The organism is Thermanaerothrix solaris (assembly GCF_032334255.1).
Classification (GTDB): Bacteria; Chloroflexota; Anaerolineae; order Anaerolineales; family Anaerolineaceae; genus Thermanaerothrix; species Thermanaerothrix solaris.
Genome location: NZ_JAUHMF010000001.1, coordinates 1551470 through 1779555 on the forward strand (window position 1 = coordinate 1551470; position 228086 = coordinate 1779555).

Here is a 228086-nt window from a genome sequence, read left to right on the forward strand (position 1 = left end):
GCGCCTGCACCCCGACCACCGTGGTCATAACCAGCATCGCGGCCCAGGGACCGAGCACCAATGTTGCCAGTGCTGCGCCGAGCAAGTGTCCCGAGGTTCCACCGGCAATGGGAAAATTGAGCATCTGCGCCGCAAAGATGGCTGCTGCCATGACCCCAATCAGGGGTAAGCGATGGGCAGCGGCATCGCCATCCAGAGCCCGCAGTGCCCAGGCAATCACCAGGCCGGCCAGAAGCCAGCCGCCCACCAAGACCGGCGGAGCCAGAAAGCCATCCGGAATGTGCATAGCAAGGATAAGCGGAACCATGTATCACCTCCAGAAATGGGGAAATTCTGCTCACCAGTATAGATATTTCTGCAATTTTTTGCAAATGCAAATAATTACCTAATTGGTATGACATCTTGCCACCCCATAATGAGGCTATTAGCGGCAAAAATCGCGATAAAATAATCTCAATGCGACAATCCTCAGTGCAAATGGCCATTCTCGAGGTGCTGGCGGGCGAAGGGGACAGCCACCTGAGCGCGCTGGAGATCTACGAGCGCCTTAAGGCTCGCCTGCCGGCCATTGCCCCTTCCACGGTGTACCGCGCCTTGGAACGCCTGACCCAGCAGGGCCGGGTCTCGGTTTCAGACATGGGCAGGGGGGTGACCCTCTACGAGCGGGTGGGGCAACCCCTGCACCATCATCTGGTGTGCACCCGCTGTGGGCGGATTGTGACTATTGACCATACCCAGGTGGGGCCGTTTTTTGCGGCCATCGAAGCGGCCCACGATTTTCACATCCAGACCAATCATCTGATCCTGTTCGGTCTGTGCGCTGCCTGCCGGTCGCAGCCTGCGGACGCGACGACCTAACGAAAATGTAAAGTCGCCCTGACCGAATCCCCCTTCAGAATCCGATTAAGTGGCCTATACTAAAAAGTAGAGGGTGGAGCGGCTAACGGCGTTCGCCGCTAACCGCTGTACCTGGACAATTGGATACAGTCGTAACGACTCGTTCGACAAGGGCAAACCCGGCGAAAGCCGGCGACGCAAAGCCATGGGTCTAAAGGTCTGCCCAAAGCAGGCCCATGATTGCCAGGCTGCCGAAAACGAGCGGTTTTTTGTGCCCGCGCAGGGGAGCCAAAAACCGGCTCCTCCGCCGTGCCTTTCGCCGCGGGGCGCTCTTGCCGGCCAGGAGGGAAAGATGAAGCGCCTCGCGCTGTGTTTAATGATCATAAGTGCTCTGATCAGTATTTGGCTGATAGGTTGGCCACGCCAAAATGTTCAAGCCGCCGATGGGGGTGGGGGCTACCGGGTTTTCCTGCCCGCCGTCATCAACGGTGGAGGAGATATCCCCGCTACCGGCGGGCAGGCCGAGGCGGTGCTGACCCTTGAGACCTTCGCCGCCCAGGTAGCGGATGGGCAGGCTGGGGTGATACGCGGCATTTACGTCGAAGGGATGCTGGCCTTTCGGGTGGATCAACAGCCCAGCGGCGATTACCTTTACATCACCCGCCAACCGGATACCGTGACCCAGTTTGGGCTGGTGCAACCGCCGGTGATCGGGCTGCTGGCCCACAACACGCTGGCCGGGGCCAAGTTCTTTGATCTCCGCGCGGGGATGCGCCTGTGGATCATTGAGGGGGATGGGCAAACACACGCCTACCGTGTGAGTCAACGTTTTGAATATCAGGCCCTCCAGCCCGACAGCCCCACAAGCGATTTTAAAGACCTGGCCAGTGGTGAGATCCTTATTGCGGCGCAGGTGTTTGCCCGTCATTACCAGGGCAAGCCCCACGTTACCTTGCAGACCTGCATCGCGCGCGAGGGCGTGAGCACCTGGGGGCGGTTGTTCGTCATCGCCGAACCGGCGCCTTAATAAACGGCCCCGCCGTGGGGGACGGCGGGGCCAAGGCGGGAAGGGGGGACGCGGGATTAGCGCATGATCAAAGGCAGGAAAATCTGACTGCCACCGGTCGGGGGCAGGACGACCACCGTGGTGCCAGCACTGGCGTTATTATTGGCCGGGACGGGGTCGGTCGGGGAGGCCGCGCTGACGCTGGCGGTAGCCGTGAGGGTACCCGCCTGGGCTGGGGCGGTGACGTTGACCGTCACGGTAGTGTTGGCGCCGCTGGCCAGACTGGTGGCCGTGCAGGTAACGGTCCCGGCGCTGTAGTTGCAGGTCCAGCCGCTGCCGCTGGCGCTCTGGTAGGTCACGCCGGCCGGAAGGTTCAGGGTGAGGGTGAGCGCATTCGCCGCCTTCGGCCCGGCGTTACTCACGGTGAGGGTGTAATCAAAGGTGGCTCCGGCATTGACGCTGCCCGGCGCGCTCAGGCTGAGGCTGAGGTCGGCGCTGGGATCCACCACGGTGAAGTAATTGCTGTACGCTGCGGTCAGGGTGCCGGAAGTAGCGAGCAAGCGATAATTTGGGCCCGGTTTATTGAGGAAGAGGTTAGTAAAGGTCGCAACACCGTTGACAGGATCGGCCGAGAGGGTGCCACCCAGTACACCGCCAGCGGGGTTGTTCGCCAGGGCGATGAGAATGGCATTATCGTAGTTGATGGCCAGATTGCCCTGGGCGTCTTCCACCCGCACCTGCGGCTGAGGATCGAACGGCTCATTGGTGAAAGCGGTGGACGGCGGTTGTACGATGAAGCGCAAGCGGGTGGGGGTGTTGGTGCAGGTCTCTGCGTTGCTCACGGGCTGGAAGCCGATTTGGCTTGGTTGTGCATCGGTACCATCGCACAGCCACGGCACATAGTCAATGGTGCTCCCTTCAATGGGCTGACCATCCCCACCGGCGTTGGTCGCTACCTGCGGGCCGTGCGCCGAACCCCACCAGTTGCGTTCGGCGTTCAGGGATATGGTGAGATTGGTACCCATGCCGACCGCGTTCTCCGTGATGGCATTTTGATTGAGCGCAAACGTGCGCAGGCGGCCAGAGTAACAAGTCACCACTTCTGGGTCGCACCGCCCCACATACACGCCGTAAGACCAACCCGAAATGACGTTCTGGCTGGCGCTGACAGCGACATCGCGGTCGGCGTAGCCATCATAAACGCCCAGGCCGACGCTCTCGCCGCTGGCGTAAGTTGCACCGCTGATCTCGTTGGCAGTGATGGTTACCGTATCCAGCGGGTTGGTACTACCCAGCAGGGTGAAATTATTGCTGCGGTTGGGCTGGGCAGGGGTGGTTGAAGCCACGGCTTCTTCAAGCGGGCTGGGGCGTGCGCTCAGCGGGTCGCTGGCGATGATGCCGTAGCAGGCATCTCCCACACAGGCTGGCGCACTGATGCGGTTGGCGCTCACGGTGGCGCTGGATTCAACCACGTAGATGTTGGCCTGGGTGGAGGTGAGGGTGTTGCCCTCCACCGTGGTGGTGCCGGCATCTAAGACCAGGATACCTGCGGCCACCCAATTCTGGCCACGGTACGCGATTCCGGAGACGGTGTTGTGGCGCACGGTTGCCGCCGCGCCATACGATACCTGGATGCCGTTCTGGGCGATGATCGAGGTAGAACCGGCGCCGGTGATGGTGTTGCCCTCAATCGTTGCGGTCAGGCCACTGCCAACCACGGTGATGCCGTTCTTCTGGAAGTCGGTCACGGTGGTGTTGCGCACGGTCAAGGTGCGAGTGGTGCCATCCTGGTTGTAGGCATAGATGCCCAGGCCGTGCTGCATGCCCGAGATCTGACCGTTTTCATCGTCACGCACACCGGTGACGGTGACATTTTCAACCGTGCCACCGGCGTTGTAGAACGCAATACCCATAAAGCGGTAATTGGTATGGATGCCACCACGTTTAGCGCCGTCCACGGTGAGGTTTTTAATGGTGACATTAGCATTATTTTGCACCAGCACCACGGGTTTGTTATCCACCGAGGTGGTGAACTTGGCGCTCAGCGTAGTCGGCGATTTGATCACCACATCCGCGGGATCGTCTCCCTCGCCCTGGAGGGTGAGAGTCTTACCGGACACAACCACCTGTTCCTCGTAGGTGCCAGGAAGGACATGAATCACAGAGTTAGTTGGCGCTGCCGTGGCAAAGAGGCTCACGTTGGTCCCAATAGTGCCACCAGTTAGGTTTTCGATATAAACCCCTTTATCGAAAGTATTATCAGCAATCAGAGAGTCGTTTATCGGGTTATTCAAAAGATACAAATGCCCTGTGGCTGGGCTAAGCAGCCCCGTGCTCTTGAAAACGTTATTTTTGATGCTCACATTGGAACGGCGCACGCGGAGACTGGTGGCGTCTCGAGAGGTTACACCCTCAAAAACATTGCCTTCGATACGACTATTTTCAGCATCTAAAGTGACCAACGTGTTTCCTTGGGGTTGACCTTCATCGTTAAAACCGCCCGCTGTTCCGATAATGCGATTGTTGGTAAAAGTGATATTGGTTGTGCCGGTACCTGAAGCGCCTCCGCCCATGACTACAAGTTGACGGGGGACATTCGGTAATGTAAATTGCTGACCAAACCCGTTCCCAGCCGGTTTGTCACCCTGGAAAGTTTTGCCAGAGAAAACGTTCGAATCAATGAGAAATCCGGTAATGATTGCAGAATATTCGGTTAGCAGTCCATGCTCACCGTTGGCAACAATCTCGTTACCCTTGATGACCGCATTGCTGTGGTTGCCTTGAAAGTAAATTGCAGCGTTTTCTACTTCAGGATAGCCATTATCAATGCCGATGATCTTAAACCCATGCCCAATATCCCCAATTTGCACGCCGTCAGTATTATTGGAAATCAGAATTGTTCCTAAAGCACCTTCCCCAGAAATACCCTGTATTGTCGTTTGTTCTCGCCCTTCGGTGGAGAGCAAGGTGAGTTTTTTGGTAATGCGAATATTCTCGGTGTACGTTCCCGGGTACACATACACCGTCCCGCCCGAAGGCGCGAGATCAATGGCTGGTTGGATATTCAGCGTATTTAATACGTGGAAAGTGCCATCGCTTAAGCGTTGAATGGCGGCCGTGGCTTTGAACGTGGAGTTTACTGCATTCGCCGCATTAATGAAATTAAGCGCAGTATCTTTGTCTTTCTGATACCATGTGAATAACGGGACCCCCGTACTGCGCACGATGTAAGCAAACTCGCTTTGGTTGAAATTCGTTAAGGTGTGCGAAGCATCAGCCAACTCAACGTAGAGTGGATTGACTTCTCCAAATGAGTTTGTGCCTTCAAGGGTAATGTCGCTTAACCCCGGTGTGTAAGGCCCCGAGGCGGTGAACAATGCCACCCCACCCCAACGGTTATTACTGGTGGTGAGGTTCTTAAGGGTGATGTGGCTTGAATTGGTTACGGCGATTCCGGCGCCTCCATTGTCTTGCGCAACGACAGTGTCTACCAGGGAGTTTGTACAGCCATTGAGATCTACACCCGAACGGCCATATTCCTGCACGATTAAGTTTTGCAGGGTTAGGTTGGATGACCCCTCGGCCTTGATCCCATAGTAGGTGGAAGAGTTACCAACAACCTTGAGTCCCTTGACCGTAACGTTATCTGCCTTGATATAGATTCCATAGCCATTGGACACGGTGGCGTTTAGCGTTACCTTATCACTACCCTCGCCCTCAAGAGTGAGCGGTTTTGTGATGCTCAAATACTCATTGTAAGTTCCCTCTTTGACCTGGATGGTGTCCCCGCTTTGTGCGGCATCAATCGCTGCTTGAATGCTTGTGTAATTGCACCCTGAGGCGCAAACCGTTAACGTACTTCCAGTTTGGGCAAAAACACTGAAACGAGACCCTACTCCCAACGCCAGTAGGGCTGCCACAACAACCAGTGTGATGAGACGAGCAAGATAGGAACCTTTCATGTGAAACCTCCCCTTGGATCAAAATGAGATCAGAAGCGACGATACCCCGCCATCATGGGGAAAATGGCAAAATGACCCCTCCCACTTGCCCCTATGGATGGGCCTAGGCTGATCCGATTCAACAATGTGGGTTGCGGACTTTGGGGCCACGTTGCGTTTTCTTTCCCCCTGCATCCATAAAGAATGCGTAAAAATGGCGTAAAGTCAACGTTAATTTAACCTAAATTTTGAGGTTTGTCAATCCCAACAAACTTAATACAATTAATCTAACCTTTTGGCTTACAATTCTCTTTTTTCAGTTCAGGCTGGTTTTTTAATACACCCCCGTCGGCGTTGGGTGAGGCAAGACGTGAGTTCTGCAGGCGATCGGCACGGGGTGTGAAACGATGGGTAGGACGCTTAACCTGGTTCGGGCTTGGGATGCAGTATAATAGTAATCAATCAGAAAAAAAAACCTAATCTCATACCAGACGGGGGACCTCCAGTACGCTTAGCCCACTGTGATTCTTAACCATCGCCCGAGGGAAAAAACATGCCCAACGACACTCATCCTTTCGCCCAGGCCGAGAACCTGCGCAAAGAGGGCCGCTACCCGCAGGCCGCTCAGATCTTCGCCACCCTTTGGCAGCAACAACCCGATCCCCGCGTGGGATGGCGTCTGGCATTCTGCCAGCGCAAACAGGGACGCCTGGATCAAGCCGAGGCAGTCGCGCGTAAGGCCTTGGAACTGGCACCCGGTGATCCCTATATCCAATCTGAACTGGGGTGGGTGCTCTACGAACGCTACATCAAGCCGGCCAGGGAAACCGGTGACCTGGGGCGCGCGCTTTACGGGGCCCGCCAAATCCTGGACCTTAATCCCCAGGGCTTACTGCTCAAACTGGTGAGCCAGGCAATGATGAAGGTTGGCAAAGATAGAGGGCAGTGGGCGGTGGTCGAAGAATGGTCGGCGCGGCTCGACCCGGCGGATTTGGATAAAGAAGCACGCGAGATCAACGGCAAGAAAACCATGTCCGAGCGCGAGGTGTGGTACGTCCAGCGGGCGCGGGCCCTGCTGGAATTGGGGCGCTATCAGGAAGCGCTTGAAACCGCCCAAGCCGGATTGCAAGACTTTCCCGATGAATTCTTCCTCCAGCGCATAGCAGCCCAAGCGCGCGCCGAACTAGGCGGCCTGGGCGAGGGCATCACCCAGTTTCGGCGCCTGCTCAATCACCCCCGTGCGGACTGGTACGTATTTGCCGACCTGGCCATCCTGGAAGCCCGCGCTGGTCAACAGGATGAAGCCTATCGCCATTTCTGCACTGCGCTGCTTTCGACTAACCAGGGGGTGGAATACAAATTGGGTTATCTGATGGCGCTGGCCGACCTGGCGGTGAAACTTAACCAACCCGAGGTAGCAGCGCTGCATGTCGCCCTGGTTAAAGCCGTGCGAATAGAAAAAGGGTGGAAGGTGTCGCCCGAAGACCTGGAAGCTGAACAGCGCGTGCGCCAGGCTCTTGCCCAACAGGGCTCGACCTGGCCCGATTTACCCCAAGACAGCAAGGGGCTGGAAGCGCGTTGCCGTCAGATTTGGAAGGAAGGCCAGACCCGCGGGCTGACCTTTTATACCGGTACGCTGAAAGAAGCACCTGGGCAACGCAAATACACCTACATTCAACCGGACGGAGGCGGGGAGGAGGTCTTTGTGCTGGTGCGCGACCTGCCGCGCGAGTGTCAAACCAAGGGTTGTCGCGTGCGCTATGCCCTGGAAAAAACCTTTGACCGTAAGAAGAACCGCGAGGCTTGGCGCGCGGTGCACGTTAGCCGCCCTAAAGAGACCTGATGCGCACTTTCTGGCACAGCGGTTAGATTACCTCCCTCCAAGCCACAACAGCGCTACCCCTAGCACGACGGCCAGTGCCGACAGAACCTGGGTGCGGGTGGGCTTTTCGCCCCGCCACAGGCTGAGCCCCAGCACGAAGAGCGGCGAGGTGTCAGCCAGGGCTTTGACCACCGCCGGGGCTACCCCTTCCAGCGCGTAGAGCAGCACCAACCATTGTGCAATCACAACTGCCGCGCGCAGAGCCAGCCTGCGCACCAGACCGGCTGGCAAACCATGCCAGCGGGGGCGGCTTAGCGGCCAAGCCAGCAAGGCAATCACCGCGGCGCGAATGAGATAATACGTGGGTGGGTTGGTATAACCAGCGGCAAACAGATGTTGGGTGGGGTAGAGGCTCAGCCCGAAGAGCGCCGCTGCGACCAGGGGGTAGGCCAATGCGCTTGGGGCCGGGTGTGGGCGAGCATGCAAAAGGGAGGTAGCAGCGTTTTGGGCCTGGGTGAGAACCAGCACGGCCCCGCCACACAACACGACTCCCAGGATTTGGAACCAGCCCAGCGGTGGCGCTATTGGGCTGAGGAACGGTGCTGCCAGCAGGGTGAAAAACGGGGAAAGGGCGAGGAGGGTGCTGGCGGTAAGGGCATCCAGGTGGGCGAAGGACTGAAAATAGGCGTAATTGGCCGCGGCATCCAGTCCGATAGCCAATGCTAACCACCCCAGCGCGGGGGGTGAGACCGCGAGGGAAAAATAAAACGGTGCAAAGGGAAGCAGCCAGGCAAAGATCAGGGCAAAATTGAGCCCGAAAATGGCGCGCAGGCTTGTCTGGCGCAAGATGGAACGTGCCATCAGGTTAGCCAGCGCGCCTCCCAACGCCGAGAGCAGGGCCAAAAGCAGGGCGTTCATCCTGGTATAATCCCCTTCACATGAGCATCCGTCTTTCGCGCCGTGAGTTTTTGCGCCTGATGGGCTTGGGCCTGGGCGCACTGGCTTTTTACCCCAGCGTGGGTGTGCTCCAGGATGCCACGCAAGAGGACTTGCTGCGGGTGACCGTGCGCTCGGTCAGCGTTTATAGTCAGCCCTCGGACCAAAGCCGCATCCGCTTCCAGCGCTATCGCGATGAACTGGTCAATATTTATGCCGAGGTAGAGTCGGAGGCTGGTCCGGCCCATAATCCGGTTTGGTATCGGGTGTGGGGTGGCTATATTCATCGCGCCAATACCCAACGTGTGCGGATTCAATACAACCCGGTGCCGGCGGAGTTGCCCACAGCGCTCGTTCTGGCTGAGGTCACGGTGCCGTTTACCCAGGCGTTGCGCTATACTCGCGCCCAGGGCTGGCAGCCATTATACCGCCTCTACTACGAATCCACGCATTGGGTGGTAGGGATTGACGAAGGTCCAGATGGCAGCCCCTGGTACCGGCTCAAGGACGAACTGCTCGAACTGGAGTACCACGTCCCGGCGGTGCACCTGCGCCTGTTCAAGCCGGAAGAGTTCGCTCCCATTTCACCTGAGGTGCCGGCGCATCAGAAATGGATCGAGGTCTCGATTGCCCGCCAGACCCTGACTTGCTACGAGGGCGAGACACCGGTCTTCCAGACCAAAATTTCCTCGGGCCTATTCCGCTCGCCACCGGGGGAAATCCCGTGGGAGACACCCAAAGGGGAGTTTAATATCTTCTCCAAGATGCCTTCCAAACACATGGGCGAGGGACGTTTGACTGGCAATCCGGAGGACTACGAATTGCCAGGCGTGCCCTGGACGTGTTTCTTCGAAGCCACCGGGGTGGCGTTCCACGGCACGTACTGGCACACCGACTTCGGCACCCCGCGCAGCCACGGTTGCATCAACATGCGCACAGCCGAGGCACGCTGGCTCTATCGCTGGACGACGCCGGTGGCGGGCCCGGAGGATATTGAAAAGCGCGGCTATGGCACACGAGTGGTGGTGATCTGAACAGGCAAAAATTCCCCTGCCCTTGTCAGAAAAACGACTATGTTATAATACCCCCTGCCGCGATACCCTACGGCATATTTTAAGGATGAAGGTCTATGAGTCCAGAGGAAACGACCAAAACGAAAGTATGTCCCATTTGCGGGGCCCGCACGAGCGAAGGGGCAACGCGCTGCCTGGTCTGCGGCCATACTTTTACTCCTGAGGGCGGCAAAAAAGGCAGTCCGCTGCAAGGGCCGCGCCTGCCCGAGATTACCCTTTCCCTGCCGATCGCTTTGGGGCTGATGGTGCTCTTGCTCGCCATCGGGGCCGGCACGGTCTTTGCCGCCTTGCAGAGCACCGGGCGGGTCGTTGAACCGACCGCCACCCCCACGCTGACCGTAACTCCCACGATCACCTTTACACCCACGGCCAGCCCTACGCCGACCCTGGAGCCGACGTTCACCCCCCTGCCGCCGATTGAGTACACCGTGCGCAGCGGCGATAACTGTATCACCATTGCCTATACCTTCGGGGTTTCGGTCTCCAGCATCATTGCGTTGAACAACCTGCCGGTGGCCTGTGATAACCTGGTGGTAGGGCAGAAATTGCTCATTCCGCAGCCCACACCGACCCCCTCACCCCAGCCCACCAACACGCTCAGCCCGGCAGAAGCCACCGAGGCAGCCTGTCAGAAACTTGAGTATACCGTCACCGCTAACGATACCCTGAGCATCATTGCCGCACGCTATAACGTCTCGATGGAGTCCATTAAATCCTACAACGGCCTGACCAGCGATATCGTCTATGAGGGGCAAGTTCTGCAGATTCCGCTGTGTGAACGCCTGCCAACCCCCGGCCCGACCCCCACGCCAACGCCACCGCCGCCCTATCCGGCGCCCAACCTGCTCCTGCCGGCTAATGGCGCCGTCTTCACCGCGGCGAATGACACCGTGACGTTGCAATGGGCGGCCGTGGGCACGCTGCGCGATAACGAGGCCTACGCGGTGACCATCGAAGACCTGACCGAGGGCAAAGGGCGTCGCCTGGTGGAGTACGTGACCGATACCAAGTTCATTGTCCCGGCGGCTTTCCGCCCGGTGGATACCGTCCCGCATGTCTTGCAGTGGTTCGTGGTGCCGGTGCGCCAGACGGGGACCTCACTCGACGGCAAGCCCATTTACGAACAGGCCGGCGCGCCCAGTGCGTTCCGTGTGTTTGTCTGGTGGGCAGCGGGCGCGGTCACACCAGCGCCCTGAGTGAGACGGACAGCAGTCGAAACAAAAGGCTGCCCATTTGATGCGGGCAGCCTTTTTGATCTTTTTTGCGGGGTAAGCGCGGCTCGGGTTATCCCTCTTGCTCCTGCAAGAAACGCACCGCCATCATCGCGGCAGCAGCCCCCATTCCAGCGGAGGTCACGACCTGGCGAAAGTGCGGATCCATCACCTCACCAGCGGCGAACACCCCCGGCACGTTGGTACGCATTAACGGATCGGTTTTGATATAGCCCCTCTCATCCAGGTCGAGTTGGCCGCGGAAGAGGGCGGTATTGGGCCTGTGCCCAATGAAGATGAACACGCCATCGGTCGGACGCTCCCAGGTCTCGCCGGTTTGCACGTTCTCCAAGCGCACGGCTTCCACGGCGGCATTGCCGCGAATCTCACGCACAACGGTATTCCAAATGAACTGGATCTTGGGGTTTTCGCGGGCGCGGCGCTGCAGGATGGCGCCGGCGCGCAGTTGGTCGCGGCGATGGACAATGGTCACCTGGCGGGCGTAGCGGGTGAGGAACAGACCTTCCTCTAGCGCGCTATCACCCCCACCGACGACGATCACATCCTTATCTTTAAAGAACCAGCCATCGCAGGTAGCGCAGTAGGAGACGCCCCGCCCGGTGAATTCGGCCTCACCCGGAACCTCAAGATGATTGGGGCTGGCGCCAGTGGCAATGATCAAGGCACGTGCCCGGTATTCTTTGCCGTAGGTACGCACACGGAACGGATGTTGAGAGAGGTCAACGGCTTCGGCAGTATCAAATTCCAGACGGGCCCCAAAGCGTTCAGCCTGTTTTTGAAATAACTCGCCTAATTCCATCCCCCCCACCCCCTCGGGAAAGCCGGGGTAGTTTTCAATGGTGTGGGTCAGCGCAGCCTGCCCCCCTAACTCAGTACCGGTGAGCACCAGCGGCGAAAGTTCAGCCCGTGCAGCATACAGCGCCGCCGCCAAACCGGCTGGGCCGGCGCCGAGGATGATCACATCTTCAACCGGGTTGGACTGGGATGACGACGGTGAGGCGATTGCACCCAGATTGATCTCCATGGTTCACACTCCTTGAGGAAATTTTGGATGTATTGTATCCGAATAAATTGCCTTTATTTAGATGCGCCTGGTACCCACAAGGTGACACCTATTCCGTCACCCCACGGTCGGTAATTTGGAGCCCCTCATCCAGAATAGCGAAGCCCTCAGCCAGTTGTTCCGGGGTGATAATCAGAGGTGGGATGATCAGGATGACGTTCCAGTGGGTATAAAGGAACAGGCCGCGTTCGAGCAAGAAACGGCGCAAGGCGGTCATCTCCGGGCTGGTGCCGTTATAGGGGGCAAGTGGCTCGCGCGTCCGGCGGTTACGCACCAGTTCAATCGCCCCGAAGAGGCCAATCGAGCGTACCTCGCCTACCGAAGGGTGGCGATCCATCAGTTCGGCGAGCATCTCAGCCAGTACCTCACCGGTGGCGCGAGCGCGTTCCACCAGGTGGTCTTCTTTCATCACCTCAATGGTGGCAATCGCCGCCGCCAGGGAGATGGGGTGCCCGTTGTAGGTCAGCCCGCCTTGATACACCCGTTCATTGTAGAAAGCGGCGATCTCCGGCTTCATTGCTACGGCCCCCAGCGGCGCATAACCCGAAGTCAGCCCTTTGGCCATGGTCATCAGGTCGGGCACCACGCCGTAATGATCCACGGCGAACCAGGCGCCAGTGCGCCCGAACCCGCTCATCACCTCATCGCAAATCAGCAGGATGCCGTAGCGGTCGCATAAGGCACGCACCCCTTGCAGGTAACCCTGGGGTGGGATGATCACGCCGTTCGTGCCGGTGACCGTCTCGATCAGGATGGCGGCGATGGTGTTTGGGCCTTCATAGTGGATGATCTCTTCGAGGTGGTTGAGATAATCCTGGGTGAATTCGGCTTCAGGCAGGTCGGGCTGGGTGCGGTGGAAGGTGGAGCGGTAACGGTAAGGGTCCAGGAAATGCACCACCCCGGGCATCGTTAGCGGTTCCCAGGCCAGGCGGCGCGGATCGCCGGTGGCGGCGATAGCGCCGTAGGTAGCACCGTGGTAGGAACGATAGCGGGCGAGGATTTTCCAGCGCCCGGTGTAACCACGTGCCAGTTTGATCGCGTTTTCGTTGGCATCGGCCCCGCCCAGGGTATAGAGGAATTTGGTCAGGCCGGGCGGGGTGATCTCGGCCAGCAGCTGGCCCAAACGGGCGCGCGGGCGGGTGGCCATGTGCGGTCCGGCAAAGGGCAGTTCGCGCGCCTGGCGGACGATGGCCTCGATGACCCGTTCATCCCCGTGGCCGATGTTGACGCACATGACCATGGAATTGAAATCCAGGTAGCGCTTGCCGTGAATATCCCAGAAGTACACGCCTTTGGCATGGCTGATAGGGATCGGCTCAACCTGGGCCTGAGCTGCCCAGGTCCAGAAATTGTGTTCCAGGCACAACGGCACGAGTTCAGAATCGGTGAGTTCGGACATGGGGGACCTCGCGAGGATTAGATAGAAAGGGGCTTACTTATAGAACCGGATGGGTTGGCTGTGGCAACGTGGATCAAGTTTCTCCGGCTAACTGTATCAGGCTTTCTCGATCAATCAACACCAGTTCAGTGCGCGTGACATCAATGATTTTACGATCTGCCAGATAGTAGAGGGAGCGGCAGGCGACTTCGCGCGTGGTGCCAATACGAGCAGCAATGTCATCCAGCGTTAGCGTGCGCGGGATGGCGGGGCTCTCGGTGCTCTGGAAGTGCTCCAGAAGCAGGCGTGCCAAACGAGCCGTGACCGGTTGAAAGGCCAGGCGCTCCAGCAGAACATTGGCGCGCAGCATATAGCGCAACATCAACCGCGCTAACGCCCAACCGATCCCCCCTTTGGCCAGCAGAGGGTCCAGGGTCGAGCGCGACCATATGACCACCGTAGTGGGTTGATTGGCCTCCAGGGAGATGGGCAGGGGTAGATCGGCTTCAAAGAAGGCCGGCCCCCAAAAGATATCGCCTGAAACAAAGGTGGTGACGATCAGGGGACGCCCTTCGGTAGAGACCTTGACGGCTTCAATTTCCCCCTCCAGGATGAGAAAGAGGTACGGCCAGCAGTCCCCCTGGGTTGCCAAGTATTCTTCTCTAGCCAATTTGCGCACCAGGGCATGTCGGGCCAGATAGGCTTTTTCGTGTTCTGCCAGGGGTTCAAAAAAGGGGTGAGACGTAAATACAGAGATCAGGTTCATCAGAATGATTTTATCTTAGGTTTTGCGTTAAGTTAAAGCCTTGGGGGGTTTCATTGTGCTATGTTTCACATGACAAGGAGGGCTTATGCCACGCATCCATAAATTGAGTTTGTTGGTGATGGCACTATTCATCGGGCTTGGTATGGTGGCCTGTCAGTCTGAGGGGAATCCCTGCCGCCGCGAAGGAACTTCACCGCCCTATCTAACGGCGTTACCCACCGCGGTGCCTCAGAGGACGGCGACACCTGGGCCTACACCCACGCCCATCCTGGTCGAGATTAGAGGGAAGAAGATTGCGGTGGATAAGGTGGTGGAAGGCCCGTTGTGCGATGACACCTGGCGCGGTACCGTTTATGTAACTTGCAACGTGCAGGTGAAGGCGTGGGAAAAGCGGCCCGATTTTCTGAAAGGGTGCAACCTGACCATTGAGCCGGGCACCATGGTCTATGTGGCGGCACACAATGATGCGGCCTATTACAACGGCTGTTCCTGCCACTTCGGCGAATAGCCGTTTCTATACCTTACACCATGAGGAGGTTGTCATGAAGAATCGTCAAATAGTAGGGGGCATCCTGGCGCTCATTGCCGCGGCCATGGGGATCATCGGTCACATCGTCCTCTTCCTGCAATGGTATCGCATCGGGATGAGCGCCGAATCGGCAGAGCCCGGGTGTGAAATTCTGCTCAAGTACATTCATCCAGTCATGGCCGATTTCGGCCTGCTGGCAGGGGTGCTATTCGCTGTGAGCGCCTACGGCTTTTTCAGCGGGCGCAATTGGGCGTTCTTCCTCACCACGATTGGGCTGGTGCTAGCGTTGCTGGGGTCGTGGTTTGTCAATGTACCCTACATGGCCGCCGGCTTACCACCGGTATACTTTCCGCTCTTTTGGCCTTATCTGCTGTTGTACTTTCTGTTCCTGCGCCTGATTGGCAAGATTAGCTGGCAACAAACATTGTTCGCACTCTTTACCGGCATGGCATACATCTTTTGCTGGATGAACGGGGTATCGAGCACCAGCCGCATCATCACCCACGGCGATCCAATCTTCACCTTGGTTCAGCGCCTGCATTGGGTGGCTATGATCGGTTGGGCAGTCGTGACAATTGCGGTAATTCATAAACCGCGTGAGTGGGTACGGGTGACCAGCCTGGTAGCGGCAACAACCGAACTGGTGGTTGGCATCCCCCTGGCAGCGGTCACTGCTCAGCAATTAGGGCGCTTCTCGCTCTTTGCTTTGGCGCCACTGGCCAGCCTCGGTTTGCTGATCGTGTTGGTGCTTCCCAAAGCCTGGGACTACGTTGCCCCTGCCGGCCAATAACCGCGACGAAAGTACCCTGCCCCGAACGGCGATACGTTCGGGGCAGGGATGGCTTTAATAAGCCGTTGGCCTACACAATTTAACTTTGGTCAAAGCCTCGGGACGACTTTGTGATTATTCTAACAAATAGGGCTCATCGGCGCCCCAGGGCTAAAGCGAATGGGAGATTGACATATGCGCGAACTCGGCAGACGCTTGGAGTATCTCTTTTCGTCCACTAAGGGGTTGATCCTGGTCGCGATTGCCATGATTGCGCTGGAAACGGCGCTATTTGGCCTGCTTTCCGGGCCCATGGCGGATTTGGGGGTGCGGGATTGGGTCATTAAGACCCTGGGAATGCGCCTTTTACCCGCGGAGCGCGAGGGTCGGATCATTATCCTCTATCACACGATTGCCATGGCTGTCATTGCCATTGAAACCTATCTGATCACGGCTTTGGTGGGTATGGCGTCTTTCTATCGTACCGCCGTGCGCGTGCTGATTACGGTGGGATACCTGACCGCCATGATTTTCGGCCTGGGGTTCGCCTATTGGGGGCATAACTGGGCGTTTCATGGCTTATATCTGGTCGGTCTGACGTTGATCTTCTTTGCCGGGGTGTTGCTGTGCATTGGATTATGGCCGTGGAACAAGGCCTATCGGGTGCGTGATCCGGCTTATGCCCATACCCGCAGTGGTATAGATTTGGAACGGGTAGCCTTTTTTGCCACGGCGCTCACCACAGTCATCTCGGCGATCTTCGGGGCGGTGCCGGGAGCCTACTACGCCAACGGTTTTCAGACCTTTCTGGCCGAAGATATTATCCGCTTACCGGAGAAAACCGGCTTGCAGTACGCTGTTATCGGTCATCTCCACATCATGCTGGCATTGATCGCGATTATGCTGACCCTGATCATCGGAAGATGGTTGGATTTCAAGGGCATTTTGCACAAAATTGCCATGCCGCTGATGATCCTGGGTACGCTTGTCCTCAACCTGGGGGTCTGGGGAGTGGTCACGCCCTTAGAGCCCATTGCGCACATGATCATTTACGTAGGGGCAACCCCGGCCATGCTGGCAGCATTGATGCTGGTGATCTTTGGGTGGGATCAATTGATCCGTGAAGGCACCCGTGATGTACCCAAACCCAGCGCGGGGCAAAAATTACGCGCTTTATTACGCGACCCCTTACGGTTTGGGCCGCTGTGGCAAATGGTGTTTATGAATTTCACCGTTAGCGGGGTGGGCATTTTTGTCGCCGTACGCCTGGACGAAATCTTCCGCCAGTGGCCGTCGCGTGAAGAGCGTTTGATCCTCACCGGGCACTGGCATGTGCTCTCGGCCATTATTGCGACCATCATCCTGCTTTATTACGGTGACCTGATCGGCTTGAAAGGATGGGTGCGCCGCCTTTATGGTTGGGGAATTATTCTCTTCTCTGATCTGGCGTTTGCGGCAGTTACGGTCTATGAACTCAAACGCCTGGTGGTTAGCGAGGCTCGTCAGCAGCCGCTGGTGAATACTGTCTTGCTATTGGTGGATATTGGGCTGGGGATGGTGTTGGTAATCCTGGCGCTGCTGCTCATCTGGCGGTTGCTGGATTTGTTCCGACGGGAGGGGCGCTGGACGGTTGAGGCCAATCAAACAGATCCGGCAGAGATGGAGGTCAAGGCATGAAACGGCCAATGAGATGCGGGTTTCGGACACTTTGGACACGGTGGGGATTAATGCTTGCGCTGATGTTGGCGGTAACTGCCTGCCAACCAGTGGTGGCAGCCACGCCGCTGCCGGTTTACGATACCGGAGTTGACTCCGAGGCCTGGGCAGTAATACCGGCAGGGCCGTTTTTAGCGGGTCAGTTTAACACCCCAACTAACCTCACGCACACCTTTGCCATGATGGTCACGGACGTTACGGTGGAACAGTATGTGCGTTTTCTTAATCAGGCCATGACTGAGGGCAAGCTGCGCGTGCAAGGGAACCAGGTGGTGGGGTTTTATCCAGGCGATCCGTTTCACGGCGCCAAGCACGAAGAAGAAATCCCGCCTCAAGATTACGTTTATGTCCCACTCAATGAACCTGATGCCCCATTTGTTTATGTCGAAGGTGTCTTTGCGCCCAAAACCGGTTATGCCTACCATCCAATGACCTACGTCTCATGGTTTGGAGCGTGGGGGTATTGCCGTTATTACGGCTACCGCTTGCCCAGTAGTTTAGAGTGGGAAAAAGCCGCTCGTGGCGAGGATGGACGTCCATATCCCTGGGGGTGGGAGTTGACTCCGGCGAATGCCAATTACTACCACAGCGGTGATCCCTTCGAGGCCCCACAGATGGCAGGATCACGCACGACGCCGGTCGGCTTTTACAACGGAAAAACCTACGATGGTTTCACAACCCTGGATTCACCCAGCCCATACGGACTTTATGATATGGCAGGAAACGTATGGCAATGGGTAGGGGATATCACCGAGGGCATGCATTACCGGTTTATGCGCGGTGGGTCTAAAGACAACTATCCTCCTGATCTGCGGGTTTGGGTGACCAACAATGCGACGCCGTGGTATTTTGGGCCAGGAACGGGCTTCCGCTGTGTCCGTGAGCCTTAATCGCGCGTTGACCAGAGGCGAGAGGTGGCAATGGTAAGGGAACGAATTCGGCTGTATTTTTCATTGATCAAACCCCTGCAGACAGGCTTGCTGCTAACCACCGGCCTGGCCGGGTATATGAGTGCCCGCTGCCCGCTCTTTAACCTGGGGACATTACTGGAAGTGGCGGGCAGTCTGTTCCTGGCAATTAGCGGGAGCACACTCCTCAATATGTGGTGGGACCGCGACATTGATGCCAAAATGGGACGCACGTGCCGCCGCCCGCTGGCTGCTGGTGCTCTTTCTCCAACTGAAACCTTGTGGGTCGGGATAGCCCTTTCGTTGTTGGGAATAGGGTGGGCATGGTGGGTCTTTCCCACCTATGGGGGATTGGTCTTGGCAGGATGGTTCTTCGATGTAGTGGTGTATACCCTGTGGCTCAAACGCCGCACCTGCTGGAGTATTGTGTGGGGCGGCGTTGCCGGGGGCATGCCGGTATTGGCCGGGCGATCACTTGGCGTCGGCCATGTGGATGCAATTGGGATTCTGCTGGCGTTGGCGGTGTTGTTGTGGATTCCCACCCATATCATGACCTTTTCCTTGCGCCACCTTGAGGACTATCAGACCGCTGGCGTACCGACGTTTCCAGCTCGTTACGGCGCTGCCACAACGCGCACGATCATTTCGATTTCCAGCCTACTGGCTGCCGTGGCAATTACCCTGGCGGCAATTTTGTTGGGAATGGCTTGGGGTTACCTGCGCCTGCTTGCGGTTCTCTCCACCGGGTTGGTGATATTAGCCGTAGGGGCATGGTTCAGACCCACCGAACGCGTCAACTTCAGTTTATACAAGTACGCCTCCCTGTATATGCTGGCGGCGATGTTGCTTTTGGCGCTATAAGAGATGGTCTCGCTAACCTTGACCTCCCGTTCCAATCGGTTTGTGCTGTTGCTCGCGGCTGCGCTGGCAGGATGGCAAATTGCCCACGGACTTCCCGAGGGCACCCCCTTGCCCATGGTGGCATATACGATGGGATTTGGGGTTCTTCTGTTGGCGTGTCTATGGTTGTTCCTGATGGGGCTGGAGGTGCTGGAACATCCCTTGGTAGTGGTCGTGGCGGCGCTGGTACCCCTAAGTTTTTCATTAGGATTGGTGGGGGAGTATTGGCCTCAGGGCATGACGGTTTTCATCCCGTTTGCAGTAGTAGGGTTGATCGGTATCGCCTACAGTCGCATGGGCAAGCTATCGTCGCGGTTGGGTGTGCTTATGGTTGCGCTGGTTCACGGCGTGGCCGGGTTGGTGATTTTGGGGGTGCCCGTGTGGGCCGTGGGGCAAGGCCTGGCCCGGCCGGGCGTCCTGGGGATCAGTGCAGGCGGCGCATGGATTGGCCTGAGTGGATTAGCCCTGCTCGGTCAGCGTTTGAGATGGATTTCAGGCAAAATGGATGATGTCACACGTTTATTACCCTGGTCGTTGCTGCTTACTCTGGTGTTCCTTGTCATTGGATTCAACCTTCGTTAGGCGCCTTACCTCAAAAATCATGCGTTAGGGAGGAAACCATGAACACTTATCCCAAGCAGTGGCGTTTTATGCGCGGCATCGCCATTGTGATGTTGGCAGTCACAGCGTTATTCACCCTGGCCAGCGGCTTGGGCACATCCTGCGTTGCCATCAACCCCACCGGGTTTGGACCCTCAATGGCGCCACTGGCGCGTTATCAGTGGCTCTATGGGCTCTTTGTAGTCATTACCACGCTGCTGGGCGTGATCGGTGGGGTGGCCGTGGTGCAATTGATTCGCGGGCGCAGGGGGGCTTATCGCCTGGCGCTCATTGCGCTCGGGGGTGGTGTTGTGATCGGCGTTATTCATATGCTCGTCTCGCGGGCATTGCGCGGAAAATCCATGCCGGTGGATGTGGTGGTCTATATCACCTTGCTTACCCTGGCCGTTTTCCTGGTGCTGGGAGGGCGAAAATGGCGCGGTATGTTTGAGCCGCAGGGAACACCCCCCACGGATTCCGGTGGCCCTCTGCTCGCTGCACTGACCCTGATCATCGGTGGTGTGCTTACGTTAAACCTGCCGCATCTCATGGCTGCCACCCATACCTGGAATGGGATCAACTGGGCGGCAAGTTTTCCGCCCCTGACCCTGGGTATGGGTTTGGGTCAAATAGCGATGGGACTCAGCATGCTGGGCTGGCGCGTTCTTCGCCAACTACGCGATAAGCGCTTGCTTACAGAGGGCAGGGTTTCCACGGTCTCATCTTCCTAACCAAAAGCCTTTGGTCGTCTTTGTCGTCGCGCCCAACATTTACGGGCGCGACGATGTTTTCCAAGGGGTGAGGCTGAAAATCGCCCCTTTTTCCTCCATGATTATACAAAAGGGGCTATACAAAGGCTGTAAATTATGCTAAACTCTGTACAACAGATCGGCAGATGTTTCGGCGCTACCCAAAGGAGGAACCAATGCCCACCATCCTTGAATTATCCGATGAACCCAAATACACGATCAAAGCCGTCAGCGCCCAAACCGGCGTGCGCCCGGTGACCCTGCGCGCCTGGGAGCGCCGTCATGAGGTGCTCACTCCCCACCGCTCGGAAAACCGCTATCGGCTGTATTCCGAGCGCGATGTGGCCATCCTGCGCTGGCTCAAAGACCGCACCGATAGTGGTCTCAGCATCAGCGAGGCTGTGGCAGAACTACGGCAAATGGTGCGCAACGGCCTGTGGCCGGAAGCCGTGCCTACCGCGCCGCAAGCCAAGACGCAGGCCACAACGGTTGGCCCCGAGGTCTATGCCAACCAGTTATATAAGGCATTGATCCGCCATGATGAGATGCGCGCGGGGGAACTCTTCCGTGAAGCCCTGGCTGGCTACGATCTGCCTGTCCTCTTCGAGCAGGTGCTCGTCCCCTGTCTGACCCAAATTGGCGAGGCGTGGTATCGTGGCGAGATTCGCGTCACCACTGAGCACTTTGCCAGTTCATTTTTGCGCGGGAAGTTGCTGACCTTGTTCCAAACCTATCCTATTCGCCGCGGTAGCGCCTATATCATGGTGGGCGGCGCCCCGTATGAACAGCATGAATTGGGCAGCCTGATGTTTGCCATCCTGCTGCGCAGCGAGGGTTATCGCGTGGAGTACCTCGGCCCGGATATTCCCCTCGATGATCTGGTGGACTATGCGCGCGAGGAACGCCCGGCGCTGATCGTCCTGGCGGCCTCAGCGGAGGAATCGGCATTGGCCATGCGCCGCCTGCAGGAAAAACTGGCCCGTCTGCGCCCGGCGCCACTGTTCGGTTACGGCGGCGCCGCGTTCAACCAACGGCCGGATTTAGTCCAGCGCGTGCCGGGCATCTACCTGGGCGCAACCCTCTCGGCCGGGGTTGAGAAAGTCCGTACCCTGTTCACGGCTGTTTCTCGGACCGGGCGTTAGATAATCAGGTCTACCAACCTTATACGCAGGTCATACACGATCCGTTGCGCGTGGTAAGATAACGCTAACGATCTTAATGGTTAGGTTAGCGTTGTGATAAAGAGTTTAGATGAACGCCTCTGAGATAAACCACGATCCGTATACCCCGGTCTATAACATTAAGGCGGTCTCGCGTTTGGTGGGGTTGTTGCCAGTGACCCTACGCGCCTGGGAGCGGCGCTATGGTTTGCCGCGCCCTCACCGCGGGCAGCAGGGATACCGCCTTTATTCCGAATATGACCTGCGCCTACTGCGTTGGCTCAAGCAGCAGGTGGAAGCTGGATTGAGCATTGGTCGCGCGGTGGAATATTGGCACGAACTGCGGGCGCTGGGGCGCGATCCGGCTGCGGAACAACTCGCTCCTGCGGCGGTGATCGAATCCGTCTCTCCCTCTTACCTTGCCCAGGAACTTTATGCCGCCCTGACCCGTTTTGATGAGGAAGCCGCGGCAGAGGTGGTGCGCCGCGCGTTTGCGCTCTACACGGTTGATCAGGTGCTCACCGAGGTCATCCAGCCAATGTTGGTGACGATTGGTGAGGCGTGGCATCGCGGTGAATTACCGATTGCGGTGGAACATTATGCGACGCAGTTTTGTTTACAACATCTCATGAGCATGCTGGCAGCCTCGGCACCCCCCAGTCGTCCGGGTGTCATTGTGGCGGGGTGTGCCCCTGGTGAGCTGCACCAGATTGGCTTGTTGATGCTGGTGGTCATGTTGCGTTGGCGGGGGTGGGATGTGAAATATCTGGGTCAGGATCTTAAACTCGAGGGCATGGCTGAAGCCCTGGCTCCACTTAAACCGCGCTTGTTACTCTTTACCGCCACCCGCCCCGAGTCGGCGCAGAACCTGCTCGGCCTGCCCGATGCCCTGGCGCGCTTCCCGGAACCTAAGCCCTGGGTAGTGTTGGGCGGGCAGGCGTTTGAATCTCTGCGCCTACCGGAGAGCATTCCAGCGATTTACCTCAATGCACCCCCTTCAGAGACGGTGCGCCTTATCGAACGTCTGATGCAAGAACATACCCCACGTAGAAGGATCCACTAACCATGTTGCGTCAAAATCGCCGTTTATTCGCCATTTTTCTAATCGTCTTTATTGATTTGCTCGGCTTCGGGTTGATCCTGCCCCTGCTGCCCTATTATGCCGAAACCTTTGGGGCAACCGATTTTCAGGTTGGTCTGTTGGTGGCCGTGTATGCGGCGGCACAATTCATCGCCACGCCAATCTTAGGGCGTCTCTCCGACCGCGTCGGGCGGCGCCCGGTCTTGCTCATCAGCATTGCCGGCAACCTGGTGGGATTCATTATCCTGGCATTGGCCCGATCGTTGGGGATGCTGTTTATAGCGCGGATTATTGCTGGCTTTACCGGTGGGAATATCAGTGTGGCACAAGCCTATATCAGCGACGTTACGGATGCGCGCAGCCGTGCTCGCGGCCTGGGCTTGATCGGGGCAGCGTTTGGCTTGGGCTTTATTATCGGCCCGGCGCTGGGCGGCGTGCTTTCGCAGTGGGGCTTCGCCGTGCCGGCATTGGGTGCTGCAGCCCTTTCTCTGCTCAACCTCATCCTTGTGGCAGCCTGGTTACCCGAATCGTTGACCCTTCAGGCGCGGCAGGAAGCGCAAGCCCGTCCCCCGCTCACCTTGCGGGCAATGGTAGAGGCTTTGCGTAAACCCCTGGTTGGGCCGTTGCTTCATACGCGCTTCTTTTTTGCGATGGCTTTTTCGACTTTCCAGACCATTTTTGCACTCTATGCCCTGCGCCGTTTCAATCTCGGCCCGCGTGAAACGGGCTACATCCTGACCTATGTAGGTGTGCTCTCTGTATTGGTGCAGGGCGTGGCGGTGGGAAAACTCACCCAGCGTTTCAGTGAACGGGCGCTGATTCTGGCGGCCACTGCTCTGATGGCGCTCTCGCTGTTAGGGTGGGCATGGGCGCCAAGTGTGCCGATATTACTGGTGATCCTAGCCCCCACGGCTCTGAGCGGCGGCGTGCTCAATACGGTGATCAACAGTGCGATTAGCAAAGTAGTTGCCCCCACCGACGTCGGGGGGACACTGGGCATTGCTTCCGCCCTCGAAGCGCTCACCCGCATCCTTTCCCCGGCTTTGGGCAGTTTGCTATTGGAACAGTTCGGCCCGTGGGCGCCGGGATTGGCCAGCGGCGTTCTGTTGCTCTGGCTGACCACTTACGTGTGGCGATATGTCTATCGCATTGCCGTGGTGCCGGCGGAAGTAGCAATCAGGCCAGACCCGTCTCCCCAACTGGAGCGTCTGTCGGATTAACCATGCCCGAATTCCGCACCCGTTACAGGGTAAAAGCACCCCTTTCGGCGGTAGTCAAATTTCATGAGCGTGAGGATGTTTTAGCGCGCCTTACCCCGCCTCCATTACAGTTGGACGTGCTCGCGCGCGAGCCGCTGGCTGAGGGATCACGCCTGGTTTTCCGCCTCGGTTTGGGGCCACTTGGGATAATCTGGGAAGCCATCCACCAGGATGTGGATCTGCAACACGGTTTTACCGATGAGCAACGGCGTGGTCCGCTTCAATTCTGGCGGCATCGGCATACGTTTTTCCCTCAATCTGACGGATATACGGTGATCGAGGAGCACATCACTTACGCCTACCGCCCGGGTTGGCGTTCGCTCTGGACGTGGCTGGTCTTTTCGCCCTTGGGGTTACACCTCTTATTTGCCTACCGCCGTTGGGCGATAAGACGAGCGCTGGAACAGACATAATGGGCGGAGACGTATGACAGGGGGTATAACACACTATCCAAGGGAGACGCGCACCGCCCTTATCATAGGGACGGGGATGGGAGGCCTAACTGCAGCAGCGCTTTTGCTCAAAGCCGGCTGGCGGGTGATCGTTCTGGAAGCCCAGACCTACCCGGGCGGCTGTGCAGGGACGTTTTACCACCGTGGTTATCGTTTCGATGCCGGGGCGACGCTGGCAGGTGGCTTTGAACCCGCCGGTCCACACACTCGTCTGGCTGAGACTCTCGGTCTGACCTGGCCGGTGCAGCCACTTGACCCCGCCTGGGTGGTTCACCTCGACGGGCATCAGATTCATCAATGGGCGACGCGCGAAGCGTGGCGTGAGGAGCGGGCACGGCATTTCGCCGCGGGAGAGTCCTTTTGGCAAACCCAAGAACGCCTGGCCGATGTGGCTTGGAGGATCTCTCAGCGTCACTTTCCCTGGCCACCTCTAACTTTCAACGATATCGTTGCCGTTGCCCGCGCCGCTACTCCCGCGGTCATCGGGGCGGCGCCAATGGCTTTCAGGTCCGTAGCGCACCTCTTGCCCCGTTCAGCCTCTCCTCAACTACGCGTTTTTTTAGACGCTCAGTTGCTCATCTCCGCCCAAACCACGGCAGGTTCGGCCAATGCCCTATATGGATGTGCGGCGCTCGATTTACCTCGGCGTGGGGTGTGCTACGTGCAAGGTGGGATGGGAAACCTGGCGCAAACGCTGGTTACCTGGATTCGCGCGCACGGCGGTGAGGTGCACTATCGTCACCCGGTGGAGCGTGTGGTGGTGCAGAATGGGCGTGCTGTGGCAGTGGTGACCAAGGCCGGTGCCATCTTTGAAGCCGATGTCATTTTAGCCAATGTGACGCCGTGGTCATTGCATCAACTGCTTAACGGCGCCGTACCCCCTGGGTTACGCCGAGATGTGCAGCATCGTCCACCGACTTGGGGCGCCTTTACCCTTTATGTGGGGGTGCGCGCCGAAGCCCTGCCACCTCATACCCCTACTCACCATCAGGTCATCCTCGATCCTGGGGCACCGTTGGGTGAGGGCAATTCGGTATTCATCTCTATTTCCCCTGCTGACGATCCTACCCGCGCACCGGCCGGCATGCGCGCACTCACCCTCTCGACCCACACAGCAGTAGCGCCATGGTGGCAACTTGACCCCGAAGCCTATCTGCGGCGGCGCGAGGCCTATACCCAACGTTTGCTGGAGGCGCTCGAGGTGGTTTTTCCGGGAATAAAATCCGCGCTTCACCTCTGTTTGCCGGGCACGCCCCGCACGTTTGCTTTTTATACCCGCCGTTGGAGAGGGGTGGTGGGCGGTTTTCCTCAGACTTCATTGTGGCAGGCCCGTGGTCCTCAAACCGGCTTGTCCAACCTGTGGTTGGTGGGTGATTCGGTGTTTCCGGGCCAATCTACGGCGGGAGTAATTCTGGGAGCGGCGCGCGTGGTAGCCCATCTTTTAGGAAAACCCACTCTATTGCAGGCAAAAGTTTGACAAACCCTATACATCACTCAGGACGTAGCGCAGGCTTGTGCTATAACCGTAGTTAATCATGTTGCGGAGGTGAATGCAATGTTAAAAAGCGTCATCGTGATCGGGTCGGGCTTTGGGGGATTGGCCGTGGCCATCCGCCTGGCAGCGCGGGGGTTCCGGGTCACTATTTTAGAAAAGCGGGATAAGCCCGGCGGACGGGCGTATGTGTATGAACTGGACGGCTTCAAGTTTGACGGTGGCCCAACTGTGATCACGGCGCCGTTTCTTTTTGATGAATTATTCGAACTGGCCGGGCGCAAGCGCGAGGATTATGTCACCTTCGTCCCTGTTAATCCCTTCTATCGCATTTTCGACCCGGAAGGTCGCGCCTTTGACTACAACAATCAAAACGATTTCATTTATGCCAACATTGAACGCTGGAACCCGGCGGATAAAGAGGGGTATCGGCGCTTCCTGGAGAGCACCCAGCCAATCTTTCAAAAGGGGTTTTTGGAATTAGCGGATAAGCCTTTCACCCATCTGACCGATATGCTTAAGGTGGCGCCGGATCTGGTGCGACTGCGCTCTTATTTGAGTGTTTATCAATATGTGTCACGCTTTATCCAAAACGATTTTCTGCGCCAGGTCTTTTCGTTTCATCCCCTGCTCATCGGTGGGAATCCCTTTGATTCCAGCAGCATCTATGCCATGATCCACTACCTGGAACGCGAGTGGGGGGTTTACTTTGCCCTGGGTGGTACCGGTGCGCTGGTCACCGCTCTAGTGCGCTTGTTTGAGGAATTGGGTGGAACTCTGGTGCTCAATGCCGAAGTAGATCAAATCCTGGTGGATGAACGGCGACGACAGGTGCGCGGGGTGCGCTTGAAGGATGGCACCATCCTTCCGGCGGATATCGTCGTATCCAACGCGGATGTAGCATTTACCTACCGTTACCTGATCCCCGAGGCCCATCGGCGCAAGTACACCAACCGCCGCCTTGAGCGCATGCGTTACAGCATGTCGCTGTTTGTGATTTACTTTGGCACCCAGCGGCGCTATCTGGACAGTCGCCTGGCCCACCACAACATCATCCTCGGCCCGCGTTATAAAGGCTTATTGGATGACATCTTCAAACACAAGGTTTTGGCCGAGGATTTTTCGCTTTATCTGCACATGCCGACCATCACCGATCCCTCACTGGCACCAGAGGGGCACGAAGCTTTCTATGTCCTTTCGCCGGTACCGCATCTGGGCGGGAACGTCAATTGGGAAGAAACCGCCGAGCCATACAAGAATCGCATCCTGGAATTTCTGGAAGCTAACTACCTGCCCGGCTTGCGCGAAAACCTGGTGGTGGAGCATTACATTGACCCATTGCACTTCCGCGATGTGCTCAACAGTTACCTGGGTTCGGCTTTCTCGGTTGAGCCGATCCTGACCCAATCGGCCTGGTTCCGTCCGCACAATCAGTCTGAAGAATTCTCCAACCTTTACTTCGTGGGTGCCGGCACTCACCCCGGCGCTGGCTTGCCGGGCGTAGTGTCCTCGGCCAAAGTCGTGGAGAAACTGATCCTGCAATCGCGCTAATTGCCGGAGGAGGTCACCATGCTTCAGGACGCCCTGCAACGCTTGCCCGCGGTTACTCGCCCGCAAGAAGCCTTTCGCCTTACCGAGGCAGTGATCAAGGCGCATTCGCGCACCTTTTTCTTGGCCACGGCGTTGTTACCACGGCGCGAACGGCAGGCGATCCGCGCGCTGTATGCCTTTTGCCGCGCAACCGATGACCTGGTGGATTCGCAATGCGCTTCACGTGCCGACCTGGAACGCTGGCGGGCGCAGGTGGCTTTGCCCCCTGAAGCACAGGCGAATCCTCTGCTCTATGCCTGGGCACTCGTACGGCAGCGCTACCACGTAGACCCCCGTTATGAGCAGGACCTGCTGGATGGGGTGGCGATGGATCTGGAACACTGTCGCTATGCCACCTGGGAGGAACTGCGCCTTTACTGCTACCGCGTGGCTTCGACGGTAGGGTTGCTTTCCATCCCCATTATCGGGTTGGTGCACGGCGTAACTTTTGAGCAGGCCGCTCCGTTTGCCATTGAATTGGGCATTGCGCTTCAACTCACCAACATCCTGCGCGATGTGGGCGAAGACGCGCGCAAGGGGCGGGTGTATCTACCGCTCGATGATCTGGCCGCCTTTGATCTGACCGTGCAGGATATCTTGGATGGGGTAATAGATGCGCGCTTCGTTGCGCTGATGCGGTTTGAAATCGCCCGCGCGCGGGAACTCTACCGCCGCGCCCTGCCCGGCATTCGCCTCTTGCACCCCCGTGCCCGCCCAGCGGTGGGGGCGGCGGCATTGCTCTACGCCGCCATCCTGGATGAGATTGAACGTATCGGCTACCAGGTGCATACACGACGGGCCCATACCACCACCTGGCGTAAACTGCGCCTCTTACCCACCATCTGGGTGCAAATCGGGCGTTTGCCACCCCTCGAACGCGTTCTCACCACCTCGCTGCCCCTATAATTGAATTAATGCGGCGTGATCCCACGCCCCCAATGCCGGAGGTGATAACAGCACCGTGAATAGGGACGGTGCGTTACATCCCACCGATTTTGGGGTTATACTAATATGAAAATGTCAGACAATTAAGCGAGGTGGTCCATGGGCAGTGAAAAACCGATTGAATGGCTGATCAACCCGCGCGCCCGCACCGGCTTTGACCCTCAGGTGGTGGAGTCATTGCTCCCGCCGGATGTGCCCTGGCGGGCGCGGCGCTTTCACCGCCAGTTGCCGGGCTACCGCATGAGCCCGCTGGTGGGCTTGCCCAACCTGGCGGCGCGGCTGGGGCTGGGGGGCATCTGGGTGAAGGATGAATCCCAACGCCTGGATTTGCGTTCGTTCAAGGTGCTGGGGGGCTCATACGCCATTTACCAGTGGGTGCGCCAGCGCCTGGGCATCACCGACCGCGAACTTTCATTCGCCGAATTGACCAGCAACGAATTGCGCGAGCGTCTGGGCGATATTACCTTTGCCGCCGCGACCGATGGCAACCACGGACGTGGGGTGGCCTGGTCGGCGGCGCAGATGGGCTTCAAGGCAGTTATCTACGTGCACAAACTGACCTCGCAACAACGTATTCAAGCCATCGAGCAAACCGGGGCGAGGGTGGTGGTGATTGATGGCACCTATGATGATGCCGTGCACCAGGTCAACGAGGATGCCCAACGCTACGGTTGGGTGGTCATCTCGGATACAGCCTGGGAAGGCTACGAAGACATACCTAAGTGGGTAATGCAGGGCTATACCACCATGCTCAGCGAGGCACAGGAGCAACTGGCCGCACAGGGGTTGAGCAAGCCCACCCACGTGTTCGTCCAAGCCGGTGTAGGTTCGCTGGCGGCGGCCACGCTGGGCTATTACGCCAATTTGTTCGGGGCGGAGCGCCCCTTAGGGGTGGTGGTGGAGCCGACCAAGGCGGCCTGCCTCTACCTCTCGGCACAGATTGGAGACGGCCAGCCGCACAAGTTCGAGGGCGAACTGGACACGATCATGGCCGGGTTGGCCTGCGGTGAACCCAACCCCATTGCCTGGCAGGTGCTGGAGCGCATCGCCGATGTGTTTGCGATTTGCCCGGATTACGTCGCAGCCAAGGGCATGCGGGTCTATGGGGTGCCCCTGCGCGGTGACCCGATGATCATCTCCGGCGAATCGGGGGCAGTGACGCTGGGGGCGCTGCTCTTCATCATGGAATACCCCGGTGCGCGTGAACTGCGCGATTACCTCGGCCTTGGCCCGGATTCACAGGTGCTGTTGATCAACTCCGAGGGCAATACCTCACCGGATGACTTCCGCTATGTGATGTGGGAGGGCGGTAACCCGGTGCCGGATGAGTATAAGATCTTTCGCAGCAGTCTGCGTGGTGGGTAGGGAAAATTGCGCCCATCCGGGTGACACTCCAGCGTCCTTGCCAGCCGAATCACCCCTCGCTGGCCAGTGGACGGGTGACGTTTTCGGCTACAATTAAGACTTGGCGGGTGTAGTTATGTGGGTAGTGGCGCCTGAGCATTGCAGGCGCGATGCTGGGATCTGACGTCGCCAGTCGTGGCCGGAGTGCCGATGAGTTTTGCGGTAGAACTGTATTTCGATCCCACCACGGATGCTATGGTGCGCCAGGCCTGGGATTACCTGGCCGAGGCTGGGGTGAGTGCGGTAATGCGGGAAAGCGGCTACCGCCCCCACCTGACTCTCGCGGTCAGTGAAAGCCTGGATCTGGATGGCGCCGGCATGGCCTTGGAAGGCCTGGCCAGGCGTTACCCCCCTTTTGCGCTGACGCTCTCGAGCCTGGGGGTTTTCCTCGCCTCCGAGGCAACCGTCTTTCTGGGGGTCACGGTGACCCAAACCCTGCTGGCATTGCATGCCGAATTTCAGGCCCGTATTCAGCCCTATGCCCAGGGGATTTGGGATTATTACCGCGTGGATGCCTGGGTGCCCCATTGCACCCTGGCGTTTAACTTACCCCCCGCACGGGTGCCTGAGGCGGTGGCTATCGGTCAGCAGATCCCTCTACCCATCCGGGCCCAAGTCGTTGCGCTGGGAATCACCGTGCTTTCTCCCGCTTCCAGCGAATTGCTGCGCCTTTTTCCCCTGGGCGATCCGCCGATTCTCGTCATGCCCTGAGCTGCTCACACCGATCCAGGTCTTGGAGGTGCCCGATGCGACAAGTTTCCCGCCGATTTACGGGATGGATGCTGGTCAGTACGGCTGTCCTGGGCCTCTTGATCAGCCTGATAGGGGTGGTAGGAATATGGTGGGTGCGCCCTCCGCTGACCCGTGCACTGACCTCAAGCACCAGGTTGGCCATTGGTGCTCTGGAAACCACCTCACAGGGATTGACGGTGGTGGCGCAAGCCCTCGACCTGGCCGATAGCAGCGTGGCCCGCCTGGAAGAGGCATTTACCACTCTGGTGACCTCGCTGGGCGATACGGTTGATGTGCTGGATACGCTGGTAACGCTAAGCGGGCGGGGCTTGCCGGCCACGGTACAAGCAGCTCAAGTTTCACTGCGTGCCGCCCAGACCAGTGCGCAGGTGCTGGAGGGGATGCTTTACGCGGTGACGTCAATTCCCTTCTTTCCGGGCCAGCCGTACAACCCTGAGAAGCCTTTGCATCAAGCCCTTGGGGAGGTGGCGACCAGTCTGGAGGGGCTGAATACATCCTTTACTACCCTGGAGACTAGCCTTGAGCAAACCGGGAGCAACCTGGGGCTGATTAAGACCGAGATCAAGCATATGCAAGAGGACATTCAGCACATCCGTGAGAGCCTGCAAGGGGCACGGGATGTGGTCAGACAATACCAAGATACTGCCGCGCGCCTGTTGGAACGTCTGCACTGGCTGGAGGTTAACCTGCCACGTCTGACCACGCTGGCGGCTATTGGTCTGACCATCTTCCTGATCTGGTTGGGGTTCAACCAGGTTGCCATGCTTTCACAGGGCCTGGAATGGCTGCGCCGCGATCCTTCGATACCGGATGCCTGAGTCGGTGACTTTTTCTAACGTCATCATCAAAGGGTGACATTCCGCACTGGACGGCAGGGGGTAAATCCTCTAAAATTCTATTCGTTCTTTTGAATGCAAATCTTAGCCTAAGGTGGCTTGCGTATGGATGAAACCCCGGTGGTAACCTCTTTCGACGATGCTGTGCTTCAGGCCCAGGTGCACGCCCTGGCCACGCTGATTCAGGAAACGGATGCATATCAGGCTTTTTTGCGCGCTTACAAAGCTGCCAGCGAGGACGCGCAGGTGCAACACCTGGCCGCTCAAATCCGCGAGCATAACCGGGCGTTGCAATGGGCTGAGGGCGATTATTTGGCCCATCAGCAGGCACTGGAAGCATTGCAGGCAGAGATGAACGCTCTTCCACTGATGCAGACGTATCGCCAGGCTGAAGCCGATTTGGTGCGATTATTCGCCGCGGTGGATCGGGAAATCAGCGCGGCGTTGGGTGTGCCGTTCGCGCGCAATGCCCGCCGCAGCGGGTGTGCCTGTGGTCGTTAATCGTTTTATGGATAGGAGGCAGGAATGACATTAAGCCCCGAGATAATTGCTGCAGCGCGGGCGTTAGGCGAAAGCCTGCGTCAACATCCCTTGGTTCAGGCTTATCATCATGCGGTGGCGTGTTTTGAAGCCGACCACGAAGCCGTGGACTTAGAACGCCGGTTGTATGCGTTATATACCGATTTGATCCGCCGCCAGGAAGAGGGCGAAACCCTCTCCCGCGCCGAGGTGCAGTTCTTCAATGATCTCAAACAGCGCGTTTATCAACATCCCAGCATCCAAGCGCGCGAGGCTGCCCTGTCCGCTCTCAAACCCCACCTGGCGAGCATTGCCAATGAATTGACGCTGCGCCTGGGGGTAGATTATAAGGCAGTTGTGCTCGCTGCCGGAGATGAGTAAGCGGTCTGAGTAGGCTGGACGGGAGGAAATGCTGATGCTCGATGTGAAAGTCTTAGGACCCGGTTGCGCCAAATGTTATGCCCTGGAGCGGGCTGCGCGGGGCGCCCTGGAACAATTTCTGCAGGAGCAACCCGGTCTGCCTGTGGCCTTTGAGCATATTGAGGATATTTTGGCCATTGAACAATACCCGGTGCTGTTCACCCCGGCCCTCGTGATCAACGATAAGGTTGTGTGTGCCGGGCGGGTGCCCAAGCGGGAGGAAATCCTGGCCTGGTATCGCCAAGCCGTGAATGCCCGGGGCGGGAATTGAGTACAATAAATCTGTGCGAAAGAAGGTTTTTCTGGCTCTGATCGGGATGCTGGTGGGGGCAGGTTGCGTGGTGGTGACCCCTTCCGCCCCGCTGGCAAGCCCGACCGCCCTTCCCACGACCTCAACGGTCACCTGGTTACCTTCTCCCGGTCTTACCATCCCGGTATCCACGCCAACGCAGATGCCTTCGCCTGCGCCAACCGCGATGGTGGATGCGCTGGTGCGGGGTGATTTAACGTCGGTGATGGCTCATACCCGCCGGGCGGTGGAGAACAACCAACCCGCCGCTCTGGCCGATTTGATCGGCGCCGAGGGGGTGACATTTGCGCCGTTTGCCGTGGGCGCGAACCCACCTGGCTATAACAATGCGGCAGAAATCATAGCCGCGCTAACGCCGGCCCTGGCAGTCGGGCATCCCGCCTGCCGCGGTTATAACCCAACCTATGGAGAAAATCCCGCCAAAGCCCTGGTCGTGTTTGAAAATCTGGATCTAGATTGGGAAGCCCTAAACTTAGACCCCAAAGACATCGTTGCGACCGGTTTCATCTTCTATCGCCGTGCGAGTGGCTGGGAATTAACCTTCATTGTGCCCCTGCCCGATTGGGCTTGGGAGACCCTGGAGACCACCCTGCAGCCCTGCCCGTAGATCGTTCAGGGAACGGGGACAACGCGGTAAATACGTAGGCCTTTGTCGTCGGAGATGTACATGGCTCCCTCCGGGCCAAAGATGACATCGGCGGGGCGGCCGTAGGTAGCAGCATCCCCACAAGGCTTGCCAGGGGCGCGGAAGCCGGTCACAAACGGCTCGGCGGCAATGGGCTGGCCGACCTCGTTCAAGAGGATGCGCTCCACTTTGCAATCACGGATGTTGCCCGCAGTGGTGTTCCAGGAGCCGTGATATGCCACATACAGGCTCTGGCGGTAGGCGGGCGGGAAGAGCGTGCCCTCGCCCAGAGTCATCCCCAGGGGGGCGCTATGGGCCGGGGCGGTAAAGCGCGCTGGGACCGCCTGATCACAGGTCTGCCCGGCGGGGAGGGCAATGCGGGTGTCTTGAACCTCTGGCCCGCTCACCACCCCCACCCCAGGGGTGTAGCAGTATGGCCAGCCATGCCAGGCACCGCCTTGTACCGGGATGACGATTTCCTCCGGGGGCAGGTCATCGCCCAGCCCGTCACTGCCGTTGTGATCGGCCCATAATTCACCGCCCGGTGTCCACAGAAAATCCACGCTATTACGCAGCCCCCAAGCCCACACTGGGCGGCGGCGCGGGTCGAGATCGGTAGCAAAGGGGTTATCCCCCGGAATGCTGCCATCAGGGTTGAAACGCAGGATGGCTGCGCGGCGGGGATCATCCTCAACACAATAATTGCAACTGGAGCCCGCGCTGACGTAGAGTTTGCCGTCCGGTCCGAAGTGCAGGGTACGACTGCTGTGACCAACTGGGGCGGGGATGTTGTCGGTGATCAGTTCGCGCGTTTCCAGGCTGCCGTTGCCATCGCCATCACGCAGGCGCTCGATGCGATCCCCTTCGGCGACGTAGAGCCAGCCATCACGCCATTCCAGCCCATGAGGTAGGTTCAAATCGCTGGCGACGATCTCGATGGTATCGGCGCGACCATCGCTGTTGCGATCAGGCAGGCGGGCAATCTGGCCGCTGTTCATCAGGCTGACGTAAAGCCAGCCGTCCGGCCCGAAGGCCATGAAGCGCGGGCGTTGGGGCAGGTTCTCAGCGAAAATGCGAATAGCAAAGCCGGGTGCCACCTGTAAACGCCGGCCCGCCTCATCCGCGGGGGGCAAGGGCGGGGCTTTACTGACCAGCGGCAGATAGAGCGTCATTCCCCCACCGCTTTGTGCTGCTGCCGTATGGCCAACGATCGTCCACCCGATACATACAATAATAACGATGATCCACCACCGCCACATGCCCTGCGTCCGCTCTCACACGCGATGCAATAAAAGTTCAAACACCGCTACGCGGTGTTATGCGATTTATTGCATCAATTTTATCTTAATAAGAGGGGCTCAGGGTTGCATATATAACGTAGCCAGGCGGTCGGCCAGGGCAACAAAGTCCTGCCAGCCCCAGTTGCGCCCGCTTTTGAGCGGATATTCGCCGCGTAGATTCAGCCGCCATTCCTCGGGGATGGCCTCTACCCCGTAGAGGGCACCGGCCAGCGCGCCAGTGACGGCACCGGCGGTGTCCGCATCCGCGCCTAAATTGACGGCTTGGATCAAGGCTTCAGCGAAGGAGTGGCTGTTGAACAGACTCCAAATGGCGGTTTCGAGGGTATGGCGCACCCAACCCGTGTTGCGCAATTCTTCGCGGCGGCGGCGCGGAGCCAGGCGGATGGCATAAGCCAGCCCTTCGGGCAACGGCGAGGCCAGGGCGAAGGCGGTTTCAAGGGCCTGTTCCAAATCAGCGCCGCGGATAAAACTGCCAAGCATGGCATTCAGAAAGACACACGCAGCCACGCACTCCGGGTGACGGTGGGTGATGCGGCATTGGGTGATGCTGGCCTCGCGCAAGGCATTCGCGTCGCGCCAATAAGCCAGTGCCACCGGCCAGGAACGCATCAGGGCGCCGTTGCCGGCGCTTTCGGGGCGCTCGCGCCAGACAGCTTCGGCGGCAGTGTCCCAGGGCTCACCCGTGATTAGACGGCTGAGCACGGCCTGGGTGTGGATGCCGACATCGGGCGGTTCGCTGGAATACCAGGCAGCAAAGCGCTGAGCCAGGTCATCGGGATCCAAGTAGCCGCGCTCCACCAGGGTGGTGGCGACGGCCAGGGCCAACTCGGTATCATCGGTAAAATGTCCGGCCGGCAACCGTCCGGGCAACATGGTGCGGATCAACGCGCGCGGGTGCGAGGCCAGGCCAAACTCCAGCGGCATACCCAACGCATCCCCCACGGCGGCACCCACGGCTACACCGCGCCAGCGGGATCGTTCAAGCCCTTCTTCGCCCATGAAAACCTCTTCTTAAGAATCCAAATGGAGATGAGAATGAGGACAAGGATAATTCTAATCGGAAACGCCGAATTGGGGGAAAAATTCCTGCACCTGACGGCGCACAAGGTTGATATCAGCACGGGTTCGGATCACCTCGCGATTGTAGGCAGCGGCACGCTGACGTAATACAGGATGTTCCAGCGCCAAAACGACTGCCTCGGCAATGGCTTGTGGCTGGCGTAGGTCCACCAGTAGGCCGTTGACCCCGGGGCAAATCCATTCGCGCAGACTTTCCAGATCCCCGACAACCGGAAAACAGCCCCATGCCATGGCTTCTAACAGGGTGTTGGGGGTACCGTCATGGGTGGCCAGGGAGATCATAACTGCAGCACGGGCAAAGAGATCCCATAATTGCCCTTGAGGCAAAGATGGGAGCAGTACAACTGCCTCATCCAGGCGCAGGCGGCGCACCCACGCCTCGGCCTGGGGTTGACCGGCCATACCTGGGCAAAGGAACCTTACATCGGGCAGGCGCTCCCGCACCAGGGGGATAATTTGAAAGAACAGGTCGCTCAACACATACTGGCGGATGCCGCGCGGGTTGAGCACCCAGTGGGCTTCATCACCTTGCAGGCGGGCTGCCCAGGGCTCGCCCAGCGGGGCACGTTGTGTCGGCAGGCGTTCTAGGTCAAGTCCACCGTTGCCCGGCACGACCAATGAGGGGCGGGCCGGGTCAAATCCCCAGAGGCGAGCCAGATGCAGGTCGCGACGGCAGTCGGTGATCAAGCCGTTAGCGCGGCGCAAAGCGCGGCGGGTGAGTTGCCTCATCCAGGGTGAGCCATAGGCATGCAGGGTGAGGTCATTCCCCCAAATCGAAAGCACCAGCGGCAGGGGTAAACCGGCCGCCGTGGCCAACATGCCCTCATAGGGAATGCGCAGGGCATGGACAAGGTCAGGCTGCCACTCATGTACCAGGCGGCGCAGGCGCGGGGCATAGAGAGAGAGGCTCAGCGGTCCCAGCCAGTAGCGCAGGGTTTGCAGGGGTTGACGCAGGTGCTTGCGAAAGGTTGCGCGTCCCTGCCCTCCAGAAGCCGCTCCCCCGGCGGCGCCAAAGGCCACCGGCAGTACCGCGAAATGCGCCACTTCGGGCGGAGCCGGGCAGGGGTAGGTGGAGACCAGACTCAAGCGCCATCCCAGCGGGCGCAACATTGCCAGCCAGGCGCGGGTGATCGGACTGCGGCCATCGGCGACCAGCATCAGGTGCATGACTGACCTCCATGGCGGTACTCCCAGGCCAGGTGGATTGCCCGCATAAAGGCAGCCACCATGTTATCCAGGTTGATTTCCTCGCTCACGATGCGAAACGATTCCATCCCCATCTGGCGCAGACGAGCAGGGTCAGAGAGCGCTTCGGCTAACGTCGCCGTGAGCGCAGGCAGGTCATCGGGTGGTACATGCCAGCCGTTACCCGAGCGCACCAAGTCCTGCTGGGTGCCATCCCCCGCCGCAACGATCACCGGTAAGGCGTGCGCCATGGCCTGCTGCACCGCCAACCCACCGGTACCGGGCAGAACGAAAAGGTCGGCCTGCTCAAAAATGGGCCGGAGGGCTTCACCGTGAACGGCGCCCAGGAATTCTGCCGCGGGAAAAACCGCTTGAGCCAGTTTTTCGAGCGCCGGGCGCGCCGGCCCATCGCCAACGACGTGCAAACGCGGTTGAAGCGCGGGGGGCAGAGCAGCACAGGCGCGAATGAGCAGGTCTACCCGCTTGCGTGCCTGCAAACGCCCGACGAAAAGCACGGTGGCGCGTCCTTGGGGATAGGCGGGCGGGCGCTGGGGCGGGACCCAGGTAGGACGCGGCGTGGCGGCATTAGGCGCGACCACAATCCGCTGGGGGTCGAAACCGAGCGCCGCGTATTCGGCGGCACCGCGCCGACTGTAGGCAATGAGGGCATCAAACTGGGCTAGAAAACGCCACCGCCAGGCGTGGCGCAGGCCGGCCAGCAGGGGCAAGCGACCCGTTTCGGGGGCACCCAACCCCCAACCGATCACCACACCACCATGACGACGCATCCACCGCACGCCCCAAGGCGTGCTGAGGTAACGCGGGTTGGCTTCGACGATCAGCACCTGGGGTTGAAAGGTTGTCAGCCAGGCCGACCAGCCTGCTTGCCAGCAGAGATAGAGTGGGCCGCCGAGAAGGTGGACGTTGCGCGCCGGAAAAAGGGTGGCCCCTTCCACAGCACGGGTGCTCTCGATCGCTTCTTGTGGGCGTGGTTGGCCGGTAAACAAGCCCAGCCCGCCCTCGCACACGCGCGCCAGCGCGGCGAAGAACGGCGCGCGGTAAGTAGGGAGCACCCGCTGCTGCACGCCAACCCGCCAGGGAATGCGGTTCACGCCGTCCATAATCGAATCTGGGAGCCTTGGGGGGTCTTTTCAATTTCCAAGCGGGCAGGGAACTGATCCTTCAATTCGTCCAAGTGAGTGATGACCAGGATCTTGGCGAAATCTTGGCGCACCAGACTTAACGCCTCAATCAGGCGCTGACGACCTTCCTGATCTTGACTACCAAAGCCCTCGTCAATAACCAGCGTTTGCAGGCGCGCGCCAGCCCGTAGGGCCAGCACCCGCGCCAGTGCTAGCCGGATGGCAAAGTTGATGCGGAAGGCCTCACCTCCGGAAAACATTTCATAAGGGCGAATACCGGCGCCATCGCGGATGATGATATCCAGGGTTTCTTTTTCCCCTTCTTTGCTTTTATATTCGCGCCGAGTTTCAAACGCCACTGACATCATGCCGTTGCTGAGGCGGTCGAGCAGTTGATTGGCCTGGGTTTCGATCTCAGGCAGGGCTTGTTCGATCAACAGCGCCGGCACGCCGTCTTTGCTGAAGGCTTTTTCCAGCGTCTTAAGGCGTGTGATCAGCCGCTGGGTCTCATCGCGCTTTGCAGTGAGTTCGGCACGGCGTTTTTTGAGTTGCGGCAGTACCTGCACCTTTTGCCGCGCCGCGCCAACCTCATCCCGCAATTGGTTCTCGCGCAATTTCAGGTCGCGCACTTCGCGTTCCAGCGCTTCAAGGTCGGGCAATTCGGCGGCGTCGCGCTGGTAACGCGCCGCGGCATCGTGATATTGGGCTTCTAACGCGGCGACCTCGCGTTCACGCTCTTCACGCTGTTCCTCCAGGTGGGCAATTTCACGTTCCAGGCTGGCGACCTCGGCCCGTGCCTTTTCCAGATTGCGCAGGGCTTCTTCGCTAGCGCGCAGGGTTTGCTCACGCAGCCGTGCCGCTTCGTGCCCCTGCGGGTCGTACCCCAATTCACGGCACTGGGCATCCAGGGCAGTCAGTGCTGCCCGCGCGGTGAGGGCGAAGCGTCCTTCCTGCAAAAGGGCGGCGATTTCAGCCAAGCGCGGCGCTGTGCTGGTCTGCCAGTCCTGAATCTGACGGCGCGCCAAATCCAGGCGCTCTTCTTCCTGGGCAACTTGCGTGGTGAGGTTTTTTACCCGCCGTTCGACATCTTCTAACTCGCGTATTTGGATTTCGAGGGCGCGCATTTCGTCACTGAGGGCCTGAATGCGCGATTTATTGGCGCGGAAGCGATCCCCCAAGGCCTTGCCCTCCTGCTGCAGTTCCTGGATCAGGCGCTGGCGTTCGGCCGGAGGTAGGGGCTGGCCGCAGAGAGGACAAATCGCCCCGCTCACCACTTGCAAATTCTCAATGCGCGCCTTAATCTCATTCATCTGCACGGTGAGCAATTTATTTTCAGTTTCGAGTTCGGTTTTCTCCTGGGCGCAGGCTTCCTTTTGGCGTTGAAGGGTCTCGCGGGTGGCTAAACGCGCTTCCAGTGCCTCCAATTGCTGACGCCGTTGGGCGCGGTTTGCCTCCCAAGTCGGTAGCGCAGCCTGGAGGAGGTGGATCTCGCGCTCTTGTTGTTGCAGAGTATGGTATTCACTCTCCAGGCGGGTCTGTTCTACGGCGATTTCCTGGCGCAGGGCCTGACGCTGGGCCTCTAAATCGTGGAAGCGCGCGGCCAGGGTCTCCCAGGTCTCCAGGTCGCGCCGTGCGGCTTGCCATTCGGCATAGGCTGCCTCGATCTCCGTGGCCTGGGCGAGCAGGTTTTGGGCGGCGGCATGTTGAGCGCGTCGCTCGGCTAAAGTAGCGAGATGGCTTTCCAGGGCCTGCTGGGCTTTCTGCCATTGAGCCTGTAGAGTTTCGACCAGACGACGCTGCTCGGCCAGCGCAGCGGCTACTTTTTGCGCTGAGGCCAGCACATCCTCGCGGGCGCGGCGCAGCGCTTCGGCCTGTGCCAGTTGGGCTTCTAAAGCCGCCAGGGTGGCATTGCGCTCGTTTTCCTCAGCCAGTTCGCGTTCAATCTCCTGGATCTGGCCGTCAATCAGCGCTTGCTCTTGCTCAGCCATCTTGCGCTGGTTTTTGGCCGTCTCTTTGTAGGTCTCCCACACCTCCAACCCCAGAATGCTCATCAGGATTTGCTTGCGTTCGCTGGGGTTTTTGATTGTGAATTGATCGGCCTTGCCTTGAAGAAAGAATGAAGCATTGATAAAGGCCTCGTAATCCATGCGCAGCAGATGTTGAATGCGCGCCTCCGTATCTTTGAGTTTGCTCTCGGTCAGGGGTTTCCAGGTACCGTCCGAACCGCGCACGAAGAATTCCAGCAAGGTGGTTTTACCGCGCACCCGTGCCCGCTGGACGCGGTAGAGATGTTCCTCATACTCAAAATCGAGCACCACCTCAGCGCGGTCGCTCTGATCATTGATAACAGCATCATATTCGGCACGCGCCTTGCCGAAGAGCGCCCAGGTCAGAGCATCTAGCAAGGAGGATTTGCCGGCACCGTTATGCCCGCTGATGCAGGCCAGATCAAAAGCGGTGAAATCCACCTCTTGAGGTTGCCGATAGGAAAGGAAACCCTCTAAGCGCAGTCGAACCGGGATCATGTGTCCTCCGGGGATGACGATGGAATGCGTGAGACCAGGACTTTGTCAATACGGCGTCCATCCATATCTACGACCTCAAAACGTAGCCCGTTCCACTCAAGGGTTTGGCCAGCGGTGGGGATGGCCCCTAACTGGCTAAGGATGAAGCCGGCCAGGGTTTGATACCCAACCCTTTCTTCATCCGGCAAGGATTCAAGGTTGAAGACTTCCTTGAAGCGGTCAATGGGTAGTAGGCCGTCCATAAGCCAGGAACCATCCTCGCGCTGCACCAATAGCGGTTCCTCGCTCTCGCCAGCCTCGCCCAATTCGCCCACGATGGCCTCAAGCACGTCATAATGGGTAACCATGCCCAGCACCCCACCGTATTCGTCAATCACCAGCGCCAGTGAGACACGGGCGCCTCGCAGAGCTTCGAGCACTTTGAGCACGGTCATGCTATCGGGGACGAAGAGCGGGGGCTTTAACCAGGGCTGCAGATCGAACTCGCCGCCGCGCAGGAACTGTGTTAGCACGTCCCGTGCCGAGATCACCCCCAACACGTTGTCCAAATCGCCCCGTGCAACCGGGAAACGGGTGTGGCGGCTGTTAAGCACCTGTTGCACAATCTCTTGCGGGCTTTCATCCAGGTCAAGCCATTCGATCTCGGTACGTGGGGTCATAATGGCATCCACGGTACGGTCGCCGAGGCGAAATACACCCTCGACCATGCGCTGTTCGCTGCTTTCAAAGATGCCTTCCTGGGTGCCTTGCTCGATTAGACCGCGGATATCTTCCTCGGTAAATTCGGGTTCTGGGGCCGGCCGGACACCCAGCAGGCGCAGGCCGACTTCAGTTGAGGCACTGAGCAGTTTAACCAGCGGCGCCGTCAACCGTGAAAGCGCGACCATGGGCCGGGCGACGGCAGTGGCAATTTTCTCCGGGTAATAGAGCGCCAGGCGCTTGGGCACCAACTCACCCAGCACCAATGAGAAGTACGTGGTTAGCAACACCACAATGGCTAAGGCGAGGGCCTGGCTGTAAGGTGCCAGGGCGGGCCACTGCGCCAGCCAGCGCGCCAGATCACCGGAGAGGGTGGCACCACCCAGGGCACCGGCCAGAATGCCGATGAGGGTAATGCCAATTTGGATCGTAGAGAGGAATTGGTTGGGCGATTCGGTCAGCGCGAGGGCGGTTTTCGCCCCTTTTTCACCCTCTTCGGCTTGTTGTTGCAGGCGCACCTTACGCGCTGAAACCAGCGCCATCTCGGACATCGCAAAGAAACCGTTGATCAAGATGAGCAGAAGGATGATGAGGATTTCTAAAATACGACTACCTTCTTCCATTCCGAAACAAGTATCCTTCCCCCGGTTAGTCCAATGAATTCTCAGCCTGTGCCAGCACGCGTTCGGCCAGGGCTTGCAGGGCCTGAATTTCTTGCGGCGGCAAAGAGAGCGACTTCCAGTAGAGTTCGAGCAGTTCTAACGGAGAGCGCTGGGCGACGGCGGTATCCCCAGCCAGGCGCAGGCGCGTTTCGGCGCGGGGTTGACGCACCAAATGCACTTCTAAGGCCGGCTCGAGCCATTTGCGCAAGGCGTTTTCGTCCAGCAAGGATTCCCAGGCGCGTGGGTATTCCAACACCAGGCGCACCACAGCCCCTTCTACCTCGGGCGGTGCGGGCAGACGCTGGCGGATATATTCCATGAGCACACCGGGGAGAGGTTTTTCGCCGCTCGTGTTTTCTAATGACTCCAGGTTGATGCGTTTATCAATAAACTTGCGCCCGTTGAGGCGTTGCCAGGTGTAACGGGTGGCGCGGCGCTCAACCTCGACCATCACAAAGCCCTTTTCGTCGGCAGCCTCGCCAAAATCTACCCGCTCGATCGAGCCGGCGTAAACCACCGGGGGATAGCCACCGGGGTTCAAATCCTGGTGCTTGTGGATATGGCCCAGCGCAACGTAATCCACGGCGGGGTGTACCAGCAGACCGCGCGGCAGGACAAAATCATTGCCCAGCATGATCAGGCGTTCACCACCATAAACGGCTCCTTCCACCGAGGCGTGGGCGGTGATGATGAGCGGAAGGTCTGGGTCAGCCTGAGCTAGAAATCGCTCCACAAGTTGGGACAAAATCTCCTGCAGGCGTTCATAGATGCGCTCGGGTTCGCGCCCGCTCAATTCTTCCAATCCCATCAGGTTGGAGCGTGAAATCCAGGGGATGGCCAGTACTTGCAGGGGCAATCCCCATAAATCGGTGGGCTTGAGCAAGGTCGGGCGGTTGAGGACGCGCACGTTGGGCACGTCCAGTGTTTCATATTCCTGTAGGGTGTGGGCGCGTCCCACCGCAGGCGAGACATCGTGATTACCCACAAGCATCAAGGTGGGAATGCCGGCGCGGGAGAGGCGGATGATGCGCTTGCCCCATTCGCGCTGGAAGGTTGGCACGGGGGTGCGGTCTTTGTAGGCGTCACCGGCGAAGAGCACCAGGTCTACTTTCTCGCGGATGGCGGTCTCGACGATGGTGTCCAGGGCGGTCAGAAAATCCAGCACCCGGACAGGCAGTCCGGTTTGAGGGTCTTGTCGTCCGCGGTTGGCGATATCAATGTGAGCATCGGCAAAGTGAAGCACACGCACCATAAATCTCTCCCCTCTAAGGCTGCAATTGGAGCGCTTGGGCCAGTTCCACCGCCGGAGGAAAGCCAGGATGATAATCCAATGCGGTGCGGACGTCATCGGCAGCACCGGCGGTATCACCCAGCGCCAGGCGGGCACGCGCCCGCCAGATGAACGATTCTTCAATATAAGGCTGGTCGGCGGCGTTGATGGTGGTCTCAGCCAGGCGGATGACATCCCAGTAGCGCCCGGTGTAGTAATAAGCAAAGTACGGCCCGGTCTGGTACCACATGATTCGCCAGGGGCGTTTATCCTCAGGTAGGTTGGCCATCAGGGTGAAAGCCTGGTCGTAGGCGCGCGCCGCGCCAGCGTAATCCTGTAAATTGACCAGGTTGGTGCCGTAATTAAAGAGAGCGAAGAATTGCTCCAGGCCACTCAGAACACTGGCTTCGTATGAGGCAATCTCCATGGCACGGCGGTAACTCGCGGTCACATCAGCGTATTGCCCCAACGCAGCCATCAGGTCTGCTTCACGGTCGGGCGGATAGACGACCAAAAAGGTGTAATTGAACGAACGCCACTGCCACAGTAAATCGTCATAGGTGACCGGGTAGTCGGGTGAGAAGTAGGCATCCTGGGTGATAAAGCGCCGGGCAGCCTCTTCATAGCCGCTGACCACGGTGTAGTGCCCCATCCAACCCAACCGGCCATTGTAATCGCGCAGGTAGACCCCTTTTTCAATCACCACCGGGAAGCCTGCCGCCAGCAGGTTTTTGAGCAGGTCAAGCGTCCCGCCGGCGCGCACCAGCGCGCGCAGGTTGGTATAGTTTTCGACATAATCTGCCAGTTCATAGGGCATGACGTTCTTGTCTTTCTCGAACGGCTTGACCACCCGCCCGATGTCGGTGCGGTCGCCCTGCCAGCCCCAGTAGGAAAGTGCAATGGCTAGCGTAGCGGGGGCACAATAATTCCACAGCCCATGCTGGTCATAATAACGCCCACCACTGATGTGCACCTCAGGCGGCAAAGGCGTTGGGGTGGGAGTAGGCATCATGGTGGCAGTAGGGTGGGGAAGGGTCGCCTCGCCGGAGGGGCGCGTTGGAGTTACTGTGGAGAGCGGGGTGGGGCTAAGAAGTACGGGTGGGGTGGGCAAGGTAGATGCGGGCACGAACACGGCTTCCTGCGGGGGGTTGAGGGCATAGCGCACCTGCACCCGCCAGGCTTCCAGATGCCAGAGCACCCGTTCGCGCACGTTAGGAATCATCCACAACCCCCCCAGGCTCAGCCCGCCAATGAGCAGAAACACACCGGTCAGCCGCCAGAATTTGGACACATATCAGATTATAACATGGGAGGGTGGTGCACTTTTTGGGGAGCCGGCCCTGCCAAACCACCGCGCCCGATTGACAGCCAGCCCAGAGGAAGGTATGATTAAGGCGCGTTCGGGTGGGACCGGCGCGGCAGAAACCGCCGAACCCTGTCAGGTCCGAGAGGAAGCAGCAGTAAGGCGGCCCTTCTGGGCGCCGCCGGCAAGCCTGCCCGACGCAATTTTTTGCTCTGATCATCCGCATGGAAACACCCCCCATCTGCAACTACGAAGGTTCTGATTACCAGCGTTCGTTCTGGGAACAGGGCGGGCGCGCTTATGAGGACGCGGTTGAAGCGCTGGCTCTGCGTCGTCTGCTACCCCGCGAGGGCGGGCAGTGGCTGCTCGAAATCGGCGCCGGCGCCGGGCGCAATACCCCGCGTTACCATGGCTACCAGCGGGTGGTGCTGCTGGATTACTCCCGTACTCAATTGGAGCAGGCGCAGGAACGCCTGGGCCGTGACGGACGCTACCTCTACGTGGCTGGGGATGCCTACCGTTTACCTTTCGTCAGCAGTTTCTTCGATGCGGCGACCATGATCCGCACCCTGCACCACATGGTAGAGCCACGGCGAGTGCTGGAAGAGGCGCGGCGGGTGCTCCAACCGCGTGGAATCTTCATCCTCGAATTTGCCAATAAGTGCAACCTCAAAGCCATCCTGCGGTATTGGCTGCGCCGCCAGGTATGGAGCCCCTTTACCCCCGAGCCGGTGGAATTCGCCCCGTTGAATTTTGACTTTCACCCCGCCACCGTGCGCACCTGGCTTAACCTGAGCGGCTTTGCCATCGAACGGCAGTTGACCGTCTCGCATTTCCGAATTGGAGTGCTCAAACGTGTGGTGCCGTTGCGGTTATTGGTCTGGCTGGATGGCCTGGCGCAGTGGACGGGGGATTGGTGGCAACTCTCGCCCAGCGTCTTTGTGCGCGCCCGGGCGCGCGGGGAAGGTGGGGTAACCCCTACTTTTGCCTTTCGCTGCCCGGCCTGTGGGCACGAACCGCTGCCCGATACGCCACCGGCTATCACCTGCCCGGCCTGCGGACGCACCTACGCGGTGGAAGACGGTATTTACGACTTTCGTCTGCGCTAGGCGGCGGTCTTCTCCAGCACCCAAACGTGAGAAAGGCCGAAAACGCGCAAGGGCGTCTTTTCCAATCCCTGCAAGAATGCCCGTAAGAACTTCCCCAGCCGCGGGAAGCGGGCGATGATGTTATCGTATGCGCCGAAGATCACCGTGCGCTGCACCACGCGGAGCGGCAGACCTTCCAGCAGGCGCGCCAGGTCGCGCGCAGTATAGACGCGCACATGCGGCGCCAGGCGGTCGCGCCAGCGCCGCGGCAGGTAATTCACCAGCGGGATGTTGCCGAAATAGTAACGCCCGCGCCAGTAAATACCGTGGGTCTCAAAGGGATAACCGCGGTTGGGGCAGAAGAGCACCAGCCGCCCTCCTGGCGCCAATACCCGCGCAATCTCGGCCAGGGTTTGACGGTCATCGGCCACGTGTTCCAGCACTTCGTGGCTGAGGACAAGATCAAAGGAGGCAGAGGCAAAAGGAACGTGCTCGCCCGCGCCGCACACCACCCGCGGATGACGGGCATACGCTTCACGGGTGCGCTCCCACTCGATATCCAGCCCCACCGCCAGCGCTGCCGTCTCGGCCAGGCGGACCAGGTATTGCCCTACCCCACAGCCATCCACGAACACCCGTCCCCGCTCGCGCCCTTGCGCCGCTGCCAGGATCATTTGCAGGCGACGTTCCTGGCCAGCGCGCCAGACATACGAGGGCGCACCGCGCAGGGCAGCCTTATCGGGGTCAAACCTTGGGGAGGACGAAGGGGAAGGATGATTCACGTGTGTGCCCAATGAATGGCAATGGTGCCCATCATTTTATAAGTAAACCGCACCTCCGTAAACCCCGCTGCTGCCAACGCTTGCGCCAGTTCCGGCGCGGCGAGGAAGGTGGCACTGGAATGGGCCAGATACTCGTAGGCATCGCGCTGGCCGGTGAGTACCCCGCCCAGCCAGGGGATCATCTTGAACATCAGCACATCACGCAGTGGGCGCAGAGGATGTGGCGTGGGGCGGGTGGTTTCCAGGATCGCCACCTGCCCACCAGGCTTGAGCACGCGTGCCATCTCGCGCAAGGACTGATCCAAATCGGCTACGTTGCGCAGTAAGAAGGCACACACCACGGCATCGAAGGTACCATTGGAAAAAGGGAGAGCCAGGGCATCCGCCGCGCACCAGGCCGGCGGACGCGGAAAGCGCCGCCGTTGCCCCAGTTGCAGCATTGGTAGGGTGAAATCGGCTGCCACCACGTGAGTTGTGGGCGATTGGCGCAACACCTCGCGCGTCAGGTCACCGGTGCCACATCCAAGGTCAAGCACGTGCGCCTCACGCGGCAGGTGTAAACCGTGCACAGCCTCGCGGCGCCAGCGCACATCGAAACTGCCGGTCATCAGGCGGTTGGTCAGATCATAACGAGGGGCAATCTGCCCGAACATGCGGCGAATGCGCGCAGCGCGCTCCGCCGGATCGGTGTTACTCATCATTCGTTAACGGCACCCAGGCCAGAATGGTAGTGCCGGCGCCGGGCTCGGAGATGATTTCTATCTCACCGCCAGCCTGACGGGCACGGGTATGCATGTTCGAAAGGCCATGTCCAATGGACTGGCTGACTTTGTCCGGGTCGAAGCCGCGCCCATCGTCACGCACTTCCAGCAAGACGCGGTCAGGGGTCTTCCATACCGAGACTGCCACATGGCGGGCCCGAGCATGCTTGGCAATATTGGCCAGCGCTTCCTGGCAGATGTGGAACAAAGCCACCGCTTGCAGTTCGGGCAGGCCGGCCAGGTCGTCCTCGGGGCCCTGTAAATCCACGTTCAGCAACGTGTTGGCATGAAATTCTTTGACCAAGCGGCGGATGCCCTGCATCAGGGTCTCGTTTTGGAGTTGGCGCGGGCGCAGGTCGAGGATGTAGGCCCGGATGTCGCGAATGGTGCTATCAATATCGCGGATGGCCTGCTCGATGCGCTGCAACGCTGCCTGGGGGTCTTGATGGATCAAGAGGCGGGCGTGTTCCAGTGTCAGCCCCACAGCGTAGATGGACTGAATCACGCCGTCATGCAGATCCATGCCGATGCGTTCGCGCTCTTCCAGGATGGCCAGGCGACGGCTTTGCAGGTTCAACCGCACATTCTCAATCGCCAGACCAATCCAGGAACTGATGGTCGCCAGGAACTGCATTTCGAGGTCGTCTAGCGGGCGGGCGTGGCGGCTAGCTACACACAGCACCCCCAGCACGCCTTGACGACCTCGGATGGGCAGGCAGGCTACCTGGCGGAAATTCTGCAATAGTACCTGCGGGTGCACGCCTTGCCCATCAGGCGGGGCGGGTGAGAAGACAACCGGCTGATCACGCTTGGCAACCTGCCCGACAATGCTCTCGCCGAGCGCGAATTCTTCGCGTTGCCAGAGTGCCTCCACCATTGAACCGCGGTGGAGCATACGCTGCAAGGTGCGCCCGCCTTCCTGGCGCAGATACACCTCACCTACTTCTAATTGCAGGTAATCCAAGACCTGGGTGAGGGCTTTATCCAGAATCTGATCAATATCTGACGATGTCGCTAGGGTTGAGGCCAGTTCATTGAGCAGCGCCAGGTTCTCGTTGCGGCGGGTGAGGATACGGTCGCGTTCGACCAGTTGGCGGTAGATGCGCGCGTTGGTGATCGCCACGGCGGCATAAGCCGCTAGCATCTCGATCAGTTGCTCATCTTCCGCGCTGAACTCCGGCGCATCGCGCTTGTTGGTGAGGTAAATCTGCCCCAACTGGCGGTTACCCTGGCGGATGGGCACGCCCAGGAACGACGTCATAAAGGGATGATGAGGAGGAAAGCCCACACTGCGCGGATCGCTGGTCACGTCGGGCAGGCGGATGGGCCGATCACTGCGCATCAGCGCCCCGATCAGCCCCAAACCACGCGGTGGGTGCGCCATGCGGCGGATCTCTTCTTCGCTCATCCCCACCGGGATAAAGGCTTCCAGTTCACCGTTGGCGCCAATCACCCCCACGGCAGCATACTGGGCGTTAACCTGCTCGCAAGCCAGGCGGGCAATCTTTTCCAACAGCGATTCGAGCGAAACGTCGCGTACTAATTCCAAACTGGCGCGGTGCAGCGCCAGCAACCGTTCTTCCAATTGTTCCCGAGTTAGGTGGGCTGTGCTCATAGGATTCCTTTGGCTTTCACTATTTTACTGGTCATTGTCCGTTTTCGTCAACTTTGTTACCCTATTCACAAAGCCCCAACTTCCGCAAACCGGCCATCTTCAAACCCTTTTCGTCATCTCTTCATAAATTCTTCACACCCTTTTGCTATCCTTACGGCTGCAAGACAAGACAATACCCTTTATAACGGAGGTCACTGGTATGAGTAAGAACATTCTGTTATTCGGATTAGGTGCTTTAGTGGTGGTGGGATTGCTCTTCGGAAGCGTCGCCTGGGTGTATGCCCAAGCACCGACCCCGACCACAACCCCTTCTGCCGATGGAACCACCCCGGTGGCCCCCGGCTGGGGCTGGGGACGACATGGCTGGGGCATGATGGGCGGACGAGGTATGTTTGGCACATGGGGTGGCTACTTGCAGGATGAAATGCTGACCGCCCTGGCCAATAAACTGGGAATGAGCGTGGATGACCTCAAAGCCAAGATCCAGTCCGGCACCACCCCGGCGCAACTGGCCCAGGAAAAGGGCCTGACGGCAGCAGAGTTCCGCACCCTGATGCAGGAAGCACGCAATGAAGCCCTCGACCTGGCAGTGCAAAACGGCAAACTGACCGCCGAACAGGCCGAGCAAATGAAGCAGGGCACCTGGGCTTTGGGTTCGTACCTCAAAGATACGTTCTTCGCCACACTGGCCGAAAAATTGGGCCTGACGACAGACCAACTGCAAGCCAAGATTGATGAGGCCCGCAGCGCTACCCTGGATCGTGCCGTCCAGGAAGGTAAACTGACCAGCCAGCAAGCCGAATGGTTGAAACAGAACGCCCCGCAGGGTGGCTTTGGTTGGGGCTGCCACGGTGGCCGAGGTTGGGGCTGGTAAAAGCAGACCAAGCCAACCCCCACGCGTCACCCCCGCTGACGCTGCAAGAGCGGTTGCCGTACTCCCGGCAGCCGCTCGCGGTTATTAAAAGTTACCCATAAGACAACGTTCTATCCTGGTGGGCTCAACGAGCCATCAAGTGGTGGGCTAAACGTTTTGCTAAGGCGACGATGGTCAGGATAGGGGGAAGGCCGGGGGATTGGGGTAACACACTGGCATCGCACACATAAAGATTGTCAATCTCGGTCATCAAATCTGAATTGACTATACGACCGATGGCTGCGGTACCGCCAACATGAGCACCTTGGGGCAAAGAATGGCGAATGGAATCGGGGCGCGCGCCGGCGCGAATTAAGATGTCCCTGGTCATTTGGGTGCCGGTCCTGAGTTTCTCCTGATCCGCCGGAGTGACCGCTTTTGAAACCGTGCCATTGGCAAATACCTGGCCTGAAGCCTCATCAGAGATCTTTGTCATTATTCCGATCAGACGGTTGGCTGGCAACGTGTAGCCCTCGAATCCAAGTTCAATCAGGCGTACCTCGCGGGGGTGGTTGATATAGGTCGAAAGCAAGAATCCCTGTTCCGCATGGTGTTCCAGATCCACTAGTGCCATTTGTGGCTCGTTGAGCATGCCAAAGTCTTCGGTTACTCCATAGGTATTGACCAGCAAATCCACAAACAGGTTACTACCTGCCGAGGAAATTCCTGTCTTTTGAAGGATAATAGGAGTCCCAATGCCACCCGCGGCTAAGATGATGGTTTCGGCATAAATCTCGGTTTCACCCTGGGGACTTTTCACAGCAACGCCGATTGCCTGTCCATTGTGGGTGAGCACATATTGGACAGTGGTATTAAACATCACCTCAGCCCCAAGTTGTTGGGCTTCGCGCAGATAGTCAAACGCCGTCCATTTTGCGTTTTTGGAACAGCCGAGTGAGCAATGCCCACAGGCCTTGCAGATTTCCGGATCTATGAATTTAGGCATGGCTTCCATGTGGTGCCCCAGAGCCTGAGCAGCGGCGCGGATGCGGTGCCCCCCTGGCGATAACAAATGCTCTGGGAGAGGAGCAATTCCCATTTCATGCTCGGCTTCCGTAAACTCCTTATCCAGATTTATGCCGTAATTTGCTAATTCACGCTCAAGACAGCGCACACCGTTACCAGCGGCGACCATGGTGGTACCCCCAGCCATTAAAGTACGCCAAAGAATAATACCTTGCTTAGATTTTTTTGGAATGCGGGTAATCTTATTAGCATCAAAGAACGAAAGCGCACTTAGGAACGTACCCATCGAGGTCTCAATTTTACCCCTCTCAATAATCATCACCGATTGCCCCCGTTTAGCCAACTCACAGGCTACCGTTGCGCCACCCGCGCCCGAGCCTACAACCAAGTATGGATATGTTAAATTTGACATAGTGGTTTACCTCTCAGATCATTTGGCAATAAATCCCCCCTCTACCTCCCACCATGGATGTTTTTTGGGGTCGAAAATGATGCATCTCAAGCATAGCACGAGATGGAGGTAATTTCAACTATTTGTCTAGACATTTTATCTGTTTCGCCGAGGTTTCCCTTACACTTCTGCAAAGCCAGTGGGGGCATGCTTGACACTAACCTGGGGCTGTGCTAAATTAGTAAGCGTCAAACTCGCTTCCCCGTTATCCGTGTGAATTTTGCATAAAAAGGAGATGCCGCCTTGACCAAGTCTCGCACTCAACTCATGGTGGAGCGGTTACGCGAATTGCAGGCATCCTCGCCCGATATCGAAGCCTCGGCGGTGGTCAGCCTGGATGGGCTGACGATTGCCTCGGCGCTCCCCCAGGGCGTGGAAGAGGACCGCGTCTCGGCTATGTCGGCGGCGATGCTCTCGCTGGGTGAACGCATCGCCAATGAATTAGGGCGGGGAGCCCTGGATCAGGTGTACATCAAGGGCCAGAAGGGCTATGTGGTGCTGATGTCGGTCGGTGAAGAAGCCGTTCTTACCGCCCTGGCGCGCGAACAGGCTAAACTGGGCTTGATCTTCCTGGATATGCGCCGCGCCGCCGAAGACCTCGCCAAGTTGATCTGAGTCCCGACCATGGAAGCAATCCCGAAAAGCGGTTATTACTATCCTAACAAGATCGCCCGCATTGCTCTGCTGGCACTTGAAGACGTCATGGGGAAGAACGGGGTTAATGCCATCCTCAACCTGGCTAATCTTCAGCACCTGATTGATAATTACCCCCCGGATAACCTGGAACGCCAGTTTGACTTTGCCGACTTTTCGGCCATCAACGGCGCATTGGAAGAGATGTACGGCCCACGCGGCGGCCGCGGGCTGGCCTTGCGCGCCGGACGGGCAACCTTCCAAGACGGTCTGCGCCATTTCGGCGCCCTGGCCGGCGTGGGCGACCTAGCCTTTAAAGTCCTGCCATTGCAGGCGAAACTGCGCATCGGCCTACCGGCAATGGCCAAGATTTTCAGCACCACCAGCGATCAATACTCCACGGTAGAGGAAAAAGACACCCATTTTGTGTACACCATCCACCGTTGTCCGGTGTGCTGGGGGCGCAAGAGCGACCGCCCCGATTGTTACATGGCGGTCGGCCTGCTCCAGGAGGGCCTAAAATGGGTCTCAGGTGGGCAGGAATTCCGGGTTAATGAGTCCAAGTGCATTGCCATGGGCGATGCGGTGTGTGAGTTCGTCATCTTCAAAGAGCCGCTCGGCTGAACATGCGCGAGATCCCTTCTACACTGTTGATTGTCGAAGATGACCTGGACGTGGCCGAGATGCTGGCCACGTTTTTCACCGCGCAGGGTTATCGCGTGTTAACGGCCAACTGGGGTGAGGACGGGGTGACCACGGCCACCGACCAGGTACCCCACCTGGTAATCCTGGATATTCGCTTGCCGGACATTGATGGCTTCGAAGTCGCGCGGCGCTTGCGGGCGCAGCGCCGCACCCGCCACATCCCGATCCTCTTCCTGACCGAGAAGCGCGAACGGCGCGATAAACTGCAAGGACTTCAATTGGAAGCCGATGACTATATCACCAAGCCTTTCGACATCCGCGAACTGGGGCTGCGGGTTCGTAATGCCCTGCAACGCGCCCAACGCGAATCGCTCACCCACGCGGTGACCGGGTTGCCCCAAGGCGTGCTGGTGGATGAAGCCCTGGCCCAATGGCTGGCCAGCCAGCCCGCCCCGCCGCTGTGGGTGGTGGGATTACGTCACCTGGATGCCTTCCGTGAGGCCTACGGCATTATCGCCGCCGATGATGCACTGCGTGCTGTGGCGCTACTGTTAGGACAGCAACTTCCCAGCGGGCCTGAGCATACCGCCTTCTTGGGGCATCTGGATAGCACGGTGTGGGTGTTGATCGGTGCCCCTGAAGCCAAAAGTGGCTTTGGCGAGCGCCTCACGCGGCAGTTGGAACAAGCCCTGCGGCTCTTTTACCGCAGTGATGATCTGGATGCCGGGCGTTTCGAAGGCGCGCGCCTGGATGTGGCGGTCAGACCTTTTGCTCCGCCAACCACCCCAACCACCGTTACCGCTTTACGCACGGCCTTGTTGGGGCTGATGGAGACTAATAACAAATGAGAATCACCCTGGTCATCCCCACCTACAACGAAGCTGAAAACCTGCCCCACCTGGCCGAAGCCCTGTTTGATCTGCCCCTTCCCGAACTGCGCCTGCTGGTGGTGGATGATGCCAGCCCCGATGGCACCGGGCAGATCGCTGAAGGGCTCAACGCGCGCTGGCCGGGGCGGGTGCGCGTGCTACACCGCGCGGGAAAACTCGGCCTGGGCACGGCGTATATCCAGGGCTTCCGCCTGGCTATGGAGGAGGCTGACGCCATCGGCCAGATGGACGCCGATTTTTCGCACCCACCAGCAAAGGTGGTGGAACTGGCGGCGGCGCTGGAGACCTGTGACCTGGCGATTGGGTCGCGCTATGTGCCCGGCGGCTCACTGGACGAGCGCTGGCCATTCTGGCGGCGCTGGCTCTCCGGTTTCGGCAACGCTTACGCGCGCACCATCCTGGGCCTACCGCTCCGGGATGCCACCGGTGGCTTTCGCTTATGGCGGCGCGAGGCGTTGCAGCGCCTGCCCTTGGAACGCGTGCGCTCGAACGGTTATGTCTTTCAGGTGGAGATGGCTTACCTGGCGCACTTGTACGGGCTACGCATCCGCGAAATCCCGATTCATTTTGCTGACCGGCGCTGGGGGCAATCCAAGATGAACCTGCGCATCCAGGTCGAAGCCGCCTACCGGGTGTGGCTACTGCTGAGCCAGTACGCCGATATACGACAGCAGCGGAAATCGGTTCAGAGCAAACCCTCCACGCGTTAGCCTTCTAAGCAATGATACGCCTGGAGCACCCGCTCCCATTCCTCTAAATTGAGCGTCTCGGCACGGCGGCGCGGGTCAATCTCCGCTTGCTGAAGCAGGATTTCGACCCGAGCGGGCGGCCATCCCAATCCTGCCGCCAGGGCGTTGCGCAGCGTCTTGCGGCGCTGGGCAAACGCTGCCTGCGCCAGGGAAAAGAAGGTCGGCAGTTCCTCCGCCGGCAAGCGCGGCTGGGGGTATAAATCCACGCGCAAAATGGTCGAGTCCACCTTGGGCGGCGGGTAAAATGCACCGGCCGGGATACGCCCAACCGGGCGAGGTTGACCGTAGACCTGCACGCTGAGCGCCAGCAGGCTCAAGTCTCCCGGCTTGGCGCAGATGCGTTCGGCAACCTCGCGCTGCACCGTCAGCACCAGGCGCTGGGGGCGTACCGTGCCCTCCAACAGGCGGCGGATGAGCGCCGACGTGATGTAGTAGGGGATATTGGCCACCACCAGCAGGGGATCGGCATTCGCCAGCCAGGGCGCCAGGTCGAGGGTCAGGATATCACCCTGGAGCAGGATGACGTTGCTTGCCCCAGCCAGCACCTCGTGCAAAAGCGGGATCAGCCGTCCATCCAGTTCTACCGCCACCACGCGCCGAGCGGCGTGAGCCAGGTAACGGGTCAAGGTGCCCAGCCCGGCCCCCACCTCTAACACGGTGGCGTGGGGGGGAATCTCCGCTGCGGCAACAATGCGCTGCAAGACGTTGGGGTCATAGAGGAAGTTTTGCCCCAACGACTTTTTGGGCTGCAAGCCGTGCTGGCGGAGCAACTGCGGCACGTTGAGCGGGGGCAAGGTTACGGCAGGATCCATGGGATGGCACTCGGTACCGGGGTGAGGAAGTAAATCGTCACATACTGATGCCAGGGCTGGTAGTCGTCATCGCTGTAGCCCAGGTCTATCCAGTAGCGCCCGGGGATACCCCCACCGACATCGGCCACCACGCCGATGCCATAACCGGGCACGTACAGGCGCTGGCCCAACATCCAGGAATACCAGGCCCGGGTCACGGCAATGATGCCATGTTGGAGGGGCAACCCGCTGGCGGTCGCCGTCGAACAGCGCGAAACGCCCAAGCGGCAGGGGGAGTAGGACGTGGCATACACGGTCACCGCGCGCCAGTATTCCAGCGTGCCTTGCGGAGTCTCCAGGGTGCGGATGACCACTTTGGTGCCGTAGCCCATACGCTGGGGCTTGGGTTCTTTGGCCACCCAGCGCGCCTCCAACGTTCGTCCCACTTCCTGACCATCCTCATAGCGCACGCGCAGGCGCGAGACCTCAACGCCGTATTCGCCGGGCACGATCACCCGGCGCTGGTCTAACTCGGTTTCAGGGTCGGGCTCATATTCATTTTTGAAGGGCAGTATCTCTTGTTCCAAAACCACTTCCTCGCGCACCCGCACCACGCGGATCCGACCATCTACCGGCACGGGCTGATCCTCTGCCGGCTGGCTGTAATCCAACCCTTGCAGGGCGATACCGGCGGCGGCCAGGGCATCGCCTACCGTGGCAGCGGCACTACGCAGAGTCAGGGTTTGTCCATCCACCTGGATCTGAAGGGGGCGCGCCCGTTGCACCGTCACGGTCAAATCGGGGGTGAGCGGCGTTTCGGCCGCCGGGCTGATCTGATCCCCCGGATTCAGGTCAAGCGCGCATTCGGCCAGCGCCTCGCTCAGGGTGAACGCCGCCGAGTAGCAAACCCCTGCGGTGCCATCGGCCTGCCAATGGATGGGCACGGCGCGGCGCACCATCAAATGATAAACCGGGGCGGGTGGTAAGGGCAGATAGGGGTCCACCATCTGTCCGTCCCGGTAAATGCGGTCGCCGGGGAAGAGACGCACGCCTGCCTGTTCAAGCAGATTGGCTGGGATACGTTCGACGCTGCGCAACGCCATGCCCTGCTGTTCCGGCCAGATTGCCAAGGTCACCGGGCGGGCATGTTCCAGGCTCAGCGTGCCCTGCCACCAGGGTGCCCACAGCGGACGCGCCGGCAGCCAGCGATCACCGGGCTGGGGCGACGCCACCGCCCCTAACACCTTGCCCAGGGTGAGCGCGCGTGTGCGCACCACCCACCAGGTGCCATCCACGCGCAGGGGGATGTCACGCTCCAGTCCAAACCAGAGCAACGCCCCGCCCGCTACCATGCACAGCAGGCTGAGGGCCAGTACGCGTTGCCAGGAATGCCTGAGGAAGGCTTTCATGCCCCCTATTGTACCTTGAAGGCGGTTAGCAGGGTTCATCTAGGGATTTAGGTAATCCCCGCGCTGCTGCACCAATGCCGGCAAATACGGCGCAAAGGTACGCAAGTTGGTGCGCAAGGTGGCCGCTGTATCGGCGCGGGGCGCCAGGAAGGTGACTGTATCATCGCCGCAGATCAGGTTCTCGGGGATGGTCCACTCCCCCACGATTTGCCACGCGGCAGGCAATTCTTCCGGAAACCAAGCGGTGTAAATCATCACTGCGTCAGCCCGGCGGGTGAGGTCGGATATGATCTGCGGCCCAAAGGTGCCGTTCAAACGGGCCTGGGCAACCTCTCGCGTCGCCAGCCCGGCCAGATCCACCACGTGGGCATCGGTGAAGTAAGACACGGCGCCGATGTCGTTCAGCACCACCGTGCTCTGGTTGTAAAACTGGCGCACAAAGCGCGCCATCTGCACTTGCTGGTGATAAATGTTCGTGGTTGCGCGCGGCGTGTTCAATGTCATGTAGCCGCCGGCCAGCACCGCCAGCGCCAGGATCAGCGCCGCTACCAGCGCCTGGGCAGTGTGCGCCAGGGCCGGCGTGGAGAACCAGCGCCGCAGGTCGAGGTTGAAGAGCGGTCCGGCTAAGACCAACAGACTGCTCGCCACCAGGTAAGCCTGATAGCGCATCATCGGGCCCACCGCGGCCAGGGCGAGGTGGAGCAGCGAGGTGCCCAACACTACCAGCATGAGCATCACCTCACCATTCAGACGCTGGGCGCGCTTCCATTGGGTTATTAGGCCGATCAGCAATCCCAAGAGCAGGAAGCCCATCTGCGGCGCCAGGGCCAGGTTGGTTAAAAATCGCCTTAGAATGAGCGAGAACAGGCTGACCGGCCCCAGTCCGCTGCCCAATGATCCCTTGACCAGCACCGAACTGGGCAGAAACCACCAGCCCTGCCGGACGTACCACAGGCCAAGCGCGGCTACCGGCAATGCCGCCAGCGCCACTAAGCCTATCCCCAGCCCCCAGCGGCGGCGAAAGATCAACAGCCCTGCCGTCACCGCCACCAGGAACAATCCCTCGTAGCGCACCAGCGGCAATAGCGCCGCCAATCCCAGGAGCAAGCCCCGCGTCTTTGACGCCTGAGGGGTCTCCCAGACGGTTTCCAGGGCCAGCAGGAACGCCAGCATGACCACGGTGTGTAGAATATGCTCCATGCCGCTAAAGACCATGGGCACAAGGGGCATGGCAACGATCAGCAAGCACAACGCCAGCACCCGTTGAGGGACGGTTAACCCGCGGCGACACAAGAAGCGTTCGCCCAGGATCAGCAGTGCCACCCCCAGCGCCAGGTTGTACCAAAAGGGGAGGCTGGCGTGATTGCCGACCAGGCGCATCCCCAGCGCCAGCATGGCCGTCCACAACGGCGAGGATGAGGAGGCCGAGAATGCGTAACGCGTCACCCCCCACACGCCGTGAAAGGCCAGGTTTTTGGCCATCGCCAGGTGAATGTAAGCATCGTCTTGGGCGTAGATGAGATGACCATCATTACGCCGGAGGGCGATCAGCATGGTCACCGCAGTAAGCAGGCCGAAAACGCCCAGCGGGATCAACCAACCCCAGATGTTTCGCAAATGCGAAGGCGTTTCCTTTTGACTCATCACCCGAATTTTACTATCATAAATACATGGAATTTAGCGCTTGTCTGCGAATGTAATGTAAAGGAGTTGCGCCCATGCCCCCTTTACCCTTTAATCTTCCTCCGGTACCACCCCTGCCGTTTTATATCCATCCTCTGGTGTTTTGGACCATTGTGTTGATTGTTGGCATCATTTTTGCCATTACTTTTATGCGTTTCTTATTTGCACCAGCCGAAGAGAAAAGCAGTGCTCTGGTGATTTTCATTCTAATGGTTGTGGGGGTGGCGCTGATCTACCTGGCGGCGCTGAATGCCCCGCAGATCGTCTATAAATTCAAGCGTCTAACGGCGCCCATTTTCCGCTGGTGAGGGGGTCTCTCCGCCACCGTTGCTGTTCAGGTCGCCGTAGGCCAGGAACAGCGCCATCTGGGTGACGGCGGCATAGGTGGCTTCGAGTTGTGCGCTCAGGCTCAAGCCGGCGGCGATCTCCGGGTCGCCCAACCGTTTCAGCAGGGGTTGGGGAATGGTCGGCGCTTGCATCTGGAACGGCAGATGATCAAGGTCATCACGCAGGTTCCAAAATGTCTCCCAATCGGCATCCAGAGGTTGGGGATGCTCCCGCTTAAGGGGTGTAGGCTGCGTCGCACGCCGCACCGTCTTCGCCAGCGTTACCCCGCGCCGTTGGCGCAACTCTTCCAGGATCTGGTCCTGGCTGCGCCCCCGCATGCGGAAAAGCAGGAAGGGATCTTCATCGAAGCGTTCGCCCAGGATGTAATGGGTGGCGGCGATATGCTTGCAAGGGTTCGCCGAGTCCGGGCAAGAACACGAGGTGAAGAGGTCACCGCGGGCGATCGGGAAGAGGTTCACCCCCGCCGCGGCGAAGGCTTCTTCGATGTTTGGCGGCATCTCGCCGGCCAACAGTTGCGCCGCAAAGACGGCTTGATCGGCTAACACATCCAGTACCTTCTCCCACTGGCGCGGCGTCAGTGGGGTCAGGCGAATGGTGACTTTATAGGGACGGGGACGGGAGCCCTGCACCAGGGCTTCTATGCCGCCCTCGCGCTCTTCGATCTTCAAAACCTGGCCGGCGCGGGCGTAGATTCGGCCGCGCTGCAGGCGGCGCAGGTCGGTGATCTGCTCCAGGGCTTGAATCCAGCGCCGTGACCACCAGTTTTTACCGAACTCACCGCGCGCACTGATGGCTTTGATGCCGCCCCTGGCTTTGCGCGGCTGCCGCGGCCCCCACGCGGTAAACTCACGATCCTTAGCGTCATGATATTGGCTCATACGTGGCTTTCCCCTGCGGGCGTAACATCACCAGATCACGCAACTGCTCGTTGCTCAATTCGGTCAACCAGGACTCATCCTCGCCGATGATGGATTGGGCCAGGCCCACCTTGGATTCGATCAGGTCATCAATCCGTTCTTCCAGCGTACCCTGGGTGATCAGTTTATGCACCTGGACGTTGCGCGTCTGTCCAATGCGGAAGGCACGGTCGGTGGCTTGGTTTTCCACCGCCGGGTTCCACCAGCGATCAAAGTGGAAGACATAGGTGGCACGGGTGAGGTTCAACCCCAACCCACCCGCTTTGAGTGAGAGGATGAATACCGGTGGGCTGTGGTCATCCTCTTGAAACCGGCGTACCATCTGCTCGCGCTGGCGCGGCGGTGTGCCACCGTGCAGGAAGTAGACCGGAACGTTCAGGTGGAGAGGGATTGCCTGGGCCAGCAGTTCACCCATCTCGGCAAATTGGGTGAAGACCAGCGCACGGTCGCCAGCGGCGATCACCTCATCCAGCATCTCAATCAGGCGGTTCAGTTTGCCACTGCGCCCGTTCAACATGGCACCATCTCGATGGGGATCCAGCGGCTGGTGCAGGAACTGGGCAGGGTGATTGCAGACCTGCTTCAATTGGGTGATCATGCTCAGGATCAGGCCGCGTCGTTGCATGCCCTCACTTTCCTCGATCCGTGCCAGGGTCTGGTCCACCACCGCTTGGTAGAGGGTAGCTTGCTCCTCGCTGAGGGTGCAGTACTGCTTAATCTCGATCTTCTCAGGCAGGTCCTGGATAACGCGGGGATCGGTCTTGACTCGGCGCAGGATGAACGGCGCCACCATGCGGCGTAGACGCTGGGTGGCCTCGGTACTACCAAAGCGCTGCACCGGCAGGACGAACTCACGGCGGAAGGTTTCCAACGACCCCAGGTAACCCGGGTTGAGGAAATGCATGATAGACCAGAGGTCATCCAAACGGTTCTCAACCGGTGTGCCGGTTAGCGCCACCCGGAATTGGGCTTTAAGGCGGCGCGCGGCCTGGCTTTGGCGCGCCGAGGGATTCTTGATATTTTGCGCCTCGTCCAGAATCACGCCAAACCATTCTAACGATTCGAACAGGGCCTGATCCTGGCGCAGCAGGGCGTAACTGGTGACCACCATGTCCACCGTTTGGGCTGCCTGATGAAAGGCCTCATCGCGCAGGCGGTTCGGCCCTTGATGGATCAGCAGGCGCAGGGAGGGGGCAAAGCGCTCCGCCTCGCGCTGCCAGTTGGTGACTACCGACGTGGGGCACACCAACAGCACCGGGGCCGGCAACTGCCCGCACTGCTCTTTCTCGTGCAGAAGCAGTGCCAGGGTCTGGATGGTCTTGCCCAACCCCATGTCATCAGCCAAACACGCCCCCAACCCGTAGCGGCGGAGGAAGGCCAACCAGGAGAAGCCCACACGCTGATAGGGGCGCAATTCGCCGCGCAAGGAGCGTGGTGGGGGTAGTTCGCTCAGGCGCTGGGGTTCTTTAAGCCGTTCCAGCCACTCGGCCAGCCAGCCCTCTGCCTGCACGTCATCCACCGGCAAATCGTGCACCTGAGCGGTGCCCAGCGCCAGGCGGGTGGCTTCGAGCAGGGTGACCGGCGCGCTCTGGCGTTGTTTTTCCCAAAAGCGGATCGCGGCCTCGACCTGTGCGCTATCCAACAGCACCCACTGGCCGCGTACCTGAACCAGCGGGGACTTGAGCGCCACCAGTGCCTCAAACGCCTCGCGGGTGAGGGTGGTATCCCCAAGCGCGATTTCCCACTCAAACTGCACCAGCGAGCGCAAGTCGAGCAATCCGGTTCCCGTTGAGGGCGGCTGGGCTGTGGCCGGCTTGAGGCGCACGCGCACCCCCAGGCGTGCCCCGCGCTGGTTCCACCACGGCGGGGTCAGGATGCCAAACCCGGCCTGTTCCAGAATCGGCACCACCTCGCGCAGGAAGCGATAGGCCGCTGGCGTATCCAGGCTGATGCCGGTGGGATGGCGGGCGGCCAGGCTGGTAAGAATGGGCGGGAAGAAGCGCGCGGCATAACCCAACCCCGCCAGTAGGCGCTCCTGGGGGGCGATCAGGCGGTCGCTCAGTTGGGCCAGTTCGCGCGGGGACTTGAACCAGATATCCTCGGCCGAGATGAGCAGACTGGGGTCACTGCGAGATTGGAGCAGGTAGTGCAATTCCCAGGTGCCTTCGGCGCTGGGCTGGTCGGATGCAGGCGGGGCTTCGAGCAAAAACGCCACGCGGAAGTGCTCATCGCCGGCGACGTGCAGGTTGCGCAGCCAGGCCTGCAGGGTGCTGTGGAGGGCGCGCACCTGAGCCAGCGACGCCCGCACCATTGGATCAGGACGGAAGAGCGCTTCCAGCCAGCGATCCTGCACCTGATCGGAGTCCGGGGGGATAAGGGGCATCTGGCTGCGCCCCCAGGTGCGCACCAGGGCATCGGTGGCATAACGGATGAAGTCATCCAACAGAGCCCGCGGCGAGGGGAAAAACGGCCGGCCGCGCGGATGAGGGCGGCGCTCAGCCCGGCACAGCGGTGGCATGGCTTGCTCCAGGCGATCCAAACGCTGGGCATCGTTGGGGCCGTCCAATACCGGCAGCCAGCGCGCCAGGTAGTGCCCACGCGGGCCGTCCGGTGGCTGTAAGGTGGGCAGGTATTTCTGCTGAGCCAGGATCTCCAGCACCAGGTTGCACACCACCTGCCAGTAGCGCGTATCGGCGCCGAGGCGGAAGACACCCGCCACGCCCTCGGCAGGGAGGGTCGTTAGAATGGTAAACGCCTTCGCCAGTGGCAGGGTAAGGCCTGTTACCTGCCATTGGCGCAGCCGGGGCGTACTGGCCTGATCCATCTCATAAAGCGGGTGGAGCGTGGGTGAAGGCCAGGGGCGCAGATCATCCGAAGGCAGGTGCAAGACAGCGGTTGCCGGCTGGGCTTCGGACAAAGGGGTGCCTTCGCCCAGGCGCTGGCGCAGAGCCTCGGGCGGCACGCAAAACGGATGCGAGGGCGTCTTCACCACGGCATGGTCATCCGGTGCGGGCAAAGCGGTCAGTGCGGCGAGGTCCTCAGCCCAAAAGAGCACCTCGCCCGAGTCGGCCTGGCGTTTAGGCGGGCGCCAATGCGTATGCAGAACCCACATAAGGGTATTTGGCCATCCTTAATTGAAATCTGAAGGGGAATAACCCACTTGAACCAATGGTGAACCTGAAACCTTAGAGGCTTATTTTTCTTCCCGGGCTTGGGGCGACCAAAACCCGGGCACTGTGCGCGAAACAAGGATGAGGATCAATAAGTTCAATCATGCACAAGCGCAAAATAAACTCTGCGCAGGAAATTTCATTCCAGTTAGGTGTAATTATAACTCACTCTCGGCTTGTCAAGGGGGAAGGTGGTGTACAAGACGCCCAAACGGGGCCCTAAGGACCTTATTCCCACCCCAGCGGCCAGGCCCAGAGCGCGCCGCTCACCGTCAGGGCCAGCAGGTGGGAGCCGTTCCCCGTCCATACTAACCCTACCACGTCATCGCCCACTGCCAGGTCGGCCAGGCGTTTGCCATTCAAAGCCAGGATTTCGATCCGCCGCCCGACCTGCGGACGTTCAAGGTTGGGGCGGGCCAAGACTCCCCGTAGAGGCAGGTAGGCCTCATCCCCGCGCGCCGTCACCGCAGCGGGGGCATGCCTGCCGCCGGGCACATCCCAGAGGTAAAGGCGCGTATCGTTCTGCGCGGCGTGAGTGAGCAAGGTGTGTGCATCCACCCAGCCGATCAGAGCCTGTTCGGGCAGGTCCAGAACCACGGCACCCTGGATGAGATCCACCACCCGCACCCTTATGGCACTGGCTTCATAGGTGGGCATGACCTCGAGTGCCACCCAGTGCCCCTGCGGGCTGAATGCTGCCAGCGCCGGCGCGGGGTTGGTGGTGCGCACGGATTGGCTCTCGCCCTTTAACCACCAGGTACCCTCCAGGCCCTTCTGCCACACGTACAGGGTACCGGCCTCCTCACGCCCGGGTACCCCGCTGGCGGCGGCCAGGGCGCGCCCGTCTGCGCTCCACAGCACGCGGGTGATCACCTGGTGGGAGGGGAAGCCTTCCAGCACGGCCTCTTCCACCCCTTCTGGCAGGCGTACCACGCGCAGGCGCGCTCCATCGCCGTAGGCGAGACGGCGGCCATCCGGGGAGAAAGCGGCACCCTGGGGAGCGCGCCGGGCGCCGGGCAGGGTCAGCGTCAGGTAGCCATCGCTCCGGCGGTAGAGCAGATTGGAATCGTGGGGTGGATAGGCCAGCAGCACCCATTCGGCATCCGGGCTGAGCACCGGGTGCTGGAGGGGGGCCTCGAAACGCAGGGTGGGCTGGTCACCCGCAGCCACCGCCCACAGCGCCGCCCCGCCGGTGGTCAGATCGGCGGCGACCCAGCGCCCATCCGCGGAGGTCGTCAGGGGTAACTGCGGCCAGTTTACCGCAACGCGGTAGAGCACCTGCTCGGCGGCCTCGCGTTGGGCATATGGCCAACGCGTCAGGCGGCCATCGGCGTAGAAGAGGAGCAGCGCACCCTCATCGGCGGGGTCAAAAGTAAGAGCCAGAGGTGGCGCCCCCTCGTGGGAGAGATCTGCCAGGTGGCGGCGCGTGCTCACCTCCCACACCTGGGTGGGGATATCTCCCATCCCGGTCGCGCCCAGAGCGGCCAGGCGCGTGCCGCGGGTCGAATAGACCAGGCGCTGGGTGGGCAAGAGGTAGGGCGGCGGCGCAAAAACCGCCGCAGCGCCCTCGAACTGCCCCAGGACGGCCGCGCTCCGCCCGTCGAGCAAGGTTACGCCCTCGGCGGTACCCACCGCCAGCGCCCGCCCGCCGGGTGTCCAGGCCAGGGCGTAGGGGGAGAGGCACTCCCCCGCCGCTTGTAAGGTCAGGCGCGGTTCACCGCTGACGCGATCCAGGAAGCGCGGGCATGGTTCGCCCAGCGCAGCCAGGAGCACCGCTTGCCCGTCGGGCGTCCACTGCGGCCAGGGGGTGGTCGAGGAGGAGATCGTTGAGTCCGGGACCGAGACAACCGAGCCGCTGGTGAGGTCGAGGAGGAAGATGGGGTCGCCTTGTCCCGGGCGGATGCACTGCACCGCCAGCGTATCACCCCGGGGTGACCAGGCCAGGCCGCAAGTGAAGGCGCCCGGGGCGGTGACGGGGTAGGTTTGCATGGCGCCATCCGCCAGGGTGAGGACAGCCACCCGGCCGTCTTCCAGCGCCGCGGCGGCCGCGATCCCACGGGGATGGAGGGCCAGTGCCCGTAAGGGGGCCGCGAGGTCGCGATAGCCCCGTTCGCGCAGTTCCAGACCGCGGTCGGTGGGGTGGAGGGTGTGCCAGGAAAGGCCGTGCGCCCAGCCCAGCACCACGCCCTGGCCTTCGGGGAGAAAGGCAGCGGCCAGCAAGCCACCGCGGCCCAGGGCGAAGGGCTGATCCACCCTAAGGGCCGCGGGCGGGGGTAAGGCGGGGGTGGGAGGCGCGGTAATCGGCGCCATGGAAAGGGTGGGGGTGGGCGGTTGGGGTGAAGGGGAAGAAAGGGGCATCGGTGCAGTGCAGGCGGCAAGTATAAATGCAATTAAACCCCCGCTCCAAAACCATCGGTGAACTCTTGGGAATTTTAGGATGAGTCGAATCATTGGCAATATGGTAAGCACGGTGAAAAGATGAACCCTGGAGGCTTGCAAGACTATCCTGATTTCATCATAATAAGAATAACATAAATGCTCCCCGAAAGGGCAAACCCATCGCGAGGTGGGGCGCAAAGTCATGGGCCTGCCCGCTGTGGCAGGCCGCCAGACTGCCGAAGGAACGTGTTTCCAGCGGCAGTTTTTGCCTTTTTAATCCCTGTAGTTTTACTCGATAAGGAGGTGTCGCGATGAAACGTACGTTGTGGTCGGTCCTGTTGGTCCTGGCGCTGGCGTTGAGCAGTTTAGCCACCCTCGGCGCCGCCCCGCCTGCCCCCAAGGGCGATCCTATGATCGGGATCAACGTCCTGCTCAAGACAGAGGTCACGCCAAGTGTGCTCAACGACCTGGGCCAGTACGGCAAGGTGCGCGATGTGATCACCGAGATTAAAGCGGTTACATTGCAGGCACGCGCCAGCCAGCTGCCGCTCATCCGCAGTTTGCCCTACGTTGCAGCGGCCAACCCGGATGCCGAGCGCCAGGGCGCCCCCGTGGATACGGTGGCGGTCGAGGATTTTGCCAACGGCCTGAGCACCTGGGACCTGGATGCAATCAACGTGACCGATGTCGGCTTCAACAACCGCCAGGTGGACTTTGACGGCTCGGGGGTCTATGTGGCGGTGCTGGATACCGGTCTGCTCGATTCGTGGCGGCAGTACTTCCCGGAGGAGCGCATCGCCACGGAGTACGCCATTTCCTTCGGCGGGGGCGGCGGGGAGATGGGCTTCGTCTCCACCCAGCCCAATAAATGGGAGCACGACCAGAACTCGCACGGCACCCATGTGACCTCAACCATCATCGGCTACAGCCTGCGCGGTACGCCGGTCAACGGGGTCGCGCCCAAAGCCAAGATCATCCCGGTCAAAGTACTCAACCAGAACGGCTCTGGCTGGTCCTCGGTGGTGGCGCGCGGCATCACCTACGTGGCTGATCTCAAAGCCGGCCCACTCGCGAATTACCCGGTGGTGATCAATATGTCGCTGGGTGGCCCGGAACTGGATACAGTGGAGAAAGCGGCGATTGATTACGCCATCTCCAAGGGCGTGATCCTGGTCGCTTCGGCCGGCAACAGCGGGGAAGCCGGCATGGGCTACCCCGGCGCGTATGCACCGGTGATCTCGGTCGCTGCCTCTGGCTGGGTGGGCGAATGGGTTGGCGGACGTACCTGGTGGTATGCTAGCGATGTAACCGATCCTATAAACACCGCTGACTTTTACATTACCGACTTCTCCAGCCGCCAAAAGGATGGCCAGGACCTGGACGTGGCGGCGCCCGGCTCGTGGGTGGTTGGCCCGTATCAACTCCAGAGCGGCAAGATCTCGTACTACTTCCTCGGCGGCACCAGCATGGCCAGCCCGCACGTGGCCGGTATCGTGGCGCTGATGGCGCAGAAGAACCCCGCGCTCACCGCCGCGCAAGCCGAGAGCATCCTCACTAGTTCGGCCATCCCACTCCCCGCAGACTGCCGCAACATTTACACTCCCTACGGGACGACTGAAAATGTATGCTGGGATGCGGATGCCACCGGCGCCGGCTTGGCGACCGCCGATGCCGCGCTGGCGGCGACGCCGTAACCCTGATCTATCCCTGGGATAGGCTGACCCGCCGGGCCGACCCCCGGCGGGTCAGCGCTGTTAATTGATAAAATGCCAACGTTTTGTTAATAAAATTCTTGCATTCTTGGGGTATGGTATAGGACGAAGCACTTATGCCCAAATTCATCTTGGAACGAAAGGAGAGATAACCGATGGGAAAGGTTATTGGTATTGACTTAGGCACCACCAACAGTGTGGTCGCTGTGATGGAGGGAGGCGAGCCGGTGGTGATCACCACGGCTGAAGGGTCGCGCTTGTGCCCTTCGGTGGTGGCGTTCACCAAGACGGGCGAGCGCTTAGTCGGCATTCCGGCCAAGCGCCAGGCCATCATCAACCCTGAAAACACGGTTTATTCGATCAAGCGCTTCATGGGCCGCCGCTTTGAAGAAGTGGAGCAGGAGCGCAAGATGGTGCCTTATCAGGTAGTGCGCGGTCCGGCCGGCGACGCCCGCGTGCGCATCCCGGTGACCGGGCGTGAATACACTCCGCAGGAGATCTCGGCGATGATCCTGGCCAAACTCAAGGCCGATGCCGAGGCGTACCTGGGCGAGCCGGTGACACAGGCAGTGATCACCGTGCCGGCTTACTTCAACGACAGCCAGCGCCAGGCCACCAAGGATGCCGGCAAGATCGCCGGGTTGGAAGTCCTGCGCATCATCAACGAGCCGACGGCGGCGGCACTGGCCTACGGTTTGGATAAGAAGAAGAACGAGAAAATCCTGGTCTGGGACCTGGGTGGTGGCACGTTCGATGTCTCCATTCTGGAAGTTGGCGAGGGCGTCTTTGAGGTCAAGTCCACCAGTGGCGACACCCACCTGGGCGGCGATGACTGGGATCAGCGCATCGTCAACTGGGCGGTCGAGGAATTCAAGAAGGAGCACGGGATTGACCTGCGTGAGGACCGCCAGGCACTGCAACGCCTGCGCGAAGCGGCGGAGAAGGCGAAGATCGAACTCTCCAGCATGATGGAGACCGAGATCAACCTGCCCTTCATCACCGCCGATGCCAGCGGGCCCAAGCACCTGCAACTGCGCCTGACCCGCGCCCGCTTTGAGCAGATGACCAAGGACCTGCTCGAGCGCTGCATCCCGCCGTTCGAAAACGCGCTGCGCGATGCCAACCTGCGCCCGGACCAGTTGGATGAGGTGATCCTGGTCGGTGGCGCCACCCGCATGCCCATGGTGCAAGACCTGGTGCGCCGTCTAACCGGCAAGGAGCCTAACAAGAGCGTCAACCCCGATGAGGTCGTGGCTATCGGTGCCGCCATTCAGGCCGGCGTGCTCTCCGGCCAGGTCAAGGACATCTTGCTGCTGGATGTGACCCCGCTCTCGCTGGGTGTGGAGACGCTGGGCGGTGTGATGACCGTGATCATCGAGCGCAACACTACCATCCCGGTGCGCCGCTCGCAGATATTCTCCACCGCCGAGGATAACCAAACCGCGGTGGACATCCACGTCCTGCAGGGTGAGCGACCGATGGCGGCGGATAACATCAGCCTGGGCCGCTTCCGCCTGGATGGCATCCCGCCCGCACCGCGCGGTGTGCCGCAAATTGAAGTAACCTTCGATATTGACGCCAACGGCATCCTCAACGTCTCGGCGCGGGATAAAGCCACCGGGCGCGAGCAGAAGGTGACCATCACGGCCACCACCAACCTCTCGAAGGATGAGATCAACCGCCTGATCGAAGAGGCACGCAAGCACGAAGCCGAGGATCGCCGCCGCCGCGAACTGGCCGAGGCGCGCAACATCGCCGATAACGCCATCTACCAGGTCGAGAAGACCCTGCGCGAGCGCGGTGATAGCTTGCCTGCCGACCTGCGCCGCGAGGCCGAGGACAAAGTCAACGACCTGCGCCAGGCCATGAACGGCGACGACATCCAGCGCATCCGCAACCTGACCGAGCAGGTCAACCAGATCTACGGGCGCCTGCTCCAGGTTACGCCGCAGGCCGCGCCCAGCGGTGATGGCCAGGCGCGCCAGTCCACCACAGAAGGGGACGTGGTCGAAGGCGAATTCCGCGAGGCCTAAGCCTCCCGCTTTTCCCCACAGCGACCCCCACCGCTCTCCCCCGAGGGCGGTGGGGCATTTTTTCGCCTACCGCACGGTGAAGTGGATTTCAGCGCTGGTCGCGCGGTTGCCGGCCAGGTCTTCGGCAATGACCTCCAGCGTATGCTCGCCGCGGACGGCTTCCCACAGCCGGATATAAGGCGGGGCAAAGGTCTCGCCGATCACGCGCCCGTCCAGGCGCCAGATCAGGCGATGCACCCCATAGGTATCGCTGGCTTCGGCATAGAGGCCGACTACGCCGTTGGTCGGGCGCAACAGGGTCTCACCCGCGCGGGGCAGGCTCACCTGCACCTGTGGAGGGGTGTTATCCACCGTCACCTGACGCAGAGCCGTCTCCACCCGCTGATCCCGGTGTACCAGGGTCAAGCGCAGGATGTAAACGCCGTCAGGCAGGGCGGTGGTATCCCAGGTGGCGAGCACCCCCTCATCCACCGGCGCCTCCCCCGTGGCCAGGGTGACCCAAGTCCGCGGGTTCAAGCCTTCCCCCACCTGGACGCGGTAAGCGGCAAAATCGGCAGCCGTCGCACTGCCCTGCACCGTCACGGTTCCCCGGAGGTAGACCAGAGGTGGCGGCTGGCTGAAGTGCACCTGTGGGTTGCTCGGCACACTGGGGATATTGTCATATTGGGTAGGGGGTAAGGGTAAGCCGGCCTGTGCCGCCCAGGTGGCGGCTTCAGGTGGTAGGACCATATAGACACGCTCTTCAATCAATTCCGGCGGGGTGAAGGCTGTCGCCAGGCGTCCGGTCTCACGGTTTACCGCGTAGCGGCGATAGAGGGTATCGTACTGGGTGGGAAGGTTCTCGCTGAGGAAGACCTCCCGCACCACTTGGGGACAATCGGCGGTCGGCAGCAGTCCGGAGGGGTCGCAGACGTTGAGCAGGGTGATCCCCGGTGGGGTCGGCCAATCCTGCGGCGGCAGGTCGCGGTGGAGATAGCGCATCAGCCCCTGCCACAGGCCAGCCGCGAGGGACGGGCTGAGCGCAGCCCCCGTTTCACCGGCGCGGTAGCCCACCCACACCGCCACCAGGTAGTGCGGGGTGTAACCGACCGCCCACACCGTCTGCCCATCCTCCACCTGCCCCACTTTAACCGCGGCAGGACGCCCGAGGGAGAGCATTTCGGCGTTTTCCAGGCGCTGGCGGCGCGCTTCGCTATCGCCGAGGATGTGATGCACCAGGTAAGCCAGTTGCGCGCTGATCAGGGGGCGCACGGCGGGCGTTTCGCCATCCAACCACAGCGTGCCATCGCTGCCTTCCAGGCGCAGCACGCTCAGCGGCTGTGAGGCCGGCCAGCCGTCCACATGGTAGCCCAATCCCAGGGTGGCGAAGGGCAGGTAGGCCTGGGCAATTTCGGTTAGGGTGAGCGGGGCACCCTGGGTTAAGAAAGTCGTAGCCTCCATCTCGCTCAAGGGCAACCCCAGAGCGCGGGCGGTTTGCACCACCGTAGGTGCACCAAGTTGAGCCATCACCTTGTCCAGGGCCGCCCGATCATCGCCCACCAATGCCAGGCGCAGGCGTTCTGGCCCGTGGTAGCGCGCGGCGGAGGCAACCTCTGCCTCGGTAGTCGCAGCGGGGATGTCCCAGACCAGGGTGGCCGGGCTCATCCCGCGGGCAAAGGCGGCCAGCGCCAGGAAGGGGGTGAGCAGGCTGCCGCTGGGACGGCGGCTGAGGGCAGTGGCATACCGGCCTTGGGCATCCATTTCAACCAGTGCCAGTGTCTCGCCCCGGTTCACATCCACGATGATGGCACCGCCGGCCAGCGCGCCGGGTTGAGGGGGGAGCAGAGCCGTCGGCAAGAGGGGTAGCTCACGTGCCGCCGCACAGGAAGCGGCTTCAGCCTCGCTACCCACCGCCAGGTTTTGAAAATAAACCCGCAGGGCACAGGCCAGTTGCGCCTGCAGATGGCGATCCAGCGTTGTGAGCAGGCGCAACCCGCCGCGCTCCAACACCTCGGCCGGGTAGGTGGCTGCCAGCGCCGCCTGCACCTGCGCCACAAAGGCATCCTCCGGCGTGGTGGGCGCCTCGCGGCGCGGGAGCAAGGTGGGAGGATGTTGACGCGCCTCGTTGTAGGTAGATGAATCAATCACCCCTGCCTTTAGCAAGCGCTCCAGCACCTGGCGTTGGCGTTCCAGCGCCGCCTCAGGGGTGTCCAGCGGATTGAGGGCAGGGCTTTCTAACGCCGCCAGTAAGAGCGCCACCTCGCCGGGGTTAAGGTCGGTCGCGGTCTTGCCGAGGTAGCGCAGGGCGGCTTGCTCCGCACCGTAGATTTGAGGACCAAAGCGGGCACTGTTGAGGTATGCCGCCAGCACCTGCGCGTGTCCGAAGCGGGCAACCGCTTGCCAGGCCAGCAGGCGCATGCGCAACGCCCGCCGCAGTGAGGGCGGCTCGCGCCAGAGTAAGAGATCGCTGACCAGGCGCTCGGCGAGGGTTTTGGGGGTTGGGTCAAGGCTAAAAGCAAACCCCGGGCTGGTCCAAAAATCGGGCTGGTGCAGGGTGAGGGTAGCCTGCACCAGCAGGGGACTGAACGCTTCGGGCGAGCCCGGCTCCACGGTACGAAAACGCCGCGCGCCCATGCCGCCATCCAGTGCCGCCAGCACCTGGGTACCGCTTCGGTCATACAGACGGGTGGGCTGGATGAGGCGCCCGGTATTCGGCGCCAACAAGGCGCTCAAAGTTTCAATGGAGGGCAAGTCGGCGGTGAGGACGGCGTAGCCCAGCGCCAGTCCCAGGCTCAGGAGCACCACACTCAAGGCGACCACCAGCGTGATGCCCATCCCGAGGCGTAAAACGCGCCGACTGAAGGCGCGCCGGCGGTGGGCTTGGCGGATACGGCGAGCTTGCAGGATATGATGGACCCACAATGCGCGCATGCTGGTTTTCTTAGCGGGTGGCGGTGACCGCCGGGGTCGGGGTGGGCGGGGTGCCGGTCAGGGTGGAGGAACGGAGTAAGGTGGGCGTGGGAGTAGCCAGGCGCGCCAGGGCTTGCTGGGCTTGGGTGCGCCAGGCGACGGGCACAGCCTCTTCTGGGAGGGTGAGCAGGCGCTGCCAATCGGCGTAAGCGGCGCGCGGGTCTAAGGGTTCCACAGCCTGGGCGCGCCAGTAGTACACAGCGGCTTTATCGGCGTCACTACGTGCCAGCCCCTCAGCCTTGCTCAATTGCATGTAGGCGTCGCCATAGGCTTCCAGGCCTAACAGTGCCCGCCCGCGGCCCAGGTTAGCCGCAAATGAGCGCGGGTTGAGGTTGAGCGCCTGCTTGAAATCATCCAATGCGGCTTCATACGCTTTGGCTTCCAGGTTGATCTCGCCGCGCTGCAACCACAGGGCCAGGTTCAGGCGGTCGGCGGCCAGGGCGCGGTCCAGCAGGGCCAGGGCTGGCTCAACGCGCCCTTGGCGGGCATAGGCTTGTGCCAGCCAGCTCAGCACTTCGTTATCGGAAGCGGCAGGCCCGTAGGTCAAGTACACTTCCAGGGGCGGGATAGCCAGCACGGGCTGGTCCTGTAAGAGATAAATTTGCCCCAGCAAACGGTATGCCGGCAGCAAGGACACATCGCGTCGTAACGCTTCCTGCGCCTGGGCTAACGCGGTTTCCAGGTCGTTTTGGCGCAAGGCAATCCAGGCGCGGTAGTAAGCTATCCAGGGTGACTCGGGGATCAGGTTGGCGGCCTGCTCGAGGTAGTTGGCAGCCCCTGCGTCATCCCCTTGCGCGTTGGCCAGGGCGGCCAGTTCGAGGTAGGCTTCGGCCAGGTTGGGGTCGAGGCGCAGGGCCTCTTGCAGGTTGCGCGCGGCTTCATCGGCCTGGCCGGGGTTAGCACCGAGCAAGGCGCGCGCCCGTCCCAGGTAAGCCGGGGCGTAGTTTTTATCCGCCTTGAGCGCCGCGTTGAAGGCATCCAATGCCTGGGCGTAAGCGCCTTGTTTCAAGTAAATTTGCCCGATCAGGGTATAGATATCAGGGGCAGGCTGGATTTGTGCGGCCTGATCCAGGTATTGGATGGCACGATTATCATCCCCCCGTTCGAAGGCGCGCACACCCAAGCTGTAGGCTTCAATAATCGGATGAGGGGTGCGCCCATAGGCGGGGGTAGGAGTATAGGTGGCTTCCAGCGCTGCCCAGGGCGGGGTAATGGTGGGGGTGAAGGCGGGGTTGGGGGTGACAGTGGTTTGTATCTGTGGCAAGGGAGTAGCGGTAGGGAGGGGCTGGAAGGAAATGGCGGCACGGGTGGGCTGGGCGCGCTGGCGGAGGCGGTTCACACTGAAAATTCCTGCGGTCACTAATGCCAGGACCAGCACCACCAGACCGCCGTAGAGGGCGATGCGCCGCCACAAGTGATGGGTGGCTTCATCGCGCGGTTTTTCCAGTTCCACCTGCCAGGTGCGGCGCTGTAGGGCTGCCGGGACAACCAGGCGCTCGTCACGCGGGAGTGCACCCATCAGGATCAAACCCCGCCGTGCATCCAGGTTGTCGGGGTCGAGGCGCAGGACTTCGCGCAGGCAGTACAGGCGCTCTTTGGGCGTCTCCACTGCGGCGCTCATCCACAGCCAGTACTCGGGCTGGTTGGGATCACGGCGCAATAACCGCGTCAGCAGGTCACGAGCGCGGGCACGCTGTCCCTGTGCCAGGGCGTTGCGTACTTCGGCCAGGATTTGCTCATCTACCATGCTGGTGAAAAGTGTAGCACAGCCTGCCCGAGCGGGCAAGGAAGGCGGGCGCGGGAAATGGTAACGGGAACAAACAAACGAAAGTATGGCTTTGGTTTTAGAATAATCGGAGCGGGTGTATATTAGGAGCAACAATGCCAGTATTGCGCGTTTCGCACCTTTCGAATACAAGACAAACAAAGACTTGAATCGAGAATTTGGGTCACCGATTTCGGCTATGGCAATGTTATTCCAGCCTGGTGGTTAATGCCCAAACCCAGATAACACGGTGCGCAGTGATACCGCAACTTTATTCTCCGTAAGGTGATTTTAATTATCGGATTATTGGTGGTCCTTCCCCTATATTCCTACACCGGCACGGAGGTAATGTCATATGCCTACCCCATTCCGCACGTTTGGTTTCGGTTTGTTGCTATGGGCGTTGCTCAGCCTGGCGTGCGGCCTGGTGCCGCGCCTGAGCCTTGAGACGACGACGCCAACCCCATCGTCTGCCTCCCCCTCCGATCTTCACAGCACACTGGCCGCCCTGCAGACCCAGGTTGCCCAACTGCAAGCAACCTACCCTTCTGAAGCAACGGCCTCGCTGGTTCCCGCGCGCCCGTTGGAGACCCCGCTCCCGCCTTCCTCATGGCAAGCCGTGACCCTGGGACCAGTGCGCCTCAATGTGCCGGCAGAGTTAGCCCTCCAGGTGGATGTAGAAACCGTGCCCGCTGTTGGCGAAACCGAGGCGTTTGGCCCTTGGGAGGTGGCTCCGGCCCACTGGCGAGCGCGCCTGTGGGATTATCCTCTCATCGAGCATGCTCATGAACCCTGGATTTGGGTTTACCCGGCGCGCGACTATATGCAAATGAACCCCGATGCCGACCGCGCGATCCAGACATTAGGAGTACTGCTAAACCGACCGTTTGGGCTCAACCAGCCCGAAGACCTGCCGCATCCTGTATTTGCAAGCATGGCGGCGCGGGTTTTTGCCGCCGCTGTGCAACGCCTGGATTTCAGCGGTGGGAGCGGCCTTCGGGTAATCACCTATTACGCGCAGGATGTCACCCCCATCGAGAACAGCGACCTGCTTTATGAGTTTCAGGGGCTCAGCGCAGATGGTGCCTGGTATATTGTGGCCACCATGCCCCTCAGCCACCCTGGTTTGCCGGCGGCAGATGTGGGCGTGCCTGACCTTAGCGATCCTAATGCAGATTGGATGGGGTATTATGCCGCGGTGACGGCTTACCTGGAACGCCAGCCGGCCACCTCGTTCACGCCGACCCTAGCCTCTCTCGATGCGATGTTCCGCTCCCTCCAGGTCATGCGCTAAAGCCGGTGGCTGGTCACGCTCAGGCCACTGCCGATGATGGGGGCTGGGTAGGGGCTTCATCCGGCAGCAGGTCAATCCGCCCGGTGGCGCCGTCCAGGCGTATGCGCTGCCCATTGTGCAGGCGCTGGGTGGCGCGATCCACGCCGACGACCGCTGGCAGGCCATATTCCCGCGCTACCACCGCGCCATGCGTCATCATTCCACCCACCTCCATGATCAATCCGGCAGCAGAGAGGAAAAGCGGCGTCCAGGAAGGATCGGTGCCAGGGCAGACCAGGATCTCGCCCGGTTGGAGCTCGGCTTGGCGCGGGTCAAAGACAATGCGTACCCGCCCCTCAGCGATGCCTGGTGAGACCGGGCTACCCCACAATGTGGTCTCGCTTTCTTCTTTTACGCTTATTCCAGCGTAAAACGCGCGCCCATCGCTGAGTAACAGGCGTGGCACCTGACGCCGTCGCATTTCGCGTTCATAGACCTGCCGCCGCTGGGCAATGCGCTCGTGCCAAACGGCACTGCCGGGGTCGCGGGCAAAAGCGTGCAGTTCGTCCAAGGTCAGGAAAACCAGGTCATCCGGTTGGCTTAACACCCCCTGGGCACACAACTCGCGGCCAGCGGCGAGCAAGACCTCGCGGATCGCACCCATCACGCGCACCAGGAAAAATTTGGGGTATTCGCGCAACCCCAAGAGTGCCCGCACGCGGCGGCCGAGGAAACGCACCAGGTGAACCTTAAGCCATCCCAGCGGCGTATGGCGGATGCCGGCTTCAAGAAGGGTCAGGGCGTGGTGAGCGCGGGCTTCGCCCTGAGCAGCGACCTGATCGGGGGTGGGTTGCTGCTCATTCCAGTTCAAATACGTTTGGAGGATCGCGAAAACCGAAGTAGGGTCTTCGTTCCAGCGGGGGCGTCCAAGGTCAAACTCGGCCAAGCCGCGGCGGCCGTAGCGGGCTAAAAATTGGCTTACCTGCTGTTGCGTCTCCGCGGCCAAGTGACCGGCCCGATATGCCGCTGCCAGGGCTGCCGGGGCGAGGGTGGTAAGTTCCTCCCGGGCGAGAGGGTGTTGCCTCAGCCCTTGGGCCATCGCCCATAACGCCAGATCCATGGCTGTGGTCGGGTTATAGGGCAGGGAACGGGTCAATTCCAGCACCAACGTATCCCATTCCTGCCGTGATCGTCCCTGCGTTCCCGCGGGGATTTGGCCCGCCAGCAAGCGCAGCAGGTTCAGGCTCCCGATCCCGGTGGCGACGATGGCGATGAGCAAGCGCACCTTGCCCGGCAAAGCGCGGAATAAGCGGGGAATGGCATCGCTTAGAGCCTCCAGCTTAGCCCGCGGGTCTGGCGGAAGACGCCGCAAGTCGGCTTCCAAAGCATTAAGGAAGTCTTCAAAGCGAGCGATGAGCGCTTCTCGGCGCTGATCTGGGGTTAGAAGGTTTAGGAGCACATTACCCAATAGCGGCAGGCCGAAACGCAGCAGGCGCAGGCGGGTGCTGAGACGCACAGGGGCATCCCACCCGATCTGTGGGTCATCCAGTAAGTCCTGCACCGCCTGCTGGGTCGAAGGTTCAACCAGGCCCAGCATCAGGGGTACAAAGCGCCGCCCGACCCGCGTATGCAGCAAGGGGGTCAGATTAACCCATAGGCGTTCACCCGCGACCCACACAGCGCGCTGGGTGGTTGGGGTAAGGTGGTAACCCAAGAGCCGTCCTCCGGCGACGAACAAGTGCAAGATGATTTCTCGCCCCAGGGGTGTGATGGGGTCTAACATCCCCTGCACGGCGCCCATGGAGAAGAGCACGTGCAGCGGTTGTTCGGGTAGTCCATCCGGCAAAGGGTATAACGCGGTGATCGGACGAGACTGAAGGATATAAAAAAGTCCATCTACCCACGCCCACTCGATATCCTGAGGAAAGTGGTAGAGGGCTTCAATGCGCTGGCCCAGTTGTGCCAGGGTCAGGATGGCTTCATCGCTCAATGCTTGGACTGGGGGTGTTGCCTCCGGTGGCGTGAGCTTCCCTTCTGCCGCGAAGGGGACTTTGCGCCCCAACGATTTCGTGAGGATGCGCTGAGCATGAGCATCCACCACATACTCATCAGGCTCCACCCGCCCCGAAACCAACGCTTCGCCCAGGCCAAAAGCCGCATTGATCACGACCTCATTGCGCTTTCCGGTCAGGGGATTGGCAGTGAACATCACCCCCGCTACCTGACTGGGCACCATCACCTGAAGAATAACCGCCAGTGCCAGGTCGTGCTGGGGGACGCGATGGTATAAGCGGTAGCCAATGGCGCGCGCCGTCCATAAACTGCTCCAACAGCGTACCACGGCTTGGAGCAGGGCATCGTCACCTTGCACATTGAGAAAGGTGTCCTGCTGGCCGGCAAACGAGAGGCCGGGTAAGTCTTCGGTGGTGGCCGATGAACGTACCGCCAGCAAAGGTTGCCCGGCCTGCCGATACCATTCCTGGATGGCGGCGGCAATTTCGGTTGGGATCGGCGCGGCGTGGAAGGCCTGACGAATGGTCACAGAGAGAGCTTCTAGGTCGGCAAGGGGAGCATTCGGGTTGGCCTGGCAGGCTGGGGCAAGCACGACTTCAAGGTGGTTAGCGCGTACAAATTCGCGATAAGCCGCGGTGCTCAACACCACGCCGTCTGGCACGGGCAATCCGGCTTGGGTGAGGCGCGCCAGGTTTGCCCCTTTACCGCCACTCAGGTTCAGGTCTAAGGCTGCGGAGGAGGTCAGGGGCAGCAGGTAAGACGTGGACATATGGATTTACAAGGGGTTCGCAAGATAGTAACATTATATAGCAAGATAAAAAGTGCGTCGGAGTGTCCCTGCGGTTTAGGGGAGGAGGTTTATTAGACCCCGATTCTGGCTTATGTAGCGCTGGCTGCTGCGATGTTTTTCGTCCCAATTTGGCAGCAATTAAGTGAGATTTAGGGTGCTCAATCCCAGCCTATTTTTTGAGATTCACCGAATTTAGCCATCCCCTCAGGCCGCGCGAAACTGGACGATTCTCAAAAATTTGTGTTATACTTGGACGGCTATCCACTCAGGGTAGCCTATCATCTCTCACGCGGTCAGACCAATCCTGGCGTGCCCCGGTTGGGGTGAGGGAATGGGAAGAAGCCGCGGAGGAATAACGCCAAACCGAAAGGAGTTTTTGTAATGGCTAATGTCATTTCCATGAAGGCTCTTCTCGAAAGCGGGGTGCATTTTGGCCACCGCACCAACAAATGGCATCCGGCGATGCGCCCCTACATTTTCACCGAGCGCAACGGAATCCACATTATTGATCTGCAACAAACCGTCAAAGCCCTCAATGAGGCCTACAAGGTGGTCGTGGATACGGTATCCAAGGGCGGAACGGTGCTCTTTGTGGGCACCAAACGCCAGGCTCAGGATACCATCCGCGAGGAAGCTCAGCGCTGTGGTATGCCCTACGTGGTCGAACGCTGGCTACCCGGCACCCTGACCAACTGGATTACCATCTATCAGCGTATCCTGGAATTGGATCGGTTGGAAAAAATGCGCGATAGCGGCGAACTCCAGGCCCGCACGAAGAAGGAACGCCTGCTGATCGAGCGCGAGATCGTCCGTCTGCAGACCCGCCTTAGCGGTCTGCGCACCATGAAGCGCTTACCCGACTTACTTTTCGTGGTGGATGTGTGCCGTGAAGCCACCGCTGTGCACGAGGCCAATCTCAAGAACATCCCGGTGATCGCCTTGGTGGATACGAACTGCGACCCCACCGGCGTGGACTACGTCATTCCCTCCAACGACGACGCTATCCGCGCTATCAAACTGCTGGTGGGCAAAATTGCCGATGCCGTGCTTGAAGGCAAGGCCCTGCGCAAAGAGGAAGTGGTGGAAGAGGAAGTCGAGCCTACCTTTGCGGTTGCACCTACCGCTGTTCGCTACACCATGCTGGATGAAGAAGAAATTGGCGATGAGGATTTACTGGGCGATGCGACGCTGGCGAAACTGAGCGGCCGCCCTGCGCGCAAGGCGATTGAGGACGAAGAAGAGGAAGAAGTCGAAGACATTGAAGAGATCGAGGCTGAAGACGAAGAAGAAGCCTGAGCCGATCATACATCATTATTTGCAAATCTTTGGGTGAGAGGATTAGATCGTATGGCAACCATTACTACGGACATGATCAAGCAACTGCGCGAGGCGACCAATGCCGGCATTTTAGACTGCCGCAAGGCCCTGGAGCAGGCTGAAGGCGATTTTAAGAAAGCGGTGGATATCCTGCGCGAGAAGGGATTGGCTTCCGCGGCCAAGCGTGCCGACCGCAAGGCGTCTGAGGGTGTCATTGAACTGTATTCCCATGGAAATGGGCGCGTGGGCGTGATGGTCGAGGTCAACTGCGAGACCGATTTCGTCGGCAAGAGCGAGAAATTCCGCCACTTTGCCCACGAATTGGCCCTTCAAATCGCCGCCAGCGCTCCGCTTTACATCCGCGAGGAGGATATTCCGCAAGAGGTGCTTGACCACGAGGCACAAATCGCCGCAGCCAAGGCGCGCGAAGAGGGCAAACCCGAGCACATTATCCCCCGCATCGTCGAGGGCGCGCTGAATAAATTCAAGGACGAGACGGTGCTCTTGCGCCAGCGCTACATTCGCGATGAAAGCCTGACCGTTCAAGATCTGCTCAACGATGTGCGCGTCGCCTTGGGTGAAAATATTGTCATTAGGCGCTTCGTCCGTTGGGCGCTGGGCGAAACAACCGAAGAAGCGTAATGCCATTTCGGAGGCCAACCGTAACGGTTGGCCTCTTTTTTGACTGGAGGTGTCTGCGCAATGGAAGGACTGAAATACCGCCGTATTCTGCTAAAACTGAGTGGGGAGGCGTTGGCCGGACCGCAGGAATATGGCATTGATCCCAAAGCGGCCGATGATATTGCTCAACGCATCCGCGAGGTGCGCGAGATGGGGGTGGACGTGGCTATTGTTATCGGCGCTGGCAATCTGTGGCGCGGGAAGGTCGGGCTGGAGGCCGGCATGGACCGTGCCACTGCCGATTATATGGGCATGCTCGCCACCGTCATGAACGCACTGGCGCTGATGGATGCTCTGGAACGCCTGGGCGTGGTGGTACGGGTGCAATCGGCAATCGAAATGCACGCCGTGGCCGAACCCTATATTCGCCGCCGCGCTATCCGCCACCTGGAGAAGGGGCGTGTGGTCATCTTTGGTGGCGGCACCGGCAACCCCTACTTCTCCACCGATACCGCCGCTGCTCTACGCGCGATGGAGATCAATGCCGATGTGTTGATCAAAGCCACTAAGGTGGATGGCGTTTACGATAGCGACCCCAAACGCAACCCCAATGCCATTAAATTCGACCGCCTGACCTACATCGAAACCCTCAACCGCCGCTTGGAGGTGATGGATAGCACCGCCATCAGCCTGTGCATGGAGAATAAGTTACCCATCCTGGTGCTCAATCTGTGGGATCCGGATGCCTTGCGCCTCTCGCTGTTGGGTGAGATTCGCGGCACTCTGGTGCACGCTGGCTAACCCCGGTCCCAACGGGTGGGCCTGAAATCTCTCGCCCCTTCCCGCGCGGGGCGGTGTCGAGTACAATCCAGAAAACCGTTGCACTGATTCAGGGAGATGCCATGGATGCCCTGCCAAAGATTCGCACCCTTGCCGTGATGACCGCTGGTGGTGATGCTCCGGGGATGAACCCCTGCATTCGCGCTGTGGTGCGCACAGCTCTACATTATGAGATGAAGGTCTTGGGGGTGATGGGAGGGTTTGATGGCCTGATTCGCGGGAACTTCATTCCCCTGGGTGCACGCGATGTGGGCGGCATTCTGCAACGCGGCGGTACCATTCTGCAAACGGCGCGCAGCAAGACCTTTCTGGAACCCGCAGCTCAACAAGAAGCCCTGCGCCAATTGAACGCTGCCGGTGTGGATGCCCTGGTGGTCATCGGAGGCGGGGGCAGCCAGCGGGGCGCTCTGGCTTTGCACCAACGCGGGGTGCCGGTAGTGGGTGTACCGGCCAGCATTGATAACGACATCTACGGTACCGACATCTGCATCGGAGTTGATACGGCGCTCAACACTATCGTGGATGCCATAGACAAGTTGCGCGATACGGCCTCATCGCATAACCGGGCCTTCCTGGTTGAAACCATGGGGCACGAATCGGGTTACTTGGCGTTGCAAGCCGGCATTATTAGCGGCGCAGAACTGGTGCTCATCCCTGAAATCGAGACCTCGGTGGAAGCGGTTGCCCAGGCGATTCAGGACGCCTACCGCCGTGGCAAGACCCATGCTATCATCGTTGCAGCGGAGGGCGCCCGTCCTTCGGTGACCGAACTGGCCAGCCAGATTGACGAGATGGAGGTGGGCTTCACCATGCGCGTGACCATTCTTGGGCACATTCAGCGCGGGGGCAAGCCCAGTGCCTTTGATCGTTTGCTAGCCTCGCGCTTAGGCACCAAGGCGGTGGAATTTCTGCACCAGGGACGTTCCGGTGTGATGGTGGGGTTGAGCGGTCGCGAGGTCGTGGCAGTGGATCTGGCTGAGGTAGCCGCTCGCAAGCGTGATTTGCCGCTGGAATATTACCAAATGGCAATCACGCTGGCGCGCTAGAACGAGCTCTTACCCCCGTAGAGGGGGTTATGCGTTTTAAAGGGTTTTCATCGTCCCTGCCCGCCACCTGCCGATGGAAAGAGGGTTTTTCTCATACGAATTAAGCGCACACAAAGACGGGAATATGTAGAAAGTGCAGGTGTGGAGTGAGTTTTCCCCTGGATACATTAACCGGCGTTTATTCCCGTGCTGCGCTGATGCCGTTGTTGCAAGCGGCGCTGGCTCAGGCACAATCTTATGAGCAACCACTGACGTTATTTTTTCTGGACCTAGATGATTTTAAATCCATCAATGATGCTTTCGGCCATGCGCGCGGCGATGTCATTCTGGCCGAATTGGGATCGTATCTGCGCGCCTTTGTGGGTGATCGGGGCCAAGTTGTGCGCTATGGCGGGGACGAGTTCTTAATCATCCTGCCGGCTGTGGATTCCGACGCGGCGGTGGCGCTGGGGAAAGCCCTGGTCACCGCCATTCAGGAACAAGACTTTGACGGCGACCCTCCCTTGCGTTTACGCCTGAGCCTGGGCGTGGCGTTGTTTCCGCAAGATGGGATGGATGTGGAGGCACTACTCGGGGTGGCCGACCGCCGCCACTATCAGGCTAAACGCAGTGGCAAGGGGCTCTTGGTGGGGCCGAATAACCCACCAACAGAATGGCACCGCCAGCCGTTGGTGCCACCACGACTGATCGAGCGCGAGGCGGCACTGGAAGCTCTGCGCTCATGGTTCAACGATTTAGAGGTTCATCATCATGGGGTCCTGCGCATTGAGGCGCCCCCTCGGGGTGGTGAAACGCGCTTTCTGGAAGAAGTGCAACGCCTGGCGCGTTTACGCGGATTGGCCGTGCTGGCGTTGAGCGGTAACCCAGCCCGTTCGCGCCGCTACTTGGGGGTGCTCAGTGAGGCGGCTCGCGCCTGGCCGTTAGAGGTGCTTCCCACCCAGGGATTAGCACCATTTTTTGCCGCTCTCTTTCGTGAAGTGGCTCGACAGAATGCACGTGGGTTGCTAGTCACCCTGGACAACCCGGCCTGGATGGATGCGGCTTCACTGCAGGCGGTCCGAACATTGCTGAGCGAGGCTACCCCCTGGCCGCTTGGGATTGCTTACACCACATCGGGCATGGCCGGCGATTTCCGCGCCCCATTGTTTCGGGTGATCCAGCTGCAACCACTTTCGGAATACGGCACCCGCTTGTGGGTACGCCAGGCGTTGCAGATGGAACCTCCGGCGGCGATTCTAGCCTGGCTACATACGGCGAGCGGTGGCCTGCCCGGGGCGCTGGAAGACCTGATTGAGGGGTTAATGGCACATCAGGTGCTGCTACCCACCGCGGAGGGGTGGCGATTCCAAACGTCATCCGCCTGGTCAGCATTCGATCCGGCGCAACTACGCCCGGCACGTTCCTCCCATAACCTGCCCGAACCGCTGCTTTGGCCGCCCCTGGTGGGACGTGAAGAGGAGATATGGGCGTTAGAACGGCAACTGTTCCAGCGTCGCCTGGTGGTCGTGGTCGGCCCAGGTGGGGTGGGCAAATCGCGCCTGGCAATGCAGGTGGCTTGGGAACACCTGGAAGATTTTCCGGATGGGGTCTTTCGATATTCGGTAGCAGGAGATCGTTCCCTGGATGAGGTAGCCATCGGTTTGGGCGAGGTGCTGGGGCTGACGTTTCAAGCATCCTCCATTTCTCCCTGGGAGCAGTTGCTTGAGCACCTGCGTACGCGTCACGCCTTGCTTTTGTTGGAAGATGTGGAACAGCATCCCGAACTACGCACCTTCTTGTGGCAATGCTTGGATAGGGCACCGCGGGTCTATCTGCTGGTAACCAGTCGTGATGCGTTGTATTTGCCGGCGGAATGGCTCTTTCCCCTGCGAGGATTAGCCTGCCCTCCTTCGTCGGACATTGAGGGATTGGAGGCCTATCCAGCCGTGCAGTTGTTCCTACAGCGAGCGCAGCAATTGCAGCCTGCGTTTGGCGTGGCTGTGGATGATCACCAGCACGTGGTTGACCTCTGTCAGATGAGTGGGGGATTACCCCTGGCGATTCAGATTGTGGCTTCCTGGGCTGCTTCGTTGGGTCTGGCCGAGGCTGCTCATCTCATCCGCCAACGTCCACCCTGGATGGAGCAGGCCGGGACGGATCGTGCGGGCGAGCAACGCTTACAGAATGTCTTGGATGCATTTTGGAATCTCTTTTCCGCTGAAGAACAGCGCGTTTTACTGCGCTTGAGCGTTTTTCGCGGAGGTTTTACCGCTGAGGCGGCAAGGGCGATTGCGGATGCTTCGATCTTCTTCTTGGATGGATTGGTGAGCAAGGCTTACCTCAACCTCGAAACTGAAGGGTGGTATCGTACCCATCCCTTGTTGCACCAGTACGCCGAGGAGCGCCTGCATGCCTTCCCCACACTGGCCGAAGATGCTCGCCGTCGCCATGCGGAGTGGATGCTGTCGCGGGTAGCCCAGATTGGCTATGCCCTGTATGGGGCCGACCAAGCCCGGGCGCTTCGGATGCTGGAACAGGATTACCCCAACCTGCGCCATGCCTGGGAATGGGCCTTGGGGCACCAGCGTTTTGACTTGCTTCTGCCAGCACTGGACACGCTTAGCAGTATGCTGGGCACGCGGGGGCGCTTTATGGAGGCGGCGCATTGGTTGAATGAGACACTCCAAGCCCTGACGAAAGCGGATACCGCTAACGAAAGTGAGGCGCGGCGTTTCTTGGGACGGGTGCTGGTTCGGCGAGGCGAATTTGCTTATCATTTGGGGGATTATCCGGAGAGTCTGAAGATGCTGGAGAGTGCCTTGGAACTGCTCCAAATGGACGCAGAAACCCAAGCCTACGCCACTGCGCTGGACAGCCTAGCCAGTACCCTGCGTGCGGTAGGACGGCTGGATGAAGCCCAAGAAAGGTTGCAACAGGCATTGCACTTTTTCCGCCGAATTGGCGACCTGCGCGCAGTATGCGAAGTTATCAACCACCTGGGAGTGGTGGCCTACCAGCGCGGGGATAACTCCCTGGCCGCCCATTACTTCCGCCAAGCGTTGGATGTGGGGCGCACCCTGCGTTATGAGGGACAGGTCGCGCGAGCATTGAACAACCTGGCTAATGTAGCCTTAGAGAATGGAGACTATGAGCAAGCCCGTGTGTTACTCAACGAGAGTTTGGAGATAGCACAGCGGGTGGGGGCGGCCGCCCTGCACGCGGCGGTGCTCGATTCGCTGGGTAAGGTAGCGCTGGGATTGGGAGAACTGAAAGCGGCCAGTGACGCTTTTGGGCGCGGGCTGGTCGTTGCCCTGGAGAGCCAGGCCTGGCCCCTGCTGCTGGAGATACTGACCAACCTGGCCAGAGTGTGGGAGCGCCAGGGGGAAGTGGCGCTGGCGCTGGTCCTACTCGAACGGGTGCAGAGCCATCCTCAAGCGGTTTACGAGATTCGCCGCCGCGCCGAGGTATTACGCCAGCACTTGGATCTCAGCGTGTTGAGCGCAGACGACCTGGCCGCAGTACGTGCGGATTGGGAAGGGCTCTCGGTGGAGGGAATGGCGCGCCGTGCGTTATACCTGATCGGAGGAGCCAGGACTTAAAATTTTTACGCTGGCTCGCCATAATAACTGTTTGCCATTAAACTAGAGCCGTCTCATGCCTTATTCTTGACCTGGGAGAAGTAGACGTGGCAACGGCAATGGTTGAATGGATCGGTGGCAAGCGCTTTGTGGGGGTGGACTCGACCCAGCATAGCGTGGTGCTCTCAACCCCGGATGAAGGGGTGGGAATGAAGCCCTCGGAGTTGCTCCTGGTCGCGTTGGCGGCATGCACGGCGGTAGATGTCGTGGAGATCTTGCGCAAGAAGCGCATGGATTTGAAGGCTTTGCGGATCACAGTTCGGGGGGAGCAGGATGACGATCCCCCGTGGACCTTTCGCCGCATTCATATCCACTATGTGCTGCAGGGGGATGGGCTGACTGCTGAGGCGGTTGAACAGGCGATTCGTCTCTCAGAAGAGAAGTACTGCTCGGTGGCGGCCACGGTGCGCGGCGTGGCTGAGATTACGTATGATTTTGAGATTAGGGCGGGGTGAGGAAAAAAACCTCTTGACATGGGTGGTGAAAAAGAGTATGCTATAAACAATAAATATATTCAGTGAATAAACTAACAATGTCCCCTGCTCCCCTTGGCAACCGTGACCTAATGCGCGCCCATAATCGTTCCATTATCTTGAACGCGATAAAATCCCATGGCGATATCTCGCGTGCCGAAATTGCGCGCCTCACCGGTCTCAGCCCAGCCACGGTTAGCGCCATCACAGCAGAACTCATCGCCGAAAACCTAGTGTTGGAGCATGCCGAGGGTGATTCGAGCGGTGGCCGTCCTCCGATTCTGCTCCGCCTTAATCCTGGCGGCGGTTTTGTCGTCGGAATAAAGGTCACCGAATGGCATCTCATTGGGGCGCTAACCGATCTGACGGCCACAGTAATCGCCAAACAATCGTCAGACTTGCCTGCTCTTAGCCTCGATGACGTACTTGAGGGGGTTGTCAATATGGTGTCTCATCTGACCCGCGTTGGAGGTGTGAGAAAGAAACAACTGTTGGGTGTTGGGCTTGGTCTGGCGGGGGTAGTGGATGGTAACCGCGGTGTCCTGAAGTATTCTCCCACTTTTGGCTGGCGCGACATTCCCCTGCGCGATCTCTTGCAGGCGCGGTTGCGCGTCCCCGTCTATGTGGACAACGATGTCAATACCCTGACACTGAGCGAAAAGTGGTTTGGTACGGCGCGCACCGTTGAGAATTTCCTGGTTGTCACACTTGGGCGCGGTGTTGGGATGGGTATCGTGGTTCAAGGTCAAATTTATCGCGGGCATGGAGGTGGTGCCGGTGAGTTTGGTCATATTGTAGTGGATCCACAGGGGCCGGTCTGCGCGTGTGGTGGACGGGGATGTTTGGAAACCCTTGTAGCCGATCCGGGGTTGTTACGTCAGGCTCAGGAGGCCTGGCAACGCGGTGAACTGTCTGCGCCGGTGACGAAAATTGAGGATCTTGTTGCATTAGCCGAGGCCGGTGATGAAAGTGCCCGTCACATCTTTGCCCGCGCCGGGGATGTGTTAGGGGTTCAAATCGCTAATCTTATTAATGTATTTGATCCCGCAATGGTCATCATCGGTGGTGAGGGTACCCGCAACGGTGAGTGGATGTTTGCCCCAATGCGTCAGGCTATTGCCCGTCATGTGATGCCGGGGCTACGCAACGGCACCGAAATCCGCATTGACCCCTGGGGAGATGATGCCTGGGCCAGGGGAGCTGCCAGTCTGGTGTTAGGCGAGTTGTTTAAATCGCCAATTCAACGCGAGGCGATTGCTGGCTCGGTAGGATGAGAGTTCTTTTTTTACTCATAGTTTGTTTATTCGATGAATATAGTAATTGAAAGGAGGTCGTTCAAAGCCCCAAAATTCCTCACAATCCGTCTACATCTCGCTTGGTTTTTCCCCAATAATTAAGAAAGGAGAAGAAAATGAACATCCGACGTATCCCAATCCTGCTCTATGTTTTGGTGCTGCTTGCTCTGGTGCTGAGTGCCTGTGCACCTGCTTCAACCACTCCTCCCCCCACTGGGGTTGTAGAAACCGTGGTTGTAGAGAAGGAGAAAGTGGTCACCCCCACCGCGGCACCGGAGGGGCCAGTGACTATTTCCTTCTGGCATGCCTATAACGCTGACGTGGAAGCCAAGTTTTTGGAGCAAACGATCATCCCGGCCTTTGAAGCCCAGCATCCCAATATCAAGGTGCAGGCTGTGCTGGTGCCATACGATCAGTTCCGGCGCAAACTTCTGATTGCGCTTTCCGGTGGAACGGCTCCGGATGTTGCTCGGGTGGACATCATTTGGGTGCCGGAATTGGCTGATCAGGGTGCGCTAGCAAAACTGGATGAAACCATGACCGATTTCGAGACCCTCAAAGATCAAATGCTCCCCGGCCCACTTTCAACCAACTTTTTCCAGGGACATTATTATGGTTTACCCCTGGATACCAACACCCGCGTGCTGGTTTACAATAAGGCCATGTTTGCTGCCGCTGGGATCGAAAAACCCCCCGCCACGGTGGACGAATTTTTGGCAGCCTGCGAGAAGATCAAACAACTTGGTGAGGGCAAATATTGTTTTGCCGATGGTGGTACCTACGCCTGGGCGGTCAACCCGTGGATCTGGTCATTTGGTGGGGATATCACCGATCCCCAGATTACCAAAGCCAGTGGTTACGTGAACAGTCCGGAGACGGCAGCGGCCTATCAATTCCTCAAAGATGGGGTAGATAATGGTTACATTCATCCCGGCATCAAAGGGGGTGGCGTGGATGCCTGGGGCGGTTTTGCTAAAGACGAAATTGCCATGTTGCTTGAGGGCCCGTGGTTCCCGCCTTTGTTTGGGAGTCAGTTCCCGGACAAAGACTATGGCCTAGCGCTCATGCCGGCCGGAAAAGGCGGTTCCATTTCAGTGGTTGGCGGTGAGGATATTGTGATCTTCCAGCAGAGCCAGCACAAAGAGGCAGCAGCGGAGTTTGTGCGTTTTATGCTGTCCGAAGAGACGCAACTCAAATGGGTTGAAACCGGCCAGATGCCGGTGCTGAAGAGCGCCGGGGACAGCGAGGTGATCAAGAATCACCCCTTCTTTGGCATCTTTCTCGAACAACTTAAGACAGCCAAAGCCCGCACCCCTCACCCGGCTTGGGCGCGCATGGAGGAGAAACTGACCAATACCGGGCAAGCGATCCTGGCTGGTGAAGGTACCGTCCAGGAAAATCTTGACCGCCTGGCTACGGATTTGGATGCATTATTGGCTTCGTCCCAGTAGTGATTGCTCAGAGGGGGTGTGAGCCGCTTGCACACCCCCTCACCCCACCTTCTCAGGTTTTTACCATGGCCTTGAATTTGAAAACCCGCAAGACCCTTGTGCCCTACCTATTTCTCCTTCCAGGGATCCTGTTCTTCCTTACCTTCCAGGTGTACCCCTTGGTTAAGGGGTTTCAAATGAGTTTCTATAAATGGTCCCTCATGCCGGGAAAAGCCAGCCAGTTCATTGGCCTGGCAAATTATGTGCGGGCTTTCAATGACCCGGTGGTAGGACGTGCCTTCATTAACACCTTGATTTACACCTTGGTAACGGTACCGGGTCAAATGATCCTGGCGATGGTAGCAGCGCTGCTCTTGCACAGCCTGCCACGGGGACGGGCTTTCTTTCGAACGCTGTATTACCTGCCGGTGATTACCTCATGGGTTATCGTCTCCCTTCTCATTCGTTATCTTTTTCAAAGCCCCAACGGACTGGTCAATTATTTTCTGGTCGAAGTGTTTCATGTGGTCAGCAAACCCATCATGTGGTATGAACAAGCCAGCACGGCCTTTATCCCCATCCTGGTCTTGGGGATTTGGAAGGGGATTGGGTGGTCTATGGTGATTTACCTGGCTGCGTTGCAGGGCATCCCTCGTGAATTGATGGAAGTCGCTTCCATTGATGGAGCCAATGGCTGGCAGCGGTTTTGGAAGATTATCCTTCCCCTGCTCGGACCGACAGTCGTCTTCACGCTGGTGATGCTCCTTATCGGCGGCTTCAACGTCTTTATCTCGGTTTATCTGATCACCGGAGGTGGACCGCGCCAGCAAACCGAAGTCCTATTGAGTTACACCTACCGCCAGGCTTTCGATTTCCTGGATTTTGGCTATGGTGCTGCCCTTTCGATGTTGATGGCCGTTTTTCTGATCACGGCGAGTTACCTGCAGATGCGCTTCTTGCGCAAACCAGTTGAGGTGTACTAATGAGAGTGGCTAGGAAACCTTTTAACCCCAAAAGATTCTTCCGCCTGGTGTTGCTTTATCTTCTTGCGGCGGGTGGCGCAGTGGTGATGATCTTTCCGTTTCTTTGGATGGTTTCCAATGCCTTTAAGGAACACGTCTTTGTTATCGAATATCCGCCCCAGTTGATCCCCACCCATCCTTCAATCGGTAATTTTATGCGTGCCTGGACTTCCAATAATTTTCAACTTTATTTCACCAACAGCGCGGTTGTAGCTTTGACCTCCACGTTCTTCACCGTCCTGTTTTCAGCCATGATGGCCTATGCCTTTGCTCGTTTTAAGTTTCCTGGGCGTGAGATCCTGTTCTTCGCCATTCTTCTGGTGCTGATGGTGCCCGACATGATCACCATTATCCCAAAATTTGTATTGATCAAAACCTTAGGTTTGCGCAATAGTTTGTGGGGATTAATTTTGGTTTACATTGCCGGTAGTACATCGCTCAACACGTTTTTACTGCGCGGGTTCTTCGAGCAATTGCCCCACGAACTTGAAGAAGCCATGCTGATGGATGGTGCCGGTTACTTCACCATCTTCCTGCGTATGATCCTGCCACTTTCGGCTCCGGCGCTGGCCACAGTGACCATTTTTTCCTTTCTCGGCCATTGGGATGAATTCACCTGGGCCTTGACCATCATAGATGATCCCCTCAAACGCACCCTGCCGATTGCTATTTACTCGTTTCAGGGGCAACACGGCACTGAGTGGGGGTTGGTTTTTGCGGCCATGATCATCGCATTGATCCCGGTGCTGATCATCTTTATTGCCCTTCAACGATATTTCGTCAGCGGCATTACGGCTGGTGCGGTTAAAGGATGAATGGCTTTTATCGGGGGCTTGCCCTGTTACTTATGGGTGGAGTGGGATTATCCGCATGTGGCACACTGGTCTCTCCACCTCCGGATCTACTTTCAGAGGATACTATGACGCAATCTGCTGTCACCATTGATGGAGTTGAATTTCCCCGCGCTTTTTTCCGCCCTGGTGAACCGGTTGTCTGGTCGGTGAGGGTAAGAAACGAAGCCATGGACGCCCTTCCTGTTTCCGTGAAGGCGCGGGTTGTTTTCATGGCTCAACCTCTTGTCGAGTTACAACGCACTCTCACCCTTTCTATGGGCATTAAAAGCTTGGAATTCGTCTGGCACCCGACGCCAGAAGCGCCACGTGGTTATGGGCTAGATGTGACAGTGAGTACATCGGATGGGCGAACACTCGCAGCCCATTCCACGGCGTTTGACGTATTGGAACACTGGACGCAGATGCCCCGTTATGGGTTCTTAAGTGACTTCCAACCTAACCGCCCGAACATTGAGGCGGTATTTCGATCGATCCAAACGTATCGCCTCAATGCGTTGCAATTCTACGATTGGATGTACCGCCACGAACAGTTCCTAACCGAACAGGAACCTTACCAGGATCCGCTGGGACGAACGCTTTCTAGGCGTACCGTAGATACCATGATCACAGCTGCCCATGCTCGAGGTATTGCAGCCATGCCCTACACGGCAATTTACGCCGCGTCCATGGCGTTTTATCACCAGCATGTTGACTGGGCCCTCTATCGGTCCAATGGTCAGCCCTATTTATTGGGAGAGAATTTCCTGGTGTACATGGATCCGCGCCCGAGTTCGCCCTGGTCTCAGCATCTATTGGCCCAATTTGATGAAATCCTCACCCAAACGGATTTTGACGGTATTCACCTGGATCAATATGGCGATCCCAAGGATGCCTACGACGTCCAAGGAAACCATTTCAACCTGGCCGAACCGCTCGCAGCATTGATCAACCTCACCCGCGAGCATGTGCGGCGACTACGTCCCGAGGGGGCAGTTGTTTTCAATGCCGTCGGCAACTGGCCGATAGAAACCGTGGCTGCGGCGGGGCAGGACATTGTGTATATCGAGGTCTGGCCGCCCTATACGTCTTTCCAAGATCTTCACCACCTGATTGTCCAGGCACAACATCTCAGCGGCGGGAAGGCGGTGGTTTTGGCGGCTTATATTGACCCCAGGTATGAGGTTAACGCCCGCCTTATGGATGCCATCATCTTGGCCAGTGGGGGCTCCCACATTGAATTTGGCGAGGAGGAGGGGTATCTGGCCGACCCTTATTTTCCCAACTACAAAACGCTTTCGCCATCATTGGGAGAAACACTACGACGTTATCAGGAATTTGCCATTCGCTATCAAAATTTCTTCGGTCCTACTACCCGCGAGGCTACAACCGACTATGCCCCTCGCATTATCCTACCTGGCTTGGAAACGTCCCCCAGCCTTCAATGGAATAAGGTTTATCCATTAGTTAGAGAAAGCGATTCATTTACAGCAATTAACCTGATCAACTTGGTGGGGTTGTCAACTGGGGAATGGAACCAACCCATTACCCAGATACCTACCACAATCATTGGTCAGCCTGTTGTTTTAGAAAAGGTTCCTCGCGCCGTCCGTCAGGTGTGGTGGGCTTCCCCTGATTTCCCGAACTTCGTGCTCTCTCCTCTTCCGTTTACGCTTGCAGAGGGAGAGTTAAGATTTCAAATCCCTGCGCTCCATTACTGGGGGCTGATTCTGATCGAATGGAGTCAATAACATGCAACTGGATCTATACCGCGCGAGTATTGCTATTATTCTGAAAAATCAAGCTCCAACTGGGAGTTACATTGCCAGTCCCAATTTTCCCACCTACCACTATTGTTGGTTTCGGGATGGTGCCTACATTGCCTATGCCATGAATCGGGCAGGTGAACATCACAGTGCCTTTCGCTTTCACACCTGGAGCGCTCGAACCATCTTACGCCATGCCGAAAAAGCCCAGCGGGCGGTTGAAAAAGCCCACCAGGGTTTACCCTTGGGAGAAGATTACCTTCACACCCGCTACACCCTAGAGGGGGAGGAGGCTGGCGGGGAGGGCTGGGCGAACTTTCAACTTGATGGGTTTGGGACCTGGTTATGGGCAGTTGAACAGCATATTCAAATGAGTGGTGACTCCCTGCCCGCCGAATGGCGCCAGGCTGGTGAGGTGGTGGCGACTTACTTAAGGGCGCTGTGGCAAACCCCTTGCTACGATTGTTGGGAAGAGCACCCGGAGGCGATTCACCCCTACACGTTGGCCGCGATTTGCGGTGGGTTAGAGGCCTATTCCCGCTGGGGCAGCGATGCCGTAAGCGCTCAAACGGCGCAGAACATTCGGGATTTCATCCTGAGCAATGCGGTGCAGGCAGGACATTTTGTCAAATTCATCGGTGACAAGGGTGTGGATGCCAGTTTGCTTGGTCTGGCAGTCCCGTACCGGGTGGTCTCGCTTCAGGCGCCGCTCATGCAAGCCACGGTGGCCGAAATTGAGCAAACGCTTCACGTGCCACAGGGAGGCGTTCGCCGTTATGCCACGGATACGTACTATGGGGGCGGCGAATGGGTGTTATTGGCGGGCTGGTTGGGCTGGTATTATGCAGAGAGTGGGGAAACCTCGCGCGCGCAGGCGTTGCTGGCTTGGATGGAAGCCCAGGCCGATGTAGAGGGCAATCTTCCCGAACAAGTCCCAGCCTCGCTTATTGACCCGGCGTTTTACATCCCCTGGGTTGAGCGGTGGGGGCCGATTGCGAAACCGTTATTGTGGTCGCATGCCAAGTACATTATTCTGTATCGGGCGTTGAATTCCACCCCTACTGGTAAGGAATAGGGACGAAACGCGTCAGGCTTTAAGGTCGTGGTATAATACATCCTGCCGGGCCCCAGTAGCTCAAAAGGATAGAGCAAGGCACTCCTAACGCCTTGGTTGGGGGTTCAAGTCCCTCCTGGGGCACACGGGGCGAAAAAAACAACCCCTTCCACCTGCGGAAGGGGTTTTACATTTGCGGTTACGACGCAAATCCGTCGGGTTTAATTGTTGAAATCGTCGCGGTCTTCAAAGTCGCTACCGATTTCCTCGGCTTCCTCATGCTTGTGGCGCACCCACAGTAAAAGCACTTGCCCTTCCGGGGTCTCGACGGAGCGAGCTGCCAGGATGGGCACGCGTTCTTCCAGACCCAGCGGGTTGCGGAAGTGAAGATAAATGGATTGTTGACGCCGCCACATGCGATAGCAACGTTCCACCAACGCCGCACCATTGAAAGTGCGCAGACGGGTCAACGCTAGATGATACAAATTCGGGCTTTCATTGAGCCCTAGCGCCCACCCGTCCTCGACGTCCTCGAATACCGGGGGTGGACCTTCGATAATCGTAATTCGGTCGTCCATAGGCTCCATCACCTCAAGCCCATATCATATCACAAAGATGGTTAAAGAGGAAATAATTCTCACACCCAACCTTAAAAAATGATTGTGTGTGGCTTAAAAAATGGGCTTACCTATTGATTTTCGACCTCGATTTTTTTATAGTAGAAATGTCATATCCCAACATCATGATGTTATAACAATATAACTCTACTTCCGACCCGGCGCATGCTCAACGCAAACAGCCCAATCCCCCTTTATTACCAATTGAAAAGTTACCTTCAGGATCAGATCCTGCAAGGGCTGCTCAAGCCGGGGGAACGCATCCCAACCGAGAAGGAGTTGGGCGAGCGCTTCAAGATCAGCCGTACCACAGTGCGCCAGGCTATCGGTGACCTGATCAATGAGGGCTTGCTGGTGAGGGTACATGGCAAGGGGACGTTCGTCGCCCAGCCGCGCATCCAGCAACACCTGGGGTTGCTGACCTCGTTCACCCAGGACATGGAAGCTCATCATCGCACCCCCTCATCCCAAGTCCTACAGTTTGAGGTGCTACCGGCGCCTCCGCCGGTAGCCCGCGCGTTGCAAATCAAAATCGGCACAGCGGTCATTATGCTCAAACGTGTGCGCCTGGCGGATGGGCAACCCCTGGCACTGGAAATCGCCTACCTGCCGGAAGAACCCTTTCGTCCTTTACTTGACCTGGATATGAGCCAGCGCTCCCTCTACGCTACCCTCAAAGCGCATTTTGGGGTTGAGCCGCAGCGTGCGCTGCAACAGATGGAAGCCGTGGCGTGCCCAGCTGAGGAAGCCCGCTTTCTGCAGGTCAACAAAGGAAGCCCGATCCTGCATATCTTTCGCACCACGTTTGATCAATCGGGTAGGCCCTTTGAATTTGTCGAATCCTACTACCGTAGCGACCGCTTTTTCTTCACCATAGAGATTTGGAGCCGGTAATGATCGGGCAGCCTCCATCGCCCTCATCACAACTTTTAGCCATTGGCATTGATCTCGGCGCAACTAAAATCGCCTCGGTGCTGGTGACAGAAACCGGCACGGTTTTGGAAGCCCATCACCGCCCAACCTTACCCCAGCGTGGGCCGGCGGCCGTGCTTGACGACCTTGCTGCCGAGGTCGCTTTCCTGATGGAACGCGCCCTTGCCCAAGGTGGGACACTGCTGGGGGTGGGTATTGGCAGCCCAGGCCAGGTCAACCCGCTTGAGGGCAGTGTGCGAAATGCCGTCAACCTGGGCTGGCAGGAAGTTTTCCTGGTGCGTGAGGTGCAAGCCCGCTTGGCAAGTCCGCTCCCGATATGGATTGAAAAGGATACCAACGCTGCTGCCCTGGGCGAGTACTACTGGGGAGCAGGGCAGGGATGTGAAGATTTCGTTTTCTTGGGCATCGGTTCTGGCTTGGGCGGGGGCATCATTGCCCATGGCGACCTGGTGCGTGGCGCTGATGGTAACGCTGCTGAGGTGGGGCATATCGCGCTCGATCCGCAGCAAGGTCGCCCATGCGCTTGTGGCTTACGTGGCTGTGTGGAGACCGTCGTCTCCGGGCCGGGGCTGGTGGCAATTACCCAGCGTCTGCTTGCCGCGGGGGCCCATCCCACCCGTCTTGCGATGGTTGATTTGGACGCCCATGCTGTGGTGCAAGCAGCAGCGGAGGGAGATGCTCTGGCGCAGGCGGCGCTGGATGAGATGGCAGCAGCCTTCACCACCCTGGTGGCGTACATCCTGGGGCTGCTCAACCCGGCTCGCATCGTCATTGGTGGCGGCTTGGGGTTAGCCGTCTTTGAACCTTTACGCGCTTATCTGGAACGCGAATTGCCCCATCGTGTGTTGGCAGCCAGTTATCGCAACCTGCGCATCGTCCGTTCGCAATTGGAGAACCCAGCGCTGGGTGCGGCGTGTCTGGTCTGGCAAGCGCGGCGGACCCACTTATCGAAAGGAGGTGATGCAAAGGGAACAAGAGACGACACCATTGTGTAAGTCATGCACCCTTAAAACCCCGACCCCAATGAAGAGGAGGAAGAAGATGCGTAAGCACGTAGTTCTGGCAATGTTACTTTTAGTGGCGTTGGTGCTTTCGGCCTGCGCCCAGGCAACCCCTACCCAAGCTCCACCCGCGGGTGAGGCCACCCAGCCCCCAGCCGCGGGGGAAGCCACCCAACCCCCAGCCGCGGGCGAAGCCACCCAGCCCCCTGCTGCCGGTGGTGAGAAGGTGACGCTGATCATCGAATCCTGGCGCAATGATGACCTACCCATCTGGCAGGATGTGATCATCCCCGCGTTTGAGGCCAAGCATCCCAACATTCACGTGGTGTTCAGCCCCACTGCGCCGGCCGAGTACAACGGTGTGCTGAACTCCAAGTTAGAGGCAGGTACCGCGGGCGACCTGATCACCTGTCGTCCCTTCGACGCCTCGCTCAAACTTTATGAGAAAGGGTACTTGGCGCCGCTCAACGACCTGCCGGGCATGGAGAACTTCACCGATTTTGCCAAGACGGCCTGGAGCACCGATGACCTCTCGGTAACCTTCTGTGTGCCAATGGCATCGGTCATTCACGGCTTCTTCTACAACAAAGAAGCCTTCGATAAACTGGGTCTCCAAGAGCCCACCACCTGGGATGAGTTCTATCAAGTGCTGGATAAGATCAAAGCCGATGGCACCTATATCCCGTTGGTAATGGGCACGGCGGACATGTGGGAAGCTGCGACCATGGGCTTCCAGAACATCGGCCCCAACTACTGGAAGGGTGAAGAGGGCCGTTTGGCGCTCATCCGCGGTGAAGCCAAGTTCACCGATGAGCCCTACATCAAGACCTGGCAGCAACTGGCACGCTGGCGCGATTATCTGCCGCCCGGCTTTGAGTCCGTAAAATACCCGGACGCCCAAGCGCTCTTCACCTTGGGCAAGGGCGCGATCTACCCCACCGGTTCATGGGAAATTGCGCTGTTTGAGAAACAGGCGTCCTTCCCCTTGGGGATTTTCAAACCCCCGGTGGAAAAAGCGGGCGACCAGTGCTACATCAGCGATCATGTGGATATCGCTTTGGGGATGAACGCGGCGACCAAACACCCCGAGGAAGCAAAGACATTCCTCTCCTGGGTCGCCTCGGCCGAGTTTGCCGCACTTTACGGCAATGCCCTGCCCGGCTTCTTCCCGCTCCACAGCACTCCCGTGGAGTTGAAAGACCCGCTGGCGCAGGAATTCGTCTCCTGGCGCAACGAGTGCAAATCCACGATCCGCAACTCGTATCACATTCTCTCGCGCGGCGAGCCCAACCTCGAGAACGAGTTGTGGCGGGTGAGCGCGGCGGTCATCAACGGTACCCTCACCCCCGAACAGGCTGCGCAGGAGATCCAGGCTGGATTAGACAAATGGTATAAGCCCAAGCAGTAGGGCAGATAGGGCAGAAGGGGGTGGTCAGGCCATTGCCGGCCACCCCCGCCCGGCTCAAGATTAACGTTGGAGAGGTGAACGTGAGCGCCAAATTGAAGTCGCGCACTTTTCCCACCCATATCGTGGTCTTTTTAGCCCCGGCGGTGATTGTTTATACCTTATTCATGATTTATCCCTTGATCGATTCGCTCCGCTTGTCATTTTTCGCCACCGGGCCAGATAATAAGGAATATTTTGTCGGACTCCAAAACTATATCAAGTTATTTACCGACTCCGACTACGCACCGCGCTTTTGGGGGGCGCTGAAAAACAATATTGTCTTCTTCTTGGTGCACATGTTGGTGCAAAACCCGATCGGGCTATTGCTGGCAGCCCTCTTGGCGACCGGGGGGTGGGGGCGCAAATTTTACCGCACCGTTCTCTTCATGCCCACGGTGCTCTCGTTTGTGATCATTGGCTTCATCTGGAACTTGATTCTCAGCCCGCTATGGGGCGTGGCCGAGAGCATTCTCAAAGCGGTAGGACTGGGCGCGCTTTTCCGCCCCTGGCTGGGGCTGGAAAGCACCGCGTTAGTGACCATTTCGCTGATCTCGGTATGGCAGTTTGTGGGGATTCCTATGGTGCTGTTCTATGCTGCCTTAATCGGCATCCCCGAGGAACTGATCGAGGCGGCACGTGTGGATGGCGCCACGGGTTGGCAAATCTTTTGGCGCATCAAGTTCCCGCTCATCCTGCCCACCGTGGGTATCGTGGGAATCCTAACGTTTGTGGGCAACTTCAATGCCTTCGACCTGATTTATACGATCAAAGGGGCGCTGGCCGGGCCGAACTTTGCCACCGACATCATGGGCACGCTCTTCTACCGCACTTTCTTCGGCCAGCAGTTGCAACTGGGTAACCCGACCATGGGCGCCACTGTGGCGGCGATGATGTTCCTCATCATCCTAACCGGCGTCCTCATTTATATGTTCCTGTGGCAGCGGCGGGTGCAAACCGTGGAGATGTAAGGAGGATGCCATGACTACCGTTTCGCGCTCGATCACCTATGGCAAGGACTTCGGTCTGCTCTATCGCGTCCGCCTGTGGGTTGGCCGCTTGATTCCCCACTTGATCCTGGCGGGTTACTCCCTGCTGGCTATTTTTCCGGTGATTTTGATCTTGATTAATTCGTTTAAGACCCGAAAGGCGATCTTCGGGGAACCGTTTGCGTTCCCCAATCCCTCCAATTTCGATTTGATCGGTTACCAAACGGTGCTGAGCCGTTCAAACTTTACCCAAAATTTTCTCAATAGCATTATTGTCACCGGGGTGTCCTTGCTCTTCATCCTCTTTTTCGGTTCGATGGCGGCTTTTGCCCTCTCGGAGTACAACTTCCGTGGCAATACCCTGATGGCGCTTTACCTCTCCATCGGGATCATGATTCCCATCCGCCTGGGCACGGTGAGTTTGCTGCGTCTGATGGTCAAACTGGGACTGGTCAACACACTGACCGGCCTGATCCTGGTATATATCGCTCAGGGCTTGCCGCTCACAATCTTTATTTTGAGTCAGTTTATGCGCCAGGTGCCCAAAGAATTAAAGGACGCAGCCCGCATTGACGGGGCGAGTGAATATCGCATCTACACCATGGTCTTGCCTCTGGTGCGCCCGGCGCTGGGAGCTATCGGTATCTTCACCATGATCCCAATTTGGAACGATTTGTGGTTCCCCTTGGTGATCGCTCCCAGTGCCAAAACGGCGACCATCACGCTGGGCGTGCAGCAGTTCCTGGGGCAGTTTGTGAGCGACTGGAATGCGGTGCTATCTTCGCTCAGCCTGGCAATGGTGCCAATCCTCATTCTCTATGTCATCTTCTCGCAACAGATGATCCGCAGTATCACTGCGGGGGCACTCAAATGATATTGTTCAGGGAGGTCTCTATGCGCGTTGGAATTGCCGGCGTTGGTTTTATGGGCTCGACCCATGCCGCGGCGTGGGCCGAGACCGATGCGCGTATCGTGGGCTTTGTTGCCGAAACGGTGGAAGAAGCCCAACCCATTGCCCAGCAGTATGGGGCTAAGGTTTTTGCGGATTATGCCGCATTGTTGGATGAGGTGGACGTGGTGGATATCTGCACCCCGACCCACCTGCATGTGCCGATGATCCTGGAAGCGGCGGCAAAGGGCAAGCATATCATCTGCGAAAAGCCGCTGGCGCTCAACGTGGACGATGCGCTCAAAGCGGTGCAGGCCTGCCGCCAGGCTGGGGTGCATTTGTTTGTCGCCCATGTGGTGCGTTTCTTCCCCGAATATGCCCTGGCCAAACAAATCATTGACCAGGGGCAGATTGGACGAATTGCCACCTTGCGCCTTCTGCGCGGCAGTTACCGTCCCAAGAAGCCGGTGGGCAACTGGTTTCTGGATGAGAGCAAGTCGGGTGGCATCCTGATGGACTTGATGATTCACGACCTGGATTATGCTCGTTGGGTGGCTGGAGATGTAGAGAGCGTGTTTGCCCGCAAGGTCAGTGCTGTTCATCAAGGCAGTCCAGTGGATTATGGCTTGGTTGTGCTCAAGCACCGGAATGGCGCAATCTCTCACGTGGCTGGGGCTTGGGCATATCCGCCGCCGACCTTCCGCACCCGCTTTGAACTTTCAGGTGATCAGGGAATGATCGAGTTCGACTCACAGGCCACCTCACCGATTGAAAGCCTGATCATCAGGCCCCATTCTGAAGCGCCAGACGTGGGCTTACCCTCCAGCCCGGTGCGCGAAAGCCCTTATACTACCGAAATCAAAGAATTCTATACCGCGCTCAAAGAGGGTAAGACACCTCGGGTCACGGCGGAGGATGGCCTGGCAGCGGTCCAAATCGCCGCCGCGGCGGTGCAGTCGGCCCACAGCGGTCAGGTGGTTTATCTTGAATCCTTAGGGGAGGGGCTACAATGAGCATTCGGATTGGAATCATGTCCTTTGCCCACTTGCATGCCGAAGCCTATATCCAGAACCTACGCGCCATTCCGGGGGTCGAGATGATCGGTCTCGCCGATGATGACCCTCAGCGGGGCGAGCACTTTGCCCGTTTGTTTGGAGCACATCGCTTCCGCACCTATGAGGAATTGTTGGAAGCCAAACCAGATGGCGTTATCATCTGTTCTGAGAACAGCCGTCATCTGCCCTTGGTTAAAATGGCGGCACAGGCCGGGGCGCACATTTTATGCGAAAAACCTCTAGCGACCACCGCCCAAGATGCTGAAGAGATCGTCCGTACCTGCCGCCAAGCCGGGGTATTGTTGATGACGGCGTTTCCGATGCGCTTCTCCACGCCTCTCCTGGAGGTCAAATCACGCCTGGATGGGGGCGAATTGGGGCAGGTTTACTGCTTCAATTCTTCCAACCAAGGCGAACTACCCAAGAAGCACCGCGCCTGGTTTGTGGATAAAATCCTGGCCGGCGGTGGGGCCATTATGGACCATACCGTGCACCTGGTGGATGTCATGCGCTGGTATCTCGGCAGCGAGGTTGCCGAGGTCTATGCCGTGGCCAACCGGATCTTCCACGCCGACGAGGTCGAGGTGGAGACCGGCGGGATGGTATGGGTGACTTTTGAGAACGGCGTGTTTGCCACCATAGATTGTTCATGGTCGCGCCCGCCTTATTGGCCATCCTGGGGTGGTCTCTCGTTCGAGATGGTCACCGAGCGCGGGGCGGTGTGGGTGGATGCCTTCCGCCAGAATCTGACCGTCTTCACCCATGCCTTGCAGCGCCCCTACTGGGCGTTCTGGGGGTCTGACCCCAACCAGGCCATGATTGAGGACTTTGTCCAGGCCATTCGCGCCCAACGCCCACCTCGTGTAAGCGGGGAGGACGGCCTGCGGGCGGTGGAGGTGGTGGAAGCCGCCTATCAGTCTGTCCAGAGCGGCCAGCCGGTGCGCTTGCAACGGCGAGTGTTGTAACCCGACCTTTATCATCACACCAGGGGGTGGGCTTGTTGTTGGCCCACCCCAGTTTCAAGGGAGTATCGCGATGTTGCTGATTGACAATGCCACCCTCTATACTCCGACCCAATGCTACAAACCCGGGCGCCTTCTGATCGCGGAGGGGCGCATCCTGGCGGTGGGTACGCCGGAACAGGTGAGCGCCCCGGCCGGAACGCCTGTCCTGGATGCTCAAGATTTGATCGTGACCCCCGGCTGGCTGGAACTGCAAATCAACGGCGGCTTTGGGTTTGATTTCACCGAAAATCCGACCACCATTTGGGAGGTGGCACGCCAGTTACCGCGCTATGGGGTGACTGCATTCCTGCCCACCATTGTCACCAGCCCGCTGAGCCAGGTGGAGGCGGCGCTGGAGACCTGGAAGGCTGGCCCACCGCCCGATTTCCGCGGCGCCACGCCGCTGGGATGGCACATCGAAGGGCCGTTCCTCAATCCCGGACGTAAAGGGGCCCATAACCCGGCTTACCTCCAGCTTCCCAACCCGAGCACTGTAGAGGGCTGGCGCCCCGATCAGGGGGTGCGGCTGGTCACGCTGGCGCCGGAATTACCCGGTGCGGAAGCGGTTATCCATTATTTGGTCAGCCAGGGCGTGCGGGTTTCCGCCGGGCACAGCCTGGCCACCTACGAGCAGGCGCTCCATGCCTTCAGTCTTGGTGTAACCTACGGCACGCACCTCTTCAACGCCATGCCTCCATTGGAACATCGCGCGCCGGGCCTGGCCGGGGCACTGCTCACCCATCCCGATTTGACGGTGGGCTTGATCGCCGACGGTATCCACGTTCACCCGGCGATGGTAGCGCTGGCCTGGCGTGCCAAAGGTCCTCACCGCCTTACCCTGGTCACCGATGCCATGGCCGCGTTGGGAATGCCACCGGGAGAGTATCGCCTGGGCGATTTAGAGGTACGGGTGGACGCCACCTCGGTACGCCTGCCCGATGGCACCCTGGCCGGCAGTTTGCTCAGCCTTGACACCGCCATGCGCAACCTGATGGCGTTCAGCGGCTGCACCCTGGCGGAAGCATTGTGCACCGTCACCAGCACCCCGGCGGCCGTGCTCGGTCTGGAAGATCGGGGGTATCTGCGGCCTGGCTATCGCGCCGACCTGGTTTTGCTCTCGGTCACCCATGAGGTGGTGATTACCCTGATCGGCGGCGAGCCGGTATTTGGGAACGAAAAGGTCGCCGAACGGCTGCAGCGGATGGGAAGGGGGTAACCATGCCATTGGAACGTGAGATTTTCGAACAGCCCCACACTCTGCAACGCTTATTGGATGAGGGCTGGCCGCGAATCCGTGCCATTGCCGAGCAGTTACAGCACCAGCCATTTGATTACGTTTTTCTGGCGGCACGCGGCACTTCGGATAACGCCGGGCGCTATGCCCAATATCTGTGGGGCGCATTCAACCGTCTGCCGATCGCCCTGGCAACGCCCTCCCTTTTTAGCCTCTACCAAACCCCGCCCCGTTTGAACGGTGCACTGGTGGTGGGTATCTCGCAATCGGGGCGTTCGCCGGATATCCTCAGCGTGATGCATGAGGCACAGCGGCAGGGATGTCCCACCTTAGCCATCACCAATACACCTGATTCCCCGCTGGCGCAAGCAGCCGATTTCGTGGTGGATATTTTGGCCGGGCCGGAAGAGGCCGTCGCCGCGACCAAAAGTTATACCGGCGAATTGCTGGCGATCGCGCTGCTTTCGGTCGCCCTGGCCGGTGATGACGACCGTCGCGCTGTGCTGGCGCAGGTGCCACGTTGGGTGGAGGCTATGCTCATCCAAAACGCAACGGTGCAACCATTGGCGCAGCGCTATCGCTTCATGGAGCAGTGTGTGGTGTTGGGGCGGGGCTTTAACTATGCCACAGCGTTCGAGTGGTCGCTCAAACTCAAGGAGTTGTGCTATATTGCCGCCGAGCCATATTCATCCGCTGATTTTCAACACGGGCCGATCGCGCTGGTGGAGCACGGCTATCCGGTGATGGCGGTAGTGCCGGCAGGCAAGGTCTATGCCGGCATGCTGGACTTGCTGCGTTACCTGCGCCATGAACGCCACGCCGAACTGCTGGTGCTTTCGGATCAAGAAGAGGCATTGCGCCTGGGACAGGCATCAATAGCCCTGCCAGCGGAGGTGCCGGAATGGGTAACGCCGCTGGTGAGCATTATCCCCGCCCAACTCTTCTGCTACCACCTGAGTGTGGCGCGGGGGTTCAGTCCCGAGCGTCCGCGTGGCCTGCGCAAGGTGACCGAAACCGAGTAGCCCGCAGGCTCAAATCAAGGCCGAAGCGCAGCGCGTGCCAGCAGGTACTCGCGCAGGGCAACAGCCTGGTTGTACTGGTCATCGCGCGCCGCGAACAGGAGTGTTACTGTCTGCGCTTGGGCCATGCTTAACAAACGCTCAACCGGTTGGGGATTGGCGTCCAATTCGGCAAAGTAGCGTGCTTTGAAGGCTTCCCAACGGGTGGGGTCGTGCCCAAACCACTGGCGTAAAGCAGTGCTGGGCGCGATTTCTTTCAGCCACAAGTCGGCGCGGACGTCTTCGTGCGTCAATCCGCGTGGCCAGACGCGATCCACCAGCACGCGCAGACCATCCTCGGGGGCTGCAGGGTCGTAAACGCGTTTCACTTGAATCTTCATGAGCGACCTCTACCCAATGAGGATAGCACCAAAGTGCCCGACGCGGCAGGGTGATTTTCTGCGTCACGCCCTGTACCCTCTGCTGGAAAAGGTGCTCTTAGGCGTTCGATCCAACCGTGAATCGGGTTTTGGTTGGCCCATTTTCTCCGTTTCCGGCGGGGATGGGAGTATAATCGCCAGAACGTGAGGCTCAGAGTGTGATGAGACCAAAAACCAATCCTGGCGTGATCTTTGCTGCTGCAGCCTATACCCTGTGGGGTTTCTTCCCCATTTACTTTAAGGCGTTGAAAGCGGTGCCGGCACCTCAAGTGCTCGCCCATCGCATTGTCTGGGCGTTTCTCTTCCTGCTGGGGGTGCTGGTGGTGCGGCGCGAGGTAGGTGCATTGCGGCGTTTATTAACACCACGCATCCTGGTGAGTTATCTGGGCGCAGGGGTGCTACTGGCGATCAATTGGTTGGCGTATGTCTGGGGTGTGGCTGCGGGTTACATCGTCGAAACCAGCCTGGGTTATTTCATCAACCCGCTAGTAAGTGTGGTGTTGGGCGTGCTCTTCCTGCGCGAACGATTGCGTCCCTGGCAGTGGCTGCCAGTCGGACTGGCCGCAGTAGGCGTAGCATATCTGACCGTGGAATATGGTCGTCTGCCCTGGTTGGCGCTGGTGCTGGCTTTTTCGTTTGGATTATACGGTTTGCTTAAGAAACTGGCACCGTTGAACGCCCTTCATGGCTTGACCCTGGAAACGGGAAGCGTCTTCCTCCCGGCGCTGGGTTACTTGGTGGCCGTTGAGGTTACCGGTCAGGCTGCCTTCGGACATGGGCCGGCGGTTCAAACCCTATTGCTGGCGCTCACTGGCGTGGTGACGGCCGTTCCGCTCTTGCTCTTTGCCGGTGGGGCGCGACGTGTTCCCCTGACTACCTTGGGCTTACTGCAATATATCGCCCCGTCGTTGCAGTTCCTGTTGGGCGTTTTTGTCTATGGTGAACCCTTTGGCTTAACCCAACTGGTCGGATTCAGCCTGATCTGGCTAGCGCTGGCAATTTTTTCTGCCGAGGGTGTTCTGGCCCAGCGGCGCCAGAATCCGGTAGAAGCCGAAGCTCTCGGCGACGCTTAAGTTTCAGGAGGAACCCGTGATGCCGGTTCGGGGTGGACGGTGACATCCGCGCCGGGTAAGAGGGTTTGAATGATACGCTCGACCTCTTCAGTCAGCGTGTGCACCTCGGGGAAGTCCATCTCCGGCGCGACCAAGATGTGCGCGTCCACAAAGGGCTGTGGGCCGCTGTAGCGGACGCGCACCTGATGGCAGTCTATCACACCTGGCAGACGTTCCACCGCCTCTTGAATAGCCCTGACCTGGCCCTGGGGCGCGGCATCCAGCAAGGCCTGGATCGCCCGCCCACCCAATTGCAGGCTGATATAAATGACAATGAGCGCCACCACCAGCGCGGCCACAGCATCGGCCTGGCGCAGGATGCCCCATTGAGGATGCAGTTCGGCCACCTTGACCCCGATCAGGCCGAGGATGACCACGCTGCTGCTCCAGATATCGGTGCTGAAGTGGAGCGCATCAGCTTCCAGCGCCTGGCTGTTGTGCTTGCGGGCAGCGCGGTATAACACACGCGAGCGGGTGAAATCCACCGCAATAGAGACGGCCATGACCAGAAAAGCCCAGAAGGTAACCTCGATTTCAACATGTCGGAAGAAGAGGCGCTGCACCGCTTCATAGATGATCCAAACACAAGTGACCAGAAGCAGTAAGGTCTCAAAGAGGGCCGAGAGATTTTCGATCTTGCCGTGGCCATAAAGGTGTTGATCATCGGCCGGTTTTCCGGAGAGGCGTACGGCGAAGAACGTCATCAGTGCGGCCAGCAAATCCAGGCCGGAGTGAGCCGCTTCGGCCAGGATGCCCAGGCTGCCGGTACTTATACCGACCACGATTTTGAACGTCGTTAGGCCAACGGCGGCCACCACCGAAGAGAGAGCCGCCGCGCGTTTTTCGGTTTCGGCGGTCAGTGTGTTCGCGGTCAAGGCTTAAACCTCCGCTGCAGAGGATAAAGGATGTAAAGGATCGGCCGCACCCTGACGCGCCCGGCGTGCGGCTTCGATATCGGCAAAGACTGCGGGTAGGCGCGCTTCAAGGGCCGAAAAGAGGTCGTGGGCTTCTAACAGGCGCTGTTGGCTTTCAGGTGTGGGTGCAGAGAGCAGGGTTAACCCCTGCTCCGATAGCGCGTGCAAGGTGCGCAGATGTTCTAACCATTGTTGCAAATAAGTGACCCATCCGCCGGGTTTGAAACGGTAGTAATCGCGGCGTGGGTGCGGGGTGGGTACGCGTTCGATCAGACCACGTTCGGCTAGCAGGCGCACCATCTGGCTGACGGCACCCTTGCTGGCGCCGAGGGTTGCTGCTATCTCTCCCAGGGATTGAGTGGGTGGTTCGCAGATCAGCAGCCAGGCCAGACAGCGCCCGGCCAGGCGCGGCAAGCCGGCGGCTTCCAGGGCCAACGCCATGCTCTCAACAAACTGGCGTCGGGGAGGATCGGGGAAGGCCTCTGGAATATCGGACATTACAGGTTTTCCTGTTTACAATACAATAGTTCGAATTGTTTCGAAATTATAAAACGTTTCGAATGATTGTCAAGGGACTGACTTCCCTCTATGATCATTGGTTAGGGATGCCCATGGGCTCACATGTCCTGCGGCTCGACGATGAAAACGTTCACTGCCCAGCACCGGGATAACCAAGATGATCGGTGCCCAGGGCGCTTTGGCCGTGACGTGGAGGATACGCTGACGCAATGCCAATCAGCCATAGGCTCCCACACCCAACCCACCCACCAAGAGAAGCAGGTGGAAGGTTGGAAAAATCAGCCATGGTTAGAAAGGCACAATGTACTCAAAGGGTGTGAAAAAAGGGTCAGGGTATGGGTTGGGAAAAATACAGTACCCACAGGTCTCCATAGCGTTCGCGGGACGTGGGAACAAAGCGATCCTCCAGCCAGGCAATTACTGCATGCTCAGCATAACCTATCTCGCGATATTCCTGGATGGCTTTATCAAAGACGACAAAAGCTACCCTATCACAACCCTGAGTAGCGGCGGCAATGGACGGTTGGGGAAAGAGGCCAATTGCGGCGCGCGTGGCTGGCGCGTAGGTGTCATTGTGTGAACCGGGCACGTCGTCCAGAAAGGTCTGCGGTAGGCCGCGGTCATAGATGTGGCTGGGGAAGAAACTCAGTTTGTTGTCATGCACGATGCAAAGGCGCTCACCGACTGCCTGGGCTCGATCATAAGCCGCATGCACACCTTGCATCGCGGCGCGAAACGGCGAACGCGGAAACTCGGCATAACTGGCTTGGTAAACCAACCCTATTAAATCTCCCCCGATCAGCAACCACGCCAACAAAATGGCTGGGGTACAGCGCCGGGAATGGGTAAGCACGCGGGCACAAAAAAGAAAATAAATCACCTGGCTGAGGATAAACGCTCGGGGGACGAAAATCGGGCGCATGAGATAGGAAGCTCCGAATATCAGCCCCGGGGGAAGAAGCCCCGCGGTAATTAGAAGTCCTTCCTTGTCTTCACGGGGGCAGAAACGCAAAGTTTCAAAGATGACCAGTGTAAGGCTGGCCAGGGTGATAAAAAGTGCCACACCGAGCCAGAGCGGTGGCAGGGGGAGATTGGTATGGAAGATCACCAGCGCCTGCAGGATTTCGGCCAGGCCCGGGCGTGGCGTCCAGAAGGCGGCTTGAATCTTGGCGATTTGCCCCGGCACCAGCACCAACCAGGGCAGGCTTAAAAGACCAATCAACATTAAACCAGCGAGCCACAGGCCCAGCAAGCGCCACGCGCGGCGCAATAGTAAGAACAGTCCGGGGAAAACGAGGCTGAAGATGGCCAGGTTATGGGTATACATGGCAATCACGCCAGCCAGGATCAACCCTGCCCAGGCAAGCCAGTCGGTTCGCCCTGCCGTATCGGCCTGCCAGAGGCGTACAAAGGCGAGGGTATAACCCACCAAGGCCAGGGCTAACAACGCATACATCCGCACTTCTTGGGCGTGATAGACCTGGAGCGGAGAAAAGGCTATCAGTAACGACGCCACCAGCCCCACGCGCTCGCCCCACAGGATGCTACCCAGGGCATAAACTGCCAGGATGATCCCACACGAAAGCACCACGTTCAGGGTGCGAATGAACGCGATGGATTGTCCGCCCTGCAACCAAGCATGGAGCAAAAAATAATACAGTGGTGGCATGGTATCGGCGGCGGTGCCCTGAACGATAAGATTCAACGGGCGTTCGGACAGCAGGATGGAAAAGGCATCATCGTACCAAATGCCGCGGTCGGCCAGGCGATACAGGCGCACGACCAGGCCCAGGAGCAAAACCAGCCCAAGCAGCCCGGCCTGCAGACGCTTACTCATGGCTGTGCCTCCGTCAGCCACCACCGCCGCGCCCACAGCAATCCGATCAGGCAGAAGAACGGCAGGGGCAGGTACATCCAGGTCGATTCCATATCCCCAACCAGAGTGACCAGGAAGAGCACCCAGTGCCCTACAAACAATAGCAAGGCCCATCCCCAGACGGCATAGGTTCCCCACTGCCCCCAACGTGCTTCCAGGGCACGGAAGATCAAGAACACCGCCGGCAAGAGCGCAGTGTAATGCGGAGTTGCAGTGCGGGGCGCAATCAGATTAGTAATAACCAGGGTCTGCAGGGCGGCGTAGAGGAAATCCGGCCACCCCTTACCCCACATCTGCCGCCAAATGAGACCCAGAAAGAGCATAAACCCTGCATGCAACAGGGTATTCAGAGGTGTTTCCAGGTTGGGAAAAAGGCCGGCCACAATAGAAAGGACAGAACCAATGCGGTCGGTGTAGGTCGGGTATTCCATCAACTGACGCAAGAACTGTTGCGGCCAGGTAGGGATTAGCGCTAATGAGCCAAGTATCAGCCCGACCAGGCCACCCAGCAGGCCACCGACGAGGTGCCAGCGCCGGGTCGAAAAGGCCCAGAGCAGAACCAAGGGCAAGAGCAGAAAGGTCATTTGCGGTTTACTGGCGGTCAGTGCCAGCACCAAGCCGGCGGCAAGATCAGACCGGTTGTATATGAGCACCAGGCCCGTCAAAATCAGCAGAACGTTCAGGCCAGCGAACTGCCCCAGCACAATAGTGCGAATGCCGATATAACCCAGGATGGTAAACAACACCCAAGCAAGTAAAGCCTTACCCCGCGCGGGATAGCCGGCCAGGTGCAGGCTGAGTGGCACAACCGCAACCAGTGCAATCTCCAACAATGTCATCCATAAAGCTCTAGCCAGGGGATAATCGAGGAGGCCAAAGGGCACGAAGAAGAGCATCGAGAAGAGAGGATAGACGAAGTGAGCGATGTCCTCACCGCGGCTGGCATCGGCAGGGCGACCGTAAATGACCATTTGCGAGGCCAGGCTAACCCGCTCATCGTAGGGATTGAGCCCTTCTTTTAGCCACATGTGGGCGCCCATCCAGCGCGCCAGGAAGTCGTTACCGCCGGGGTTGGCGAGGGCAAAGCGGTAATTGACCTCTGCCAGGGCAACCAGGGTAACCAGCACCATAAGTCCGGCCCCCAGGTAAACCCAGGGAGGTGTGTTGAGCGTGACGTGGGGTTTGGATGATGCCATGAATCGTTCGAGATGATTTTATCTCCGCCGGGCGCGTGGGTCAAACGGCCTATCTGTGCAACTTTTCGCGCACGGTTGCATCTAAACATTCGGATTGAGTCTCAGGTTTAGGAGTATGTAACGATGAGCACGGGAACCTCTTCGCAACCGCGAGTGATTGTGTTTTCCACGCCCAACTGCCCCTTCTGCAACATGGCCAAGCGTTACCTGCGCGAACGGGGCATCAAGTTCCGCGATGTGGACGTCAGCCGCGATGCCGCCGCTGCGCGCGATATGGTGCGCCGCTCCGGCCAGCAGGGCGTCCCGGTCATTGATATCAACGGCAAAATCGTGATCGGCTTCGACCGGCCCAAAATTGATCGCCTCTTAGGGCTGAAATAATCTATAATCTAATCAAGGAGGTACGACTCATGACGGAAACTTTCTCCACTCCCCCCATTCAACCCCTGGGTTCACGCGTCCTGGTGCGCCCCTTAGACCAGGAAGCCCGCACCGCATCGGGTATCCTGCTCCCCGAGACGGCGAAGGAAAAGCCGCAAACCGGTCTGGTGGTTGCGGTGGGTGACGACGAAGAGATCAAAGTGCAAGTGGGCGATAAAGTGATCTTTGCCAAGTACTCCGGTACCGAGTTCCGCCACGACGGTACGGAATATCTGATCATGGAAGCCAGCGACATTCTGGCCAAGATTACCGCTTAACCCAAGCATAAGGAGGTTGAGCATGGGCTTAGACTTCGGGTTAGACCTACCCACGAGCCAAGATGAGACTGTGTACGATGTGGCGATCATCGGGGGTGGGCCGGCGGGCACGACCGCGGCCATCTATACCGCCCGTGCCAACCTCAAAACGCTGGTCATTGACAAAGGACTGACCGCCGGCGCCCTCGGCATTACCAGCAAGATCGCCAACTACCCCGGCATCCCGGAGGAAATCAGCGGGGCCGAGTTACTCCAACGCATGCGCCGGCAAGCCCAGCAGTTCGGAGCCGAATTCATCCAGGATAAGATTCAGGGCTGCGAACTGGACCGCGATCCCAAGGTGCTCTACGGAAACAACGGCACTTACCTGGCGCGGGCGGTAATCATTGCGACCGGCTCCATGGGACGCGGCAACCGCGTGCCAGGCGAGGATCGCCTGCTAGGGCGTGGTGTCTCGTACTGCGCCACTTGTGATGCCGCCTTCTTCCGCGATCAGGACGTGGTGGTGGCAGGGAATAACGACGAGGCCATCGAAGAGGCGCTCTTCCTCACCCGCTTTGTGCGCCGCGTGCATTTCCTTTCGCCCACCCCTGACCTGAAAGCCCCCGCCGACCTGGCCGAGGAATTGCTTCACCATCCCAAGGTGACGTTTTACCCCGGCGCGGTGTTGAAAGAAATCCTGGGCGAGGAACGGGTTGAAGGGGTACGCTTCCGCCAGCGCGGCCAACCAGAACAAACCCTGCCCGTGAGCGGTGCATTCATTTACCTGCAGGGCGGCCAACCGATCACCGATTTTTTGCAGGGGCAACTGCCGCTGAGCGAGACCGGCTGTCTGATCGTGGACCGCGAATTTCAGACGGCCATCCCCGGCGTCTTTGCCGTGGGGGATGTGCTGTGCAATCACGTCAAGCAAGCCGTGGTAGCCGCCGCGGAGGGTGCCATTGCCGCCATGGCGGTGGAGAAACTGCTGCGCGGGCGCGAAAAATTGGCCGTAGACTGGTCAAAATAGTCCCTCGGCACGGAGGGGAACATGGCACAAATCGTCATCATCGGCGGTGGCCCGGCTGGGGTCACCGCCGCTTTAGAATCGGCTCGTTTGGGAGCAGAAGTCATACTAATCGAAGCCGCGCACCTGGGTGGGCGGGCTACCTGGCACAGCCTGGTGCCGAGTAAGGTGTTCTTGAGCGCTGCCGAGGCGCTCACCGCTGCCCACCCCTGGCTGGAAAATCCACCCTCTCGTCCGGATTTAGGCACACTGCGGGCGCGAGTTCGCGCGCAGGCCGAGACGCAGAGCCAGCGCCAGCGCCGGGCGCTGAGCCAGGCTGGGGTGCGGTTGATCGAGGCAGTGGCGCGTTTTGAAGACCCACGCACCCTGCGCCTGGAATTTTCCACCGGGCATAGCGAGCATCTCAATGTTGACCGCGTAATCCTGGCCACCGGTTCCGAGCCGATTTTCCTACCGGGGCTGAAGCCCGATGGGCAGCGCCTGCTGGCACCCCGAGCCATGGCCAATCTCAGTGACTGGCCGGAGCATTTGATTATGATCGGTGGCGGGGTGACCGGGAGCGAATATGTATCGTTTTTCAGTCAAATGGGAGTACCCACCACTTGGGTGACAGATTTACCCACCTTCCTACCTCGCGCTGAGCCGGAGATTGCGGCCGGGTTAGTCGCGGCGATGGAAGCGCGCGGGGTGAACCTTTACCCTAACGCGCCGGTGGCGCGGGCTGAAAACACCGGTAGCGGGGTTCGCGTGACCTTGCAGGATGGGCGCACCCTGGAAGGTAGTCACGCCTTCATTGCCATTGGGCGGCGTGCGGATACCGATCGGCTGAACCTGGATGCCGCCGGGGTGAACGTCACCCGCCAGGGGGTAGTGGTGGATAACTACGGACGTACCTCGCAACCGCACATTTACGCCATTGGTGATGTGGCCGGCCCGCCCTTTACCGTGAATCGTGCTCAGGCGCAGGCGCGCCTTGCCGTGCGTCATGCACTGGGTCTACCCACACCACCGCTAGAGACCATTGTGCCAGTCGAAGCCGTCTATAGCGATCCGCAGGTGGCGCAGGTGGGCCTGAGCGAGGCCGAAGCCCGTCATCTGGGTCGCACGATCCAGGTGCTGCGCGCGGATTGGGATCAGGCGCTCAAGGCTCACCTGATTGGACATACGCAGGGAGTGCTGAAGCTGGTTGTAGATGCCGAGAACGGGCGTTTGCTCGGTGCGGCGGCGTTGGGCAACCATGCCGTTGAGGTGATCAACGCCCTGAGCCTGGCACTGCAGGCCGGGGCAACGCTCGCGCATCTGGCACAATGGGCACCGGCCTACCCAACGTTGGGCGACCTGGTGCGCGCGGCTGTAGATGGCTACGGGGTATGAGAATCAGGTGGCTTGTTTGGCGCGGCGGTAGAGGCGAAAGACAATCCAGGATGTAACCACAATCAGCACGCAGGCGATAACCACCGGTACCACCACAGAAAGGATAGAAACCAACATTGCGGTGAGGTCTTCCAGCACGCTGACCGGCACGTTGCCTGCACCGCCGGTGGTCGCTGTAACCGCCGGACGTACGGCCAGTGCTTTGGTGGCATGCACCCCGCCAGCCACTAGCAGACCCAGCGCCAGGGCCAGCACCGGGTGAATCTCGGTGATCACGTTGGCGCTAGCGGCGAAGACAATCGCCCCGGCGGTGGGACGGATAAAGGTCTGAATGATATCATTAAGGTGATTGACCGCGGGGATTTTGTCGGCAAAGAATTCGATCAGCGCCAGTAGCACCAGCAATGCGATCACCCAACCATTGGTCAACGTATCCCAGGGTGGGCGCAACGTGATCAGATTGGTGAAACGCCCCAGTAGCGCAACGACCAGCAGCGGGATGTAGGCATTTAGCCCAGCGCTGACCGAAAGCCCAAAGGCAGAGAGAATACCCAAGACCTCCATGAGCAACCGTCCTTTCTCACGGGAACATAAAACCGGCCCAGGTGCCGGTGAGGAAAAAGCGCCCTGCATCCACTAAAACAATATGCAATAATGCGGTCGTCAGACCGGCTAGCAAGAAACCGCCCAGCCCGCGCCAGGTCGTAAAGGTGTTTTCGCGTTGAAGCAGGATAACCCACAACAGGGTGTAACATAGGCTCAGCAGAATGATCACCCCGACGGTGCTGAGAAAGGCCAGCGGGAGGGTCAACCAGGGAAGACGTGCGTAAATACCCAGGGCACCCGCAGCAACGGCGGCAAACAGCCCCAGCCCTTGCCACGGGGTGGCCAGTGCGGCTTCAGGGATGGGATGCGCCCAGAGAATTTGATTAATGAAAGGATAGAGCAGGATAGCCAGCGCGGCACCAAAGCCACTGCCGCTGGCCAGGCGGAGGGCATTGTTTGGGGGGTAGAGCGCAGTGGCACCCGGCAGCAGGCTGAGGAAGGAATTCACCCCATCCAGGGCGAAAGCTAACCCAAGGACGATCACCACCCATTGCAAGGGGAATGACGGCCAACCCGCGCGCTGCCCGCGGGGGAGTTGAACTATCAGCCCGATTAGCGCGGCCAAAAACGTCCCGCTGCAACGGGCGCACAGGGGCAGTTGTCTCTCTCCCACAAAAAACGAATGCGCCGGGCTGCGATGGCAAACAGCATAACCAATGGCATCAGCTTTGCCCAGCAGCCCGGGCGGGGTGTAGATCAGCCAGGCTGTCAACAGGCCGAGGGCAAAAGCAATTAACCCACCCCGTAGCCAGGGGTGACGCTCAAGCGCGTGCATGCAGGTATTTTAGCACACCCGCCCTTCACCCGCGTACAAAGTAGATGATCGCAACGATGATTCCAATCGTCACCACCAACCAGCGCAGGACGATAGGCTTAACCCGTCCGGCTAGAAAACCCCCCAACATGCCCCCCAGCAATGCGCCGCCGGCCATCACCAGCGCCGCCGGCCACAGGACCCGCCCGGAGAAAACGAAGTACAGCGCCGCGGTGAGGTTGGTCGCCAGCGAGAGCCCCTGTTTGAGGGCGTTGAGGCGGGTAAGCGTATCTTCGAGCACCAGCCCCAGGACAGCCAGCAGGATCACGCTGAGCCCGGCACCGAAGTAGCCGCCGTAGATGGCAGCCAGGAATACAGGGAAGATTGCCAGGGCTTCACGCGAACGAGCAGGTGGGTCGGCCTCGCGAGATGGAGAAAAGACTCGCTTCCGGATCTCATCCTGCACGGCCAGCAAGAGCGATGCGAAGAGGATCAAATAAGGCACCAGGGCACGAAAGAGACGTTCACCGCTGAGCAGAAGTAGCAGCCCGCCTACGAGCCCTCCGAGTAGTGCCGCCGGGAGCAGGGTGCGCAGGCGTTGCGATTGGCCCTGTAAATCTGCGCGTTGGGCCCAGGTGCCACCGAGGTAACCCGGCAACAACGCTACCGTGTTGGTTACGTTGGCGACCACAGCCGGCACACCCACAGCCATCAGGGCGGGGAAGGTAATCAGTGTACCGCCGCCAGCCAGGGCATTCACCGCCCCTGCTGCGACCGCCGCCAATGCGATGCTGAAATATGCCAACCAGTCCATGAAAACGCCTCGGTGAGGGGGTGACTAGAAAGTTACTGCGCTTATGATAACATGGGCGAGGCGATTCCCGGCTAAATCATGATTGTTCGGGCACATACGCCACGGTGCGGGTGTGATAATCCTGCACCACGGCACCGCGCGGTAGGCGCAGGGTCCAACCCACCATGATCAGGTCGCCGATGGCCCCAGCGGCATTGATGGTCATGAACGCCCACAGAGGCACGACCCAGGATTCGGGCACAAACGGCACCAGTGCTAATCCCAGCAAACTGATCCCCACCAAGGGTAATAAACCAATGATGAGATAGGCCGAGGGCGTGAAATACCAGCCCGGTGCCGAGGCTGAGGCATACCACCCCTTGAAGGTAAATTGCGGGCGGTCATGGGTGAAGAGCCAAAATGCCAGGCCGTGCAGGCCCTCATGTAGCACAATCATCACCACCAACAGCCCGGCCAGCGCCAGAATTTGCCCGATCATCCAGGCCGTGTTGCCGTTCCATAGGATCAAGACAAATTCGCCTGTGTGAGGACGCAGGGCGCCAATCAGTACCCCAAATAGCCATCCCGCCGCCACCAGCAGGCCCAGGCCGAGCAGGTTCATCGCCAAGAGCAAGCGTGAATTCTCCAGGTTAAACTCGCCGTAGAGATGGTAGCCAGGGGGAAGATCACGATAAGCACGCATGATGTTACTCCGTGGGAGGGATGTCCGGCGCCTCGACCCAAGCCCAGGCGGCGCCGTTCAGGCTGGGTGTGAGGATCCAGGCGCGGGCGTCCATGCCAGCGGAACGGAAAGCATCTTGCATTGCGGCGGCTATGGGCGCCATATCGGAGAGGGCAAAGGCAATCACGCTCGGCCCGGCGCCCGATAGAGCCGCCGCGGCACCGTGATCGTACGCACGGCCGATGGCCTCCATTGCGCCGGGGATGAGTGGCAGGCGATAAGGCTGATGCAGGCGATCTTGCATTGCCCGCCGCAGCAGAACGAGATCCCCTTCCTGGAGGGCCTGCACAACCAGCGCCGCCCGTCCCAGGTTGTAAACCGCCTGTTCCAGCGCAATCTGACGTGGTAATGCGGCCCGGGCTGCTGCGGTGGAGAGATCAATGCTCGGTAAGACGACGGCTATCTGCCACGTTGCCGGAGCAAAACAATAGGGATATAGATCATCTCCCTCGGCAACGATCACCACCAGGCCGCCCAACAGGGCTGCCGCGGCATTATCGGCATGCCCTTCTAGATCGGTTGCCAGTCGCAGCAAAATCGCCGTATTCAGGGTATGACCGCTGAGGGCGCTGGCGGCCAGCAGCCCGCTCAGTGCAGCGGCAGCACTGGAGCCCAGTCCTGAACTGAGGGGGATACGGTTATAGTGCACAATTTCCAAGGGCGGGGGTGTTTGCCCAAGCACGCGTTGATAAAAATAGTGAATGGCCTGCACTGTACGATTGGCTTCCAAGGGCAATCCAACCCCCTCACCGCAAACATGCACCTGGGCTGTTGTTGCTGGGCGTACCCAAACCTCGTTCCACAGATCAAGAGCCAGCCCCAGCGCATCAAAACCCGGGCCAAGGTTGGCTGTGGTAGCCGGAACGCGCACCTGGATCCAGCGCTCGTTCATGCTGCCTCCCTTAACAAGGCATCGGTCAGCGCCTGCAAGCTGGCCGGCAGGGTGCGTGGCGGCGTGCTCCAACGGGCAACGATATCAGGGTCTTTGAGGCCGTGCCCGGTGCAGATGGCGACAATCCGCTGGCCGCGGGGGTTAAAACGTCCGGCAGCAATCTCGTGAGCCAACCCGGCCAGCCCGGCCGCCGAGGCCGGCTCAACCCACACGCCGTGGGCAGCCAGGCGACGTTGCATCGTCAGAATCTCATCATCGCTCACGGCAATGATGCGCCCACCGGATTCTTCGGCGGCGGCTAGGGCTTGTTCACCCCGCGCCGGTCGTCCGATACGGATGGCGGTGGCGACCGTTTCGGGTTTTTCGACCGGGTGCCCTAAAACCAGCGGGGCAGCGCCAGCAGCCTGAACACCCAGTAAGCGCGGCAACCCGCTCCCGCGACGGACGTGATATTGGCGAAAACCCATCCAATAAGCGGTAATATTGCCAGCGTTCCCTACCGGGAGGCACAGCCAATCCGGCGCACTGCCGAGGGTATCACAGATCTCAAAGGCAGCCGTTTTCTGCCCCTCCAGGCGATAGGGATTGAGCGAATTGACCAGTGCAATCGGGTATTTTTGGCTGATCTCAACTACCAGGGCCAAGGCATCGTCGAACGAGCCCTCGATTTGGATGACCTCGGCGCCATAGGCCAGCGCGCCGGCCAGTTTACCCAGCGCCACCTTGCCTTGAGGGATGAGGACGATGGCGCGCAAGCCCGCTCGTGCCGCATAGGCTGCTGCCGAGGCCGCCGTGTTTCCGGTCGAAGCGCAGATAACGGCCCGCACTCCGCGCCCGAGCGCCTCGCTAATCGCGGCGGTCATCCCGCGGTCTTTGAACGAGCCGCTGGGATTGAGCCCTTCGTACTTGACATAGAGTTCAAAACCGCCCCCGAGTTCCTCAGCTAGGCGGGGCATGGGGATCAGGGGGGTGTTACCTTCTAAGAGGGTGACCGGACGGGTATAGGCCGGCAGATCCAGCCAATCGTGATAGCGTTCCAACAGGCCGGCATAGGGTGCGGGCATAACTACCTCGGTTATCGTGTGAAGAGGATAATGGCGATTGCGTTGATTATACCCAAAGCAAGGGTAGAGCAGATGGTCATTTTCTACATGTTTACGGCAATGCGTGCCGGTGTGATCGCCAGGATTGATTCAGGCACGCGGTAAACAAATCACGCGCGGTAAAACCAACCCAACCCCGTCACGATACTCCAAAGATTGATCCTGGCAAAACCATCGGTCGGGATTGAATCCCCGTCTTAGTCGTGCCATAATGTAATAAAAAAAACAGCATAACGGCTTTCATCGTTGCCGTGTAACCTGAACCAAGGGAGGGAGCCATGGCAACGTTAACCTTAAGTGTCATAAAAGCCGACGTGGGTGGCTATGTTGGGCACTCCGCCTGTCATGAGGCATTGTTGGATGAAGCGCGCACGCTGCTATCTCAGGCCCAGGCCAAAGGCGAAATCCTCGATTTTTACGTTACCGCCTGCGGGGATGACCTACAACTGATCCTCACCCATACCCACGGCACGGATCACGCCGGCATTCATCATCTAGCCTGGGATGTGTTCAAAGCCTGCACCGAGGTGGCGCGACGGCTCAAACTCTACGGCGCCGGGCAGGATTTGCTGGCAGATGCCTTCTCCGGAAATGTGCGTGGAATGGGGCCGGGCGTGGCCGAAATGACCATTGAGGAACGTCCCTCAGAGCCGGTGATCATCTTCATGGCTGATAAGACCTCGGCTGGGGCATGGAACCTGCCGCTTTACAAGATGTTCGCCGACCCTTTCAACACCGCCGGACTGGTGATCTCACCGAGCATGCATGCCGGTTTTCGCTTCGAAGTCCATGACGTTATAGAACATCGTCGCATCGTCTTTGACACCCCCGAAGAATCTTATGATCTGCTGGTTTTCATCGGGGCTGCCGGACGTTACATGGTCAAAGCCGTTTACACCAAGCGGGGGGCCATCGCCGCCGTCTCATCTACCCAGCGCCTGGCTCTGATTGCCGGCAAATATGTTGGCAAGGACGACCCGGTGTGCATTGTGCGCTGCCAAGGCGAGTTCCCGGCGGTAGGCGAGGTGCTGGAGCCTTTCACCCTGCCGCATATCGTCGAGGGTTGGATGCGTGGCTCGCATTACGGCCCGTTAATGCCAGTGCCGGTGCGACAAGCGACGCCCAGCCGCTTCGATGGGCCGCCGCGGGTCATTGCCTTGGGCTTTCAACTGGCTGAGGGTCGGTTGATTGGCCCACGTGACCTGTTTGATGATCCAGGCTTCGACGAGGCGCGACGGTTGTGCAATGTGCTGGCGGATGCGTTGCGCCAACATGGGCCGTTTGAGCCGCACCGCCTGCCGATGGAAGCCATGGAGTACACCACCCTGCCCGAGGTGATGGCGCGCCTGGCCGAGCGTTGGCAGCCATTGGAAGACTAGACCTGGGTTAGGGGTGCCACAGCCCGCAGGACAAAGAGATCACCCTCGCGATTGACGACCATGGCAAAGTCAAAGCGATCCACTGCGGTGCAGTAATCCAGGTCGGAGGGCGGGAAGTCAGGGCTGCCCAGGGCCAGGAACTTGCGGGCGGTTGAGGATTCGCGCACCCGTTGAATAAACGATCCAGGGGATGGATTCTCGCCACGCAAAAGGGCCTCAATGTAATCGGCGCAGACAGCATCTTCTTCACCCCCGCCCTCGGCGCGCTGGCCGGTGATCACAAAGGTAATGGTGTGGCCGGAAAACCGGTGCAGATACATGGCAGTGGCACGGGCAGTGCAGAAGGCGGTTGCTAAGATGTGCCGGGCCCGTTGAGCGCGCACCACCCCTTGGGTGCCGGCCGTGGTGCGCTGGATCAGGGTGCGCCCGCGCAAATCCTGGCCGACAATTTGGCTGGGCGAGTTACAGAAATCGAAGCCCGGCACGCTGAAGCCGTTCACCTCGCCCACAATCAGGGCATGAGGGAGGCGTTGTTTTAGCGCCAGGGCCTCATCAACGGTGCTCACCAACAAGATGCGCTCGGCGCCGGCAGCAAAGGCATACGCCGCGGTGCTGAAGGCACGCAGAACGTCAATGACCACTACGATATCGGCGGCCTGGGCACAAGTTTCTAAGTTGGCACGCTGAAACACAAAGGAAGGTGAGGTCATGGTAATTTCGCCGTGGGGGTAGGGGGTGAAAATTAGAAACGAATACGGGCTTCTTATTATTATGCCTTAAAACCGGTCAAGTCTGAAACTGCCAACGGGCTAACCCAAACGTTCCATTTATCCCCAGCAACCAGATGGACAGAACCTGAAGCCCTGTTAAATCAAAAGAAAATGTTACCGAAATGTCGCCTTCTTTTTTAGAGATTGAAGAACAGTGGCCGGTTTGCCGCTTTTGCAGATGGAGACTGCCCAGAGTTGCTCAATCAGCCGACAATCTGCTGGCGTAAATGAGGGGGGATCGGTCTGACGGCGCAGGGTCTGCTGATTGGGCAGAGGATGACGTTGGCCATTGAGGACGTTGCGCTATGCCAGTATTGCCTCCCTCCGCCCACCCCGTTTGAGGATGCGCTATGACGTCGCATCGCAGACCTGGTCTAACTGCTCCAGTGCTCCTGCTTCAAAGTACACCTCCCCTTACTCCCCTGGGTGCAGCGCCAGGCGATCAAGTCCACCTCGACCATGGCTAACTCCGATAATATTTTCTTTTGAGACAACCATCTTAATCCGGTAACATTTTAGGTGAACGAATGCAATCTATTGACCTTTGTTTTGAGTTTTGCTAAAATGTAGTAGAATTTCACAGTTGGTACTTATCAGTAAAACTTAACTACAGGGGGTATAAAAACAACGCCTTTAGCGGTTCTTCGTTTTAATCTCTAAATCAACGGTACTTTTTCAATTTAGTCAGGCACGTTTTATACCTGAAATGGTTGACGAAACCTTAATAACCCACGGCGCGCTTTCTCATATTCGTGGCTTTTATCCCACCCTTTCTCCTTCCGAGAAAAAAGTGGCAGATTTCATACTGGCCAATTACCAGAAAGTCATGCCAATGACCCTGGCCGAACTGGCTGCTCATAGCGGTGTCAGTGATGCCACTGTGGTGCGTTTTTGTCGTGCGCTGGGTTTTCATAGTTACCTGGAACTCAAAATCGCGTTAATGCGTTCGCTCCTGGATTCCCCCGATCTGATCTTTGATCACATCGAAAAGGATGACTCACCTCTCACCATCATGCGCAAGGTCTTTCTGGGCAGCATTCAGGCCATGCAAGATACGCTTGATCTCTTGAACGACGAGGCGCTGGATCGGGCGGTGACTTTGCTTCAAAACGCTCACACGATTTTGATTGTCGGTGTGGGCACGTCCAGCCCGATGGCGCATGAATTACACAATCGCCTGATTCGGCTCCGACTGAATTGCAGAGTAGAAACGGATGCCTATCTTCAGTTAATGCAGGCTGCTCTCCTCACCGAAAAGGATGCCTTGGTGGTTATTTCTCAAACCGGAGCCTCTCAACCCCCTATTAATACCGCCAGAGAAGCACACCGGCACGGTTGCAAAATCATTGCTATTACCGGCAACCCCTCCTCTGAACTCGGCAAATTGGCGGATGTGCTTTTATTAAGCATTTCTCATGAATCGCGTCCAGAGACTCTCGCCTCGCGTATCGCCCAACATGCGCTGATTCAAGGACTTTACGTGCTCATGGCCATGCACATGTCTCAGGTTGCCAACCAAAATGAGTATCTGATCTGGGATGCCCTTATGCGTGCTTCCAATGCTCAAGAGAGTTGAACGATATTACACCCTTATGGAGACGGATGATTCATCATGGAACAGCCAATCATCACGATCAAAGACCTGACCTACCGCTACCGGGGGCAAAAGCGTAACGCTATCGAATCTATTTCCCTAGAGGTTAATCCCGGCGAGTTTATTGCCATCATGGGCGCCAGCGAAGCCGGAAAAAGCACCTTAGCCGCTTGCATCAACGGTTTGGTGCCCCATTTTTTCCGTGGCAAATTCTCCGGCGAGGTCCAGGTGTGTGGCAAAAACACCCGTACATCGCGCGTTGCCGAGATGGCTGAAGTAACGGGCATGGTGTTCCAGGATTTTGAAGCCCAACTTTTTTCTACCAATGTGGAATTAGAGGTCGCTTTTGGCCTAGAAAACTTCAATGTCCCGCGCGAGGAAATCGCGCGTCGCGTGGATGAAGCGCTCCGTTTTGTAGGGTTGGAGAACATGAAACGGCGCCCACCCGCCACCCTCTCAGGTGGACAAAAACAAAAATTGGCCATTGCTTCAGTGCTAGCAATGTACCCCAAAGTCCTGGTCATGGATGAACCGACCACCGATCTCGACCCCATAAGCAAAGCCGGGGTTTTCGAAATAGCCAATCACCTCCGGCAGCGCGATGATCTGACCCTGTTGGTGGTTGAACATGAAACCGAAGAGGTCTTAGAAGCGCAGAAAATTCTACTGCTGGATGAAGGCAAACTGATCCGTTATGCACCAGCCCATGAGGTGTTATGTGAAGTGGATCTGCTTGAGCAGCACGGCGTCATGCCCTTGGGAGTAACCAAATACTTCCATCGTATGGGCATAAACTCGCATGCGCCGCTAACCATCGCTGAAGGCCTACAAAAATTTAAAGATAACCAATGGCGACTCTCGGAGGCTACTTACGAATCGCTAAAACAACAAGACCAGGCACGCGAACAACGCTATGGGGCGCCGCTTATCCGCTGTGAAAATCTTCAATTCGCTTATCCTAACGGCACTCAAGCCTTAAGGGGAATTAACCTTGAGATTCGCCGCGGCGAAATCGTTGCCATCGTCGGGCAAAATGGCAGTGGAAAAACCACGTTGGTCAAGCATTTTAATGGGCTGCTCATGCCCACCGGTGGGCAAATCTGGGTTGATGGCCGCCCCACACGCGAACAAGGCGTGTTTGAACTCGGACGTAAAGTTGGCTATGTCTTTCAGAACCCCGATCATCAAATCTTTTCCAACACAGTTTATGATGAAGTCGCCTTCACCCTTCGCTTGCGCAAGGTGGATGAAAAGACCATCCGACAATCTGTTACCGAAGCCCTCGAGGCCGTTGGACTGGCAGGGTATGAAAACGCCGACCCGTTCAGCCTTACCAAAAGCGGCCGCCAACGGGTTGCGGTTGCCTCGGTCTTGGCCGCCAAGCCCGAGATTCTCATCTTGGATGAGCCAACAACCGGATTGGACTATAACGAGCAGCGCAGCATGATGAACCTGGTGCGACGGCTAAATGAGCAAGGAAGCACCATCATTTTCGTCACTCACCATATGTGGGTCGTGGCTGAGTATGCCCACCGGGTTTACGTAATGAAAGATGGGCAAATCTTTCTCCAGGGGACAGCGCGCGAGGTGTTCTCTCACGACCAAGAATTGGTTGATGCTTACTTACGTCCTCCTTTGCATGTTATGTTTTCCAATCAACTCGGAAAGACTTTGTTGACCGTTGATGAAATGATCGCCTGCACTGAAACACAACCCCAGGAGTGAAACGCGCCATGGATTCCGAGATCTACCTCGATCGTGATACATTTTTTCACCGCTTGGACCCACGCACCAAAATCGCTATTCTTCTTATCACCTTTGTTATTGTGCTCTATTACCAAAACCCCCTCTGGATCATGCCAATCTCGGCTTTAGTATTACTTCATGGCGTTCTGGCCGATTCTCTGATCAACCTAAAACGCATCCGCTATATCATGTTTGTTCTGGCTGTTTCGGGATTAATTTTGTGGAATTTGTTCGCCAGCGGTGAGACAAAACTGTTCTGGATCTTCACGGTCGAATCGCTGGCTTATAGCCTCGGTCGCGTTCTCATCATGCTCACCCTTATTACCGCCGGCATGATATTTATGAGCACCACACGCAACGAAGAGTTTGTAATTGGTATGATCCGCCTTGGCCTCCCTTATCGGGTTGGTTTTGCCATCTCAACCGCCCTACGGCTAGTGCCCACCATTGTGAGCAGTGTCTTCATCATAGCCCAAGCCCAGCGCAGCCGCGGATTAGACCTGGACAGCGGGAATATCCTGGAGCGGATCCGAAAGTATTTACCCCTCTTGGTTCCCGTATTTGTCTCTACGATACGTAATACAAACGTGTTTGGTATGGCTTTGGAAGCCAAAGGGTTCGGTGCCCGCGAAGAACGCACCTTTTACTTGGACGTCAAAATGCAGCGTGCGGATTACTGGATGTTGGGGTTAATGTTTGTGATCTTTATTGTCACCACTTACCTCAAGATCCGTGGATTCGGCAACATCCCGGGTCTGATCCGCTTCTAAAACCCTACGAGGAGAAAAAGCCTTTATGCGCGCAGCGATCATCGGAGGTACAGGTTTTGATACCATTGAGGGGATTCACCTGGAACCGGAGATAATCCATACCGCCTATGGGGATGTCAAAGTGTATCGGGGCGGGGGCGAATGGGAAGATATCTTCTTCCTCCCTCGACATGGCATCTCCCACAGCACCCCACCCCACCGCATTAACTATCGCGCTAACATCAAAGCCCTCCACCAATTAGGGGTTACCCATGTGCTCGCCACCTTGGCGGTGGGTTCAATTTCTGCCCATCTTCCTCCGGGTAGTCTTGTCGCGGTTGACCAATTTCTCGATTTTACCCAGAACCGAGAAGGTACCTTCTTCAACGGCGGTCAGGAAGGGTTTGCCCACACTTTGATGTCATATCCCTATTGCCCGGCCTTACGGCAGCGCATGATTGAGATTGGCGCCAAATTGGGGGTTTCTATTGTACCCAAAGGCACGTATGTGTGCACCAACGGACCGCGGTTGGAAACAGCCGCCGAAATTCGGATGTTCTCAATCTTGGGCGGTGATGTCGTTGGGATGACTGGGGTTCCTGAAGCCCCCTTGGCGCGAGAATTGGGATTGCACTATGCGGCCCTGGCTTATTCGATTAATTGGGCTGCCGGGATCGAGGCAGGAAAAGAAATTACGTTCATTGAGGAGGGGTTAGAAGCCCTCAAGAAGAGCGTCCTTACCGTATTCCTTCAAACCCTACGCAGTTCAGACTTTCCTTCTTGTGAGTGTGAATCATCACGGTTAATGTTCCATCCGCCCGAGGAAGAACGCGCTTAAGCGCTCTTCAACCTCATCCTTCGGCAGAAAGGAGGACAATTTATCGAAAGGAAACCGACTCTCGTTATTCCTCATCGTACCACTCTCTTCTCACCCCCTATTTATCGCCAGGAGGCCCAAAATGAAAGAAGTCTTTTCCATGTGGAAGAACACCCGAATGATAATCCTGACCGCGCTCTCTGCCGCCATTTATGCTGCTGTGCTCATTCCTTTCAAGGGCGGGATCCCAATTGTGCCTGGAATTACGGAAGTCCGCCCGGCTAATGTATTTCCGGTGATCTTTGGTCTGATGTTCGGTCCGGCGGGTGCTTGGGGCTCCGCCATTGGTAATACCATCGGCGACATTTTCGGCGGCACCTTGGGCTGGGGAAGCATTTTTGGTTTCTTTGGCAACTTCTTCCTCGGCTTCTTGCCCTATAAGATGTGGGGAGCCCTGGGCTTAGTCCCGGCAAACGATGTCTCTCAGACCATCAATTCCTGGCGCAAACTGTTAGCCTATATCATCATCGTGATTGTCTCAGCCGCGGCTTGCGCCATTATCATCGCCTGGTACCTTGATCTGGCTGGCCTGATCCCCTTTGCTTTCCTCTCTGTTGTGATCACCCTCAACAACGCTATTGCCGAGTTGGTGCTTGGGCCACCGCTGCTTCTTCTCCTTTACCCTCGGGTCAAACAGTGGGGGCTGATCTGGACTGACATCATGGACAAAGAGGATGTTTCCCCTGGCTTCGCCCGCCAGTTGGGAGCCATTCTCGCCATTGTAGGCGCCCTGGGTGGTTTGATCGTCGGTGTCGGCATCTCCACCGGGCTCTATGGCCAGGCCCTGTTCCAGTTTGGCTCAGGCGAAAAGGGGCAGGTTGGGGTATGGCTGGGGGTTCTCCCCTTCCTCATCCTGCTCATCGTGGGTAGCCTGATGATGTCGGGCCGCGAGCAATTCGTCGAAGAAGCCGAGTAGTCCAACGTTTGTCATGGCGAGCAGGGAGTGAAAGATCACTCCCTGCTCTATTTGAATAGGGACAAACCATGACCATGACTGCACCTTATGATATCCTCATTACCGGGGCTACCCTCCTCACCATGGAAGCCTCTCAACCCTTTATCTCTGTGGGGGGTATAGCCATTAAAGACGGTCTCATTGCGGACGTGGGGCCAGCCGAGAAATTCACCCCCCGCCAAGCCCGGATCACCATTGAGGCTAACAACCAAATCGTGATGCCCGGATTGGTCAATGCCCACACACACGCTGCCATGACGCTTTTCCGCGGATTTACAGATGATATCCCTCTGGAGCCGTGGCTGAATAAGGTTTGGCAGTTGGAAATGCGGTTTGCCACTCCCGAAAACGTGCGTAAAGGCAGCCGGTTGGCCTTTATCGAAATGATTCGCGCCGGCGTGACCACGGCTGCGGATATGTATTGGCATGCCGAAGCCACCACCCAAGCCGCCCTGGAAGTTGGTTTACGTTTGGTAAACGGCGTTGGGATCATTGACACTGTTGGCAATGAAGGTCGTCAGAATAAAGAAGAGCCCACACGGAGGTTTATCGAAACCTATCTAAATCATCCCACCGTTCACCCCTGCGTTCAGGTACATTCTACCTACACGGTGACAACCGATTCACTCCGCCTTGCCGACCGCCTGGCCCAAGAATATCACCTTCCGCTCATTACCCACGCCAGTGAAACCCGCACTGAGGTGCAAACCCTCCTCAATCGCACCGGTAAAACTCCGATCGGCTATCTAGACGCACTGGGGATGCTGCACCCCGGAACGGTGTTGGTGCATTGCGTTCATTTGCAGGAAGGCGAAGTGGAACTTCTGGCCCGCAAAGGGGTTGCTGTTATCCATTGTCCCGAATCCAATTTAAAACTTGGCTCTGGCATTGCCCCGGTCCCTGCGCTCTTGAAAAATGGCGTTGTCCTCGGTCTCGGTACAGATGGCGCTGCATCCAATAATGATTTGGATTTGTGGGGCGAAATGCGAACCGCGGCTCTGCTGCATAAAGGGGTCACCGAGGATCCTACCGCCCTAACCGCCCTGGAGGCACTTCATATGGCCACCCTGGGCGGAGCCAAAGCACTCGGGCTGGATACCCTGATCGGTAGTCTTGAAGTGGGAAAACGCGCTGATGTGATCACCATTAGTTTGGACTCGATTCACTTAACCCCGCGCTACGATATAGCCTCCCTCCTGGTATATGCCGCGAAAGGCGGGGATGTTCGAAACGTGATCATTGACGGAAAATTGGTTCTACATGAGGGTAAATTACTGACCGTTGACGAAGAACAAGCCAAGGAAGAAGTCAGGCAAATCGCGGTTGAAATCGCCGCTTTTTCTCCCGATGATACAACTCGGTTCATCTAACCAGTGGGCTCTCATCTCTGGTCAGAACGTCCTGGCTCACGGGTCAAGCGGGAGATCCATTCGGCTTCATGCGGATAGTGAACCATCAGCCAATCGCGATCGCCCCCTTCATAATCCTCGGGGGTAAAACCGGGGGCCATGGTTGTGCCCAGTAGCGCATACTCACCCCCTGCAACCAATCGCGACCCCTGCCACACCCCCCGCGGTACCACCCATTGAACGAATTGCCCTGCCATGATGTCCTGGCCTAAAATGACCTTTCGACTTGAACCATCCGGGTAAAGCAAGAGCATTTCTACCGGGTCTCCCAAATAGAAGTGATAGATTTCATCTGTAGGCAAGCGATGAAGGGCAGAAAACGAATCCGGATCAGATGTCAGCAGATAAAAGATCGCCGTTCCAAAGGGTTTCCGAACCCCTTGATAGCGGCCTGGCAACGCCTCTGGCGGGATCATTTCTTCACTGACATAACTTTGCACAAACAAGCCGCCTTCAGCGGGTAAGGGCTTCAAATTAAACTGGCGGATGAGTTCTGTTAGCGAAGGACGTGTTGCCATATCCAAACTCCTTTCTATAGTAGCGAGGTAACCCATGAACTATGTTCCATCCTGGTTGGATTTGAGCGGCCAAGTCGCCGTCATCACTGGCGCCAGCGGATGGCTGGGGCAAGCCTTGGCACGGCGTTTTGCCTTGGCAGGAGCAGCGGTTGCCCTTCACTATTTTACGCATCCTGAAACCATCCCGGCCCTGTTGGAAGACATTCAACGCGAAGGTGGGAAAGCCCTTGGTGTGCAGGCTAATTTAAGCCAGGAAGACGGAGTAGACGCATTGCTGCAAGCGACCCTGAAAGCGTATGGAAAAGTGGATATTTGGATCAACAACGCGGGTACTTATCCCGTCTCCCCACTACTTGATCTTCCGCTGTCCCAATGGCAGGAGGTGCTCGATATAAATCTAAATACGGTCTTTATTAGTATCCAAAAAGTTGCCCGTCAAATGATTGCCCAGGGTCGGGGTGGGGTTATTCTCAATATTGCTTCCATCGAGGGGTTATCCCCGGCTGTCGGTCATAGCCACTACAGTTCGGCCAAAGCCGCGGTGATTATGCTGACCCGCGCGGCAGCATACGAACTGGGACCCTACGGCATTCGTGTCAATGCCCTATCGCCCGGGTTGATCGCCCGACCGGGGCTTGAAGAGGCGTGGCCAAAAGGCGTGCGGTCCTGGCTTGAAACCGCCCCCCTCAAACGCATGGGGCAGCCTGAGGAAATTGCTGAAGCCTGTCTGTTTCTGGCTTCACCCGCTGCGTCCTGGATCACAGGTGCCAACCTGGTTATGGATGGCGGGGCATCTTGCCGCCCGATTTTTTGAGCAAGGTTTAAGGAGGTATCTAATGAAGATTGAAACCATTTTACCCAACCGAGCCGATAAAGGCCTTCCTTTTTTACTGCAGTATGAAAACGTAGCCCGTTACGATGACGGAACCATATATGTGCTTGATCGCCGTGTGTATCCCCACAAAGTTGAATTTGTGCGCTGTGAGAATTATCACCAGGCCGCCCAAGCCATCCGTGACATGGTGACACAGAGCGGTGGCCCACGCCTGGTTGCATCCTTAGGCATGGTTAGCGCGGCACGTGAGGCCAAGGCAAAACCCCTCGAGGAAGCCAGGGCCATTCTTAATCAGGCGGCCTTTGAGTTATCGCATGCGCGTCCAACTACGTCTCAGGATTTGGCGCGCCAAATTGACCACTTGCGCCGCCTTGCTGAAGAAGCATTGATCCACGGCCAAGATCCAGAAGAAGTGACCTTAGCCCACACCTACCGCGTACTGGATGAACGGTACCGCAATGCGCGGAAAATTGCCACGTTTGCCGTAGATCTTTTACCGGAGCGGGTTACGATCCTCACCCAGTGCTTCGCCGAGACCCTCATCGGCTTCACCCTTTTGGTGGCAAAGGAACAAGGCAGAGATGTCTCTTTGATCTGCCCAGAGACACGTCCTTATCTCCAAGGTGCCCGGCTCACGGCCTCCGTCGCCCGCGGGTTAGGGGTACCTGTGACCGTCATTACCGACAACATGCCGGCCTTTATCCTCTCCCGTAAAATGGCTCAGGTGTTTATTTCGGCAGCCGACGTGATCACGCTAGACGGCCATGTAGTGAATAAAATCGGGACTTTTCAGATTGCCCTTGCCGCTCATTATCATGGGGTTCCGTACTACGTGCTCGGCAACCCCTCTCGGAGCCATGCCCAAATATCCTCGGTTACAATTGAGGAGCGTAACCCTCAGGAAGTGCTTCAGGCCATGGGCGTACCCACAACGATGGAAGGGGTACAGGGATATTATCCGGCTTTTGACATTACACCCCCTCATTTGGTGGGTGCCGTCATTACTTCGAAGGGTGTGTTCTCGCCTTATGACCTCGCCCGTAACTTCTCAGTGGAGAGTCCTCTGGATTAACTTGTTTGATGGAGATGTCATCCCATGCGGTTAAAGGAATTACGTGAACGTATTGTTGAGATTGGCAATCGTATGGTTGCCGACGGCTTGGCCCACGGGGGGCAAGGAAACATCAGTGCGCTGGATGTGGAGAGCGGCCTGATCGCCATAACCCCAAGCGCCGTGCCCTATCATCTCCGCCAACCCGAAGATATTGTGGTCATTGATCTTAATCGGCAGATCATCGAGGGGAAATGGCAACCCACCACCGAGATCGCCTTGCATATGCGGTTCTACCACACGCGTCCGGACGTGAGGGCCGTGATCCACACCCATGCACCTTACGCCTCGGTTTTTGGGATCATCCACGAGCCCATCCCCATGGTGCTGATCGAATCGGCCACCGCGCTTTCCGGCCCGATACCAGTGGCCCCCTACGCCAGGCCCGGCTCGGAAGAGGTCGCCGAGTTGACCCAGAAGGCCATGGGCGAGGAGGGCGTGGCCTGCGTGATGGCCCATCACGGCCTGGTGACCGTAGGTCAGACCTTAGAGCAAGCCTATCAGGCCACGCTGGCAGCGGAAACCTCGGCGCGCATGGTGATCCTGGCTCGTTCGATGGGTGCCAAAGTCGAAACCCTGGATGAGCGCGAATGTAAGGCATTGCGCCAAGCCTATCTCGCGCGCTACGGCCCCAAGCCCCTTTGAAAGGCAGCCCGTTCATCAAGCAAGCCAAGGGTCTGACATCACGCCCGGTCGGCCAGTACCCTTAACGGCATGCTACCAAATGCCAGGAGGTGAGCCATGAGCCTGCCCGAACCAGTGGCTCAAATGGGACCTCACCCCCCGCCCCTGTGCCACGGCTATCAGTCATTACCGGAAAAACACGAATTGAGAAACGGCCCAGTTATTCTCCGCTCCCTATCTCGACCTTAACCCTAACGGGGTGGCTTTCCCTTTGATCATGTGCTCAGGTGCAATGGCTGTTTTGCCACTTCTCCTGTTTTGGTCCATGACATTCATTAAAGATTTATTCGATCCCCGTGGCTAGGCGGACATGAGATCACAAGGAATTCCAGATCCTCGTCTGTTTGATTCATGATCTGATGGGGCGTCTGGGGTGGTATTTCCACCCCCTGATGCGGGTGCAGTTGCTCTATCTCACCGTTGATATCCAGCGTCGCCATGCCAGAGAGGATAAAGAAAAACTGGCGCGATTGACGGTGTACGTGCCGCGTTTCTGAGGTATTGGGCGGCATCCGTTCTTGAATCACCGTGAACGTCGCCCCCTTCACCAGATACCAACCCTCACAATCCTGCCCCCAGGTGTAATGTTCAGCCTTTGCCTTATCAATCATGGTCCACTCCGATTTTCAAAATCTTGTGCCGCCCGGGTTGGGCCTTTGCCTTCCTCATAACCTGGTATGTGGAATACCATACTCAGCCCTGAAATTGGCCTCCCGCCAATCTAACCATCCCGGGTTATAACATCATAATTCCTGTCGGTAAGGACGATTTAAATCACCCCAAAACCTTCTTCAACCAACCATCCCAAAAACACCCCCATCTGTTCCAAGCGTATCCGGGCTAACTCTTGCCCCGCGGATTACGGCGCAACCCACAAAGATTGGATCACAGCGTCTAACTGATAGAGCGTGGGGGTGAAGGCCTCAGGTGGGGTATTGTTCAACATATCCGTGACCGCAGCATAGTAGGATTGAAAATCCGGGTTAGGGTCATTGAGGTCAGGATAGGCAATCCCACCCTCAGGGATAGGGGCATTCATATCACTGCTTTCGGCCAGGTGGGGCGCAGTGAGCGGAAATATGGCCACCACATACGTGTTTCCGTCATTGGTGAAACCCTGAAAGTGGTAAAACAACTCGTGGTTATTGACCGGCGCCGGGTATTGGGCGTATTCGGTGACAAAACGGATACCGCTCCCATTCTGGAATGATATCAAGTGGATATTCGAGGCAAACACCTGCCCGGCATTGAAGAAGGGCACCGTTGGCAATTGATCAGGGCTCAGTGGAACCACACCGCTCAAAAGATTGCGCAAGCGATGCATGCTTTCAAATGCTCCCGGTACCAGTGTGGCATATTCTAAGGCCGGGTAGAGATAAATTTGGGGCGAGTGGAATTTTCCCTGCAAGATGTACGTTTCGTCCAACGAGATCATCCAATGACCAGGAGTCTTCTCCCAAAACGGCACATCGTCATGAGTAAGAGGGGCAACCTCACTCCCACTGGCACCACTGGCAATCCCTGCCGGGATTTCCAGCGTCAGGCGCCCGACAGTGACCAGGGTGCCGGACGCTGGCGAGGGTGAGGCGGTCGCCACTTCGGTAACCGCTGGCGTCGGCGAAGGAATGACCTCCAGCGTGGCGGTAGAGGTTTCGACCAGCGCCGGGGTTTCGGTAGCGGTCGGGGCGATATTGGCCGAGGCATTACATGCCAATATCACGAAAACAAGTACGGACATGATCATCCTAAAAACATTTTTCACGGCTGCGTTTCCTTTCCGTTGGGAGAATAGACAATCCAAGTGAACGTTCCCTTCTAACCGGCCCACGCTTAAAACCCCCGTCCGTTTGAAGGGGAGAATAGGGGATAATGCCGAGCCAATTGCAGGGTGCCCCATAGCCCGAACAACCCCACTACCGCTATCACGGCCTCAATCGTCCACAGTTTTCCCGCCGTAGACACCCCCCAAAATGACGCCAATCCCCCCGGCGCATCGAGCAGGGTTTTATAGAGCACGGCCAACCAGGCCCATTTGGTTTCTCCCCTGGCGATGGCAAAAAAGATTAACCCCGTGGCGAAAATGTGAGCCAGAATCACAGCCAGGCGCTCAACCACTGGCGCCAACCCCATGCTCAGACTTGCGTTCTGGGCTAAGGCACCCAAGGTAGGAATAGGCAAAGCATCCGGAGCCAAGAGGGCAATCAGAGCGGTTGTCAGCCCCGAAAACCCTAAGAGCAGCGCCTCGACTACCCCAAACCCGATCCCGAACATTAGGGCTTGCTCCCATGTAGCACGCCCCCAGCGGCTCCTGCGCAGGATGAGGTAAACCAGCCCGGCCTCGAAGACCCCGGTCAGGCCACCGATATAGAAATAAGCCACTAGGTTGGCGGGCGAGAAGACCTTATCATCCGAAACACCCAAGGCTTGAAATACCACCGCATTTCCCGGAATGGCAACAGCAAATTTGAGCGCCACAGCGAACACCCAGAAGAAAGCCCCTAATCCGAGGTATCGCCAATCTAACCGCCACATTCGGGCGGCAAAAATCAGGAATGCCAGCGCCACCAAAAGCATACCCGCCCCAGGAAAGAGAATCCCCATGCCAAGACGCAGAGTGTGCCAGGCCAGGTTATAGGTTGCAGAAACGTCATCGCTATATACGATACCAAGATGATAGCGTCCTGTCCGGGCAGATGATAGATCGTAGGCGGTGTGAAGCGAAAAATCCCCCGCGCCGATCCGGCCCGAATTCCAAACCGTCTGCTCCGCGGGATCGCGCAGTTCAAAGCGCAGGAAGCCGTTGCGCACCTCCCCACTGGCACGGATTTTTAGGGACACCCCTTCCTCGCGCATCCCCTCGTCTATCGGGATGGTAAAGTAAAACGCTTCGCCGGCCTGGGTAGACCTCAATTGACCGCCTTCCACACTGGCCCAGCGTTCTTGTGCAGGCACATTTGAGCGCTTTACGGTACAGGAGGCTAAAAGGCCCAGTACGGTACCGGCTAGAAGGAGATATAACCCATGTTTCATTTTGTCACCCCCAAATGGAACACCTAATCGTTGAACAGAGGTTTTCCTCTTAGGTAGCGAACCGTAGCAAATCCTGAATTTACGGGCGGACTATGCCAGGGAAATCCTATGAGGAATAACATCGCGGCTGACCTCTTTAGAAAAAAAACAAAAACCGCACTCAGACATCCATCGAGTGCGGTGTGGGTTCAAGGATGGAGTCTACGGGGGACTACATTTGTTGATAACGTACAGGAGAGAGAGGCGACGGCGGGATTCGAACCCGCGGTCAGGGTTTTGCAGACCCTTGCCTTGCCACTTGGCCACGTCGCCGTGCGCTTGCCATTTTAGCAAACAAAAGGGTTATGGTCAAGGTCACGCGTTCCCTTGACATTCCCCCTGCCCTCGGTATAATCCGCATCACAGTAAAGACTCACCCGGGACTGCGCGCCGGGCGGTTACCCAGAGAGCCGGCGGATGGTGCGAGCCGACGAACTCAACGGCGCTTTCCACCCCGGGGGCCTGCTTTGGGCAGGCCGGTCGCCTCTGCAGGAGCCTGTTTTCAGCACGGCTGTAAGGAGGACGGTGCGGGGCCGTTATCCCCCAAATGAGGTCGGTGGCTCTGAGCCGCCGGCGAAGGCAGGTGGCACCACGAGATGCTCCCCCTCGTCCTGCGCAGGCGAGGGGCTTTTCATTCTAACCTTGGGAGGGTTATTCCAATGCTAGACTTGAACCTCATTCGCGAGCAACCTGATATCGTGCGCCAGGCTTTGCGGGCGCGCCAGATGGATCCCAGTCCGGTTGATGAGGTGCTGGCGCTGGATGCCCGCCGCCGCGCCCTGCTCACCGAAGTTGAAGCACTCAAAGCCGAGCGCAACGCCGTCTCGCGTGAGATTGGGCGGATGAAAGACCCGGCCGAACGTCAAGCCAAAATTGAAGCCATGCGCCAGGTGGGCGAACGCATCACCGCACTGGATGAGGCCGTGCGCCAGGTCGAAACCGACCTGCGTAATTTGGTCGCTACTCTGCCCAACCTGCCCGCCCCCGAGGTACCTTATGGCACGGGCGAGCATGATAACGTGGTGATCAAAACAGTAGGCGAACAACCGCGTTTCGATTTTACCCCCCTGCCACATTGGGAACTAGGCCCACGCCTGGGCATCTTGGATTTTGAGCGCGGGGTCAAATTGAGCGGCTCGCGGTTCTACATCCTCAGCGGCGCTGGCGCCCGCCTCCAGCGCGCCCTAATCGCCTGGATGCTCGATTTGCACATCCGCCAGGGCTACCGCGAGCAATACCCCCCTTTTATGGTCAAAGGGGAGGTGCTGTTTGCCTCGGGGCAGTTACCCAAGTTTGCCGATAACCTTTATCGCGACATTGAAGAAGACCTATGGATGGTACCCACCGCCGAAGTACCACTGACCGGGATGCACATGGATGAAATCCTGGACGAAGCCGTTCTACCCCTGCGCTACACTGCCTATACTCCGTGCTTCCGCCGCGAAAAGATGAGCGCCGGGCGCGATGTGCGCGGGATCAAGCGCGGCCATCAGTTCGATAAGGTGGAGATGTATATCTACTGCAAACCCGAGGATTCCATGCGCGAGCTAGAGAAGATGCGCGCCGATGCCGAGCAGACTTGTGCTGAACTGGGTCTGCCCTACCGCGTGGTGCAGTTGTGCACCGGCGATCTGGGCTTCGGGGCCGCGATCACCTATGATATCGAGGTGTGGGCAGCAGGTTGTGGTGAATGGCTGGAGGTCTCATCGGTCTCCAACGTGACCGATTTTCAGGCACGGAGAGCAAACATCAAATACCGCCCGGCAGACGGGGGTAAAGCGCGCCTGGTGCATACCCTCAACGGCTCCGGTTTAGGGCTGCCGCGCACACTGATCGCGGTGCTGGAAAACTATCAGCAGCCGGATGGGTCGGTGGTCGTGCCTCCGGTATTGCGCCCGTGGATGGGCGGCATCGAGGTCATCCGCCCTGAGGCGTGAACGATGGACGCCCTGCGCGAGGTGGCCTTTCCGCTCATCTTGCTGGCCTTCATGCTGGTAGGGCTGCTAGGGGTGATCCTCCCCATCCTACCCGGTCTGGTGATGATCTGGGCGGCAGCGTTGGTTTACGGCCTGGTCATGGGCTTTGAGGGCAGCGGCATTGCCCTGTTTGCGCTGCTCACCGTGTTGATGCTGATTGGAAGCGTGGTGGATAACGTGCTGATGGGCGGGAGCGCGCGGCGCAGTGGGGCATCGTGGGTCGCGGTGGGAGTTGCCTTGCTGGGGGCGCTGGTGGGCAGTCTGCTCTGGCCGCCGTTGGGTGGCTTACTCCTGGCGTTGATCGGTATCTTTGCCGTGGAGTACCTGCGCCTGCGCGATTGGCGCAAAGCCCTCGATTCCACCCGCGGCTTGGCGGTCGGCTGTGGCTGGGCGGTGGTGGTGCGCGCCTTGATCGCCCTGCTAATGATCGGGCTTTGGCTGGTGTGGTGGCTGGCCCGGTAACGAAAGGCGGGTGCCCGAGGGCACCCGCCACCGCATTATTCTTCCTCTTCCAATTCGGGCAGGTAGAGTTCGAGTAGAGTGATGTTCTGTTCGCCGAGGCGAGTGGCGATGCGCAGTAGGGTGTCCATGGTATTGACCTCTTCCAATTGCTCTTCGACGAACCAATCCAGGAAGTGGCGCGTTTGATAATCCTTCTCGGCCACCGCCAAGTCCACCAGGTGGTTGATTTGGCGGGTCACTTCCTCTTCCCATTGGAGAGCGAGGCGGAAGGTCTCGGCCACGTTCTCAAAGGTGCTCTGGGGGGCGGCTACCGCCGGGATCTCCACCGTGCCACCAGCCTCGACCACATACTTGATGAAGCGCAGGGCGTGATCACGCTCTTCCGCGGCCTGCTTATAGAAGAACTGCGCCAGTTTGGGGAAAGCGTGACTATCGCAGTAGGCGGCGATATTGGTGTATTGGAGCGAAGCGCCAAACTCACGCCCAATTTGGGCATTGATGGCGTCGTTTAAGGCTTTGCTCAGTGACATGGGTTATACCTCCTTGGCATAATTAGAGTATATTGCTCTGGTTAGATTATAGCATGACGAGGAAGCACAGGTGAATGCGGGATTGGGATTAAGCCGTGGGTATTAGCCTCAAGGGAAATAGAGGCCAGAGTTTTTGTAAATGTTACACCCATTTCGATCCGCTTTCTTTAAAAAAATACTATGGTGGGAATGTCCCAAAAGTGGAGTCACTTCGGGTAAAATAGGCCTCAAGCATGCCGCCTTCACATCCGCCTCACATCATTCCTAAACACCGTGCCCTCCACCTAATGGGATGGCTGGTGTTTTTGATTCTCGCGCTGGGATGGGGCTTGCATGCCCTGGCTATTCCCAGCCGGGCCCAAACCCCTACCTACACCCTCTACCTGCCACTGGTCGCGCGCGAGGTCAAGGCCTGTGAATCACTCTCTCCTCAGGAACAAGCCATCCTGGATCACCTGCTCAAAGATCCTGAGCAGAGCCACAAAAGCCTGACCTGCAACGACATTTTGCAACGCGTAGCCCGCGAGCGTGCCCTGGATATGGGCCTGCGGAATTATTTCGACCACGTGACCCCCGAGGGCTACGGCCCGAACTACCTAGTACGCCAGGCCGGGTATCCTCTGCCATCCTGGTACAGCCAGAGCGTGGATGCAAATAATATCGAATCCATTGCCTACTACGTTGCCTCCCCCACCCCCGATTGGCACGACGTGGTAGAAACGGTGTGGAACTTGTGGATGCAATCCGATAACCATCGTCGCCATCTACTAGGATTGACCGATTTCTACGCCGCACAGACCGAGTTCGGTATCGGTTATGCCAATGTGCCCGGAGCGGGGTGGGAGTACCGCTCCTATTGGGTCGTGATCATCGCCCAGCGGGGGCCGTGAGGGCGAATAAAAACTGCCGGCTACCATCACATGAGCGATAGCCGGCAGATGCCCAGGTTAGGGCGAGTTTCGGGGACGTTATTCGCTCAACGGTTTCTTGAGCAAGTAAAGCATAGCCGTGGTCACCACGGTGCCAATCAGGATCGCCACCACATAGAGCCCCAGATTTTCTACCGCATTGGGGATGGGGAGCACAAAGATACCCCCGTGTGGCACGCGCAGACCGCAGCCAAAGATCATCGAAAGCGCCGCGGCGACGGCGGAACCGACCATAATCGAGGGAATGACACGCAAGGGATCACGGGCAGCGAAGGGAATTGCGCCTTCCGTAATGAATGAGATACCCAATACCGCTGCGGCTTTACCCGCCTCACGCTCATCAGATGTAAAGCGGTTCTTGAACAGCCAAGTGGCCAGCGCCAGCCCCAGCGGCGGGGTCATCCCGGCAGCCATGACCGCCGCCATAGGCTGATAAACCTGCGCCGAGATCAAGCCGACCGAAAAGGTATACGCGGCTTTGTTCACCGGCCCGCCCATATCAAAGGCCATCATTGCACCTAAGATCAACCCCAGCACGGCCTTGCTGCCGCTTTGCAGGCTGTTGAGCCAAGCCGTCAGGCCATCCAGCGCGGCTTTAACCGGCGTGCCGACTACGTAGAACATGAGAATACCTACGACCAACGAACCAAACAAGGGTAGGATTAGCACCGGCTTTAGCCCTTGCAGGTTACGCGGCAGTTTGAGCGCCTGATTCAGCCACTGGGTAAAGTAACCGGCGATAAATCCGGCTACGATGCCGCCCAGAAAGCCCGAGCCGGTCAGGCCCGCGACCACGCCGCCGATCATGCCAGGGGCCAGGCCGGGGCGGTCGGCAATCGAAAAGGCTATAAAACCGGCCAGGATGGGTACCATGAGCCCAAAACCGCCCTGCGCACCAACGGCAAAAAGATTCGCCCAAAAGGTGGTCCAGGGCGTAGGAGTGATGGGATTACCTTGGAGGTCTTTGGCCGCATCGAAGGCATAAATACCGCGGGCAGCAAAGGCAATTGCAATCAGCAAACCACCTGCCACCACAAAGGGAATCATATAGGAAACACCGGTCATCAAGTGCTTGTAGACGCCGGTGCGTTCGGCAGCGCGCTTAGCCTTGGCGGCTTCAACCTCGGCCACGTAGGCTTCGGCTTTGTCCGGAGCGGCCAGGACAACCGCCTCACGTAAGGCACGCTCGACCAGCGATTTACCATCGTTAATCGCAGCATTGGTCGAGGTCTGATAGACGCGTTTACCGGCAAAACGCGCCAGATCCACTTTGGTATCGGCAGCAATGATGACCACGTCAGCCTGGCGAATGTCCTCGGCACTGAGCGGATTCTCGGCACCCACCGAGCCTTGCGTCTCCACTTTGATCGTATGCCCAAGCGCCAGGGCTCCCTGTTCAATCGCCTCGGCAGCCATAAAGGTATGCGCGATGCCGGTCGGACAAGATGTTACTGCTACAATCTTTGCCATCCTCCTGTAACTCCTTTCTAGAAATGGGGTGGGATTAGATAGGGGGTGAGATCTGGGTTCCGTTGAGAACCCGGATAGACACACGATCGGCCAGGGAGTCCAATACCGCATGCTCGGGCAGAGTTGGACCAAGTGTGGAGAGCGCACCTAGGGCAAAAGCGGTCGCCAGGCGAGCACACGCTACCAGCGGCAACCCCTGACGTTGGGCGGCCAGGATGCCTGCCACCATGGCATCACCGGCACCAACCGTGCTCAGTACGGCTACCGACGGTACCTGAACCTGGAGGGATTGCTCTGCCGTGATAAAAAGTGCACCTTCTTTACCCATGGAAACTGCCACCAGTTCAACCCCACAATCGAGCAGGGTCCGCCCGGCTGCCTCAATTGCGGCGAGGGTGGGTAGGGAATGACCATGCAGGTGTTGTAATTCGTCCAGGTTGGGCTTAAGGATGTGCGGCCCGGCCAACACCCCCTGGCGCAGTGCTTCCTGACTGGTATCCAGGATCACGCGCTTACCACGCGCCTTGAGCAATCGGATGATTTCCGCATAGGTCTCAGCGGGCAAGCCCGGCGGCAGATTACCGGAGAGCACAAACCACTCGCAACTCAGCGCCAGGTCTTCCAGGGTGCCCAGCAACTGCTGGTAAGCCTGTGAGGTCGGTGCCAATCCAGGCATGTTGATTTCGGTGGTCTGGTGCGAGGCTTCATCCACAATTTTGATATTGGTGCGGGTCGCACCGGGTAGATAAATGAAGCGATTGAGAATATTTTTGCGTGAAAACCACTGTTCGAAGAGCGTTGCGTTATCCTGTCCCAAAAAACCCGTTACGGCCACCCGTAAACCGTAATCCGCCAAATAGGAAGCGACGTTTACCCCCTTGCCCCCGGGATCTTGACGCATATGTTGCATGCGGTTGACGGTGTTGAGCGCAAAATGCTCAACATAGAGGGTTTGATCAATGGCCGGATTGAGGGTAACGGTGACGACGTCTATCATCCCTACACCTCATCCTCCAAGCCGGCTTGGATAGCTTCACGAAGGGTCTTCAGGGCAACAGGTGCATCGGCACCTTCGGCAGAGAGATAGAGGGTAGTACCGCAATCAGCACCCAGTTGTAACAATGAGAGCAGGCTTTTACCATCGGCCACCCGCTCCCCCAGGCGCACGCGGATGGTAGCCTGGAATTGCTTGGCCAGACGCACAAAAACGGTAGCCGGGCGGGCATGCAAACCATGCTTATTGCGCAGAGTTACTGCAACCTCACCCTCAAAAGCGGAGCGAGACGGGGCAGGAGCTTCGACCGGGGGCTCGCCGGTAAGCGCCAGGATGATCTCGGCAACATCGGATGTATCCACCAGCCGTTGCACCTGCTGACCATCTTGAAGCAGACGCGTCAGCCGTCGCAACACCCCCAGGTGCTCATCGGAGCGAGCGGCGATTCCGATGATGAGATGAGCCGTGGCATCGGGACGCCAGGCTACGCCTGTAGGTACCTGTAGCACGGCAATACCGGTCTTGAGGATGAGATCACGATCCTCCGGCAAGCCATGAGGAATGGCGACGCCGTGACCAAGATAGGTGTCAGCCACTTCTTCACGCTTGAGCATACTTTCGGTATATGCCGGCTGAATATGGCCGGTATCCGCTAATAATTGCGCTACCGCCCGGATAGCAGTTTCTTTATCCGTCGGTTGGGCGCCCAGCATCACTTGGGCTGGGGAAAGGGTGAGCATGTAAACCTCCTGGGGGAAAGACGGGCGAAGATCTGTAATCGTTTACAATGTATATTATAAATATTTAGCGAGATTTGTCAAGATATGGGTCGTAAATAGCCTTAAAAAACCCGCTTTAATGCCCACTATAGCTTTTTGATGCCGACTTTATCAGTAAACGATTACAGAATAAAACGCCATTCCAGAGGCTTGTGCTATAATGAACATGATCTCGCAACCGGGAGCGAAAGGTTTATGCCAAGCATCAAGGATGTGGCACGCGCCGCCGGCGTATCAACGGCGACCGTCTCGCGGGTTCTGGCCGATAAGCCTTACGTCAGCCCCGAGATGCGTCGGCGCGTGTTGGAAGCGGTGGAACGCCTGGGTTACCGCCCTAACTTAGTGGCGCGTGGGTTGCGCGCCCAACAGACCAATACCATTGGACTGCTCGTCTCCGACATTCGCAACCCTTATTTCACCGACGTCAGCCGCGCCGTAGAAGATCTGGCTTACGAACACGGCTTCACCCTCTTCCTGGGTAATACCGATGAAAACCCCCAAAAGGAAGCCCTCTACCTCCAATCCATGCGCGATCATAATGTTGCGGGCCTGATCTTCTCCCCCACTCGCCACGCCTCGGAGCACTTTACCAAGCTTAATCTCACCATCCCAACCGTGGTGATTGACCGCGCTGTCCGTGAGGGCGATGTAGATATGGTATTGATTGACAACATCGAAGCCGCCTATCGCCTGACCAACCATCTATTGGAACAGGGCTACACCCGCCTGGTGGGGCTTTTTGGGGAAACGAGTGTAACCGGACGCGAACGCCAGCGCGGGTTTGAAAAGGCCCTGCGCGAGCACAATCTGGCTCCCTTGCAAATGCGCTTTCTACCTCCTTACATTCAGGCCGGCTATGAAGCCACTCGCGCCCTGCTACAAGCCCAACCCCCACCCGATGCCATCCTGGCCACCAACAGTCTGTTACTGGCCGGTGCGCTCAAAGCCATTCGAGAGGCTGGCTTCCCTATCCCGGAGGCTATTGGCTTAGCTGGCTTTGACGAAACCACCTGGACACCGCTGGTTGATCCCCCATTGACCGTCATTGCCCAACCGACCTACGAGATCGGGCGTATGGCCATGCGTATGCTTCTGGAACGTTTGGAAAACCCCGACCTGCCCTACCGCCAGGTGATCCTCAAAGGGCAATTGTTGGTGCGGCGCTCCACCCAGCGCCGCCCTGGGGTATAATGAGGGCAGGTTGAGGTCAAAGTTATGGTCTTTGAGGTCAACGATTATCACGAATTGGTAGATCTATTGCGCAAGCATCCGGAATGGCGGGAAGAACTGCGCCGTCTGTTGCTCAGCGAGGATTTTCTCGCCCTCCCTCAGGAGGTTCGAGAACTTTCGCGCGTGGTACGTGAACTGGCCGAGGCCCAAAAGCGCAGCGAAGAGCGTCTGACGCGCCTTGAACAAACCGTCGCCGAACTGGCCGAGGCCCAAAAGCGCAGCGAAGAGCGTCTGACGCGCCTTGAACAAACCGTCGCCGAACTGGCCGAGGCCCAAAAGCGCAGCGAAGAGCGTCTGACGCGCCTTGAACAAACCGTCGCCGAACTAGCCGAGGCCCAAAAGCGCACCGAACAGGCCGTGGCCGAACTGGCTGAAGCCCAGAAGCGCACCGAGGAACGTTTGACTCGCGTGGAGATAGCCCAGGCGCGCACTGACGAGCGTCTGACGCGCTTGGAGCAACGGGTAGACCGTTTGGCTTACGAAATGGGTGGGTTGAAGGCTGCTTTTGGCGCCACGCTCGAGGAAGAGGCGGCCAGTGTAGTGGAGTTCGTCCTGCGTCACAAGGGTTACCGCCTGCTCGGGGACGCAGTCAACCTGCGTCTCAATGGCGAGGTGGATGTTGCGCTGCGGGTTGAGGATGCGCAGGGGCAACAGTACTCGGTCCTGGTCGAATCCAAGGCACGCCTAAGCCGCCGCGATGTGCAAGCGTGGGTGCAGCGAATGCGCTCTGCCGGGTGGCAGAAGCGCCTGAGCAAGGCCGGCTTTCCTCCCCCTTACCTGGTGTATGTGTTTGCCATTCGCGCCGATGTGGGAGCACGCGAAGCAGTCGCCGAACACGGCATTGGGTTGCTGCGAGGCGAGGGAGAAATGATTGCCCCCACGGGCAGCATCGGCTAATGCGCGATTGCATGAATTCCCGAAATTTCATCCCCAAAATTTCTTGCCACGTTCCCGAACAGGTATAAACTGGTAAATAAGGGTTAGGGTTTGGTGCGTCTGCGGCGAGGCGCTTCTATCCATACCTCGTCCCTTCATTTTCTTCGTGAGGTGCGCCTGTGGCCGGTCGTGCCTGTTATACCCTCACCCACTTTCTGACTCTGCTGGCCCTGATCGCTTTCAGCGTTACCCACTCCGTCCCTCGCACCGCAAACGCCGCCGATGCCTCCCCGCCCCGTTATGTCATCGTCGCGCCGAGCGAATTCATCACGGCACTCCAACCCCTGCGGGCCCTCAAAATAGCCCAGGGCTTTGAAACCACCCTGCTAACCGTGGAAGCGTGCGGGAACAGCACCGCCGGCATCAAGGCTTGCCTGCGTACCGTTTACGAAACCAACACCTCGACCCCGCTCTATGTATTGTTAGTCGGGACAACCGATCACCTGCCGGCCTGGACTTCGCGGCTTAATCCCAACCGCCAAACCGATCTCTACTACACCACCATGGACGGCAGCCTGGACTACACGCCGAACTTTATCTTGGGGCGGCTGCCGGTGGGCTCAACCGAGGAACTGAGCCACGTGATCGCCGCCTGGCAGGCCTATGCCAGTTTAGCCGGGGATGAGGCCTGGCTGCGCCGCGCCGCCTTCCTCGCCACAAACCACCCAGATGAACGCCTGAACGCCGAAGCCACCCTCAACGACCTGATCACCACCTATACTGCCCCCCGTGGCTACCTGGGCCGTTTCCCAGCATCCGATCAGATTGGCGGCGATCGCCTGTATGCCTACACTTATGCCGCCGATCGTGAGGCAGTACGCGCGGCATTGAATGAGGGACGTAGCCTGGTGGTTTACCTGGGCGAGGTAGCGTTGACCGCCCTACCCGAAGCGGGCACCCTCAGCGCCTGGAAAGCCCCTGCCTTTGATCAAAATGACGTGCGCGCCCTCAACGCTAACTCGATCCCACTGGTGCTTTCCTTCGCTGGCCGCAGTGCCGATTTCACCCTCGGTGAGGCACTGGGTGAAACCTGGGTGCGCAACGCCGACCATGGCGCGCTGGTCTTCATCGGCGCCGCCCAGGAAACTCAGTGGGCGTTGGATCGTGCTCTGGCGCGTGCCTTTTTCGCCGCGCTCTTTGCTGAACCCACCCCCAGTCTTGGTCAGGCCCTGCAAACCGCCCTGACCGCCCTCGCTGCCGACTACCCCAATGACGCCCGCCGCTACTGGGAAGCCTACACCCTACTTGGCGATCCCGCATTACAGCCGCATCTTTTCTCGCTTCGCGGTGATTTCAGCCTTTCCCTCCAGCCCGCTTCCTTGGCCCTGTGCGCCGGGAGTGCGATCACTGCCCAGGTGACCTTACAACCGCTTCAGGGCTTCAGCGCACCGGTCAGCCTGAGGTTAAACACACCCCCTGCCGGGGTTCAAGGTGCCTTTCTACCCACCCGCCTTATCCCACCCGGCAGTAGCACGCTCACCCTGAGTGCGGATGCCGGTGTGGCAACCGGCTCGTATCTACTTAACCTGCTAGCCACGTCAGAGACCCAAACGCACACGCTTATAATCCCGCTTCAGGTGTCAGCAGCGCTACCGACATCCCCGGCGCTCACAGCACCCGCAGTAGGCGCGAACGGCGTGTCTTTGAAACCCACCTTCGCTTGGCAGGGCGACCCTGCCACCGTGGCTTACACCTTGGAGATCGCCCGCGATAGCACATTTACCACGCCGGTGTTGGTCATTAGTGCGCTTGCCCAGACCTATTTCGTACCCTTTGAGCCCTTGCCGGCCAATACCCTGCTCTACTGGCGGGTGCGCGCCCAAACCCCCTGTGGTGAGCGCACTTCATCCACCGGCTTTTTCACCACCCGCCCACTTCCTGGCGCCTGTCCCACCGGCGCGGCAACACTCACCGCATTTGCGACCAACGTCGCTGCATCGGAACCGACCTGGCAGTTGGGTAACTGGGTGATTACGAACACATCGGCGCATTCGACACCCTACGCCTTTCATGTCGAACCGCCCTCCACGCCGATCATGTACAGCCTGGTTTCGCCACCAATCACCCTACCCGCCGCGGCGGAAACCCTTCCCCAGACCCTCACTTTCTGGCTGCGCGCCGATTTGGAAGGCAACGGTACCACGTGTTATGATGGATTGGTTTTACAGATCTCAACCAATGACGGCGAGTCCTGGGACGACGTACCACTCACCGCTTATCTGGAAGGTGCACCAACGGGAACACTGGTTGCGTCGCGGGGGAACCCGCTTGGCAGGAAAACGGGTTGGTGCGGTGTGTCCGATTGGCAACCGGTGCGCGTGGACTTGACCGATGACGCCGGCCAGACCCTGCGCCTGCGTTGGGCAGTGGGTAGTGATGACCGCAACGAGAGTCCAGGCACTTGGGTGGATGACGTGCAAATCACGACCTGCCAAAGCCCGCCCCGCTATGCCCTGACCTTGCTCCCGGCCACCAGTGAACAGGTGGCACATGGGGGTGAAACCGTGATCCACACCCTGACCCTGACCAACAGTGGTAGTTCCGCTGCCACGGTTGACCTTTCTTTAACCTCCGGCGCCTGGGCAACGACCCTACAAACCCCAGCGTCGCTTTCATTGGCAGCAGGGGAGAGTGCGGAGATCCAAATCGCCGTGACCTTACCCACAGACGGCACGATCATCGAAGACGTTGCGGTGCTGACTGCAACCGTGCGCGAACAAGCCGACGTCGGTGCCACTGCCACCTTGCACAGTCGGCGGCATGATTATGCCTTTGCCCTCACCACCCCCCATCTGAACTTGGAAACCCCGCCGGGGATATCCTTTCCCATTCCTTTGACTCTGCGTAACACCGGCACCTTACCGCTCACCCTGGATTTTCGCGCCACCTCAACTCAAGGCTGGGAGGTTACGCCGCCTGCCCCCCTTATGCTGAACGTGGGGGAAGCCCGTTCCCTGGCATTGTTCGTCAATGTTCCGGTGGGGGCAACCGCCGGCCTGGTGGACACTCTCACCCTGGATGCCCAAGCCCAAGGCGCCGCCATCCCTTCCCAGCACTTGGAGATTACGCTGACCGTCTTGCCCGAACCTCAACCGCAAATAACCTTCCTCACCCCGCCATCCTACCTGCCCCGCGGTGGTCATGCTACGATCGGGATCAGGGTAACTAACCGGGGCAACTTCCTCGACACTCTGGCCGTGGACGCCTCTATTGCCGCCCCACTGAGCGCCTCACTCACTGCGGAATGCAGAAACGTTACGCTCGACCCCGGTGCCGACACCACCTGCCCGCTCACCCTCAGCGTGCCAGCCGGTGCAGAAAAGGGGTTTTATTCCCTTGAGATCTGTGTGGCTTCCGCATATGAGCCACAAGTGCGCCGGTGCCAATCCACCGTTCTCCAAGTAACCGACTGGCTGACCTTCCTGCCGTTGGTGGGACGTTAAGTTCCCCAATCACGTAAGTAAAGGAAATCATAGCCCACAGTGCGATAGGATAGTTTGGCAATGATCGGGGGCATACGTTTGAATTGATTGCGGCGAATGCGCTCCATGACCTGATACACGAACTCCGGCGCAAACCCAGCATCCACACACTCTTCGGGGCTATAGCGTTCATCTACCAGCAGGTAGAGCAACCGATCCACCTCGGCGTAGGTAAAGCCCAGTTCGCCCTCATCAGTCTGTCCCTTCCATAGGTCTGCCGAAGGGGGTTTGGTCAGGATGGATTCGGGCACACCCATCGCCCGCGCCAGTTGGCGCACCTGAGTCTTATAGAGATCACCCAGTGGGTTGATAGCGCAGGCCGAGTCGCCGTAAAGAGTGGTGTAGCCGAGCAGGATTTCGGTTTTGTTGCTGGTGCCGACCACCAAACCCCGAAACGCTGCCGATTGATCATAAAGCACGATCATGCGTGCGCGCGCCATGATGTTGCCGCGCCGCACCGCATCCATATCGGGAAAGCGCTCAAAAAGTGGCTCCACCATCTCGGTAATGGGGATGGTGACGGACTGAACGCCCAAGGCGTCAATAACTTTCTGGGCATCTTCCAGTGAATCGGGGGACGACGTGCGGTAGGGCATGCGCACGGCCAGGACGTTCTGCGGCCCTAACGCCTCGGCGGCCAGGTAGCATGAGAGCGCCGAATCAATGCCGCCTGAAAGCCCCACCACAGCGCGTTCAAAGCCCATCCGGGTGATCTCGCTGCGGATGAAACTGGTCAGAATTTTACGCACCAAGTCGGTGTTGATGGTTAAATCAATTGTGGTCATTGGGCTTCCTCCCTCAGCGCCCGCTGTTGCCCTGGCGCTGCCCCAAAATGCGGGCCAGTTCACGCTGCACCAAGGCAGTGCGCTCATCCCGCAGCAGGGGCAAGCGGTAACGGGTGCGGTGCAGTTGGTTGAGATCAATCTCGGTGAGCAACAGAGCTTCCTCATGATAAGGCGCGTGGGCGATCACGTTTCCCTCAGGGTCGTAAACCGCCGATCCACCCCAGAAGTTCAAGCCATCTTCATAGCCAACGCGATTAGTGTGAGCGATAAACGCGGTAAATAGACTGGCATAGCCGCGGTTGATGTGATCCACCCAACGCGCCGAACCCAAGCGCTCATCGCGGCTAAGACCGCGCCCGGGCGAGGCCGAGGCGAACAGGAACAGATCAGCTCCATCCAACCAGAGCAAATAGGGCGGTGAAGCATGCCAGAAATCTTCACAGATCAGCATCCCCACGCGGCCAAAGCGGGTATCGAAGGCCTGCACGGCATCACCCCAGGCAAAGAAACGTCCTTCGTCGAACAGCCCGTATGTGGGCAGATAGACCTTGCGATGCACGTGCACTACCTCGCCTTGGGAGAGATAGGCCGCGGCAATGAAAAAGCGGCTGCGGCGATCTTCTTCGACAAAGCCAACCATAATATCCAGATGCTGGCTGGCGGCCAACAAAGGGGCAAAGAGAGGATCATCAGCGACCGGGCGGTGAGCAACCTGGGGCACCAGGTCTTGCAGCACATAGCCGGTCAGTGAGAGTTCCGGGAAGAGGATCAGATCAGCGCCTTGTTGGTGCGCCTCGTGGATCAACGCCAGATGTTTCTCTAAATTGGCCTGGGGCATGCCCAGGCGGGTGTTGATTTGCGCCAGAGCCAGAGTTAACTTCATGACACCGTTTTCCTCCCAATTGGGAACATATTCCACAGCAAGAGAATCAAACAGCCTGCACCTAAAAGGGTCCCGAGAGCGAGGTCGAGGCGAATGGCATTCCAGGTAGGGGGCTCATCAGCGCGCGCGAGCGAGAAGAGGACGGTATGGAGTGCAAAGACCAAACCACCCCAGCCTACCCGGTGCGCGGCAGGCGGCTCTTGCCAACGCCTCTCCATCGCCCAGAAGAGCGCGAGCAGACTCATTGCAGCCAGAGGCTGAAGGGGCCAACGCAGAGTGGTGTGCCCCCATTCATCCCGGATGGGCAATGCCCACCAGGCACCGGCAGGGGCAGATGGGCCATAGGCGCACCCGGCGTCCCAACAGCCTAGCCAGGCAGCCGCGGTGACGGTGGGTAAGAGCGGGAGCAGATCCGCACCTAGAACCAACCAAGAGCGACGCAATCCCCATGCCAGCCCGCCCAAGCCCACCAGGCCCCCTAACAAAGCCCCGACCCCACTCAGCCCGCCTTGCCAGACTTGAGGTATAACCAGGGGGTGAGCGCGGAAATAGGTGGGATGAAGGATGACATACCCCAGACGGGCACCGATCAGCGCAGCCATCAGCACCGCCAGCCCCAGGCCGAGGCGGGCAAATCGCGCTCGCGGTGGACCGCTATGCGCCACTTGCCACAAACCCAGCGTAACCCCTAGAGCCAACCAGAGCGAGAACGGATTCATCGGGCCACCTGTTGTTTGAATTATACGGCAGAGCGCAGGAAGCGATGGTTGTTATATGCAGTCGGAGTTGTTTTTCGGCGCTGATGGGATACTCCAAAACGATTGAGGTGCATTTGAGACATGGCCGGAAATCCGGATAATTTGAGCCGATCCGGCTGACAGATTTCCCCCGAAAGTAAGCTGGGGAACAACCGATCCCCTAGCCCCCCCTCAGAAGATGTTGTGACTATTGCCCGTGGATATACTCTCGAGACGAGCACAGGCAGGCGAAGTTTTTAGATCGGCTCAGCCAGATGATACCCCATCTTCGTTCTACACCCTGCGCCTCCGCTCCAATCGCTCATGCTATAATCGCTCCAAAGGAGTGATAACCATGCGCACCTGGATGCTGATGATCATTCTGGTTGCCCTGCTGGCAGCCTGTGCCGCACCTGCGCCTTCGCCTACCCCGCCGCCCCTGCGCCCAACCTCGGCCCAACCCCAGCGCCCTACGGCTGCTTCGCCTACCCCACCCCCACCGCAACCCACGACCACCCTCGCCCCCACCCTCACAGCTTCGTTGGCCCTCACCCCCGCCACCCCTGCCCCTGACCCGGCCCGCTTAACCTGGAGACTCTATGTCAGCGGCCTGGAGCGTCCGGTAGACCTGGCCGACCTGGGCGATGGTCGCATCCTGGTGCTGGAACAGGCCGGCGTCATCCGTCAGGTAACCAACGGGCAGGTGGAAATTGCGCCGTTCATGGACCTGCGCGATCGTGTTGGCAGCCAGGGCTCCGAACAGGGCCTGCTCGGCATTGCCCTGGACCCTGAGTTTGACCGCAACGGCCTTTTTTACCTAAATTACACCGACCGGCAAGGCAACACGGTCGTCGCGCGCTACGCCCTGACCCCCGATGGCCGCTTTGGTGACCCCCAATCCGAGGCACGCCTGCTCTACGTTGAACAACCTTACGCCAATCACAACGGCGGTGGGTTGGTCTTTGGCCCCGATGGTTATCTCTACATCGGTCTGGGCGATGGCGGCTCCGCAGGTGACCCACAAGGGCGGGCCCAGAATCCCGCCACCCTGCTGGGTAAAATGCTCCGAATTGACGTGCACAGCGCTCAGCCCTATGCTATCCCGGCCGATAACCCCTTTGCCAGCGGCGAGGGCGGGCGGCAGGAAATCTGGGCCTTGGGTCTGCGCAATCCCTGGCGCTATGCCTTTGACCCGGCCACGGGTGATCTCTACATTGCCGATGTGGGGCAAAACCGCTGGGAGGAGGTGGATTACCTCCCGGCGGGGGCGCCACCCGGTGCCAACTTCGGCTGGAACTATCGCGAGGGCGCCCACCCCTTCAAAGGCGAGCCGCCCGCTGGTGTGACCCTGATTGACCCGGTCTGGGAATACGGGCACGATCAGGGCGGGTGTTCGATCACCGGCGGCTTTGTCTATCGTGGGCAGGCCCTGCCGGAACTGCAAGGGGTCTATATCTTCGGGGATTACTGCAGCGGGCAGGTGTGGGGGCTCTGGCGCATCCCGACCAGCCACACCTGGCAGGCGCTGGAATTGATGCGCACCCCGGCCAACATCAGCGCCTTTGGGCAGGATCGTCAGGGTGAACTCTACCTGCTCGATCACCGCAGCGGGAGGCTATATCGCCTGGAACGGCCCTAAATGGAGCAACCATGATCTTGTATGTGGGTGTAGAAAATGGGACGGAAGGGCGTTCCCTGGCCTGGGCGCTGGAGCACCCGGGTTGTTTTGCCTACGGACGTGACGCCACCGAAGCCTTGATTGCCATCGTCCCGGCCTACGTCGCCTATGCCGCCTGGGTCAATCGCCACGCTCAGCCCTCATGGCTGCCTGAGGGCGGGGACGTGGACGTACGCTTGGTCGAAGTGTGGGAGGTCTATCACCTTAATGATCGCTATGAGCGCACGACCAGCGGCGGCTATGAGGTCAATGCCTGGTTTCAACACGACTGGAAGCCGCTCACCCGCCTGGAGGTGCGGCGGGGTATGCAAATGTTAGCCTGGAGCCGTGCCGACCTGCTCGCCCTGGTACAGGGGTTGGATGCGGCCACGCTCGACCGCACCTACCCGGGTGAACGCTGGAGCATCCGCGGCATTCTGGAACACGTGGCCGGCGCCGAGTGGTGGTACCTGGACCGCCTGGGCCTGGCTGGAATGCCACGCGCTGCGCTGCCTGCCGACGTATTTGAGCGCTTGACGATGGTGCGCCAGCGCCTGGAGGCGGTATTGCCGCAACTGGAAGGGGAAGAGCGCGTCATCGGTAGGCAAGGGGAGTTGTGGAGCCCGCGCAAACTCCTGCGCCGTGCCCTCTGGCACGAACGCGATCACTATGACCACATTCGCCGCCTGCTCGGCTTAATATAAACCCCGCTAAAAACCAAGATTACGGGAAAACCCGCATGACACGGCGGGTTTTCGGCGTTAAAGTAGGGAGGCTCAAACTTTTTCAATCCGGAGGATGCCATGCGTCGTACCATCATCTTATGGGGGAGTCTCATTGTGTTTTTGAGTGGTCTGCTGAGCGCCTGCGCGCCTTCCCCCCAACGCGTGCAAGCGGCAATCTTTCTAACCCAAACCGCCTGGACACCCATACCCACCCAGACGCCCTACCCCACCTACACCCGTTACCCTACTGCCACGCGTTATCCCACCTATACCCCTTACCCCACCTACACTAAGGTCTTGCCCACATCCACCCCTACTCCCAGCCCTACTCCGCCATTTACCCCCCAAACCATCGGCCCGATTTGGGATACTCTGCACAACACGTCGTATTCGGTAGAAGTGAGCCTCACCAACGTCCGCTGGCTCGAACGCGGCATCCACCGTGAGCCCAAAACCGGTAACACTTTCGTCATCGTGGATCTGGAGGTGAAGAACCTGGGCCCCGGTTCGATCAACAACTTCGGTCCGGGATTCTTTAAGGTGCTGGATGCCAACGGCGTGCTCAAAGAGGATGATTACACCAGCGATGTTGAAGACTGCCACGTGGACTATGTGGATCTGATGCCCAACGGTGTCCTCAGCGGCTGTTTACTGTTCGAAGTTCCGCAGGCCGGTCACCTGGAACTCATCTTTGCGCCTTACCAATATGAACCACTCAAGCCCGGGCGCTATCTCTCGTTCATCCTGCGGCCCTGAGCCGCAATCCCAATCCCAACATCATCATGGAGGACATCATGAATCCCAACTATCGGCCCGAATCCACTTCTTCTCATGCTTCGTCATCCTCATCGCAACCCTATCAGGACCTGCGCACCTTGGCCGGTGTGATCAGGGTTCTGGGCTTCCTGGCCTGGGGTGGCGGTTTATTACAGGCTTTTTCTGCCGCCGCGCAAGCCTCTGACCATTGGGATGACCCGGTGATGCCTTTCCTGCTCTGGGTTGGAATTTCATTCACCGTCGGCTTGTTCAACCTGCTCACCGCCAGCTTAATTCAACTGGCTCTAGATGCTAAAGCCGATTTGGAGCAGTTGGTGGCCAAGATTGGCGCTCTAACCCCGAATCCCAAACCCATGGAGGCTGTCCCCGCCACAGAGGAGGGCGCCCCGCCCGCCTCATCTCAAGAGTAACCTCCTCGCCCCGGCGTCTGCCGGGGCTTTTTTGCTTTAGACAGCCCCCAAAAAAGCCCGGTTTGGGTTATCGTCGGCCTAACCACGCCGCTACGATTTCCCCCGCTATTCCCCCAGACGCTGGGGCATAAGATGCACCGCTCGCTGACAGGCTGAATCGGTATGACCCTAATGTGGGCAATCGCTCAGCGGCTAATTTCAGCCCTGTTCCTAACCAGCCTGGCGGAAACAGCCGCTATCGCACCCCATACTTATCTCACCCCTACCGCTTTAACCAATTTGCCGCCACGGGTCTCGAGCAATCGCCCTGATCACCAGCCGGTTTTTATGATCGCCTCGCGCACGACCCGCACTGATGGATTTCTTGCAAAAATCTAATAGTTTTCATATGCAGTCTCACTAAAAAATTAAGTGCACCGCCGAGAAAAATGACGGCGGGTAAATAAACCCTTGGGAAAGGAGGGATGTGGCGATGATCGAACCCTTCGTGCCCTGGCGTGAAATCCGACGCATGGAACGCGAGATGGAACGCATGGAGCGCGAGATGGATCGCCTGTTTGAAACGTTCTTCCCGCGCCGCCGTCGCTTCTTCGAGGTTGAATTCCCGCCCATGAACGTGTGGACCAACCCTGAGGGCGCGGTGGTGACGGTAGAACTGCCCGGGGTTAACCCGGAGCAAATCGAGGTCTCTGTGGTCGGCGATACGCTGACTCTGCGTGGCAAACGCGTCGCCGAGGATTTGCCCGAAGGTGCGCGTTACCAACGCCGCGAGCGCTTCCAAGGCGAGTTTGCCCGTTCGTTGCAATTGCCCTTCTCTATTGATGCCGATCACGTCGAAGCCCAATACGAGAACGGCATCTTGACCATCACCTTACCACGCGCCGAAGCCGATAAACCCAAACGCATCACCGTCCAGGCGGCCTGAGGCGTGCGCTGATCCTATCCGGAAAGGAGGGCTGTCCTATGGCTGAGGAAACCCGAGCCTTGCAAGTGCGCGAAGAAACCCGTCCGGCTCGCGTTGAGCGGCCACGTCGCGTCTTTGCCCCGGCGGTGGATATCCTTGAAACTCCGGAGGATATCCTGATCCTGGCCGATATGCCGGGGGTCAACCAGGATAACATTGAAGTAACCTTAGAGAAAAACATCCTCACCCTGCGTGGCACCGTCCAGAGCCATGCACCGCAAGGGTATGACTTGGACTACGCCGAGTATGAGGGTGGGGATTACGAACGCACCTTCACCCTGACCGAAGACATCGAGCGCGATAAGATCGAAGCCTCGATCAAAGATGGCGTTTTGCAAGTTCGCCTGCCGAAGGCCGGTCCGGCACGCATCCGCCGCATCCCGGTCAAGGCGGCGGCATGAAAAACCCAAGCCGGGAAAGGAGGTGAGACTATGCCCATCACCGATCTGATTCCCTGGCGACCCAAGAACCGCGCGCTGGCCGTGCGCCGCGAGGCGGAACGCTCGCCCTTCGCTCTGATGCGCGATCTCGACCGCTGGATGGAGTCGTTCTTTGACCGCGCCTGGTCGCTCTCGCCGTGGGAGTGGTTTGAAGAGACCTGGGAGACTTTCACGCCGCGGGTAGATGTCAAAGAAACCGCCAAGAAGGTCGTTGTGACCGCCGAACTACCCGGCCTGGATGAAAAGGATATTGACATCTCCGTAGTCGGGGATACGCTGATCCTCAGCGGCGAGAAGCGCCAGGAGGAAGAGGAGCAGGGTGAGGATTACTACCGCATGGAGCGCCGCTACGGTGCATTCCGCCGCGTCATCCCGCTACCCTGCGAGGTGGAAGTGGACAAAGCCGAAGCCACCTTCAAGAAGGGCGTGCTGACCATTACCTTGCCCAAGACGCCCGAGGCGCAGAGCGCGCGTAAGTCCATCCCGATCAAGACGGCCTAAACAGGTCTGCACCAACGGTGGGGGCGGGGATCCCCGCCCCCATTTCTAACTCATACACCGAGAGGAGGAATGCTATGATCATCGGTGCGGCTCGGATGCAACATTTATTTCGCCGCATTGCCGGCATCACCGTAGATAAGAACGACCTCAAACGCATCTCTGATTTGATTAGCGATAAACTCCATGACCTGCTGCTCATGGCCGAGCGGGCTGCGGCGGCCAACGGGCGCGATGTGATCACCGAGGCAGATCTGCCCCTCACCGCAGGCTTTCAACGCAGTTTACAAGCCTTCCGCAATCTGGAGGAAGAGATCGAACTGCGCCCGGTATTGGAACGTATGGCGACCTACCCGCCGTTGGACCGCACGCTTTCGGCAGAGGTGGAGGCCATGTTGCCCGATTTGGCTGGCGCGCTGCTGCTGATCATGGCCAACAGCCTCAAGATTCTGGATCCCGAGGTGGAGAACCCACTGCCCGAGCATTGGGATCGGTTGGAACTTCTGCTGGAATTGACTTTATGAGCATCCTCGCAACCCGCCCGGTTCAGTGAATACCGGCGGGTTGTGGTATCTCATCCCCATCCTCCCAGACTTTGATCCCGCTCCGATTGGGTAGCTTGGCCTCTCCGCTAAGCCGCACCGAATCCGGCTTGGTAATCGAATCGGTGGTCCCGGTCCTTGGGGGTAAAATTGAACTACCTGATTCGATTCCGCACCCGCTGGAAGGCTCCGCTTGTCCCGTTCGCCACTTTCCCGTTTGCTTCCCTTTCTGTTAACGTTGGTCATAGCACTTGGGGTGCGCGTGTGGCTGTGGCATACCTACCCCGTGCGCGCCTTCAGCGATACCGGGGCCTATCGCCGCGCTGCGCAGAGCATCCGCAACGGCTGGGAAAACTACGACGGCGTGCGCACACCGGGTTACCCAGCCTTTTTGGCCCTGTGGGGGAGCGATGAGCGCGTGTACCTGGCGCAACTGGGGGTAGGGGTGATAACGACGCTGCTCTTCTTTTACCTGGGCTGGCGGTTGTGGCGTTCACCGCTCGCAGGGATGATCGCGGCAATGGCACACACGCTAAACCTGGGGCAACTCTTCTTCGAAGCCCACCTGCTGAGCGAGACCCTGGCCACCTTCTGGGTCGTACTGACGTTAGCCCTGGCCTTGACCTGGTGGGAAGCCCCGCTCCGTTGGCGTCCTGTGGTAGCAGTGGGGATCGGCCTGAGCGGGGCGCTGGCCGGGCTGACCCGCCCCCTGTTTGTGTTTTTACCCTTCTGGCTGGGGGTAGCGCTGGCAGCACTGCCGGTCATCGGCGGTTCAGGCGGGATTGGGCAACGCCTTTCTCGCTTGGAATGGCGTACCCTGCTGGTAACCTGGCTTACCGCCGGTGCGCTGGTGGGGGCCTGGATGGCGTTTATCCACGCTCGTTTCGGGATGTGGAACGTCACCACCATGACTGGTTACAACCTGATCCAGCATACCGGGTATTATTTTGAATATGTGCCCGATGACTACGCTGCCCTGCGCGAGGTGTACTTGCGCTATCGCGATGCCCGCATTGCGCAGTACGGCACGCAAAGCAACACCATCTGGCAAGCCATTCCGGAGATGATGCAGGCGTCCGGGCTGGGGTTTTACGACCTCTCGCGCACCCTGGCACGCCTCTCCCTGCAACTTATTCGCGAACACCCTGATCTTTACCTGCGTTACGCCGTTAAGGGATGGTGGTTGTTTTGGCGCGCGCCGATCATCTGGGTGCCGGCGAATCTGACCGATCCGGCTTGGCAATCGTGGTTGAGCATGCTGGCCTGGGCCGAACGCGCCGGGCTGATTGGCCTCAACCTGCTCTTTATTCTGCTCTCACCGCTGATGCTGGTGCGGCGCTGGCGCGAGCGGCTATCTTTGCCGCCTTATTTAGGCTTGTTAGCCGCCACCCTGTGGCTCACCTCGATTCTACAAACCTTGCCCGACCACGGCGACAACCCGCGCTTCCTGGTGCCGATGCAATCGCTGGTCGTGCTATGGGGGATGGGAATTTTTATGGCTTTGCGGGCGAGACTTAAAAAACAACAGGGGTAGAGAAGATTACTCCGCGCTATTTTCGCTTGCGCGCCAAGTTCGCCGGGCCTATACTTTGGATAACACATTCTTTATGAGGGCGCTGCTATGGGAATGGGATGGTTGGGTTTTCTCTGTCTGGGGGTGTTCTTGTTGATCTTCATCGGGGCGGGGATTTACGCCCTTAACGTCTACGCACGGGAAAAGAAAAAAGCCACGACGGCTCAAACCTGGCCGTCCGTCAACGGGCGCGTGGTGGAAGCCTATGTGGCGGAAGATGTTCAGGTGGATTCGGAGGGGGATCAAAACCGCGTGTTCGCACCGCGCGTGGTCTATGAATATGAAGTCAATGGCCAAACCTATCAAAATAATCGCTTGCGCCTCGGCATTGAGTCCTTCATCGGCAGCCGGCGCAAGGTGGAGCAGGAACTAGCTCGCTTCCCGGTGGGTAGCGCGGTGAAGGTGTATTACAACCCGGATAACCCGGCTGAGGCAGTCTTGCAGCCGGGAGTTTCGAGCAAGGCAGCGTTGGTGATCGGCATCACCTTCTTGGTCATCGCCGGGATGACCGCATGCTTGGTGGGGGTGGCGGTACTGGTTTCCGTGCTTTCCCAATAGCGCGCCTATTGCGAATAGAATAACCGTTATGCCTCACGGTTAAAGAAGAAGATTGTGTTTGGCTTTAATCTAACTTGATATGACATCACGATAAAATGATGTTATAATATTATTTTAAGTTCGATCCCCTACCCTTTTTCCACAACTTCATATTCATTTCCCAATCACTTTCAGGAGGTGCGCTTATGCCGGATGATGTTGTTACCTCACCTGCCGAAAGCGTTGAAGAGTTCGGGTATAAGCAAGAACTCAAACGCTATTTATCGTTTTGGGACTTATTGGTGTATGGCCTCGTGTTCATGGTGCCGATTGCCCCCATGGGCATCTACGGCGTCGTAGCCGAGATCAGCCAGGGGATGGTGCCGCTGACCTATCTCATTGGCGCGGTGGCAATGGTCTTCACCGCCCTTTCCTACTGGCGCATGGCACAAGCCTTCCCCATTGCTGGCTCGGTGTACTCCTATGCCCAACGTGGATTGAACCCGCACGTAGGCTTCCTGGCCGGGTGGGCCATCTTAATTGATTACATCCTGGTGCCGGCGCTGGTGTACCTGGTAGCCGCCCTGTGGCTCTCGGCCGAAATTCCTGCCATCCCGGTGTGGGGCTGGATTCTGATGTTCCTTATCCTTAACAGTGTGCTCAACCTGTTGGGCATTGATGTGATGGCGCGTAGCATGTGGGTCATGTTGGGGATCGAACTGTTGGCGTTCTTTGCCTTCGTGGTAGCGGCGATCATTTACGTCGCCAAGGGCGGCGGTGTGGGCGCATTCAGCCTGGCGCCGTTCTTCAACCCGGAAAAATTCAATTGGCAGTTCGTTCTCACCGCCACCTCGGTCTCGGTGCTCTCGTACCTGGGCTTTGACGCCATCAGCACCCTGGCCGAAGAAACCCGCAACCCGCGCCTGATGATCGGGCGCTCGATGGTCGCCGCGCTGGGCTTGCTGGCGTTCTTCTTTATGACCCAAACCTGGTTGGCAGCCTTGGTGTGGCCGGATTACACTACCTTCCCCAACACCGACGTGGCGTTCTTCTACATCGCCCAGGAAGCCGGGGGCACGGTAGTGCGCCTGCTGGCATTGATCGGCACCGTGCTGGCTTGGGGCATCGGCGACGGCATTGCCGCGCAGGCAGCAGTCTCACGCGTGCTCTTCGGCATGGCGCGGGATGAGCAGTTGCCCAAGTTCCTGGCCTGGGTGCACCCCAAGTACAAGACCCCCTGGATCGCCATCTTCGTGGTCGCGCTGATCACTCTGCCCATCGCCACCTTGCTTGATCTGGAAGTCCTTTCATCACTGGTCAACTTCGGCGCGCTGACCGCCTTTATGGTGCTTCACATCACGGTGATCGCCTATTACTTCTTCTATAAGAAAGAACGCTCACCCCAAGGGATTTTGAATTACCTTGTCCTTCCTCTGATAGGCCTGGTGATCATCGGTTTTGTCTGGGCCAACCTCAACATCCACGCCAAGACCTTGGGCTTCATCTGGTTGGGGGTCGGTTTCGTGGTGTTGCTGATCGTCTCGCGTGGCTTTCGCAAGGTGCCACCAGCCTTACAGGTATAATCACGATGGGAGGTGTATGATGAAACGACTGACGCGTGAGCATGTGTTCTTTGCCTTTGCCCCTGATTTGCAACCTGCGCTAGCGGTGCAGCCGGGCGAGGAAGTTTGGCTGGAGACGCACGACTGCTTCGAGGGGCAGTTGAAAAGCGAACAGGATTTAATTGACAACCTGGACTGGAATCACGTCAACCCGGCTACCGGCCCGCTGTATGTCCAGGGCGTCAAAGCCGGGGATGTGGTGCGTGTGGATATCCTCGAGCTGCGCGTGGGCGAGCGTTCGACCATGGTCACCGTGCCCGGTGAGGGTGCATTGGGTAAGCACTTGACCCACGTCGAAACGGTAATTTTGCCCCGCGTAGGCGATACGGTGGTATTCCGCGACCGCGTCCGCGTGCCCACCCGCCCGATGATCGGCGTCATCGGGGTAGCGCCGCGCGAAGGCAAAATCCCCTGCGGCACACCTGGCCCACACGGTGGCAACATGGATTGCACCCTCATTGGCGAGGGCGCCAGCGTCTACTTTACCGCCGCGGTGGAAGGCGCGCTCTTCGGCTGTGGCGATTTTCACGCTGCCATGGGGGATGGCGAAATCGTCATCTGCGGCGCCGAGACGCCCGGTGAGGTGCGCCTGAAGATCACACCTGTGCCGGCTTTGGCGGGTTTGCCCACCCCCTTCGTGGAGACAACCGACCGCGTGGCTACCATCTACTCCGCCCCGACCATGGATGAAGCCAGCCAGGGCGCCATCGAAGCCATGGCTAAATTCCTGACCGATCGGGTCGGCCTTTCGGTCAACGACGCCGGGCTGCTGATGAGCCTGGTGGGTGAACTCAAGGTTTGCCAGGTGGTGGATCCGCTGAAGACGATGCGTTTCGAATTCCCCAAGGCCGTCCTGGCCGATTACGGCTATCGCTTGCCGCGCTAAACGCCCACTCCACGGGCACTCCAACCGCTGAGGAAGGCCGGGTACTGGCCTTCCTCAGGTTTTTAATCCCGGGAACCGGACATAAAAACGAGTACAATTGAGCCGCTTGAACCATCTTTTCAACCGGGAGAATGCCATGACCGTAACCGATTTCCACACCCCTGCCTGGGTGCCCGATGCCGTCTTCTACCAGATCTTCCCCGACCGCTTCGCTCGCAGTGCCGCGGTGGAAAAGCCGGGCAACTTAGAGCCGTGGGATGCAACCCCCACCCCCAATGGCTTCAAGGGCGGTGATTTACTCGGTATTGTGGAACACCTGGATTACTTGCAAGACCTGGGTATCACAGCCCTTTACCTCAACCCTATCTTTCAGTCAGCCTCGAACCATCGTTACCACACCCACGACTACTACCGCGTGGATCCACTGCTCGGAGGTGATGCCGCCTTCCGCCGCCTGGTGGATGAAGCTCACCGCCGCGGTATCCGTATCATCCTGGATGGCGTCTTCAACCACGCCAGCCGTGGTTTCTTCCAATTCAACCACATCCTGGAAGTAGGCGCGCAGTCTCCCTACCTGGATTGGTTTGTGGTGAAAGGCTTCCCCTTGCATGCCTACGAGGGCACGCCCAACTACAAGTGCTGGTGGAACTTGCCCGCCCTGCCCGAATTCAACCACGCCAACCCGCAAGTGCAGCGGTTTATCTTCGATGTGGCACGCTACTGGCTGGAGCAAGGCGCGGATGGCTGGCGGCTGGATGTGCCTTTCTGCGTCACCGAACCGGGCTTTTGGGCACGCTTCCGCGAGGTGGTCAAGGCCACCAACCCCGAGGCCTACATCACCGGCGAGATTCCCATGGCCGCCGATCCCTGGCTGCAGGGCGATCAATTCGACGGGGTGATGAATTACCTGCTCACCTATGCCTGCTGGGGTTTCTTCGGTGGGGAACGCCTTCAACGCGACCTCGTCGGCCACTGGTACGATCATGGGCCGGAGTTCTTCGTCCAAGATGGCGGGGACTTTGCCCAGAAGATCACCCATTTACTGGAACGCTACCCACGCCCGGCGGTGCTGGCACAACTCAACCTGCTGGATAGCCATGACACCGCCCGCTTTCTCACCCTGGTGGGCGGCGAGCGTGCCTTGCTGCGCCTCGCTGTGCTCTTCCTGCTGACCTACCCCGGCGCACCCTGCGTGTACTACGGGGATGAAATTGGCCTGGAAGGTGGCCAGGATCCCGACTGCCGCCGTGCCTTCCCCTGGGATGAACGGCGCTGGGATCACGACCTGCATGCCTGGTATCGCACCTGCATTGCCTTGCGCCACGCCCACCCCGCCCTGCGTAGCGGTGAGTTTAAGGTGCTCCAGGCCCAGGGCGGCAAAGTGGTTTACCTGCGGCAACTAGGACAGGATGTCGCCGTGGTGGTGCTCAACCGCGCCTCCCAAACGTTGCACCTGGATGTGCCGGTGGAGAACACCCTGCCCGAAGGCTCGGTCTGGCGCAATGCACTGGGGGCAGGCACCGCCCAGGTCACCCATGGCCATCTGCACGGGCTGACCCTGAGCCCGCTGAGTGGGGCGGTGCTGCTGCCGGCGTAAACCTTTTTGTATAGGCTTTGTTGTCCGTAAATCATTCTCTAACCTTGCCCCGGGGTAAAATTGGGCTGAATTTACTTAGGAGAGGTTTGAGAATGGTGAGTTGGATTAACGGTAAAACGGTGCTGATCACCGGCGCCACCGATGGCATTGGCAAGGTAACGGCGCGCGAACTGGCCAAGCAGGGTGCACAGGTGGTCATCGTCGGACGCAACCCCGAAAAGACGGCCAAGGTCGCTGAGGAATTGCGCCAGGTCGGCAATCCTGCCATGGTGGATTACTTGGTTGCGGATCTAGCCTCTCAGGCCAGCATCCGCCAGATGGTTGCCACCTTCCGTCAACGCTATGACCAGTTGCATGTGCTGATCAACAACGCTGGCGCGTATTTCACCCGCCGCCAGATCAGCCCGGATGGTCTGGAGATGACGTTTGCCCTCAATCACCTGGGCTATTTCCTGACCACCTTGCTGCTCCTCGATGTCATCAAAGCCAGTGCCCCGGCGCGCATCATCAACGTTTCCTCAATGGCACACAACGGTGCCCGCCTGAATTTTGACGATTTGCAGAACGAACGTGGTTACAACGGCTGGCGGGCCTATTCACAATCCAAACTGGCCAATTTGTATTTCACCTACGAACTGGCGCGGCGGTTAGAGGGCACGGGCGTGACGGTCAACGCCCTACACCCCGGGTTCGTGGCTTCGCGCTTTGCCCATAACAACCACGACCTGATTGCCTGGGGTTTTCGGCTGGTTCAACGTCTCTTCGCCATCTCGCCGGAAGAGGGGGCACAGACCTCGATTTACCTGGCCACGGCGGATGAGATAGCCGGGGTGAGCGGGCGTTATTTTGTCAATAAGCGGCCGGTGCCTTCCTCGGCAGCCTCGTATGATCGGGCAGCAGCACAGCGTCTGTGGGAGATTAGCCTGCGCCTGTGCGGCCTGGCCGAGGTCACGCCGGCGCGGTTTGTGGCGTTGACGGAGGGGTAAGCGCTGGCTTGAAGGCGGTTATCAACGCGGAGAACGGGATGCCCTCCGCAATGTGATCCAGCGTGAGGCCAGCCTCGCCCGCGGGTATGAGGGTAACCTGGACAAAGCCGGCGACCTCCAGACCGCGGCGATACGTCTCAACCTCGAGCGCGCCCGCCAGGCAGGCTGACCAGGCAAGGGGATCGGCCTGTAGTGACGCCGGCAGCGAGCCCTTCACGACCACATCGGCAATTGCGATGCGCCCACCCGGGCGAAGCACGCGGAACATCTCCGCGAACACCCTGTTCTTATCGGGTACCAGGTTGATCACGCAGTTAGAGATCACCACATCCACACTGGCGGTGGCAACGGGTAGGTGTTCCAGGTAACCGTGGCGAAATTCCACCTGGCGCAATCCCAAGCGCGCAGCCGCCTGACGCGCCCGCCGCACCATGGCCGGAGTCATATCCACCCCAATGACTTGCCCACGCTCCCCCACCTGCAAGGCTGCCAGGAAACAATCCAGCCCACCCCCGGAGCCCAAATCCAGCACCCGCTCGCCCGGTTGAAGGTGCGCCGCAGCGAGGGGGTTGGCACAACCCAGGCTGAACCCGGCCACCTCAGGCGGTAACTGCACCAACAGATCCGCCGGATACACAGCGGCGGGTTGCGGTTCGCAGCACGCCGAAGACCCACAGCAGCCACCGTTCTGGGCGAGTGTCCCATACCAGGCTTGCACAAAGTTGCGAATCTCCTCCGGGGTAAGATCCATAGCATGAACTCCTTGTGATATAGATATTCATCTATGTATTGAGACAAAAAAAAACAACCCGCGCATAAGGCAATCAGGCCCTGGGGTTGAGGCTATCACGCAATGTAGCACCCAATGAGGTCTGGGGAGCAAACTTGAGCATCAACTGGCCGCAACAGACCGCAACGCGCTCCTGGTTGAGGGTGTAGAAAGTTTGCTTGCCTTCTTCACGCACCTTGACCAGCCCGGCCTGGCGCAAGATGGCCAGGTGGTGTGAGACAGTGGGCTGGGAGACATCCAACTGGGCCACAATCTCGCTGACCGAGAGCCAACGGCAACAGCACAGTTCAATGATCTTCTGGCGCGTCTCATCGGCCAGGGCTTTGACAAAGCGGGTCAGTTCGGCCTCATCCATAGATCAACCTCGATATGAGGCCATTATATAGATTATCATCTATTTGTCAAGGGAACCAGCAAGCGCTTGGGCGATGGGGGCAAAACTGCGGCGGTGCAGGGAGCACGGACCTAAGCGCCGCAGGGCCTCGCGGTGCGCGGGCACGCCGTAGCCTTTATGGTGGGCAAAGCCGTAGCCGGGGTAGCGGATATCGTACTCGCGCATCAGGGCATCGCGCGCGGTCTTGGCCAGCACCGCCGCGGCGGCAATGCTCAGAGCACGCCGGTCGCCGTGGATGAGGGCATGCTGCGGGAGGGGCACATCCGGCAGGGCCAGGGCATCAATCAGCAAATGCTCGGCGGGCAGGGTGGCGGCTTCCAGGGCGCGTTGCATCGCCAGGCGCGTCGCCGCCAGAATGCCCATCCGGTCAATCTCTTCTGCAGATGCCATGCCCACCCCCCAGGCCAGGGCAATGCGGCGGATGCGCTCGGCCCAACGCTCGCGCTGCGCCGGGGTAAGTTGCTTGGAATCACGCAGGCCGGAAAGGTATGCCGCCACTTCATCCACCGGGGGCAGGATCACACAACCTGCCGCTACCGGGCCAGCCCAGGCCCCGCGCCCGGCTTCATCCAGCCCCGCCACGTAACGCAGGCCCTGCGCCCACAGGCGCCGTTCGAACGCCAGCGTGGGCGTCGAGGCGGGGTCAAGCGGAGGGAGGCGGCGCGTCATAAACCCCTCGGCGGGCGTTACGGCGGATCGTCAGCAAATCCCAAAACATCTGACGCGCATCGCGCCACAAGCGCACTTTGCTCTCAGGATTAAAGTACCACGGGATGGGAATCTCGACAATCTTATAACCGCGCCGGCAGGCGATGAACAACACTTCCACATCGAACGTCCAGCCGGTGATGGTCTGGTAGCGGAAGAGGTCTTCGGCCACGGGAGCGCGAAACATCTTGAAGCCACATTGGGTATCCTGCAGGCCGGGCAGAGCGAGCAGGCGCACCATCCAGTTGAAGACGCGCCCGGCCAGGTGGCGGTATTCGGGTTCGCCGTAACGGCGGGCGCCGGGGGCTTCGCGCGAGGCAATGGCGATATCCACCTCGGGGGGAAGTTGCGGCGGCAGGAAGCGGTTCACCTCGGTGATGGGCATGGAAAGGTCGGCATCGCAGATGAAGCGGTAAGCCCCGACCGCGGCCAGCATCCCCCGCCGCACGGCCCAACCCTTCCCGCGGATCTCCTCGTGGAATACGCGTAGGTAAGGCAGGTGCGCCGCATAGGTCTGCGCCACGGCCAGGGTGGCATCGGTGGAGCCGTTTTCCACAACCAGCACCTCGGCGGAATAGGATTGCCCGGCGAGGAAATCGTGAATCGCCTGCAGGGTGCCCGGCAGGCGATGTTCTTCGTTATAGGCAGGGATAATAATGGAAAGCAGTGGAGTGCTCAAGAAACACCTGCCCGCGCGAGGACGGCGGCGTCGAAGGGTTTAGAACAGCGGCACGTTGAGTTGGTCGCGCTCACTCCCGTTAGCCGAACCACCTGCAGGGCGTTCGGTTGAACCGCTGACCACCACTTCCTGCCCTGGCGTGCCGGCCAGGCGCACGACGTCGAAGACTTCGAAGGCATTGCCCATACGGGGCACCCGCCGCCCGGTGACGAAGACCTGCCCGGCCTTGAGCCGGCGGATGAGTTCCTCACGGGTGAGCAGGACGTGATCGGAGAACACCATACCGCGCCGCTCGTGCACGCGCGCCAGGGCAATGCGTCCGGATGGATCGTAGCGCACGGCTTCAATCACCCCATCATAACGCTTGGGCAGTCGGTTATCCTGGGATTTGGTCTTAAAAAAGGGTAGCGCCATCGGTTGTCTTCACTCTTCGATAGTATTTGCGCATGTCTGCGCTTTGCGCTTGCAGGAACAACCGCCGAGCATCCTCGGCGGCCATCACCCAGTCGGGGTGGGCGGACTTGAACCGCCGACCCCCGCGTCCCAAACGCGGTGCGCTTCCATCTGCGCCACACCCCGCTGTTTCAGAGTATAGCGGAAGAGAGTTTCTTCGTCAAGGAATCGCGTTCTATTGTTAGCGCAACGTAGTAAAGTCCCCTATAGGTCTCTTCACCTATCTACCAGGCTCGTCCTCCCATCCCGGGTCGGTCTATCCTCGATTGCCTTTGAGCCCGTTACCCGAGTCATCGCTACCCAGCCAAAGGGAGGACAGATCTATTTGGCGTTGAACGGCGTGAATAGAAAGCGAAAAAGAAAAGGTTGACATCTTATCTGTGGAATGATAAACTGAAAGTGCTTTCATAATCAGGGTTGGGATGACATATCAATGAAAAAGAAAAGGTGCACCATTTACGATGTGGCAAAACATGCCGGGGTGAGCATTACGACCGTCTCCCGGGTACTGAACGACCCGCGCAAAGTCAACCCGGCCACGAGGAAACGGGTCTTAAGTTCCATTGACGCCCTCGGGTTTGTGCCGGCGGCGGAAGCCCGGGCTCGAACAAAGAAGGGACGGATTGGGGTTATCACGCCCTTCTTCACCGCCCCATCTTTCATTCAACGCATCCGCGGCATTGCCAGCGCTCTGCCGCCCAACAAATTTGAACTCATTATTTATACCGTTGACTCCGCCGAGACGCTCCGCCAGTATCTCTCGACGTTGCCGTTGACCGGTAACCTGGATGGATTAATTATCATCTCTCTCCCCATTCAGGATGCCGAAGCCCGCTGGTTGATCAAACACGATTTGCCCACCGTGTTAATTGAATATCCTCATCCTGAATTGAGTTGCGTGGAGATTGACGATGTGGAAGGTGGGCGCATGGCCGCCGAGTATTTGATTAAAAAAGGCCATCGTCGAATTGCATTCTTAGGGGATACTGATTTGCCGGAATATGCCATCCATCCGGTCAGTTTAAGACTCACTGGTTTTCGCCAGGCATTGAAGGAGCATCACATCGAATTACCTGATGAATTCGTGCGCCTTGCACCCTATACCCAGGAGCAAACCCGTCAGGTGGCGATAGAACTGCTCAGCCTGCCCCATCCTCCCACTGCCATCTTTGCCGCCACTGATTTTCAAGCCCTAGGGGTATTGAAGGTTGCACGTCAATTGAATGTTGCCGTCCCGGAACAACTGGCCATCCTCGGATTTGATGATCTGGATATGGCCGAGTATGCCGATTTGACCACAATCAGCCAACATCTGGACGAATCGGGACGGCTGGCTGTGGAGATCCTCATTGCCCAAATCGAATCCCCCTCTCAAATTCCCAGGCACGTGAAGCTTCCGCTCAATCTCATCGAGCGCAAAACCGCGTAAACGCGTCAACCTCAAAGGAGCAACCATGACAGTGCACAACAAAGTCCAACTCATCACCTACCCCGACTCGTTAGGGGGGAATCTAAACCTCTTAAGCCACGTCCTTGACCGCTATTTTCCGCATCTTTTTGAAGGGGGGATTCATATCTTGCCCCCTTACCCCTCATCCGGTGATCGTGGCTTTGCGCCCATCAATCAAATGGAAATTGACCCTAGATTCGGCACGTGGGATGACATCCGACGCCTTGGCACTAAATATCCGATCCTCTTAGATTTGATCGTCAATCATATATCGGCGCGATCACCCCAATTTCGCGATTTTTTACGCAACGGTGCCAATTCCCCTTATGCGGATATGTTCCTCCCCATTGAAAAGTTCTGGCCCGATAAAAACCCGCCCCGGGAGGATATTGAAAAGATTTTCCTGCGCCGACCCACCCCCTTCTCTGACTATGTGATCGAGGGAACGGAGGAGGTAAGAACCCTTTGGACCACCTTTGGCAAAACCACCCCCTCGGAGCAAGTGGACATTGATATTCATTCACCGGTGGCGCGGAATTACTTAAAGGAGTGTTTCATCAACTTCAGCCGAAACAACGTCAAAATCGTACGCCTTGATGCCATTGGGTATGTGGTCAAAAAAATTGGCACATCGTGTTTCTTTGTTGAACCAGACATCTACGAGTTTCTGGAATGGCTTAAAAGCATCGCCGAGCCCCTCGATATTGACCTCTTACCCGAACTCCACGCGGATTTTTCCACTCAGTTGAAATTATCCCAGCGGGGTTACTGGATTTACGATTTCATCCTGCCCTATATGGTGCTGGAAGCCTTGCTCTTTAAGAACAGCCAGAGGCTCAAGGAGTATCTGGCGGTTCGCCCACCCCGGCAGTTCACCATGCTCGACTGCCACGATGGCATCCCCGTCAAGCCCGACCTGGACGGCTTGTTGGATCTCGATAAGACCCAACGTGTCGTTGAGATTTGTCTGGAGCGGGGGGCGAATCTGAGCCGGATCTTCTCGCCGAAATATAAAGACCGCGGCGGGTTTGATGTGCATCAAATTCGGGGAACTTATTACTCTATGTTGGGTGGCGATGATCGAGCGTATCTGATCGCTCGAGCGATCCAACTCTTTGTTCCAGGTATCCCCCAGGTCTATTATGTAGGTCTGCTAGCGGGTGAAAACGATCGGCTCGAAGGTGATCATGTGGATGGTCGCGAGATCAACCGCCATAACTATTCTCTTGCGGAAATTGAACAAGCCCTCGAACGTCCCATTGTGAAAAACATTGTAACGTTGATCCGCTTCCGGAATTCGCACCCGGCCTTTGATGGACATTTTTCATTAATCCCTTGCGCCGATCACGAAGTGGCTCTGCGTTGGGATAACGAGGGGACTGTTACCCGCCTATTTGCTGACCTGAGCACAAACACCCTGGCGATTGACTACACCGATCCAGTCACCGGAGTAGAAAAGACACTGGAGTTTGAATGATCCATGAGGCTGATAACCAGAAAGGGGATGGTAAAAGGACCATCCCCTTTCTGGCTGCCCGAGATGTTGGCCGTCGGGTGATCTTATGTCTGATCGCTGACCCTTAGACGACGACCACCTGATAATCCTTGGTGATCACGATGTCCGCTAACTGTTTGTGGCCGGCGATGATTTTATGCTCCAGGCGGAGCACCTGCTCAATGAACGGATCACCGGCCTCTTTTCCACGATTTCGCTTCTGCCGATGCTCGAGGGTATCCAGCCAGTTGCGGGCGATAAAGACGCGCGTATCCACATGTTTTAGCAAAGAGGTATAAGTGCCTTCCACAAGGATGACCTTAACCCCCGCGAGGCTAACGGTCTCCTCTTCGATGGTATTCGCATCGTAATCCACCAGAGGTTTCGTAATTTCGTCTTTTCCCTGCAGTGCATCCACGAGATTTTGTTCCAGAACGTCTAACTTGACTTCGACGTGCGGTCCCAACCAATCCGGATCCGCGCGCCGTTTCTGATCGTTGGATTTGGGAGGGAGGACAAAATAATCATCCTGTCCCAAGATCACCGCCTTAATGCCGAATTTTTCCAATTCATCGGCCACCGCTCTGGCTGTTTCGGATTTACCGCTCCCCGATTCACCGGCGATGGTGATCACGTATCTGTTGTCCTTGCTTTCAATCTTTGGCAGCAGATGAGCCACAATTTCCTTTGCCGCTTGGCGATGATAATCCAGGATAACCAACTTATCGCCTTTCATAATAAAACCTCAGAGGGTAGGTATGTACAAGGAGGCATGGGTTCAAGAGTCCACCTTTTACAGCCCCAGCATGAACTGGAAGATCTGGTCATACAGACCGGGTAAAGGCTCATGGGCAAAATCGGGATATATGACCATCCTTTTCGGGGCCACAATTTTGTTATATACAGCGAACTGGGTTGAGGGTGGACAAATTGTATCCATCAGTCCAATCCCCCAAAGCACATCAGCCCGAATCCGTGGCGCCAGAAATTGGATATCAATATAGCCCAATTTTTCGAACACAGCCTCTTCAAGCCGGTGCGTGGGATCTGAATGCCGAAAGAAGTCCTGAATCTCTTTATAGGCGTCCCTGGCTAAATCCACTTCCCAGACCCGCTTGTAATCGCTGAGGAAGGGATAGACCGGCGCAATTCGCTTGATCCGGGGTTCCAAGGCGGCACAGGCTACGGTTAAAGCCCCGCCCTGGCTCCAGCCGGTTGCACCCACCCGGTTCGGATCCACATCCGGCATGTCCATCACGATCCGCGCCAATTCCACCGTATCCAGAAAGATGTTTCGGAAGAGCAGTTTTTCGGGTGAGCCCTTCAACGCATCCGCCAGGCCGCGAATGATGTGGCCATATAATGTATTGCCCGTGACGCCCCCGGTGTCTTCGGATAAACCGGCCTGCCCGCGGCAATCCAGGGCGGCTACAGTGAATCCGGCGGCGACATACCCGAGTTTATCGAACCAATCACCGGAATCACCAGTATAGCCATGGAACATTAAGAGCGCGGGGTGAGGGGAATTCCCCTGCGTAGGGCGTAACAACTTGGCATGGACGCGGGCACCCCCAGCGCCGGTGAAGTAGAGATGGAAGCACTGAGCAAATGGGGCCTGGAATTCCGCCGGCACCAACTCGACCTGCGGATCTATCGAAGATAGTTCAGCCAGGCTCTTTTCCCAGAACGCATCAAAATCGGCGGGGCGAGGGTTTATCCCCTGATACGTCTTCAATTGTTCCAGTGGTAAATCAAACGTCAAAGGCATCCTACAACTCCCATGCGAAAGAGTGGGTGAACGCAAGCCATTCCGGGATTAGAAGTGCTCTCTTTATCCCTTTACGGCCCCTTGGATCAACGCCTCAATAATGTGGCGTTGGAAGATCACGAAGACAATGAGCGTGGGCAACAAAATGAGGATCGTGCCCGCGCATAGCAGGGGGATATCAGTGGCATAATGGCCCTGGAAGTAGCCCAGTGCCCCGGCCATCGTACGTTGGGTCGGATCCTCCACCAATACCAGGGCCAGTAAAAATTGATTCCACGTCCAGACCGAAAGGAGTGTCCCGAGCGAGGTTATCGGCGCCCGTGCGAGGGGGAGGTGAATATGCCAGAACAGATCCCAGGTCGAGGCGCCATCAACCAACGCAGCCTCTGAAATCTCAGTGGGCATATTCACAAAGTGAGCGCGCATCCAATACACCGAGAATGGCATGTATAAGCCAATGAGAGGAAGCACAATTGCCAGGCGCGTGTTGTAAATCCCCAAAGCGCGCTCAAGATGGTAAATGGGGACAATAATACCTCCCAGAGGAAGGGTCAGACCCAAGACAAACAAAAACAGCAAAAAACGCGACCCCGGGATCTTGAGTAGCCCAATCGCAAACCCCGCCATGGTTGAGATGACCAGCGAGATGGGCACCACGGCCAGCACAATATAGGTGCTTGAGACCAGAAGTTTGGTCATGTTGGCGACTTTGAAGGCTTCGATGAAGTTTCCCCATTGGGGTTCCTTGGGCCATTCGAGTCCGTTCGGCAAGGTGTGGGATGGGTGAAGCGCGGTGGTGAAAATACTGATGAAAGGAAGGATGGTGAACGCCACCAACGCGATCAGGAACAAACGGCCAGTCCAAAGTTCAAGGCGCCCAACTCTCATCAATAAGTCTCCCGAGTCAGTCGTTGAATGGGCAAGATGACTACGAACACCAGGATCATCAGCATGACCGCAAGAGCCGATGCCAGACCAATCTGTTGTTCGGTAAAGGCCAGGATATAAATCTGGATGCCAGGGACGGCGGTCGAGTTTCCGGGCCCGCCGCCTGTGGCCACGTAAACGATATCAAAAGCGGCCAGGGCATTGATCACGGTGACGGTGAGGCACACCCCAATTTCCTGCCTGAGGAGCGGCACCGTGACGTGGATAAACTCATCAAACCAACTGGCGCCATCGATTCTGGCGGCTTCATAGAGGGCTGGGTCAATTTTAGAGATGCCGGTCAGAAGCAAGACGGTGCAAAAACCCAGCAACACCCAGATCCCGATGATACCAACCGCGGGAAGCGCCCAATCGAAATCACCTAACCAGGCGCGGGTGATAGCCCCTAAGCCGATCGAGCGCAGAATTTGATTGACCAGTCCCGGCAAGGATAACAACCATCCCCAAATAATGCCTGCGGCGACCAGCGGGATGACCTGGGGCAAGAACACCACGGTGCGCACCAGGTCTCCGAACCGCCCTGGTGCAACCCGGTGAATAAGGCTCGCAATTACCAGGCCAAGCCCCACCGGAAACAGACTAAACCAGAGGACAAGTCGAAAGGCATTGAAAATCGTGCCTATGAGATCCGGAACCTTAAATACGGTAATATAGTTTCTCATCCCCACCCAGGTCATGGGGCCAATGCCATCCCATTTGAAAAACGAGTAGTAGACACTCAGGAGGAGGGGAATGAGCACAAAGGCCGCGTACATGATCAACGCAGGCAGGGTGAACAACCAGCCAATTATGGAGGCTCGGCGGGGCCTCCGCCGTGGGAGGCTCCGCCGAGAGATTGCTGTTGCTGTCGAGATGGTGCTGTTGCTTATGGTCATTGTTGGGTCAACAGTGTGAGGGTTGAACGATTTCAGCCCGTAAATTACTGCTCCGCCAGTTCGCGCTCATACTCCGCCTGAACGGCCTTCAAAAGACCAGCGGCATCCTGCTTGCCGGCCACCATCTTCTGAAGTTCAGGCGTCCAGCCCTGCGCAAAGATGGAACTGGTGGCGTTGGCAATGAAGTCCATAGCAGTGCCAGCCTTACCGATGATGGCACCCGCGGCCAGGGTTTGATTCGTGATGGAGCCCTCAGGCACAGGAGGTAGCGGGAGATCCGCCGGACCGCCGGGGTTCGAGCCACCGTACTGGACGTTGATCGCGCGGGCTTTCTCATTGGTAGCGACCCAGTTGAGGAAGAAGGCAGCGCAATCAGGATTCTTGGCCTTGGCCGCAATGCCATAGGTGAGCGGCGCCGACATCGCAGCGGGAGGTTTGCCCTCTTCCGCCGGCGGCATCAGGAAGAAACCGACATTACCAGGCATGTCTTTGTCATAGCGCCAGTTCTCCCAGTCGCCGTTGAAGAGGAAGACGCCTTCGCCCTTGGTGAAGCGCACATTGGCATCGGTGTACTCGATGGCATTGATGTCGGGTGGGAAGTAACCATTCTTGATCCATTGTTCAAGGTGCTGGGCTGCAATCAAATTGGAGGGTGTATCAATTGTAGCACCAGGTTTCTGGAAGATCCAATCGTTAATGGGCTCAACCGGCCCCACCGAAGCCATCAGGGCTTGCAACGGGAAGGCCAACCCCATGCCGCTCTTCGCGCTACCCCAGGCCATAATGGGGAGGAGCCCCGCCGCCTTTGCCTTGGCCAGATAATCCTCGAACTCCGCCAAGGTCTTGGGAGGCTCAGTCATGCCAATCTGGGCCGCCAGGCTCTTATTGTAGAAAATGCCGGTGAGGCTGTAGTTGAGTCCCATGGCGTAAAGCGTACCGGAGCCACGCGTCCCATCGGGGGCAACCCGGTTTTGGTTGAGTTGAGGCACCGGCCATTTATCCCACCCAAACGCAGCGGCGTAACCATCCAGGTCCTTGAGCAAGCCCTGCTTCGCGAAGGAGACCATGGTTGGCAAGCGGATCAAATCGGGGGGATTATCACCCGAGAGCAGGCGCGGTGTGGAATTAATGAGATTGGTGAATTGATCCTGCTTGATATCCCAGGTAACGTTGGGATACTGCTTAGAAAATTCCTCGGCGAGTTTGAAGGGGAGATCAAAGCCCGTTTCAAAGTAAGCGTTGAGCGTGACGGGCTCCGTCCCACAGTTCGGAACCGAGGGCGCAGGGGGCTCCGTGGGAGCCGTGGTGGGTGCTGCCTCGCTCGTCTCCGCTACTGGCGCTTTGGTTTCTACCGGCGCCTGGGTCGCAGTGGGGGCGGCGGTTGTGGCAGGTGCACCACACGCGGCCAGGAGCAGGGAGAACAAAACCAGCACTCCCAAAAGGGAAAACCAACGACGCTTCGTACTCATTGTTTCTTCTCCTTCCTTTTGTGGGATTAAGGGTTGGGGGATAGGGAACTTCGGCTAGACGTCAATGAGGTCCTCCTTGAGTTGATCGTGATGTTGAAATGCGTGTCATGAAAGCAGTTTCAGTATCATTATACGGCGTTTTATGCGAATGTCAATATGAAATCTCTGACCTTGCCTCAAATGCAATACGCTAGCATGTTTTCGGAAATGGCCATTGCGAGATCTATGGGCTAGGCCAACTTGCTGAAAAAATTTTGTCTGTCAGACTGAGGCGAGCCACTCTAAGGCTCGTTGAATATAGTGATCCCAAAAATCCGAAGTGTGTCCCCCAGGCCCCTCTTCAAAGGTGAGGTCAACATTATTTGATAATGCAAAATCTCTGAATTTTTTATTCATCTCATAAAGATTATCATCCAAACCACATGCAATATAGAGCCTGGGAATGGATTTGCCTTCTTGTTTCAGCCTTTGCAATTGGGCAAATAGATCGTTATGACTCCCCTCAAGAGAATTGATGCCTCCAAAATACTCATTGACGTTAAAAATTGGATGGATTGGATTTTTCATGGCCGCTACAACATCCAGGACTCCTGAAAGACTTATTGCTGCTGAATAATGCTCCGATTTATTCAATGCCAATTTCAAAGCCCCATACCCTCCCATCGAAAAGCCGGCGACAAAATTATCGTCGCGTTTTTCCGATAGTGGAAACACTGTTCTTACATACCTGGGAAGTTCTTCGCTCACAAATGTCCAATAGGCAGGACCATGTCTCAAGTTAGCATAAAAACTATTACCGACATTTGGCGCAACAACTGCTAACCCATAACGGTTGGCATAATCCATCACTCTAGTAAACCAGAACCAGCTATTTGCATCCGCGAATGCACCGTGAAAAAGATAAAGCGTCTTAAATTTTTTCTCTATTCGATAAATTTCATCGAATGAGATCTCTGGTGATAGCGGATCAAAAGAGGGAAACGGGAGTGTAACGGTAAGGGTTACAGATGTTAGCAAGGCCCTGGATTGAAAAGAACACTGAAAATAGGACATTCGCACCTCTCTGTTGTATATTGCCGCAAAAGCAATTCAAAAAAAATGATCTAGTAATAAACAAATGGATCTCCTGCCTCAACAAACTCTATTGGGATCGCGGGGAATCTCTTTTTTAACCAATCTACCAGGTATTTCATCCCTATCTCTTCAGTGCGATTATGCCCCAAAATAATTAATGATTTGTTCATCCCTAATTGTGAGGCATCGCGTACATAGGCAGGTAATGTCCATTCGTAAATTTCGCCACAAATGATCGTGTCAAGATTGGCTTTGTACATTAGTTCCATTGGCATTTCTTCTCGGCCTAATCCCAAACTACCACCACCAACTAGCACACCAACGCGTTCAACGTGACCATCTACTGTGCCCACAATTCGAGAAACCCTCACTTGCAATTTTTCTTTCAGGAAATCAGCCAGTTCCCGAACCGGAGTTTTCGGAATGGTAAAACAGTGTTTTATTTGGGGGTCACGATATATTTGCCACCCCAATTCTCTGACCAAACCTTCGTAAATCAGGTCTGGCTCAGTTAAGTGCATATGATCGTGAAATCGCCATATATTGATCCGATAGTTTTGAATTAGGTTGAGTTTCTCTAGGTAAACGGGGTCATCTTTTAACCAATCGGTTTTGTCCCATCCCGTGAAATATGTTGGTTCATGGGTGATGATCAGATTAGCTCCTTTTTCGACACTCTTCCGGATCACATCAACAGTGGCCATGAAAGTAGTTATTATTCCCGTCACCTCGCATTGCCAATCCCCAGCGATTAACAAGTCGCAAGTCTTTTCGAGAGAGGGTAACTGGCAATCCTTAATAATAGTTTCAACAATCTCTTTGACAATCATAAATAGCCCTCCGCATTCGAATTAGCCCTTAATCGCCCCTATTACAATCCCTTTAATGAAATACTTTTGTAGTAATGGGAAAACAATCAATATTGGGAGAATTCCAATTACCGCCAGAGCCATGCGGATGGATTCTCCTGGTAAACTGATAACCATATTACCTACAACGGAAGCGGCTGCACCAGATCGCAAGAAAGCGATGTTATTTAGAATCCTGATCAATAATTGCTGGATCCCATATAAAGAAGGATCGCTAATGTAATAAAGCCCGTTGATCCAATCGTTCCAATAAGCCAATCCAGTGAACAATCCAATGGTAGCGAGAACAGGGACAGACAAAGGCACCATAATCTTTGAAAAGATGGTCCATTCATTTGCTCCATCAATTTGTGCCGCTTCAATTAAATCCCGCGGTATGCTTCTTTCAAAATAGTTTTTCACCAGCAATACATTAAACCCATTCATCAAGTATGTTGGAAGAATCAACGCCCAGATCGTGTTCTTGAGAGAAAAAACCCTTGTCCACATAATGTAAGAAGGAACTACACCACCATTGAAAAGCAGCGTAAAGAAAACCAGGAACGTGAACAACCCGCGTAGCCGAAAATCCTTTCTGGAAAGAGGGTATGCCAGCATAGGGGTGATCACTAGACTCGTTGCTGTTCCAACAATGGTTACAAACAAGGAAACCCCATAGGCTCGAAGGATCACTTTACCTTGTGCCCACATGTAAAGATAAGCGTCTAGGCTCAATGATTTTGGAAAAAACGAATATCCTTTACTGATTAAGGATTCGGTTGAAGAGATAGAGCAAATAGCAATCAGGACAAATGGAGAAAATACAATCACAGCAAATAGGCCGACAAATAGTATCGAAGCCTTTTTAAACCTTTTTTCGTCCTTAGATAACAACCGTTCCATGTTCAACCACCTCAGAATAGTGCGTTTTCAGGGTTAATCTTTTTAATCAATAAGTTCGCACCTAGCACCAATATAAAGCCTACAATGGACTGATAGACACCTGCTGCTGAGGCCATATTGACATTGTTGAATTGCATCAATGCCCTGTAGACATAGGTATCAATAGTTTGAGTGGTAGAGAAGAGGGCCCCAGAGTTTAAAGTCACCTGGTAGAACAACCCGAAATCGGAATACATCATTCTTCCAATTGAAAACAGGAAAAGGATGATTATGGTGGGTTTTAAGAGGGGCAAGGTGATATAACGTATTTGATCCAGTTTTCCGGCTCCGTCAATCCTTGCTGCTTCGTAAATTGTTCGATCAATACCAGCAATGCTGGAAAGATATATAACGGATGTGTAACCGGTGTTCTTCCACAAGAACACGATTAGCAATATAAAAGGCCAATAGCCAGGAGAGGTATAAAAATTAATATCTTTAGCCCTTAGCGCAGGGAGAATCACCTTGGGAATTAGGCCTGTATCCGCATTCAAGAAAGCAAATACAATATAAGAGACAACCACCCAAGAAATTAAATTAGGCAAGAGATACATGCCCTGGAAGTACTTAGCGAAAAAGCGGTCCGCGATTTCGTTCATCATAATGGCTAAAACGATTGCAAAAATTGTTCCGATGATGATGAAAGCCAAATTGTATAAGAGAGTGTTCCTGGTCATTATCCATGCATCTGGCGTCGAGAAGAGGAATTCAAAATTTTTTAAACCAACCCAATCACTTTTCAAGATCCCTTTAGCGTAGTCCAGTTTTTTAAACGCAATAATTATTCCCAACATTGGGATGTAGTTGTTAATGATGAGATACACTAATCCGGGTAAGGCTAATAGAAGTAAGGGTAATTCATGAGAGAATGATTTTAAGAATGAGTGTTTTCGTTTCATGGCTCTCACTCAAAAATGATATAGGGGGATGAAGCTGGCATAAGCCAGCTTCATCCCAGTTTAATCCAAGGGACCTGGAGATAGCTATTTCTGTGTGCTAAGCCATTCATCTAACTGTTGTTGCTTTGCAGCAACGATTTTTTCTATGCCTGCGGATTTCAGTTTTTCTAAGAAATTAGGAATCTCGGCGGGGTCCATACTACCAGTGGTCAAGCCCGGTACGTATTCATTAATGACATTGACTACAGCCGAGTACTCGTTGACCACCGAACTACCATCAAAGGTGAAGCCCATTGCAGGTGACATGGCCGAATGCTTAAGCTCATATTCCATCAATTTCAAATCATCCATGTCTGTACCTTCCATCTGATACTGGATGAATTGATTGCCGACGATGCCACAACTCAATTGGGCTGTGTACGGTACTGTACTGGCGTCTTTGCCTTCAGGGTACTTAACATGGTATTCATCTATTTTGACGTAATCACGACCTTCAATCCCATAGATGACTAAATTAATGACATCCTTGTCCGTAAATAGCAGGTTGATAAACTTTAATGCGGCCTCCGGGTGCTTGCTAATTGTGGAAACCCCCCAGGTCAAAGCATTTACGCTGGTTGAACTTAGATATGGCTGGGCCAAACGAACCATACGAATGGGTTGACCGGTTTGGGCCGAGATTTGCGTATAAGCCTGGTTGCCGGCATAAGCAGCGATATATGCAAACGCCTTGCCTGCGCTCATGAATTCCAAGACATTACTCGTTGTGGTAGCCGCGTCTTTTAGCACATAGCCTTTCTCGTACCATTCACGGGCCAGATTTACGATATCTCTAAACGCCTGAGTTTCGTAGAAATTGACAACGTGCATGTCATCCCCAATAAGAACTGCGACAGGCGTAAAGTAACTATCCCCCAAGAAATCGACTTTGTATTGTGTGGACATTAAGAGGGTGATCAGACCAATATTCCCTGTCTGCACTGGGACTAAGGGGATCATATCTGGATATTTGGCTTTGACCTTCGCAAAGACTTCCGTCAAGTCATAAACGGATTTAATCGTTGCCGGATCAACCCCAATTTCCTCCATAATATCAGCCCGGTAAACCAATTGGGGCGCCATAGCCATCCCCTTGTAAGCTGGAATTCCATAGAGTTTTCCATGAAGGGTGGCAGTTTTAAGAAAATCATCCCCAACCAATGCTTTGGTTTCAGGAGCGTATTGGTCAATCATTGTGGAAATATCAATGAATTCGTTATTAGCAACACGTTGGGGGAGATCGCCCAGAGTGTGATAAACATCCAAACCTTCACCACTTTGAAGAAGTAATGTGACTTGCTGCGCGTAATCCGTGACTGAAAAGGGGTGTAATTTTACAGTGGCATTAATTTTGGGTACAGTGATAGCATTAATGGCTTCTTCGACCGATGCTAAAGCATCTGTCTCTGGGATTTTATTGAAACTGAGAAAGGCAAAATGAATCTCAGCAGGTGCTTCAGTTGGCGAACTTGACGCAGGAGGCTTTTGCCCAGGGCTACAGGCCGAGAACAGCAAAGATACGATAACCAGCAATCCCACAAAGGATAACCAAGCAGGCTTCTTATTCATTTCATATCCTCCTTATCTTTGTCATCTGATTTAATGGGGGGTTTGTGTTAGGGTGAGTCGGTGAGAAAATAGGGACAAATCATACACCTCAGGTTGTAATTTATATCATGAAAGCAGTTTCACTTTTATTATAAAAAGAAAAACACAAATGTCAATATAAAATTAACAACTGACCTCTAGATAAAAGTGGGTGATTATTCATTGCTGACGTTTGAGTTTCAAAACTGAACTTACTCTTCTTGCCTTACGTTCAATATGAGAAGTGCAGAGGCGATTCATGTCCCCAATGCCCTCTAACACCATTCAGGCACGAAGCCTCAACTTTGGACTTGGGGAACTCACTCGACATCGCCCCGTTTTCTGCGCCTCCTTTTGCCAGGTCTCAAATTGGACTTGACGCAATAACTTGATTCGATTATCCTCTAATCCGTTAGACCATGATCTAATAATGAGGTTCGATGACCACCCTGCTCTGGGAAAGCGGTAGCGCTTACGATTTCTTCGTCGCCTTGTATGTGTTGCACCACCCCGGCGATTTTGGCCTGCGCCCCACCTGGGCCGCCGGGATGCGTTCGCGCCTGCCCGCCGCCCAGCGCGCCGACCTGGAACGCGCTCAGGCCTTCCTCGGCGTGCCCCTACCCTGGCTGCACGCTCTGCCGCCGGAAGCCAAAGAGACCGCCGGCGCCCTGGATGCCCTGGCTGCCCTGCCCCCCGCTACCCGCTTACCCGCCTTGCTCACCCACCCCCAGTGGCCGCCCGAAGCGCGCCAGGCACTGGATGACCTGGCCCGGCGCGGCCAGATCACCCCGGCGGGTTGGGAGATCCTGCGCCAGGCCTACGAACACGTGTGGCATCCGCGCCATCCCCAGGCCTTTACCCTGCTAGCCGAAGCCCTCAGTGCTGGCGAGGCGTTTGGCACCGCTCTGCTGGATGCCCTGCGTGCCTTCTACCAGGCCTTCTTCCACGAAGAGGAAACTCACCTGCGCCCCTGGCTGGCGCGCGGGCTGGCCGACGCGCAGGCCCTGGCCACGCGCACCGACCTGCCCACCCTGCTCGAAACCCTCTCCGGCGGCGTGCGCTTCGAGGTGCTCGAGGAAGCTCCCGAGGTCGTCCTGGTGCCTTCGTATTGGAGCACGCCGCTGGTCTTCTACGGCCAGGTTACCCCAACGCGCTGGCTGATGGTCTTCGGTTGTCGCCCACCCTCGCAGGCACTGGCCAGCGGCGAGAACCTGCCTCCGACCCTGCTCCACCGCCTCAAAGCCCTCGCCGATCCTACCCGCCTGCGCATCCTGCGCTACCTGGCGCAAGGGCCGCAAACCCCCAGCTCTCTGGCACGCCAGTTACGCCTGCGCCCACCGACCGTGGTGCACCACCTGCAAGCCCTGCGCCTGGCCGGCCTGGTGCACATCACTATCACCCGCGCGGGCGAACGGCGCTACGCCCTGCGCCGCGAAGCCATCACCGCCGCTTGCGCCGACCTCGAATCCTTTCTGCATCCCGATTCTCATCCCTCATCCCCGGAGTAACCCTGATGCCCGCGTTTTTCTCCCGCTTTTCGACCGTATTACGCTTGTACGCCGACCGCCTGAAGGCGTTCTCCCTGAATGCCCGCCTTTACCTGCTCAGCGTGGTGATCAGCGGCGCAGCGATGGGCGTCTTCCGCTTGCTCTTCAACTTCTACGTCCTCGCCCTGGGCTACGACGAAGCCCTGCTGGGCACGCTGATCGCCCTCAGCAGTCTGAGCGCCTTGCTTTCCGCCCTGCCCATGGGTTACCTGGTAGACCGACTGGGGCATAAACCGGCGCTTCTGCTGGGGAGCGGCTTGAGCGGGCTGGCGGTGGTGGCGATGGTGCTCTTCCCCTCGGTGGGCGTTTTTGTCAGCATGAACCTGCTCTTGGGGCTGGCGCAAAGTTTGAGCGGCGTAACCATGGGGCCCTTCCTGATGGAAAACAGCGGCGAAAAGGAACGCACCTACCTCTTTTCCTTCACCTCGGGTCTGCAGACGGTCTCCGGGTTTATCGGCAACTGGGTCGGTGGTTACCTGCCCACGTGGCTGGGCGCGTGGCGCGGCGTTGCCCCCACCAGCGCCACCGCCTATGCCCTGGCCCTCGGCGCCATCGTCGCCGCGGCGGCGTTGGGCTTACTGCCCCTGCTCTTCCTGCGCCCCCTGCACCTGTCCCGCGCCGAACGTTCCCTGTTTGCCCCCTTGACCTACCTGGGGCGGCAGTTCAACACCATTGGCAAGTTAATCCTGCCCACCTTCCTCACCTCGATCGGCGCCGGGCTGATCATGCCCTTCATGAACGTCTTCTACCGCCAGGTGCACCATCAACCTGACCCGGTGATCGGCACCCTCTTCGCCTGGGGATCGCTGGCAATGGGGGTGGGTTTGCTCATCGCCCCACCCCTGGCCGACCGCTGGGGCAAGGTGCCGCTGGTGGTGGTGACCCAACTGCTCTCGATCCCCTTCCTGGCCCTGATGGGCTTTGCCCCCTGGTTCCCGCTCAGCGCCGCCGCCTACTACATTCGCCTGACCCTGATGAACATGGGCCTGCCGGTGTATCAGGCGTTTGTGATGGAACGGGTGGAGCCGGGCGCCCGCGGCACGGTAGCCAGCCTGGTCAGCATGGCCAATAACTTCGGCTGGGCCTTTAGCCCCACCGTGAGCGGCTGGCTCCAGGTTCGCTACGGTTTTGGGCCGGCCTTCCTCGGCACGCTGGTGCTCTACTCGTTGGCCGTATTTTGCTACTGGTACTACTTCTGGCGGCCTCAGCCCGGTTCGGCGGCACTGCCCGCCACCTCTGCAACTTTTCAACGCCCGGCGCATCTGAATAAGTGATGTCAATCACAAATTGAACGTGGAGGATGAAACAACGTATGGAAATGATCATTGACTTTCCGGGTGGGGCGCGGGTGGACGCCCACTTTGGCCCCTACACCGTCAAGACCGACCAACCCCCCATGGGTGGCGGCGAGGGTTCTGCCCCGACCCCGTTTGCCGTTTTTCTGGCCTCTATTGGCACCTGCGCCGGGATTTACGTCCTGGGCTTCTGCCGCCAGCGCGGCCTGCCGACCGATGGCATTCGCATCATCCAGCGCATACGAAGCAACCCCTCGACCGGGATGGTGGACGAGATTGATCTGGAGATCCAGGTACCACCAACGTTCCCGCAGAAATACTATGACGCCCTGGTGCGTTCCGCCGAGCAGTGCGCGGTGAAGAAGCACCTGGAGCGCCCGCCGCGCTTCAACGTGCACACTGAGGTGGTTGGTCAACCCGCCTGATCCTCAGCGGCCCGTCTTAATACAGTGCCCGGCGCGCCCCGCCGTTATTTTCCCCTCCCACGGCGCGTTTTGGGTTAGAATCGTCCCCGTCGGACGAGATTGCCTAATCAGCGTCAAGTGAGGTGAGAAGATGCGTAAAGTACTTGCGGTTTTATTGCTGATCGTGCTGATGGGGGCGCTGGGAGGATGCAAAGCCAAAGTAGAAGAAGGTCGTCTGATCGTGCCGGTGCGGCTGGATGAAGCCGCCCTGCGCCAATTGGTGGACCTGGCGGTCAAGGCCTATACCGCCCAGCAGGGCAGCAATCCCCTGACCGTGACGGTGGACACGCTTACGTTTCTGCCTCCGGACGGACTGGCAGTGACCATGCGCGCTCAAGCCGAGAACCTTCCCACCGTGAGCGGCCAGGCCGAGATGCGCTTTGCCGTGCAAGACGGCCTGCCCCAGGTCACCATTACCCGCCTGGAGATCCCCGGCGTGACGGTGAGCGAAGACCAGTTGCAAACCCTGAACCGCCTGCTGAGCACCCAGTTGCAGGAACAGATGCGCCGTGCCGGTGACCGCGTCAGCCTGCGCGAGATCGCCGTGGAATCGGATGCCCTGGTGCTCCAGGTCGAGGTGCAGTTGACGCGCTAATTCGTTCCGCTACCCACCCAGTGCACTATGATAAAATCAGGGGTGATGAGCGTTTCCACCCCTGATTTGCTTTCCCTCGTCCTCACCTTGCGCCCAACCCCGCAAGCCATCCGGTCTCAGCGCCCCTTACCGCGCTGGTGGGGGCGAGCAACCCACGCCTTCTTCTTGCGGGTTATCGGCGCCGCCGACCCCGACCTGGCCAATCGCCTTCACGACGAGGAAGGTGTGCGCCCCTTCACCACCTCCAACTTGCTGGGCAGTTTTCCCCACGGGCGCCTTGATCCCGACCACCGCTACACCCTGCGCTTTACCGCGCTCACTGCCGAGGTCGCGGCGATCCTGCTCCGAGCAACGCGGGAGGGAATGTTGAGGCCGGGAGAAATTATCCCCTTAGAAGCCATGTCCTTTGAGGTGGTTGCGGTGGCCACAGATGAAAGCGAGCATCCCTGGGCGGCGACGACCTCCTTCGCCGAACTGGGCGCCCAGCACCTCTTGCCCCACCACCGCCCGCCGCGCCGCCTGACCTTGCACCTCGCCAGCCCGACCGCTTTCCATTCCAGTGAACGTACACAACCCCTGCCCCTGCCCGATCTGGTCTTCGGCAACCTGCTGGAACGCTGGAACCGCTATGCCCCGGTCGCCCTGCCCGAAGCGGCGCGCCAGTATGCCGCGGAATGCCTGGTCATTTCGCGCTTCAACCTGCGCAGTCAGGCGGTGCCGTTTAAAGAAGGGGGAATGCGCATCGGTACGGTGGGCGACATTACTTACACCACCCTCAACTACGATCGCTACTGGATGGGCGTGATGAGCGCCCTGGCTGCATTGGCGCAATTCTCGGGTGTAGGCGTGGCCGTCTCGGTGGGTATGGGGCAATGCCGCCTGCGCGCCACCGAGGCCACGGCAGACTCCGCCGAGAACGATGCCACGCCGTTGGAATAACTGCGAGCCCCCCTTCTATGCCGCCACGCCTACGCGTTACGGCGCCGTTGCCAGGCTGAAATCGAGGCGGCGGTCTTCGGGCGCAAACGCGTGGAAGAATTGGCGGCGAGCAGGAACATACCCCGGCGATTCCACCCAGACCGAGACCATGATGCGGCTGGGCAGGCGCACCCGTCCCTCGTAGTAACCGTTGGCATCGGTTGGGCCAATCCGCTGCAGCGCATCTGACGTGCCCATTTGCACGATCACAAACTGGCCGGGGATGCCCCGTCCTTCGTCATCGGTAATCCAGCCATAAATGCGGTTCTGATCATCGCGCTCGGGAGGCGTGAGCGTGCCCCAGTAAGAATAAAAATCATACGTCCACTGTGTTACCCCGGCCTCAGCCCGCCATTGATAGAACCTCGGTTCAAACTGGTCTTCGGGGGCAGAAGCCGATAATTGCAACTCATCCCCCGCTTTCACGGCTGGAAGCACGATCGTATAAGAGCCGTCAATCAGGCTATAAACCACCGGCTGGGGCACGCCGTTGATGGTCAGCAACACCTGGCCGGCGCCCACTCCGGCCGGCTCAGAGTTGGGGAACAAACGCCACAGGTACCCCGTAATGCGCACCTGCGCCCCGGCCGAAGAAGGCGACGGCGTTGGGAGTAAGGGCGTGCTGGAGGGAGGAAGCGGTGTGGCCGAGGCACGCGGGCGCGGCGAAGCAGTCAGGGTGGCGGTAACCACGGTCGGGGTGGCGGTCATTTGGAGCACCGGCGCCTCGCTGGCGTAGAAGGTGAAATTGCGCGAACGAGTCGTTGCGTCCGCCGTCCAGGTGATTTCGGGCGGATCAAATACATAGTTGGCTGCAACGGCCCAAAGGCGCACGGTTTGACCTGCCGCCAGGTCGAGAGACCCCGAGAAAGCGCCAGAGCGCCCGCTGCGCCCCAACAGCACCGCCGGCGTTGCACCCACTTGGGCGTAAATCTCAACCCCGGCCAACGGACGCGGCAGGAACCGGGTGCGCAATAACACCCGCCCGCTGAAGCGCACGGTACGCAGATACTGGTCTGAGGCACCGTTTTGGGAGGTGTCGGGGGTGTAGGTTGCGCTGAGCGTATAGGGCTCAAGCGAATTCTTGTTCCCCAGGTTGGAAATGCGGAGGTAGTACACCTGCCCGGTCTCAAGGGTCGCCGTCAGCGAAAGGGGCTGGCCCCTCTGGCCGTTGAGGCTCGTGAGCGGGTACCCCCGCCCCCGGTAGAGAAAAACGTTGAGCCGTTCATAAGGGAAGGGATTGGTCACCGTAAAGGTGACCGGCGAGTGGTCTCGGGTGGCCGGGGCGATGAACGAGAAATAATCTCCGTTGGCATCACCCCAAAAGAAGCCCTGTATCGGCCCCTGGGTGAGATCCCAGAACGTGGCCTGATCGAACGAGTCGTTGGGCTCATGCGGGTCGGGGACGACATCGCTGAGGGTCAATTGGTACGGATTGGGACTGCCAAAGGAGCCAAACAGCAACGAGGAAACGGCGATTAAGTAGGTTTCGCCGGCCGAAGCATCAAATGAGAGTCGAACCGAGTCTCCTTTTTTCCGCGCTTGCGCCGAAACAAGAGTATTACGGCGGACCGGATGGATCAACCGCAGTTTGAGTTCCTGAGTACTCGTCGGATCTACTGCGGTGAGGGTGTAGATCCCCGATTGCTGGAAGGTCACGGATAGATAATCGGTTTCGCCGCCAGGGATGAGATAGCCGTGATAGAGGGCGGACATATCCCAGGGGGTGGCCTGCCCCGGCGCGTCGTTTGGCTCATCGGGATCGGGAAGAACCTGGGTGAGGGCGATTTGATAGGCTTGGGGTGGCAGAGAGGAACGCATCTCCCCGGTAATCGCCAGGTCAAAAGCCTCGCCCGCCCGCGCCCCCACCGTTAGCGTGAGTGGTTGACCCATGTGTTCGGCACGGGCGTCGTAAAGGACGCTTTGGCTGGAAGATCGCATCAGGCGCAGGATGGGCTTCCACTCGGCACTGAGGGGCGTGAGCGTAAAGGTGTAAATCCCCGATTGATCAAAGGTCACATGGAGGTAATCCACATCCATAAACGTTAACTGGCCGCTGAAAGTGGCCTTCATATCCCAGGCGTTGGCGGCATGACGAGCATCGTTCGGCTCAACCTCGGTCAGAGCGCCGGCGGGCAGTGTGGCTACTGCGGTTGCGGCAGGGGATGGGGTGCCCTGTAACATGGGGGTGGGGAAAGGTGTGGTTGTCGCGCGCGGATAGATCCATTCAATATCGAGCCGAAAAGCGCTGCCGGGGTCGCCATTGACAAAGATGTAGTACTCGCCGGCGCGCGGATTGAGGTATTGGCACTGATTGTCAAAACTCAACGTGGCTGGCATCCAGCAGTCATAGTCCTCATTGACCGTCGGGTATTGAGGCACCGGGCGTTCCCCTTTCCGCACAAAGACGTTGAAAAGATGATCGGATTGGGCAGTGATATAAATGTTGAGATTTTGCAGGTTGGCCGGAACCGCCACCCGGAACATCAAGCCGGGCACTCCGGCAGGAATCGAAAACGTATAACGCCCCGGCCCGCTCAGGTCGGCAACCGGAAGGCTGTCCACGCTCAGGGTCTCTTCCTGGGTTCCTCCCTCACCCCCACCCTGGCCTTGTTCCGGTAGGACGGGAGAGGCCTCATAACCATAACTGGCGCGGTTATCGGCCAGGTATTTTTCGTGGCCTAGGTCAGCCTCAACCTCCACCTGGTACGTACCGGGCAGCATCTTTTCCGCCGGGCCTTGCAGGGCAAAGACATAGGTATCCACATCGGTGCGATCGCCGAGGATCCAGCAGGTGGTAAGCCCAAACGTGCACTCATGGTTGGTGATTTTGACATCGCCGTTGTGCGCATCCCAGGGAATTACCTGCTGGGAGTGGGTCTTCTTGGAAGCATTATAGGTCTTGATCCAGACCAACCCGGCATAATCCCCCTGGCGAATGGTAAGGCTCGACCCATCGCTGAGCAAACGCACGTAGCCATCGGTCTGGAACGATCCAGAAACATTGGAGCGATTGGACACCTGATCGGTTAAATCGTAGAGTGCTCCGTTCAGGAAATTGACCGCTGCGGTGGCTTCGGTGGGGATGAGGAACGCACCCAGGATCGAACAGCGATCCTCATCCGCCCCAAAAGCCTGAACACAGTCATCGTAACCCCCGCGATGAATCCAGGTCGGAAAAGCCAGGCTGGGCATGTCCTGGGTGTGGATGAGCAGGGGGGTGCCGTCATTCCACGTCAGGTATGCGTTCAGGCGGTAGGCGCGGCTGTAGGCGTTGGTTTGGCGTTCGGGGAGCGCATCGCGATTAGCCGTGTTATCCACCTTGACCGCGAAGTAACCCTGCTCTGCCGTGGTGAGAGTCAGCCTCAGATTCGGGGCGTACTTGGCATCCGGGATAGTGTAGTTCTGGCATTGCTGACTGCACACCTGGGCCTGCCCCAACACCCCCTGCCAGCATTGCAGGGTCGGCGCACCGGGCGCGCCCACAATATCGCTGATCACATCCAGGAGAAACGAAAATTGGCTCTCCCAATCGGCATCACAACTGGTCAGGTTGTAGTAGGTGTCAAACCAGCGGTGGTAAAACTCCTTGGCCGCCCGATCCCCCATTTCGGAATGGAGAAAATAGACATCCACCACACAGTTGCCCACGCACGCCTCATGGGAAACGCGGGCTTGGGTTTGGGCATTAACGATCCAGCGCCCCACACCCAAAAGAAATGCACCCAGCGCCAAAAGAGAAACAATGAACCCGATCCATTTTCCTTTCATGGCTCCACCCCCGGGCACAAAACAACGTTGTCTGAATAAATTATAGGCCGGCGCTGGAGATGCGCTACCCCACAAACCCTGGAAGTCAGCGTTAACTGGCCATCTTCTTGCACCCGCAAGGGGAAAGGGAAGTTTGAGCCCATCCGGCTTGAGAACAAAGGAGGTAGATCACACGCCATGGCCCCGCTTTACGTAGCCCATCAGGGGGCGCGCCTGCGCATCCACAACCGCCGCTTGACCGTTGAAGCCGCCGAGGGGAATCCGCCGCCCATCCTGGCCAATGTACCGCTCGGGCAGGTCTCACAGGTGGTGCTGTTCGGCAACATCGGCCTGACCACGCCCGCCATCCATGCCCTGCTGAGCGAGGGGATCGAAGTTGTCTTTCTCACCCAGGATGGCGACTACCGCGGACGGCTGAGCGGGGAATTGACCCCTCACGTCCCGTTACGCCGCGCCCAGTACCGCCACCTTGAAGATCCCGCCTTTACCCTGGGAATGGCGCACGGCTTTGTCCGGGCCAAACTGGAACACCAACGAACTTTGCTCCAGCGCCACCAGCGCGAAGCCCCCGACCCCGCCGTATCGGCCGCCGTGACCAGCCTGGAGCACTTCTTACGCCAGGTGCCGCATAAAACCACCCTGGCTTCCCTGCGCGGGCTGGAAGGTGCGGCGACTGCGGCTTATTTCAGCGGCTACCGCCGTTTCTTTGATCCCATCTGGCGCTTCGAAGCCCGCCAACGCCGTCCCCCTCCCGACCCGGTCAACGTGTTGCTCTCATTGGGCTATACCCTGCTGGCCGAACTGGCTACCAGTGCCGTGCGCACGGTCGGGCTGGATCCCTATGCCGGCTTTTTGCACGAGGTGGTCTATAACCGCCCGGCCCTGGGGTTGGATCTGATGGAAGAGTTCCGCCCGGTGGTGGATGGTTTGGTGCTGTGGGCCTGCCGCAGTGGGCAGATGACACCCGAGGATTTCCACCCTGGCGATGCCGAGCGTCCGGTGATTCTGGGTGAGCGGGGGCGGCGCGTCTTCCTCCAGGCCTTTGAAGAACGCCTGGAACGGCGCTTCACCCACCCCTTGAGCGGCCAAACGCTCACCTTGCGTCAGTGCCTCATCGAACAGGCACGCCAAATTGCCCACCGCATCACCACGGGTCAAGCCGGCTATCAGGGCATGGGGTTTCGCTAAGCCGGGAGAAAAATCATGGACGAACGCGCCTTTTACGTCCTCGCCTATGATATCGCCGATGATCGCCGCCGCCTCAAGATTGCGCGGCTGATGGAGAGCCTTGGCGAACGGGTGCAGGAAAGCGTCTTCGAGGCTTACCTGACCCCACGCGAATTGGAGCGCCTGCTCAAACGGGTGGAGCGGGTTCTGGTCGTCGAGGAGGATTCACTGCGCATCTACCGCCTGTGCGGAGGATGCAAGGGCACCATTCGCACCCTCGGGCGCGCCCGCCTCACCCCGCCACCGGGGGCGATCATCGTATAGGGGACCCCTTTCCCCGGCCGGGAGCCTGCACCGCCATACCAGCGGTGCGCCAGACACGCGCTGGCGCATACAACCGGCGTTGCCGTGAAGAAACCTTGCGGTGCTGAGCCCATCCCACCGTCATGAAGGCCATGTAGGGAGCGGGGTAGCCCGTTGCTGCTCCACCGCGCCCAGTACCGTTTCGCAGTCAAAGATGATCGCGACGGATGTTTAGAGGCATTATGGGGTGGTGATCTTGAAGCGGTAAAAATCACCCCGGATGGTTGGCCAGTTTTCTCCGCGCAGCACTTGCATCCGTACGGAAAAATCCCTATAATAAGAATAACTGAAGATCGCACTTTAACAAGGGAATAGCGCAGGGGTGGCCGCAAACGGTATTGTAGGATGAACATGCCCGCCAGGGCCTAACTTGTGAAAATAATCACTTTTGCGCACCCCCCTCGAAAATGAGGCCAAAAGGGCTCAAAACGGGAGGGGGGGTGCGCAAAATTCAAGGATTGAATATTAAACTCCCACTTGATGGCTAAAAACAGCCTTCAATCTGCGCATTTTCTCCCACTTTAGCCCGTAAAATGGGCTTGGAAAAGCGCAGTTTCTCCCACTTTCAGTTGTCTAGATGTCTGCAGTCAGAATCATCAAATGCCCGCCAGGGCATTAAGACATTTTTATGTGACTCCGCCCATTTTTCAAGTTCGCTTATTGTCGGTCAGAATCATCAAATGCCCGCCAGGGCATTAAGACCGATAATCACCTCCTTTCCTTCGGTCAGGTTTTTGATAGCCCGTCAGAATCATCAAATGCCCGCCAGGGCATTAAGACTCTCCGGTGTAGGCTTCTGTGGCGTAGTCGTAGATACAAATGCGTCAGAATCATCAAATGCCCGCCAGGGCATTAAGACTTCCATTGTCAGGATTCACCAGGACGATCTGGTCATCCGTCAGAATCATCAAATGCCCGCCAGGGCATTAAGACCCCCACCGAATCAGTCCAAACAGAGTCGCAATTAGGTCAGAATCATCAAATGCCCGCCAGGGCATTAAGACCCTAATACGACTTTCATGACACGCCTCCCGATTGATATTGAGTCAGAATCATCAAATGCCCGCCAGGGCATTAAGACACCGGAGGTCGGGCTGTAATCCAAGACACGCATTGGCAAGAGTCAGAATCATCAAATGCCCGCCAGGGCATTAAGACATGTTAAAGAGGCTCAGCGTCGAAAGTTTGGTGTAGTTTTGGTGCGTCAGAATCATCAAATGCCCGCCAGGGCATTAAGACATATTGTCTGGCAACAAGTCCTCGTCAGACTTGTGCCATACAAAGTCAGAATCATCAAATGCCCGCCAGGGCATTAAGACTTTGCCGATCGTTTTGATTTCCCCTAGCTTTACTCGCCTGTCGCTATCGTCAGAATCATCAAATGCCCGCCAGGGCATTAAGACGAATAAGCCCATTTCAGAATGTTATCTACCTGACGATAGCCCGTCAGAATCATCAAATGCCCGCCAGGGCATTAAGACTCCTCCACCCATTCAATTTGATCAGGCTGGTATCCGGCCTGAGTCAGAATCATCAAATGCCCGCCAGGGCATTAAGACACCGTATCTACGGTTTTGCGAACCTCCACCCTAGCGACAGTCAGAATCATCAAATGCCCGCCAGGGCATTAAGACCTAAAAGTCGCACCCTCCCGGGAGACTCGTGGAGGACTCTCCGTCAGAATCATCAAATGCCCGCCAGGGCATTAAGACACCATGGCAGAGGCCTGGGGCGTACCGCCATGGGAGGTCGGTCAGAATCATCAAATGCCCGCCAGGGCATTAAGACACTCTGATTCTTTCCTCCAGAAGAGCAGAAGGAGGAGTGGGTCAGAATCATCAAATGCCCGCCAGGGCATTAAGACCGTCATCGCGGAGAACGCGCCATACTTCGCGGAACGCAGTCACGTCAGAATCATCAAATGCCCGCCAGGGCACATCAACAGGCGTGCCGGCAGGACACCCCAACTCTCAAAATCGGGGTTGCGTGAAATTGGCGCAACCCGCGTTTTTTTCCATCCCAAAACGCCATGCCCGCACGATGTTGACCCGGTGAGATTTCTTCCTCTGCCGGGCTGGGAGCGGGTCGTTCTCAGCCCTCACCCGGGCCTTGGGTCGGGGTGGAAGGGCGGTTTTCCCCCAGACGGACGCGCGCAGACACCAGGGAGAAGAGGACGCCCGGATGGCCCCCGCCGAAGAACGAACCACCCGCGTACCACCGCCCCGCCCCCCAGTAAAGACGGGGGCGGCTTACCCGGCCACGCCCGCGATGATGCCCTCTCGGTTCCGACCTGCCCTGCACTCTCCCCTCAATTTTCGGTTATAATTAAAGCGCACTCGCGTCAAGAGCGGCCCGCGGGTGCGCTCGGAGAGGTAGCGTAGCCTGGCCTAACGCGCGCGCCTGGAGAGCGCGTGTACCGATGAGGTACCGCGGGTTCGAATCCCGCCCTCTCCGCCAATCCGCCCGGTCCTTCCGGGCGTTTTTCATCCCCCGTTCGTGAATTAATTCCTAAAATTGACATTGTCGGTAAACGTTGTAAACTAATGGTGTGCCGAAACGCACCCGTTGTTCAAACCGGTCTACGCAGGGGGATTTTGGGCTGCCGGTTTCCCGTTCTTCCCAAGGAGGATTGTCCAAATGAAAGAACCACCTTTATCCAAGGCGTCGGCCCTGCCATCGGCGCGCCGACCCATCCGCGCGGTGACCTATCCGTCCCGCGCAGTGTTTGCGCCGCCTCCCGCGCCCTCCCCCCTGGCCGGCGGCGAGCCCCGCACCTTGCCCCTCAAAGGTGAGTGGTATGCCCATTGGCGGCGTTTCCTCAACCGCCGCCTGACCCAACGCGAACGCGAACACGAAAAAGACGAATGTGGGCACGACCGCCGCAAGGTGATCATGCCCCGCCCCTACCTCGATGCCACCAGCAACTTCGCCCCCCAAATCAGCGCCCTGCGCGTAGGCGAGATCGGTACCATCACCTTCACCGTGTGGAACGATGGCAACTACCCTGCCTGGACCTGTTACGTTGAAATCTACGAGGGCCCGGGCGGCTACACCCACCCCCTCTCCGACTATGAACTGCGCGGACGCGCCATCATCACCCTTCACCCCGGCGAAAAACGCGAGGTCACCTTGCCCTGGGTACGTCAGCGTAAGAGCGGGCGGGTGGTTGGCATCGTCTATGACCCTCTGCTCGATCCACGCGGCTTCACCGTCGTCGGGCAATACGACCGCCATATCACCAGCGTTCACTATCAGAATTTGGAGTGACCCCATGCCCAAGTATGCCATCCATCATATTGTGTTGAACGATGCCATCGGGGTGCTCTTAGGCGCCACGGCGGCTCCAGCGCGCATTGCCGGCGCCGAACTGGCTGCCAATATGCCCATCGCCAACATCGGCGCCGTCGGCCCGGACCTGCTCTTCTGGGCGCCGGATTACGAGATTGTGGATAAGTTCTACACCCTCTACAAAAATTACGCCGAACTGCGCAAACTTTACAACACGCTAGTGCAACCCATCCGCGATATTCGTGATGCCGTGGTTGAGCCGTTGGAAGCCGCGGTGGAAACGCTGGCACCTTCCTCCGTGGCGCTCATCCGCCATCTGATCGAAGAAATGAAAGAGACTGCCGAACTATTCAAGAAAACCGTCCAGACTGGGCTGTTTGCCGGCGTTATCACTGGCGCCGACCTGCTCACCGATGCCGTGGGCTTTCCACATCTAGCCTCCTCACTCTTCCAAATGTTCGTGCCGCCGTTGCAACTGGGGCAGGGTGAGAACTGCTGGTACTGGTTTGATATGCTCCACTACCGGCGCACCGGCGAATTTGGCCGCCGCCTGGTAGAAAACGCGCGCGGCGGCTCGGCGGCCCAACGCGCCTATGCCTACGGCTACCTCTCCCACATCGCCACCGACCTGGTCGGACATGCTTACGTCAACCAGGTGGTGGGCGGGCCGTTCCGCTTGCAAGTGCAGCGCCACGTCACGGTTGAAAACTGGATGGATACCTGGAAGTTCCAGCAGTACTACAACCGCGACATTAACCTGCACCTCTTGAACACCCTGGGACTGCCCACGGCGCTCCCCTCTGACGTGGGGGATCTGCTTTTCAAAACCCTCCGTGATACCTATGAGAGTGTGGATCACCCGCGCCGCCTGCCCGGCGACGGCTTCCTCACCCGCACCCAACTGGATGAGACCTACGAGATTTTCTACAAAGTCCTGGAACTGATGCGCGACCAGGCCGTTGAGCGCCCCGAAGAGCCCTTCTCCGGGGTGACGGATATCCTCGAAGGTGCCCTAGACGATTTGCTCGAACCGCCGCCATCACCGCCTTCCCTGCCCAGCGGCGCCTGTTCGCTGGGGGATATCCTCTCCTTTGGGCTGACTTCCAGTTCACGTGATTGCTACGAATCGTTTTTCAAGGAACTGGCATCCTGGTTCGAATACATCGGTGAACTGCTGGCCTGGGCGTTCGAAACTCTACTCGACCTCTTTGATCTCTTGATCTCACTTCTGCTTTCGTTACCCATCCTGGTGCTGTTGGCCATCCTTTATGCCTTGCAACTGCTGCTGTATGAGATCATGCAGATGGTGCGCACCACGCTCGCCCTGACCGGTTTTATCTACCCCGTTCCCGCCGACCTCAATGACGCCCATGGGCGCAACCTGACCACCCCCTTCCAAGGTGGTTTGATCGGCTGCCAGCCCCGCTTGGCTGCCCTTGGCCAGCCTACCGGCCTCTATCCGCGCCTGACCAACCTGCTGGTGAGTCACCTGGTCTACCCGCCGCCGCAGGGTGAACTGCCACTCACGGTGGCCAACTTTGCCCCGCCCACCGCCGATACCACCCCTGACGTCTTCATCAACCAGGAGCCGCTCAACCTGGATGCCCTGGCCGCCTATGCCACCTCGCCCTCGCCGGCACGCACGCGGGCGCTCTACGAACGTTGCCTGCGTATCGGCAACGCAACTCACCTCACCGCCTTCATGGTCGGCACCGCCGCCGATGCTAACGCCACCACAAACCTGCGTCAACTGGCGCATACCAACTGGAACCTCGATTCGGACCGCGGCTACGGCTATAAGACCTGGCTGGGCGCGCTGCCCTTTAACTTTATCCAGCCGGTGAGCGAATCCTTTGTGGATTCTAAGGTTACCCCCGGTTTGGATGCCCCGTGTTGAAAAAGGAGAAAACCTGATGGCTGTTGAACTGTGGATAGATGACGGCAACCCCTGGTATCTCAGCCCCGATATCTGGACGGTACCTAGTGATGACCCCAACGACCCGCCAGGGGTGCCCTACGCCAATGTTTCGGCTTACGTATGGGCGCGGGTGCACAACCGCGGCACTTCCCCCGTGACTAACGCAAGTGTGCGCTTTTACTGGAGCAACCCCGCCTCAGCGATCAACGATACCACCGCTGTGCTGATCGGCCTCAGCAACGTCAGCCTGGCCGCCGGCGAGACCAAGCCGGTGCTGTGCGTGACGCCCTGGATCCCGCAGTGGGTCAACAATGGGCACGAGTGCCTGATCGCCGAAGCCTTTGCCCCTACTGACCCACTCCCCCCGCGTTCGCCCTCCACGCCTTACAACGTCCCGGCCTGGCGGCAGATGGCACAGAAAAATCTCACTATTGGCTACGCCATGCAGAAGATGGGGTTCTACGTGCATCCTTTTCTGGCCGGCAACTTTGGCCAGCGCGAAAAGGTCGAACTGCGCGCCCGCCGGGCACCGCTCGATCTACTGCGCCCCCTGCTCCCCGGCCTGGGCTTGAAGACCCTGCCCCACGAGGCTGAAGGCGTGGAGCGCTTTGGGGTCCAACCTTACCGATGTGGTGATCCATTGCTGGAACGCCAGCGTCCCGAGATGACCCTGACCCTGCCGCCGCGCCACCAGCAGGGAGTGGCACTGGTGGTGCGCCTGCCCGAAACATTTCCCCCTGAAGGCGGCGCGCTCTTCCTAGTAGAACAAATAGAAGACGATCAGGTAATCGGCGGCGTGGGCGTGTTGATCCTGGCGGAGACGGCACAAAAAGCGCCGTCCACGACCGATTCCCCCGTTCAGACACGATCCAGGAAGGTGTGAGATGCCAACCCCGGTAGCCGTTCAAATCCCTTACCGCCCCTATGCGGTGTGTTTACCCACTAATCTGATGACCCCGGATGGGTTCTTCATCGTCAACATGGGGTTGCAGTTTATCGAAGTGCAGATAACCAACGCCAGCAACGCCCTGCTTAAAAATGTGCGCGTCTATATCGAGGGTATTTCGGATCCCGGCGTTGTGTACGGTTCCGGCGTGCAAACCGTAGGGGACGTACCGGCGGGGGCATCCTTCCCGGTGCGCTTCCTGGGAAATTTCCACGACGCTACCCCCGGAATCGCCATGATCAGCCTGATCATCGAGGCGGATGGCTTCACCTTCCGCCGTGTGCTGAAGAAACTCTTCATCACCCGTGTGGATTACCACAAACCCACCCGCACCTACAGCGTGGTCATGCCCCAGGGCACCATGCGCATCGTTATCCATCGCGCCATCGTCGGACCGGAGAGCAAGCGCTGCAAGGAAGACCGCGGCGGGTTCATCGCCCTGATCAAAGACGTATCCTATGAGTGGGTGCCCACCCCGCCCTATGAAGGGGTGCGCGGCCCGTTTCCCTACGAAGACCCATGGTGGAAGATTGCCCTGGCCATCCTGGCGGCACTGCTTCTGCTCGGGGCACTACTTTACGATTATTTCAGCGATGGTGACCTGGACGGTGGCATGGTGTCGGTCAGCGGCACCTTTGAAGAGACCGATCCTTCGGTTTCTTGTTGCACCTCGGTGGATTCCTCGGCCACTGATACCGGCGATTGGGTCGCGCGCGGCTTATATGCCGCCGTAGGCGCTGCTGCCACTGCCGCAATTGCGTCTGACGGCCCAGATTTGCACTACCGCGGGCAAGAAGCCACCCCGCCCGGTCAAAAAGAGAAAACCCTGAGCGAGAAGGTGCGCCTGCGCATTGAATACCCCGAAGCGCCCAGCCTGGGGCGTAAATTTCCCATCGCCGGAAAGTGGCAGTACACCCGTACCACAAATACCAACGTGTACACCTACGAGGCCGCCGATGAGCGCGAAAACCTGCACTGGCTGGATTCCTACGAGGTGGATGCACCCGCCGTGCACGATCGCTTGAGCGGCCCATTGGTGATCCGCGCACGGTTCAAGAAGCCGGATGGCACTTACTACACCGGCGCCAGCCTCTATGTCTCGGCAGTGCTGGTCAGCACCTATGGCGTGGCGCGGCGATTCGATCTCCAAGATCACGGCATGGCATTCGACGCCAAGGCCAACGATGGTTGGTACAGCGGCGGCTACACCTTCAAGCCCGGCAATCCGGATATGGCCGCAACCCACGCCAGCGCAGAACGATACGACCGCCCGGGCTACTGGTATCTCTTCGTATTCGCCCAGGATGTCAACACCGTGCTCCAGGGCACCTCACCCTTCGATGCCGCCCATACTATCGGTGGCTTTGTGCTCACTTCCCAACTGGAACTGAGTTTTGAGAAACCGTGCCAACTGCGTCACGATGCCGTGATCCAGGTGGTATAAGCTCCGCTGGGCTTAGAAGGAAAGTCGAACCGACCCGCCAAGTAAGCGGGTCGGTTCGCAAAAGCGGGGAGGAAGGGAGGATAAAGGCTAAGGCGCGGCTTGTTGTTGCAGGTGGCGGACGTAATTGACCACATCCCAGCGCATGCGCGGGTCGGGGAGATTTTCGATCAACGCCGGCATGCGTCCCTCGATACCGTTGGTGATGGTGAGGAAGATGGCGCCATCGCTCAACTGGCGCGCGTTGGCGTCGGGCGCCACCAGATTAGCCGGCGGATACACCACCAGAAAGCCGGAGAACGAGCCGTTCCCCTTGCCCTCAGGGCCGTGGCAGAGCGCGCAGGCCACATCGTAGTAAGCCTTGCCGCGCGCCAGCGAGGCTTCGTCGGCAGGTACCGGATTGACCGGCGCCCCCAGTTCCGGAATATAGGCCGCACCCTGTACCGGCACCGACCGCGGCGGCAGGGGCAGGGGGTCTTCCATCACCCGATAGGAGGGCTGAATCTCCATGAAACTGATCCAGTCAATCTTAATAATATCATAGGTGAAGAGCAGGCCCAGCGCCAGCGGGCTGGCCAGGATCACCAGGACGATGAGCAGGCGCTTCATCACGGCCATAAGCGTTCCTCCTCCACATTATGGACGATCTCCGCCCCCAGCGCTTCCAGTGCCGCGTGCACCTCCGCTTCGACCTGGGCGGGGCTGCTGAAAAGAATGCCGATGTGCCCATCACTGACCTTTGGATGGTAGCCACGCGGCCCAAACGAGGGCGAGATCGTTTCAACGAAAACCCCGATAAACGTGCTGATGAGCAGCCCCAGCATGGTCAACTCGAAAATGACCACAATCGAGGTTGGGATGGGCTGGAAAGGCATGGCGGCAACGCGAATGGGGTAGAGCAATGGGGTGCCGAAGGAGAGGAACACCGCCACCAGGAAACCCACCACCGCCCCAGCCAGCCCGATGCGCCCAATGGTCGTCCACGCCATCGGACGACCCAAGATGCGCTCGGAGTAGGGAATGCCGGAAATGACCGAGATATCGCGATCGCTCACGCCCATCTCGCGCAGGCGGGTGATGGCTTCAGCGGCATGGTCAATGGCCGTCTCCTTGAATAGTGCCAGATGAACCACGTTTGCGCCCATAAGCCCTCCTTTACTCCAGTTCGGTGATACTGGGCACTTCGGCTTTGCCCACCCGGCGCAGGGAGTGCGCCATCTGACCCTCCTGCACCTCCCAGACCGGCACCAGCGGGATCAAGCGCGAGGCCAGCAGATAGAGCAAGAGGAAGAGGGCAAAGGTGCCGATGACGATGCTGATTTCGGTGGGGCGGGGGGTGTAGACGCCCCAGTCGAAGGGCATGCGCTGGTGCCCCAGGGTCAGCGGGACGATGGTGTAGCGCTCGGCGTACATACCAACGTTGATCAACAGGGTGATGATGAACATCGCCCAGGGGGTGCGGCGGATGGTGCGATTCCACAGCGTCAGCCAGGGGATGACCACGTTGCAGACCAGCATCAGGTACCACACCCAGGCGGCCGGGCCGGTGGCGTGCAGGGTGAGGATGCGCCGTGCGGCTTCCTCACCGCCGTACCAGGTGAGCAGGTAGTCGTTGAAGAAGAAATAAGCCCAGGCCATCGAGAAGACCAGCAGCAACTTACCCAGGGCGTCAAAATGTTCCTTGCGGATGAAGTAATCCATGTGCAGCATGGTGCTGCGCAGGACGAAGAGGATGCTCACCACCGCCGCCACGCCGGAGAGGATGGCACCGATGATGAAGTAAGGCCCGAAGATGGTGGAGTGCCAGCCAGCCACCACGCCGACCGCAAAATCCCACGAGACGATGGTGTGCACCGAGAACATGACCGGGATGATGGCAAACGCAAAGATGGTGATCGCCCGACGCAGGCGGTGCCATTCAGCCTCGGTGCCGCGCCAGCCCAGCGCCAGCAGGCGGTAAACGGCATGGCGCCAGCCAGTCGTGCGATCCCGCGCCATGGCCAGGTCGGGCACCAGCGGCAGATAGAGGTAGATGGTGCTGCTGAGTAAGTAGGTGGTGATGGCCAGGAAATCCCACACCAGCGGCGAGCGGAAGTTGGGCCACAGCCAGCGCGCATTGGGGTAGGGGATCATCCAGTAGAAGACCCAGACCCGCCCAAGGTGGATGAGGGGGAAGAGGGCACCGGCGGCCAATCCGAAGGTGGTCATCAACTCGGCCGCACGGGTGAAGGGGCGGCGGAACTCGGCTTTGAAGACGCGCAAGATGGCCGAAACGAATGTGCCGGCATGGCTGATACCAATCCAGAAGACGAAGGTGACGATGAACACCCCCCAAAAGACGGGGCGGCGGATGCCGGCCAGGCCCATGCCGGTGAGGATCATGTTGCCCCACGCGCCGAAGAGGCACACCAGCACCACCAGCGCCAGCCCGATGACCCAGGCCCAGTAGCGGCGCGAGGTGCGGGTCATGGCTTCCATGACCATGCGGTTCATCTCCTCGCGTGGGCGGGGGTCGAACATCAGATGTTCACGCGGGTCTTCTTCGGCGTGGGTCAGGGGCAAGCGTGTTTCCAGGGGTTTCGCTTCAACCGCCATGGTTTCCCACTCCTTTCAGGTAGGTGACGCGAGGCAGGGTACCCAATTCCTCCAGCAGGTGGTAGCGACGCTGGTTGCGCGCCATCTGACTGACGCGGCTCTCGGGGTCGCTCAAATCACCAAAGACGAGTGCTTCCGCCGGGCAAGCCTGGACACACGCCGGTTGCACTTCGCCATCGCGCAGTTCGCGGCCCTCGGCGCGCGCTTTCTGCCGCCCGTGCACAATGCGCTGAACGCAGAAGGTGCACTTTTCCATTACGCCACGGCGGCGTACCGTGACATCGGGGTTGAGATAGGAGCGCATCGGCTCCGGGAGTTCGTAATCGAACCAGTTGAACACGCGCGCAAAATAGGGGCAGTTGTTGGCGCAGTAGCGGGTGCCCACGCAGCGGTTATAGACGGCCAGGTTGATCTGCTCTTCCTCGCTGTGCACCGAGGCATAGACCGGGCAAACCGGCTCGCAGGGGGCATTGCCGCACTGCTGGCACATCACCGGTTGGAAGGTCGGCGCCACCGCGGGGTACTCGCCTTCCCAGTAGCGCTGAGTGCGAATCCAGTACAGCGCACGCCCATATGCGACCTCGTCTTCGCCCACGAAGGGCACGTTGTTTTCCATCGAACAGGCAGCAATGCAGGCGTTGCACCCGGTGCAACGATCCAAATCTATTACCAAACCCCATTTTGCAGGTCGTTCTTCAGCCATGGTGCTGTCTCCTCTCCATGAAAAGGCTAATGTTCGCCGTAAACGCCATCCTTGCTTTCCACCCGCGCCAAGGGGCGGCGCCGCCCGGTCGGGGTGAGCGTGGCGGTGGTACCGATAAAGGCCAGGTCACCGGCGGCGTTGCTACCGGCCGGCAGGATTTGGGCGGGGTTGCAACCGCGCCCTTCAGCCCAACGTCCCAGCGCCGTGTGGCCTTGTCCAAAGGGAATGGCAATCGTATCCGGGCGGATGGCCGGGTAACGATACACACTGGCTTCCACTGCGCCGTAGGGCGTGGTGATGCGCACCACATCGTCATCTTTCAGTCCCAGTTCATCCGCCGTGTGGGGGTGAATCTCGACCCAGGCATTCCAGGTAACTGTGGTCATGGCATCCGGCAGTTCTTGCAACCAGGGGCGGTTAGCGCCGCTGCCATCGCCAAGGTGGTTGGCATACGTCAGCAGGTAGAAAGCCCCCGCGGCGGGCGGGGTGGGTGGAGCCAGCGTCCCGAACGAGGCCGGCAGGCGCTCCAGGCTGGGGGCGGATAAACCGGTCTCCGGTGTCCACCAGCCGCCGTACTGCAGCCAGCGGCTCCAGAAGGTGAGGATCTCCGGCGCAGTGTAGAAGCCGCCGGCGTTGATCAGGGGCAGGATCTTCTGTTGAATGAAATCCACCTCATCCCGATAGGGTAAAGCATGCCCGCTGGCCTGCGCCGCCGCCAGCAAGACATCCACCGTGGCGCGGGTGTCATACAGCGGCACCACCACGGGTTGTAAGGCCGACCAGGCCGGGCGGTCACTGCCGGGCAGGCTGCGCTGGTAGCCAAAGGATTCCAATGGCGAATGATCGGGCAAGATGTAATCGCTCTTTAGCGCCGTCTCATCCGGGAAGGAAGCAAAACTGATCACCTGCGACACCCTGGCCAGGGCGGCCTCAAAACCCAGCGCCGCCGGGAGTTCAAACAGCGGGTTGACGCCGTGGATGAAGAGGACGTCCACCTCACCCGCCTGCATGCGCCGGATCAGGTCGCGCACGGCCTCAAGCGGGGCGGGGGTGGCATCAGCCGGGCTAAGGAAGACGCCGCCCGGCTGGCCCAGGTTGCCCACCAGGGCGTTCAACGCCAGCACCGCCTGCGCGGTCACCAGGCCGTTGGGCTGGGTCAGGGCACTGCCGCCGACCAGCGCCAGCGGACGTTCGGCGCCAGCGAAGGTCTGCGCCAGGGCCTCCAGTTGTTCCAGGGGGATGCCGCTGACCTGGGCGGCATCGTCCAGGCTGACGGCGCGGAAGGCCTCGGGCACGGGTAAGCCGCGTAACTGTGCCACGCGCTGCCCCAGCCCCAGCACCACATAGGCTTCACTGCCGGGGATGAGCGGCACCCAGCGGTCGGCGTTGCCAGCGGTGAGGGATTGGCGCGGTTCGAAGACGATCAGTTCACCGCGGCGGCGCGGGTTACCCTGGCGCATGGCCCCATAGGCGCGGGTGTAGGTGACCGGTGAGAGCCAGGTTTGCAGAAAATCGGCGCCAAACGCCAGGGTCACCTCGGCCTGGGCCAGGTCAAAGTAGGGCAGGGCCGAACGGCCAAACAGCCGCCGCACCGCTTCGAGGAGTGTGGTGCGCCCTTCCAGCGCTGCCAGCGCGCTGTAACGCACGGGGGGCGGGGCGCCCAATGCCTGGGTCAATTCGCCGACCAGGTCAAAGAGGTGATCAGGCGCCAGTCCGAGCAGGAAGGCGATGCGTTCAGGGGGCTTTTGGAGCGCCGCGGCGACCACCTGCACCGCCTCATCCCAGGTGAGATCGCGGGGCGGGGTGGCAGGGTTACCACGCCCCTGGAAGCGCGGCCCGCGAATGCGGTCGGGGTTATACAGCCCCTGCTGGGCGGTCAGGCCGCGGGCACACAGGCGCCCGCGGTTGACGGGATGGTCGAGGTTGCCGGCAATGGTGATGGCGCGCCCCTCGCGGGTGCGCACGATGATCCCGCACCCGGCGGGGCACTCGCGGCAGGTGGAAGCGTAATAGGTGCTTTCACCGGTCTGGTTGTATTCGGGCATCTGGGTATAGGGGCGGCGCACCACATAGCGTGACATCGGGCCGCAGCCGGTCATCACTGCCGTGGCTGCCGCGCCCATAGCCGTTAATTTGAGGAAGTCGCGCCGGGAGATCTTTTCGCTCATGCTGTTCCTCGTTTCAAGGCGTGGGGTTTAGTAATGACAGGTCGCGCAGTCCGAAAGGCGCACAAAGTCGTTCGGACGCATGCGCTGATGGCAGTCCAGGCACCAGCCCATGTTCTGACGCGGTTGGGGCACGGCTACCGTCATCTGCGAGACCGGGCCATGGCAGGTCTCACAGGCAATGCCCGCCTGCACGTGCGGCTGGTGGGTAAATTTGACAAAATCGGGCTGGATCGCCACCGGCACCCAGGGGATAGGCTCATTGCGCTGGACGTAGCCGGCCAGTTTTTCCAGTTCGGGCGATTTCTTTTGCACCTGCTGATGGCAGCCCCAGCATTTGGAGATGCCCGGCAGGCCAGCGTTCGGTCCCCATGCCGCCGCCGGATGGCAGTAGGTGCACTGGGCCCCGAGGGCTACGTGAGTCTTGTGGGGAAAGGCAATCGGTTGTTCGGGAGGGATTTGGGATAGATAAATGCCGCTGGCGGCGCCGCCGAAGAGGATGAGCAAGACCAGTGCTACCGCAATGCGCACGCCGCCGGATTGCCACCAGGGTTTCTTGACCTGCATCGTGTCTCTCTCCTTTGCGTTCAGGTTATTTTCGCGAGCGCAGCATCCACACCACGACCAATAAAATTCCGACCAATAACGCCCCCAGGAGCAGGGCAAACCCCAGGCTGGTCGCCATCGCGCCCAGCGCGGTGAGAACGCCGGTAATCAGGTTTTGCGCCGGGCCACCGGGTAATCGGACTGGGGTGGGCTCTTGCCCGGCTAGCGGCGGGGTGACCTGGGGCTCCAGGCCACTGGGCAGAGTTTGGGCATACGCCAGCACATCGCGACCATCTTGGGCGCTCCACCCCAACGCAGCACCGATGGGCATCTCGGGAGCACGCGCCACCCCAAAGCGGGTGCGGTGCAGGAAGCGCCAGGGATCTTGCACCGCTAGCGAGGCGAGTGAGACCTGCATCCCCTGATAGCGAAAGGTGATCTTCCGACCATCCTCGCCGTGGCACGTGGCGCAGGTCTGAGTGTAGAGCGCTTGACCGTGAGCCACGTCGCCTCCGATTACCTTGCGGCTAACCAGGTCAATGTAGTCCCGATCATCTACCACCCCCTCACGGATGAACGCCACCAGAGCCTGGATCTCCGCCGCTGAGAGGTAGGGGGAGAAATCATGCTCAGGATCGGCGCTGCCTGTGAGGATGCCGGTCAGCGACGCAGCGGGTAAGGTACGGGCGGCATAGACGCCAGGGAAGCCGGTGTAATTCGCGCCACTACTCCAGGCACCGTCCTTGCCCTGGTAATCCCATCCGTGGCAGGTCACACAGCGCCAGGTCTCCGGCCCGCTGAGGGTATTGGTGGATTGACGCCCCCAAATCGGGTGACTGCCAGGGGGCGGGGTCACGCCCTTGACGTCACTCCAATCATCGTAGAGGCGCGCCCCCAGCACCACCTCATCCGTGGGCGAAGACGTTTGGGCGCCTACCTGTCCGGCCGGATGTCCCACCAACAACCCTGCAATGACGATCAGAACGATTGCTAAACCAATGCCAGGTTTCCTCATAGCCCGCTCCATTCGCCTGCACATACAGAAAGTAAGTGGAGGTAGTTTGCCCCCCTTGGATGATTATACATAAAGCCGTAAATTAAGCCTGCGTTAAAGGCGGGTGATTTTTATTAACCCGCGGTGGGAGAAGAGGGGGTATTATGGGCATGGGGTGGGTGATGTGGAAGCCCTACCAGGCGCCGCACAAGTGGAATGATGGTCAAGCCCTGGACGAAGATGGAGAACGCCACCACCCCAAAAGCGACCGTGACCACGGCTTCACGATCGGGCACACCGGTGGGCAGGCTCAGAGCCAGGGCCAGGGCAAGCGTACCACGCATCCCACCCCAGAAGAGGATGTGCTGATGAGCGGGCTTGATGTGGAGCGGTGTGGGGGCAAAGAGCGCTGCCAGGGAGTAAACCGAGAAGGCGCGTCCTAAAAGCACCAGCGTACTAGCCAGGGCAATCGGCCCCAGGGTATGAAACAAATCTTGGTGCGCCTCGCGCATGCCAATCAAGATGAAAATGAGCGAATTGACCAGGAACGCGGTGAATTCCCAGAATGATTCCACTGCCTCGCGTCCGCGGGCTGAGATTGAACCCAACGCGCCCAGGTTGCCGATGAGCAGACCTGCCGTTAGTGACGCCAGCACCCCCGATCCCTGGAAGTAATTGGCCATCAAGAAGGAACCGTAGGCGGCAATCACGGTGAGGGTGATCTCGACCAGGTGGTCTTCAGTGCGCCCGGCCAAGAGAAGAATTCCGCCACCGACCAGTGCGCCACACAACAGCCCAATACCCACGGTTGTTAAGAGATCTTGAATTGCCAGCAGGGGGTTACTGGTTTGCCCCGCGAGCACCCCCATTACCAGGCCGAAAAGCACGGCGGTCGTGCCATCGTTGAACAGGCTTTCTGCCTCGACCAGCAGGCGCAGCCGTCCCCGCACCCCCGCTTCTTTGAACAATGCGATGACGGTAACCGGGTCGGTCGCGGCGATGAGCGTGCCCAAGAGGGTTGCCGCCGGCCAGGTCCACCGCGCCAGGTACACCATGCCCAATGCGGTGATGGTTGCAGTGATTAGCACCCCGAGGGTAGCCAGACTGAGGATGACCACCAGGTCGCGGCGGAGGTCGTGCCAACGCATGTAGAGTGCGGCTTCAAACACCAGTGGTGGAAGAAAGAGGGTAAAGATCAGATCGCCAGTGAGGGTGATCTCGGAGAAACGGGGGAGGAACGCCAGCGCCAATCCGGCCAGCACCAACCCCACGGTATAGGGCAGGTGCAGCCGCCGTGCCAGCATAGCCACGACCGCAGCCACCAAAAGGAGTAACGCTACACTGACCAGGGTAAGTTCCATAATTTGATTCTAACCTCAAGGGGGCAAGAGATACATAGAAGGGGGTGAATAAATTCGGGCAAGGCCCATGGGCATACCTGCTAAAGGGATGGCACAAGGATCCTGATTTCCCCTGCCGATCAACGCCCGATATTGACCCGGGTGGTTACGCGATGATGGGGTAAGGCGTCGAACCGCTGTAGCACTACCTCCGTCAGAATCCCCGCCGCGGCGCTCGGCTACATGCGTATGCGCAACCCTGACGGGGTATAATCCTCAAGGTGAAAACCATCCGTTATGTGCTTCGCTGGTTTGGGCTGGGCATTGCGTTGGCGCTGGTGGCGTGTACGGTCGAAGTGCGCCCGCTCTTCACTCCCACTCCCTCGTTGTTGCCGACGGCCACGGCATCCCTCACGCCCGCACCGCGCCCCACCCTCACCCCCACCCGCCCCCTGCGCAGTCCTACGCCCTTGCCATCGCCCACGCCCACCCCACGCACCCACGTTGTCCAACGGGGGGAAGATCTCTTCGGCATTGCCCTGCGCTACGGGCTCAGCCTGGATGCCCTGCTCGCGGCAAACCCCACCGTAACCCCGCAGTTCCTCAGCGTGGGCACCGTGTTACGCATCCCTGCCGCTGTGCCCACCCCCGACCCCAACCACCCACCCACGCCCACCCCCATCGGCTTGGAGATGGACCTGCCGCAGTGCTACCCCACTGCAAGCGATGGGTTGTGGTGCTTTACCCTGGTGCGCAACCCCCAACCGTTCGCCGTGGAGGGGGTAACGGCCCAGTTCCGCCGCCTGGATGTGGCCAGCAATGAGATTCAGGCGCAAACCGTGGCGCCACTGCTTAACCGCCTGCTGGCCGGGGGCACGCTCCCGCTGGCAGCTTACTTTCCGCCCCCACTCCCGCCGGCTTACCAAGTAGATGCCGAGCTCCTCATCGCGATCCCCGTTCCCGAGAGCACGCTGCGCTACCTGGATGCCCGGGTTGAGAACCTGCACCAAACCATCACCTCCGATGGCTTGGGTGTAACCCTGGAAGGCGAGGTTCGTCTAGCCCCGGGGATCACCCAACCCGCTCAGCAGGTCTGGGTCTTGGGCGTGGCTTATGATGCCGTCGGGCAGGTGGTGGGGGTACGCCGGTTGGAAAGCACCGCCGCTTTGGCCCCGGGAGAACGCCTGCCATTCCGCCTGTGGGTTTATTCCGCCGGGCCACCTATTGCCCGCGCCGAAATACAGGTGGAAGCACAGCCCTGAGGTGATTTTTGACGGCAGTCCCTTGTCATCCTTAACCCCAGGGCTATAATGAATCTATCTTAACGGTGCTTCAAGGGATTGCGAGATGGCCAAACCCAAAGCCCATTCATCATCCTCTCGCGATGCTGCGCTGATCCGCAGTGCTCAAGAGGTATTATCTGGAAAAAGCAAAAAAGGCGCGTTGGCGCGATTGCTGCCCTTCATCGGCCCGGCCATCATTGCCAGCGTGGCTTACATGGATCCCGGCAATTTCGCGACCAACATCGAGGGTGGGGCGAAGTTCGGCTATGAATTGTTATGGGTGATCCTGGCCAGCAACCTGATGGCGATGCTGTTGCAATCGCTCTCGGCGAAATTGGGCATCGCCAGTGGCAAGAACCTGGCCGAGCATTGCCGCGACCAGCTGCCGCGCTGGATGGTTTGGATCATGTGGGTGGTGGCAGAACTGGCTGCCATTGCCACCGATTTAGCTGAGTTCATCGGTGCGGCGCTGGGTTTCAATCTGCTTTTCGGCATCCCGCTCTTCTGGGCCGGGTTGCTCACCGCCGTAGCCACCTTTGTGATTTTGGCCCTGGAACGCTACGGCTTCCGCCCGGTCGAAGCCGTCATTTCGGCCTTTGTGGGCGTGGTTGCCGTCAGTTACCTGATCGAGATCCTGATCGTCAAGCCACCCCTGGGCACGGTGCTTTACCATCTGGTCACGCCTCATTTTTCCAGCGCCGAGAGCGTTCTGGTGGCGACCGGCATTCTGGGCGCTACGGTCATGCCCCATGCTATTTACCTCCACTCGGCATTGACCCAAAACCGCATCCTCACCCGCAACCCGCGTAAGCAGCGCCTGCTTTTCCGCTATGAACTGCTGGATGTCTTCATTGCCATGGGTGCCGCCGGGCTGATCAACATGGCGATGCTGATCATGGCTGCGGCTACCTTCCATACTGTCGGGTTAACCAACATCGGCACGCTGGAGCAGGCGCACCGCACTCTGCAACCGCTTTTGGGTCACGCCGCCCAATGGTTTTTCGGCATCTCCCTGTTGGCGAGTGGGCTTTCGTCTACTTCGGTCGGGACAATGGCCGGGCAGGTGATCATGCAGGGGTTTATTCACCGTCATATTCCACCCTGGGTGCGGCGATTGGTGACCATTTTGCCCTCGCTGATCGTGATCGGCATGGGAGCCGATCCCACCCAAACGTTGATCCTCAGCCAGGTGGTGCTCTCGTTTGCGCTGCCCTTTGCTGTCATCCCACTCATCCTCTTCACACGGCGGCGTGACCTGATGGGCGCACTGGTGAATCGCCCGCTGACTACGGCACTCGCTTCGCTCGCTGGCGGATTGATCCTGGCGCTAAACGCCTTTCTGATTTATCGCTTACTGCTGGGAGCCTGAGTATGTTCCGTAGCCTGTTAGTTCCTCTGGATGGTTCGCGCCTGGCTGAAGCGGCCCTTCCGCCGGCCCTTTCGCTGGCGCAGACACTGGGCGCGCCGGTCACCCTGCTCCACATCCTTGAAAAAGATGCCCCGACGACCGTGCACCAGGATCAGCATCTCAGCCGGGCCGAAGATGCCGTGGCTTACCTAAACCAAATTGCCCAGCGTTTTATTGCGGCCGGGGTTACGGTGCAGGTGCATGTGCACACCCGCCCGGTCACCGATATTGCCGAGAGCATCGTCCACCACGCCACCCGCGAGTTCAACCCCGACCTGATCGTGATGTGCGCCCATGGTCAAGGGGGACTGCGCGATTTTCTGATCGGCAATATTGCCCAGCAGGTGCTGGCGCGCCAGCAGGCGCCAATCCTGCTGTGTCGGCCGCAGGCCGAGAATCACCCGCCGTTTACCCTGCGGCGCTTACTCCTGCCCCTGGATGACGAATCCCAGCACGACCTCAGCCTGGATTATGCAGTTCATCTGGCCCGTGCCTATGACGCTGAGGCTTGCCTGCTGACCGTGATCCCCACCCTGGCCACCCTGCGCGGCGAACAGGCAGCGGCCGGTTCGCTGCTCCCGCTAACGGCGGCGGCTTATCTGGATTGGCAGGAAGAGGAAGCCTGGGCGCATTTAGAAGAACATTTGCAAGACTTACAGCAAGCGGGGATACGCGCGTATCGGCACGTCGTGCGAGGTGACCCGGCGGAGCAGATTGTGGCTGTGGCCGAGGCCGAAGATGCGGATCTGATCGTGCTGGCGACCCACCGCAAGGCTGGCATGGCCGCGTTCTGGGCGCACTCGGTGGCGCCGCAGGTGGTGCGCCGCACCCGCCGACCGGTATTGCTGATACCGTTGTGATTGTTTGGCCAAGGCGCTACTATCAAACCTTATTTTGCGCTACCCGCCCTATTTTGATTTCAACCTTGGGGTGAATATCTTGGTATTTACCACCGCAGAGTGGCAAGCCCGCCTGGCTCGGGGCGATCCTGGTGCGCAAACTCTCATGCGCGAGAGCATTCGCCCGATTTAGCCGGCCCAAAATTGTTAAGTAATCATAAGGTCAGGCGCATTGACGCCCCCCTGTGCCAAAAGTATAATCGTTCGTGGGTTGTCATAACGCAGTGGATGTTTACTTACATCTTTGATACGGAAAACGGGGTCTGATTCTTGCAACACCAACAGAGAGCACCTTCTGACGGCGGACGCATTAGTTGAGGCACTGCATGGCGCTTAAAGGCAATCTGCGCGATTTCAGCATCACCCAACTGTTTAACCTGATCCATTTGGCGCGTAAGACCGGGTTATTGACCATCCAGGGCGCGAGCGAAACGGCCCAGATCTATTTTCGTGAGGGCAAACTGAGTTATGCCCAGATCGGTCAAACCCCCAACGACCTGGCGACAGTGCTCTACCGAAGCCGCAAACTGAGTGCCAACCAGGTGCGCGTCTTGCACGAGCGGGCCAAGGGAATGACCGATAAAGAACTGGGTCTGTTGCTCATCAATGCCGGTTACCTGACCCAAAAAGAGATTCTGGAAAGCCTGCAAGCCCATACCCTCGAGACCGTGCGTCGCCTTTTCACCTGGGTAGAGGGGCAGTTCAACTTTGAGCCTAATGTTCCCCCGCCGGATGGCAAGATTCCTTTGCGCATTGACCTGCAAAACCTGATTATCGAAGGCACGCGCCAGTTACGCGAGTGGGAGCAACTGCAAGAGGAAATTCCCAGTTTGGATATGGCGCTTAAATTCACCGACCGCCCCGGGCGCAACCTGCGTAACCTCAACCTCAGCGTGGAAGAGTGGCGCGTCATTTCCTACGTCAATCCCAAAAATACCCTGCGCCAGATTGCCCAGGCGACTAAGATGAACGAGTTAGAGATTCGGCGCGTGGTCTATGCCCTACTGCAAGCCAGCATTGTGGAACTGGTGCGCCCGGCGGGAGCGATCCCAGCAGCGCGCATGCTACCCGCAGCCCAGAAGGACCAACAGCGCTCGCTCATCAACCGTCTAATTGAACGTATTCGCTCGATTTGATCCTTGATCCCCGGAGTGCAGGCTGGTATGCAGAACGTCAAAATCGTAGTGACAGGCCCCTTCAATGCCGGAAAAACCGCGTTCATCCGTTCGATCAGCGAAATTGATGTTGTCTCAACTGAGCGCAAGATCACCTCGGCCAGTGAGCGGATCAAGGATCAGACCACTGTGGCGATGGATTTTGGCCGCATCACCGTGGATGATGATCTCGTCCTCTATCTCTTCGGCACACCGGGCCAAAAGCGCTTCGATTTTATGTGGGAGATCCTCTCCGAGGGCATGCTCGGTTTCGTAGTGATGGTGGACAGTACCCGTCCGGAGACGTTCCGCGAGGCACGCAGTATCCTCGAAACCTTCCGCGCCTATGCCCCAACCCCTTATGTGGTCGCCGCCAATAAACAGGATAGCCCCGACGCCTGGGATTTGGAGGATATGCGCGTCGCCCTGCGCCTGGATCGCAAGGTCAAATTGCTCCCCTGCGTGGCAACGCAAAAAGAAGCCGTCAAGAACGTGTTGCTTGAACTGCTCTACAGTATCCTGGCCGAGATGGAGGAGGGTCGGTCCTGAGCACAGGCCGGCAGGTGTGCGGTGTCGTCCATTACCACCGATCAGGGCATTCTCCATTATGAAGTCTATGGGCGCGGCAAACCGGTGATTCTGCTCCACGGTTGGCTCGGCTCGTGGGGCCTGTGGCAGGATACCATGGCCTATCTCGGGCGCTACTATCGCACCTATGCGCTCGATTTTTGGGGCTTTGGTGAATCGGGCAAGAAACTGGATACCTACCAGGTGAGCGATTTTGTGGACCTGGTGGATCAATTCATGGATCGCCTGGGGCTGGAACGGGCGCCGTTGGTCGGCCACAGCATGGGTGGCACGGTCAGCCTGCTGGTGGCAATGCGCTATCCTCAACGGGTGGATCGGGTAGTGGTAATTGGTTCACCGATTGCGGGCTCATCGCTTGCACTGGCGCTCAAACTGGCCGGCCTGCGTCCGATTGCTTTCCTGCTGTTCAGTTTCTTCAGCCTCTTCCGCTGGGGAATGCGCCTGGCCTCACCGCTGATCTGCCGCGATCCGCGCTTCCCGGAGATGATGGATCGCGATCTCTCCCAGACCACGCTGGAATCCTTCCTCACCAGCATTGCCTCACTGCGGCGCACTGATTTGCGCCCGCACTTGGATCTGGTGCGTGTGCCGGTGATGGGCATGTACGGCCTGCGTGATAATATTGTGCACCCGCACCAGGGACGGGTCTTGCGCCGTGGGGTGCCGCATACCGAATTGGTTGAATACCCCCGCGCCGGACACTTTATCATGCTGGATGAACCGGATGCCTTTATGCGCACCCTGCACGCCTTTCTAGAACGCCCCCCGCAACCTCAGGAGCCACTGCATGAGCCCCAACGACCGCCTATCACGCTCTGATACCTGGTATGATCTCTTGCAATTGGGGGTGAAAATGATGATCGGCGCAGAAGGGATGGCGGCGCTCGCTTCTCCCTTGCCGGAAAGTCTGCCCCAGCGCTACGGCTTGCCCACGGCGCAAGGGTTGGCCTGGCGGGCCGGACGGGCGGCCTGGCCATGGCTCTATCGCCATCATCAAAGCATTATCGGTCTCGACCAGATTGACTTCTGGCTGTTGCCCCTGCGCCGCCGCCTGAGCCAGGGCCTGCACACCACAGTGGCATTTCTCCAGTCCTGTCAGGGCTGGGCACTGGCACTGGATGAAACGTCTGCCGAGTGGCACCTTGAAGTGCGGCGGGTGCCACCACCTCACCCCGACCCGGCGCACGTGTGGTGCTGGTTCCTGGGCGGGCTGGTGCAGGAATTTCTGGCCTGGGCAGGCGGGGCGCGTGTTTACCCCTTGCGTGCGCTGACCTGCGCCGCCGCATCTGAAGCCAGCCCCTGCCGCATCGTCTTTGGACGCACACCCCTGGATTGAACCCATCGCATGACGCGAGGGTTGGGTATGCTCAAGATCATCCTGCAATCGCCCCGTTATATCGCCCCGTTCAACGAGCGGGCGCGTGATCTGCGCATCCAGAACAAGCCGCTCTGGCTGGCGCAGCGGGACGTGCTGGCGCCCTACACCACGCACGAGATCGAACTCCCTCCCGACGCACGCCTCCCCCAGGTGCGCGAGCCGTGTCTGGTCTATCGCGATAATCTCTTCTTTGACGAACATTACATCGCCGCTTTCCTGGCTGAGGCGCGCAAACGCCCCCACCCCTCACGAGCGGCGTTTTCGATCCATGACCCGGCTTTTCGCGAACACTGCCTGCCGCTCTCGGATTCCTATACCCCCGCTGGCGACCTCTACTTGGCCGACTTGTGGTATTACCCCCGCGGCCCGGAGCCGAACGCCGAGCCGCTGGTGATTGACCTGCAGGCGCGCGAGATCGGCTACTACCATGTGCCGACCTATATGGCCGCCCAGAGCGGCGATCTGGTGTATCAGGTGCCACTGCGCAGTCTGATCGCCATTGATTCATGGGTGCACATTTTCATCGCCGACTGCGTCTTTGGCCTCTTTGGGCGCGGGGCACGCTTTGAGGAACGCCTCAAACGCGACCTGGGGTTCAAGCTCTCCATCCTCTGGACGGCGCTCTACGAGGGCAAGCAGGTGCTGGAATGCTCCAAACTGGTCAAGATTGGGCGCAACTGCTCAATTGATCCGACCGCCGTCATCCACGGCCCGACCACCATCGGCGATAACGTGACCATCGGTGCCGGGGCGGTGATCGAGAACTGCATTATCGGGGATAACGTCAACATTTCGCAAGGCTGTCACCTGATGCTCTCGGTGGTGGGCGATGGGACGTTTCTGCCCTTCCGTGCCTCGTTGTTCATGACCACGGTGATGGATAACTGCCTGATCGCGCAGAACACCTGCCTGCAAATGTGCGTGATCGGCCGCAATACCTTCATCGGCGCTGGCTCCACGTTCACCGATTTCAACCTGCTGCCCACACCCATCCGCGCGCGGGATGCCCACGGCAACCTGGTGCCCTCGAACCGCCCGGTGTTGGGCGGGTGCGTGGGGCACAACTGCCGCATTGGGGCAGGGATGATCGTTTACCCGGCCCGCACGATTGAATCGGACGTGATCCTGTTTGCCTCAAAAGAGCGGCGGGTGATTGATAAAGACGTGACCTATGAGCAGAGCGACCACCACCAACTGCCACTGGCGCACCTGCACCGCCGCCTCTACCCCCGCCCCGGCGAAGCCACGGACGAGGGGTGGTGAAAACAAGTTGGGGCCTGGACGATACCAGACCCCAACTGATATATGCACCCAATTGACCGGATCAACGACGCACCAAAGGCAGGTAGACCTCGGCGCGGATCGGCAAGATCAGCAAGTCATAGTAAGCGTCGCAATGAGCGGTGGAGTAATCATCCAGGGGGCTGATCTTAACATAGTATTTGCCGGCAGTCTGGGGAACCCAGTAAATTTCATCCCACCTGTTGGAAACTTCCGAAATCTGATTACCATTATTGTCATAAAGTGTGATCACGGTATCTACATCCCAACCTTTATTTACCGTAGCAATGCGATAAACGACGTTACCCACATCTTCGGTTGGCACGGTGAACGTGACCCAATCCTCATCACCCTCAATGTGGAAGGTGTGAGTTTGGACGGCGGTATAGACACTGGCATGATCCCGATCATTGTCAGACTCATATGCATCGGCAGGTGCTGGTACCGGCCCCTCGCTTGCTAAGTAAAAAAAGTGCCCTTCGGGGGTATAGTATCTGAGTTCACCAGCTGCACAGCGATGGCTAATTTGGATTGGCGAACAATCCCACCAATATTGACCATTAAAACTAGCGCTATAGTTTCCGTTTGAATCTGCCCAGACCGTTTGATATCTACCATACCCCCTTGATCCTGTATACCGCCATACGCCAACCTCAAGTGGACGATTAGGCACTGCCCGACCATAGATACGATTGTTCGGGCGATCCAGGTTGATTGTTAATTGAGGAATAGTTATGTCCGCCTTTTGGCCATCATCTGAGGACACCTTAAAAAGATCCCCGGGTGAGGGCGTTTCATCCAAATAGTACCCAATCCACGACCTTTCTAATTTTTGTGTCTTTTCCCCAAGAAGGGTACTACCACGCCACCATTCGATAGTAATCGAGCTTCGGGGTGTATAGGTTATCCACATTACTGTGCTCCCTATAGGGTGGGTAACCTGCAAAGCATTCCGATTAATCCCTATGAGGTATTCTGTGTTGGGTAAGCGAATCCAGGTGTACGCGGTATCTCCGCCTCCGATTTGAGCATCGTAAAACCCAAGGGCAAAGTTGTTAGTAGCGATTTGCATTTCTGAACAGTAATAAAAGGTGTATCCAATATCTCTGCGATGATCATAAAGTTCGGAGAGCAGGAAGCTTCCAATTGGAGCACTACCAACCAAAGCCTGATCTGTAGTCTTTAGGCTTGCAGTCGGCAATGGATCTGGAACACTCATCTCCAGACTGATTGTTCCATCGCTAACCTCAATACGGTCACCGGAGATAATGTCATTTATTAGTGAGACATCGAACTCATTGCTCCAATTAGAGAGATAAACTTCGGAGATGGTCTGCCTTACACTTCCCCCGCTCGTCTTATGGGTTACCGTCAGCGTCCGATCCGCTGTTATCCAGGCCCCAATAACACGGTTATTGCTCGGCTCACTAATATCTACGCCGATGACCGGTACGCGTAAAAAGTGATATTGATAATTGCCTTGATCATCAACGATATAAATATCAACTTCATCTCCCCGCACTATATCCATTGGGGAAGTCAGGGTAAAGCCTCCCTCACTATCACTTGTCGTTGAAGCACAACCCCTACCCCAATCACACGCAGTAACAATATCGTAATATGTGCTTTTAATGAAATTGCCTTGTACCTGGTGATTCGGGCTCGTGACCCCACTCACCTGATTATTAACAGGATCAATGACCACGTTATTTAGGGGTGCAATGACATAGTGTAAATGGATGTCACCGCTATTGAGGTCTATTTCATCGCCGGGTTGAAAAGGATTTATAAAATTGAGCCAAAAGTCGCCCGTATCCGGATCACTTACTCCTGGATAGGACTCCAGAGTGTTACTTCCTCGTTTCAGAGTCGCGGTAAAAGTAATACCAGGCTTTATTACCCCCCACACATAATTATATTGCACATATGCCATTAGATTATAGGCGTAAAACCAACGATAGGTGCTGTTACCATTAGCATCACGCACAAAAACTTGCCCGTAAGCCTGTCCATCAAAATCCACTCCCATGCTAGCCGTGAAGTTGCCACTGACATCGGGAAGCACCGTTTTTTGAATATCAATCCCAGTGCAAGGGTCATTGGGAAAGTAATACAGATCTATTTCAACCTGCCGCCCCGGATCAGTCTTGCCACCGACTTGGTCGTTCTGCGGGTCTGCCCAGACATAAATGTAAGCTACTACCGTGCTTGCCGTGCGCCCTCCCGCAGAAACCTCAACCACATCACCGGGTTGTAATGTCCAGGTATAGCTTGACGTTGGGCATTCAACCCAATCGGGTTCAAAGTAATACCAACCCCATGAGTCGCTAGTTGTAGAGGTTGTTACCACCACCGTGCTCCCACGTAAAACTCGCAGATTGACCTGCGTATTGGGCGAGGTCTGTCCATCAACCCAACTGTAGCCATCCGAGTAGTAGGTAACATTAACAGTGGGGTTGGTAGTTAGAACTTCAAAGCCGCCCTTGTTTTCAAGGGCTTCGCGTCGTTCCAGGCTATAACCCAAGGATTCAACCTGGTGGGTGAAAGCCGTGGCGGTTAATGCCGCGCAGGTTTGGTTCTGACTATCTTTCGACAACACACTGCCCACGTCCGGCAGGTTTTGAAGGCGGCGCATTCCATCCTGAGTCAGGCCGTGCACGACAACCCCATAAAGGTCAGGACGAACTTCAAACCCGGTAATTAAACCTTGCGCCCGCAATTGTTCCAGTTCTTTCCGTAACGGCTTGGTGCGTTGATAGATGAGTTCTAAGAGAACTGTCTGCCTTTGTCCCGGCTTGAAGATGGACAGGAGCTCTTGTGACTGAGGTGCCTCAAATGGCAACAAAACCAAATAGTCTTCGCCCTCGGGAGACGATTCCTGGGAAGAAGGAGAAGCAGCTGACAGCGGAGAGAAAAATGCCTTTACAACGCTCAACGGGATCAGACTACTCATCAGTACACCGAGGAGCAACAGACCACAAACGAGCAAGTAAGACCGTGTTTTCATGAGTTTTGTATCCCCTTTCTGGCACAAAAATCGCCAATTCTAGAAACGACGCAGACAACCCCCCTTTTGTTTTATTATCAATTCGTCACAAAGAGAAACGGGATAATTTCATCTAAAACCCCCGCAAAAGATTGATTTATTGTATACTAGCACAACGTAGAGTTCATTTCAAGTTCCTAATCTTAGGAAACTTAAGTATTTTCAACCTAAAACGGCCATCCTAACAGCCATTTATTCTGTATCCTCGTAACCTTTTGAAATGGTCTCTCTTGCCTTTCTCACGCCCCTGCCGGCAACTCGCTGGAGACAATGCAGCCGGCGCGGATGGTCCAGATGGCAGCGCGGCGCACAAAAGATGGAGAAAAGAGGTTGAGATCGGTGGTGGTGAGCAGGCTTTGCTCGCCCTCGGCCAGAAAGTCCAGCAGGTCCTGGCGGCGCTGGGCATCCAGTTCGGCCAGCACCTCATCCAGCAGCAGCACTGGCCATTCCCCGCTCTTCTGGTGCATCCAGGCCACCTCGGCCAGTTTGAGCGCCATCAGCGCCGTGCGCACCTGCCCGCGCGAGCCGTAATCCCCCAGGTCAATCCCATTGCTGAGGATGCGAAATTCATCCCGATGCGGCCCGATCAGAGTCATGCCGCGGCTGATCTCATCGCTGCGCAAAGCTTCCAGGCGGCGCAAAAAACCCTGTTGTATCTGGCTCAGGCTGAAATGTTCCCGCTTGACCGCGGTGTCCAGGCGCAGCGCCATTTGGCCGTTGTCGGGCGCGGCGGGGTCGTAAGCGGGGCGATAGACCAGGTGCAGCACCTCTTGCCCGTGGGTCAGGCGATCATGAATGCGCGCCGCCAGGGTTTCGATTTCATCCAGCGCCTTGCTGCGCGCCTGGATGATCAACGCCCCGCGCTCCACCAGCAAGGCGTCCCAGTATTGCAATTGCGCCGGGTCACCCCCGCGCTCGCCCAACTGCTTGAGCAGGGCGTTACGCTGGCCAAGGATCTGGGTATATTCGCTGAGCGCCTGGGCGTAGCCGGGCATCACCTGCGCCAGCGCCATATTGAGGTAACGGCGGCGTTCCTCGGGCGCACCTTCGATGATGTTGGTCATCTGGGGCAGGAAGAGCACCGCGTTGAAGTGTCCCAGCGCCTCACGCGCGGTACGTTTGACCCCATCCACCAGGATTTCACGGCGCATCCGGTTGCCGTTGAGCGCAGCGTTTTCCTGGATCAGGCGCACTTCCAGGCGGTGGGTGTGCTCGCCGCGGATGAATTCGGCTACAATGCGCGCCACCGCCAGCGGTTCGCGCGCGGCCAGGAAGTTGATCAACTGGCGGTCGCTCTCGGTATGAAACGAGGTCAGCGTGGCCAGGTAGTAGATCGCTTCGAGCAGGGTGGTCTTCCCCTGCGCGTTTTCACCCACGATAAGCAACGTTGGGCGCGGGACGTCCACATCCAAGCGGGCAAAGGCGCGGAAATTGGTCAGTGAGAGGTGCGTCAGGATCATCCCCGCCTCGTTGGGTCGGTGCAGGCTGGCGCGGGCGGCTTAATCCACCGCAACAGCTTCTTCGGGGCTGGGCTTCCAAACCCGCACGGCGCGATCGGTAAAGAGGACACCGTCCAGGTGGTCAATCTCATGCTGAAAGATGCGTGCCACCCACCCTCGTAGTTTGAGTTTGATCGGCTGACCACGGCGGTTCTGGCCCTTGACCACAATGCGTTGGTAGCGCTCGACCTCTCCCACCAAATCGGGGATAGAAAGACAGCCTTCCACGCCCATTTCGGTCTCGGCAGAGACCTCAACAATCTCGGGGTTGACCACGACGTAGAGGCGAGGCGGCTTATCCTCATCCTCGTCCTCGCCGTATTCCACCACAATGACCCGTTGGGAGACGCCAACCTGGGGCGCGGCCAGCCCCACGCCGGGAGCAGCGCGCATGGTCTCGATCATATCCTCAATCAATTGCTGCAGATCCGTGTCAAACTGGCGCACCTTTTGGGCTTTGCGCCGCAACACCGGATCGGGAACAGTAACAATGGGGCGAATGGCCATTGGTGTACCTACCTCTAAACATGCTGAAAACGTACTCCTATTTTACCCCGATTCTGTTCCTGCCGGGGGCTTCGGCTCGGATTCGGCGGGTGGGTGACTGCTGACCATGCGGTGATATAACTCGATCCACTCGGCCAGTTGTTCACGCTGGGTTTGCTCGGCCCGCTGTTCCTCGCGTTGCTTGACCGCGACCAGGCGCTGGAACAATTCACGCTGTACCTCAGAGGGGTTGTAGACATCGTCAAAGGTGAATTGGGTATCTCCAACGCGGATGTAGACCGTGCCGAAATTAAGCAAGAGGTGAATGATGGTCTTCCGCGCGTATTCAATGGTCTGGATGTTGCGCAGGGGGGCACTGCGTTTTTCTTCCGTCCCCAGCGGCTTTTTATACACGTCAATGATCATGTCCGGTGTGATGATATAGCGGTCGTTGCGCCAGTCCACATATTGGTACAGCCACCACAGCGCCAGCGCCGGTACACCAAGCACCAGTACGATCCAGCCCAAGCGTGACGGCAAAGGTAAGCGCTGGCTCAGGATCAACCAGCCCAGGGCAACGTCCACGAGCAGAGCCAGGGTAGGCGGGGCCGTCTTGGCCAGGAGGATGGCCCAATGGGTGCGATAGACGATGGTGTCCCCCACCTCCTCACGCAGCATGAACAGGCGCGCCAGGGTCTGGCCCAGACGTTGGGTAGAACTGGGAGGTGGGGGTGAGGTCTCTTCAGGGGGTGCTTCTGATGAGGATGAGGAAGGACCGGTGGGCAGCCCCAAACGGCTGCGAATCGTGGCTTCGATGGCTGCGCGTTGGGCGCGGCGGCGACCGCGGCGAGCACGGTCGCGCTGTTCTTCCAGCAAGTTCAGCACCAATTGCGGCTCTGCCAGGCGATCCAGGATCAATTGCCCGGTGTAGGTACGCACAATCAGGCTGCCATAGTTAAGGAAGCGGCCAATCTGATCGGTCTGCACCTCATCGGCCAAAATGGCTTCCAGTGGCACTTCCTGACGGCTCTCATAAAGCAGGATCACCCGTTCCAGCAACACTACCCGGCGGTTGGTAATGATGACGTAATCGTTGCTCCAATCCACTGCAGACCAGGCCAGCCAGCCCAGCCCGCCCACCAGGCTAAGAATCAGCAACAGGGTGGGCAGGAGCGCCCCGTGCCAAACCACAATGGTGAGGAAGGCAAACAGGCCCACCAGCGCACCGGTGACCACGGCGGGCAGCGCAATGCGCAAGAAAAGGAAGAAGGGATGACGGCGTGCCACATAGCGCACAACCTCACGTGGGCTGCGCCAGGGCAGGCGCAGGCGTGAGGCTAACAGATAACTGTTCAAGATCAGACGAAAGGCCGGGCTCAGGTCAGGAAATTCGCGCACCAGCGCCAGGTAGTCCGCCCCTTCTAAACGCAGCACGATCAGCGGCGCAGCAGCCGTAGCGGTAGCGCGGCGCGCCAACGGAGTGGGGCTGAGGGCTTCCTCGCCGAAGTAATCCCCTTCTTCCAAGTAGGTCACCTCTTCATCGTTGCCCCGCTGATGACTGAGGCGCACCCGTCCGCTGAAGATCAGGAAAAATGCCGTGGCATCCTGACCTTCTTCGTAAAGCGCCAGCCCCTCTTCATAAAAGAGCGCCTGCCAATAAGTCATCACGCGCAGCAGTTGCTCATCGCTGAGGCGGCGAAAGAGATGACACTGCCGTAGAAGCGTTAGCACCTCTTGCTGGGGGATGTCCATGCTCATAGTATAGCCCAATCTCTGATGGAGGTGAAAGAGCCCCCACCTTCAGGCATGCAAAAAGCGTGCCCATTGACCGTTCTCCGGGCAATGCGCAGATAAAAAAATGCCCCGGGGTACACCCGGGGCAGAAGGAAAGCCCGACCGAAGGGGATTACAGGCCGTAAATCTCGCCGTACTTGGCGCTCAGATAGCGCAGGTAGGGCTCGGGGGTGATCGGCGAACCCGTCACGCGCTGCACCAGCTCTTGCGGCTCGAACTTCGCCCCGTGCTGGTGAATCTTCTCGCGCAGCCAGGCCAGCAGATCTGCAAATTCCCCGCGGGCAATCTGCGCTTCCACGTCGGGAAGATCGCGTTGGATGGTTTCCCACAACTGCGCCGAGACCAGGTTGCCCAGCGCATAGGTGGGGAAATACCCAATCAACCCTGCCGACCAGTGCACATCTTGCAGCACCCCCAGGCGATCGTTGGGCGGAACGATGCCCAAGTAGTCCTGCATGCGACTGTTCCACGCCTCGGGCAGATCTTGAACGTCCAGGCTGCCTTCAGCGAGAGCGATCTCCAGTTCCAGGCGCAACATGATGTGCAGGTTGTAGGTGGCTTCGTCGGCTTCAACGCGGATAAAGGACGGCTTGACTTTGTTGATCGCCTTGTAAAACGCCTCCAGGCTCACATTGCCCAACTGGCGTGGGAAGAGCGCTTGTAAGCGCGGGTAAGCGTAGCGCCAGAAAGGCTTTGACCGCCCGACCAGGTTCTCCCACATTCGTGATTGCGACTCGTGCACCGCCATCGAAGCACCATCGGCAAGGATGGTGCGGCGCAGGTTGCGTCCGATACCCTGATGGTAGAGAGCGTGCCCGCATTCGTGCATGGTGCTGAAGAGCCCTGAGACCAGGTTGCGGGGGTGAATGCGGGTGGTAATGCGCACATCGCCCAGGCCGAAGGCGGTTGTGAAAGGATGCGCCGAACGATCCTGTCGCCCGGCTTTCCAGTCATAGCCGAAGCGGGTGATCACCTCCACGCCGAAATCCCATTGCTTCTTCTCGCTGTAGCGCAAGAAAAGAAAACCATCTTCTACCGGTGGGCGTGTGGCGATCTGACGCACCAAGTCAACTTGATGCGGGCGCAAGGCGTTGAAAATCGCCTGCACCTCGGCGGTCTTCATCCCCGGCTCAAAATCATCCAGCAACGGGTCATAAACGTGATCATAGGGCGCGAAGCACTCGGCATAGGCGCGGCGCAGTTCGACGACCTTTTCCAGGTGCGGGCGGAAGTGAGCAAAGTTGGATTCGGCGCGCGCCTGCACCCAGGCTTCCTGCGCCAGGGTGGTCACCTGAGTGAATTCGGCCACCAAATCCGTGGGCACCTTGGTCTGCTTATCATAAGCACGCTTGGCTTTGTAGATCAGCCGCGCTTCGTCCGAATCAGGGGGCAGGGTTTCGGCATAGGGGAGCAGATCCTCAATCAGTTGCCCCACCTCCGGGGCAGTGGCTTTGAGGTGGATCAGGCGGGATAGAGTGGCCAGTTGCTCACTGCGTTCCTCGGCACCCGCGGGGGGCATGTAGGTCTGCTGATCCCACGAGAGCACTGCCGCGGCGGCTTGCAGGTCCACCACCTCGGCCATCAGGGTTTTGAGTCGTTGGAGTTTCTCTTCCATGCTTACCTCAGCGTGATAGATCATGGATCAAGCGACGCGCCAGCGCAGGGGCTTGCCCTCCAGGGCGGCGAGCACCTCGGTGGCAATGTCCTCGGCAGCGCGGGTTTGGGCTTCGACAGTTTGGGCGCCGATGTGCGGCGTGCAGACGACTTTGGGGTGGGTGACCAGGGCGGTTGCCCCGGGTGGTTCGGTAGCGAAGACGTCTAACCCGGCTCCGGCTACCTTGCCCGAATTGAGTGCCTGGAGCAGGGCTTCTTCGTCAATCACGCCCCCGCGCGCAGCGCAGATGATATAGACGCCGTCCTTCATCTTGGCAAAGGCTTCGGCGTTGAGCAGGTTGCGCGTGTTCTCATCCAGCGGAACGTGCAGGGTGATGATGTCGGCGCGGTGGAGCAATTCATCCAGCGAGACCGGCTCGCCCCCACGCAGGCGGATGGCCTCGGCGGGGAGTAGGGGATCATAGGCAAGAATGTCCATATCGAAGGCTTTGGCGCGGCGGGCCACCTCGGTGCCAATACGCCCGAAGCCGATCACACCGAGGGTCTTGCGCCAAAGTTCGTGTCCTTCCAGTTCTTTCTTGATCCACTGGCCGGCCTTCATGGTGGCATCGGCGCGCGGGATCTCGCGCACGACCGAAAGCATCAAACCCAGAGTGAGTTCGGCCACAGCGATGGTAGTTGCAGTCGGTGAGTTGACGACAATGACGTTGTGGGCTTTAGCAGCGTTGAGGTCAATGTTATCCACGCCCACGCCGGCGCGGCCCACGACTTTGAGGCGCGGAGCGGCATCGAAGACCGCCGCGGTGACCTTGGTGCGCCCGCGCACAATCAGCGCATCGTACTCGGCGACCACCTTGAGCAGGTCATCGGCGGAGATGCCGGCACGGTTATCCACCTGCGCGGCAGCACGCAGAATGTCCTGGCCATTCTGTTCCAGGCCATCGGTGAGCAGAATCTTCCATTCGGGCATGGCTCATCTCCTTTTGGGTGGGGGTGATTCGTGAGACGAAGTGGGGCATACGCCCCCCTGCGCTATGATTTTACCCCAAAAGGCAGGGGGAGGAAACAATTGCCCTTGAACATTAAATTAGCCAAGGTCTATTGAGGAGAAACAAAAAAAGCCTGTGGACCGCAAGAGGGCAAACCCTTTGCGATAAAGGCGGTGAAACATTAGAGTAACTCAGGAGGGACCGGAGGCGCTACTTGAGCAGGAAAGATTAGATGGAGCAAGTTGAGCAACTTATAAGCAATCTCTTCATCAAATGTATAAAAACCCTCGTAAACGCGGCCATGAGGTTTGTTGGTTTCACTGCTCTTCTCCTCTGCAAGTAAAGTCATGCTGAGTCCTGGTCCATAGGCAACCAAAAACCAATAATTCACCAACGCGCTGTTTGATGTATCCATAAAATAAATGTTGGGCCAGGACGGGAGTTGAGTATCCGGTACAGCATAAAGCCATAATCCTGTCACTCTGGTGGCAATCCGTTCATAACGTAGGGATTGATCCTCTATGCGAGAGAGATACTGAAAGGAAACGTGAAGTTCGGCGGGGCGCACAGCCTGAACTGCAGCATCCTCTATCATGTGACTGATGTGAATCATAGTATTGACCGAGAAAATATAACGAAATTGCCGGGTTTGCAAATCTTCTTCAGAGACCTGTGAGAGCAGGGTCTCGGCTTGTGGAGAGAATGTAGGTAAAGCGCGCTGGAAGAATTGGATAAACAGGGCAACTGGATCTCGGGTAAGCATCAAACACCTCGGTTTGAATAGGATGATAAAAAAGTATAGCCGGAGATTGTTTTGGGCAAGAGGGAACGTATAAGGTGCAGGAATATATATGGCGTTACCACCATCCTCAATCACCCGATCAAGCAAATTGATCGGGACTACTTCAGCGAGGATTAGCTTTTAGAGCGGTCGGGCTTTTGGTTTTGACAAACCTTATACAATCTCTATTCAAGCCCGTACCTGGGATTACAATAAAACCAGGCAATTCTGCCTCATCTCTCGGCTCGCGAAAGGTCTTCTAAATGAATCGGGATCGTTTACGCCAGTGGCTCACCGTTTTGCTTGTTCTAATCACTATCGTCATCAATGGGCTGGCCAATGCCCTGCCCTTCAACAACCTCACCACGGGTGAAATTTCCGACCGCTTCCAGGTCTATTTTGTCCCCGCGGGTTACGTCTTTTCCATTTGGGGGTTGATCTACCTCGGTCTGATCGCCTTTGCCGTCTTTCAGGCCCTACCTGCCCAGCGCGAAAATCCGCGCTTGCGGGCTATCTTCCCCTGGTTTGTCCTGGCCAGCCTCGCCAACATCACCTGGCTCTTTTTGTGGCATTATGAGCAGTTTGTGTTCACCCTGCCAGCCATGCTGACCCTGCTGATCAGTCTGATTTTCATCTATCTGCGGCTGGGCATCGGGCGTAGCACTGTCTCAGCCGCCGAACGCTGGGTGACCCACGCCCCCTTTAGCCTCTACCTGGGCTGGATCAGCGTTGCCACCATCGCCAACGTCACCGATGTCCTCTACTATTTGGGCTGGAACGGCGGCGGTTTGGCCCCCGAGGTCTGGGCGGTAATCATGCTGGGGGTGGTTGTCGCGCTGGCGGCACTCATGGCCTGGGCCCGCCGCGACGTGATCTACCTGCTGGTGTTCGTCTGGGCGCTGGCCGGGATCGCGGTCAAGCAAAGCGCTACACCGCTGGTCGCGGGTGCCGCAGCGGCCGGTGCAGGTGCAGTCGGCGTGCTGGCAGTGTTCAGCCTGGTGAGATCGCGGCGCGGGACGGTCAAGACAGCACTCTCAGGGTGAGGTGCTGACCATCCCCAGGGCAAAGGTTGCATCGGTATAGGTGAAAATAACGGTATAGAAGCGCGTCGGCGGCGCGGGGGCAAACTAAAGATCCCACGTGCCGTCACCGCGATTTTGAGCAACTAATTCCCATGTCTGGTTGGTGCAGAAGCGTGCCCAATTGGTGTGATTATCCCCGGCGAGCAAGATTTGACCCACCTCACGATGAGGATCTACACCGCGCACCACCAGGTGATAGGCTTCAACCTGACCCAGACCATCCCGCCCCGGACAACCTCGTCCAACCCCGAAAAAGCCATCGGCACCGCGAAAACGAACACCCAAACGTTGAGATGTGGCTGGCGCCCAATAAGATGTGGTCGGTGGCGTGTTTGTCGGCAATCCCGGCGGTGTGACTGGAGGCATGGAGGTCGGCCCCACTCCTGCGATGGACGCCTCGGTTGGCGACCGGGAATGACGTTCCACGGAAACCTCAAACCAGCGCAGGTGCAACACCGGGTTGGGTGAAAGAAGGGTGACCAGACAGGCCCCCAAACACAGACCGGTCAGCGCAATACCGCCCAGGGCGATTACCATCAGCAGATAAACGTTGAGACGGGGACGCGATTCCATAGGTACCTCATGAGCACTTGGTGGAGGGCTACGGGGACATCAAGCGCTGGAAAACCGCTTGCGCCCAATCCCAGAGGGCTTTTTGGGTGGTGGCATCGGCAACAAGCGCACCGCGTCCGTTGAACGCCAACTGAAAGGCAAAACCATCGGCATAGGGCTGCTCAAAGGCCTGACTTAAGGGTTGCAATCCATCCACCCACCCGTAGAGCGTTTCCAGTTCCTTGGCCGTCAAGCGCTGGCGTGTGATCAGCGTTGGAGCAGACTGGGAATTGCGGCAGTCGTAGACCTCGGCCCAGCCCGATTCGTAGACGCGCAGGATCTGGCATAGGCCAGCAATGCCCCCACTGCGCTGCCACGAAAGCACCAGCCCCAGCCCACCTTCAAACTCTACATTTTGCGCCGCCGCGACCTGCGCCGCCACCCAAGCCGCCAAACTGCGCTGCTCGGCAGGGGTGGCTTTCTGCGATCCTTTACCGGCCAGGCTGACCCACCCCAGCGCCGTCTCGGCCTCAAACGGGGCGTAGGTTTGCACAAACTGGCTCAATTCGGCAGCCTGCTCGGGCGACTTAAAGGCCCAACGCTGCGCTGCCGCCCCACACGCCCCGTAGGTCAGCCCCTGCAGGTTAACCTCAGCGCTCAGGCAAGCGCTCTCACTCTGCCGTTGCCAGCGCACCAGGGGCTGAGCGCTGCCATGGGGTAGGGACTCGACCAGGCGGATCGCGCTGCCGTTCTGGTTGGTATGCAGGGTGTAACGGGTGCCTTGCACCTCTAGGGTGATTCGGTAGCCCGGCGTGAGCACCTGGGCACACATTTCATCCGGGCGGGCGGCGCCTAAGCAAGCATCCGGCCAGGTCACCTCTTCGGCGCCCACCACCGTGATCGCCAGCGGGTCGGATAGACCAAGGTGCTCAGCCAGGTAGCGCCGTGCGGCTTCCACCGCCGGCACATTAGCGGGAGAGGGGGGGACTCGCAAGTCTTCGGCACGCACGTTATCACCTTCCAAATTGGTGCGGTAGGTAACGGTTTGTCCTTTAGCCTCCAAGACCACACGGAAACCCTCTACCATCATCTCGGCGCAGGCCTCATCGGGTGCGGGTAAGCCCAGGCAAGTATCCGGCCACTGGGCCGACTCAATATGCAGGATAGAAACGGCCTCGGTGGAAGGCCCCAGGCGTGCGGCCAAATCGGCCTGGGCCGCCGCGGCGGCACGTAGCGCGGTCGGTGCCAGTGGCGTCGCGGCGCTGGTCGGCGTGGCCAAGCCGTTGGGCAAGGGAGTTTTGACATCCGGGGTAGGGGTCAGCGCTAAGGGTTGGCAAGCCGATAGTCCCAGGAGTAGCACCCCTAATCCCAGACTCAGCCATTTGGTCAACGACATTTTCCTCTCCTCTCTGTGTTCATGATTTGATAGATAAGGCTATGATTTGGACGTCCGCTGCCGCAAAGAAGTTCCCCCCTCAGGTCAGCGCAAGAAGAGGATACCCACAAAACCGGCCGCCACCAACACCAGTGGTGCCGGCACGTTGAGCAGGTAAGCGATCAGGCTACCACCGGCAATGGCGATAGATACCCAGTTAATCGAGGCCGTGGCTTCCCCCTGGAAGACTTTCCACGCCACCAGCACCATCAGCACAGCCACCGCTGGCGCTAATCCACGCACAAAGCCACCCACCCAGGCTTCACCGCTTAGCCAGCGCAAGGCCGAAGCCACCGCCAACATCAGCAGGGTGGGCGGCAAGATCGAACCGACTAGAGCCACCAGCGCGCCAGGCAAGCCACCCACACTGTAACCGACAAACATGGCCAGTTGCAGCGCATCACTGCCGGGCAGGACGCTGGAGAAGCCCACCGCCTCCACAAACTGCGCCTCGGTCATCAATTTACCTTCGACCGCCTCTTTATACAGCAACCCCACCGAGGCCGGCCCGGAAGTAGTCAACAGGTTGACCTTGAGAAACATCCAGAAAAGCGGCCAGAGGTTATTCACGGCACCGTCCTTTCTACGGTTATCTACAGGTGACATAAAACGGGGAGAACAACAAAATTTAACCGGTGATGTGCCCGGAATGCGCCGTCTAATGTAAAATTATAAAAGAGGACGGCAAATGGGCAAATCTGAAATGACCCCCGGCCAGGAAGAGCGCCTGCGGGTGCTGGAGCTGGTCTCCCAGGGGAAGATCAGCGCAGAGGAAGGTGCGCGCCTGATCGAGGCGCTGGAGCGCGGTGAGACGACACCACCACCGACAGCCGAGCCACAAACCCCGACTTTACGACCGGCCGGCCCGCGCTGGCTGCGAGTGCGCATCACCGATCTGCACAGCGAGCGCACGCTGGTTAACATGCGGCTGCCGGTCTCGGTGCTGGAAGCCGGGCTCCGCCTTGGTGCCCGCCTGGGTCCCTCCCTGACGGCCGACCAGCAGGCACACATCTTACGCGCCGTGCGCGCCGGCTACTCCGGCCTGATCCTGGATGTGCGCCATGAGGAAGCGGGTGAGCGGGTGGAAATCCTGCTCGAATGATCAAGCCCCGGGCGCAATCTCCACTGCTTCGACCGTGACCTCGGGGAAAAACTGCCTGACCGTACCCTCAACCCATCCCTTGAGCGTCACCGGCGAAAGGGGGCAGCCCAGACACGCTCCACCCAGGCGCACCTGCACCACGTTGCCATCGAATGCCACAAAGTCCACCGATCCGCCGTGATAGGTCTCGATATACGCGCTGAGTTGCTCGATCAGCGCTCGAATCTGCTCTTCGGTACTAAACTGGGGTGCTTGATCGCCCATTCTTAATCCTCCGCAGACACTCGCCCTTAAGATCCATCCCACGTCCAATCATATTTAACACGTCACCGCGTAAATTGTCCAGCCGTTGGTGAATCAAACCGGCTAAACGCTCCATCAGGATCGCACCGGTATCGGGAAAGTACTCACACAGGTGCTGGAGTTGTTCACCACGGATGCGCAGTACCTGGCTTTCCTGGACGGCAACTGCCGATGAGGTATAGGTAGAGCGCCCCAATGCCGCCGACCAACCGAAGACCCCACCCGGCAGAATGTGCGCGACCACCAGAGCCGGGCCATCGTACGGTTTATAGTGAATGGTGACCTCACCACGGAAGAGGATATAGAAGAACTCTGCCCGCGTGCCCTGAGCAAAGATCTCGGTCTCTGCCGCGTAGGTGTGCTCTTCCATCAGCGTGAGCAAATGGTCCACCTGCTCGGCGCTGAAACCCTGAAAAAGAGGAAACGTCAACAGTTCCGCTCTGGACATTGACTTTATGTTAAAACAAAGCCCTGCCGGGGTTGAAGTGGCAAATGTCATCTTCTACAGGATGAAACTTCACCCCTCAGCAGGGAAAGGCGTCACCACCGCCTGATGTCCTGGCCGCCCCGACGCGGAAGCGGGTTTTATCCCAACGCCTGATGCAAAGCCTGCAGGGCTTGCGCGGCGGTTTCTGCAGCGGCCAGTTGCTCCAACAGGCCGGGGGATTGCAGCAGTTCAACCACTTGCTGGATGAGTTCGACCTGCTTCTCGCGTTCCTTGATCGCCAGCAGGATGATCACGCGCACATCCAGGCTCACCGAACCATCCGTGCCCATCTGGCCGAAGCGAACCGGGGTTTTCAGCGTGCCAATGGCGACCGCGGTTTGACGCACGTGCTCCGGATCGGCATGGGGTAGGGCGCTGGCCAAGGGCCGGGTGGGCAAGCCGGTGGGGAAGACCTGCTCGCGTTCCCAAACATCCCGCGCAAATTCGGGCTCCACGTGCCCGGTCTGTACCAATGCCGCAACCAGGCGCTCCAGCGCCTCGCGCGCATCCTGGGCTTCCAGGTTCAAGACCAGGTGTTCGGGGCGTAACAGATCCTTAAGCCGATGCTGCATGAGATGAAACCTCGGCGATAGCGTCGCGCAAGCGTTGCAGGTTATCCGATACGGCGTTGTCCTTGAAAAGCGCCCGCCCGATCACCAGGGTATGGGCGCCAGCGGTCACCACTTGGTGCAGATTCTGGGCATTAATCCCGCCATCCACCACCCATTCCACATCCTCCAGACCGGGTTGGTGTTTGCCCTGGCGCACCTTTGCTACCACGTCCGGCAAGAAGGGACAGTCGGGCCCCTCGGGCTCGCTGGTCAAGATGAGAATAAAATCCAAGTAGGGGCGGAGATAGGCCAGATCCGGCAGGGGGGTAGCCGGGTTGAGCGCAATGCCGGCCCGGGCGCCGGCTTCGACGATCTGGCGCAAGGTACGCCGTGGGTACGGACAGGCTTCATAATGCACGGATATGCGGTTAGCGCCCATGCGCACCAGGTCGGGGATCAGCCATTCGGGGTTGACCATCATCAGGTGCACGTCGAAGGGCAGCGGCGTCAGGGGGCGCAGGTCGGCGATGAGTTTGGTGCCCAGGGTCATCACCGGGACAAATACTCCATCTTCGATATCGAAGTGAAGGTAGTCCACCCCGGCAGCGGTGAGGGCGTGCACCACTTCTCCCAATCGGTCTAAAGGCGCTGCGGCCAGGGAAGCCGAAATCTTGATTGGCGTCATGCCGGTCGGATCATCCTCACTTTGTTCATGATGGCTTTGACCCGTTCTACATCCACCGCATTCCAGGTGTAACCGTCTACTTTGAATGCCGAGCCAATGACCGCTCCATCCGCAACCGCCAATTGCTCGGCCACGTTCTCCAGGTTGACACCCGTGTTGGCAAAGACCGGTGTGTTGGGCACGGCCTCTTTGACGATTTTCAGGGTCTGGGTGGAAACTCCGCTTCCCGCGGTCAGGCCAGAGACGCACAACGCATCAGGTCGGGTGTTGAATACGGTCGAACGGGCGATATCGGCGATGTGGCGCTGGCCGAGGTACGCTGCCGATTCGGGCACGATGTTGAAGAAGAGACGCACGTGCTGGGCGCCGATGCGGTGCTGATGACGGATCACCGCCCCGGGATTGGTGTTCCACAGCCCGAAATCCGAGCCATAGACGCCGGTGAACACCTCGCGCACAAACTGCGCCCCCGTTGCCACGGCCAGATCCAGCGAAGCCCGTGCATCCCACAAGACATTGACGCCGAAGGGAACGTGCACGTGGGGTTTAAGTTGGGCAATCACCGCCGCCATGCACGCCACGGTTACCGCCT

Annotated in this window: 207 protein-coding genes, 4 tRNA genes, 1 other RNA gene, 1 CRISPR repeat array and 2 riboswitches (2 of these 215 running past the window's edge); of the genes, 119 read left to right on the forward strand and 93 right to left on the reverse strand. The window is 58.4% G+C overall.

Annotation, left to right across the window (positions count from 1 at the left end; genetic code table 11):
- Window positions 1–307: the start of an energy-coupling factor ABC transporter permease gene (locus QYE77_RS07145; protein WP_315624688.1), read on the reverse strand. It extends 644 nt beyond the left edge of the window; the window shows 307 of its 951 coding nt (coding positions 1–307); its start codon is at window positions 305–307; the stop codon falls past the left edge of the window.
- 149 nt (window positions 308–456) lie between these two features.
- On the opposite strand from QYE77_RS07145, the gene QYE77_RS07150 reads away from it, so the two are divergent.
- A complete protein-coding gene (locus tag QYE77_RS07150) occupies window positions 457–858 on the forward strand; it encodes a Fur family transcriptional regulator (RefSeq protein ID WP_315624689.1) in 402 nt (133 codons plus the stop codon).
- 54 nt (window positions 859–912) lie between these two features.
- Here the strand turns inward: QYE77_RS07150 and QYE77_RS07155 are convergent, their stop codons facing one another.
- The gene (locus QYE77_RS07155) at window positions 913–1044 is read right to left on the reverse strand and encodes a hypothetical protein (protein ID WP_315624690.1); all 132 of its coding nucleotides are present in this window, start codon (window positions 1042–1044) and stop codon (window positions 913–915) included.
- Window positions 1000–1093, forward strand: a riboswitch (cyclic di-GMP riboswitch). (Overlaps the previous gene by 45 nt.)
- 96 nt (window positions 1094–1189) lie before the next feature.
- Between QYE77_RS07155 and QYE77_RS07160 the strand changes: the two genes are divergently transcribed.
- Window positions 1190–1864, forward strand: coding sequence for a hypothetical protein (locus QYE77_RS07160; RefSeq protein ID WP_315624691.1), 675 nt, complete (start codon window positions 1190–1192; stop codon window positions 1862–1864).
- A 56-nt stretch (window positions 1865–1920) separates the two neighbouring features.
- Here QYE77_RS07160 and QYE77_RS07165 read toward each other — a convergent pair whose 3' ends face one another.
- Complete coding sequence (locus tag QYE77_RS07165; protein ID WP_315624692.1) at window positions 1921–5805, reverse strand: right-handed parallel beta-helix repeat-containing protein; 3885 nt, start codon at window positions 5803–5805, stop codon at window positions 1921–1923.
- 532 nt (window positions 5806–6337) lie between these two features.
- Here QYE77_RS07165 and QYE77_RS07170 point away from each other — a divergent pair.
- On the forward strand, window positions 6338–7627 hold the full coding sequence (locus QYE77_RS07170; RefSeq protein ID WP_315624693.1) for a tetratricopeptide repeat protein: 1290 nt from the start codon (window positions 6338–6340) through the stop codon (window positions 7625–7627).
- A gap of 27 nt (window positions 7628–7654) precedes the next feature.
- Here the strand turns inward: QYE77_RS07170 and QYE77_RS07175 are convergent, their stop codons facing one another.
- Window positions 7655–8524, reverse strand: a complete 870-nt coding sequence (locus tag QYE77_RS07175) for a DMT family transporter (protein ID WP_315624694.1) — start codon at window positions 8522–8524, stop codon at window positions 7655–7657.
- A gap of 20 nt (window positions 8525–8544) precedes the next feature.
- On the opposite strand from QYE77_RS07175, the gene QYE77_RS07180 reads away from it, so the two are divergent.
- Window positions 8545–9576: a L,D-transpeptidase gene (locus QYE77_RS07180; protein ID WP_315624695.1), complete on the forward strand. Its 1032-nt coding sequence runs from the start codon at window positions 8545–8547 to the stop codon at window positions 9574–9576.
- A gap of 95 nt (window positions 9577–9671) precedes the next feature.
- The gene (locus tag QYE77_RS07185) at window positions 9672–10811 is read left to right on the forward strand and encodes a LysM peptidoglycan-binding domain-containing protein (RefSeq protein WP_315624696.1); all 1140 of its coding nucleotides are present in this window, start codon (window positions 9672–9674) and stop codon (window positions 10809–10811) included.
- 88 nt (window positions 10812–10899) lie between these two features.
- Here QYE77_RS07185 and trxB read toward each other — a convergent pair whose 3' ends face one another.
- From trxB to QYE77_RS07200, 3 genes are all read right to left on the reverse strand, one after another.
- Complete coding sequence (gene trxB, locus QYE77_RS07190) at window positions 10900–11871, reverse strand: thioredoxin-disulfide reductase (RefSeq protein WP_315624697.1); 972 nt, start codon at window positions 11869–11871, stop codon at window positions 10900–10902.
- 88 nt (window positions 11872–11959) lie between these two features.
- Window positions 11960–13309: an aminotransferase class III-fold pyridoxal phosphate-dependent enzyme gene (locus tag QYE77_RS07195; RefSeq protein ID WP_315624698.1), complete on the reverse strand. Its 1350-nt coding sequence runs from the start codon at window positions 13307–13309 to the stop codon at window positions 11960–11962.
- A gap of 73 nt (window positions 13310–13382) precedes the next feature.
- The gene (locus QYE77_RS07200) at window positions 13383–14054 is read right to left on the reverse strand and encodes a Crp/Fnr family transcriptional regulator (protein ID WP_315624699.1); all 672 of its coding nucleotides are present in this window, start codon (window positions 14052–14054) and stop codon (window positions 13383–13385) included.
- An 85-nt stretch (window positions 14055–14139) separates the two neighbouring features.
- Between QYE77_RS07200 and QYE77_RS07205 the strand changes: the two genes are divergently transcribed.
- The 21 genes from QYE77_RS07205 to QYE77_RS07305 all read left to right on the forward strand — a co-directional run bounded on the left by QYE77_RS07205 (window position 14140) and on the right by QYE77_RS07305 (window position 33053).
- The gene (locus QYE77_RS07205; RefSeq protein WP_315624700.1) at window positions 14140–14562 is read left to right on the forward strand and encodes a hypothetical protein; all 423 of its coding nucleotides are present in this window, start codon (window positions 14140–14142) and stop codon (window positions 14560–14562) included.
- A gap of 34 nt (window positions 14563–14596) precedes the next feature.
- Window positions 14597–15373, forward strand: coding sequence for a hypothetical protein (locus QYE77_RS07210; protein ID WP_315624701.1), 777 nt, complete (start codon window positions 14597–14599; stop codon window positions 15371–15373).
- Window positions 15374–15547: 174 nt separating this feature from the next.
- Window positions 15548–17029, forward strand: a complete 1482-nt coding sequence (locus tag QYE77_RS07215) for a hypothetical protein (protein ID WP_315624702.1) — start codon at window positions 15548–15550, stop codon at window positions 17027–17029.
- On the forward strand, window positions 17026–17958 hold the full coding sequence (locus QYE77_RS07220) for a formylglycine-generating enzyme family protein (RefSeq protein ID WP_315624703.1): 933 nt from the start codon (window positions 17026–17028) through the stop codon (window positions 17956–17958). Before QYE77_RS07215 ends, QYE77_RS07220 begins: the two co-directional genes overlap by 4 nt.
- Window positions 17959–17988: 30 nt before the next feature.
- On the forward strand, window positions 17989–18837 hold the full coding sequence (locus QYE77_RS07225; RefSeq protein ID WP_315624704.1) for a protoheme IX farnesyltransferase: 849 nt from the start codon (window positions 17989–17991) through the stop codon (window positions 18835–18837).
- A gap of 3 nt (window positions 18838–18840) precedes the next feature.
- On the forward strand, window positions 18841–19458 hold the full coding sequence (locus QYE77_RS07230; protein ID WP_315624705.1) for a hypothetical protein: 618 nt from the start codon (window positions 18841–18843) through the stop codon (window positions 19456–19458).
- A gap of 38 nt (window positions 19459–19496) precedes the next feature.
- On the forward strand, window positions 19497–20207 hold the full coding sequence (locus QYE77_RS07235) for a hypothetical protein (RefSeq protein ID WP_315624706.1): 711 nt from the start codon (window positions 19497–19499) through the stop codon (window positions 20205–20207).
- A 194-nt stretch (window positions 20208–20401) separates the two neighbouring features.
- Window positions 20402–21367: a MerR family transcriptional regulator gene (locus tag QYE77_RS07240; RefSeq protein ID WP_315624707.1), complete on the forward strand. Its 966-nt coding sequence runs from the start codon at window positions 20402–20404 to the stop codon at window positions 21365–21367.
- Window positions 21368–21476: 109 nt separating this feature from the next.
- Window positions 21477–22448 carry a MerR family transcriptional regulator gene (locus QYE77_RS07245; protein WP_315624708.1) on the forward strand — a complete coding sequence of 324 codons (972 nt, stop codon included), beginning with the start codon at window positions 21477–21479 and terminating at the stop codon, window positions 22446–22448.
- 2 nt (window positions 22449–22450) lie between these two features.
- Window positions 22451–23686, forward strand: a complete 1236-nt coding sequence (locus tag QYE77_RS07250; protein WP_315624709.1) for an MFS transporter — start codon at window positions 22451–22453, stop codon at window positions 23684–23686.
- Window positions 23687–23688: 2 nt separating this feature from the next.
- Window positions 23689–24138: an SRPBCC family protein gene (locus tag QYE77_RS07255; RefSeq protein ID WP_315624710.1), complete on the forward strand. Its 450-nt coding sequence runs from the start codon at window positions 23689–23691 to the stop codon at window positions 24136–24138.
- 13 nt (window positions 24139–24151) lie between these two features.
- Window positions 24152–25654 (forward strand): phytoene desaturase family protein, encoded by a 1503-nt coding sequence (locus tag QYE77_RS07260; protein WP_315624711.1) that lies wholly within the window; start codon window positions 24152–24154, stop codon window positions 25652–25654.
- A 78-nt stretch (window positions 25655–25732) separates the two neighbouring features.
- Window positions 25733–27220 carry a phytoene desaturase gene (locus QYE77_RS07265; protein WP_315624712.1) on the forward strand — a complete coding sequence of 496 codons (1488 nt, stop codon included), beginning with the start codon at window positions 25733–25735 and terminating at the stop codon, window positions 27218–27220.
- Between the two features lie 18 nt (window positions 27221–27238).
- Entirely contained in the window at window positions 27239–28165 is a 927-nt protein-coding gene (locus tag QYE77_RS07270; RefSeq protein WP_315624713.1) for a phytoene/squalene synthase family protein, read from the forward strand.
- Between the two features lie 138 nt (window positions 28166–28303).
- Window positions 28304–29569, forward strand: coding sequence for a diaminopropionate ammonia-lyase (locus QYE77_RS07275; protein WP_315624714.1), 1266 nt, complete (start codon window positions 28304–28306; stop codon window positions 29567–29569).
- 189 nt (window positions 29570–29758) lie between these two features.
- Complete coding sequence (locus tag QYE77_RS07280; RefSeq protein ID WP_315624715.1) at window positions 29759–30319, forward strand: 2'-5' RNA ligase family protein; 561 nt, start codon at window positions 29759–29761, stop codon at window positions 30317–30319.
- Between the two features lie 35 nt (window positions 30320–30354).
- Window positions 30355–31179 (forward strand): hypothetical protein, encoded by an 825-nt coding sequence (locus QYE77_RS07285; protein ID WP_315624716.1) that lies wholly within the window; start codon window positions 30355–30357, stop codon window positions 31177–31179.
- A 123-nt stretch (window positions 31180–31302) separates the two neighbouring features.
- Window positions 31303–31698: a YlbF/YmcA family competence regulator gene (locus QYE77_RS07290; protein ID WP_315624717.1), complete on the forward strand. Its 396-nt coding sequence runs from the start codon at window positions 31303–31305 to the stop codon at window positions 31696–31698.
- Between the two features lie 24 nt (window positions 31699–31722).
- Window positions 31723–32097 (forward strand): YlbF family regulator, encoded by a 375-nt coding sequence (locus QYE77_RS07295; RefSeq protein WP_315624718.1) that lies wholly within the window; start codon window positions 31723–31725, stop codon window positions 32095–32097.
- A 34-nt stretch (window positions 32098–32131) separates the two neighbouring features.
- On the forward strand, window positions 32132–32407 hold the full coding sequence (locus QYE77_RS07300; protein WP_315624719.1) for a thioredoxin family protein: 276 nt from the start codon (window positions 32132–32134) through the stop codon (window positions 32405–32407).
- A 13-nt stretch (window positions 32408–32420) separates the two neighbouring features.
- Window positions 32421–33053, forward strand: coding sequence for a hypothetical protein (locus QYE77_RS07305; RefSeq protein ID WP_315624720.1), 633 nt, complete (start codon window positions 32421–32423; stop codon window positions 33051–33053).
- A 5-nt stretch (window positions 33054–33058) separates the two neighbouring features.
- Here the strand turns inward: QYE77_RS07305 and QYE77_RS07310 are convergent, their stop codons facing one another.
- The 8 genes from QYE77_RS07310 to QYE77_RS07345 form a co-directional block, all read right to left on the reverse strand.
- On the reverse strand, window positions 33059–34330 hold the full coding sequence (locus tag QYE77_RS07310; RefSeq protein WP_315624721.1) for a PQQ-dependent sugar dehydrogenase: 1272 nt from the start codon (window positions 34328–34330) through the stop codon (window positions 33059–33061).
- 99 nt (window positions 34331–34429) lie between these two features.
- On the reverse strand, window positions 34430–35371 hold the full coding sequence (locus QYE77_RS07315; protein ID WP_315624722.1) for an ADP-ribosylglycohydrolase family protein: 942 nt from the start codon (window positions 35369–35371) through the stop codon (window positions 34430–34432).
- Window positions 35372–35425: 54 nt separating this feature from the next.
- Entirely contained in the window at window positions 35426–36619 is a 1194-nt protein-coding gene (locus tag QYE77_RS07320) for a glycosyltransferase (protein WP_315624723.1), read from the reverse strand.
- Window positions 36610–37758, reverse strand: a complete 1149-nt coding sequence (locus QYE77_RS07325; protein ID WP_315624724.1) for a glycosyltransferase family 4 protein — start codon at window positions 37756–37758, stop codon at window positions 36610–36612. The genes QYE77_RS07320 and QYE77_RS07325 overlap by 10 nt, the downstream gene beginning before the upstream one ends.
- Entirely contained in the window at window positions 37746–40304 is a 2559-nt protein-coding gene (locus tag QYE77_RS07330) for an SMC family ATPase (protein ID WP_315624725.1), read from the reverse strand. The genes QYE77_RS07325 and QYE77_RS07330 overlap by 13 nt, the downstream gene beginning before the upstream one ends.
- Window positions 40301–41626: a hemolysin family protein gene (locus tag QYE77_RS07335; protein ID WP_315624726.1), complete on the reverse strand. Its 1326-nt coding sequence runs from the start codon at window positions 41624–41626 to the stop codon at window positions 40301–40303. Before QYE77_RS07335 ends, QYE77_RS07330 begins: the two co-directional genes overlap by 4 nt.
- A gap of 25 nt (window positions 41627–41651) precedes the next feature.
- A complete protein-coding gene (locus QYE77_RS07340; protein WP_315624727.1) occupies window positions 41652–42917 on the reverse strand; it encodes a metallophosphoesterase family protein in 1266 nt (421 codons plus the stop codon).
- A gap of 13 nt (window positions 42918–42930) precedes the next feature.
- The gene (locus QYE77_RS07345; protein ID WP_315624728.1) at window positions 42931–44226 is read right to left on the reverse strand and encodes a C39 family peptidase; all 1296 of its coding nucleotides are present in this window, start codon (window positions 44224–44226) and stop codon (window positions 42931–42933) included.
- A 111-nt stretch (window positions 44227–44337) separates the two neighbouring features.
- Between QYE77_RS07345 and ffs the strand changes: the two genes are divergently transcribed.
- Window positions 44338–44437, forward strand: an RNA gene (gene ffs, locus QYE77_RS07350) — signal recognition particle sRNA small type.
- Window positions 44438–44462: 25 nt separating this feature from the next.
- Window positions 44463–45347, forward strand: coding sequence for a methyltransferase domain-containing protein (locus tag QYE77_RS07355; RefSeq protein WP_315624729.1), 885 nt, complete (start codon window positions 44463–44465; stop codon window positions 45345–45347).
- On the opposite strand, the gene QYE77_RS07360 is transcribed toward QYE77_RS07355, so the two are convergent.
- The 3 genes from QYE77_RS07360 to QYE77_RS07370 are packed head-to-tail and all read right to left on the reverse strand — an operon-like array spanning window position 45344 to window position 48484.
- A complete protein-coding gene (locus QYE77_RS07360) occupies window positions 45344–46108 on the reverse strand; it encodes a class I SAM-dependent methyltransferase (RefSeq protein ID WP_315624730.1) in 765 nt (254 codons plus the stop codon). The two genes, QYE77_RS07355 and QYE77_RS07360, sit on opposite strands and share 4 nt — an antisense overlap.
- Window positions 46105–46809: a ubiquinone/menaquinone biosynthesis methyltransferase gene (locus QYE77_RS07365; protein WP_315624731.1), complete on the reverse strand. Its 705-nt coding sequence runs from the start codon at window positions 46807–46809 to the stop codon at window positions 46105–46107. Before QYE77_RS07365 ends, QYE77_RS07360 begins: the two co-directional genes overlap by 4 nt.
- Complete coding sequence (locus QYE77_RS07370; protein WP_315624732.1) at window positions 46799–48484, reverse strand: sensor histidine kinase; 1686 nt, start codon at window positions 48482–48484, stop codon at window positions 46799–46801. Before QYE77_RS07370 ends, QYE77_RS07365 begins: the two co-directional genes overlap by 11 nt.
- 199 nt (window positions 48485–48683) lie before the next feature.
- Here QYE77_RS07370 and QYE77_RS07375 point away from each other — a divergent pair, with 199 nt between their 5' ends.
- A complete protein-coding gene (locus QYE77_RS07375) occupies window positions 48684–49358 on the forward strand; it encodes a hypothetical protein (RefSeq protein ID WP_315624733.1) in 675 nt (224 codons plus the stop codon).
- A 124-nt stretch (window positions 49359–49482) separates the two neighbouring features.
- Here QYE77_RS07375 and QYE77_RS07380 read toward each other — a convergent pair whose 3' ends face one another.
- Window positions 49483–50775: a GMC family oxidoreductase gene (locus QYE77_RS07380; protein ID WP_315624734.1), complete on the reverse strand. Its 1293-nt coding sequence runs from the start codon at window positions 50773–50775 to the stop codon at window positions 49483–49485.
- Between the two features lie 306 nt (window positions 50776–51081).
- Here QYE77_RS07380 and QYE77_RS07385 point away from each other — a divergent pair, with 306 nt between their 5' ends.
- The 4 genes from QYE77_RS07385 to QYE77_RS07400 are packed head-to-tail and all read left to right on the forward strand — an operon-like array spanning window position 51082 to window position 53692.
- Window positions 51082–51429, forward strand: a complete 348-nt coding sequence (locus QYE77_RS07385) for a roadblock/LC7 domain-containing protein (protein ID WP_054521866.1) — start codon at window positions 51082–51084, stop codon at window positions 51427–51429.
- Between the two features lie 9 nt (window positions 51430–51438).
- Window positions 51439–52071 carry a 4-vinyl reductase gene (locus tag QYE77_RS07390; protein WP_315624735.1) on the forward strand — a complete coding sequence of 211 codons (633 nt, stop codon included), beginning with the start codon at window positions 51439–51441 and terminating at the stop codon, window positions 52069–52071.
- 2 nt (window positions 52072–52073) lie between these two features.
- Window positions 52074–52940, forward strand: coding sequence for a response regulator transcription factor (locus tag QYE77_RS07395; protein WP_315624736.1), 867 nt, complete (start codon window positions 52074–52076; stop codon window positions 52938–52940).
- Complete coding sequence (locus QYE77_RS07400) at window positions 52937–53692, forward strand: polyprenol monophosphomannose synthase (RefSeq protein WP_315624737.1); 756 nt, start codon at window positions 52937–52939, stop codon at window positions 53690–53692. The genes QYE77_RS07395 and QYE77_RS07400 overlap by 4 nt, the downstream gene beginning before the upstream one ends.
- Here QYE77_RS07400 and rsmA read toward each other — a convergent pair.
- From rsmA to QYE77_RS07415, 3 genes are read right to left on the reverse strand one after another with little or no spacing between them, the layout of a single operon-like run.
- On the reverse strand, window positions 53689–54543 hold the full coding sequence (gene rsmA, locus QYE77_RS07405; protein WP_315624738.1) for a 16S rRNA (adenine(1518)-N(6)/adenine(1519)-N(6))-dimethyltransferase RsmA: 855 nt from the start codon (window positions 54541–54543) through the stop codon (window positions 53689–53691). The two genes, QYE77_RS07400 and rsmA, sit on opposite strands and share 4 nt — an antisense overlap.
- Window positions 54528–55931: a ubiquitin-like domain-containing protein gene (locus tag QYE77_RS07410; protein ID WP_315624739.1), complete on the reverse strand. Its 1404-nt coding sequence runs from the start codon at window positions 55929–55931 to the stop codon at window positions 54528–54530. The genes rsmA and QYE77_RS07410 overlap by 16 nt, the downstream gene beginning before the upstream one ends.
- 39 nt (window positions 55932–55970) lie before the next feature.
- Window positions 55971–57575, reverse strand: a complete 1605-nt coding sequence (locus tag QYE77_RS07415) for a hypothetical protein (RefSeq protein ID WP_315624740.1) — start codon at window positions 57573–57575, stop codon at window positions 55971–55973.
- A 74-nt stretch (window positions 57576–57649) separates the two neighbouring features.
- On the opposite strand from QYE77_RS07415, the gene QYE77_RS07420 reads away from it, so the two are divergent.
- Entirely contained in the window at window positions 57650–57922 is a 273-nt protein-coding gene (locus tag QYE77_RS07420) for a hypothetical protein (protein ID WP_315624741.1), read from the forward strand.
- Here the strand turns inward: QYE77_RS07420 and QYE77_RS07425 are convergent.
- The 3 genes from QYE77_RS07425 to QYE77_RS07435 all read right to left on the reverse strand — a co-directional run bounded on the left by QYE77_RS07425 (window position 57896) and on the right by QYE77_RS07435 (window position 64407).
- Window positions 57896–58840: an SWIM zinc finger family protein gene (locus QYE77_RS07425; RefSeq protein ID WP_315624742.1), complete on the reverse strand. Its 945-nt coding sequence runs from the start codon at window positions 58838–58840 to the stop codon at window positions 57896–57898. The two genes, QYE77_RS07420 and QYE77_RS07425, sit on opposite strands and share 27 nt — an antisense overlap.
- A complete protein-coding gene (locus tag QYE77_RS07430; protein ID WP_315624743.1) occupies window positions 58824–61991 on the reverse strand; it encodes a DEAD/DEAH box helicase in 3168 nt (1055 codons plus the stop codon). Before QYE77_RS07430 ends, QYE77_RS07425 begins: the two co-directional genes overlap by 17 nt.
- A gap of 286 nt (window positions 61992–62277) precedes the next feature.
- A complete protein-coding gene (locus tag QYE77_RS07435) occupies window positions 62278–64407 on the reverse strand; it encodes a WD40 repeat domain-containing protein (protein WP_315624744.1) in 2130 nt (709 codons plus the stop codon).
- A 181-nt stretch (window positions 64408–64588) separates the two neighbouring features.
- A riboswitch (cyclic di-GMP riboswitch) is annotated at window positions 64589–64669 on the forward strand.
- A gap of 70 nt (window positions 64670–64739) precedes the next feature.
- On the opposite strand from QYE77_RS07435, the gene QYE77_RS07440 reads away from it, so the two are divergent.
- Both QYE77_RS07440 and dnaK read left to right on the forward strand, forming a co-directional pair.
- Complete coding sequence (locus QYE77_RS07440; protein ID WP_315624745.1) at window positions 64740–66122, forward strand: S8 family peptidase; 1383 nt, start codon at window positions 64740–64742, stop codon at window positions 66120–66122.
- A 173-nt stretch (window positions 66123–66295) separates the two neighbouring features.
- Window positions 66296–68173, forward strand: a complete 1878-nt coding sequence (dnaK, locus tag QYE77_RS07445; RefSeq protein ID WP_315624746.1) for a molecular chaperone DnaK — start codon at window positions 66296–66298, stop codon at window positions 68171–68173.
- A 66-nt stretch (window positions 68174–68239) separates the two neighbouring features.
- Here the strand turns inward: dnaK and QYE77_RS07450 are convergent, their stop codons facing one another.
- A complete protein-coding gene (locus tag QYE77_RS07450) occupies window positions 68240–71083 on the reverse strand; it encodes a transglycosylase domain-containing protein (protein WP_315624747.1) in 2844 nt (947 codons plus the stop codon).
- Between the two features lie 10 nt (window positions 71084–71093).
- Entirely contained in the window at window positions 71094–72908 is a 1815-nt protein-coding gene (locus QYE77_RS07455) for a tetratricopeptide repeat protein (protein ID WP_315624748.1), read from the reverse strand.
- A 334-nt stretch (window positions 72909–73242) separates the two neighbouring features.
- Here QYE77_RS07455 and QYE77_RS07460 point away from each other — a divergent pair, with 334 nt between their 5' ends.
- Window positions 73243–74181 carry a hypothetical protein gene (locus QYE77_RS07460; protein WP_315624749.1) on the forward strand — a complete coding sequence of 313 codons (939 nt, stop codon included), beginning with the start codon at window positions 73243–73245 and terminating at the stop codon, window positions 74179–74181.
- A gap of 19 nt (window positions 74182–74200) precedes the next feature.
- Here the strand turns inward: QYE77_RS07460 and QYE77_RS07465 are convergent, their stop codons facing one another.
- Window positions 74201–76942 carry a PEP/pyruvate-binding domain-containing protein gene (locus QYE77_RS07465; protein ID WP_315624750.1) on the reverse strand — a complete coding sequence of 914 codons (2742 nt, stop codon included), beginning with the start codon at window positions 76940–76942 and terminating at the stop codon, window positions 74201–74203.
- Window positions 76943–77344: 402 nt separating this feature from the next.
- Here QYE77_RS07465 and rpsB point away from each other — a divergent pair, with 402 nt between their 5' ends.
- From rpsB to QYE77_RS07530, 13 genes are all read left to right on the forward strand, one after another.
- Window positions 77345–78259, forward strand: coding sequence for a 30S ribosomal protein S2 (rpsB, locus tag QYE77_RS07470; protein WP_315624751.1), 915 nt, complete (start codon window positions 77345–77347; stop codon window positions 78257–78259).
- A gap of 51 nt (window positions 78260–78310) precedes the next feature.
- On the forward strand, window positions 78311–78922 hold the full coding sequence (gene tsf, locus QYE77_RS07475; protein WP_315624752.1) for a translation elongation factor Ts: 612 nt from the start codon (window positions 78311–78313) through the stop codon (window positions 78920–78922).
- Window positions 78923–78982: 60 nt separating this feature from the next.
- Window positions 78983–79702, forward strand: a complete 720-nt coding sequence (gene pyrH, locus QYE77_RS07480; RefSeq protein WP_315624753.1) for a UMP kinase — start codon at window positions 78983–78985, stop codon at window positions 79700–79702.
- 101 nt (window positions 79703–79803) lie between these two features.
- Window positions 79804–80787, forward strand: coding sequence for a 6-phosphofructokinase (gene pfkA, locus QYE77_RS07485; RefSeq protein ID WP_315624754.1), 984 nt, complete (start codon window positions 79804–79806; stop codon window positions 80785–80787).
- A 146-nt stretch (window positions 80788–80933) separates the two neighbouring features.
- Window positions 80934–84365 (forward strand): diguanylate cyclase, encoded by a 3432-nt coding sequence (locus tag QYE77_RS07490; protein WP_315624755.1) that lies wholly within the window; start codon window positions 80934–80936, stop codon window positions 84363–84365.
- Window positions 84366–84451: 86 nt separating this feature from the next.
- The gene (locus tag QYE77_RS07495; RefSeq protein WP_315624756.1) at window positions 84452–84859 is read left to right on the forward strand and encodes an OsmC family protein; all 408 of its coding nucleotides are present in this window, start codon (window positions 84452–84454) and stop codon (window positions 84857–84859) included.
- Between the two features lie 77 nt (window positions 84860–84936).
- Entirely contained in the window at window positions 84937–86151 is a 1215-nt protein-coding gene (locus QYE77_RS07500) for an ROK family transcriptional regulator (protein WP_315624757.1), read from the forward strand.
- 137 nt (window positions 86152–86288) lie between these two features.
- Window positions 86289–87623, forward strand: coding sequence for an extracellular solute-binding protein (locus QYE77_RS07505; RefSeq protein ID WP_315624758.1), 1335 nt, complete (start codon window positions 86289–86291; stop codon window positions 87621–87623).
- Window positions 87624–87799: 176 nt separating this feature from the next.
- The gene (locus QYE77_RS07510) at window positions 87800–88585 is read left to right on the forward strand and encodes a carbohydrate ABC transporter permease (RefSeq protein ID WP_315624759.1); all 786 of its coding nucleotides are present in this window, start codon (window positions 87800–87802) and stop codon (window positions 88583–88585) included.
- Between the two features lie 5 nt (window positions 88586–88590).
- Window positions 88591–89439 carry a carbohydrate ABC transporter permease gene (locus QYE77_RS07515; RefSeq protein WP_315624760.1) on the forward strand — a complete coding sequence of 283 codons (849 nt, stop codon included), beginning with the start codon at window positions 88591–88593 and terminating at the stop codon, window positions 89437–89439.
- Between the two features lie 104 nt (window positions 89440–89543).
- Window positions 89544–91205, forward strand: coding sequence for a glycoside hydrolase family 66 protein (locus tag QYE77_RS07520; RefSeq protein ID WP_315624761.1), 1662 nt, complete (start codon window positions 89544–89546; stop codon window positions 91203–91205).
- A 1-nt stretch (window position 91206) separates the two neighbouring features.
- On the forward strand, window positions 91207–92295 hold the full coding sequence (locus QYE77_RS07525; RefSeq protein WP_315624762.1) for a glycoside hydrolase family 15 protein: 1089 nt from the start codon (window positions 91207–91209) through the stop codon (window positions 92293–92295).
- 49 nt (window positions 92296–92344) lie between these two features.
- Window positions 92345–92418: transfer RNA gene (locus QYE77_RS07530), tRNA-Arg, on the forward strand.
- 77 nt (window positions 92419–92495) lie between these two features.
- Here QYE77_RS07530 and QYE77_RS07535 read toward each other — a convergent pair.
- Window positions 92496–92852 carry a hypothetical protein gene (locus QYE77_RS07535; RefSeq protein WP_315624763.1) on the reverse strand — a complete coding sequence of 119 codons (357 nt, stop codon included), beginning with the start codon at window positions 92850–92852 and terminating at the stop codon, window positions 92496–92498.
- Between the two features lie 204 nt (window positions 92853–93056).
- Between QYE77_RS07535 and QYE77_RS07540 the strand changes: the two genes are divergently transcribed.
- From QYE77_RS07540 to QYE77_RS07580, 9 genes are all read left to right on the forward strand, one after another.
- Window positions 93057–93785 carry a GntR family transcriptional regulator gene (locus QYE77_RS07540; RefSeq protein WP_315624764.1) on the forward strand — a complete coding sequence of 243 codons (729 nt, stop codon included), beginning with the start codon at window positions 93057–93059 and terminating at the stop codon, window positions 93783–93785.
- A complete protein-coding gene (locus QYE77_RS07545) occupies window positions 93785–94819 on the forward strand; it encodes an ROK family protein (protein ID WP_315624765.1) in 1035 nt (344 codons plus the stop codon). Before QYE77_RS07540 ends, QYE77_RS07545 begins: the two co-directional genes overlap by 1 nt.
- Before the next feature lie 46 nt (window positions 94820–94865).
- Entirely contained in the window at window positions 94866–96233 is a 1368-nt protein-coding gene (locus QYE77_RS07550; protein WP_315624766.1) for an ABC transporter substrate-binding protein, read from the forward strand.
- 80 nt (window positions 96234–96313) lie between these two features.
- Window positions 96314–97240 carry a carbohydrate ABC transporter permease gene (locus QYE77_RS07555; protein WP_315624767.1) on the forward strand — a complete coding sequence of 309 codons (927 nt, stop codon included), beginning with the start codon at window positions 96314–96316 and terminating at the stop codon, window positions 97238–97240.
- 10 nt (window positions 97241–97250) lie between these two features.
- Window positions 97251–98132: a carbohydrate ABC transporter permease gene (locus tag QYE77_RS07560; protein ID WP_315624768.1), complete on the forward strand. Its 882-nt coding sequence runs from the start codon at window positions 97251–97253 to the stop codon at window positions 98130–98132.
- A gap of 20 nt (window positions 98133–98152) precedes the next feature.
- Window positions 98153–99160: a Gfo/Idh/MocA family protein gene (locus QYE77_RS07565; RefSeq protein ID WP_315624769.1), complete on the forward strand. Its 1008-nt coding sequence runs from the start codon at window positions 98153–98155 to the stop codon at window positions 99158–99160.
- On the forward strand, window positions 99157–100167 hold the full coding sequence (locus tag QYE77_RS07570; protein ID WP_315624770.1) for a Gfo/Idh/MocA family protein: 1011 nt from the start codon (window positions 99157–99159) through the stop codon (window positions 100165–100167). Before QYE77_RS07565 ends, QYE77_RS07570 begins: the two co-directional genes overlap by 4 nt.
- Before the next feature lie 70 nt (window positions 100168–100237).
- Complete coding sequence (nagA, locus tag QYE77_RS07575) at window positions 100238–101422, forward strand: N-acetylglucosamine-6-phosphate deacetylase (RefSeq protein WP_315624771.1); 1185 nt, start codon at window positions 100238–100240, stop codon at window positions 101420–101422.
- A gap of 2 nt (window positions 101423–101424) precedes the next feature.
- Window positions 101425–102462, forward strand: a complete 1038-nt coding sequence (locus QYE77_RS07580; RefSeq protein WP_315624772.1) for an SIS domain-containing protein — start codon at window positions 101425–101427, stop codon at window positions 102460–102462.
- Between the two features lie 14 nt (window positions 102463–102476).
- Here QYE77_RS07580 and QYE77_RS07585 read toward each other — a convergent pair whose 3' ends face one another.
- Entirely contained in the window at window positions 102477–102839 is a 363-nt protein-coding gene (locus QYE77_RS07585) for a DUF488 domain-containing protein (protein WP_315624773.1), read from the reverse strand.
- A gap of 200 nt (window positions 102840–103039) precedes the next feature.
- Between QYE77_RS07585 and rarD the strand changes: the two genes are divergently transcribed.
- On the forward strand, window positions 103040–103951 hold the full coding sequence (gene rarD / locus QYE77_RS07590) for an EamA family transporter RarD (RefSeq protein ID WP_315624921.1): 912 nt from the start codon (window positions 103040–103042) through the stop codon (window positions 103949–103951).
- On the opposite strand, the gene QYE77_RS07595 is transcribed toward rarD, so the two are convergent.
- The 4 genes from QYE77_RS07595 to QYE77_RS07610 form a co-directional block, all read right to left on the reverse strand.
- A complete protein-coding gene (locus QYE77_RS07595) occupies window positions 103948–104865 on the reverse strand; it encodes a cation diffusion facilitator family transporter (protein WP_315624774.1) in 918 nt (305 codons plus the stop codon). The genes rarD and QYE77_RS07595 overlap by 4 nt on opposite strands.
- A 3-nt stretch (window positions 104866–104868) precedes the next feature.
- Entirely contained in the window at window positions 104869–105402 is a 534-nt protein-coding gene (locus tag QYE77_RS07600) for a GbsR/MarR family transcriptional regulator (RefSeq protein WP_315624775.1), read from the reverse strand.
- Window positions 105403–105751: 349 nt separating this feature from the next.
- Window positions 105752–107260, reverse strand: a complete 1509-nt coding sequence (locus tag QYE77_RS07605; RefSeq protein ID WP_315624776.1) for a glycosyltransferase family 39 protein — start codon at window positions 107258–107260, stop codon at window positions 105752–105754.
- Window positions 107257–108495 (reverse strand): glycosyltransferase family 87 protein, encoded by a 1239-nt coding sequence (locus tag QYE77_RS07610; protein WP_315624777.1) that lies wholly within the window; start codon window positions 108493–108495, stop codon window positions 107257–107259. The genes QYE77_RS07605 and QYE77_RS07610 overlap by 4 nt, the downstream gene beginning before the upstream one ends.
- A gap of 123 nt (window positions 108496–108618) precedes the next feature.
- On the opposite strand from QYE77_RS07610, the gene QYE77_RS07615 reads away from it, so the two are divergent.
- From QYE77_RS07615 to QYE77_RS07630, 4 genes are read left to right on the forward strand one after another with little or no spacing between them, the layout of a single operon-like run.
- Window positions 108619–108876, forward strand: a complete 258-nt coding sequence (locus QYE77_RS07615; RefSeq protein WP_315624778.1) for a glutaredoxin family protein — start codon at window positions 108619–108621, stop codon at window positions 108874–108876.
- 29 nt (window positions 108877–108905) lie between these two features.
- Complete coding sequence (locus QYE77_RS07620) at window positions 108906–109193, forward strand: co-chaperone GroES (RefSeq protein WP_315624779.1); 288 nt, start codon at window positions 108906–108908, stop codon at window positions 109191–109193.
- A gap of 22 nt (window positions 109194–109215) precedes the next feature.
- Window positions 109216–110202 carry an NAD(P)/FAD-dependent oxidoreductase gene (locus tag QYE77_RS07625; RefSeq protein WP_315624780.1) on the forward strand — a complete coding sequence of 329 codons (987 nt, stop codon included), beginning with the start codon at window positions 109216–109218 and terminating at the stop codon, window positions 110200–110202.
- A 21-nt stretch (window positions 110203–110223) separates the two neighbouring features.
- Window positions 110224–111573 carry a dihydrolipoyl dehydrogenase family protein gene (locus tag QYE77_RS07630; RefSeq protein WP_315624781.1) on the forward strand — a complete coding sequence of 450 codons (1350 nt, stop codon included), beginning with the start codon at window positions 110224–110226 and terminating at the stop codon, window positions 111571–111573.
- Window positions 111574–111576: 3 nt separating this feature from the next.
- On the opposite strand, the gene QYE77_RS07635 is transcribed toward QYE77_RS07630, so the two are convergent.
- The 6 genes from QYE77_RS07635 to thrC all read right to left on the reverse strand — a co-directional run bounded on the left by QYE77_RS07635 (window position 111577) and on the right by thrC (window position 116424).
- Entirely contained in the window at window positions 111577–112137 is a 561-nt protein-coding gene (locus tag QYE77_RS07635; protein WP_315624782.1) for a DUF4126 domain-containing protein, read from the reverse strand.
- Between the two features lie 16 nt (window positions 112138–112153).
- Complete coding sequence (locus QYE77_RS07640) at window positions 112154–112954, reverse strand: DUF2085 domain-containing protein (RefSeq protein ID WP_315624783.1); 801 nt, start codon at window positions 112952–112954, stop codon at window positions 112154–112156.
- A 25-nt stretch (window positions 112955–112979) separates the two neighbouring features.
- On the reverse strand, window positions 112980–113747 hold the full coding sequence (locus QYE77_RS07645; protein WP_315624784.1) for a sulfite exporter TauE/SafE family protein: 768 nt from the start codon (window positions 113745–113747) through the stop codon (window positions 112980–112982).
- A 76-nt stretch (window positions 113748–113823) separates the two neighbouring features.
- A complete protein-coding gene (locus QYE77_RS07650; protein ID WP_315624785.1) occupies window positions 113824–114429 on the reverse strand; it encodes a DUF3267 domain-containing protein in 606 nt (201 codons plus the stop codon).
- Between the two features lie 4 nt (window positions 114430–114433).
- Window positions 114434–115360 carry a homoserine kinase gene (gene thrB / locus QYE77_RS07655; protein ID WP_315624786.1) on the reverse strand — a complete coding sequence of 309 codons (927 nt, stop codon included), beginning with the start codon at window positions 115358–115360 and terminating at the stop codon, window positions 114434–114436.
- Window positions 115357–116424, reverse strand: coding sequence for a threonine synthase (thrC, locus tag QYE77_RS07660; protein ID WP_315624787.1), 1068 nt, complete (start codon window positions 116422–116424; stop codon window positions 115357–115359). Before thrC ends, thrB begins: the two co-directional genes overlap by 4 nt.
- A 317-nt stretch (window positions 116425–116741) precedes the next feature.
- Between thrC and fbp the strand changes: the two genes are divergently transcribed.
- Window positions 116742–117842 (forward strand): fructose-1,6-bisphosphate aldolase/phosphatase, encoded by a 1101-nt coding sequence (gene fbp, locus QYE77_RS07665; protein ID WP_315624788.1) that lies wholly within the window; start codon window positions 116742–116744, stop codon window positions 117840–117842.
- Here the strand turns inward: fbp and QYE77_RS07670 are convergent.
- Complete coding sequence (locus QYE77_RS07670; RefSeq protein ID WP_315624789.1) at window positions 117839–118552, reverse strand: 2-phosphosulfolactate phosphatase; 714 nt, start codon at window positions 118550–118552, stop codon at window positions 117839–117841. The genes fbp and QYE77_RS07670 overlap by 4 nt on opposite strands.
- A gap of 766 nt (window positions 118553–119318) precedes the next feature.
- Here QYE77_RS07670 and QYE77_RS07675 point away from each other — a divergent pair.
- From QYE77_RS07675 to QYE77_RS07700, 6 genes are all read left to right on the forward strand, one after another.
- A complete protein-coding gene (locus QYE77_RS07675; protein WP_315624790.1) occupies window positions 119319–120188 on the forward strand; it encodes a MurR/RpiR family transcriptional regulator in 870 nt (289 codons plus the stop codon).
- A 36-nt stretch (window positions 120189–120224) separates the two neighbouring features.
- Complete coding sequence (locus QYE77_RS07680) at window positions 120225–121931, forward strand: ABC transporter ATP-binding protein (protein WP_315624791.1); 1707 nt, start codon at window positions 120225–120227, stop codon at window positions 121929–121931.
- A gap of 8 nt (window positions 121932–121939) precedes the next feature.
- Window positions 121940–122722 carry an energy-coupling factor transporter transmembrane component T family protein gene (locus tag QYE77_RS07685; protein WP_315624792.1) on the forward strand — a complete coding sequence of 261 codons (783 nt, stop codon included), beginning with the start codon at window positions 121940–121942 and terminating at the stop codon, window positions 122720–122722.
- Between the two features lie 25 nt (window positions 122723–122747).
- Entirely contained in the window at window positions 122748–123539 is a 792-nt protein-coding gene (locus tag QYE77_RS07690) for an S-methyl-5'-thioinosine phosphorylase (RefSeq protein WP_315624793.1), read from the forward strand.
- A 121-nt stretch (window positions 123540–123660) separates the two neighbouring features.
- Window positions 123661–124494, forward strand: coding sequence for a QueT transporter family protein (locus QYE77_RS07695; RefSeq protein ID WP_315624794.1), 834 nt, complete (start codon window positions 123661–123663; stop codon window positions 124492–124494).
- A 68-nt stretch (window positions 124495–124562) separates the two neighbouring features.
- On the forward strand, window positions 124563–125903 hold the full coding sequence (locus QYE77_RS07700; protein WP_315624795.1) for an amidohydrolase family protein: 1341 nt from the start codon (window positions 124563–124565) through the stop codon (window positions 125901–125903).
- A gap of 11 nt (window positions 125904–125914) precedes the next feature.
- Here the strand turns inward: QYE77_RS07700 and QYE77_RS07705 are convergent, their stop codons facing one another.
- Window positions 125915–126460: a cupin domain-containing protein gene (locus QYE77_RS07705; protein ID WP_315624796.1), complete on the reverse strand. Its 546-nt coding sequence runs from the start codon at window positions 126458–126460 to the stop codon at window positions 125915–125917.
- A 34-nt stretch (window positions 126461–126494) separates the two neighbouring features.
- Between QYE77_RS07705 and QYE77_RS07710 the strand changes: the two genes are divergently transcribed.
- From QYE77_RS07710 to QYE77_RS07720, 3 genes are read left to right on the forward strand one after another with little or no spacing between them, the layout of a single operon-like run.
- Window positions 126495–127274 carry an SDR family NAD(P)-dependent oxidoreductase gene (locus tag QYE77_RS07710; protein ID WP_315624797.1) on the forward strand — a complete coding sequence of 260 codons (780 nt, stop codon included), beginning with the start codon at window positions 126495–126497 and terminating at the stop codon, window positions 127272–127274.
- Window positions 127275–127296: 22 nt separating this feature from the next.
- Window positions 127297–128367, forward strand: a complete 1071-nt coding sequence (locus tag QYE77_RS07715; protein WP_315624798.1) for a s-methyl-5-thioribose-1-phosphate isomerase — start codon at window positions 127297–127299, stop codon at window positions 128365–128367.
- A gap of 24 nt (window positions 128368–128391) precedes the next feature.
- Window positions 128392–129051: a class II aldolase/adducin family protein gene (locus QYE77_RS07720; protein ID WP_315624799.1), complete on the forward strand. Its 660-nt coding sequence runs from the start codon at window positions 128392–128394 to the stop codon at window positions 129049–129051.
- Window positions 129052–129365: 314 nt separating this feature from the next.
- On the opposite strand, the gene QYE77_RS07725 is transcribed toward QYE77_RS07720, so the two are convergent.
- From QYE77_RS07725 to QYE77_RS07740, 4 genes are all read right to left on the reverse strand, one after another.
- Window positions 129366–129701 (reverse strand): cupin domain-containing protein, encoded by a 336-nt coding sequence (locus tag QYE77_RS07725; RefSeq protein WP_315624800.1) that lies wholly within the window; start codon window positions 129699–129701, stop codon window positions 129366–129368.
- Window positions 129702–129949: 248 nt separating this feature from the next.
- A complete protein-coding gene (locus tag QYE77_RS07730; RefSeq protein WP_315624801.1) occupies window positions 129950–130828 on the reverse strand; it encodes a hypothetical protein in 879 nt (292 codons plus the stop codon).
- A gap of 92 nt (window positions 130829–130920) precedes the next feature.
- Window positions 130921–132120, reverse strand: a complete 1200-nt coding sequence (locus tag QYE77_RS07735) for a YhfC family glutamic-type intramembrane protease (protein WP_315624802.1) — start codon at window positions 132118–132120, stop codon at window positions 130921–130923.
- Between the two features lie 241 nt (window positions 132121–132361).
- A tRNA-Cys gene (locus QYE77_RS07740) sits at window positions 132362–132432 on the reverse strand.
- Between the two features lie 386 nt (window positions 132433–132818).
- On the opposite strand from QYE77_RS07740, the gene serS reads away from it, so the two are divergent.
- Window positions 132819–134096: a serine--tRNA ligase gene (gene serS, locus QYE77_RS07745; protein ID WP_315624803.1), complete on the forward strand. Its 1278-nt coding sequence runs from the start codon at window positions 132819–132821 to the stop codon at window positions 134094–134096.
- A gap of 3 nt (window positions 134097–134099) precedes the next feature.
- Window positions 134100–134597, forward strand: a complete 498-nt coding sequence (locus QYE77_RS07750; protein WP_315624804.1) for a DUF456 domain-containing protein — start codon at window positions 134100–134102, stop codon at window positions 134595–134597.
- Between the two features lie 35 nt (window positions 134598–134632).
- Here QYE77_RS07750 and QYE77_RS07755 read toward each other — a convergent pair whose 3' ends face one another.
- Window positions 134633–135127, reverse strand: a complete 495-nt coding sequence (locus QYE77_RS07755) for a ferritin (protein WP_315624805.1) — start codon at window positions 135125–135127, stop codon at window positions 134633–134635.
- Between the two features lie 233 nt (window positions 135128–135360).
- On the opposite strand from QYE77_RS07755, the gene QYE77_RS07760 reads away from it, so the two are divergent.
- Window positions 135361–136017, forward strand: a complete 657-nt coding sequence (locus QYE77_RS07760) for a CAP domain-containing protein (protein ID WP_315624806.1) — start codon at window positions 135361–135363, stop codon at window positions 136015–136017.
- Between the two features lie 78 nt (window positions 136018–136095).
- Here the strand turns inward: QYE77_RS07760 and QYE77_RS07765 are convergent, their stop codons facing one another.
- Genes QYE77_RS07765 through QYE77_RS07775 form a run of 3 tightly spaced genes read right to left on the reverse strand, consistent with a single transcriptional unit; the run spans window position 136096 to window position 139260 of the window.
- Window positions 136096–137526, reverse strand: coding sequence for a PTS fructose transporter subunit IIC (locus QYE77_RS07765; RefSeq protein WP_315624807.1), 1431 nt, complete (start codon window positions 137524–137526; stop codon window positions 136096–136098).
- Between the two features lie 34 nt (window positions 137527–137560).
- On the reverse strand, window positions 137561–138523 hold the full coding sequence (gene pfkB, locus QYE77_RS07770) for a 1-phosphofructokinase (RefSeq protein WP_315624808.1): 963 nt from the start codon (window positions 138521–138523) through the stop codon (window positions 137561–137563).
- Between the two features lie 2 nt (window positions 138524–138525).
- On the reverse strand, window positions 138526–139260 hold the full coding sequence (locus QYE77_RS07775; RefSeq protein ID WP_315624809.1) for an HPr family phosphocarrier protein: 735 nt from the start codon (window positions 139258–139260) through the stop codon (window positions 138526–138528).
- 234 nt (window positions 139261–139494) lie between these two features.
- Here QYE77_RS07775 and QYE77_RS07780 point away from each other — a divergent pair, with 234 nt between their 5' ends.
- From QYE77_RS07780 to QYE77_RS07790, 3 genes are all read left to right on the forward strand, one after another.
- Window positions 139495–140490, forward strand: a complete 996-nt coding sequence (locus QYE77_RS07780; protein ID WP_315624810.1) for a LacI family DNA-binding transcriptional regulator — start codon at window positions 139495–139497, stop codon at window positions 140488–140490.
- A gap of 24 nt (window positions 140491–140514) precedes the next feature.
- Window positions 140515–141426, forward strand: coding sequence for a coiled-coil domain-containing protein (locus QYE77_RS07785; protein WP_315624811.1), 912 nt, complete (start codon window positions 140515–140517; stop codon window positions 141424–141426).
- Window positions 141427–141584: 158 nt separating this feature from the next.
- A complete protein-coding gene (locus tag QYE77_RS07790; protein WP_315624812.1) occupies window positions 141585–144908 on the forward strand; it encodes a C25 family cysteine peptidase in 3324 nt (1107 codons plus the stop codon).
- Here the strand turns inward: QYE77_RS07790 and QYE77_RS07795 are convergent.
- From QYE77_RS07795 to QYE77_RS07805, 3 genes are read right to left on the reverse strand one after another with little or no spacing between them, the layout of a single operon-like run.
- Window positions 144905–145732, reverse strand: a complete 828-nt coding sequence (locus QYE77_RS07795; protein WP_315624813.1) for an NAD+ synthase — start codon at window positions 145730–145732, stop codon at window positions 144905–144907. The genes QYE77_RS07790 and QYE77_RS07795 overlap by 4 nt on opposite strands.
- Window positions 145733–145745: 13 nt before the next feature.
- On the reverse strand, window positions 145746–146615 hold the full coding sequence (locus QYE77_RS07800) for a nitrilase-related carbon-nitrogen hydrolase (protein WP_315624814.1): 870 nt from the start codon (window positions 146613–146615) through the stop codon (window positions 145746–145748).
- Window positions 146612–147334 carry a prolipoprotein diacylglyceryl transferase family protein gene (locus tag QYE77_RS07805; RefSeq protein WP_315624815.1) on the reverse strand — a complete coding sequence of 241 codons (723 nt, stop codon included), beginning with the start codon at window positions 147332–147334 and terminating at the stop codon, window positions 146612–146614. Before QYE77_RS07805 ends, QYE77_RS07800 begins: the two co-directional genes overlap by 4 nt.
- A 373-nt stretch (window positions 147335–147707) precedes the next feature.
- On the opposite strand from QYE77_RS07805, the gene QYE77_RS07810 reads away from it, so the two are divergent.
- From QYE77_RS07810 to QYE77_RS07880, 15 genes are all read left to right on the forward strand, one after another.
- The gene (locus tag QYE77_RS07810) at window positions 147708–148991 is read left to right on the forward strand and encodes a PQQ-dependent sugar dehydrogenase (protein ID WP_315624816.1); all 1284 of its coding nucleotides are present in this window, start codon (window positions 147708–147710) and stop codon (window positions 148989–148991) included.
- A gap of 11 nt (window positions 148992–149002) precedes the next feature.
- Complete coding sequence (locus tag QYE77_RS07815; protein ID WP_315624817.1) at window positions 149003–149713, forward strand: DinB family protein; 711 nt, start codon at window positions 149003–149005, stop codon at window positions 149711–149713.
- Between the two features lie 99 nt (window positions 149714–149812).
- Entirely contained in the window at window positions 149813–150490 is a 678-nt protein-coding gene (locus tag QYE77_RS07820) for a DUF4352 domain-containing protein (protein WP_315624818.1), read from the forward strand.
- A 38-nt stretch (window positions 150491–150528) separates the two neighbouring features.
- A complete protein-coding gene (locus tag QYE77_RS07825) occupies window positions 150529–150921 on the forward strand; it encodes a hypothetical protein (protein WP_315624819.1) in 393 nt (130 codons plus the stop codon).
- 162 nt (window positions 150922–151083) lie between these two features.
- Window positions 151084–151299: a hypothetical protein gene (locus QYE77_RS07830; protein WP_315624820.1), complete on the forward strand. Its 216-nt coding sequence runs from the start codon at window positions 151084–151086 to the stop codon at window positions 151297–151299.
- A gap of 94 nt (window positions 151300–151393) precedes the next feature.
- Complete coding sequence (locus QYE77_RS07835; RefSeq protein WP_315624821.1) at window positions 151394–151846, forward strand: Hsp20/alpha crystallin family protein; 453 nt, start codon at window positions 151394–151396, stop codon at window positions 151844–151846.
- Between the two features lie 38 nt (window positions 151847–151884).
- On the forward strand, window positions 151885–152286 hold the full coding sequence (locus QYE77_RS07840) for an Hsp20/alpha crystallin family protein (RefSeq protein WP_315624822.1): 402 nt from the start codon (window positions 151885–151887) through the stop codon (window positions 152284–152286).
- A gap of 30 nt (window positions 152287–152316) precedes the next feature.
- A complete protein-coding gene (locus QYE77_RS07845) occupies window positions 152317–152826 on the forward strand; it encodes an Hsp20/alpha crystallin family protein (RefSeq protein WP_315624823.1) in 510 nt (169 codons plus the stop codon).
- Window positions 152827–152900: 74 nt separating this feature from the next.
- Complete coding sequence (locus QYE77_RS07850) at window positions 152901–153347, forward strand: DUF1931 family protein (RefSeq protein WP_315624824.1); 447 nt, start codon at window positions 152901–152903, stop codon at window positions 153345–153347.
- Between the two features lie 211 nt (window positions 153348–153558).
- Window positions 153559–154899 carry a hypothetical protein gene (locus tag QYE77_RS07855; protein ID WP_315624825.1) on the forward strand — a complete coding sequence of 447 codons (1341 nt, stop codon included), beginning with the start codon at window positions 153559–153561 and terminating at the stop codon, window positions 154897–154899.
- 87 nt (window positions 154900–154986) lie between these two features.
- Window positions 154987–155496, forward strand: a complete 510-nt coding sequence (locus tag QYE77_RS07860) for a DUF3592 domain-containing protein (protein WP_315624826.1) — start codon at window positions 154987–154989, stop codon at window positions 155494–155496.
- Between the two features lie 185 nt (window positions 155497–155681).
- Window positions 155682–157058 carry an APC family permease gene (locus QYE77_RS07865; RefSeq protein ID WP_315624827.1) on the forward strand — a complete coding sequence of 459 codons (1377 nt, stop codon included), beginning with the start codon at window positions 155682–155684 and terminating at the stop codon, window positions 157056–157058.
- Window positions 157059–157074: 16 nt separating this feature from the next.
- Window positions 157075–157983: an acetamidase/formamidase family protein gene (locus tag QYE77_RS07870; RefSeq protein ID WP_315624828.1), complete on the forward strand. Its 909-nt coding sequence runs from the start codon at window positions 157075–157077 to the stop codon at window positions 157981–157983.
- Window positions 157984–158119: 136 nt separating this feature from the next.
- Window positions 158120–159580, forward strand: a complete 1461-nt coding sequence (locus tag QYE77_RS07875; RefSeq protein ID WP_315624829.1) for a glycoside hydrolase family 13 protein — start codon at window positions 158120–158122, stop codon at window positions 159578–159580.
- A gap of 92 nt (window positions 159581–159672) precedes the next feature.
- Complete coding sequence (locus tag QYE77_RS07880) at window positions 159673–160566, forward strand: SDR family oxidoreductase (RefSeq protein WP_315624830.1); 894 nt, start codon at window positions 159673–159675, stop codon at window positions 160564–160566.
- Here the strand turns inward: QYE77_RS07880 and arsM are convergent.
- From arsM to QYE77_RS07910, 6 genes are all read right to left on the reverse strand, one after another.
- Window positions 160529–161317, reverse strand: coding sequence for an arsenite methyltransferase (arsM, locus tag QYE77_RS07885; RefSeq protein WP_315624831.1), 789 nt, complete (start codon window positions 161315–161317; stop codon window positions 160529–160531). The two genes, QYE77_RS07880 and arsM, sit on opposite strands and share 38 nt — an antisense overlap.
- 73 nt (window positions 161318–161390) lie before the next feature.
- Window positions 161391–161711 carry an ArsR/SmtB family transcription factor gene (locus QYE77_RS07890; RefSeq protein ID WP_315624832.1) on the reverse strand — a complete coding sequence of 107 codons (321 nt, stop codon included), beginning with the start codon at window positions 161709–161711 and terminating at the stop codon, window positions 161391–161393.
- 39 nt (window positions 161712–161750) lie between these two features.
- Window positions 161751–162419 carry a ribonuclease HII gene (locus QYE77_RS07895; protein ID WP_315624833.1) on the reverse strand — a complete coding sequence of 223 codons (669 nt, stop codon included), beginning with the start codon at window positions 162417–162419 and terminating at the stop codon, window positions 161751–161753.
- A complete protein-coding gene (locus QYE77_RS07900) occupies window positions 162394–163137 on the reverse strand; it encodes a dolichyl-phosphate beta-glucosyltransferase (RefSeq protein WP_315624834.1) in 744 nt (247 codons plus the stop codon). The genes QYE77_RS07895 and QYE77_RS07900 overlap by 26 nt, the downstream gene beginning before the upstream one ends.
- 39 nt (window positions 163138–163176) lie before the next feature.
- Window positions 163177–163551 (reverse strand): hypothetical protein, encoded by a 375-nt coding sequence (locus QYE77_RS07905; RefSeq protein WP_315624835.1) that lies wholly within the window; start codon window positions 163549–163551, stop codon window positions 163177–163179.
- A gap of 92 nt (window positions 163552–163643) precedes the next feature.
- Window positions 163644–163716 (reverse strand) — tRNA-Pro (locus tag QYE77_RS07910).
- Between the two features lie 307 nt (window positions 163717–164023).
- Here QYE77_RS07910 and QYE77_RS07915 point away from each other — a divergent pair.
- Window positions 164024–165019 (forward strand): LacI family DNA-binding transcriptional regulator, encoded by a 996-nt coding sequence (locus QYE77_RS07915; protein WP_315624836.1) that lies wholly within the window; start codon window positions 164024–164026, stop codon window positions 165017–165019.
- A 25-nt stretch (window positions 165020–165044) separates the two neighbouring features.
- Window positions 165045–166517: a sucrose phosphorylase gene (gene gtfA / locus QYE77_RS07920; protein WP_315624837.1), complete on the forward strand. Its 1473-nt coding sequence runs from the start codon at window positions 165045–165047 to the stop codon at window positions 166515–166517.
- 103 nt (window positions 166518–166620) lie between these two features.
- Here gtfA and QYE77_RS07925 read toward each other — a convergent pair whose 3' ends face one another.
- The 10 genes from QYE77_RS07925 to QYE77_RS07970 all read right to left on the reverse strand — a co-directional run bounded on the left by QYE77_RS07925 (window position 166621) and on the right by QYE77_RS07970 (window position 176966).
- A complete protein-coding gene (locus tag QYE77_RS07925; RefSeq protein WP_315624838.1) occupies window positions 166621–167271 on the reverse strand; it encodes a uridine kinase family protein in 651 nt (216 codons plus the stop codon).
- A gap of 57 nt (window positions 167272–167328) precedes the next feature.
- Window positions 167329–168303, reverse strand: a complete 975-nt coding sequence (locus QYE77_RS07930; RefSeq protein ID WP_315624839.1) for an alpha/beta fold hydrolase — start codon at window positions 168301–168303, stop codon at window positions 167329–167331.
- Between the two features lie 63 nt (window positions 168304–168366).
- On the reverse strand, window positions 168367–169191 hold the full coding sequence (locus QYE77_RS07935; protein ID WP_315624840.1) for a carbohydrate ABC transporter permease: 825 nt from the start codon (window positions 169189–169191) through the stop codon (window positions 168367–168369).
- Entirely contained in the window at window positions 169191–170030 is an 840-nt protein-coding gene (locus QYE77_RS07940; protein ID WP_315624841.1) for a carbohydrate ABC transporter permease, read from the reverse strand. Before QYE77_RS07940 ends, QYE77_RS07935 begins: the two co-directional genes overlap by 1 nt.
- 140 nt (window positions 170031–170170) lie before the next feature.
- Window positions 170171–171595 carry an ABC transporter substrate-binding protein gene (locus QYE77_RS07945; RefSeq protein WP_315624842.1) on the reverse strand — a complete coding sequence of 475 codons (1425 nt, stop codon included), beginning with the start codon at window positions 171593–171595 and terminating at the stop codon, window positions 170171–170173.
- Window positions 171596–171856: 261 nt separating this feature from the next.
- Window positions 171857–172648: an alpha/beta hydrolase gene (locus tag QYE77_RS07950; RefSeq protein WP_315624843.1), complete on the reverse strand. Its 792-nt coding sequence runs from the start codon at window positions 172646–172648 to the stop codon at window positions 171857–171859.
- A gap of 50 nt (window positions 172649–172698) precedes the next feature.
- Window positions 172699–173499, reverse strand: coding sequence for a Nif3-like dinuclear metal center hexameric protein (locus QYE77_RS07955; RefSeq protein WP_315624844.1), 801 nt, complete (start codon window positions 173497–173499; stop codon window positions 172699–172701).
- Between the two features lie 21 nt (window positions 173500–173520).
- Entirely contained in the window at window positions 173521–174420 is a 900-nt protein-coding gene (locus QYE77_RS07960; protein ID WP_315624845.1) for a carbohydrate ABC transporter permease, read from the reverse strand.
- 11 nt (window positions 174421–174431) lie between these two features.
- Window positions 174432–175358 (reverse strand): ABC transporter permease, encoded by a 927-nt coding sequence (locus QYE77_RS07965; protein ID WP_315624846.1) that lies wholly within the window; start codon window positions 175356–175358, stop codon window positions 174432–174434.
- Between the two features lie 84 nt (window positions 175359–175442).
- The gene (locus QYE77_RS07970) at window positions 175443–176966 is read right to left on the reverse strand and encodes an ABC transporter substrate-binding protein (protein WP_315624847.1); all 1524 of its coding nucleotides are present in this window, start codon (window positions 176964–176966) and stop codon (window positions 175443–175445) included.
- Window positions 176967–177424: 458 nt separating this feature from the next.
- On the opposite strand from QYE77_RS07970, the gene QYE77_RS07975 reads away from it, so the two are divergent.
- The 5 genes from QYE77_RS07975 (at window position 177425) to cas6 (ending at window position 181824) form a co-directional block, all read left to right on the forward strand.
- Entirely contained in the window at window positions 177425–178492 is a 1068-nt protein-coding gene (locus QYE77_RS07975) for an ArsR family transcriptional regulator (RefSeq protein WP_315624848.1), read from the forward strand.
- Between the two features lie 5 nt (window positions 178493–178497).
- On the forward strand, window positions 178498–179805 hold the full coding sequence (locus tag QYE77_RS07980) for an MFS transporter (RefSeq protein WP_315624849.1): 1308 nt from the start codon (window positions 178498–178500) through the stop codon (window positions 179803–179805).
- A 38-nt stretch (window positions 179806–179843) separates the two neighbouring features.
- The gene (locus QYE77_RS07985) at window positions 179844–180251 is read left to right on the forward strand and encodes an OsmC family protein (RefSeq protein WP_315624850.1); all 408 of its coding nucleotides are present in this window, start codon (window positions 179844–179846) and stop codon (window positions 180249–180251) included.
- A 130-nt stretch (window positions 180252–180381) separates the two neighbouring features.
- Complete coding sequence (locus tag QYE77_RS07990) at window positions 180382–180885, forward strand: hypothetical protein (protein WP_315624851.1); 504 nt, start codon at window positions 180382–180384, stop codon at window positions 180883–180885.
- 45 nt (window positions 180886–180930) lie between these two features.
- Window positions 180931–181824, forward strand: a complete 894-nt coding sequence (gene cas6, locus QYE77_RS07995; protein WP_315624852.1) for a CRISPR system precrRNA processing endoribonuclease RAMP protein Cas6 — start codon at window positions 180931–180933, stop codon at window positions 181822–181824.
- Window positions 181825–181860: 36 nt separating this feature from the next.
- Here cas6 and QYE77_RS08000 read toward each other — a convergent pair whose 3' ends face one another.
- Window positions 181861–185631, reverse strand: coding sequence for a hypothetical protein (locus tag QYE77_RS08000; RefSeq protein ID WP_315624853.1), 3771 nt, complete (start codon window positions 185629–185631; stop codon window positions 181861–181863).
- Window positions 185632–185808: 177 nt separating this feature from the next.
- On the opposite strand from QYE77_RS08000, the gene cas1 reads away from it, so the two are divergent.
- The 7 genes from cas1 to QYE77_RS08035 all read left to right on the forward strand — a co-directional run bounded on the left by cas1 (window position 185809) and on the right by QYE77_RS08035 (window position 194757).
- Entirely contained in the window at window positions 185809–186819 is a 1011-nt protein-coding gene (gene cas1 / locus QYE77_RS08005) for a CRISPR-associated endonuclease Cas1 (protein ID WP_315624854.1), read from the forward strand.
- Between the two features lie 15 nt (window positions 186820–186834).
- Entirely contained in the window at window positions 186835–187122 is a 288-nt protein-coding gene (gene cas2, locus QYE77_RS08010; RefSeq protein ID WP_315624855.1) for a CRISPR-associated endonuclease Cas2, read from the forward strand.
- A gap of 625 nt (window positions 187123–187747) precedes the next feature.
- A CRISPR array of direct repeats spans window positions 187748–189104; the repeat unit is 36 nt; unit sequence GTCAGAATCATCAAATGCCCGCCAGGGCATTAAGAC.
- 423 nt (window positions 189105–189527) lie between these two features.
- A tRNA-Ser gene (locus QYE77_RS08015) sits at window positions 189528–189618 on the forward strand.
- A 180-nt stretch (window positions 189619–189798) separates the two neighbouring features.
- Window positions 189799–190428 (forward strand): hypothetical protein, encoded by a 630-nt coding sequence (locus QYE77_RS08020; RefSeq protein WP_315624856.1) that lies wholly within the window; start codon window positions 189799–189801, stop codon window positions 190426–190428.
- Between the two features lie 4 nt (window positions 190429–190432).
- Entirely contained in the window at window positions 190433–192346 is a 1914-nt protein-coding gene (locus QYE77_RS08025) for a zinc dependent phospholipase C family protein (protein ID WP_315624857.1), read from the forward strand.
- Window positions 192347–192362: 16 nt separating this feature from the next.
- Window positions 192363–193250: a hypothetical protein gene (locus QYE77_RS08030; RefSeq protein WP_315624858.1), complete on the forward strand. Its 888-nt coding sequence runs from the start codon at window positions 192363–192365 to the stop codon at window positions 193248–193250.
- A 1-nt stretch (window position 193251) separates the two neighbouring features.
- Window positions 193252–194757, forward strand: coding sequence for a hypothetical protein (locus QYE77_RS08035; protein WP_315624859.1), 1506 nt, complete (start codon window positions 193252–193254; stop codon window positions 194755–194757).
- 87 nt (window positions 194758–194844) lie between these two features.
- Here the strand turns inward: QYE77_RS08035 and QYE77_RS08040 are convergent, their stop codons facing one another.
- The 8 genes from QYE77_RS08040 to QYE77_RS08075 all read right to left on the reverse strand — a co-directional run bounded on the left by QYE77_RS08040 (window position 194845) and on the right by QYE77_RS08075 (window position 203118).
- On the reverse strand, window positions 194845–195372 hold the full coding sequence (locus tag QYE77_RS08040) for a c-type cytochrome (protein WP_315624860.1): 528 nt from the start codon (window positions 195370–195372) through the stop codon (window positions 194845–194847).
- Window positions 195363–195899: a quinol:electron acceptor oxidoreductase subunit ActD gene (locus QYE77_RS08045; RefSeq protein ID WP_315624861.1), complete on the reverse strand. Its 537-nt coding sequence runs from the start codon at window positions 195897–195899 to the stop codon at window positions 195363–195365. Before QYE77_RS08045 ends, QYE77_RS08040 begins: the two co-directional genes overlap by 10 nt.
- A gap of 10 nt (window positions 195900–195909) precedes the next feature.
- Complete coding sequence (gene nrfD, locus QYE77_RS08050) at window positions 195910–197349, reverse strand: NrfD/PsrC family molybdoenzyme membrane anchor subunit (protein ID WP_315624862.1); 1440 nt, start codon at window positions 197347–197349, stop codon at window positions 195910–195912.
- The gene (locus QYE77_RS08055; protein ID WP_315624863.1) at window positions 197339–198052 is read right to left on the reverse strand and encodes a 4Fe-4S dicluster domain-containing protein; all 714 of its coding nucleotides are present in this window, start codon (window positions 198050–198052) and stop codon (window positions 197339–197341) included. Before QYE77_RS08055 ends, nrfD begins: the two co-directional genes overlap by 11 nt.
- A gap of 26 nt (window positions 198053–198078) precedes the next feature.
- Entirely contained in the window at window positions 198079–200220 is a 2142-nt protein-coding gene (locus tag QYE77_RS08060; protein ID WP_315624864.1) for a molybdopterin dinucleotide binding domain-containing protein, read from the reverse strand.
- A 27-nt stretch (window positions 200221–200247) separates the two neighbouring features.
- Window positions 200248–200784, reverse strand: coding sequence for a cytochrome c3 family protein (locus tag QYE77_RS08065; RefSeq protein ID WP_315624865.1), 537 nt, complete (start codon window positions 200782–200784; stop codon window positions 200248–200250).
- A 25-nt stretch (window positions 200785–200809) separates the two neighbouring features.
- A complete protein-coding gene (locus tag QYE77_RS08070; protein WP_315624866.1) occupies window positions 200810–201778 on the reverse strand; it encodes a c-type cytochrome in 969 nt (322 codons plus the stop codon).
- A gap of 113 nt (window positions 201779–201891) precedes the next feature.
- Window positions 201892–203118: a cation:proton antiporter gene (locus QYE77_RS08075; RefSeq protein ID WP_315624867.1), complete on the reverse strand. Its 1227-nt coding sequence runs from the start codon at window positions 203116–203118 to the stop codon at window positions 201892–201894.
- Window positions 203119–203378: 260 nt separating this feature from the next.
- Here QYE77_RS08075 and QYE77_RS08080 point away from each other — a divergent pair, with 260 nt between their 5' ends.
- The 8 genes from QYE77_RS08080 to QYE77_RS08115 all read left to right on the forward strand — a co-directional run bounded on the left by QYE77_RS08080 (window position 203379) and on the right by QYE77_RS08115 (window position 211070).
- Complete coding sequence (locus QYE77_RS08080; RefSeq protein WP_315624868.1) at window positions 203379–204359, forward strand: LysM peptidoglycan-binding domain-containing protein; 981 nt, start codon at window positions 203379–203381, stop codon at window positions 204357–204359.
- A gap of 85 nt (window positions 204360–204444) precedes the next feature.
- Entirely contained in the window at window positions 204445–205749 is a 1305-nt protein-coding gene (locus QYE77_RS08085) for an Nramp family divalent metal transporter (protein ID WP_315624869.1), read from the forward strand.
- A gap of 2 nt (window positions 205750–205751) precedes the next feature.
- Window positions 205752–206648 carry a universal stress protein gene (locus QYE77_RS08090; protein WP_315624870.1) on the forward strand — a complete coding sequence of 299 codons (897 nt, stop codon included), beginning with the start codon at window positions 205752–205754 and terminating at the stop codon, window positions 206646–206648.
- A gap of 365 nt (window positions 206649–207013) precedes the next feature.
- Window positions 207014–207823, forward strand: a complete 810-nt coding sequence (locus QYE77_RS08095; RefSeq protein ID WP_315624871.1) for a DUF4388 domain-containing protein — start codon at window positions 207014–207016, stop codon at window positions 207821–207823.
- 27 nt (window positions 207824–207850) lie between these two features.
- The gene (locus tag QYE77_RS08100) at window positions 207851–208390 is read left to right on the forward strand and encodes a GTP-binding protein (RefSeq protein ID WP_315624872.1); all 540 of its coding nucleotides are present in this window, start codon (window positions 207851–207853) and stop codon (window positions 208388–208390) included.
- Window positions 208391–208411: 21 nt separating this feature from the next.
- Window positions 208412–209248 (forward strand): alpha/beta fold hydrolase, encoded by an 837-nt coding sequence (locus QYE77_RS08105; RefSeq protein WP_315624873.1) that lies wholly within the window; start codon window positions 208412–208414, stop codon window positions 209246–209248.
- Window positions 209217–209765 (forward strand): hypothetical protein, encoded by a 549-nt coding sequence (locus QYE77_RS08110; RefSeq protein ID WP_315624874.1) that lies wholly within the window; start codon window positions 209217–209219, stop codon window positions 209763–209765. Before QYE77_RS08105 ends, QYE77_RS08110 begins: the two co-directional genes overlap by 32 nt.
- 27 nt (window positions 209766–209792) lie before the next feature.
- Window positions 209793–211070: a DapH/DapD/GlmU-related protein gene (locus tag QYE77_RS08115; protein WP_315624875.1), complete on the forward strand. Its 1278-nt coding sequence runs from the start codon at window positions 209793–209795 to the stop codon at window positions 211068–211070.
- Window positions 211071–211131: 61 nt separating this feature from the next.
- Here QYE77_RS08115 and QYE77_RS08120 read toward each other — a convergent pair whose 3' ends face one another.
- From QYE77_RS08120 to QYE77_RS08150, 7 genes are all read right to left on the reverse strand, one after another.
- Entirely contained in the window at window positions 211132–214095 is a 2964-nt protein-coding gene (locus QYE77_RS08120) for a hypothetical protein (RefSeq protein WP_315624876.1), read from the reverse strand.
- A 278-nt stretch (window positions 214096–214373) separates the two neighbouring features.
- Complete coding sequence (gene recF / locus QYE77_RS08125) at window positions 214374–215594, reverse strand: DNA replication/repair protein RecF (protein ID WP_315624877.1); 1221 nt, start codon at window positions 215592–215594, stop codon at window positions 214374–214376.
- A gap of 39 nt (window positions 215595–215633) precedes the next feature.
- On the reverse strand, window positions 215634–216140 hold the full coding sequence (gene def / locus QYE77_RS08130; protein ID WP_315624878.1) for a peptide deformylase: 507 nt from the start codon (window positions 216138–216140) through the stop codon (window positions 215634–215636).
- A 42-nt stretch (window positions 216141–216182) separates the two neighbouring features.
- Window positions 216183–217877, reverse strand: coding sequence for a cyclic nucleotide-binding domain-containing protein (locus QYE77_RS08135; RefSeq protein WP_315624879.1), 1695 nt, complete (start codon window positions 217875–217877; stop codon window positions 216183–216185).
- A gap of 148 nt (window positions 217878–218025) precedes the next feature.
- The gene (locus tag QYE77_RS08140) at window positions 218026–219528 is read right to left on the reverse strand and encodes a carboxypeptidase M32 (RefSeq protein WP_315624880.1); all 1503 of its coding nucleotides are present in this window, start codon (window positions 219526–219528) and stop codon (window positions 218026–218028) included.
- A gap of 27 nt (window positions 219529–219555) precedes the next feature.
- Entirely contained in the window at window positions 219556–220497 is a 942-nt protein-coding gene (locus QYE77_RS08145; protein WP_315624881.1) for a hydroxyacid dehydrogenase, read from the reverse strand.
- 200 nt (window positions 220498–220697) lie between these two features.
- Window positions 220698–221279, reverse strand: coding sequence for a DICT sensory domain-containing protein (locus tag QYE77_RS08150; protein WP_315624882.1), 582 nt, complete (start codon window positions 221277–221279; stop codon window positions 220698–220700).
- Between the two features lie 281 nt (window positions 221280–221560).
- On the opposite strand from QYE77_RS08150, the gene QYE77_RS08155 reads away from it, so the two are divergent.
- A complete protein-coding gene (locus QYE77_RS08155) occupies window positions 221561–222340 on the forward strand; it encodes a hypothetical protein (protein WP_315624883.1) in 780 nt (259 codons plus the stop codon).
- A gap of 84 nt (window positions 222341–222424) precedes the next feature.
- On the opposite strand, the gene QYE77_RS08160 is transcribed toward QYE77_RS08155, so the two are convergent.
- From QYE77_RS08160 to QYE77_RS08170, 3 genes are all read right to left on the reverse strand, one after another.
- Window positions 222425–222952, reverse strand: a complete 528-nt coding sequence (locus tag QYE77_RS08160) for a hypothetical protein (RefSeq protein ID WP_315624884.1) — start codon at window positions 222950–222952, stop codon at window positions 222425–222427.
- Between the two features lie 28 nt (window positions 222953–222980).
- Entirely contained in the window at window positions 222981–224327 is a 1347-nt protein-coding gene (locus QYE77_RS08165; RefSeq protein ID WP_315624885.1) for a hypothetical protein, read from the reverse strand.
- Between the two features lie 84 nt (window positions 224328–224411).
- A complete protein-coding gene (locus tag QYE77_RS08170) occupies window positions 224412–224936 on the reverse strand; it encodes a chromate transporter (RefSeq protein WP_315624886.1) in 525 nt (174 codons plus the stop codon).
- 118 nt (window positions 224937–225054) lie between these two features.
- Here QYE77_RS08170 and QYE77_RS08175 point away from each other — a divergent pair, with 118 nt between their 5' ends.
- The gene (locus QYE77_RS08175) at window positions 225055–225468 is read left to right on the forward strand and encodes an SHOCT-like domain-containing protein (protein WP_315624887.1); all 414 of its coding nucleotides are present in this window, start codon (window positions 225055–225057) and stop codon (window positions 225466–225468) included.
- Here the strand turns inward: QYE77_RS08175 and QYE77_RS08180 are convergent, their stop codons facing one another.
- The 5 genes from QYE77_RS08180 to QYE77_RS08200 form a co-directional block, all read right to left on the reverse strand.
- Window positions 225469–225732, reverse strand: coding sequence for a NifU family protein (locus tag QYE77_RS08180; RefSeq protein WP_315624888.1), 264 nt, complete (start codon window positions 225730–225732; stop codon window positions 225469–225471).
- Entirely contained in the window at window positions 225707–226219 is a 513-nt protein-coding gene (locus QYE77_RS08185; protein WP_315624889.1) for a cyclic nucleotide-binding domain-containing protein, read from the reverse strand. The genes QYE77_RS08180 and QYE77_RS08185 overlap by 26 nt, the downstream gene beginning before the upstream one ends.
- Before the next feature lie 137 nt (window positions 226220–226356).
- Window positions 226357–226830: a PTS sugar transporter subunit IIA gene (locus QYE77_RS08190; RefSeq protein WP_315624890.1), complete on the reverse strand. Its 474-nt coding sequence runs from the start codon at window positions 226828–226830 to the stop codon at window positions 226357–226359.
- Entirely contained in the window at window positions 226814–227494 is a 681-nt protein-coding gene (locus QYE77_RS08195) for a ribulose-phosphate 3-epimerase (protein ID WP_315624891.1), read from the reverse strand. Before QYE77_RS08195 ends, QYE77_RS08190 begins: the two co-directional genes overlap by 17 nt.
- Window positions 227491–228086 carry the 3' portion of a BtpA/SgcQ family protein gene (locus tag QYE77_RS08200; RefSeq protein WP_315624892.1) on the reverse strand. 217 nt of this gene lie beyond the right edge of the window, so only the last 596 of its 813 coding nucleotides appear in the window; its start codon lies off the right edge, out of view — the gene reads right to left on this strand; it ends in the stop codon at window positions 227491–227493. The genes QYE77_RS08195 and QYE77_RS08200 overlap by 4 nt, the downstream gene beginning before the upstream one ends.

What these genes read in the sequence shown, in the direction of transcription:
- QYE77_RS07150 (WP_315624689.1), top strand. Translation starts at nt 457, where the DNA reads ATGCGACAATCCTCAGTGCAAATGGCCATTCTCGAGGTGCTGGCGGGC.
- QYE77_RS07155 (WP_315624690.1), bottom strand. Translation starts at nt 1,044, where the DNA reads ATGGCTTTGCGTCGCCGGCTTTCGCCGGGTTTGCCCTTGTCGAACGAG.
- QYE77_RS07160 (WP_315624691.1), top strand. Translation starts at nt 1,190, where the DNA reads ATGAAGCGCCTCGCGCTGTGTTTAATGATCATAAGTGCTCTGATCAGT.
- QYE77_RS07165 (WP_315624692.1), bottom strand. Translation starts at nt 5,805, where the DNA reads ATGAAAGGTTCCTATCTTGCTCGTCTCATCACACTGGTTGTTGTGGCA.
- QYE77_RS07170 (WP_315624693.1), top strand. Translation starts at nt 6,338, where the DNA reads ATGCCCAACGACACTCATCCTTTCGCCCAGGCCGAGAACCTGCGCAAA.
- QYE77_RS07175 (WP_315624694.1), bottom strand. Translation starts at nt 8,524, where the DNA reads ATGAACGCCCTGCTTTTGGCCCTGCTCTCGGCGTTGGGAGGCGCGCTG.
- QYE77_RS07180 (WP_315624695.1), top strand. Translation starts at nt 8,545, where the DNA reads ATGAGCATCCGTCTTTCGCGCCGTGAGTTTTTGCGCCTGATGGGCTTG.
- QYE77_RS07185 (WP_315624696.1), top strand. Translation starts at nt 9,672, where the DNA reads ATGAGTCCAGAGGAAACGACCAAAACGAAAGTATGTCCCATTTGCGGG.
- trxB (WP_315624697.1), bottom strand. Translation starts at nt 11,871, where the DNA reads ATGGAGATCAATCTGGGTGCAATCGCCTCACCGTCGTCATCCCAGTCC.
- QYE77_RS07195 (WP_315624698.1), bottom strand. Translation starts at nt 13,309, where the DNA reads ATGTCCGAACTCACCGATTCTGAACTCGTGCCGTTGTGCCTGGAACAC.
- QYE77_RS07200 (WP_315624699.1), bottom strand. Translation starts at nt 14,054, where the DNA reads ATGAACCTGATCTCTGTATTTACGTCTCACCCCTTTTTTGAACCCCTG.
- QYE77_RS07205 (WP_315624700.1), top strand. Translation starts at nt 14,140, where the DNA reads ATGCCACGCATCCATAAATTGAGTTTGTTGGTGATGGCACTATTCATC.
- QYE77_RS07210 (WP_315624701.1), top strand. Translation starts at nt 14,597, where the DNA reads ATGAAGAATCGTCAAATAGTAGGGGGCATCCTGGCGCTCATTGCCGCG.
- QYE77_RS07215 (WP_315624702.1), top strand. Translation starts at nt 15,548, where the DNA reads ATGCGCGAACTCGGCAGACGCTTGGAGTATCTCTTTTCGTCCACTAAG.
- QYE77_RS07220 (WP_315624703.1), top strand. Translation starts at nt 17,026, where the DNA reads ATGAAACGGCCAATGAGATGCGGGTTTCGGACACTTTGGACACGGTGG.
- QYE77_RS07225 (WP_315624704.1), top strand. Translation starts at nt 17,989, where the DNA reads ATGGTAAGGGAACGAATTCGGCTGTATTTTTCATTGATCAAACCCCTG.
- QYE77_RS07230 (WP_315624705.1), top strand. Translation starts at nt 18,841, where the DNA reads ATGGTCTCGCTAACCTTGACCTCCCGTTCCAATCGGTTTGTGCTGTTG.
- QYE77_RS07235 (WP_315624706.1), top strand. Translation starts at nt 19,497, where the DNA reads ATGAACACTTATCCCAAGCAGTGGCGTTTTATGCGCGGCATCGCCATT.
- QYE77_RS07240 (WP_315624707.1), top strand. Translation starts at nt 20,402, where the DNA reads ATGCCCACCATCCTTGAATTATCCGATGAACCCAAATACACGATCAAA.
- QYE77_RS07245 (WP_315624708.1), top strand. Translation starts at nt 21,477, where the DNA reads ATGAACGCCTCTGAGATAAACCACGATCCGTATACCCCGGTCTATAAC.
- QYE77_RS07250 (WP_315624709.1), top strand. Translation starts at nt 22,451, where the DNA reads ATGTTGCGTCAAAATCGCCGTTTATTCGCCATTTTTCTAATCGTCTTT.
- QYE77_RS07255 (WP_315624710.1), top strand. Translation starts at nt 23,689, where the DNA reads ATGCCCGAATTCCGCACCCGTTACAGGGTAAAAGCACCCCTTTCGGCG.
- QYE77_RS07260 (WP_315624711.1), top strand. Translation starts at nt 24,152, where the DNA reads ATGACAGGGGGTATAACACACTATCCAAGGGAGACGCGCACCGCCCTT.
- QYE77_RS07265 (WP_315624712.1), top strand. Translation starts at nt 25,733, where the DNA reads ATGTTAAAAAGCGTCATCGTGATCGGGTCGGGCTTTGGGGGATTGGCC.
- QYE77_RS07270 (WP_315624713.1), top strand. Translation starts at nt 27,239, where the DNA reads ATGCTTCAGGACGCCCTGCAACGCTTGCCCGCGGTTACTCGCCCGCAA.
- QYE77_RS07275 (WP_315624714.1), top strand. Translation starts at nt 28,304, where the DNA reads ATGGGCAGTGAAAAACCGATTGAATGGCTGATCAACCCGCGCGCCCGC.
- QYE77_RS07280 (WP_315624715.1), top strand. Translation starts at nt 29,759, where the DNA reads ATGAGTTTTGCGGTAGAACTGTATTTCGATCCCACCACGGATGCTATG.
- QYE77_RS07285 (WP_315624716.1), top strand. Translation starts at nt 30,355, where the DNA reads ATGCGACAAGTTTCCCGCCGATTTACGGGATGGATGCTGGTCAGTACG.
- QYE77_RS07290 (WP_315624717.1), top strand. Translation starts at nt 31,303, where the DNA reads ATGGATGAAACCCCGGTGGTAACCTCTTTCGACGATGCTGTGCTTCAG.
- QYE77_RS07295 (WP_315624718.1), top strand. Translation starts at nt 31,723, where the DNA reads ATGACATTAAGCCCCGAGATAATTGCTGCAGCGCGGGCGTTAGGCGAA.
- QYE77_RS07300 (WP_315624719.1), top strand. Translation starts at nt 32,132, where the DNA reads ATGCTCGATGTGAAAGTCTTAGGACCCGGTTGCGCCAAATGTTATGCC.
- QYE77_RS07310 (WP_315624721.1), bottom strand. Translation starts at nt 34,330, where the DNA reads ATGTGGCGGTGGTGGATCATCGTTATTATTGTATGTATCGGGTGGACG.
- QYE77_RS07315 (WP_315624722.1), bottom strand. Translation starts at nt 35,371, where the DNA reads ATGGGCGAAGAAGGGCTTGAACGATCCCGCTGGCGCGGTGTAGCCGTG.
- QYE77_RS07320 (WP_315624723.1), bottom strand. Translation starts at nt 36,619, where the DNA reads ATGCACCTGATGCTGGTCGCCGATGGCCGCAGTCCGATCACCCGCGCC.
- QYE77_RS07325 (WP_315624724.1), bottom strand. Translation starts at nt 37,758, where the DNA reads ATGGACGGCGTGAACCGCATTCCCTGGCGGGTTGGCGTGCAGCAGCGG.
- QYE77_RS07330 (WP_315624725.1), bottom strand. Translation starts at nt 40,304, where the DNA reads ATGATCCCGGTTCGACTGCGCTTAGAGGGTTTCCTTTCCTATCGGCAA.
- QYE77_RS07335 (WP_315624726.1), bottom strand. Translation starts at nt 41,626, where the DNA reads ATGGAAGAAGGTAGTCGTATTTTAGAAATCCTCATCATCCTTCTGCTC.
- QYE77_RS07340 (WP_315624727.1), bottom strand. Translation starts at nt 42,917, where the DNA reads ATGGTGCGTGTGCTTCACTTTGCCGATGCTCACATTGATATCGCCAAC.
- QYE77_RS07355 (WP_315624729.1), top strand. Translation starts at nt 44,463, where the DNA reads ATGGAAACACCCCCCATCTGCAACTACGAAGGTTCTGATTACCAGCGT.
- QYE77_RS07365 (WP_315624731.1), bottom strand. Translation starts at nt 46,809, where the DNA reads ATGATGAGTAACACCGATCCGGCGGAGCGCGCTGCGCGCATTCGCCGC.
- QYE77_RS07370 (WP_315624732.1), bottom strand. Translation starts at nt 48,484, where the DNA reads ATGAGCACAGCCCACCTAACTCGGGAACAATTGGAAGAACGGTTGCTG.
- QYE77_RS07375 (WP_315624733.1), top strand. Translation starts at nt 48,684, where the DNA reads ATGAGTAAGAACATTCTGTTATTCGGATTAGGTGCTTTAGTGGTGGTG.
- QYE77_RS07380 (WP_315624734.1), bottom strand. Translation starts at nt 50,775, where the DNA reads ATGTCAAATTTAACATATCCATACTTGGTTGTAGGCTCGGGCGCGGGT.
- QYE77_RS07385 (WP_054521866.1), top strand. Translation starts at nt 51,082, where the DNA reads ATGGTGGAGCGGTTACGCGAATTGCAGGCATCCTCGCCCGATATCGAA.
- QYE77_RS07390 (WP_315624735.1), top strand. Translation starts at nt 51,439, where the DNA reads ATGGAAGCAATCCCGAAAAGCGGTTATTACTATCCTAACAAGATCGCC.
- QYE77_RS07395 (WP_315624736.1), top strand. Translation starts at nt 52,074, where the DNA reads ATGCGCGAGATCCCTTCTACACTGTTGATTGTCGAAGATGACCTGGAC.
- QYE77_RS07400 (WP_315624737.1), top strand. Translation starts at nt 52,937, where the DNA reads ATGAGAATCACCCTGGTCATCCCCACCTACAACGAAGCTGAAAACCTG.
- rsmA (WP_315624738.1), bottom strand. Translation starts at nt 54,543, where the DNA reads ATGGATCCTGCCGTAACCTTGCCCCCGCTCAACGTGCCGCAGTTGCTC.
- QYE77_RS07410 (WP_315624739.1), bottom strand. Translation starts at nt 55,931, where the DNA reads ATGAAAGCCTTCCTCAGGCATTCCTGGCAACGCGTACTGGCCCTCAGC.
- QYE77_RS07415 (WP_315624740.1), bottom strand. Translation starts at nt 57,575, where the DNA reads ATGAGTCAAAAGGAAACGCCTTCGCATTTGCGAAACATCTGGGGTTGG.
- QYE77_RS07420 (WP_315624741.1), top strand. Translation starts at nt 57,650, where the DNA reads ATGCCCCCTTTACCCTTTAATCTTCCTCCGGTACCACCCCTGCCGTTT.
- QYE77_RS07425 (WP_315624742.1), bottom strand. Translation starts at nt 58,840, where the DNA reads ATGAGCCAATATCATGACGCTAAGGATCGTGAGTTTACCGCGTGGGGG.
- QYE77_RS07430 (WP_315624743.1), bottom strand. Translation starts at nt 61,991, where the DNA reads ATGTGGGTTCTGCATACGCATTGGCGCCCGCCTAAACGCCAGGCCGAC.
- QYE77_RS07435 (WP_315624744.1), bottom strand. Translation starts at nt 64,407, where the DNA reads ATGCCCCTTTCTTCCCCTTCACCCCAACCGCCCACCCCCACCCTTTCC.
- QYE77_RS07440 (WP_315624745.1), top strand. Translation starts at nt 64,740, where the DNA reads ATGAAACGTACGTTGTGGTCGGTCCTGTTGGTCCTGGCGCTGGCGTTG.
- dnaK (WP_315624746.1), top strand. Translation starts at nt 66,296, where the DNA reads ATGGGAAAGGTTATTGGTATTGACTTAGGCACCACCAACAGTGTGGTC.
- QYE77_RS07450 (WP_315624747.1), bottom strand. Translation starts at nt 71,083, where the DNA reads ATGCGCGCATTGTGGGTCCATCATATCCTGCAAGCTCGCCGTATCCGC.
- QYE77_RS07460 (WP_315624749.1), top strand. Translation starts at nt 73,243, where the DNA reads ATGCCTACCCCATTCCGCACGTTTGGTTTCGGTTTGTTGCTATGGGCG.
- QYE77_RS07465 (WP_315624750.1), bottom strand. Translation starts at nt 76,942, where the DNA reads ATGTCCACGTCTTACCTGCTGCCCCTGACCTCCTCCGCAGCCTTAGAC.
- rpsB (WP_315624751.1), top strand. Translation starts at nt 77,345, where the DNA reads ATGGCTAATGTCATTTCCATGAAGGCTCTTCTCGAAAGCGGGGTGCAT.
- tsf (WP_315624752.1), top strand. Translation starts at nt 78,311, where the DNA reads ATGGCAACCATTACTACGGACATGATCAAGCAACTGCGCGAGGCGACC.
- pyrH (WP_315624753.1), top strand. Translation starts at nt 78,983, where the DNA reads ATGGAAGGACTGAAATACCGCCGTATTCTGCTAAAACTGAGTGGGGAG.
- pfkA (WP_315624754.1), top strand. Translation starts at nt 79,804, where the DNA reads ATGGATGCCCTGCCAAAGATTCGCACCCTTGCCGTGATGACCGCTGGT.
- QYE77_RS07500 (WP_315624757.1), top strand. Translation starts at nt 84,937, where the DNA reads ATGTCCCCTGCTCCCCTTGGCAACCGTGACCTAATGCGCGCCCATAAT.
- QYE77_RS07505 (WP_315624758.1), top strand. Translation starts at nt 86,289, where the DNA reads ATGAACATCCGACGTATCCCAATCCTGCTCTATGTTTTGGTGCTGCTT.
- QYE77_RS07510 (WP_315624759.1), top strand. Translation starts at nt 87,800, where the DNA reads ATGAGTTTCTATAAATGGTCCCTCATGCCGGGAAAAGCCAGCCAGTTC.
- QYE77_RS07520 (WP_315624761.1), top strand. Translation starts at nt 89,544, where the DNA reads ATGACGCAATCTGCTGTCACCATTGATGGAGTTGAATTTCCCCGCGCT.
- QYE77_RS07525 (WP_315624762.1), top strand. Translation starts at nt 91,207, where the DNA reads ATGCAACTGGATCTATACCGCGCGAGTATTGCTATTATTCTGAAAAAT.
- QYE77_RS07535 (WP_315624763.1), bottom strand. Translation starts at nt 92,852, where the DNA reads ATGGACGACCGAATTACGATTATCGAAGGTCCACCCCCGGTATTCGAG.
- QYE77_RS07540 (WP_315624764.1), top strand. Translation starts at nt 93,057, where the DNA reads ATGCTCAACGCAAACAGCCCAATCCCCCTTTATTACCAATTGAAAAGT.
- QYE77_RS07545 (WP_315624765.1), top strand. Translation starts at nt 93,785, where the DNA reads ATGATCGGGCAGCCTCCATCGCCCTCATCACAACTTTTAGCCATTGGC.
- QYE77_RS07550 (WP_315624766.1), top strand. Translation starts at nt 94,866, where the DNA reads ATGCGTAAGCACGTAGTTCTGGCAATGTTACTTTTAGTGGCGTTGGTG.
- QYE77_RS07560 (WP_315624768.1), top strand. Translation starts at nt 97,251, where the DNA reads ATGACTACCGTTTCGCGCTCGATCACCTATGGCAAGGACTTCGGTCTG.
- QYE77_RS07565 (WP_315624769.1), top strand. Translation starts at nt 98,153, where the DNA reads ATGCGCGTTGGAATTGCCGGCGTTGGTTTTATGGGCTCGACCCATGCC.
- QYE77_RS07570 (WP_315624770.1), top strand. Translation starts at nt 99,157, where the DNA reads ATGAGCATTCGGATTGGAATCATGTCCTTTGCCCACTTGCATGCCGAA.
- nagA (WP_315624771.1), top strand. Translation starts at nt 100,238, where the DNA reads ATGTTGCTGATTGACAATGCCACCCTCTATACTCCGACCCAATGCTAC.
- QYE77_RS07580 (WP_315624772.1), top strand. Translation starts at nt 101,425, where the DNA reads ATGCCATTGGAACGTGAGATTTTCGAACAGCCCCACACTCTGCAACGC.
- QYE77_RS07585 (WP_315624773.1), bottom strand. Translation starts at nt 102,839, where the DNA reads ATGAAGATTCAAGTGAAACGCGTTTACGACCCTGCAGCCCCCGAGGAT.
- rarD (WP_315624921.1), top strand. Translation starts at nt 103,040, where the DNA reads ATGAGACCAAAAACCAATCCTGGCGTGATCTTTGCTGCTGCAGCCTAT.
- QYE77_RS07600 (WP_315624775.1), bottom strand. Translation starts at nt 105,402, where the DNA reads ATGTCCGATATTCCAGAGGCCTTCCCCGATCCTCCCCGACGCCAGTTT.
- QYE77_RS07605 (WP_315624776.1), bottom strand. Translation starts at nt 107,260, where the DNA reads ATGAGTAAGCGTCTGCAGGCCGGGCTGCTTGGGCTGGTTTTGCTCCTG.
- QYE77_RS07610 (WP_315624777.1), bottom strand. Translation starts at nt 108,495, where the DNA reads ATGGCATCATCCAAACCCCACGTCACGCTCAACACACCTCCCTGGGTT.
- QYE77_RS07615 (WP_315624778.1), top strand. Translation starts at nt 108,619, where the DNA reads ATGAGCACGGGAACCTCTTCGCAACCGCGAGTGATTGTGTTTTCCACG.
- QYE77_RS07620 (WP_315624779.1), top strand. Translation starts at nt 108,906, where the DNA reads ATGACGGAAACTTTCTCCACTCCCCCCATTCAACCCCTGGGTTCACGC.
- QYE77_RS07625 (WP_315624780.1), top strand. Translation starts at nt 109,216, where the DNA reads ATGGGCTTAGACTTCGGGTTAGACCTACCCACGAGCCAAGATGAGACT.
- QYE77_RS07630 (WP_315624781.1), top strand. Translation starts at nt 110,224, where the DNA reads ATGGCACAAATCGTCATCATCGGCGGTGGCCCGGCTGGGGTCACCGCC.
- QYE77_RS07635 (WP_315624782.1), bottom strand. Translation starts at nt 112,137, where the DNA reads ATGGAGGTCTTGGGTATTCTCTCTGCCTTTGGGCTTTCGGTCAGCGCT.
- QYE77_RS07640 (WP_315624783.1), bottom strand. Translation starts at nt 112,954, where the DNA reads ATGCACGCGCTTGAGCGTCACCCCTGGCTACGGGGTGGGTTAATTGCT.
- QYE77_RS07645 (WP_315624784.1), bottom strand. Translation starts at nt 113,747, where the DNA reads ATGGACTGGTTGGCATATTTCAGCATCGCATTGGCGGCGGTCGCAGCA.
- QYE77_RS07650 (WP_315624785.1), bottom strand. Translation starts at nt 114,429, where the DNA reads ATGCGTGCTTATCGTGATCTTCCCCCTGGCTACCATCTCTACGGCGAG.
- thrB (WP_315624786.1), bottom strand. Translation starts at nt 115,360, where the DNA reads ATGAACGAGCGCTGGATCCAGGTGCGCGTTCCGGCTACCACAGCCAAC.
- thrC (WP_315624787.1), bottom strand. Translation starts at nt 116,424, where the DNA reads ATGCCCGCACCCTATGCCGGCCTGTTGGAACGCTATCACGATTGGCTG.
- fbp (WP_315624788.1), top strand. Translation starts at nt 116,742, where the DNA reads ATGGCAACGTTAACCTTAAGTGTCATAAAAGCCGACGTGGGTGGCTAT.
- QYE77_RS07670 (WP_315624789.1), bottom strand. Translation starts at nt 118,552, where the DNA reads ATGACCTCACCTTCCTTTGTGTTTCAGCGTGCCAACTTAGAAACTTGT.
- QYE77_RS07675 (WP_315624790.1), top strand. Translation starts at nt 119,319, where the DNA reads ATGGTTGACGAAACCTTAATAACCCACGGCGCGCTTTCTCATATTCGT.
- QYE77_RS07680 (WP_315624791.1), top strand. Translation starts at nt 120,225, where the DNA reads ATGGAACAGCCAATCATCACGATCAAAGACCTGACCTACCGCTACCGG.
- QYE77_RS07685 (WP_315624792.1), top strand. Translation starts at nt 121,940, where the DNA reads ATGGATTCCGAGATCTACCTCGATCGTGATACATTTTTTCACCGCTTG.
- QYE77_RS07690 (WP_315624793.1), top strand. Translation starts at nt 122,748, where the DNA reads ATGCGCGCAGCGATCATCGGAGGTACAGGTTTTGATACCATTGAGGGG.
- QYE77_RS07695 (WP_315624794.1), top strand. Translation starts at nt 123,661, where the DNA reads ATGAAAGAAGTCTTTTCCATGTGGAAGAACACCCGAATGATAATCCTG.
- QYE77_RS07700 (WP_315624795.1), top strand. Translation starts at nt 124,563, where the DNA reads ATGACCATGACTGCACCTTATGATATCCTCATTACCGGGGCTACCCTC.
- QYE77_RS07705 (WP_315624796.1), bottom strand. Translation starts at nt 126,460, where the DNA reads ATGGCAACACGTCCTTCGCTAACAGAACTCATCCGCCAGTTTAATTTG.
- QYE77_RS07710 (WP_315624797.1), top strand. Translation starts at nt 126,495, where the DNA reads ATGAACTATGTTCCATCCTGGTTGGATTTGAGCGGCCAAGTCGCCGTC.
- QYE77_RS07715 (WP_315624798.1), top strand. Translation starts at nt 127,297, where the DNA reads ATGAAGATTGAAACCATTTTACCCAACCGAGCCGATAAAGGCCTTCCT.
- QYE77_RS07720 (WP_315624799.1), top strand. Translation starts at nt 128,392, where the DNA reads ATGCGGTTAAAGGAATTACGTGAACGTATTGTTGAGATTGGCAATCGT.
- QYE77_RS07725 (WP_315624800.1), bottom strand. Translation starts at nt 129,701, where the DNA reads ATGATTGATAAGGCAAAGGCTGAACATTACACCTGGGGGCAGGATTGT.
- QYE77_RS07730 (WP_315624801.1), bottom strand. Translation starts at nt 130,828, where the DNA reads ATGTCCGTACTTGTTTTCGTGATATTGGCATGTAATGCCTCGGCCAAT.
- QYE77_RS07735 (WP_315624802.1), bottom strand. Translation starts at nt 132,120, where the DNA reads ATGAAACATGGGTTATATCTCCTTCTAGCCGGTACCGTACTGGGCCTT.
- serS (WP_315624803.1), top strand. Translation starts at nt 132,819, where the DNA reads ATGCTAGACTTGAACCTCATTCGCGAGCAACCTGATATCGTGCGCCAG.
- QYE77_RS07750 (WP_315624804.1), top strand. Translation starts at nt 134,100, where the DNA reads ATGGACGCCCTGCGCGAGGTGGCCTTTCCGCTCATCTTGCTGGCCTTC.
- QYE77_RS07755 (WP_315624805.1), bottom strand. Translation starts at nt 135,127, where the DNA reads ATGTCACTGAGCAAAGCCTTAAACGACGCCATCAATGCCCAAATTGGG.
- QYE77_RS07760 (WP_315624806.1), top strand. Translation starts at nt 135,361, where the DNA reads ATGCCGCCTTCACATCCGCCTCACATCATTCCTAAACACCGTGCCCTC.
- QYE77_RS07765 (WP_315624807.1), bottom strand. Translation starts at nt 137,526, where the DNA reads ATGGCAAAGATTGTAGCAGTAACATCTTGTCCGACCGGCATCGCGCAT.
- pfkB (WP_315624808.1), bottom strand. Translation starts at nt 138,523, where the DNA reads ATGATAGACGTCGTCACCGTTACCCTCAATCCGGCCATTGATCAAACC.
- QYE77_RS07775 (WP_315624809.1), bottom strand. Translation starts at nt 139,260, where the DNA reads ATGCTCACCCTTTCCCCAGCCCAAGTGATGCTGGGCGCCCAACCGACG.
- QYE77_RS07780 (WP_315624810.1), top strand. Translation starts at nt 139,495, where the DNA reads ATGCCAAGCATCAAGGATGTGGCACGCGCCGCCGGCGTATCAACGGCG.
- QYE77_RS07785 (WP_315624811.1), top strand. Translation starts at nt 140,515, where the DNA reads ATGGTCTTTGAGGTCAACGATTATCACGAATTGGTAGATCTATTGCGC.
- QYE77_RS07795 (WP_315624813.1), bottom strand. Translation starts at nt 145,732, where the DNA reads ATGACCACAATTGATTTAACCATCAACACCGACTTGGTGCGTAAAATT.
- QYE77_RS07800 (WP_315624814.1), bottom strand. Translation starts at nt 146,615, where the DNA reads ATGAAGTTAACTCTGGCTCTGGCGCAAATCAACACCCGCCTGGGCATG.
- QYE77_RS07805 (WP_315624815.1), bottom strand. Translation starts at nt 147,334, where the DNA reads ATGAATCCGTTCTCGCTCTGGTTGGCTCTAGGGGTTACGCTGGGTTTG.
- QYE77_RS07810 (WP_315624816.1), top strand. Translation starts at nt 147,708, where the DNA reads ATGCGCACCTGGATGCTGATGATCATTCTGGTTGCCCTGCTGGCAGCC.
- QYE77_RS07815 (WP_315624817.1), top strand. Translation starts at nt 149,003, where the DNA reads ATGATCTTGTATGTGGGTGTAGAAAATGGGACGGAAGGGCGTTCCCTG.
- QYE77_RS07820 (WP_315624818.1), top strand. Translation starts at nt 149,813, where the DNA reads ATGCGTCGTACCATCATCTTATGGGGGAGTCTCATTGTGTTTTTGAGT.
- QYE77_RS07825 (WP_315624819.1), top strand. Translation starts at nt 150,529, where the DNA reads ATGAATCCCAACTATCGGCCCGAATCCACTTCTTCTCATGCTTCGTCA.
- QYE77_RS07830 (WP_315624820.1), top strand. Translation starts at nt 151,084, where the DNA reads ATGACCCTAATGTGGGCAATCGCTCAGCGGCTAATTTCAGCCCTGTTC.
- QYE77_RS07835 (WP_315624821.1), top strand. Translation starts at nt 151,394, where the DNA reads ATGATCGAACCCTTCGTGCCCTGGCGTGAAATCCGACGCATGGAACGC.
- QYE77_RS07840 (WP_315624822.1), top strand. Translation starts at nt 151,885, where the DNA reads ATGGCTGAGGAAACCCGAGCCTTGCAAGTGCGCGAAGAAACCCGTCCG.
- QYE77_RS07845 (WP_315624823.1), top strand. Translation starts at nt 152,317, where the DNA reads ATGCCCATCACCGATCTGATTCCCTGGCGACCCAAGAACCGCGCGCTG.
- QYE77_RS07850 (WP_315624824.1), top strand. Translation starts at nt 152,901, where the DNA reads ATGATCATCGGTGCGGCTCGGATGCAACATTTATTTCGCCGCATTGCC.
- QYE77_RS07860 (WP_315624826.1), top strand. Translation starts at nt 154,987, where the DNA reads ATGGGAATGGGATGGTTGGGTTTTCTCTGTCTGGGGGTGTTCTTGTTG.
- QYE77_RS07865 (WP_315624827.1), top strand. Translation starts at nt 155,682, where the DNA reads ATGCCGGATGATGTTGTTACCTCACCTGCCGAAAGCGTTGAAGAGTTC.
- QYE77_RS07870 (WP_315624828.1), top strand. Translation starts at nt 157,075, where the DNA reads ATGATGAAACGACTGACGCGTGAGCATGTGTTCTTTGCCTTTGCCCCT.
- QYE77_RS07875 (WP_315624829.1), top strand. Translation starts at nt 158,120, where the DNA reads ATGACCGTAACCGATTTCCACACCCCTGCCTGGGTGCCCGATGCCGTC.
- QYE77_RS07880 (WP_315624830.1), top strand. Translation starts at nt 159,673, where the DNA reads ATGGTGAGTTGGATTAACGGTAAAACGGTGCTGATCACCGGCGCCACC.
- arsM (WP_315624831.1), bottom strand. Translation starts at nt 161,317, where the DNA reads ATGGATCTTACCCCGGAGGAGATTCGCAACTTTGTGCAAGCCTGGTAT.
- QYE77_RS07890 (WP_315624832.1), bottom strand. Translation starts at nt 161,711, where the DNA reads ATGGATGAGGCCGAACTGACCCGCTTTGTCAAAGCCCTGGCCGATGAG.
- QYE77_RS07895 (WP_315624833.1), bottom strand. Translation starts at nt 162,419, where the DNA reads ATGACGCGCCGCCTCCCTCCGCTTGACCCCGCCTCGACGCCCACGCTG.
- QYE77_RS07905 (WP_315624835.1), bottom strand. Translation starts at nt 163,551, where the DNA reads ATGGCGCTACCCTTTTTTAAGACCAAATCCCAGGATAACCGACTGCCC.
- QYE77_RS07915 (WP_315624836.1), top strand. Translation starts at nt 164,024, where the DNA reads ATGAAAAAGAAAAGGTGCACCATTTACGATGTGGCAAAACATGCCGGG.
- gtfA (WP_315624837.1), top strand. Translation starts at nt 165,045, where the DNA reads ATGACAGTGCACAACAAAGTCCAACTCATCACCTACCCCGACTCGTTA.
- QYE77_RS07925 (WP_315624838.1), bottom strand. Translation starts at nt 167,271, where the DNA reads ATGAAAGGCGATAAGTTGGTTATCCTGGATTATCATCGCCAAGCGGCA.
- QYE77_RS07930 (WP_315624839.1), bottom strand. Translation starts at nt 168,303, where the DNA reads ATGCCTTTGACGTTTGATTTACCACTGGAACAATTGAAGACGTATCAG.
- QYE77_RS07935 (WP_315624840.1), bottom strand. Translation starts at nt 169,191, where the DNA reads ATGAGAGTTGGGCGCCTTGAACTTTGGACTGGCCGTTTGTTCCTGATC.
- QYE77_RS07945 (WP_315624842.1), bottom strand. Translation starts at nt 171,595, where the DNA reads ATGAGTACGAAGCGTCGTTGGTTTTCCCTTTTGGGAGTGCTGGTTTTG.
- QYE77_RS07950 (WP_315624843.1), bottom strand. Translation starts at nt 172,648, where the DNA reads ATGTCCTATTTTCAGTGTTCTTTTCAATCCAGGGCCTTGCTAACATCT.
- QYE77_RS07955 (WP_315624844.1), bottom strand. Translation starts at nt 173,499, where the DNA reads ATGATTGTCAAAGAGATTGTTGAAACTATTATTAAGGATTGCCAGTTA.
- QYE77_RS07960 (WP_315624845.1), bottom strand. Translation starts at nt 174,420, where the DNA reads ATGGAACGGTTGTTATCTAAGGACGAAAAAAGGTTTAAAAAGGCTTCG.
- QYE77_RS07965 (WP_315624846.1), bottom strand. Translation starts at nt 175,358, where the DNA reads ATGAAACGAAAACACTCATTCTTAAAATCATTCTCTCATGAATTACCC.
- QYE77_RS07970 (WP_315624847.1), bottom strand. Translation starts at nt 176,966, where the DNA reads ATGAATAAGAAGCCTGCTTGGTTATCCTTTGTGGGATTGCTGGTTATC.
- QYE77_RS07975 (WP_315624848.1), top strand. Translation starts at nt 177,425, where the DNA reads ATGACCACCCTGCTCTGGGAAAGCGGTAGCGCTTACGATTTCTTCGTC.
- QYE77_RS07980 (WP_315624849.1), top strand. Translation starts at nt 178,498, where the DNA reads ATGCCCGCGTTTTTCTCCCGCTTTTCGACCGTATTACGCTTGTACGCC.
- QYE77_RS07985 (WP_315624850.1), top strand. Translation starts at nt 179,844, where the DNA reads ATGGAAATGATCATTGACTTTCCGGGTGGGGCGCGGGTGGACGCCCAC.
- QYE77_RS07990 (WP_315624851.1), top strand. Translation starts at nt 180,382, where the DNA reads ATGCGTAAAGTACTTGCGGTTTTATTGCTGATCGTGCTGATGGGGGCG.
- cas6 (WP_315624852.1), top strand. Translation starts at nt 180,931, where the DNA reads ATGAGCGTTTCCACCCCTGATTTGCTTTCCCTCGTCCTCACCTTGCGC.
- QYE77_RS08000 (WP_315624853.1), bottom strand. Translation starts at nt 185,631, where the DNA reads ATGAAAGGAAAATGGATCGGGTTCATTGTTTCTCTTTTGGCGCTGGGT.
- cas1 (WP_315624854.1), top strand. Translation starts at nt 185,809, where the DNA reads ATGGCCCCGCTTTACGTAGCCCATCAGGGGGCGCGCCTGCGCATCCAC.
- cas2 (WP_315624855.1), top strand. Translation starts at nt 186,835, where the DNA reads ATGGACGAACGCGCCTTTTACGTCCTCGCCTATGATATCGCCGATGAT.
- QYE77_RS08020 (WP_315624856.1), top strand. Translation starts at nt 189,799, where the DNA reads ATGAAAGAACCACCTTTATCCAAGGCGTCGGCCCTGCCATCGGCGCGC.
- QYE77_RS08025 (WP_315624857.1), top strand. Translation starts at nt 190,433, where the DNA reads ATGCCCAAGTATGCCATCCATCATATTGTGTTGAACGATGCCATCGGG.
- QYE77_RS08030 (WP_315624858.1), top strand. Translation starts at nt 192,363, where the DNA reads ATGGCTGTTGAACTGTGGATAGATGACGGCAACCCCTGGTATCTCAGC.
- QYE77_RS08035 (WP_315624859.1), top strand. Translation starts at nt 193,252, where the DNA reads ATGCCAACCCCGGTAGCCGTTCAAATCCCTTACCGCCCCTATGCGGTG.
- QYE77_RS08040 (WP_315624860.1), bottom strand. Translation starts at nt 195,372, where the DNA reads ATGGCCGTGATGAAGCGCCTGCTCATCGTCCTGGTGATCCTGGCCAGC.
- QYE77_RS08045 (WP_315624861.1), bottom strand. Translation starts at nt 195,899, where the DNA reads ATGGGCGCAAACGTGGTTCATCTGGCACTATTCAAGGAGACGGCCATT.
- nrfD (WP_315624862.1), bottom strand. Translation starts at nt 197,349, where the DNA reads ATGGCGGTTGAAGCGAAACCCCTGGAAACACGCTTGCCCCTGACCCAC.
- QYE77_RS08055 (WP_315624863.1), bottom strand. Translation starts at nt 198,052, where the DNA reads ATGGCTGAAGAACGACCTGCAAAATGGGGTTTGGTAATAGATTTGGAT.
- QYE77_RS08060 (WP_315624864.1), bottom strand. Translation starts at nt 200,220, where the DNA reads ATGAGCGAAAAGATCTCCCGGCGCGACTTCCTCAAATTAACGGCTATG.
- QYE77_RS08065 (WP_315624865.1), bottom strand. Translation starts at nt 200,784, where the DNA reads ATGCAGGTCAAGAAACCCTGGTGGCAATCCGGCGGCGTGCGCATTGCG.
- QYE77_RS08070 (WP_315624866.1), bottom strand. Translation starts at nt 201,778, where the DNA reads ATGAGGAAACCTGGCATTGGTTTAGCAATCGTTCTGATCGTCATTGCA.
- QYE77_RS08075 (WP_315624867.1), bottom strand. Translation starts at nt 203,118, where the DNA reads ATGGAACTTACCCTGGTCAGTGTAGCGTTACTCCTTTTGGTGGCTGCG.
- QYE77_RS08085 (WP_315624869.1), top strand. Translation starts at nt 204,445, where the DNA reads ATGGCCAAACCCAAAGCCCATTCATCATCCTCTCGCGATGCTGCGCTG.
- QYE77_RS08090 (WP_315624870.1), top strand. Translation starts at nt 205,752, where the DNA reads ATGTTCCGTAGCCTGTTAGTTCCTCTGGATGGTTCGCGCCTGGCTGAA.
- QYE77_RS08095 (WP_315624871.1), top strand. Translation starts at nt 207,014, where the DNA reads ATGGCGCTTAAAGGCAATCTGCGCGATTTCAGCATCACCCAACTGTTT.
- QYE77_RS08100 (WP_315624872.1), top strand. Translation starts at nt 207,851, where the DNA reads ATGCAGAACGTCAAAATCGTAGTGACAGGCCCCTTCAATGCCGGAAAA.
- QYE77_RS08110 (WP_315624874.1), top strand. Translation starts at nt 209,217, where the DNA reads ATGAGCCCCAACGACCGCCTATCACGCTCTGATACCTGGTATGATCTC.
- QYE77_RS08115 (WP_315624875.1), top strand. Translation starts at nt 209,793, where the DNA reads ATGCTCAAGATCATCCTGCAATCGCCCCGTTATATCGCCCCGTTCAAC.
- QYE77_RS08120 (WP_315624876.1), bottom strand. Translation starts at nt 214,095, where the DNA reads ATGAAAACACGGTCTTACTTGCTCGTTTGTGGTCTGTTGCTCCTCGGT.
- recF (WP_315624877.1), bottom strand. Translation starts at nt 215,594, where the DNA reads ATGATCCTGACGCACCTCTCACTGACCAATTTCCGCGCCTTTGCCCGC.
- def (WP_315624878.1), bottom strand. Translation starts at nt 216,140, where the DNA reads ATGGCCATTCGCCCCATTGTTACTGTTCCCGATCCGGTGTTGCGGCGC.
- QYE77_RS08135 (WP_315624879.1), bottom strand. Translation starts at nt 217,877, where the DNA reads ATGAGCATGGACATCCCCCAGCAAGAGGTGCTAACGCTTCTACGGCAG.
- QYE77_RS08140 (WP_315624880.1), bottom strand. Translation starts at nt 219,528, where the DNA reads ATGGAAGAGAAACTCCAACGACTCAAAACCCTGATGGCCGAGGTGGTG.
- QYE77_RS08145 (WP_315624881.1), bottom strand. Translation starts at nt 220,497, where the DNA reads ATGCCCGAATGGAAGATTCTGCTCACCGATGGCCTGGAACAGAATGGC.
- QYE77_RS08150 (WP_315624882.1), bottom strand. Translation starts at nt 221,279, where the DNA reads ATGCTTACCCGAGATCCAGTTGCCCTGTTTATCCAATTCTTCCAGCGC.
- QYE77_RS08155 (WP_315624883.1), top strand. Translation starts at nt 221,561, where the DNA reads ATGAATCGGGATCGTTTACGCCAGTGGCTCACCGTTTTGCTTGTTCTA.
- QYE77_RS08160 (WP_315624884.1), bottom strand. Translation starts at nt 222,952, where the DNA reads ATGGAATCGCGTCCCCGTCTCAACGTTTATCTGCTGATGGTAATCGCC.
- QYE77_RS08165 (WP_315624885.1), bottom strand. Translation starts at nt 224,327, where the DNA reads ATGTCGTTGACCAAATGGCTGAGTCTGGGATTAGGGGTGCTACTCCTG.
- QYE77_RS08175 (WP_315624887.1), top strand. Translation starts at nt 225,055, where the DNA reads ATGGGCAAATCTGAAATGACCCCCGGCCAGGAAGAGCGCCTGCGGGTG.
- QYE77_RS08180 (WP_315624888.1), bottom strand. Translation starts at nt 225,732, where the DNA reads ATGGGCGATCAAGCACCCCAGTTTAGTACCGAAGAGCAGATTCGAGCG.
- QYE77_RS08185 (WP_315624889.1), bottom strand. Translation starts at nt 226,219, where the DNA reads ATGTCCAGAGCGGAACTGTTGACGTTTCCTCTTTTTCAGGGTTTCAGC.
- QYE77_RS08190 (WP_315624890.1), bottom strand. Translation starts at nt 226,830, where the DNA reads ATGCAGCATCGGCTTAAGGATCTGTTACGCCCCGAACACCTGGTCTTG.
- QYE77_RS08195 (WP_315624891.1), bottom strand. Translation starts at nt 227,494, where the DNA reads ATGACGCCAATCAAGATTTCGGCTTCCCTGGCCGCAGCGCCTTTAGAC.